Genomic DNA, 230,686 nt, shown 5'->3' on the forward strand with positions numbered 1-230,686 from the left:
TGTTTACCAGCAACACGTGGAGAAGAAGTAACTGATGAAGTGATTGACGGTAAAAATTCTATTTGTTTCGATGAAGCAGAAAACCGTTTAACATCTATTCGTGGCTTATTAGTATATCTTATGAATGATTATGAAGCAAAAAATCCTTATGATTTAATCAAGCAAGCAGAAGCGAAAAAAGAACTAGAAGTTTTCTTAGACACTCAAAGCATTTAACGGCCAACTGTCCACTGATTGAAAAAATGAATCAGTGGACAGTTTATAAAGAGAGGAAGAGTCTTCATGGAGGGGAAAAAGAAATTTAGTTTAACGAGTGCCATTTTATCAGTGATCTGTGTGGTTTTCGTTGCTGAAGCAGCGGCGCCTGTTGCTGCAATTGGTAATTCTCAGTTTTTTTGGTGGATTTTCTTATTAATTGCATTCCTATTGCCATATGGGTTAATTTCATCAGAATTAGGAACAACTTATATTGGTGAAGGGGGCATCTATGATTGGGTGACCAAAGCATATGGTCATCGTTGGGGTGCCAGAGTTTCTTGGTATTATTGGATTAATTATCCATTGTGGCTAGCTTCATTAGCCGTTATGACGCCAGAACTGTTAACGACAATTACAGGTATTAAGTTTTCAACACCGATGATGATTATTGTTGAATTAATTTTTACTTGGATTGTGGTTTGGATTAGTTTTTATCCAGTTAGCGACAGTATCTGGATTCTAAATGGAGCTGCGGTAATCAAGATGGTTTTAGCGGTCTTAATTGGTGGGTTAGGATTGTATGTAGCCTTGACGAAAGGTGTTGCCAATGAATTTACCTTGAAATCGATGCTACCAACGTTTGACTTAAGGAGTTTATCTTTTATTTCTGTAATCATTTTTAATTTGTTAGGGTTTGAAGTCATCTGTACGTTTGCAGATGATATGGAAAATCCTAAGAAGCAGATTCCACAAGCTATTATAGCAGCGGGGTTAGTCATTGCGGCCATTTATATTTTTTCAGCCTTTGGAATTGGGGTAGCGATTCCCACCGATCAAATTAGTACCGGCAGTGGTATGATGGATAGCTTTAAACTATTGACAGGATCGACAGAAGGTTGGTTCATTATGTTGATGGCTTTCCTCTTCCTTCTTACGTTGTTCGGCAACATGATTTCTTGGTCATTAGGAGTCAATAATACAGCTTGTTATGCTGCTGAAAATGGTGACATGCCTAAATTTTTTGAAAAACGTAGTAAGAAAAATGACATGCCAATTGGGGCTGCTTTGATGAATGGCATTGTGGCATCGGTGGTCATTGTATTAGCACCAATTTTACCTAATCAAGATTTATTCTGGGCCTTTTTCTCCTTGAATGTCGTCCTATTCTTGTTATCGTATATCCCAGTTTTCCCAGCTTTTTATAAGCTTAGAAAAATTGATCCCGATACACCACGTCCGTTTAAAGTTAACGGAAAACCAGGATTTTTAAAAGTTTTAGTGGTTTTACCAATGATTATGATTATTATTTCACTGATTTTCACAGCAGTACCTTTAGATTTTAGTCCCGCAGCATTAAATGAAAAATTACCAATTACAATTGGGGCAATCATTTTTATTCTGTTTGGTGAAGTAATTATTTACGTGAAAAAAATTAAGAAGGGAACGAAAGAAAATGGCTAAACGAATTGTAGGAAGTACCCCTAAACAAGATGGCTTTAGAATGCCAGGAGAATTTGAACCACAAGAGAAAGTTTGGATGATTTGGCCAGAAAGACCGGATAATTGGCGTGATGGTGGTAAACCTGTCCAAGAAGCTTTTACTAATGTGGCCAAAGCAATTAGTCAGTTTACACCGATGAATGTGGTGGTTTCTCAACAACAATTTCAAAATTGCCGTCGCCAATTGCCGCAAGAAATTACGGTTTACGAAATGTCAAACAATGATGCCTGGGTCCGTGATTGTGGACCATCATTTGTCATTAACGACCATGGAGAAATCCGTGGTGTGGATTGGACATTCAATGCTTGGGGGGGATTAGTAGATGGTTTATATTTCCCTTGGGACCAAGACGATTTGGTTGCACAAAAAATTTGTGAAATTGAGCATGTAGATTCTTATCGAACAGATGATTTTGTTTTAGAAGGCGGTTCATTCCACGTAGATGGACAAGGAACAGTCTTGACTACAGAAATGTGCTTATTAAGTGAAGGTCGAAATCCACAACTTTCAAAAGAAGCAATTGAACAAAAATTATGCGACTATTTAAATGTTGAAAAAGTTCTTTGGCTAGGTGATGGAATTGACCCAGAAGAAACCAATGGTCATGTGGATGATGTAGCTTGTTTTATTGCACCTGGTGAAGTGGCTTGTATTTACACCGAAGATCAAAATAGCCCATTTTATGAAGCAGCACAAGATGCGTATCAACGTTTGCTTAAAATGACTGACGCTAAAGGACGTCAATTAAAAGTCCATAAATTATGCTGTCCTGTCAAAAATGTGACCATTAAAGGTTCCTTTAAAATTGATTTCGTGGAAGGAACCATGCCACGAGAAGATGGCGATATTTGTATCGCATCCTATATGAACTTTTTAATTACAAATGATGGCGTGATTGTGCCACAGTATGGTGATGAAAATGATCGTTTGGCTTTAGAGCAAGTTCAAACGATGTTCCCAGATAAAAAAATTGTTGGTGTTAATACGGTAGAAGTTGTTTATGGGGGCGGCAATATTCACTGTATCACACAACAAGAACCAAAGCGCTAGGAGGGAAACAGATGTCAAAAATAGTGATTGCATTAGGTGGAAATGCGTTAGGAAATTCTTCGAAAGAACAATTGGCAAAAGCACAAACCGCTGCAAAATCCATTGTCGATTTAATTGAACAAGGCCATCAAGTGGTGATTGCTCATGGTAACGGGCCACAAGTTGGCAAAATTCGCTTAGCTTTTGAGGAAACGAGTCAATCTCCAGAAGATGTCGTGCCGTTTCCTGAATGCACAGCAATGAGCCAAGGCTATATTGGCTATCATTTACAACAAGCAATTGATGAAGAACTAGTAGCCAGAAATTTAGGGGAACAACCAGTTGTTACGTTAATTACACAAGTCGTGGTGGATCCGAAAGACCCAGCGTTTACAAAACCAACAAAACCAATTGGTGGTTATTATGACGAAGAAACAGCCAAACAGTTGATGGCGGAAACTGGAAATGTCTATCAAGAAGATGCGGGTCGAGGCTGGCGACGGGTAGTTCCTTCACCAAAACCAGTTGATATTTACGAAAAAGTTAGCTTGCGAACACTTGTTGATGCAGGACAGATCGTAATTGCTTGTGGTGGCGGCGGGGTTCCTATTGCCTATGATGGTCCAGTCTATCATGGTGTAGATGCAGTCATTGATAAAGACTTTGCGGCAGCTAAAATGGCTGAACTCATTGAAGCAGATGTTTTTGTGGTATTAACTGCAGTAGAACATGTTTTTGTTAACTTTGGTCAAGCAAATCAACAAGCTTTGACCGATGTTACGGTTACGGCAATGCAACAATATATAGAAGAAGATCAATTTGCGCCAGGTAGTATGTTACCCAAGGTGGAAGCGGCCATCAGTTTTGCAGAAAGTAAACCAAACCGCCAGGCGATTATTGGGCTTTTAGAATTAGCTTCGGAAGCAATCAAAGGAGAAAGTGGTACACGAATTACACAATAAATTCTCAGTATTTAACTTTCACAAAAGTCTAAAACAAACGCATTTAGCGGACTATCTTAATCGTTAGAGAGTAGGAAATCGGTCGTTTTGACGGATGTCCTACTCTCTATTTTGTCTTTTTAACGAACAAAACTGTTAGTTGTCATGCAAAAATAAACATAGTAAGATAATCTTTAAACGATATAGGAGGATAAAAATGTCTAAATTTTTAAAAGTAATCGGAATAATTGCTGTTTTATTAGTCATAATAGGCGCTGCAGCTTATTGGTTTATACTCAAAAAGTTCACTCCTGAGGCAGAAACCCCAGCAATGTACAATCAAGAGAGAATCGTTAAAACGATTGAAGACCAATTAAAAGAAACAGATGTACAAAAAGCTCGTACCAAAGCACCGTTGATTATTGAAAAAAATATCACTGAATTACAGCAAGCGATTGCCAACGGAACATTGACCTATGAAGAACTTACGGCGTTTTATTTGGACCGTATTTTACAGTTCGATCAAATAGATAATGGCATGAACAGCATCTCTGAAATCAATCCGCAAGCAATTAAGGAAGCAAAGGCATTTGACCAGCAAGCCTCTCAAACACCGAAGAAGCCTTTGTATGGTATTCCTGTGACTTTGAAAGAAAATATAAATACGACCAACATGATTTCGAGTGCAGGAGCGTATGCCTTACGCACGTTCAAGCCTAAGGAAGATGCGGAAGTAGTTAAGAAGTTAACAGAGGCGCAAGCTTTGATTTTAGGAAAAGTAAACTTATCTGAACTAGCGAATTATATGTCAATGAAAGCACCAAGTGGCTATAGTTCCAAACATGGACAAACACTTAATCCTTATGGGCCACTCAAAATAACACCTTCAGGTTCAAGTTCTGGGAGTGGGGCTAGTGTGACGATGAATATCGGCGCCTTCTCTTTAGGCACTGAGACGATGGGATCGATTGTTTCCCCCGCTTCTCATCAATCAGTGGTTGGTTTTAAACCGACCCACAGTTCAGTAAGTGGCGAAGGTGTTTTGCCATTGGCACCGTCATTAGATACAGTTGGCCCGATTGCCCGAAGTGTCGTTGATGCTGCGCAAGGCTATAATGCGTTTAAGAAAGACACGGTTCCGAGCATTGATTCAACGAAATTTACTAAAAATAACTTACAAGGCCAACGCATTGGGTTGCTAGAAATGCCAAGTGCTGAAGAAGAATTTGCGACTGCTAAAAAGGCCCTCCAAAAAGCAGGAGCAGAAGTGATTCCGGTAACACCAGATATGGAAGGGATTGATGGCGGGAAAGTTATTTCCAATGAATTTAAGTTTGCATTGGAAGAATTTGCGAAACGTTATGATTTACCATTTAAAACACTGGAGGAACTAATTGCGTATAATCAACAAGATAAAAAGGTTCGTGCCAAGTATGGGCAAGATTTATTAGAAGCAGATGTTAAAAAGAAACAACCAGATAAAGAAATCATTCAAACAACCATTAAAAAAGCACAGCAAACGTTTGATGCGTTGCTAAAAAAACAACAATTAGACGGATATGCCTTTATTGATTCTGAAGGTACGGGTTTAAGTGCCGTGGCAGGATATCCTGAATTGACTGTTCCTTTGGCGAAAAACAGTGAAGGACAACCTTATGGGCTGACTTTTACACAAACTGCCAATAAAGAGCAAACGTTATTTGAGCAAGCTTACAGCTTTGAACAAAGTACAAAAGGACGGATAGTACTTTCAGACAACGAGCTGTTGGCAAACAGTAAAAAAATAAATAGAGATGAGCAGTAAAGGGAAACTAGGAATGGCGAAACATCCGTATCAAACCTAATAAAGATAATCGACCTACAAATGAAAGGAATTGTTTGTAGGTCGATTATTTAGGTTAGTCGTTTTTTCTGCTTTTTTAGGCGAATGTTTTCATGTAATAAGTTAATAAGTGGCCAGATTCGAGAAATAAGTCCATCAATTTTTAAGCATTTCAATAAAAAGAGTGAACGATGGCTGTGTTTGAAGCATAAATATGTACGGTTGCTTCCGCTTTCGCAACATTAATTTGGAGCGCTGCCGTCGTAAAGGGTTCTGCTGCAGGAATTATTAGATGGAAACAAATCCATGAATACATAGAAGATTAAAGCAAGATGAAGAAAATATTGTGGCAATAAAGGATATCAGAAAGCTTGCGTAATAACTATATGTAGTGTTTCGATATTTTTCAAATCAATATATAGTATTAAAATCTTCTTTTTATTCCGAAATCTGATTGACTTGTTTTTTAAAACGGAGTACTCTTATTGAGACGTCAACAGAGAAAAGTTTGGTTTTAGGAAGGTCGGAAATTTGTCGTGAATAAGAATTTTTTGGTGAATGATTTTAAAGGTTGGGAAACGAGAAGTTACTTGTTTTTAGCTTTGATGGTGGGGGTACAGTTGATTGCATTTGCTATCAATCCGTCGAATTGGATTACGTTAGTAGGTGGTTTAGCCGGCATCATTTGTGTGAATTTAATTGCCCAAGGAAAAGTCAGCAATTACATTTTTGGGTTAATCAGTGCAGTGATTATTGGCTATTTTGGGTTAGTGACACGGGTATATGCCGAAGTTCTTTTACAAAGCTTCTATATTATTATGGACATTACAGGGCTCTATGCTTGGCTTCGGGCTAGCGAAGATGGCTCAGGTCAAGTAACCGAAGTAAAAGTTTTAAAAGGTATTCAGTGGTTGTATGCCTTTTTCACGTGGCTACTCATTGGCGTAGCTGCATATATTTTGTTAGGTTTTGTAAATGATGCGCAACAAACATTAGATGCAATCACATTCAGTGTTTCAGCGACAGGGATGTTATTGATGATTAAACGTTATCAATCGCAATTCGTGTTTTGGCTACTAGGAAATATTTTTTCAATTTTGTTATGGTTCCGAGCAGGGACGCACGCTGGTGGTGATTATGCGATATTTGTTATGTATTGTATGTATACTTTTAACTCAATTTTTGGTATGTTTAATTGGTTGAAGATAAAAAATAAAATGGAAAAAAATAGGTAGGGAGTTCGATGGCAGTGATTGTTTTAGCAGGTACGATTGGCGCTGGTAAATCTAGTTTAACAGCTTTAATTGCAAACCGTTTAGGTTCAGAAGCCTTTTACGAATCAGTTGATGATAATGAGGTATTACCTTTATTTTATGCGGAACCGGAAAAGTACGCATTTTTATTACAAATTTATTTTTTAAATAAACGTTTTGATAGTATTAAACAAGCATTAACGCATGAAAATAATGTATTGGATCGCTCGATTTATGAAGATTCATTACTTTTTCATTTAAATGCAGATTTAGGTCGTGCCAACGAAACAGAGGTCAAAGTGTACGATGACTTATTACAAAACATGCTCCAAGAATTGCCTTATGCTGCGCATAAAAAAAGACCTGATTTGTTAGTTCACATTCGTATTTCATTTCCCAAAATGTTAGAACGCATCAAAAAACGTGGCCGTCCTTATGAACAAATTGAGACAGATCCAACGTTGTATGATTACTATCAAATGTTGAACGAGCGTTATGATCAATGGTACGAAGACTATGATGAAAGTCCTAAAATTCAAATTGATGGCGATAAATATGATTTTGTCGAAGATCCTGAAGCGTGTCAATATGTCTTGGCGTTAATTGAGAAGAAAATTGAAGAATTAGAAAGATAAATAAAAAGAAGCAAGTCCGGACTTGCTTCTTTTTGACTTAAAATGTGGATAGATAGGCTAAAGTTGCTACTAAATAAAGGAGTGTAGTGCTAAATTATAGAATCGGATTTTAACCTTACCCTAAGTTAAAATCGGATAATCTATCCATCGACAGTTTAAGTTTGTATAAAATAGCGGTAGCTATTATCAACGAAGTCATTCATCGGTTGACCTGACTTCTCTAGAAGTATACCATCGAAAATAACCAACAGTTGTTCAAAATTTGGACTTAGTAAGTGTAAATTTTGATTGAAAGTTTCTGTAAATCAATCATTTATTCAAAAAATAATGCTCGAAAGAAGGAAGATAAATGGGCCAAATTTGGTTTGAACGCATTCTACGTTGGCGCAAAAAAGCGCAACGATTTTTACAAGGACGTTATGCCCGGTTTGATGAATTGAATCGAACGCTGTTGCTAACAAGTGTTGTGCTGGCGCTCATCAATATTTTTACTGGCTATCTTTGGGTTCGATTATTGATTTTAATCACAGTCGCCTACGTGTATTATCGCTTTTTTTCAAAACATATTCACCCGCGATTGAATGAAAATCAACGGTTTATTCTTCGAAAACAACGCCTAATGCAAAAGGTTCATGCTTTTCGCAAGCGACACATGACTCAGAAAGAGTATCGTTATTTTAAATGTCCAAAATGTCAGCAGTCATTACGTGCGCCGAAAGGACGAGGAACAATCAAAGTCACTTGTTCAAACTGCCAAAATCAATTTATCAAAAAAGTCTGACCTTCTGTGTTTTTTGGTCTAGGCAACTTTCGGACTTGTGGTATACTTGAGAAAAGAAACCATTGGATATTCTAAAAGGGGAATATCTTGTTAAAAAAGGAGAGAAAAACAATGGAAATTAAACGCCAACAAGAAATTGTTGAAGCGTATCATTATGATATGCGAGTACCTGATTCAGAAGTAGAGACAGATTTACGTGTTAGTTTTTCACCAATTGAAGTAGAAGAAGAAAATTATCCAGAAAATAGCTCAGCACTTGTTGCTCGCTTAGAATTTCGAATTGTCTTTGACGAATTTGTTTTATCAGGGGCGATTAGTCAAATTAATCACATTATTGATCGTAAAATTGAAAAACAAGAAGATATTTCGCAAGAAGAAGTCGATGAACTTGTACGTCCTTTATTTAGCATCGTCGAACGTTTATCTTATGAAGTAACTGAAATTGCTCTGGATCGTCCAGGTGTCCAATTGAATTTTCAACAATCAGAAGAAGCTTAAACTTTAAAAACAGCGTTTGTAACGGATTCCGTTATAAACGCTGTTTTTATTCTTAATGACTTTAGTCAGTCGAAATCTCTAAAGAGATTTCGACAAAAAAACCACGCGTACTGCGCGTGGAGGCCAGAGCTTTAGCGATAAAAACTCCTTTCGATATAATAGATAAAGGCTACCAACCGTTATCAAATCGAAAGGAGTTTTTGAATGTCGAACGACGATAAAAGTTTAGCACATACTCGTTGGAATTGTAAGTATCATCTTGTGTTTACACCAAAATATAGAAGAAAAGTAATCTATGGTCAATTGAGGCGAGATATAGGGAAAATACTAAGGAAATTGTGTGAGATGAAAGAAGTCGAAATCATTGAAGCGCATGCAATGCCCGACCATATCCATATGTTGGTAAGAATTCCGCCGAAGTTGAGTGTATCAGGTTTTATGGGTTTCTTAAAAGGAAGAAGTGCAGTAATCATTCATGAACGTCATGCGAATTTAAAATACAATTATGGAAATCGATCCTTTTGGTCAAAAGGCTATTATGTGAGCACTGTAGGATTGAACCAAAAAACGATAGCTAAGTATATACGAGAACAAGAAGCAGAAGATCGAGTAAGGGATAGTATAAACAAAAGAGAGTATAAAGATCCATTTAGGAAGTAACAACTAGATAAGAATAGAATGGTAGCGGTTGGCGGTCTCTAAAAAAAGCTCCCTTAAAGGGAGCAGCAGGTAGCGAGCCCTTCTAGGGCTATTAAAAAGCCACCCGCTATGCGGGTGGATATTTACTGTGAAGGTTTAGCAACCAAAGCTTTTTTAAACTGTTCATAATTTTTTGTAGCGATATCCACATAAGCAATCGGCTGACCAACTTTGGTGATTTTTTCGGGAAGATAGGGAGCGAGCATTTCATTGTACAAAATGAACGCAGCTTCTGGTACTTCCTCTGAAAGAACATCATAACTGATAAAGTCAATTTCATAGGTTGGTTGAAAAAAGGCTTTGATGTTTTGCTGCTCTTTATTTGAAAAAAGCCAAGGACCCGCATTTGCAGGGCTTCCCACAAATAACGTTGCTCCATCACGGTTGACAGAAAGGATCCAACAAATTTTTTGCATACGCTTACACCTCCTGGAACTAAGTATACCACGTCAGCTTAAAAGAAAGAGGACAAAAAACAAATTATTTTTACAGTGACTAGTAAAACAACGCTTGGTGATAGTTTTAAACTATCGCAACGGTTATTTTCTATCAAAAAGTAAGCAAATTATCCCACTATTTGCTATAAAATAAGGTACAATAGAACTATCACTGGAAACAGTTTGCTGTTTTCAGGGTATTTACTGGAGAGTGAGTACCGGGAACCTTTACTTCCTTTGATGTACTTGTCATTAAAAACATAGGGAGGAACTAAAATGACAACATTCATCACTGTATTAGTGATCCTTGCATTTATTGCTGTGTTATTCGGTTTCTACCAAATGCAAAAGAAACATTTAAAATTCTCAACACGTGTCTTTTCAGCATTGGGCGTGGGGATTGTTTTAGGTGCAATTATTCAATTTGCTTTTGGTACAGACAGTAAAATTACTACGCAATCAATGGAATGGATCGGGATTGTAGGTAATGGTTATGTAGCGTTTCTACAAATGCTCGTAATTCCGTTAGTATTTGTATCTATCGTAGGTGCATTTACAAAAATGAAAGAATCCAATAAATTAGGAAAAATTAGCTTTAATGTGTTAGCCACCTTACTAGGAACAACAGCAGTAGCTGCCTTGGTGGGGATTGGAACAACCTTAGCGTTTGGTCTTCAAGGGGCAAAATTCACGCAAGGTGCTGCAGAAACGTCAAGAATTGCCGAGTTAGCGACGCGTCAAGATGCGATTCAAGATTTGACGATTCCCCAACAAATCGTTTCATTCATTCCTAAAAATGTCTTTGCTGACTTTGCGGGAACACGACCAATGAGTACCATTGGGGTGGTAATCTTTGCTGCGTTTGTTGGTGTCGCTTATTTAGGCGTTCGTCGTAAAGCGCCAAAAGAAGCTGAATTTTTTGCAAATTTAATTGATAGTTTATATAAAATTACCATGCGAATTGTTACCTTAGTTTTACGCTTGACCCCTTATGGCGTGTTAGCGTTAATGATTAATGTTGTAGCAACAAGTGATTTTGTTGCGATTATTAACTTAGGTAAATTTGTGTTGGCATCGTATGTGGCCTTAATTATTGTTTTTGCCATTCACATGTTGATTTTAATTACTTTAAAAGTCAACCCAGTTACGTATCTAAAAAAAGTTTTTCCAGTCTTGAGCTTTGCTTTTACTTCTCGTTCAAGTGCAGGAGCTTTACCATTAAATATTGAAACACAAACCAAAGCATTAGGTGTCGATGATGCCACAGCAAACTTTGCTGGTAGTTTCGGTTTATCTATTGGACAAAATGGTTGTGCCGGCGTTTATCCAGCTATGTTAGCAACCATCGTTGCACCAACTGTTGGAATTGATGTCTTTAGTTTACAATTTATTTTAATGTTAGTAGCAGTTGTCACAATCAGTTCATTTGGCGTAGCCGGTGTCGGCGGCGGAGCAACCTTTGCTTCTCTGATTGTTTTAGGCGCAATGAACTTGCCAGTTGCAATTGTTGGTTTAGTAATTTCGGTTGAACCACTTATTGACATGGCGCGGACAGCTGTTAACGTTAACGATAGTATGGTTGCAGGTGTGTTAACAAGTGCTCGTATTCATGAGTTAGATCGTGATGTCTTAAATGATCGCGACGTTGTCTTAGATGCAAATATCTAAATCAATAAAACGAAAAGTGTTTGAGCAATGTCTTGCTCAAACACTTTTTTTTGATTTTAAGCGAAAGTGCAGTAATTATTTAAAAGAACGTATATAATAAGTTGTTAACTAAATTCAAAAGGACGTGAAGGAATGTTTTCAAACCAAGTAAAGATTATGTTATATGTGAATAATGTTGAGGAATCTAGTCAATTTTGGCAAACGTTTGGCTTTGTTGAAAAGGAAAGAGAGGAAGTTGACGGCACATTGGTGGTAGAAATTGCGCCAAGTGAATCAGCAGAAGCGATTATTGTTTTATATGATTTGGCCTTTATTCAAAAACATTCACCAGAAGTGGCGGGGAATACCCCTTCTCTAATGTTTGCTAGCGATGATATCATTGGTCTCTATAAAAAAATGCAAGAGGCTGGCGTTACTGTCGGTGAAATGGTTCAATTGCCAACAGGCTTAGTTTTTAATTTTGCAGATAACGATGATAATTACTTTGCTGTTTTTTATAAAAGTTGAAAGTTTTATAAATTTTACTAAAATCTGTAATTTTCATGAAAATATAGCGTATGATAATGCTGTTAATAGAATAGGCGGAGGTAAGCGGTATGCGTAAACGACATGCAAAGAAAAGACATGGAGGAGTGAATTGGCTTTTTATAGTATGTTTGTTGGTGGTGATTGGTGGTAGTGGTTATTTAATAAAAACGTTCTTTTTCACTAGAGATTCACAAGTTAGTCAAGAATCGAAAGTGGTCTTGGAAGAAGATCGCCGAAGTGATAATTATGCGAATTTAACGAAAGAAATAGTTGCACCAGATAGTGGCGAACTTGATCAAAAAATTCAAGAAACAAATTATATTGGTTCGGCTTTGATCATTAAAGATGATCAGGTTTTAGTAAATAAAGGATATGGCTTTGCCAATTTTGAAAAGCAACAAGCCAACACGCCAAACACAAGGTTTCAGATTGGCTCGATTCAAAAATCTTTTACCACAACCTTGATCTTAAAAGCGATTGAAGAAGGTAAACTTACATTAGATACAAAACTCGCTACGTTTTATCCGCAAGTACAAGGTGCTGAGGACATTACGATTAGCGATATGTTGAATATGACAAGCGGTTTAAAGTTATCAGCAATGCCTAATGATATCGTTACCGATGAAGAAATTATTCAATTTGTTAAACAAAATACCATTCAAGTCAATAAAGGAAAATACAATTATTCCCCAGTAAATTTTGTCCTTTTAGCAGGAATGTTAGAGAAAATGTATCAACGTACCTATCAAGAATTATTTAATAATTTTTATCACAAAACGGCTGGTTTAAAGAATTTTGGCTTCTATGAAACCTTATTGGAACAGCCCAATAATTCAACAAGTTATAAATGGACAGAAGATAATTCATATAACCAAGTGCTCTCAATTCCTGCAGCTAGTTTTGCCCATGAATTTGGGACTGGTAATGTGGATATGACGACAGGTGATTTGTATTGGTACTTACATCAATTAACGAGTGGACATTTAGTTTCCACCGCACTTTTGCAAAAATTATGGACGTCTTCTCAGCAAAGCTCTTATCATGGCGGCATCTATGTTCATGATAATTATTTACGTTTACACGGCGTTGAAGCGGGTCAACAAGCCCTAGCTTTATTTTCAAAAGATATGAAAACTGGGATCATATTGCTAACTAATTGTGTGAATCCAGCGAAATACAAAGAATTAATTGGTTCGTTGTTCCATGATGTAACCAATTTAACTGTTAAATTTTAAAGCAGAAGCAACAACGATCACTCCCAAAGCCTTTTTAGGTTTCTTCTGAGATACTTTATATTAAAATAAAGGGAAGAACAATCAAAGGGAGTGACGAAGATGAAGCGATCAAAAAATAAACAAGTTGTTATTGGTGAACCAACGAAAAAAAACATTTATCTTCAAGATATAGAACAGGAAACGCAAGCTTTTATTCTCCAAAACAATCCACAATTGACAGCTGAATCGATGATTACATTGGCGGAGTTACTTAATTATCGTTTGGATTACATGAAACAATTGGTCGCAAATGATTCTGAAAAAATCCAACAACTGAATGAATTAGTGGTTCAACACATCAAAGAAGATAAGCTGATTTCCAATAATATGAATGAAAAGATGGAAAAGAAATTAACCTTTGGCCAACGAGCAGCGGATACCATTGCTAAATTTGGCGGTAGCTGGGTGTTTATTGGCTTCTTTTGCTTCGTGTTGATTGCTTGGATCGTGATTAACTCTACCACTTTATTGGGACAACCATTTGACAAATATCCTTATATTTTGTTGAATCTTGCCTTATCTTGTTTAGCAGCTATCCAAGCACCGATTATTATGATGAGTCAAAACAGACAAGAAGCCCGTGATAGAGAACAAGCGAATAATGATTATAAAATTAACTTAAAAGCAGAAGTAGAAATTAATTTATTACATGAGAAAATGGATTATATTATCAATAATCAACTAGAAAATTTGGTAAAAATCCAAAATATTCAAATCGAACTTTTAGGTGAGTTGCAAGAACAACTCGCTGCGACTTCTGAAAAGGAGTAGTATATAGAAGTAGCTCGTTGTTGCGTAATAATTATTACGCAACAACAAGCTACTTTTTTATTGTGTGTAAATACACAAGCAAAATAATCGCTTTCCCTTTTTTATTCACCGTATAATGGGATAGAATGACTTTATACAAAAGGGGAAAACAAGATGAAATACCAAGTATTACTTTATTACAAATATACAACAGTTGAAGATCCAGAAGTTTTTGCGAAAGAGCATCTAGCTTTTTGCAAATCATTAAATTTAAAAGGCCGTATTTTAGTAGCGACAGAAGGGATTAACGGAACGTTATCTGGTACTGTCGAAGAAACAGAAAAGTACATGGAAGCAATGCAAGCAGATGAGCGCTTTAAGGATACATTCTTTAAAATTGATCCAGCAGAAGAAATGGCGTTCCGCAAAATGTTTGTTCGCCCACGTTCTGAATTAGTGGCGTTGAACTTAGAAGAAGACGTTGATCCATTGGAAACGACGGGGAAATATTTGGAACCTGCAGAATTTAAAGAAGCCTTATTAGACGAAGACACTGTTGTAATCGATGCTCGTAACGATTATGAATATGATTTAGGACATTTCCGTGGTGCCGTGCGCCCAGATATCCGTAGCTTCCGTGAGTTACCACAATGGATTCGCGAGAACAAAGAACAATTTATGGATAAAAAAATTGTTACCTATTGTACTGGCGGGATTCGCTGTGAAAAATTTTCTGGCTGGTTATTAAAAGAAGGATTTGAAGATGTTGCTCAATTGCATGGTGGTATCGCCAATTATGGGAAAAATCCAGAAACACGTGGCGAACTTTGGGACGGCAAAATGTATGTCTTTGATGACCGAATCAGTGTCGAAATTAATCACGTTGATAAAAAAGTTATTGGGAAAGATTGGTTTGATGGAACACCTTGCGAACGCTACATTAACTGTGCAAACCCAGAATGTAATCGTCAAATCTTAACTTCAGAAGAAAATGAACATAAGCATTTAGGTGGCTGCTCATTAGAGTGTAGCCAGCATCCTGCCAACCGTTATGTAAAAAAACATAATTTAACAGAAGCAGAAGTTGCTGAACGTTTGGCTTTGTTAGAAGCGGTTGAAGTATAAAAATAATAAAAAAATAAACAAAAAAACTTCGAAAATTATTTTTTGAAGTTTTTTTGTTTATTTTTTTGTCTTTAAAAGTGTTGATTTTAAAGCTTTCTTAGCTAAAACCATTTTATTTTTTAAAAGCGTTTGAAAAAAATAAAAAAATCTAATAAATATTTCTTTTATATAATGTTTATTGGCTGGGCCAGTCAATGTTGAAAATGGGGAAGGAGGAATTCAGATGAAAATCATAAGAGGGTTTAGTTTGGTATGTTTAGGGCTATTGATCATTGGGTTGCAAACAAAAAGCGTTATGGCTGAAGAAAATAATTATGAATCAAATGGTCAAGCGAGCTTCTATGGCACCTACGTTTATGAGAATGAAAAAGAGTCAAATGACGTAGCGTATACCCAACAATCAGAAGAACAGGGAAGAAACAATTTAGCTGCTTCTGGACAAGCAGTTTTACCTAAAACAGGCGAGTCTGAAAATCCGCTGTATTCCTTGATAGGAGTTAGTTTGTTGGGGGTAGTCATTTATTTAATTAATAAAATGAAACGAGAGAAGGAGCTTATTTAATGAAAAAAACTATTTTACTTACATCGGCAACCATACTTTTAGGCGTAGGGTTTCAAGCAATAAACGCATCAGCAGCAGAAACTTTTCCGAAAGAATACAATACGGAAGGCACAATTACTTTTGAAGCAGGCGATAACGAAATCACACCGCCTGTTGATCCAGAAAATCCCGATCCTACTGATCCAGTAGACCCAATTGATCCTCCAGGGCCAGGAACGGGTGGTGCCTTATCAATTGATTATGGTTCAAAATTTAAATTTGGCACACAAAAGATTTCTACGGCAGATCAAACGTATTATGCTGCGCCAGATGAAATGAAAGATGGTTCAAAAAAACCAACCTATGTACAAGTAACTGATAAAAGAGGAACGTTAGCAGGATGGAAACTAACGCTTTCCCAACCTGAACAATTTAAAACAGCTACTGGAGAGGAACTAGTCGGCGCTCAATTAACGTTTACAAAGGCAGAAGCTGCCTCAATGGTGGATGAAAAATATAAACCTACTGAAGTCAGTAGTACTATTTCCTTAACACCTGGTGTAAATAATAATCTAGCGATGAACGCTAAAAAAGAAACAGGTGTTGGGACTTGGGTTTATCGCTTTGGTTCAAATGAAGCAACAAATAAAGAAGCTGTCCAACTATTCGTTCCCGGAAAATCTGTAAAGCTTGCACAACAATATTCAACGAAGTTAGTTTGGGCATTAGAAGATACGCCCTCTAATAATTAAATAAAGGAGAAAAGCAATGAAAAAACAATTCACAGGAATCGTTCTATGCAGTACATTTGCAGTTGCTGGTTGGTCCTTACAAGCGAAGGCAGAAGAGCCAAAAGAGTATCGTTCGAATGGTTTAGTAGAATTTATTCCGAACGTAGATCCGACAGAACCGGTTGATCCAGAAAATCCCGATCCAGAAAAGCCAGTCAAACCAATTGATCCGACAGACCCAGAAGGTCCCAATCCTGGTACCCAAGGACCGCTGTCTATTGATTATGCTTCAAGTTTTGACTTTGGGAAAAATCGTATTTCGAATAAAGACCAAGTATATTTTGCAAGAGCACAGCAATATCAAGAAAATCAAAAAGAAACACCAAATTTTGTGCAAATTTCTGATAATAGAGGAACCAATAGCGGTTGGTCTTTAACGGTTACTCAAAAGGAGCAATTTAAAGCAACAAAGGCGACTTTAAATAGTCAGTTGACAGGTGCGCAAATTTCTTTAGCTAACCCGACTGTTAATAGTAATGCGCAAAATGTTGTGAAACCAGAGGCAACAAATAAGATTGCCCTTGTTCCAGGAACCGCATCGCTAGTGGCAGCTGCGAAGCAAGGAACCGGTGCAGGAACCTGGGCTACTTATTGGGGTAAAGTAGAAGTGGTTGCAGAACGCGATGAAACCAATACGGTACACAATGTTAATGTTACAAAAGATGTTGCGCTATCAGTACCAGGGTCAACCCCTAAAGATGCCGTGAAATATCAAACAAAATTATTGTGGACGTTGACGGATGTACCAGGAATTTAAAGAGTAGAGGTGAAGAGAGATGCGAAACAAACAAAGCCTAGTCTTTTTGGCAAGTAGTTTATTCTTACTAATCCTTGCGCCTATTACTAGCGAAGCGATTAGTAATCCTTCGACAAATATCAACGAAGTCAATCGGGAAATAGTGGAGGAATCGGCCAATGATCAGGCAACTAGCGCTCCTTCTCACTCGGAAACATTAGAGCAAGAACCTTCCCTAGAAACGACAACAACAACCGATAATCATCCAGCAGAAACAGACCAATCAACGGCTACTTTAGAACCTAGCGAACAACAAAAGGATGACGGTACCAGTGCAACGGAATCGGTGATAGTTGAACCACAGCCGCGCATGTTGGCTGCGCCATACGCTACTTCATTGCCGGATGATCCTAATATCATTCCAATCGACAAGGTATTTCAAGAACCAATTGGAAATGCAACAAGTATTTTAGAAGGTGGGAAGTTATTACAACTAAACCCAGCTGTTAAATCACAAAAAGGCGCTATTTGGTCAAAAAAACCAATCAGTTTATTGTCGGATTTTACCTTTAAAAGTTATTTGTATTTAGGAAACGAGTATGCAAATGCTGGTGATGGTATGACCTTTACCTTAACGAATGATCCTAGAATGTCCACAACGCCTCAAGAAGTCATTGGTTCACCTGGGATGGGAATCGGTGCATACTCCACGAAAGCTGGTCAACCTTATGTTAGAAATGCCTTATCGATTGAGTTTGATACCTATAAAAATACTGGTAGTTCCAACCGAATGGACCGAGAAATTTCACAAGATAAGGGAAATGGACATTTAGCTTTTGTCACTCCGAAAGCTAATAACAACAACTATACAGGGGAGCATTCAGGCGTCACTGTTGCGCCAACCTATCTATCTAATGGAACCTGGCGCATGTTGACTGTTCATTGGAATGCCGCAGCCAAAGCATTAACATATGATTTAGAAGGTGTGGGCACGAATACGTATGTAGTTTCAGATTTAAATGCACAATTTGGCGCAACAACAGTTTATTGGGGCTTTACATCATCCACAGGGGGCAAATACCAAGAGAATGCTTTAGCAATGACACAAATTCCTACCAACGTTACGTCACAAGCAGCCCTTAGCGTGAATGGTCAGGAGTTTAGCTCAGCTGTTGAAGCAGTGAAAAATGATCAGGTGAGACTACGGAATACGTTGAATATTGACAATGACTTTATCGAAGATCGTCAACCGCAAGTAAGCATTGACTTACCTGATGAATTAGCATATGAAGAAAATTCATTAACGATTGATGGTAAAAAGGTAGCAGCCAAAGATCTGACACAAACAGGGAATCACTTAACAATTGCTTTAAATGACTACCTAGTTTTAAAGAAGGACATGATTATTGAATTAAAAACAACCCTTCAAGATAATACGCCCGAAAAAGTTTTAACTATGAACTTTGACTATTATGAAGAAGGAACCTTACTGCAAAAGTCAAATAATGTAACGATTACTATTCCTAAACCAACAGAAAAAACAGTAACCGTTTTTTATAAAGACGCGGAAGGTAAAGATATTGCTCCACCTAAAAGTGTAACAGGGAAAATTGGTGCATCCTATCAAGAAAAACCCCTAGATATTTCTGGCTATGTTTTTACAAAAGACTCAGGCAATGCGGAAGGAACAATGACAGAGGAAACAAAAGATATTTATTTTTACTATCGTTTAGGGGAACTATATTTTAAAGAGGCACCAAAACAGATTACTTTTGGTACGGAAAAGATACGTAATCAACCACTAATTAAACTTGGGCATCCCACCGAAGGACTCAAAGTTGTGGATGAACGTAACGCAAATAATTGGCGCTTGCAACTAAAGCAAACGCAACCGTTAACGAATGATTCAATTGTAATGCCAGATGTTTTTTCTTTCGTTTCAACTGCTGGAAGCTCTCAGATTACAAATGAGGCAATTACGCTTTTAGAAAGTAATCAGAAAGGTGAAACAGATTTAACAGCATTACTTGATGAATCAAAACAACAAGGAATTCAAATCAATGTTCCTGTAGCTTATCAAAGAGTTGGAACATTTAAAGCTCGTTTATCTTGGGCGTTAGAAGACGTACCAGGAAATTAAAGAAAAGAATGGAGAAAAGAAAATGAAAAAAGTAACAACAGTATGTTTATCCACATTTATTTTAGGGAGCTTAGGCATGACTTCTCAAGCCTTTGCAGAAGATGGCGGTAGTTATACATCTAATGGTATCGTAGAATTTACACCAAGTGAAGAGCCAACTAATCCGGTTGACCCAACGGATCCAACTAATCCAGTTGATCCTATTGATCCAACAGATCCTGAAGGTCCTAATCCAGGAACAAACGGTCCGTTGTCAATTGATTATGCGTCAAGTCTAGACTTCGGTGTTCAAAAAATCACGTCGAAGGATCAGACTTATTTTGCTGCTACCCAAAAATACAAGACGGTAGGCGCAACCGATGAAGTCAAAGAAGGTCCTAACTATGTCCAAGTAACAGATAACCGTGGAACCGAAGCTGGCTGGTCATTAAAAGTGAAACAAGAAGGACAATTTAAATCAACTTCTGGTAAAGAATTGACTGGGGCAGCTATCACGTTTAAAAACGGAAATGTAGTGACTGCTTCAGATTCAGGCAAACCAACAGGCCCAGCCACAATCACGCTAAATTCAGATGGTAGTCAATCAGATGTAATGAGTGCAGCGAAAGGAAACGGTGCAGGAACTTATTTATTTGATTGGGGAACCGATGCAACTACAGCTGCTAAAAGTATTGAGTTAACTGTTCCAGGTTCTACAACCAAATACGCTGAAAAATACGCCACAAAATTAACATGGACGTTGACAGACGCTCCAGGAAATTAAACGAGTTTTAAAAAGAAGAATAGCGGGGAACATAGTTACCTGCTATTCACTACATATAGAAAAGGAGTAAATAATTTGAACAGAAAAAAACAACGATTTCTTTTTTTTCCGATACTACTAATTCTTTTAGCGTTAGTACCTAGCAATGGTTTTGCCAGTGAATTTAATTTTGCGGTTACGCCTATTCCATCAGAAAAACAAGTAGATAAAGAAAAAACTTACTTTGATTTATTACTAGCACCAAATGAAGAAACTGAGTTGAAAGTGAACTTGCGCAATGATACAGATAAAGAAGTAAAGGTAGGTATTTCCATCAATAGTGCCATTACCAATTCAAATGTAATCGTGGAGTATGGTGAAAATAAGGGGAAAAAAGATCAAAGTTTAGCGTTTGATATAAAAGACTACGTTCAATACCCTAGCTCAGTTCGTTTAAAACCGAAAAGTGAACAAACGGTTTCTATTAACGTCAAAATGCCTAATACACCCTTTGATGGAGTGTTAGCTAGTGGTATCACTTTTAAAGAAGAAACGTCGGATGAAGGCAAACGTCAAGACGATAAGAGTCAGGGGTTATCCATTAAAAATGAATATTCGTATGTCGTTGCATTATTGATGCAACAAAACAAAAAAAAGGTTGAGCCGAATTTACTTTTGAAAAAAGTCTCACCAGGACAGATTAATGCTAGAAATGTGATTTTAGTCAATCTACAAAATGATCAAAAAACATATATTAACCAAGTTGCCTTTTCGGTAGAGATTACCAAAAAGGGGCATGAAGAAGTTTTATATAAAGAAGAAAAAGCAAACATGCAAATTGCACCAAATACCAATTTTTCTGTTCCTATTGCGCTAAAAGGGCAACCACTTAAGCCAGGAGATTATCATTTGTCTATGACCGTTGTTGGGAATAAAGATGCTGCAGGCTCATTTAAAAAATCAATAAACAATGAATCGATATCTTTTAGAAATCAATGGCAATTTGAAAAAGACTTTACAATTAATGGTGAAGTTGCCAAAGAATTAAATGAAAAAGATGTCACCTTAAAAGAAAATCATTCGAATTTATATTTGCTGATTGGCTTACTACTATTATTGATAGTGATTTTAATCATTGCCTGGTTGATTTGGCGAAAAAAGAAACAGGAACAAAACGAAAGAGAAATATAAAGAGTAGTTAATTTTTGATTTGATCATCGGCAACGTTTTTGTTTGTTTTTACTTATCAAACATGCAGTTTATTCAACAAACCTAACTCAAAAAAAGAAATAATAAGAAGGAGTATTGTTAAATATCGTCTGATACCACTTTACTAGTTATATTTTTTGTTTTGTTATGTAGCTAAAGTATTTGGCAATATATGTGAGAAAAATGGATAAATACAAACATTTACTATTATGGAGTACATTGTTACTCTCGTTTTTTCAAGTAACCAATGTGCAAGCAGCAGAAGAACGGAATCCAATTTATAATCCGACCAATCCAACAGAAGAAATTTATCCGATTGAGAATACTGGCACACCAGAAAAAATGGAAGAAACAAATGAAAGTACTATTACTAGCGAAACGCAAGCGGAAGAAAGTAGCGAAGACGTTAGTAAAAAAGAAGTGACAACCAATAATCCAAAAACAAATGAAGAAAGGCCTTCTTCCAAGAAAAGTCAGCATCAAGTATTTTTCACGGATGAATTATTTGATGCTAGCCATATCACCATTGTACCAAATAGCACAGGCGGTGCTGGAACGGAGGGGCAAAACACTTTTTACTTGAATTTCATACGGGAATTAGTAGGAACGGCTATTTATGGGAGAAAGAACTGATAAATGATGAATTATGAAATTTTTTTAAATAAAGAAGATCAACGAAGTTATTCCTTGCTAAGGCATTTAGAAGAAAGTCCCACGCTATCAGGTACTTTTATTGCACTTCGCGAAGAATTATCAATGTCGAATTTTTTAGTCAAAAAAACATTAGAAAAATTAAAAGCAGATATTGACAATCTAAAGTTAAGCGACAGCTTAACTTTAGTCGTTTCTGATGTAGATGTTACACTTGAAATTGATGGAAACTATTCAAGTAAACTTTTGCTCACGAAATACTTAACAGAATCGCTCTCTTTTAAATTAGTGTTGTCTTACTTTAGAGGAAATTATAGTTTGACAAAGTTTGCTGAATGTAATCATGTCAGCACCTCTGTGGCGTATAGTACCTTACAGCGGCTAAAAAAAGCCTTAAAGGAGTATCAGATCTATTTTAGTAAGCGGGAAATTGTCGGCAATCAAAAAGCAATTTCATTTTTTTTGTATAAATTGTTCACGCTTTCCAATCAACCAATTTCCGAACTATATTCGGTAAAAGTTTATAATGAAGCGAAACGTGTATTACAGTCTGTTGAGTTAAACTATACTTTCACCACCTATGAGCGACGCAATTTTTTCCATTATTTAGCTATTATGATTAACAACGAAGGACGTGCGGTGGAAGGGATCGATACGCGTGCACTGAATACATTTTCAGAGGAACTAATAAAAAAATCGCAATTGGCATGGGCATTGGCTTCAAAATCATTAACGTATACGATTGTTTTTTTCTTGTATTTGCATGGCAAACTAGAGAAAAAATATGTCATTCACGAAGATCCTACGATTGAAAGCCTAACTCGTGTTTTCATTGGAAGTTTTGAAAAAGCATTTAATTGTTTAGAGGAGTCAACAAGGAATACTCTAGAAGAAGGGTTAGCAATTATTCATTTCAATGTTATTTACTTTCCGATTAATATGTTTGACGATTTTGAAATGGATTTACAGTTTTTTAAGCAAACATATCCGGAATTTTATTTTTATTTAATTGAATATATTCGTTGGTTAACAGCAAAACATAAAAAAATTGCGAAAGCCAATCACTGTTTGTTTTTTAACTATCTATTGTTGCTAATTAATCATGTTCCGGTTCATTTAATTGCAGAGCCAGCCAAGGTCCTAATGGATTTTTCTTATGGAAAAGAGTATAACCAATTCATCAAAAAAAATTTATCCGTCTATGTGAATTTAAATGTAGAAATTATTGACCCGTTATCAGATACCTTACCAGATGTGGTGATTACCAATTTAAATAACTTGTATCAAGAAGAACAGAGTAAAGTTATGGTTTGGCTGGATCCACCTCGTTCGATTGATTGGGTCAATTTAACGCAATCATTATTGACTATTCAAGAAGAAAAATATCAACAACAAAAAGAATCGACAAAGACAAGCGGTGATCCTATCGAATAGAATCATCGCTTGTCTTTGTGTTTAAGTCTTTACAAAATCACCCAAGTGTTTTATAATATGAATATACATTCATATGAATAGAAAAACATTGATAAGGAGGCGCATAACAATGTCAAAACAAACAGGTGCACACACACATGAAGAAAAAGGTAAAAACGTTCCAGTTATTCTCTTTTTTACAGGATTGGCTCTTTTCTTTATCGGTTTATTTTTAGGGAACATGCTCTTAGTGAAAAATATTCTTTTCTCGTTAGCTGCTATTTTAGCTGGTTATCATATTATTGGGGAAGGCTTTGGAGATACGTATCGGGATACGAAAAACAATCGAAAGTTTTCGCCTAATATTCATTTGTTAATGACCTTAGCTGCAGTTGGTTCAGCATTAATGGGAAGTTTTGAAGAATCAGCATTGTTGATTTTGATTTTTGCGGCGGCGCATTTCCTTGAAGATTATGCTCAAGGCAAAAGCCAACGTGAAATTACAAAACTATTAAATTTAAATCCAACAGAAGCTCGCCTGATAACAGACGACGGCTCAATTCAAACTGTGTCAGTTGAACAATTGAAGATTGGTGACCGCGTGCAAGTCCTCAATGGTGCGCAAATCCCGACAGATGGCGTCGTGATTGAAGGAAGTACCGCTGTGGATGAATCATCTATTAATGGGGAAAGTATTCCCAAAGAAAAAAATAGTGGGGACCCAGTTTTTGGTAGTACCATGAACGGTTCAGGCACAATTGTTGTTGAAGTAACGAAAGATAGTTCAGAAACAGTTTTTGCAAAAATCGTACAGCTCGTGAACCAATCACAAGAAAATCAATCAGAAATTGCAAGCAAAATTAAACGATTTGAACCGAAATATGTCACACTAGTTTTAGCAGTTTTTCCACTAATTGTTTTAGGTGGCGCATTGCTTTTCCAATTGACTTGGGCTGAAAGTTTTTACAGAGGCTTGGTCTTCTTAATTGCTGCCTCACCTTGTGCACTAGCAGCGAGTGCCGTTCCGGCAACTTTATCAGGAATTTCCAATTTAGCAAAACAAGGCGTTTTGTTTAAAGGTGGCTCATTCTTATCAAATTTAGCTGAAGTGAAAGCACTCGCTTTTGATAAAACAGGCACGCTAACAAAAGGCAAACCTGAGGTAACAGATTATCTTTTTGTTGATGGCTTAGAAGATCGCCAAGACGAATTAGTAGCTGTTTTAACAAATATGGAGAAAAAATCCAATCATCCATTGGCGACGGCGATTGTTAATCGCTTTGAAGTAGAAACAACGGCTTTAAATTTAGAAGTAGAAAATATTGTTGGGGTGGGTTTAGTAACGACCATTGCAGACACAACTTTTAGAATTGGTAAACCATCTAGTTTCGAACAAGTGCCAACAATCATTGAGAAGCAAACAACGAAATTAGCGAGTGAAGGCAAAACGGTAGTGTACTTTGCTGAAAATGAACAAGTGATTGGTTTAGTGGCATTGATGGATGTTCCTAATGAAGAAGCAATGAACGCCATTCACTATTTCAAGTCACAGAATATTGAAACAACAATGATTACAGGAGATGCAAAACTTACGGGTGAAGCAGTTGGCCGCTTAGTAGGCGTGGATCAAGTTTATGCTAATGTTTTGCCTGAGGAAAAATCAGCGATTGTTGATCAATTAAAACGCGAAGTAGGAATGACAGGGATGGTTGGTGATGGCATTAATGATGCACCGGCTTTAGTGAATGCTGATATCGGAGTGGCAATGGGGGATGGTACAGACATTGCTATCGATGTTGCAGACGTGGTAGTGATGAAAAATGATCTTTCTAAATTAGGCTATGCTCATCGTGTCTCAAAACGCTTGAATAAAATTGTGCAGCAAAATATTATTTTTTCAATGTTAGTGGTAGCAACGTTGATTATCTTGAACTTTTTAGGTATTGCGAATATCGCATTTAGCGTACTTATTCATGAAGGAAGTACCTTAGTGGTCATTTTTAATGGCTTGCGTTTATTAGTTAATACAAAATAAGTCAAATAGTCACTTGCAAGAAAGGAGAGAAAGCGATGAATTCTTTAAAAATGATTGAACTTTCTCTCACCGACGTTGTCATTCGGATGGCTCTAGCCGTGGTTTTTGGAGCTTTGATTGGGTTAGAAAGAAGTATTAAAAGAAAAGGCTTCGGTATCAGTAGTAATGCCATTTTATGTTTGGCCTCTTGTACGATTTCCATTTTACAGATTCAATCGGTGGATATTTTAGTCGATGTGGTGAAACAAAATAGCGCCTTGGCGTCCATTATTTCTATGGATATTACACGATATGGCGCCCAAGTGATTAGTGGTGTAGGCTTTCTCGGTGCGGGGATTATCGTTTTTAGAGAAAGGAAAGTCTCTGGGTTAACGACAGCAGTAATGATGTGGAATGTTACTATTATTGGTTTAGTCATTGGGATGGGCTTTTTAACCATTGCATTTATCAATCTCGGGGCAACTTTGCTAGTATTAGCTCTGGCCCATTTTAAACGAAAGACTCCTTTAAAACGATTGCAGCTTATCGTAAAAATGAAGGAACCTATGATTAAAGAAAGCCGACTGCATGAACAACTTCAAGTTTCTTTAGAAAAAGGGGAGCGCTTAGTAGAATTGACTTTGGAATCCGAACAAGAGGCAGTGACAGCAAAGATTTCTTATGTAGGCAAAGAAGATTTCTGGCATTCCAACTTGCACCATCTCTTGAAAGAAAAAGGGCACGTTCAATCTGTCTCTGTCACGGAAACAATTTAACCATAAAATAAAGCACTTGGGCGCTAGCGCGCGCCAAGTGCTTTTGTTTAAATATTTAATACTTTATCTAAGAAATCTTTTGTTCGAGGGTTTTGAGGATTTTCAAAGACTTGCTCTGGCGAACCATCTTCTAGGAAGTTACCGCCATCAATGAACATTACTCGGTTAGCCACTTCTTTTGCAAAGCCCATTTCGTGAGTAACTATGACCATTGTCATTCCTTGTTTTGCTAAATCTTTCATTACACCAAGAACATCGCCAACCATTTCTGGATCAAGAGCTGATGTTGGCTCATCGAAAAGCATAATATCAGGATTCATCGCTAACGCACGTGCAATTGCGACACGTTGTTTTTGACCACCAGATAAAGAATCTGGATAGGCATCTTTTTTATCTGCCAATCCAACACGTTCTAAAAGTTCTAACGCTTTTTTCTCCGCTTCGTCTTTTGACAAGCGACCTAAATCGGTTGGTGCTAAAACAATATTTTCTAAAATAGATAAATGTGGAAACAAATTGAAATGTTGGAAAACCATGCCGATATGTTGACGGACTTGGTTGATGTCCGTATTTTTATCTGTCAAGTTCGCACCATCAATAATAATGTCTCCGCTAGAAGCTTCTTCTAATTGATTCAAGCAACGTAAAAAAGTACTTTTACCAGAACCAGAAGGACCGATGACGCAGACTACGTCGCCTTCGTTAATAGAAACATTAATGTCGTTTAAGACCGTGTTGTCACCATATTTTTTTACTAAATGTTCAACTAAGATTTTTTCAGTCATATTAGTTCACCTTCTTTTCAAGGTTTTTCGCTAATTTAGTTAAACTAGTAATTAAAATTAAGTAGATTAACGCAATAACGAAGTAAACCATTGTACTTTGTAATGTCCGAGCAACAATAATTTTTCCTGTTTGTAGTAGTTCGATTAAGCCAATTGCTGAAAGGATAGTTGTATCTTTCAATGAAATAACAAATTGGTTAATGAAGGAAGGAATCATAATGCGAATCGCTTGTGGTAAAATAATTTTTTGCATTGTCCGATTATAGGAAAGACCTAAACTTCTTGAAGCTTCCATTTGGCCAACTGGAACAGCTTTGATTCCGCCGCGCACAATTTCAGAAATATAGGCACTGGCATTTAAAGTTAATGTGATAATCCCAGCAATGAAGACCGGGATATTAAAGCCAAGCACACCAGGTAATCCGAAATAGATGAAGAACGCTAAGACCATTAAAGGAATTCCACGAATTAAATCAACATAAATGGTTGAAAGTACACGTAATGCTTTGATTGGTGAAACGCTGAATAATCCGAAAATAACGCCGACAATTAAAGCAAGTACGAAGGAAATCAACGTTAATAGAATCGTCATCCATAAACCGTGTAACAATTGTTTCCAGTTGTTTTGCATGAAGCCAACAAACGTAGATTCGTCAGCTGTTTCTTCTTTGGCTTCGTTGCCATCTTTCACGTAAGTGCCGATAATTTTATCGTATTCACCTGTACGTTTCATTTCTTTTAAGCCTTCGTTAAACATTTCAAGTAGTTCAGGATTTTGCCCTTTTTTGACAGCAAAACCGTAAGAACCACCTTTTTCACGAGGAATTGGTGTCGCTAGTGGTTGATTTTGCGCAACCCCGTAGCCAATGACAGGATAATCATCCATCATGGCATCAACTTCGCCAATTTCTAATGCACTGTATAATGCATCAGTTGTGTCTAAATACTTAATTGAGTAATCATATTTCTTTTTATTTTTTTCTAAGAAATCAGCACTTTCAGTACCAATTTTTACGCCGACTTTTTTGCCTTTTAAATCATCATACGATTTAATTTTGTCATTGCCTTTTTTGACCGCAATTTGAATGCCGCTATCAAAGTAAGGAACAGAGAAGTCGAAGGCTTTTTTACGATCATCCGTAATCGTCATGCCTGCAACCATCCCATCTGCTTGACCAGATTCAACAGCTTGGACAGCAGAACTAAAACCAATAAATTTAAATTCAACAGTAAAACCTTGCAATTCAGCTGCACGTTTGACTAAATCTACATCAATTCCGACATAATCGCCTTGGGCATTTTGAAACTCAAACGGAGCAAACGTAGAATCACTAGCAATCACATATTTCTCTTTTTTAGGAGTGATTTTTTTCATCTGTTCGCCAGCGTCTTGTGTGTTTGTTTCATCACCTGTCGCTAAGTAGTTGTTTAAAATTTTATCATAAGTACCATTGTCTTTAAGATTTTTCAAACCAGCGTTGAACTTTTTGATTAATTCAGGGTTTTGACCTTTTTTCACTGCGAAACCATAAGAACTGCCTGTTTCTTTATCGCCAACTAATTGTAATTTTTGGCCATTTTTCACTGCGTAGCCCAATACAGGATAATCATCAACGATTGCATCCGCTTCGCCGTTTTCTAAGGCTTTATAAAGACCCGTTGCATCGTCAAAATTTTTGATGGTGTAGTCATATTTCTCTTTATTTTTTTCAAGGAAATTGGCACTTTCAGTTCCAACTTTAGCCGCAACCGTTTTGCCTTTTAAATCATCATATGATTTAATTTTGTCGTTTCCTTTTTTAACCGCTAATTGTAAACCGCTATCGAAGTATGGATCTGAAAAATCAAAGGATTTTTTTCGCTCATCCGTAATACTCATTCCAGCAATCATGCCATCAATTTGTTTAGATTGAATCGCTTGGACTGCACTATCGAAGCCTAATGGTTTTAAATCCACTTCAAAACCTTGATCTTTGGCAATCGCATCTAATAAATCAACGTCAATACCAATGTATTTTCCTTTTGAGTCTTGGAATTCAAAAGGGGCGAATGTTAAATCCGTTCCAATTGTATATTTCTTTCCTTCTGCATGTGCTGAAGTGCCACTAATGAATGTTAGCAGAGTTACCATCATCACAAAGAAAGAAAGTAAAAAGTGTTTCCTTTTCATAAAATACCTCCTAGTTTTGCATATTGAACAATTATATAGTAAGAAATAGGAAGCTGACAAGTATTTGAACGCTAAAAAGAGAAAAAAACTCTAATTTCCTTACATTGCATGTTATAAAATGTGACATAAAAATTAAGAACAAAAGATTAAGATCAGTTGAAGTCCGAAACAGCAAAAGTGGCGAAAATATGTTCGGTATGTTAAACTAATAAGTGGACATTCTGCCAGAATGGGCCGATAATTTAAGAGAAATTAGACACTTTGAGGGGGAGTTATAAATGATCGAAAGAGAAACTTCCAATACCTTTCATTTGGCTTCTAAATATGAGCCTGCCGGAGATCAGCCAGCCGCTATTGCTGAACTAGTTGACGGTGTCAAAGGTGGAGAAAAAGCTCAAATTTTACTTGGAGCGACCGGAACAGGTAAAACATTTACAATCTCTAATGTGATTCAAGAAGTGAACAAACCAACATTAGTGATTGCACATAATAAAACACTAGCTGGACAATTATACGGGGAATTTAAAGAATTTTTCCCAGATAATGCGGTCGAGTATTTTGTCAGTTACTATGATTATTATCAACCAGAAGCATATGTACCCTCAAGTGATACATATATTGAAAAAGATTCCAGTATTAATGATGAAATTGATAAACTACGCCATTCAGCGACAAGTTCTTTATTGGAACGAAACGATGTCATCGTGGTAGCATCAGTTTCTTGTATTTTTGGTTTAGGGGATCCGCGGGAATACAGTCAACAAGTTGTTTCATTACGTGTGGGAATGGAAATGGATCGTAATGAGTTACTAAAAAGCTTAGTCGATATTCAATTCGAACGAAATGATATTGATTTTCAACGGGGGCGTTTTCGTGTCCGCGGTGATGTGGTTGAGATATTCCCAGCTTCACGGGATGAGCATGCGCTACGTGTTGAATTTTTCGGAGACGAAATTGATCGAATTCGTGAAGTAGATGCGTTAACGGGTGAAATTGTCGGCGAAACAGAGCATGTCGCTATTTTTCCGGCAACACACTTCGTGACGAACGAAGAACATATGGAACACGCCATATCGCAGATCCAAGAAGAATTAGAGGCACGTTTGAAAGTGCTTCGCAGTGAAAACAAATTATTGGAAGCCCAACGTTTGGAACAGCGAACTAACTATGATATTGAGATGATGAGAGAGATGGGCTATACGTCAGGGATTGAGAATTACTCTCGACATATGGACGGTCGCCAAGAAGGAGAGCCGCCGTATACGCTGTTGGACTTTTTCCCAGATGACTTCTTACTTGTAATCGATGAGTCTCATGTAACAATGCCGCAAATTAGAGGAATGTATAATGGCGACCGAGCACGGAAACAAATGTTAGTGGACTATGGTTTCCGTTTACCAAGTGCACTTGATAACCGACCGCTTCGTTTAGAAGAATTTGAACAACATGTAAACCAAATTGTTTATGTATCGGCAACACCAGGCCCTTATGAAATGGAACAAACAGAGACGGTTGTTCAACAAATCATTCGACCAACAGGTTTACTAGATCCAGAAGTAGAAATCCGCCCAATTATGGGTCAAATTGATGACTTGGTGGGCGAAATTCATGAACGGATCGAAAAAGATCAGCGAGTGTTTGTCACAACCTTAACGAAGAAAATGGCCGAAGATTTAACCGACTATTTCAAAGAATTAGGCTTAAAAGTTAAATATTTGCATAGTGATATAAAAACACTGGAAAGAACGGAGATTATTCGCGATTTACGATTAGGCGAATTTGATATTCTAATTGGTATTAACTTATTACGTGAAGGAATCGATGTGCCAGAAGTTTCCTTAATTGCGATTCTAGATGCGGATAAAGAAGGCTTCTTACGTAGTGAACGCTCATTAGTGCAAACGATGGGACGGGCTGCCCGGAACGCTGAAGGAAAAGTCATTATGTATGCAGATAAAATCACCGATTCGATGCAACGAGCTATGGATGAAACGGCACGACGTCGGGCAATCCAAGAAGCATATAATGAAGAACATGGCATTGAACCAAAAACAATTATTAAAGAAATTCGTGATTTGATTTCTATTTCCAAAACAGCTGATAAAGATGAAACAGTGGTTCAATTGGATAAATCATATGAAGATTTATCAAGACAAGAAAAAGCTGATTTATTAATGAAACTTGAAAGAGAAATGAAGGATGCGGCCAAAGCATTAGACTTCGAAACTGCAGCCACATTACGAGATACCATTCTTGAATTGAAAGCTGCCAAATAAGTCAACCAACGGATTAAGTAAAAGATACGATGAACCATCGTATCTTTTACTAATCTTTTCTCTATAGAATGACTTGAAATGATTTGACGTAAGAGATTTAGTAAAAGGAGAACATATATGGCAAATGATAAAATTGTGATTCATGGTGCACGCGCCCATAACTTAAAAAATATTGATGTCACGATTCCTCGTGACAAAATGGTTGTTGTAACTGGACTATCTGGTTCTGGCAAAAGTTCATTAGCGTTTGATACGCTATACGCAGAAGGGCAACGACGTTATGTAGAGAGTCTCTCTGCTTATGCGCGACAATTTTTGGGACAGATGGATAAACCAGATGTTGACAGCATCGATGGTTTAAGTCCAGCTATTTCAATTGACCAAAAGACGACAAGTAAAAACCCGCGCTCAACGGTGGGGACGGTCACGGAAATCAATGATTATTTACGATTGTTATTTGCTCGGGTAGGTCATCCAATTTGTCCTAACGATCATATTGAAATTACCAGTCAGTCTGTTGAACAGATGGTTGATAAAGTCTTAGAGCTACCAGAGCGAACAAAAATTCAAATTTTGGCGCCTGTTGTGGTCAAGAAAAAAGGCCAACATAAAAAAGTGTTTGAAATGATCCAACGTGAAGGGTATGTCAGAATGCGGGTGGATGGTGAAACCTATGATGTTAGTGAGGCACCAGAACTTGAAAAAAATAAAAAACATGATATTGCGATTGTGATTGACCGTATCGTTGTGAAAGAAGGTATTCGCTCTCGCTTGTTTGATTCGTTTGAAGCGGCTTTGCGTTTAGCTGAAGGTTACGCAATTGTTGATGTGATTGGTCAAGAAGAGATGTTGTTTAGTGAACATTATGCTTGTCCTTATTGTGGGTTCACAGTCGGTGAATTGGAACCGCGCTTGTTTTCATTTAATGCACCATTTGGCGCTTGTCCCGATTGTGATGGTTTAGGTGTTAAATTAGAAGTGGACAAAGACTTAGTGATTCCAGATCCCACTAAAACCTTGAGAGAAGGAGCCATTGTTCCGTGGAACCCTATTAGTTCTCAATATTATCCACAAATGTTGGAACAAGCAGCCACCAGTTTTGGGATTGATATGGATACGCCGTTTGAAGAATTACCTGCAGACCAACAAGAAATTATTTTAAATGGTTCTGGCGAGAAAAACTTTCATTTTCATTATGAAAATGACTTTGGTGGTGTTCGTGATGTGGAAGTACCATTTGAAGGGATTTTAAAAAATATTAAACGACGTTATCATGAAACAAATAGCGATTTTACACGAGATCAAATGCGGTTATACATGACAGAATTGACTTGTCGAAGCTGTCAAGGGTATCGTTTGAATCCGCAAGCTTTAGCTGTAAAAATCAATGGCACGCACATTGGTGAAGTCAGTGAATTAGCAATAAAAAATGCGGTCCAATTTTTTGAAGGTGTGTCTTTATCTGAACAAGAAACAACGATTGCTCGGCCAATTTTAAAAGAAGTCGAAGATCGGTTAACCTTCTTAAAAAATGTCGGGTTAGATTACTTAACCTTAAGTCGAGCTGCCGGCACACTTTCTGGCGGAGAAGCACAAAGAATTCGCTTAGCAACACAAATTGGATCAAACTTATCAGGCGTCCTTTACATTTTAGATGAACCATCAATTGGTTTGCATCAACGAGATAACGACCGCTTGATTGACTCATTGAAAAAAATGCGGGACTTAGGCAATACATTAATTGTGGTGGAACATGATGAAGATACAATGATGGCTTCGGATTACTTGATTGATGTGGGACCTGGCGCTGGACATCTGGGCGGTGAAATTGTAGCCGCTGGTACGCCGGAAGAGGTTGCTAAAAATCCGCATTCATTGACCGGGCAATATCTTTCTGGGAAAAAAGTGATTCCTGTACCAAAAGAACGTCGCAAAGGTAATGGCAAAACGATCAAAGTCACTGGTGCCAGTGAAAATAATTTAAAAAATGTCAGTGTTGAATTTCCGCTGGGTGAATTTGTTGCTGTCACAGGCGTTTCAGGTTCAGGGAAAAGTACTTTAGTCAATCAAATTTTGAAAAAAGCTCTGGCCCAAAAATTAAATCGTAATTCCAATAAACCTGGGAAACACAAAAGTATCACTGGTTATGAAGCCATTGAAAAGATTGTTGACATTGACCAAAGTCCAATTGGTCGAACACCAAGAAGTAATCCAGCGACTTATACTAGTGTTTTTGATGACATTCGCGATTTGTTTGCCCAAACAAATGAAGCCAAGGTTCGTGGCTATAAAAAAGGCCGCTTTAGTTTTAACGTCAAAGGTGGCCGTTGTGAAGCTTGTCGCGGGGATGGTATCATCAAAATTGAAATGCACTTTTTACCTGATGTCTATGTGCCTTGCGAAGTTTGTCATGGCAAACGTTATAATTCTGAGACGTTAGAAGTTCATTATAAAGGCAAAAACATTTCTGATATTTTAGATATGACGGTGGAAGATGCCGTAGAATTTTTCAAACATATCCCTAAAATTCATCGTAAATTGCAAACAATTGTGGATGTAGGCTTAGGCTATGTGACATTGGGGCAGCCAGCAACTACTTTATCTGGTGGGGAAGCACAGCGGATGAAGCTAGCGAGTGAACTTCATAAAAATTCTAATGGGAAAAACTTTTATATTCTGGATGAACCAACAACAGGCTTGCATACCGATGATATTGCGCGGTTGCTTCTAGTATTAGAGCGTTTAGTGGAAGCGGGCAATACCGTTTTAGTGATTGAACATAACTTGGATGTCATCAAATCTGCGGATCATGTGATTGATCTAGGGCCAGAAGGTGGCGACGGTGGTGGGACGATCGTGGCGACAGGAACACCAGAAGAAGTTGCTAAAGTCAAAGACAGTTACACAGGATATTATTTAAAACGTGTTCTGAAATAAACATTAATGATTAGATAAAGAACCTTGTTTTTATGGGAAACAAGGTTCTTTTATTATAAAATAACAAAAAAATTTTAATGAAAATTAAAAATAAATGTTGACTTAATGTGTAATTAAAAGATATACTATGTTTGTTAACAAAATAACAATGAACACGAAGGGAAGTCTTAAATGAAAAACAAAAAAATAACAACAAGTTTATTAACAGCAGGAATGGTCTTAGCTATCGGAATCACACCTTTTGTACATAGTAACACAATGGAAGCAGCGACTTTAATTTCACAATCAGACCATGAAAAAGTAATGAGCTTTACCAAGAAAGACTTAAAAGAAGCAACGGGCATTCAATTGGAGCCGGCGACAGTACAAGCCGTTCATCAGGAATTAAAGCAACAAATCACCTGGGAAACATTAGGCTATTCCACAATTGATGCGCAAAATATTGCGACACGTTTTACACAAAATACATATCAGGCTCTGGGGATTTTAACAGATATCGCCAACCATTCAGACCTTCAATTGAAAGTCGTTACCATTAATAATCCCTATCTAGCAACAGCTAAAATTGGCACCTTTAAGTGGGAAACCGTAACTCCTGAAGTTGGTGGGGACCATGAAACAGCAGACAATGAACTAACCACACCGACACCAACTGTTGCCAGTCTTCAAGAGATTGACGTAGAAATTGAATACGACGAAAATGAAATTGAGTTCACCTATGAAATAAAATCGAACGGAACAATTGAAGCAACGTATGAAGATGAATCTGCTAATTTAGAATTAGAAGGTAAGGCAGCACAAGACAAAATCATGACTCTTTTAGATGGATTGTCAATCAAAACAGCTACAAATGAACAAATTAAAGAACACATTACGAAAAAGTTAGCCGTGAATGAACAAGTAAAACAATTTGAGTTTGAAGCTAATTTTACTGATAAAACAGAAATTGAGTTTGTATTAAAATAACACAGAGTTATATAGTATAATTCAGCAATTAAAACAGCATTGACAAAAATGTCAATGCTGTTTTTCTATGAAAGAATAGAAATCTTTATAAGAATGATTGAAAAGCTTTCTTTGATACGCCCGGGGTGTTATAATATAGTGATGCAAGTGAAGGGAGTGTTGAATATGCCAGAAAATTTACAACTGGTTATTATTACAGGAATGAGTGGCGCTGGAAAAACAGTCGCTGTTCAAAGCTTTGAAGACATGGGCTATTTCTGTATCGACAATTTACCACCAAGCTTAATCCCAAAATTTTGGGAATTAATTAAAGAATCTGGAAAAGTTACCAAGATTGCGTTAGTGATCGATTTACGTTCACGGACCTTCTTTAGAGAAATTCAGGATATGTTAGTCGAACTTGAAAATACTAATTTTATTGATACAACGATTTTATTTTTAGATGCCACCGATGAAGAGTTGGTTTCTCGTTATAAAGAGACACGCCGTGCGCATCCAATGGCGATGGATGGTTTAGTGACAGAAGGTATTCGTAAAGAACGTGCAATGCTGGAAGAAATCAAGGCGGATGCTCAGTTGGTCATTGACACTACGGACTTGTCCCCTCGTCAATTGCGGGAACGTTTGAATAAAGAACTAGCAACGAGAGAGACACACGAATTTCGAGTGGAAATGGTGTCCTTCGGCTTTAAATATGGCTTGCCGATTGATGCAGATATCGTTATGGATGTTCGCTTTTTACCTAACCCCCATTATATTGATGAACTACGGCCGTTAACTGGAATGGATCAACCTGTTTATGATTATGTGATGGCCTTCCCAGAAACAGATGAATTTTATACAAAATTTATCGATTTACTGCGAACAGTCTTACCTGGATATAAAAAAGAAGGTAAAAGTAGCGTCACCATTGCAATTGGCTGTACTGGCGGACAACATCGCTCTGTTGCATTGACAGAACGTGTTGGCGCTGAATTAAAAGAGGAAGATTACCATGTAAATATTACCCACCGCGACCGCTTAAAAAGAAAAGAAACGGTTAATCGCTCTTAATGAAAACCTATCGAATTCGTAAACCGAAGATCGTGGTTGTTGGTGGTGGAACAGGCTTGCCAGTAATTTTAAAAAGTTTAAGAAATCAAAGTGTTGATATTACTGCCGTCGTAACGGTCGCTGATGATGGCGGTAGTAGTGGCGAGCTTCGTTCCTCTATTAATAACATGACACCTCCGGGAGATTTAAGAAATGTTTTAGTGGCATTGTCAGATATGCCACAATTATATGAAGATATTTTTCAATATCGTTTTGATAAATCAGATAGTCATTTTGCCAATCATGCAATCGGTAATTTAATCATTGCTGCTGTCTCGGAAATGAGAGGAAGTACGTATGAAGCGATTCAATTGCTTTCAAAAATGATGCATGTTGATGGACGGATTTATCCATCATCAGAACGGCCATTAACGTTACATGCCGTATTTAAAGATGGCTCAGTGGCGGTGGGAGAATCAAAAATTGCACTGGATCGCAAGACGATTGACCATGTGTTTGTGACAAATACACACGGAGAAGAACAGCCAAGAGCTGCGCGCAAAGTCGTCAAAGCAATTGAAGAAGCAGACATGGTCGTGTTAGGACCAGGGAGTCTTTTTACAAGTATTTTACCTAATTTAGTTATTACAGAAATTGGTGAAGCCATCAAACAAACGGCAGCGGAAGTAGTCTATATTTGTAACATCATGACCCAAAAAGGGGAAACGGAACATTTTACGGATGCCGATCATGTTCGTGTCTTAAACGAGCATCTACAAGCGCAGTTTGTTGATACAGTGCTGGTTAACACAGAAAAAGTACCAGAAAATTACATGGATCCTGAAATTTATGATGAATATTTGGTTCAAGTAAAGCATGATTTTCAAGGATTACGTGAAGAAGGATGCCGAGTCATTTCGACAGACTTTTTAGAATTAAGAGATGGCGGAGTTTTTCATGATGGGGAAAAAGTTGTTGAAGAACTTTTCCGTATCGTATTTGGAACGAAATATTAATTAATCAAAAGAATCAAGAGAGGAGGAGCTTAGATGTCTTTTGCCTCGGATGTTAAAAAAGAGTTAACTGGTTTAGAAGTCCATCGAGAACACGCGAAAGCAGAATTAGCAGCATTAATTCGGATGAACGGCTCACTTAGCTTAGTTAATCAACAGTTTGTCTTGAATGTACAAACGGAAAATGCTGCAATTGCTCGTCGAATGTATTCATTGCTGAAAGATCATTACCATGCACAAGCAGAATTATTAGTTCGTAAAAAAATGAAACTAAAGAAAAATAATGTTTACATTGTGCGTCTAAAACAAGATACACAAAAAATTCTAGCTGATTTGGATATTATGGATGGGGTCGTTTTTAATGGCAATGTGTCAAATGAAATCATGGGTAACGCGCAAAAAATGCGTTCCTATTTACGCGGGGCCTTTATGGCTTCTGGCTCAGTTAATAATCCGGAAACAAGTCGCTATCATTTAGAAATTTTTTCAATTTATGAAGAACACAATAATGATATTTGTAAAATGTTGAATTACTATGACTTAAACGCTCGAACATTGGGACGCCGAAATGGGTATATTTGTTATTTAAAAGGTGCTGAAAAAATTGCCGACTTTTTAACATTAATTGGTGCCACTAACTCTATGTTGAAATTTGAAGATGTCCGGATTGTCCGTGATATGCGGAATTCAGTAAATCGTTTAGTAAATTGCGAAACAGCGAATTTAAATAAAACCATTGATGCGGCTTCAAAACAAATTGAAAATATTCAATTTATTGAAAGTACAGTAGGGCTGACGTCATTACCGGAGAAACTTCAGGAAATCGCAGAATTACGGTTAGAGTATCCGGAAGTTAGTCTCAAAGAACTAGGGGAAATGATTCCTTCAGGAGCTATTTCTAAGTCAGGTATTAATCATCGTATTCGAAAAATTAATGAATTTGCAGAAAAATTACGAGAAAAAAGTGCGTAATTTTTCTACTCCAGAAGTGAAGAATAACATTTCCGTTTGAAGTGCTATCCTTCACTTTTTCTTTAAGCGTGTAAAAAAATTAAAGTGTGCAAAAAGTGTGTAGCGCTGAAATGTAGTGTTGTCCTGTGTTTTAAAGAAACGACGTTGGCACGAATGTTGCATGTAATAAAATGCAAGCGATTACTTATTGCTGTTTTTAACTAAAACATTAAAAACTATTGGAGGGGTCAAAATGGTTCAACGATTAATTAGTGCAAATGCATCAGAAATCAAACGGATGTCAAAAGAAGAGCTGTTTCAGAGTATTAAAGCGAGCGAAGGGCGCGTAATTTTATCGGAAAATGTGGTAGTTCATCCATCCGTAGCAGGTGATATCACTTGTGCGGAAATGTCAAAAGCATATGGCGCAGACATGATTTTATTGAATGTTTTCGATGTTAATCAACCGATTGTAGTAGCCGCTTATGAAGGGCAATATACTGCGGAAACATGTGTCCCTAATGATGAGGTTGTTCATCGTTTGAAAGAACTAGTCGGTTTACCGATTGGCATGAATGTCGAACCTGTTGATGAAAATTTAGACTTAGCTTCAACGAGAGTTTCGATTGAACCAGGTAGAAAAGCATCGGCAGCTACTTTCAAAAAAGCCAATGAACTGGGTTTGGATTTTATCTTATTGACAGGTAATCCAGGAACTGGCGTGACCAACGACTTGATTGCTAAGAACGTGGCCTTAGCCAAAAAACATTTTGACGGCATCATTATTGCCGGAAAAATGCACAGTTCAGGCGTAGATGAACCAGTGGTCAGTTTAAAATCAGCTGAACAATTTATTGAAGCGGGTGCTGATATTGTCTTAGTCCCAGCAGTCGGCACGGTTTGGGGCATCACTGATCAACAAGTCAAAGAAGTCGTGGATTTTGCACATTCAAAAGGAAAATTAGTTATGAGTGCCATTGGAACTTCACAAGAAAGTGCTCAACCTGAAGTTATCCAAGCAATCGGCATTAGAAATAAAATTTTAGGCGTAGATATTCAACATATTGGCGATGCCAATATGGGCTTAGTTGGTATTGAAAATATTAAAGAGCTTTCTGATGCGATACGTGGGAAAAGACATACTGTTGCTAGAATGGCTCGTTCGATTAATCGTTAAAAAAGTGAACAGAGACACGAATTCAGAAAATTTGAATTCGTGTCTTATGATTTTTTTATTGAAAAACGGTATACTAAAAGAGAAATAAAGGTTTGAAAGGATGAGGTTTTTTTATGGATATTTCAGTAATTGATGCAACAAAAGTTAACACAGAAACAGGGCTTCACATTGGTGAGAGCAATGCCCCTGTCAAAATGATAGAATTTATCAATGTTCGCTGTCCTTATTGCAGAAAATGGTTTGAAGAGTCTGAGGAACTGTTAGCACAATCTGTCAAAAGTGGTAAAGTTGAACGTATCATTAAGTTGTTTGATAAAGAAAAAGAAAGTTTACAACGCGGCAATGTGATGCATCACTACATTGACTATTCAGCGCCTGAACAAGCACTGTCAGCATTGCATAAAATGTTTGCTACGCAAGATGAATGGGGAAACTTAACCTTAGAAGAAGTAGCGACGTATGCTGAAAAAAATCTGGGCTTAAAAGAACAAAAAGATGCAACGCTTGTTTCCGCAGTGATTGCTGAAGCCAATGCGGCGCACATTCAATTTGTACCAACGATCATCATTGGTGAGCATATCTTTGACGAAAGTGTCACTGAAGAAGAATTACGTGGATACATTGAAAAATAAAAAAAATGGAAACAGCGACTGTCGCTGTTTCCATTTTTTTATTTTTAATTTAAGGCGCTACTATTTTCCATTACTTCATCGATTAAACCATATTCTTTTGCTTGTTCGGCAGTCATATAGTTATCACGATCGGTATCACGTTCAATCACTTCAATTGGTTGGCCAGTTCGTTCAGCTAAAATTGAATTTAAACGTTGACGAGTGTCTAAAATGTGACGAGCAGCAATTTCAATTTCTGTTGCTTGCCCTTGAGCGCCACCAAGTGGTTGGTGAATCATGATTTCCGCATTTGGTAAAGCGAAACGTTTGCCTTTTTGACCAGCTGTTAATAAGAAGCTACCCATTGAAGCCGCCATTCCTAATACGATCGTTTGGACATCCGCTTTAACGAAATTCATGGTATCGAAAATCGCTAAACCTGCAGAAACGCTGCCACCAGGAGAGTTAATGTACAAGTAAATGTCTTTTTCTGAATCTTGGGCATCTAAGAATAATAACTGTGCAATCACTGAGTTTGCCACATTATCATCGATAGGGCCGCTTAGCATAATGATGCGGTCTTTTAATAAACGAGAGTAAATGTCATAAGCACGTTCACCGCGAGATGATTGTTCAATAACTGTTGGAATTAAATTCATAAGTAAATCCTCCTATATAAAGAAACTTTTAAAGTCATTCTATCACAAAGCACTTTGAATGCCTATGAAAAGTATACCTCTTTGGTCAATAAAGGTCAACGAAGTCGCTTGAAAAATTTTGTGTCATTTTTTATCCGAAACTTTTGGATTATGTTATACTAAAATGGAAAATTAGAAAAGAGCGAGGGGAAAAATATGTTTGTTTTTATCGCCGGAATGGTCGGTGTAATCGTCGGTGCGCTAATAGTCACAGCAAGTGCCGCCTTACATTCATCTTACAAAGAGCGAAAAGAAGTACGTTATCGTGAACTAGAACATTTGGTTAAAGAAATTGAATCATTGAATTTATTAAATAAAAAAGTCAAAGAAATTTTACAAAAGCGTGAATTATATATAGACAGATCAATTGAATACTTATCGATGGATGATTGTTTCATCAGCATCGATGATTTTATTTATTTGGAATCATTTTCTGCTCAAAATAATTTTTACTTACCGACGTACTTAATTGAAGAATTTTTCAAAAAAATTGCGCATCGTAAAGTCATTTTGACGGCCAGCGAAGTTGCTGAAATGGGTGGTCACACCTATAAAGGCGGCCGTGTTATTTTGGAAAATTTTTCAGACGAGATTTTAGCAATTATTGAAGATAAAAAACGTAAAATGCAGCGTTTGTCTAACGAACCACTTCATTATTTTAAAGCGATTAAATAAAAAAAGAACCAGCGTACCCGCTAATTTTTTGGGGTATCTGGTTCTTTTTCTTGTTGTTCCATATCGGTCATAGTGTCTTCAATTTCTTTATGTAAGAAATAAGAAATAACTGTACGGATGATTACCAAGGTTGCCAATTTCAAAATATCTTGAAAAGTTGGCTTGACAATGGATTCAATAATATCAGCAGCAATTAATATTTCTAAACTTAACAGAATGTAGCTACCAAGGAAGTTTTTGATGAACGTATTCATTTTGGTTAAGGTAAAGCGGCTTTGATTTTGTCGTTCACTTTTAATGAAATCTTTTCCTGCTAAACAAACACCCCAAACTAAAACAATAATCGAAAAAACATTCAGACCTAAAATACATAGCTCAAAAAGTGGGGTTAAAAGCATCATTAACTGATGGGGCCACTCATTCATCGTATTCACTCCTACCAAAAAGCCTTTTCTTTAACTATAACGAAACGGCTGACTAACGTCAAATATTGTTGAAATAAACGGGCTAAACTATTCAGCTTATAGAAAAAAACTAAGAAAATTATGAATAGCATCTAACAATTAAGTAAAAGGATTGTAAAGGTTCTTTTACTTTTTTTGTGTAAAAAAAGACTTTTAAAAGGAATCAGGTGTCAAAAAGTAAGTGAAAACCAACTTTGTCAGTGGATAGTCTTTTCATTAATTTTTAAAAGACAAATTTTACGTTTTCAAGAGCCGAATACTGCCAAGTTTTAGCCTTTAAAGGTGATAGAATCAGAAATTGAGTAAGAGATGTGTCACAAAAATAAGGAGACACATCGACTTGATGAAAGATTTAAGGAGCTGTAGTTGAAGTAAAGAGAAGCAAGTGTCCCAAACACTAGCGAAAGAAAATAGGGAGGATTAAAATGTTTAAGAAAGCAACGAAATTATTATCGACAATGGTGATTGTCGCTGGAACAGTTGTGGGAAATTTCAGTCCCACATTGGCTTTAGCTGAAGGAGCGGTTAAAGCAGGAGATACAGAAGGAATGACCAATACGGTGAAAGTTCAAGATGAAAGCTTAGCCGATTGTAAACGAATATTAGAAGGGGAAGCTGCATTTCCAGTCGTTGCAGGGTAAACGGAACCAGTCGATTTAGTCGTCGTTGAAGATGCTAGCGGAAGCTTTTCAGACAATTTTCCAATGGTTCGCTCAGCGATTGATGAAGTGGTTCAAGGCTTAACAGACAAAGATCGTGTCATGCTTACTTCTTATCGTGGTGGACGCCAATTTATGTTTCCTGATGGAACGACAAAAATCAATGACGGAGACAAAGAGTTAAATGTTCGCGTAAATACACCATTAACATTTGATAAAAGTCAATTTGTGTCAAATTTTGGAGATGTTCGAACTTATGGTGGAACACCGACTGCACAAGGCATGAAATTAGCCTTAGATGAATATAATGCGACACATGGTGACTTAACGAATCGAAAAACTTATTTTTTGTTAGTAACGGATGGAGTTGCTAATACTCGATTAGATGGTTACTTACACAAAACCAATACAAATGATAAAATTAATGAATATCCAAATCCAAATCATCAATTAGGTACTTGGGGAGCTAGCAATTATATATCTGTGGAATATAGTAATGACTATCAAGGTGCAGCAGAAGAAGTTTTAGCGTTGAATCAAGAAGTTACAAATGAAGGGTATGAAATGATTAATGCCTTTTGGGAAAGTGTCGATTCTTTAAGTTCAGTTAATTCTTATTATGATAAATACCAATCAGAAGTTGGTCCTTTTGTAAAACAAGAGCTACAAAAAGGTGCCAGCACACCAGAAGATTTTATTACTAGCCAATCTATTGATGATTTTACAGCACAATTAAAACAAATTGTCCAAGATCGCGTGGGACAATCAGCGCCAGCTAATGCCTCGCTAACAGTTGCTGATCAATTTGACATTCAATCAGCAACGGCTACGGATGATGCCGGAAATGATGTGCCTGTTCAAATTAACGGACAAACCATTTCAGCTGTCAGTGTAGCAGGCTATGTGGGGAATATTACCATTCATTATACTGTTAAAGAAAATACAGCAATTGATGCCGATACAGTAGTTAGCTCAGGATCAATGACTCAAGGTGAGGTAGCTAAAGACTTTCCTGAAGCAACCATTCCTAAAAATGACCATGCCCATGACTGTGATGTGACGCCAGAAGATCCAGAAATTACTAAGGATATTGAAAATCAAGAACATTTAGATTTAACGAATCTGGATGATTCCTTTGATTGGCATGTAAAAGCTGATTTTGGTAATCAAACAAACGATTGGACCCAAGCAAGTATTACAGATGACATTAATTCATTGTTAGATATTCAAAAAGTCGTTGTCACCGATGAAAATGGAACAGATGTAACAGCTGAAGGAACATTAACTACTGATAACAATAACATTGTTTTTAAAATAAATAAGCAAGACGATAGTTATGCCTACCTAGCTGGTCACACATACACAATGACCATTACAACCAAAATTAAAGCTGACGCAACGGACGAAGAATTAGCCCCTTATATTGAACAAGGTGGGATTCCCAACCAAGCCGACTTGAACTTTGGCAATGAAGGAGACGTGTTACACTCCAACAAACCAACCGTAACACCGCCGCCAGTTGATCCAACGATTACAAAAGATATCGAAGGCCAAGAACATTTAGACTTAACTAATCGTGACCAAGCATTCAAATGGAACGTCAAAGCAGCTTTTGGTAATGAAACAAGCACTTGGACCCAAGCCAGCATGGTGGATGATATTAACCAATTATTGGACATTACAGACGTGAAGGTCACTGACGAAACTGGCAAAGATGTTACAACTAACGGCAAAGTAGCGCAAGAAAATAACAAAGTAACTTTTGAAATGAACAAACAAGCAGACAGTTATGCCTATTTGAGTGGTCATACGTACACAATGACCATTACAACCAAAATTAAAGCTGACGCAACGGACGAAGAATTAGCTCCTTATATTGAACAAGGTGGGATTCCCAACCAAGCCGACTTGAACTTTGGCAATGAAGGAGACGTGTTACACTCCAACAAACCAACCGTAACACCACCGCCAGTTGATCCAACGATTACAAAAGATGTAGAAGGTCAAGAACATTTAGATCTAACCAACCGCGACCAAGAATTTAAATGGAACGTCAAAGCAGCTTTCGGCAACGAAACAAGCACTTGGACCCAAGCCAGCATGGTAGATGACATTAATAAAGTGTTAGACATCATTGATGTGAAAGTCACTGATGAAAATGGCAAAGATGTTACAGCCAATGGCACAGTAACACAAGAAAATAACAGAGTAACTTTTGAAATGAACAAAAAAGATGACAGCTACTCATACTTAGCTGGACATACCTATACCATGACCATTACAACCAAAATTAAAGCTGACGCAACGGACGAAGAATTAGCCCCTTATATCCAACAAGGTGGGATTCCCAACCAAGCCGACTTAAACTTTGGCAACGAAGGGGACGTGTTACACTCCAACAAACCAACCGTAACACCGCCGACAGTAGATCCAAATATTACTAAAGACGTCGAAGGCCAAGAACATTTAGATCTAACCAACCGCGACCAAGAATTTAAATGGAACGTCAAAGCAGCTTTCGGTAATGAAACAAGCACTTGGACCCAAGCCAGCATGGTGGATGATATTAACCAATTATTGGACATTACAGACATGGAAGTTACTGATGAAAATGGTAAAGATGTTACAGCCAATGGCAAAGTAATACAAGAAAATAACAAAGTAACTTTTGAAATGAATAAAAAAGACGACAGTTATACCTACTTAGCTGGTCACACATACACAATGACTATCACCACTAAAATTAAAACTGACGCAACGGACGAAGAATTAGCGCCTTATATTGAACAAGGTGGGATTCCCAACCAAGCGGACTTAAACTTTGGCAACGAAGGGGACGTGTTACATTCCAACAAACCAACCGTAACGCCGCCTGCGCCAACACCAGAAGATCCAAAAAAACCTGAACCTAAACAACCGCTAAAACCGAAGAAACCATTGACGCCTACAAATCATCAAGCGCCAACGAACCCAGTCAATTTTGGAAAATCAGCAAGTAAAGGAATTCATTTACCAATGACTAATACAACAGTAAATCCACTTTACATGATCGCAGGTTTAATTGTCCTTATAGTGGCTATTAGCTTTGGCATAACAAAAAATAAAAAAAGAAAAAATTAGACAAACTAAAAAGGAAGAAAAAACATGAATAAAAAAATTTCGTTCAGTCTGTTAATTTTGTTACTTAGTTTGTTGGTAGGTTTTACATTTATTCCGCATAAAAAGGAATTAAGTTTCAATGAGTATCAAGAAAAAAAACACTCTGGCGAAACATTTTATGTTGTTTTAAAAAAGAAAAACTGTTCAGATTGTCAGGATTTCGAGAAACTATTACAAGCACCTAAACAGGTTTACTATGTAGAATTAACCAACAAAGAGACCATGAAGGAATGGTCAACATTTATCCGAGAAAATAAAGTTTTACATGTGCCATCTATGTTTAAAATAGATAACGGCCATCTCAAGAAAATTGATGGAGAAGGAGATGCGAATCAATTATTCGCAAACTATCAAAAAATAACGAAATAAAAAGAATAAAAAGACAAGACAAGTTTCCTAAATAAAGGAAGCTTGCCTTGTCTTTTTTCTAGTAATAGTCGTTTATTAAATAACATGTGAAATGTTTTACAAATCCATTTTGGTTTGATAAAATAAACGCAAACATATGAATTTATTTTCATTTGTTTTGAAAGGAGGAACGAATGATTGAATTGATTTTACTTTTGTCGGTGATTCTTTTAGGTTTATTGATTGGAAATAAAAGAGTTGATAAGTGGCTTTTTCTTAAGGCATTACTTTTGTTTTCTGTTATGCTAAGTGTGAGCATCTTAATTTCGGTAGCTATGTATTTATTATTAACAATAGGCGTTGCAAACGTAATAGGGGAGCAGTTAGAGTCGTTATTTCTTTTAGGGATAGTCGTTATCATCAGTACGAGTCTTTTATTATATTTTTTATTGAATTTAACGACGAAAAAAATTGTTTTACCCATCGCTTTAATGAAAATAATTGAATATTATATTCAATGGGTATTGATTTATGTTACTATTTATCAAGTGATTTTTGATCAGTTTATTGTTTCTTCAGAAGTAAAAAATACGTTACAAGGAACTATTAATGAGCCAGTCGCAATCATTATTGTTATTTTGCCATCATTTATTTCAATTTGGATTGCCGTTGTTTTATTTAGGATTCGTATGGAAGAACTTTAATCAGATACTTTTAGAATGGAGGAGTTTGTATGTCTGCTTGGCAAACATTTAAAAATGGAACAAGGCAATTTTTTAAAGACATCTTGCAGTACTTATGGTTATTTTTTACTTTAAATGTTTTATTATTATTGGTGGGTGGGGCTTTTAGTTGGGCTACTTCCAACGCACTAAAAACTCAAGGTATTCCTTATCTTTCGTTTAATAACCTGAATTTACTGTTAGAAAAGCCGCTTGCTCTGGTGTTATTAATTCTCTTGTTGTTACTTTTTTTAGGTGCAGTTTTTTATCAGTTTACCTTTTTATTATTAGGGATTTTTCAAATACGGCAAGACCATCGCTTTCATTTTAAAGGAGTTACCAAGGCATCTTTTAAAGTTCTTAAAAAGCAAGGTGCCCGTTCGTGGTTGTTCTTTTTCGGTTATTTTGTTGTCATTGTCCCTTTTGGAAACCTAATTTTCCAAAGTAATCTATTGACGAAATTTGTGATTCCAGATTTTATTGTTGAATTTTTGTCCCAACGAATTCCTTACTTGGTGGGGCTACTGGCTTTTGGGTTATTAGTCTGGTATTTAGCTATTCGTTTCATTTACACGCTTCCATTAATGATTTTGGAGAGAAAAAAAGCAGGCGAGGCAGTTAAGGCTAGTTGGTCAATGACAAACAAACGATTATGGTTCATTATTCGTAATATTGCATTTGTGACGATCGCGGTATTTGTTTCAACGTATGTTATTTATGTGTTACTTTATCTTCTACAGTTGAAGTTAGATACCTTGAGCGATACCATTAGCTTGCTAGGTGGTATTTTAAATTTAACGGTTGTCCAATTTTTACAGTTTGTCTCTAATGCTTGGCTTTCAGTATTACTGATTAATTTCTTATATACACAATTAAATGTTCAAGTAGAAACGACGACAAAAGTTGCCTTTGACAAAGAAACGAAACGTAATAAATTAGTGACTATCGGAATGGGCCTAGGACTATTCACCATTTTTGGCGGCTATATAATTTTCAACGCTGTTTACTTAACAGGGCTATTAGAATCAAAACCTTTGATTATTTCGCATCGAGGGGTCACCAATAGTAATGGCGTACAAAATACCATTCCTGCTATGGAAAGAACCATTAAATTTAAACCAGATTATATTGAAATTGATGTTCAAGAAACCAAAGACCATCAATTTGTTGTGATGCATGATGCAAACCTTAAAGAACTCGCCGGCGTTGATGGCACGCCACAAGAATTTACGTTGGCTGAATTAACAAAAATGACCGTTAAAGAAAATGGCCAAGAAGCACCAATTGCCAGTTTTGATGATTATTTAGCGAAAGCAAACCAAGCCAAACAAAAATTACTAGTAGAAATTAAAACGTCTAAACAAGATAGTCAAGGTGCGCTTTCCAACTTTATTGAAAAATATGAACGTCCTTTGATAAAGAATAACCATCAGGTTCAATCTCTCGACTACAATGTGATCAAAGCGTTTAAAAAAGCCAAATCAAAAGTAAAAGTTAGTTTTATTTTGCCCTATAATTTCACTTTTCCAGAAACACAAGCTGATTTGTATACAATGGAAGCTACTACGTTGAATGATACCTTCATTTTAAAAGCTGACCAACAGAAAAAAGCAGTTTATGCTTGGACAGTTAATGACTCAGAGGTACTAAGTAAAATGCTCTTTATGGACGTTGCTGGAGTGATTACCGATGATTTGGAGTTAGTCAATGAAGAAGTCAATGACTTTGAAAAAAATCCGTCGTATGCGGATCGTATTTTGCATTATATTTTTATGCTGCCAAGTGTGGCTTCTCAATAAAAAATGAAGAAGAGGGTTAAACGAAATGAAAAAAGAATTTTCGCGAGTACTTCTTAAAAATCAATCAGATGAAATTCTTATTTTAAAAAATCGGCCAGACACTTGGAATTTCCCTGGCGGAAAACAAGAACTTGGTGAATCAGCGCTGGAATGTGCGATTCGTGAAATTAAAGAAGAATTAGCAGTGGAAATTACTGAACTTGAAGAAATTTTTACTGGACCACTCGTTTTTGATTCAATCGTTTGGCAAGGACATTTTTATTTTGCCAAACAAGCCCAAGGAAAAGTTACGCTGAACGAACCAAATAAAATTAAAGGCGTACAATTTATTAAGCGGTTTGAGGAAGTAAATTTTTCACCAGGATTAGCTCCGCTATTTGATTATTTAGCGCGTAGTGATTATTTAAAGTTAAATAAAACTAACTGGAAATAGAAAGAATAGGAATGTCTTTTGCTAGGGCTTTGTCAGAAAATTTGAAGAAGACATAGTTATTTGTTTTATCTTTTTACAAATAAAATTTTTCAGATATATTAGCATCAGAAAGTACAGAATCTAAAAAAGTTGCCATTGTTCCATAGACGTTGGAATGATGGCAACTTTTTATTAATAATTTGTTTGAATTAAGTAGTGGTGGTTAACCATTTAGAGTAGTAACTGGCAATTTCTTCTAATTGAGCATTTGTGGGAAATAAAGAGCAACAGATGATGTTTCGTTCTACCACATCTGGAATTGGAATATTCGTTAATAGTAAATCATAGGACGCTACAACTTCTTTTAAATCAACAGAAGAATCTAAAGTGAATAAGTTGTCAATTGCTAAGATATCCCTAAAACGCTCAGTAAAAAATTTTTTCATAAATAAATTATGTTCAATATCTGTAAAAAATAGATACCCGTTTTCATTTTCGGAGGCAGTTTATTTAAAGAGGCTTGTAATTCATCCCAGCGAATAATTAAGTGATAGATAAATTCATAAAATCTATCAATAGATTTATCATTAAGTATTTTTTTTAGAAAAGGAACACATTTGTCGTAAAAATAAGGATAATGATGAGTTAAATTTTCTAAGAAAAATTTATATTTTGGGAAAAGAATAAAAGCCTCACCATAATCGGAAACAGAAAGATTATACAAATAAAGAACTATTGCATGGTAATTAGAATTACTGATTGCTAATGCTGTGGCTAGATAATCCAGTAGTTGCTCAATCTGTCTCTTTCTTGTAAGTACTTGTTGATTTTCTTTAGATAAGAAAACTAACTCTTTATAAGATTTCAGATAATGACCATTACAGAAAATAGATTCTAAGCTATGAAAGAAAGAGGTATCCGTTTTGATAGAAAAGTAGCGGTCGAATAAATGAGAATAATCAGCAAGATTGGAATAAAGTTGTCTATTTTCAGAAAAGAATGCTAAACTACCTACTTGTTTAAATCTAAGCACGATTGAATAGACATAAAAACTAAATTTATCGATATCAATGTTTCCAGCAAATTTGAGAATAGGTAAAGACTCCTCAAATAGTTGATTAAAAAAAATATTCTGTTCTTTTGAAAGAAGTTGAGTAGATGTCACATAGGATTCTTTCAAGAATGCTATAAAAAAATTTATTATTTTCGTTTCATCGCCACTGAAAGTAAGTGGTGACGTTTGAATTTTAAAGCTAAACTTTTCTAAAAGTATCTGATTGATACGAGTAATCATTCGCTTAACTGTTGAATTGCTGACGTATAGTGCTTCTGCTAACGCCTCAGTCGAAGGATAGGTGTTGAAAATTAGTTGCTGTAGGAGCCTAAATTCAGGGGCTACTTGTAGAAAACAACTATATACATATTCTATGTTTGTATTGTTAGGAAAATGTAAAAAATATTCTAGGTTTGCAGTTTTAATAATTTCACAGGGAGAAATAATGCTGTTCAAATCAGCTAAATCATTAAGCAAGGTTGTATGATTATATTGGAAGTGCTCTTGGATGGTTGTTAATTTTTGATAAGGATTGTCGTACAAAAAATCAATTACTGTTAATTTTCTTTGGAAAGAATCAGATAATAAAGCTCTCATAAATATTATCCTCCATGTTTTCCGCTCAAAATTTATAATTTTTCTTCTATTTTTTGAGCCAAAATTTTTATGCGAATAGAATATACTGTATAAAGTAAAACTATTTGTGGAAAAGATAGTAATTTAATTAAAAAATTTTTTTATATGAATTGGAGTTTTAAGATGAGTAAAAATTTTATTACATATGAAAAATTTGAACAATTTTTAGAAAAACAGGATAAAAATGTTTATGATATTTTAAAATTCATTGCGAGCAGTGAAAAAGTATCGCTTACATATGAAGAATTATATGAAATAACAAATTTATCGGTTCAGACACTGTATGAACTACTTCGTAAATTTATAGAAATACTTCCAGTGATAGATAAGAATCAATCTTTAAGTGTTCACATAGAAAGTTATAATTGTTATTCATTTCATAAAAAAACAAGTTTTACTTTGGATTATTATTTTGCCGTTTTTCTCAGAAGAAGTCAATATTATCGTATCCTTATAGATTTATTGTATGGGAAGCAACGGACGATTGAACAGTACACTGAAAAATTATTTATTAGTGAGTCTTCAGTCAAGCGAACGATGAAGCAGTTAAGAGAAATTTTGGATGGATTTTATCTGAAAATCATTAAAAAAAATAAAAAGTATCTCTTAGTAGGCGATGAAGAAAAAATTCGCTATTTTTATTTCATTTTATTTAAAATTAGTAGCAATGCACCGGATGATCTATATTCTGAAGAATCAATAAAACGAATACAAACAGATTTTCAAAAAATCTATCCTAATATTACCCAGAATACGTTAGAAAACTTTTTATATTTTTTACATGTTACTAAAATCCGAATGGCGCATGACTTTCGTTTGCAAGCAAAAGAAAATCACTTTGAAGTAATTAATCGATTATTTACGCTGAAAGATTTTGAAACCCAGTTAGGGAAATATATTTTTTTTAATGATGTGATGAATAATCAAGTTGAATTAGAATGTTTATACTTTTTTATCAGTACTGATGAATTGTTAACAATTGAAACAATTTTAAGTGTTTCCGCTTATCTTTCTCCAGCTATCTTATCGGAAGAAGCTTTTTTGATTGGGAATACAATTCTTTATCAGCTTTCTCAATATTTTGACATAAAGTTTAGTCCAGAAGAATATTTCTATCTCGGTGCAAATTTTTATTTAAAAATAAAAAAGAGTGAAATTTTTTATTACTATCACTTTGAAAAAAAGTATTTAGATAAACCTATTGAGAAATACATCAATAAGTTATTTTCCGATTTTTCAAAATACTTTGAACGAAATACTGGAGAAAAGCTGCCTTTACCAGTTGACTATCTTCAATTAATTCTCTTAGAAATACTTTTAGAAAAAGATAAAAAAATTAGCGTGTTAGTTTACAGTGCGCTTGGAGATAGGGACAAAGTTCGGATTGAGAAGAAACTACAAAAGTTTATTACAATTCCTATACGTTTTGTTAATCGTTTAGAAGAAAACCCACAATTGATTATCTCTAATCGCTATCTGAAAAGTAATCAGAAGATTCCGATTTTTTATATTAGAAATTACTTTATGAACACTGAATTAAACAATATCTCAAAGTTTGTAGAAGAATTGTATTTTTTAGAGAAAGGATATAACCAATGAAAGTGAATATAATTTGTATCGGTAATAATTTGAATAGTATTTATAAAGATGAACTAGAAGAACATTTTGCGGAAAGTAACCATTATTCAGAGAAGGAATTAAAAAATATCAAGCCAAATAAAGAGGAGATTTATCTTATCTATCACTCGAATGAAGTAGAGAATGATTTGAAATATGAAGTGATTATAGCATTGTGTAAGAATTTTAAAGTACCTATCTTTGTTTTGTCGGATTGTCTGTCCTGTTCCGAGCAAATCATCTATTTGAATTTAGGGGTCATGGGTTTTCTGACAACAAAATTTACACCAGCAAATATCAAAACAATCTTAGCGAATAATTATTCTTTTTTCCAAGAATTGAATCAACAAACTGAGGCGATAGCGGCTCCCTTAAATTTTCAAATAAATTCACAAGAAAGAAGTCTGCGCATAGGTGATTCAAAACAAGTTCAATTAACAAGGTTAGAATTTAAATTTTTTAATTCTTTGTACCATAAAAAAGGCCATGTTGTGAATTATGAAGAAATCGCAAAAAATATATGGGAAAAAGAAACGTTTGAGAAAAAAGATACAGTTCGTTTGTCAATTATTGCTAAGCACGTCAGAGAAAAACTACGAGAAATTGCTGGGAATTCAGACTATATTTATACGGTGCGCTCGATTGGTTATAAGTTTAAAGAAAGCTGTTAAGGAGGAGTTCTTATGGTAAAAAAAATTAGTTTATTCATGATGATTTTTATGGCAATTGCTGGTTATGGTCTTTCGGTCTGTGCTGAAGAAGATCAAGCAATTCCATATAGTGCCACAGCAATCATTCCTGAGAACCAACTAAATAAAAATGTCAGTTATTTTGATTTACTTGTTTCAAAAGGAGAAAAACAAATAGTAATTATTCAAATAAACAACAGTAGCGACAAAAAAATAAAAATAAAAATCACACCCAATACAGCTAAAACAACTAGGAATGGAACGATTGACTATTCTGGTATGGATTTAAAGAATACGGATAATCTAAAGTATCAGTTTGATAAACTCGTATCAAAAGAGCAAGTGGTCTCGATTGAACCTCATACAAATAAAAACGTTGATTTTGTATTATCTATACCAAGGGAGGAGTTTCCAGGGATTATTTTAGGTGGATTTTATATTCGAGAAGAAAAAGATGAACAACAGGTACAGTCTTTAAATAAGACTGTTCAAATTACTAACGAGTTTTCTATGGTTATTGGCTGTCAATTAAGAATGAATGAGGAAAAAGTGCCCAAAGATTTTCAATTAAACAAAGTTAAATTGGGTACGTATGGTGGCTATTTTTCAATTATTTCTTCTATTTCTAATGTTTCTCCGTCGTTAGTTTCATTCTATTCTGTTGAAAAAACGATTCAAGATATGAATAGAAAAGAAATAGCAAAGTTTAAAAAAGAAGGGATTTCCATCGCACCTAATAGTATTTATGAAGCGCCAGACAAAATTGAGGAAAACAAGCTTAAACCAGGTAAGTATAAGATGCTACTGACGATAGAATCGAGAGATAAAAAAAACAAGTGGCGTTTATCTGAGGATTTTGAAATTACATCTAAAGAGAAAAAAGGTGTCCAAAATGAAGCAATACCGAGTACCAAAATCAGTAATCGAAAAATTATTTATTTAGTCACCTGTATTTGGTTTGGGCTAGTTATTTTATTACTTATGATATTACTTTTAAGAAAGAGAAGAAATAGGGATAGATAAGAACGAGTTGTTCTTATTTATATATATATATTATTTAGGAGGAAGAAAGATGAAGAAAACGATTTTATTTTCAATGTTAGTGGGATCAACATTATTTTTAGGTAAGGAGGCTTTGGCAGTTACACCTGCAATTTCAGAAGGAACTGCGACATTACAAGCACTTACGGAAGAGGAGGCTGGCCCAGTTACGCCGCAAATTACAGATCCAGAAAACCCCAACGGAACGGGTCAAACTGGCCTTCTAACATTGGACGCTGTTCCTAGTTTTGATTTTAAGGGGGAAGGATTATCCGGTCAATTTATGGACACATTAACACCAACCCAAATTGAAAATGGGTATGAAAAAAATGCTCAAATTACAGATCGAAGAGGAACTGGAGCAGGTTGGAATTTAAGTTTAAATATCTCAAGCTTTAAAAGCGCGGATGTCGCACTCAAGGGAGTTAACATAACAATTCCCGTTAGTCTTGAAGCGGGAACAGATAATACCTCTGTAGCACCGTCAATTGTAAAATCAATTTCTGGTATCGTAGATCCGGTTTCAGGATTTGATGCTGGAACGGTTGTGTCAGCCAATGTCGGTGAAGGATACGGGACATGGATTTCTAAATTTTCTGGTGCATCTTTGAATATTGCAGACGGGAATTCAGCTGGTAGTTACAAAAGCACTTTTACTTGGACAATCGCGCAAGTTCCAATTGGTGAATAGCAAACAGACGCATCCAACTTACTATAGTAGATTTACTTGGACGTTGTCACTCATTCCACAATAGGAAAGTGAAGAAACCATTAGGAGGGATTATTAATTGAAGTGTAATTTAATAAAAGGATTTAGTTTGTTGTGTTTACTCGCTTATTTTTTAATATTTTCAAGTAGTGTTCAAGCAGATGAGACAATACCAAACAGAGTCTCACTAGATGGAATTTTTACAACAAATTTGGGAGTATCTAATAATTCCTCCGAAGTGGTTGATGATGTCGGCGTTATTACGAATGGTCTGCCAAATCAAGTAGGAGCACTCTGGAGCACAGAAGACAATTTATTGGATTTTAAAAAAGATTTTAATATGGTTGCTTATGTTAAACAGACTGGGATTGCTGGTGCTGCCGGTGATGGTATGGTTTTTCTCTTACAAGGGGCCACACCAGAATTAAAATGGTTTACCTATTCGGGGGCTTCAATGGGAGCGCTTGGGGAAAATAAGTATAAAGGCGCCTTAGGTATTCCTAATTCTATTGGGATAGAGTTTGATTTATATGGCAATCGAAGTTCACAGGACGGTTTTTTTGATAATAACATTTCTGGCGTATATAAAAATAGTCATATTGCAGTCATTTATCCAGGAATGGAAGCAGGTTATCAAGATAATTATGTACTTTTAGGCACGTCAACAAGATATGTAAAGCATGATAATTTGATTACAGATGTTGACTTAGCTAACGGAAATTGGAATAGGTTAGATTTACATTGGCAAACAAACGAGTCGGATTTTACGAAGGGCGTTTTGACGTATCAAATTAATGGAGGTACGCCAATCATCATAAACTCTGAAATATTGAACGCGCAAGTTTTTTTAAATGGCAGTGTATCAACGGCTTATTGGGGATTTACTGGATCAACAGGACCTACATATAAAGCTGTTCAAAATGTTGTTTTTCAAAGAGTACCAGGTTTGGTGGACGCAAAAGTAAAGATGAACGTAGTAAACAAAGACGGTCAAGAATTACCAAACGGTGCAGTGCTAGAAGGCAATACAACCTATACAGTAAATGTTACAGCAGACTGGTTGGACGGCAAGCAGAACTGGCAAAATATTTTACTAGAAACAACTTTACCTGAAGGAATAGAAGTAGTTCCTGATACGACGACCATTGATGGAAATAACATATCAGATACTTTAATTTGGTCAGCGAATACGTTAAAGACGAGCGACAATCAAATTCCGCCATTAGGTAATAAACAAGAGAACACACAAACTTCTTCTACCATAAGTTTTAAAGTGAAAACTAAAAATGATAATTTTATCAATCAGAATATTACAAATCGTTTTTCTGGAAGAAATGCGATTTATAATTTAGAACCTTATACGTTTACTATCAAGCCTGTAACGCTAAGTGCTACAATTACATCACCTAAAGATCAAGCGGTTATTGTAGATAATAATTTAACTGAATTATCGATTGAAACCAGTTGGATAGCGAAAGGTACCGCTTCTATTACGCAAGCGATTGGTTATGCGCAAGGCGGAGAACTTCAGCTTGTTACATTAAACCAAGAAACGATCACGAATGAAGAAGGTAGTTTTTCTTATGATATGATCGAAGCATTCAAAAAATTGTCATATGGTGAATTTTCGGTTGAGTATTTATTGAAAAATGAAAATAATTTATCCACTTCTTCTAAAATCACATTATTTAAACAGAATGCTCCATCAGTTTCGTTAAAAGAAACTGAGCAAAGTAATACTTTTTACAAGGGCAGTCCAATAAAAATACCTGTTTTAGTAGAAGATAAAGATAGTTCTTACTTAGATATTATAATGGAGGTAGAAGGGCAAAGTGAACCATATCGACAAACAATTGAACATATTCCTGGTGAGACACAAGAAGTAGAATTGAACTATGATACCTCACTTTTAACACCAGGAATCTATACGTTGAAGATATATTGCATGGATTCAGAAAAAAACAAATCTGAAATTCTTTCTTTAGATGATATATATCTAGAAGGATTTTTAGCATTTGAAAAAGTGCCACAAGCATTTAGTAGCGATGCATTGAAAATTGGTGGAAATCCTGAAAAAGTTACTAATATAGGGGAAATAGCGATAACTGATAGTCGTGTAAAACGTGACAATTGGCTATTGGAAGCCCATTTAGTAGATTCAAATTTCGTCAATACAGCAAGCGGAACGTCAAAAGAGTTAACTGCATCTAATAATTTTTTCTATTATCAGTTAGATGGACAAATTACATCCATTAGTACGGAACCAGTGACTATTTTACGGAGTAATCCTACTGATACAGCAACTAGAATCACAGTCAATCAAGAACAAGCGAATGGTTTTTATTTTAACCCCAATAATGCAATGGGAATCGGAACGTATCAAGGGAAAATTCAGTGGAATCTAATCTCAGCCCCAACATAAGTTGAAAATAAGTAATTTTTCTTGTTTAGAAAGTCCAAGGAAAAGTCGTGGGCATTGTTTATTCCTAATAAATATGTTATAGTAATTAAGTAATCAATTTTGATAAGTAATTTGAGTTATATATTTAAAAACTATACTTCTCCTTTTGCCACTCAACATTTTTTGCAATAACTTGCATATTTTTATGCACTAGGAGGAAATATATATGAACAACGGTACAGTAAAATGGTTTAACGCAGACAAAGGTTTTGGATTTATTACAGGTGAAGATGGCAATGATGTATTTGCACATTTTTCAGCTATTCAATCAGATGGATTTAAAACTTTAGACGAAGGCCAAGCAGTAACTTTTGATACTGAAGAAGGTCCACGCGGCTTACAAGCAACGAACATCGTAAAAGCTTAATAATGAATGAAAACGGACCACGTGTTGGTCCGTTTTTTTGATAGCTGTTGTCTGATCTCGCCATTAATTACATAGCAAAACAAAGCAGATGCCATTTAAAGGAGGAGAATCTGAAGACGACCTTAACTGAGCTGTTACTTGTAAGTGGATTATTTTGGCTAGTAATCATAATTGGTGTGATTGCGGGTAGCATATTTCTAATTAAGTATTTTAGAGGTCGGAGCTGAACGGTTCTGTTCCCGCCAATTATCAGGTTTTAAGCCTGGGACAAAAATCCAAAGTGATTTTTGCCCCAGGTTCTTTATTTAATTAGGGTATCAAGTTTTAGGTAAAATAATTAACAAATTAAAAGCAATTTACTATATAATCAGAAAGGGATCTTTAAGAGAGGAGCAGGTGTTTGCTTGTCGTAATACTTTGTTTAGCAGATAGAAAAAGGAAACGTTATGCGTTACAATAGGAACGGAGGAATTTTAACCTTATTGGATTTGTAGCTGAAGTAGAACAAATATTGTTGCGTTAAGTGCGATTGAGCTTGCCACAAGCAACATTTAAAAAACTACGGATAGAAAAATCATTCCTAAACGAGAAAAAAACACTCTTTAGATGAATAAAGAGTGTCCAGAAACGTTGATAAATCAACATATTTAAATAACGCGCCCTGAGGGAATCGAACCCCCGTCTCAAGAACCGGAATCTTACGTGATATCCACTACACTAAGGGCGCGGCACGAATACTAGTTTAGCTGATATTGACAAAAATTACAAGAGGGAGGACGAAAATAATGAAATTTGAGCAACGAATGTCCCAACAACAAAAACAAGTCCAGAAGTTGGCCATGACTCAACAGCTTCAACAATCCATTCAAATTTTACAATTTAATACGGAAGAACTCGCTGCCTTTGTTGAAGCGAAAGCACTAGAGAATCCATTGATTGATTTACAAGTAGACACGCAGTACACCACAGATTTTCCGATAACTAGTCGTTCTTACACCAATCAAGACGAAGAAAATAATTATATGAATCAAATTCCAGACTATCATTTATCATTATTTGAGTCTTTAATTGATCAAATTCATTTGAATTACCGCGATACATACTTGCGAACATTGGTATTGTTTTTAGTAGAATATATAGACGTGAATGGTTATTTAACGATTTCATTAGAAGAAGCGGCAGAGAAAACCGAAGCAAGCGCCATTCAAATGCTAGATGCATTAACTTTGTTACAACAGCTAGATCCAGCAGGTGTGGGGGCACGCAATTTACAAGAATGTTTGATGCTACAAACAGAACGAGACGATACCGCGCCTAATTTAGCGTATATTTTATTGGAGGAAGAGTTTGATGCCTTAGTGAGTCGTAAATGGGGCCCGTTAGCTAAAAAATTCGGGATTGAATTAGCAGAAATTCAATTGATTTTTGATTATATACAAACGTTATCGCCAGCGCCAGGGAATATTTTTGATGCGACCGAGGAATTGTATATTCGACCAGATTTAACTGTCCGAATCAAGGAAGATCGAATAGTGGTGATTTCCAACAAAGCTGGTCGACCGACATTAAATTTTCAAGAAAATTATTTCAAACGAATGCAAGAGACTGACGACAAAGAAGTCCAAGAATATATTAAGGATAAGAAAAACGAATTTGAATGGTTAGAGCGCGCAGTGAATCAGCGGGGGGATACAATTTTACGTGTAGGGCAAGAAATTGTGCGCCGTCAAGAAGCCTTCTTTTTAGAAGCAGATCGGCCATTAAAACCAATGACTTTAAAAGAAATTGCGGATGCTTTGTCTATTCATGAATCGACAGTTAGTCGTGCGGTCAATGGAAAATATCTAGAAACCACGTTTGGCGTCTTTGAATTGCGCTCATTCTTCTCAACAAGTATTCTTTCATCAGAAGAAGATGGCGAGGATGTCTCAACAACGATGGTTAAAAAGCAACTACAAAAATTAATTGATGAAGAAGTAAAAAGTAAACCGTTATCTGATCAAAAATTAGTCGAGCGATTAAAAGATTCAGGCATGGAAATATCCCGGCGAACGGTGGCAAAGTATCGTGAAGCCTTAGGGATTCCATCTTCATCTAAACGAAAACGATATGAGTAAACAACCAAAGCTTATGAGTGATTTTCATAAGCTTTGGTTGTTTTTTTACAATTTAAAAAATGTTGGTTTTTTGAATTGTAAAAAAAGCCTAAAGGAGACAAAGTTTGCTTGCCATTTCCTAGGAAAAAACGTATATTAAAGTTACTTGCTTCTTTAAATAAAGGAAAAGAATAATTTTATAGAAAAGTTGGAAAGCACAAATGAATCAGACAGCAAATAGCAAGAAAAAACGCTATATTACAGGTTTTGATGGCATTCGGACGATCGCTGTAATTGGCGTGATTTTGTATCACCTTTTTCCCCAAGTCATGCGAGGTGGCTACTTAGGTGTTCCGATTTTCTTTGTTGTTTCAGGTTATCTTATTAACGACTTGTTGCGGCAAGAATGGGCAGAAAATCAGACCATTGATTTAAAAGGATTTTATGTGCGAAGGATGAAACGGCTGTATCCAGCATTAATTGTGATGCTTTTAAGTGCAGTTAGTTATATTACACTCTTTCAGCAGGATTTATTAAACAATATTCGCAGCGTTGTCGCTAGTAGTGTTTTTTATTACAACAACTGGTGGCAAATTTTTAAAGGGTTTTCTTATTTTGATGGATTTGCGACACAATCGCCATTTGTACATATTTGGTCATTGGCAGTTGAAGCGCAAAATTATTTAATTTGGCCATTACTTTTTATTCTTCTGGAACGCTTTGTTCGTAAGCGCGGTCGAATTTTCAGTTTAGTTTTAATCGGCGCCTTAATTTCGGTGACGCTGATGGCCGTTTTATATGTTCCTGGCGCAGATCCTACACGTGTCTATTATGGAACAGACACACGTGTTTTTTCTATTTTACTAGGTAGTGCATTGGCGTATGTTTGGCCAAGCACACGTTTGAAAGAAGAAATTCCAGAAGCCTCTAAAAAAATCTTAAATGGCGCTGGGTTAAGTGCCTTAGTTCTTTTAGTATTAGCCTTTTTAACATTATCAGATCATACAAATTTTGTTTATTATGGCGGCATGTTTTTAATTAGTTTGGCAGCCACTGTCTTAGTGGCCGTCACTGCACATCCAGGGGCAGATATGAATCGTTGGTTAACGAATCCAGTCTTTACGTGGATAGGTAAACGGAGTTATGGCATTTACTTGTATCAATTCCCCATCATGATTTTTTATGAGGCCAAAATTAAGACCTTATCGGACCATGTTTTTCTACATTCATTGGTTGAAATAGCATTAATTTTAATAGTGAGCGAATTGTCTTATCGTTTTATCGAACATCCACTGACACGATTGTCTTATAAGGATGTCTGGACTCAATTTACTGAGTTCTTACGGAAACCGTGGGACCTTCGTGAAAAAGGGACAATGGCCTTTATGACAGTGATTAGCGTGATTGCAGTATTCGGTTTAATTGTGGCCCCAGCAAACGCTAAAAGTGCGCAACAAGAGCAACTAGAAAAAAATATTGCGAAAAATCAGCAAAAAATTGAAGAACGTAAAAAAGAAGTCCAAGAAAGTGGCACGAAAAATAGTAGCACGTCCACAGAAAGTAGTACAAAACCGAGTGAAAGCCAAGACGTTCTACCCACACAACTCACCCCAGAGCAAGTAAAAAAAGCGCAGAATTTAGAAATCACAACTATCGGTGATTCTGTTATTCTAGATGGTGCTAGCGGGTTACAAGATATTTTCCCTAAAATGATTATCGATGGGGAAGTGGGCCGTCAATTGTATAGTAGCATTTCACTAATTGGTGAACTAGACAAAAAGAAAATGCTCAAAGATACTGTTTTAGTGAGTTTAGGTACGAATGGTCCTTTTACAGAGGCACAATTTGATGAATTTATGAAAGCGTTAGGTAATCGAAAAGTTTATTGGATTAATGTTCGCGTTCCAACTAGAAGATGGCAAAATCAAGTGAATAGTTTACTTAGTCAAATGGACAAAAAATACGATAACTTAACGGTCATTGACTGGTTTAATTATAGTAACGCCCATGATGATTGGTTTTATGATGACCGAGTTCATCCAAATGTGGCAGGTGGCGAGCAATACACACACTTTATCGCGGAGAAAATTTTACAGTAGCAAGAAACTTCCAGCTCAGATGAAAGGGGCTGGAAGTTTTTTGTTATAGGAAAAGCAAATATAGGTAATTTAATGATTTTCTTGAAAACCTAAGCTTTTTTTTTAGATATCTGGTATACTGTTTTTGTTACAAGTTCCCGAAAGGATTTAGCAAGTAATTGTCGTTACTTACTAAAGATGCCTTGTAACCGAAACTATTTAGGGGGAATAACATTATGACAGAAAGACATTTATTTACATCAGAATCCGTTTCAGAAGGACATCCAGATAAGGTAGCTGACCAAGTCAGTGATGCAATTTTAGATGCGATTTTGGAGAAAGATCCGATGGCCCGCGTGGCATGTGAAACATCCGTAACAACTGGTTTAGTCCTAGTATTTGGAGAAATTTCTACAACAGCTTATGTAGATATCCAAAAAATTGTTCGTCAAACTGTGAAAGATATTGGTTATACACGAGCAAAATATGGATTTGATGGAGAGACTGTCGCAGTTCTTGTAGCAATCGATGAGCAATCACCTGATATCGCTCAAGGGGTTGACGCAGCCTTAGAAGTGCGTGATCAAGATGAAAAAGACGATATTGGCGCTGGTGACCAAGGCTTAATGTTTGGTTTTGCCGTTGACGAAACACCAGAATTAATGCCATTACCGATCGCGTTAAGTCATCGTTTGGTTCGCCGTTTAGCAGAATTGCGGAAGGAAAAAGTCTTACCTTACTTACGTCCTGATGCAAAATCTCAAGTAACAGTGGAATATGATGATCAAGGTCAACCACAACGTGTGGATACGATTGTCATCAGTACACAACATGATGATGAAACAACCTTAGAACAAATCGAAAAAGACATTAAAGAACAAGTAATCAATGAGGTGATTCCTCATGAACTTTTAGATGATGAAACAAAATACTTTATCAACCCAACTGGTCGCTTTGTAATCGGTGGCCCTCAAGGAGATGCCGGCTTAACTGGTCGTAAAATTATCGTTGATACTTATGGTGGTTATGCTCGTCATGGCGGCGGTGCTTTTTCTGGAAAAGATGCAACCAAAGTTGACCGCTCTGCTAGTTATGCTGCGCGTTATATCGCGAAAAACATTGTTGCTGCTGGTTTGGCGAAAAAAGTAGAAGTCCAATTAGCTTATGCAATTGGTGTGGCGCAACCAGTGTCTATTTCTATTAATACGTTTGGTACGAGTGATCTTCCAGAAAGTAAATTAATCGAAGCAGTTCGTAAAAACTTTGATTTACGTCCAGCAGGTATTATTGAAATGCTAGATTTACGTCGCCCAATTTATAAACAAACTGCGGCTTATGGTCATTTTGGTCGAACAGATATTGATTTACCTTGGGAACAAACAGATAAAGTTGAAGCGTTAAAAGCTAGTTTAGCTGAATAATTAAATAAAAAAAACAAGAAGTCAGCCAAGTATTGGCTGACTTCTTGTTTTTTTTTGTAATAATTTTTTTATGAAAAAGCATTTTTTTAAGACATTTTGTTCTTTTTTGTATAGAATAGCTATGGAGCGATTTAGAAAATTGACAATTGAATAGAAAAGGATGTGAACAAATGGCAAAAGAAACAAATGTGAAGTTAGTCACGGTGAGTGTTTTTGTGGCAACATTTATGACAGCCATTGAAGGGACCATTGTGTCTACTGCGATGCCAACGATTGTCGGCTCGTTACATGGCATGGAAATTATGAACTGGGTATTTTCAATTTATTTATTAACGAATGCGATGTTAACACCGATTTATGGGAAACTTGCGGATAAAATTGGTCGTAAACCTGTCTTCATGATTGGCATTATCATTTTTATTTTGGGCTCCTCGTTGTGTGGCTTTGCCCAAGATATGTTGACCTTAATTATTGCCCGCGCAATTCAAGGTGTGGGGGCAGGCGCAATTTTACCAGTTGCGTTAACGATTATTGCCGATATGTATTCATTGGACAAGCGAGCGAAAATTTTAGGCTTAAACAGTGCCGCCTGGGGAATTGCTAGTATTTTTGGTCCGTTAGCAGGTGGTTTTATTGTAGATACAGTCGGTTGGCATTGGATTTTCTTCATTAATGTTCCTATTGGACTTGTTTTATTGGGCTTGATTAGTATTTTCTTAGTTGAACCAAAGCGGGAACGGACCAAGATGCCAATGGATATTTTGGGCAGCGTTACTTTGATGGCCGTTCTGCTAACGTTATTGCTAGGTTTTCAAATGATTAGCGATAATGGTTTTACACTAGTAACATTTGGTTGTTTGAGTTTAAGTGTGCTCTTTTTTGTAGCGTTTGTGATGATAGAAAAACGCGCGCAAGACCCAGTGATTGATTTGCATTTATTTAATCAACCAACGTTTGTTTTAGTAAATCTTATTGCGGCGCTTATTAGCGGTTTCTTAATGGGGATTGATGTCTACATTCCGATGTGGATGCAAGGTGTCTTAGGAAAAAGTGCAGGAATTGGTGGCTTAGTTTTAGCGCCTATGTCGTTACTTTGGATGGCTGGATCATTTATAGCAAGTAGCTTTATGGAAAAATATGCTATGAAAAAAGTCTTAACGATTGGGTTATCGATTCTATTAGTCGGGGCCATCTTTTTAGTGGTAATGCCAATGGCCGTTCCGTTTTGGCTTTTCTTTGTAGTGTCTTCTGTCTTAGGAGTTGGTTTTGGGATTACTATCACAACGACTACGGTGACCGCACAAAGTACAGTGGATCCTGAAAAAATGGGGGTTGCAACATCGTTTAATACGTTGGTGCGTACAATTGGGCAGACTGTGATGGTGTCAATTTTTGGTGTGATTTTAAATGCAGGAATGTTTGCGAAATTGGAAGCGAGCGCGTTAAACGTCGATGCAGATGTCATGAATCAATTAGTGAATCCACATACTGCAAATTTAATTCCAGCTGCGTTGTTAAAACCATTACGCGGTATCCTCTATGCAGGTCTGCATAATGTTTATTTAGTCGGTGCGGGCTTAGTTGTTGTTGCTCTTTTGTTAAATATTTTCGCAAAAGCGCAACGAGCGAAGGTTTAGTGGTACACTAATAGAAAGAGTATTGGAGGGAAAAGTAGATGGCCTTTTTACAAGCAAATATTTATTCAAATGTATTGGAAATGGAAGTGAATGTGAACGTAATTTTACCACAAGAAACGGTAAAAAAAGTGGGCACAAGTACCCAAGCAGCATTAACAGATATTCCCGTGTTGTATTTATTACATGGGATGGGAGGGAATCACAGTGTCTGGGCTCGCAGAACCTCTATTGAGCGGTATGTCGCTGATTTGGGGATTGCTGTCATTATGCCGTCCACGGATTTAGCTTGGTATACGGACACGCAATACGATATGAACTATTGGACGTTTATCTCAGAAGAATTACCGAGAATTTGTCATCAACTCTTTCCACAGTTAAGTACAAAACGAGAAAAAACCTTTGCCGCTGGTTTGTCAATGGGTGGTTATGGCGCCTTGAAATTAGGATTAGCGAAACCAGAATCTTTTGCAGCCGTTGCTTCTTTGTCTGGGGCAGTCAGTTTATCATCCACTAGTTTTGGGGAATTATTAAAAGTCCGTAAGCGAAGCTATTGGGAAGGTATTTTTGGCCCGTTAGATCAAATTGAAGGTTCCATTCACGATCCGCTGTATTTATTACAACAATTAGTAGAAAGCCAAACAGAAATGCCCCAATTTTACCTTTGTTGTGGGGAGCAAGATATGTTACTTTCTGCTAATCAACAGATGGCTCAAGCGTTGGAACAGGCACAGGCAAGTTACACTTTTGAAACTGGACCAGGAGAACATGACTGGGTGTTCTGGGATGAATGGATTCAAAAAGCCTTGGCTTGGCTACCAATACCAAAATAGAGAAAGTAGTTTTCGCTATTTATTTTAAAAGTTAACCCTTGGTCCGTCAGTCGAAATGACTGACGGACCAAGGGCTTTTTTTATTTAGATGAAGATGTGTTATCTGCTTGCAACCCATCTAAGTAGGTTTTAACGGCTTGAATAAAGGCGGATTTTTGGTGGATGGAGTGTCGAAATTGAATGCTTTCCTCCATGTACGTTAACTCATTGTCGGAGACATATTGTTTCATGTGCAGCACTTGTTCTTTTAAATAGTCATCTCCGTTCAATACTTGCGAAACGAGCTGTTTTTCCTCCGTTGCGTCCATAATCATCCCAAATAAAAGATGTTGTAAAGACGTTACTGCTAAATGAGTCATTTCTGGTGAAAAACCTGCTTCTCTTAAAATGCCCATCATTTGATTCAAATGGCGTAATCGTTGGGGATAGGCAGGGACGGTTTGGATTTCGATAGCTACGGCACAGGGAAATTGTTGATAGAGATCATAATAGTTTTCCATGAAGGCTAGTAAGTCAGAATACCATTCACCACATAATGCAGGTTCTTGAAAGTGCTCTTCAATCGCTTCAGCCATACTTTGAAGTAAGGCTTGCTTATTTTTAAAATACCAATAAATTGCGGGCGCCTGTACACCAAGCTGTTTGGCGACTTTACGCATAGAAAGTTGTTCTAAAGTGGGACTTTTTTCTAACAAAGAAAATGCGGCTGCAATAATCGTGTCTTTTGATAATTTCGGTTCCATGATTTTAGCTCCTATTAAACGTTATCTTCGTAAGTTTATCAAAAAGAAGGTACACTTTATGATAGGAAAAACTTGTGAAAAATTAACTTGTTCGCTTGTATTTTACCACTAAAAATGGTAAATTATGAATCGGCCTTATTTTACAGTGTTAAATTGGTGAAGTCAATGAGCAAATTGATTTTTTTGTAATGGGGAAGAATTCGCAGACCAACACTGAAGAAGCAGGGAACTATTTTAAGAAAGTAGGGATAAGATGGACCTTATTATTCAACACGCCAAAAAATACAAAGGCTCGGTAGTTATTGCCTTGTTGGCGGTGATCGTAATGGTTGTCTCAGCACTTTGGCAACCAAAATTGTTACAACAAGTGTTGGAAGCAATTATGAATGACGATAGCGACAAAATGAAAAACTTAGGGATTCAATTAATTGCCATTGCAGGATTAGGACTCGTTGCAGGGGTTATTAATACAATTTTTTCTGCCAAAGTTGCCCAAGGTGTCAGTGCTGACATTCGTGAAGCAACTTTCCGCAAAATCCAAACCTTTTCATTTGGCAATATCGAAAAATTTTCAGCAGGTAACTTAGTTGTTCGTTTAACAAATGACGTTACTCAAATTCAAAATGTCATTATGATTGCGTTGCAGACACTTTTTAGAATTCCTTTTTTATTTATCGGGAGTTTTATTTTAGCGATGCTAACCTTGCCACAACTATGGTGGGTGATTGTTGCACTTGTCATCGCAGTTATTTTGATTTCTATGCTGTCCTTTTCGCAAATGGGCAAGCATTTCATGATTATTCAAAACTTGATTGATAAGATTAATGGTATCGCAAAAGAAAATTTGTTAGGCATTCGTGTCGTCAAATCATTTGTTCAAGAAAAAAATCAATTGTCACGTTTTACAAAAGTGAGTGAAGAATTAACCACCCATAACTTAATCGTAGGTAGCTTATTTGCTGTGATGATTCCAGCGTTTATGTTGGTGGCGAACTTAGCCGTTGTAGGCTCGATTTTCTTTGTGAGTAACTTAGTCAAAGACGATCCAACTTTAATCGGTGGTGTCGCTTCCTTTATGAACTATTTAATGCAAATCATGATGGCGATTATTATCGGCGGAATGATGATGATGATGACTTCTCGTGCCGCTGTTTCCATTAAGCGGATTAAAGAAGTGATGGAAACAGAACCAGATGTTACCTACAAAAAAGTCCCAGAACAAGAGTTAATTGGTAGTGTTGAGTTTGATCACGTATCTTTCCGTTATCCTGGGGATGAAGAAGATACCTTGAAAGACATCTCTTTCTCTATTCAGCCAGGTGAAATGATTGGGATTGTGGGCGCAACTGGTGCTGGTAAATCTACATTGGCACAATTAATTCCACGTTTGTTTGATCCGACAGAAGGAAAGATTGAAGTTGGTGGTGTCGATTTACGAGAAGTGAACGAACACAGTCTACGAAAAACAGTTTCCTTTGTGTTGCAAAAAGCAATCCTGTTCTCTGGGACGATTGCACAAAATCTACGCCATGGTAAACGTGACGCTTCTGAAGCGGACATGGAACGGGCTTCAGGCATCGCCCAAGCCAAGGAATTTATTGAAAAATTAGCAGAAGGTTATGATGCACCCGTCGAAGAACGGAGTAATAACTTCTCTGGTGGACAAAAACAGCGGTTATCAATTACAAGAGGTGTGATTGGTGAACCTAAAATTTTGATTTTAGATGATAGCACCAGCGCGTTGGATGCTCGTTCGGAGCGGTTAGTCCGAGAAGCGTTGGATAAAGAGTTAAAAGAGACTACCACAATCGTTATTGCCCAAAAAATTTCTTCTGTTGTCCACGCAGATCGTATTTTAGTATTGGATAATGGACGTTTAGTCGGGGAAGGCACGCATGAAGAATTAGCAGCTACGAACCCCGTGTATCAAGAAATTTACGAAACTCAAAAAGGAAAGGAGGAAGCTTAATGACTGATTTAATAAAAGCTAGTAAATTTTTCTATCATTATTTGAAACGTTACAAAGTTTCGTTCCTCTTTATTTTCTTAGCAATTTTCGCAGCGACTTATTTACAAGTCAAAGCGCCGCAATTCGTTGGGGAAGCTATTCAGGAATTAGCGAAATATGCGGTTAATGTGATGCAAGGAAAAGACGATAAAAGTGCGTTCGTTTCTGTCATTTGGAAACTACTCATTTTTTATGTCTTAACTAGTGCCGCTAGTTTCATTTATAGTATTCTCTTTACACAAGTCGTGGGGAAATCGACGAACCGCATGCGGATTGGTTTGTTTAACAAATTAGAAAAATTGACGATTCGTTTCTTTGATTCTCATCAAGATGGTGAAATTTTAAGTCGTTTTACTAGTGACTTAGACAACATCCAAAATAGCTTAAACCAAGCGTTGCTACAAGTATTAACCAATATTGCCTTATTGGTTGGTGTCTTAATCATGATGTTCCGTCAAAATGTGGAACTGGCATGGGCCACAATTGCTTCTACGCCGATTGCGATTTTAATTGCGGTCTTTGTGATTAGCAAGGCGCGCAAATATGTCGATTTACAGCAAGATGAAGTGGGTAAATTAAATGGCTATATGGATGAAAAAATTAGTGGGCAACGTGTGATTATCACTAATGGCTTACAAGAAGAAACCATTGACGGCTTTTTAGAGCAAAATGAAAAAGTTCGTGCCGCTACGTATAAAGGTCAAGTGTATTCAGGATTACTTTTCCCAATGATGCAAGGAATGTCATTAGTCAATACGGCGATTGTTATTTTCTTTGGTGGTTGGTTAGCAATCAATGGCTCTGTTGATCGTGCCGCTGCGCTAGGTTTAGTCGTTATGTTTGTCCAATATTCTCAACAATATTATCAACCATTAATGCAAATTTCTTCAGGTTATAGCATGATTCAATTAGCTGTTACAGGCGCTCGTCGTTTAAATGAGATGTTTGATGAACCAGATGAAATTCGTCCCGAAAATGGCGAAAAATTAGAAGAGATTAACAAAGCTGTGGCTTTAAATCATGTTGTTTTTGGCTATAATCCAGAAACGCCTGTGTTGAAAGATGTTTCTATTCATGTGGATAAAGGTGAAATGGTCGCTTTAGTTGGACCGACAGGCTCAGGAAAAACAACGATTATGAATTTAATGAATCGCTTTTATGATGTGAATGAAGGCGCCGTGACGTTTGATGGTGTGGACATTCGTGAAATGGATTTAGATAGCTTGCGTTCACATGTAGGCATTGTTTTGCAAGAGTCCGTTCTATTTTCAGGAACAATTCGTGAGAATATTGCTTTTGGTAAGCCAGAGGCAACGGATGAAGAAATTGTTCAAGCAGCGAAACAAGCGAATATCCATGAATTTATTGTAAATCTTGAGCAAGGCTACGATACTGAGATTACGGAAGAGAATAACCTTTTCAGTACGGGGCAAAAGCAATTAGTAAGTATTGCACGAACGATTATTACCAATCCAGAATTATTAATTTTGGATGAAGCAACAAGTAATGTTGATACAGTAACAGAAGCTAAAATCCAAAAAGCGATGGACGAAGCAATTAAAGGGCGCACCAGTTTTGTGATTGCCCATCGTTTGAAAACGATTCTAAATGCGGATCGGATTATTGTTTTACGAGACGGTGAAGTCATTGAAGAAGGCAACCACCATGAACTAGTTGAACAAGATGGATTCTATGCGGAACTTTATAAAAATCAATTTGTTTTTGAATAAGTCGAAAAAGAAGCAAAATGAGTCATTCTCATTTGCTTCTTTTTTTGCTATGCTAAATAGAAAAAGGAGAAATGTCAATGGAAAAAATGAGGAATATACGGCAATTACGGCGCACGTTTTTGTTGCTAAATACTTTATTTGTACTGAGTGTATTCAGAGAGAATCGATGGACAAAATCGGCACTGCTTTTTTTGGTTGTTGGCTAATAGTTTTTTATATGGACTGCAGTAGTTGATTTATCTTGGGGGCGAAAAAGGCTGGCTGATACATTTGAAGCGGTGGTATTATTGCGCGGTTCTTCTCCAAATAGCAGGCACATTGATTGTATATTTTTCGTTTTTTGTATAAAGGTCTCTCGTTTCTTGCCGGAGAATATGCTAAAATAAAAAGCAGCAGGGGGCGAGAAAACCATGGAAAAGCCAAATAAACGCAAAGCTGATTTAGAACGTACACGGCAAATTATTTTATCTGTCGCTTCTGAATTATTCATGACAAAGGGGTTCAAAAATACCTCCACTCGTGAAATTGCTTTAAAAGCGAACATTACCCAACCGAATCTCTATCACCATTTTAAAAATAAAAAAGAACTGTATTTAGCTGTGATTGAAGAATTAACGTCCCGTGTTCAGGAAGAATTAGTCCCAATTGTTTCTGGAAATGCATCAGTAGAAGAAAAACTTTATCAATTAATCAAAGTTTTGTTAGATGAACATCCGACCAATCTTTTCTTAATGTTGAACGATATGTTTCAAGAAATGGGCCCTGATTACAATCGTACGCTGTATCAAATTTTCAAAAAAACCTATATCAATAATATTGCGGCTATTTTTGAAAGTGAACCTGAAACCAATTGCTTACAAGAGGGCATCAGTGTAGATGATGCAACTCGGTTTATTTTATATAACGTTAGTGCATTATTAAGTATTGAAAAAACGTACCAGCGAAAAACAGTGGATGACGATGTCAAAAAATTTATTCAATTTATGCTACATGGCGTTTTGAAAAGTCACAAATAAAAAATAGAGAAGCCCTGTTGAAAAACAGACTTCTCTATTTTTTGTAAAATTCACTTATCAATCGATAAATAATTATTGATTTATCGATTGATAAGTGATATAGTTTATTTCGAAAAGAAGAAAGAGGTGAACCATTCATGTTTTTAGGATTTAATGAAATGAAGTATTCAAAAGGACGGTACGTCCTTGTAGTCTTAGTAATGGTCTTGATTGCTTGGTTAATTTTTATTTTGTCAGGTTTAGCGAACGGTTTAGCTCAAGGAAATCGTTTAGCCGTAGATCAATGGCAAGCGAATCAAGTGGTTTTATCAAAAGAGGCCAATAGTAATTTAAATGTATCAGTGTTAGATGAAAACGTGAAAGAAACGATTTCAGGAGGCAAAATTGCACCGATTGGTCAACAATCTTTAGCCATCCGCCCAGCAGATGATAAAAAGGCTGAATTAACGAATGTTAGCTTATTTGGGATTGAAAAAGAAAGTTTTTTAATGCCAAAAGTGATTGAAGGAAACGCATTTACTGATAAAAATCAAGTGATTGCTTCAGAAACATTGAAAAATCAAGGATTTAAAATTGGCGACAAATTAACTGCAGGGAAATATGATGAGCAATTAGAAATTGTCGGCTTTATTTCTAAAAGTAGCTATAACATTGTGCCAGTTATTTACACTTCTCTGGATACTTGGCGGTCAATTAAATATGGTGACAATCCAGCAATGGCCAAAATGGTTAATGGTTTCATTGTTCGCAGCAAGGACAACACGGAAGTTAAAACGACTAATAAAGACAGCCAAGTTCTTTCAATTTCAGATTTTATTGAAAAACTGCCAGGATACAGCGCTCAAAACTTGACCTTGGATGGCATGATTTATTTCTTGATTGTGATTGCAGCGTTCATTATCGGTATTTTTATCTTTGTGATGACTTTACAGAAAACAGCAATGTTCGGCGTCTTAAAAGTTCAAGGGGTGCCAACTAGTTTCTTAGCAAAGGCAGTCATGCTACAAACCGCTTTATTGGCTGTTCTAGGAGTGGCGATTGGTCTTGCTTTAACGGGAATTACCGTGCTCTTTTTACCAGAAGCGATGCCTTATGCAACTAATGGACCACGCATGATTTTGTTTAGTGTACTATTGATTTTATCTGCATTAATTGGCGGGGCATTTTCAATTCGAACGATTGCTAAAATTGATCCGTTAATCGCGATTGGAGGTTAGAGACATGGCAAATGTTTTAGAAATGAAAAATATTTATAAAAAATATGGTGAAAAACATACAGAAGTGATCGCGTTAAAAGAATTATCTTTTGCGGTTCAGCCAGGTGAATTTGTCGCAGTAATTGGTCCTTCTGGTTCTGGTAAAAGTACCTTTTTAACGATTGCAGCTGGTTTACAGGCACCGACAAGTGGCGAAGTCATTGTTGGCGGGCAATCACTAAATAAGTTAACGAAGAAGCAACGTTTGGCGCAACGTTTTCAAAAAATCGGCTTTATTTTACAAAGCTCTAATTTGGTGCCATTTTTAACAGTGGAAGATCAATTTCACTTAATTGAAAAAGTTGATAAGTCACGTAAAAATAGTGAATTAAAAGAGCAATTGTTAGAGACGTTGGGTTTAAAAGAATTACGAAATAGTTATCCTCGTGATCTCTCTGGTGGGGAAAGACAACGGGTAGCCATTGCGTGTGCATTGTATCATGAGCCAGACGTAATTTTGGCAGATGAACCAACGGCTAGTTTAGATACAGAAAAGGCGTTTGATGTTGTCAAATTACTAGCGAAAGAGGCCAAAGAGAAAGATAAAGGGATTATCATGGTGACACATGATGAGCGTTTGTTGAAATACTGTGATCGAGTGGTTCGTATTCGTGATGGTGAATTGACAGAGTAACAAAACAAATAAAAGAGAACATGATCGGATTGCTGGAGCAATCCGATCATGTTCTCTTATTTCTTTTCAATACAGAAAAGAACAGGTGGCTGATTTTTTTGATTGATAAACTCATAACGTAAGACACTGTAAACATCTTGTGGTAAGGCTTGCGTGTAATTCGTGACCAAATCAAGTTCCTCTGAACCACCTTCGTGGCCATAATAAACGACTAAAATAATGCGACTTCCTTTTACCAAATGAGGCAGTAACCCATCTAACGCCTGTTTAGTCGTAGTGGGTTTTGTAATAATTTCCTTATTACTTTTAGGTAAATAGCCTAAGTTAAAAATAGCGGCAGTGATTTCTGTTTCTTCATCTAGGACAGCATGAAGATGTTCATGTCCTAATGGAAATAACGTAGTTTGTGGGAGTAAATTAAGTTCTGTTAACTTTTGTTCTGTATTGATCAACGCTTCTTTTTGGATATCAAAGGCGAAAACTTCACCAGAAGGGCCAACCAGCTCTGCTAAGAATGCTGTATCATGACCATTTCCCATTGTTGCATCAATGACGAAGTCGCCAGGTTCCACCACTTCTTTTAAAAGTTGGTGACTAAAATGTAGGGCTGTTTGTAGCATTAATTGAAAACTTCCTTTCCTGAAATGACAGTATATTTTCCTTGATAACTGTTGCGGCGTTTCATTTCCGCATCAATCGCATTGAGAACTTCCCATTTTTTCAAGCTCCACATCGGTCCGATAATTGTTTCAAAGGGAGCATCGCCTGTCAAGCGATGAATAACAATTTCGGGTGGAATCATTTCTAACTGATCACAAATCACTGAAACATAGGCTTCTTTGCTCATCAATTGTAAGCGTCCTTCATTATAATCCCGCATCATTTTGGTATTTGTCATTAAATGAAGTAAGTGCAGTTTAATCCCTTGGATATCTGAATCCTGAATAGTTCGCCGCACATTTTCGCGCATCATGGCAGGTGTTTCCCCAGGTAGCCCGTTAATTAAATGTGTACAGACCCGAATCCCGTGTTTCCGTAATTTAGCCACACCATCTAGATATGTTTGATAATCATGAGCACGATTAATGGCAGCGCTAGTTTCCTCAAACGTGGTTTGCAAACCCAACTCTACCCATAAATAAAAGCGTTCATTTAATTCGGCTAAATAGTTCACTACCTCATCAGGCAAACAATCAGGACGGGTACCAATGGATAAACCAACGACACCTTTTTCATTGACTACTTGTTCAAACCGATGACGAATAACGTCAACGGGCGCATGTGTATTGGTGAAATTTTGGAAGTAAACAATGTATTGATCGACAGTTGGCCATTTTTGATGCATCAATTGGATTTCTTTTTGAAATTGAAGCGGCAGGGGATCGCTAGGTGCAACAATCATGTCGCCTGAGCCAGAAACACTACAGAACGTACAACCACCTTTGGCAACCGTCCCATCACGATTGGGGCAATCAAAGCCACCATCAATTGGCACTTTAAAAATCTTTTCACCAAACTGTTGACGAAGTGCATAGTTCCAAGTGTGATAGCGTTTATTTGGATCATCTGAATAAGGAAAAATTTGCATAATCAAGACTTCTTTCTAGCGTTGTTTGCTTTGAAATCGCCAAACAAAGCGTTTTTCTAAATAAATAGGGTAACTTAATAACAACCAAGCTAAACCAAGACAAAAACCACCTAAGATATCGCTAGGGAAATGGACACCTAAATAGATTCGACTAACCCCAATCATGAAAATCCCAATACCTAGTAAAATTTGCACACAAAGGCGGACCGTTTTATTTTTAATGAAAATTGGCAGAATCAATAAAATAGTGCCGTAGAACAAGGTACTTCCTACAGCATGTCCGCTAGGAAAACTATACGTATGTTCAGTTACTAAATGCTCCAAAGTAGGACGTTGGCGCATAAAGAATAATTTTAATAAAGAATTACCTACGCCAGCAATTAAGGCAGTATTAATAAAGAGCCATAATGCTTCAGCATAATATTTCCAAACAATAAACAGAGCAATGACAACGATTGCTAAGATGATAATCGTCAATGAATTGGCAAATTTGGTGTACCAAATAAAAAAGTTATTTAGCTGTGGAAAAGGACGACGAACAAAAGAAGTAATCGTTTGATCAAAGCCTTTGAGCCAGGTTGGATAAAAACGAACAACATAGCCTAAAAACATAAATACTAAAAGAAAACAACTACCTGCAAATTGATAATAAAGTTTGTTTTTCATAAAAAATCCTTTCAAAATTTAATCGCAACAATCCGTATTATACCATCAAAAGGGTAAAAAATTAAAAGATAATTTCATTGCCTGATTTGGAGGGGATACAGATATTAAAAAAGTTCTGGCACCACAATCTCTCATTGTGGTGCCAGAACAGATGTTTTAACTGGCACATGTTTATTGATTATCATCATCAGGAGTATCAACGGTAATATCTCCGAATTCGCTAGAAAGGTTAAACTCTGTATCCGCACGACCATTCTTATAAGATGTTCGCTCTTTGTTTAAAAGTTGAACATCGCCTAATTTTGATTCCCCTTTGATTGAAATGTTACGCAAAATTTCTCCAGAATTTACATAAATATCTCCATGGACAAGAGCGACAGTTAATTTTTTAGGCACAGCAGGCATGTCTAAAGAAAAATCACCATTTTCACTTGAAAAGTTAGCTTCTCCTTTGAAATCATAGACGCTAATATCGCCATCTGTCGTTGTTGCTTGGATGTTTCCACGAGCATTTTGCACTCGAATATCACCAGAAGTAGTCGTATTTTTGATTTCATCGAAATAGGCTGAATCCAACGTTATATCGCCGTCAGTGGTTTCAACTGTTGCTGTTTTAGCGGAAGTATCCGCTGAAAGGTAGATACCATCTGAAGAGTTAAGCGTCATTTTTTTGGCTTTAACACCCGATAGACTAACATAAGAATTTGGTAGATTAGTTGTTAATTCGTCTACGTTAAAAGCATTCAATGAAACTGGTGAATGGGTTGAGCCATCAATCACTAACTTTTTCACATTATTAGGAATCTGGACACTCACGTTCGGTGTGAAGTCACTAAAAATACCAATATTAAAGAATGACAATTCGGATTGGTTTTGTGTACGAGTGGTATTGATGGTTGCTGTTATTTTATTTTTTTCTTCTTTGACATCTAAGGTGCCTTCAGCTTTTGAATAAAAGGCATTATTCGGTGATCGTAACCCCATTTTGTTACTATCAGTTTTATAAATGGTATAAGGTCCTTTGCCTTTTAAGGATAAGTGAAGTTCTTCGCCTGCTTGTTTATTTTTTAGTGTATAACTTTCTTTTAGCGGTGTGACTGATTTTTCCGCTTGCTTGTAATAATAGACGGCGCCAGATCCACCAATTAGCATCGCTAAGACAGCAATGGATAAGAGAATCCCTGTTGTTTTTTTCATTAGATATCACCTCGTAAAACAGCAATGTTCCATTGGAAATAACGCTTAAAGACATGTGCTGAAAATTTTAAAATTGGTAGAAACAGTAACCAACCAATGATTGATGCACCAAATAAAAAGAGACTCATAGATAATTGGAAAAAGGAAGCGGCATTTGCTTGGGTAATAACACTATAAATACCATAAATTGGTGAAAATAAAGTTGCAGCTCCGGCAATGCCACAACCGACGTACATTAAGGCAATCCCTAAAATAACCCAAAACATGAAGAAAAAATTTAAACAGAAAATACCAAGCACTTGGAAAAATCGGGTTAGTGGCCGATGCTGTGGTCGTTGATAGTATGGAGAATCATTATCATAGTAAAATTCAGATTCTTCTTCATAGGGATGATCATAAGCAGGTGTAGCCGCTGGAATTTCTTGCCAGCCATTATTTTCAATTTTTCGTTCCGTCAATTCAATGCCTTGTTCTTTCAAAATTTCTTCTGCGATAACCCGTGGTTTCCCCAATGATTTTGCCACTTGTTCTTCTGTTTCGCCTTCCGCAACACGAGCATCAAATAACGCCTTGTATTTCGCAAGAATAATAGCTTGATCTTTTGGATTTAATGCTTTTAAATAAATTTTCAGCTCAATAATAAAATGTTCTTTATTCATTCCGCTCCCTCTTTCTACACGATTCATTTCTCATCTTAAACTATAATTTCTTTTTGAGCGAATAACAAGAGGAATTAAAAAAATCAGACTAAGGTAAAGAAGCGTCTACAACTAAAGTCGCAGTTTTTTTCCGAGTAGTAACAAGAGAGGAAATCCATGTTAAAAAACATTACTTCTTTACAATCTAGTTACAGTAATATGAAATTTTGTTGAAGTGTTTTTAATTCGCCAGAAAAAAAGGTATACTTGTTATAATAACAAAACTAAAAAATTACATTTACATATAAGTTAAAAAAGGAAAGTTGGGGACGTATCAATGAAGAAAGAATCAATGTCACGTATCGAAAGAAGGAAAGCACAACAAAGAAAGAAAACGCCAGTACAATGGAAGAAGAGCACTACTTTATTCAGCTCGGCGTTAATTGTTTCATCTGTAGGAACGCCCGTTGCGTTACTACCAGTGACTGCTGAGGCAACAGAAGAGCAGCCAACAAATGCGGAAGTTGCCCAAGCACCTACTACGGAAACTGGCTTAGTAGAGACACCAACAACAGAAACTACGCCAGGAACTACGGAACAACCGACAACGGATTCGTCAACAACGACTGAATCGACAACTGAATCATCAAAAGAAACACCAACAACACCAAGTACCGAGCAACCAACAGCTGATTCAACTACACCTGTGGAATCAGGAACGACTGATTCTTCAGTAGCAGAAATTACGCCAGTAGCTCCTTCAGCAACCGAGTCTGAAGCAGCGCCTGCGGTTACACCCGATGATGAAGTAAAAGTACCAGAAGCTAGAGTAGCTTCTGCGCAAACTTTTTCAGCGTTATCACCGACGCAAAGTCCTTCAGAATTTATTGCCGAGTTAGCTCGTTGTGCACAACCTATTGCGCAAGCCAATGATTTATATGCATCAGTGATGATGGCTCAAGCAATCGTTGAAAGTGGTTGGGGAGCAAGTACGCTATCTAAGGCACCAAACTATAACTTATTTGGGATTAAAGGCAGCTACAATGGACAATCTGTCTATATGGATACATGGGAATATTTAAACGGCAAATGGTTAGTGAAAAAAGAACCTTTCCGTAAATATCCTTCTTACATGGAATCATTCCAAGATAATGCGCACGTGCTAAAAACAACTTCTTTCCAAGCGGGCGTTTACTATTATGCTGGGGCTTGGAAAAGCAATACAAGCTCGTACCGCGATGCAACTGCTTGGTTAACAGGTCGTTATGCGACAGATCCTAGCTACAATGCTAAATTAAATAATGTCATTACCGCATATAACTTAACTCAATATGATACACCATCTTCTGGTGGAAATACTGGGGGCGGAACAGTTAATCCAGGAACAGGCGGCTCGAACAATCAATCAGGAACGAACACGTACTATACTGTAAAATCAGGAGATACCTTGAATAAAATTGCCGCGCAATATGGTGTGAGCGTTGCTAATTTACGCTCATGGAACGGCATCTCTGGCGATTTAATTTTCGTTGGTCAAAAACTTATCGTGAAAAAAGGTGCTTCAGGTAACACTGGTGGCTCAGGCAGCGGTGGTTCTAACAATAATCAATCAGGAACGAACACGTACTATACTGTAAAATCAGGGGATACCTTGAATAAAATTGCCGCCCAATATGGCGTGAGCGTTGCTAATTTACGCTCATGGAATGGCATCTCTGGCGATTTAATTTTCGTTGGTCAAAAACTCATCGTGAAAAAAGGTGCTTCAGGTAACACTGGTGGCTCAAACAACGGTGGCTCTAACAATAATCAATCAGGAACGAATACGTACTACACAATTAAATCAGGCGATACCTTGAACAAAATTGCCGCCCAATATGGCGTGAGTGTTGCTAATTTACGCTCATGGAATGGCATTTCTGGCGATTTAATCTTCGCTGGTCAAAAAATTATTGTGAAAAAAGGTACTTCAGGTAACACCGGTGGCTCAAGCAATGGTGGTTCTAACAATAATCAATCAGGAACGAATACGTACTACACGATTAAATCGGGCGATACCTTGAACAAAATTTCTGCACAATTCGGTGTTAGTGTGGCTAACTTACAAGCCTGGAATAACATCAGCGGTAGTTTGATTTTTGCTGGTCAAAAGATTATCGTGAAAAAAGGCGCCAACTCAGGTTCAACGAATACGAACAAGCCTACGAATAATGGTGGCGGTGCGACAACATCCTACACGATTAAATCAGGTGATACGCTGAATAAAATTTCTGCACAGTTTGGCGTGAGTGTTGCTAATCTACGTTCATGGAACGGGATCAAAGGCGATTTAATTTTTGCTGGTCAAACAATCATCGTGAAAAAAGGCGCTTCTGCAGGTGGCAATGCTTCTTCAACAAATAGTGCATCAGGCAAACGCCATACAGTTAAAAGCGGTGATTCACTTTGGGGCTTATCAATGCAATACGGAATCAGCATCCAAAAAATCAAACAATTAAATGGCTTAAGCGGGGATACAATTTATATTGGTCAAACTTTAAAAGTTGGTTAATTTAAGATTGAAAAAAATAGCTATCTTTGGTAACATGAGTCTTATAATAGAAAAAAACAATGAGAAGGAATAGTAGAAAGAACCATGTGATAGAGAGCGTATGGCTGGTGGAAATACGTACAGAAGCTTTTGAACTCGCCTTTAAGTTACTTTTTTGAACAAACCAAGTAGGAAAAGTCGGTGACGATCGTTAAGACGTTTGAGGTTAAGGTGACGGTGACTGACCGTTTCTTTGACGAATTTAGGTGGTACCACGTTGCATTTGTATGTTCACGTCCTATAGGAATTTTTCCTATAGGACTTTTTTTTATCACTAAGTGGCTAGTTTAAGTCAGAATAGTGACAATGGCTGCAGGTGGCAAATTTTAAGAATGAAAAATTTTATATTACTAGGAGGAATAACATGAGCTACAATCACAAAGAGATTGAGAAAAAATGGCAAAAATATTGGGCTAAGAACAATTGTTTCAATACATTGGACGACCCAAATAAAGAAAAATTTTATGCACTAGATATGTTTCCCTATCCATCTGGACAAGGCTTACACGTAGGTCACCCGGAAGGCTATACAGCAACCGATATTCTTTCACGTATGAAACGTGCGCAAGGCTATAATGTGTTGCATCCAATGGGCTGGGATGCGTTTGGTTTGCCAGCAGAGCAATATGCGTTAGATACAGGAAATGACCCAGCTGAATTTACTAAGAAAAATATCGAAACATTCCGTCGCCAAATTAATTCACTAGGATTCAGCTATGATTGGAATCGTGAAATTAATACCACTGATCCTGAATATTACAAATGGACACAATGGATATTTACAAAATTATATGAAAAAGGGTTAGCTTATGAAGCAGAAGTTGCGGTTAACTGGGTCCCTGAATTAGGAACTGTTATTTCAAATGAAGAAGTCATTGATGGAAAAAGTGAACGTGGCGGTTATGATGTGGTTCGCCGACCAATGCGTCAATGGATGCTGAAAATTACTGCTTATGCAGATCGCTTATTAGAAGATTTAGAGCTTGTTGATTGGCCAGAGAGTATTAAAGATATGCAACGAAATTGGATTGGACGTTCTGAAGGAGCCAATGTGACCTTTAAAGTCGCTGGCACAGAAGAAAGTTTCACGGTGTTTACAACCCGTCCTGATACCTTGTTTGGTGCAACCTATACTGTTCTAGCTCCTGAACTAGAACTAGTGAAAAAAATTACGACACCTGAACAAACAGCAGCTGTAGAAGCATATATTGAAGAAACCTCAAAAAAATCTGATTTAAATAGAACGGATTTAGCAAAAGAAAAAACAGGTGTTTTCACAGGTGCGTATGCTATAAATCCAGTCAATGGCCAAGAAATTCCAATTTGGATTGGCGATTATGTTTTAGCAAGCTATGGCACAGGCGCAATCATGGCGGTCCCAGCACATGATGAACGGGATTACGAATTTGCGAAAACATTTGGCATTGATATCCTACCAGTAATCGCAGGTGGCGACATTACAACAGAAGCCTATACAGGGGATGGACCGCATATCAATTCTGATTTCTTAAATGGATTAAACAAAGCAGAAGCCATCGCTAAAATGAATGAGTGGCTAGAAGAAAATCACGTAGGGAAAAAAGAAGTATCTTATCGTTTACGTGACTGGTTATTCTCTCGTCAACGCTACTGGGGTGAACCAATTCCTGTGATCCATTGGGAAGATGGAACAACCACAACGGTTCCTGAATCTGAGTTACCTCTACGTTTACCAGTAACATCGGATATTCGCCCAAGTGGAACTGGGGAATCGCCATTAGCAAACATTGATGAATGGGTCAATGTCGTCGACCCTGAAACTGGCATGAAGGGAAAACGTGAAACGAATACTATGCCACAATGGGCTGGAAGCTCTTGGTATTACTTACGATTCATTGATCCTCATAATAAAAATGAAATTGCTGATTTTGAAAAATTAAAACGTTGGTTACCAGTTGATATCTATATTGGTGGTGCCGAACATGCGGTGCTGCATTTACTTTATGCTCGTTTTTGGCATAAATTCTTATATGATATTGGTGTGGTTCCTACCAAAGAACCTTTCCAAAAATTATACAACCAAGGTATGATTTTAGGAGAAAACAACGAAAAAATGTCTAAATCACGTGGCAATGTTGTAAATCCCGATGATGTGGTGGCTAAATATGGTGCGGATACGTTACGTCTTTATGAAATGTTCATGGGCCCATTAGATGCTTCCATTGCTTGGAATGAAAATGGATTAGAAGGAAGTCGTAAATTCTTAGATCGCGTTTGGCGTCTGATTGTTGATGAAGAAGGCAAAATGCGTGACCGAATTACCACAATTAATGATGGCCGTTTAACGAAAGTTTATCATCAAACGGTTAAAAAAGTGACAGAAGATATGGCAAACTTGCACTTTAATACAGCGATTTCTCAATTAATGGTTTTTGTGAATGAAGCCAATAAAGTGGATGCCTTACCTTATGAATATGTGGAAGGATTTGTCCAATTACTTGCGCCAATCGCGCCACATATTGGTGAAGAACTATGGCAAATTTTAGGTAACGAGGAAAGTTTAACTTATGTCCCTTGGCCAACCTATGATGAAACGGCCTTAGTAGAAGATGAAGTGGAAGTAGTTTTCCAAGTGAACGGAAAATTACGTGGCAAACAAAATGTCGCTCGTGGGTTAAGCAAAGAAGAATTAGAACAAATTGCAATGAACCATGAAGCTGTTAAAGAATTTATTGAAGGAAAAACAGTGCGCAAAGTGATTGCTGTTCCAGATAAATTAGTAAATATTGTTGCAAATTAAGTTTACATGTTTTTATTAAAAAAAGAGCCGGACGTATCAAAACGTCAGGCTCTTTTTAAGGTTGTTTTGTTTTACCTTTTTGATTCATATGTTCTTTACATGTGATTGTTATGACTGAAAGCAAGGCGATGAAGAGAAAAAAGTAACCAAGCGGCGTACAGAAAAAGGCGGGTTCTTTTAAAAGTCCATCGCTAGATAATGTTGATCCAACTAAAATAGAGATCATAAATAATAAAAGACTAATCAAGCCAAGAAATAAGCTAATACGATATTTTTTCAACTTCAGTTCCTCCTTTAATGAACTATCACTAAGATAAATCAAAAAGGTTAACTTTTTTTTAGGCAACTGTTAAAACTTAGATAAGAAATCTATTTTCTAAGTTTGTCGTTGTTGGTAATTGGTTAAGATCATACGTGAAAAGGGACCGACAATCAGCAATTGATAAGGAAGGGCAACAATAAAGTTCAGGCCCCAAGCTTGGAAATACGCACTTAGTGACAACGTCTGGCCTTCCATTAATAAGCCAAATAAAGACATACAAGTCACCATGCTGATAATCATGAGACTCGAAATGGTCAGAATAAGTAATAGCCGTTTTTCTTTATTAAAGGGTAAAGAAAAAGCGATTTTCTTAGCTAAGACACCAACGATGAAAACATCTAAAATAAAAGCAACGATAAATCCAGGAAGCAAACCTTTTGATAAGGCGTACAATGAAAATTCTCCATGCAATAATAAATTATAGGTGCTCATTCCGAAAACCATCAGAAAGCACATTAACGTAGTAAAAAGCATTCCTTCTTTTTTATTAGTAGGCATTTTTTTCTCCTTTCATTTATTGAGAGTAATGATTGTTCTAGGCAGAAAAGGACAAATTCTCTCGACTTTTACTAGTGTAGCAAAAATAAAAGTTCTTCATAAGTTAGAATTTGCTAAATTTTCTATGTAAATTTAAAATTATAAAATAGTTGAATTTTGTAATTTTGAATGTTAAATTTAAGTGAAAGGTATTCTAAATTACAAAAAAACGTTTTTTTGTAATTTAGAATAAGAAAAGAGGGGTATAATGACATATAAATTACTAAAAGTAGATTTTTATAAAAATAGAGATTCTTTTGAAAAGAAATATCAAGAACGTTTAAATTTTGATTCTACTTTACAAACTAAGTTATTTATCCACCCATTTGACAAAGAAGAACGGAAAACAAAAGAAACCTATGAGTTATTCTACGTTCCTTTACTTCAACACAGCGTATTACAAGAAAAAATTATGAAAAATTCTCAAGAAATAATGAGATATATACATAAATTACCAAAAATTGTACAAAAAAATATCTTTTTTTATCAATTGATTGAAGAGATACAAAGTACGAATGAAATTGAAGGGGTTAAAAGTTCAAGAAAAGATATTAGCAAAGTTTTACACAAATTAAATGCTAATTCAACTGAAAGATTTCAGGGCATTGTAAACATGTATAAAGGTATTGTGACTGATAAAATGCTAAAAATAGAAACATTAGGTCAATTTAGAGAAATCTATGATGAACTCTTTAAAGCTGATATCCAAGAAGAAGACTATCCAGATGGTTTATTATTTAGGAAATCTGTTGTGTATATCAGTGATAAAGACAAAGTTGTTCATCAAGGTAGTTCCAACGAAGAAAGTATTATAGCTGATCTAGAAAAACTTATCCTTTTTATGAATCAATCAGCACTACCAAGCTTACTTAAATGTTGTATCAGTCATTACTATTTTGAGTATATTCATCCCTTCTATGATGGGAATGGACGAATGGGCCGTTTTTTGATGTCTAACTATCTCTCTAGAAAATTGGATCCACTGACAGGATTGACTGTTTCCAATGCCGTAATCCATAATAAGAGAAAATATGAAAAAGCTTTTTCCGAAGTCACAAATCCAAGAAATAGAGGAGAAGTAACTCTTTTTGTTCAGACGATGTATGAATTTATCTTATTAGGACAAACGGAAATTTTAGAAGAGCTGAGAACATGGACTAATCAGTTGAAAAGAGCCACGCAATGGTTACAACATTCAGAGTTACCTGAAGATGAATGTAGTGTTCTATTTTTATTAATTCAAGCACATATGTTTAGAAATGGCACCGAAAGTGTGTCGATTAAAGAGATTCAAGAAAATCAAAACTGGTCCTACGGAAAAGTTAAGCGAATAACGGAAACATTAGAAAAACAAGCGTATATTCAAGTTCAAGGAAAGAAACCGAAAACGTATCGAATCACTCAACAATTTGAAGAAACAATTGGATAAAAAAATCCTGAAACTCTCGATTTTGAGAGCTTCAGGATTTTTTATTGGTCAACTTTTAATGATTTGTAACATCCTCTCCAAACCATTTTTGAGAAATTTTACTAAGGGTGCCATCTTTTCGCAACGTTTCAAAGGCAGTATTGATTTTTTGGACTAATTGATTGTCTGATTTGCGGACGCCCACAGCAAAATCTTCATTGTCATAGCCTACATGAGAAATAGTATAGTTTTTTAAATTATCTTCGTGGGAAAGATAGTAGTTGGCGTAGACGCGATCAATTAGGAGCCCATCAATTCGGCCAGATTTTAAATCTAAGAAAGCTTCATTAAAGCCGTCATATAAAATAGGCGTTTGGTCTTTAACAAATTTTTTCAAAACGTCGGGCTGACTTTCGAAGCCATCATAGCCAGAAGAGCCGTTTTGAACCCCTAAAATTTTGCCTTGCATGTCGCTCGCTGTTGCAATGTTTTTTTCTTTTAAAGAAACAAGTACTTGATCGTTCGTCATGTAAGGTTGTGTGAATTGAACTTTTTCGGCCCGCTCGCTCGTTTTAGTGTAGCCGTTCCAAATAAGATCAATGGTTTGATTTTGTAATTCTGTTTCTTTCATAGACCAATCAATCGGTTGGAAGTCAACGGAAATGCCATAAAGTTTAAAAACCGCTTTGGCTAAGTCGACATCAAAGCCGACAATTTTGCCTGATTTATCTTGAAAACCCATGGGCACAAAGGAGTCATCTAAGCCAATAATAATCCGTTTTTCTTCGTTAATCCGTGTCCATTGATCTTCGTTGCTTTTTCTTTTACCACAACCTGCAAATAGGAGTAAACTACAACAGATAACCAGCAAGGCTAAAGAATATTTCTTTTTCATCATAAACTCCTTTCTATTGGACGGAGGCAACCGTCAAAAGATTGTCTGCAATTTTTTCAGCGAAAGCCATATCGTGGGTCACGACAATCTGTGTCATGCCTTGTTTCCGTAAATCTAAAATAACTTCTTCCACTTGTTGGCGTAAAGCTGGATCTAGCGCGCTCGTTGGTTCATCGTACCCAAGAACTTTTGGCTTCATTGCTAAGGCACGAGCAAGTGCAACTCGTTGTTTTTGTCCACCGGAAAGTTGGTACGGATAGAGTTTTTCTTTACCAGCCAAGCCCAATTTTTCCAGTAATTCTAAAGCTTCTTGCTGACTTTTTGCTTTTTCTTCTTTTAGTACTAATGTAGGTGCTAAGGTAATGTTTTCTAAAACTGATAAGTGAGGGAAAAGTTGGAAATCCTGGAAAACGACCCCAACCACTTGATCGGCATTGTCCATTTCAGCAGGATTGAAAGGAACACCATCCAACAAAAGCTCACCAGAATCAATGGTTTCTAAACCAGCCAAACAACGAAGTAAAGTGGTTTTTCCGCCGCCTGAAGGACCAACAATCGTTAAAATTTTACCCTCTGGAATTTCTAAATTTAAGTGATCAATAATGGTCCGGTTGTCAAAATGTTTGGTTAAATTTTTAATAGTTAACATGGTAGAGTCCTCCTATTTATAATATTGATAGAATTTTTCAATTTTCTTAGAAGCAACAGTCAAAATTGCCGTAAAGAGTAAATAAATCACTCCCACTAAAGCTAATGGCACTAATGTAACATCGCGGCTCATCGCAATTTTACCAGCACGTAAAAGATCGCCTAAGCCAAGAACATAAATAAGAGAAGTATCCTTGACCAAATTGATAATTTCATTTCCTACGGAAGGCAGCACGATTTTAACAACTTGTGGCAAAATAATCCGAGTGACTGTTTGAAAACGTGTTAAACGTAAAACCTTAGCAGCTTCATATTGACCTTGGGGAATTGCTTGAATCCCCCCGCGGAAAATTTCAGCAAAGTACGCAGCATAATTTAAAATAAATGCGAATAAGGCCGCATCGTAACGTTCAAAGACAATACCAATTAATGGTAAGCCGTAAAAAACAAAAATCAATTGTAACAATAGCGGAGTGCCGCGCATTAACCAAATGTAGAGGTTAATTAAGTAACGTAAAGGTTTAAACGAACTTTGTAAAATAAAGGCAATGATGATCCCCAGTGGAATCGAGCCAAGGAGCGTAAAGAAAAAGACTTTCAGTGTCATGCCAGCTCCGCTAACTAAAGCAGGTAAAATTTCTAAAATATAATCCATCATTTTTTCCTCCAACAATTTTTATTAAAAAACAAAAAAGCCTCTTGGCTGTGAGCCAAGAGGACGAATCGCATTCGTGGTGCCACCTCAATTTACTTATCTTTCACAAGATAAGCCTTATGTAGTTGCGTTGACAACTACTCTCTGTTAACGATAGAGTCACCGGTTTTTCTTACTAAAGGATTCAGAAAAACATCTTTTAGGTGTGAGTAAAGAAGAATCCATCTTTTTCTTTCAGCCAATGAAAAAGTCTCTGTAAAGGAAGAGCTAAATTACTATGTCCTAAGCCTTGATTGTAAGTATGAAATTGTTCGAACGGAACAGAAAACCTGTTGCTTTTCTAGCTTATCCCATTAAGCATATAGAAAAGAGGACAACAGACTTGAGCAGTTGAGGCACTCTCTCAGGTTGAAAAGCGCATCTAAAAAAACAAAAAAGTCCTTTGGCTGAATAGCCAAAGGACGAATAATCAATTATCGTGGTTCCACCTTAGTTTATTCGTGTTTCGCAACACGAACCTTATGAAGTTCATAACTTCGCCTGTTAACGAGTGGTCCCGGACTTTCCTACTAAGGGTTCAAAAAGTCAACTCCCAGATGTGGTTCGCTGTTTCTTTACGTCTTTTTCCACCAACCAAAGACTCTCTTCACTAAAGGAAACAGTTACTCTTCTGTTCTCTGTTTTTCAATACTTTACCACCAGAAAAAATATCTGTCAACTCTTATTCTTAAAAAAATATTTTTCTTTCAAAAAGTAAGTGCTGAAAAAGGACAAATGTATGGAAAATCATGTAAAATGTAGGTAAGTTGTTTGAACAGAAGGAGGAGTTTTGGTATGAAACAGAAAAAGTGGTTAATCGGACTTGTTGCACTGGGCTTGGTTTTAGCAGCATGTGGAAGTGGCGGTTCGAAAACGACCTCAAACGAACCAGCTACACAGAAAATTAACGTCGCATCTGGTGGTGAACTCTCGACATTAGACAGCGCTCATTATACAGATGTCTATAGTTCCGATATGATTGGTCAAGTAGTTGAAGGCTTGTATCGACAAGATAAAAACGGAGATCCTGAGCTAGCTATGGCGAAAGCAGAGCCACAAGTTAGTGAAGACGGGTTAGTCTATACATTCAAGTTACGAGAAGCAAAATGGACAAACGGGGATCCAGTTAAAGCAGGGGATTTTGTAGTTGCGTTTAGAAACGTGGTCGATCCAGCATATGGTTCAAGTAGCAGTAATCAAATGGATATTTTTAAAAATGGGCGTGCGGTGCGGGAAGGACAAGCCACGATGGAAGAATTTGGTGTCAAAGCAATCGATGACCAGACACTAGAACTAACATTGGAAAATCCAATTCCTTATTTAGCCCAAGTCTTAGTTGGAACACCTTTTATGCCTAAAAATGAAGCCTTTGCCAAAGAAAAAGGTACTGCCTATGGGACTTCTGCAGATAATTTTGTTGGCAATGGACCGTTTGTAATTTCAGGCTGGGATGGCAATTCCGAAACTTGGAAATTGAAGAAGAATAATCATTATTGGGATAAAGAACACGTAAAATTGAATGAAATTGATGTTCAAGTAGTGAAAGAAATTGGCACAGGAGCCAATCTTTTTGATAATGGCGATTTAGATTACACTGTTTTAGCAGATACTTATGCACTTCAGTATAAAGAGTCAAAACAAGCGCATTTTGTACCTAAAGCCATGGTGGGTTATTTAAGCCCAAATCATCGCCGTGAAATTACCGGCAACGAACATGTTCGAAAAGCTTTTTTACAAGCGATTGACAAAGAAACTTTTGCAAAAGAAATTTTAGGAGATGGCTCGACAGCTTTAAATGGTTTTGTACCAGCTAATTTTGCAAAAAATCCAGATACAGGTGAAGATTTCCGCAAAGAAAATGGTGATTTATTGCCATATAATATTAAAGAAGCCCAAGCTAACTGGAACAAAGCGAAAGAAGAGTTGGGCAAAGATAAAATTGAATTGGAACTAATCTCAGCGGACTCAGCGATTGCCAAGAAAACCATTGAATTTGTTCAAGGGCAATTGCAACAAAATTTACCAGGTTTAACAATCAAATTAAAATCATTGCCTTTGCAAAATCGTTTGGATTTACAAACAGCAGGTAATTACGATTTAGCCTTTGGAACATGGACGCCTGATTATGCTGACCCCATTAACTTTTTAGAATTTTATGACTCAAAAAGTGGCTTAAATACTTCTGGTTATAACGATTCAGCGTATGATGCGGGTCTCCAAAAAGTTAGAAAAGATTACGCCAATGAACCTGAAAAACGCTGGAATGAATTACTAAGTTTAGAAAAAACATTAATTGAAAAAGATGCCGGTGTTTTACCCTTATTCCAAGGAGCCATTGGTTACTTGAAATCAGATCGCTTACAAGGTTTGCAAGTATTTTCTTTTGGTCGCACAGTATCCTATCGTTTAGCTTATGTAGAAGAATAAATTGACTTCTGAAAAGTCCTATCTTTTGAAAAAGTCTGCTTTCTGTTTTATCCTTAAAGTAGGAAAATTAACTAAAAAAATCAACTATGAAAGGTAGGTTTTTCAAATGTTTAGCTTTCTATGGGCATTAATTGTCGGAGGAATTATTGGCGCAATTGCTGGCGCAATTTTAGGAAAAGACGTGCCAGGTGGCATTATTGGAAATATTATCGTGGGCTTTTTAGGAAGTTGGGTAGCATCACTCTTGTTGCCTTCTTTAGGACCAGTCATCGGCGGTTTTCCAATTATCTCAGCGTTGCTAGGAGCGATTATCTGTATCGCAATTTACTCTTTTATTGTAAACCGCAAGGCGTAAAATTGTATCAAAATGATATCTTGAAAAGCATCATAAAACTTGTGAAGGTTGATCAAACCATTACTTTTGATGTCTTTTCTCTCATATTTTAAGTCTATGACAAAAATCTCTTTGGATTTTTGTCATAGACTCTTTTTTTTTAAATATTTATTATGAGAATTTCCTGCGTTAGACTGCTTATTTTTCATTTATTATTCATTTTTGATAAAGGAAGTTTTGTTGGATAAAGTGAATAGCTCAAGGCTCAACAAAAATAAAGAAAAAATTAATATGTTAAGTTCAAGGTGAGTGAAATTCTGCTCTCATAATACGCCGTTTTATTCATTAAACGATAGTTGAAAAAAATAAGTGCCCTTGTTATTCTTTGAATTAAACTAATGGGGGCGAAAAGCATGGAATCGTTAAAAAGTAATCTTTTTTTGACCAGAGAAGCATATTTGGAAGCTTTTGAAACAATCATGACACCTTTAAAAACGGCTATTTTAACATCAGAAAAACCTGGCGTGAATTTTGGGTCCAGTGGTGCTGTCTATGATCAGCAACATGCTGAAATGGAAGCGCTCATTCGACCATTATGGGGAATTGGACCGTATTGGGTTACTTGTAAAGATGATGTTTTAAGAGATGCTTATGTGGAAAAATTAATCGCAGGAACTGATCCGTCATCCCCAGATTATTGGGGCGTTATTGTTGATTATGATCAATATATTGTGGAAGCAGCAGCATTATCTTTAACTTTATTGCTTCATAAGACATATTTTTGGTCCTGTTTTTCTGAGAAACAGCAAGAAAATATCATGGTTTGGTTAAATAAAGCACTTGGTTGTAAAATTCCTAAAAATAATTGGACGTTTTTCAAAGTGCTCATTCGTCTGGCACTCGAGGGATGTGGACAAGTGATTAACCAAGCGGAACTAGAGGAAGAATTGGCGTTGATTGAATGCATGTATTTAGGTGATGGTTGGTATATGGATGGTAAAACTACGCAAAGAGATTATTATATTTCGTTTGCTTTTCATTATTATAGTTTGATTTATGTCAAATTTATGCGAGAAAGAGATCCTATTCGTGCGAAACGTTTTACAGAACGAGCCGTTATGTTCGCGCAGGACTATCTGTACTATTTTGATGAGGAGGGCGAAGCGTTACCTTACGGACGTAGTCAAACGTATCGATTTGCTCAAGGAGCATTTTTCGCAGCTTTGATATTTGCAGAAGTAGAGGCTTTACCTTGGGGACAAATAAAAACGCTGTTAGCAAAACATTTACACTGTTGGATGCAACAGGCTATTTTCACTTATGATGGTCGGTTGTCCATTGGCTATCATTACGAAAATTTAGTAATGGCAGAAGGTTATAACGCACCAGGCTCTCCGTATTGGGCCTTTAAAACATTTTTGTTGCTCGCTGTGGATCAAGACCATCCGTTTTGGCGTGCTGAACCGCTGGCGATAAAACGAGAAGAAAAGCGTTTGATAGAAAAGGGAAACATGTTATTAATCCATCCTAAAATGAAAACGCATGTCCTCGGCTATCCTGCAGGACTATGGCTTGAAAATCAAGCGCATGCCGCGGCTAAATATAGTAAATTTGTCTATTCTAGCCGCTTTGGTTTTAGCGTTCCCAAAGCTGGTGCGCGTTATGAGGAGGGGGCTTTTGACAACGTATTGGCTGTTTCTCGTGATGGTGAATATTTTCGTGTTAAAGGGAAAGTTCATGATTTTTATTTAACAGAGGAGCAAGTTTATTATAAATGGCTACCATTTCAAGAAGTAGAAATTGAAACAACCATTTATCCTTTTGGAGAATGGCATGTTAGAGTACATGAAATAGTGACATCGGTTCCATTAAAAGTGCGCGAAGGAGGATTTAGTCTACCGTTACTTGGAAAATTTTCAGAAAAAGAACTTGGTAAAGAGTGGGCTAGAGTCGATTCAGGAGAATTGGGTTCGCAAATAGTTGCAATTGAAGGGTATGACCACGCAGGTATTCTTCACCCTGAACCCAATACATCGTTGTTTTTCCCAAGAACAAGTTTACCTTATTTGCAAAAAGAGCTACCAATAGGAACGCATCGCCTGATTTGTTTGGTAGGTGGTGTGACAAGGGAGGAATAAAAAATGATAAAAATCGAATTGAAAAATAAAGACAATCAGATTATTACTGGCCGAATCGATCACGAAAAGCCAGAAGCGCCATTCATGGCGGAGGGAGACACGTTAGCGGTATTAGCAATTAAACAGTACCTTTATCAAGTTGGCGATAAAATTGTAGTGACTTATACAGGGGCTACCCCTTATTTGATGGTTCAATTAGATGAAACTTTGGCTCCTTCATTGATTTATCTAAAAGAAAAAGTTTGGGAATATCAAATTCCATTAGAAGAATCTGCTCGAAAAGCTTTTGTTGATACGGCCTTTCATTCAGCAAGGCACCAAATAATGGTTCGACAAGCGCACACGTTTGAAAAAGACAATTATCAAAATCTTTCTATGAATACACATGACCAAAAAGAATATTCAGGAGCCTATCCTCATGCGTATGCAAACGTTGAAACGAGAGACGATGCTGTTTTCTTTGCGAAAAATGCTATTGATTCTAAGTTTGGTAACCTTTCTCATGGCTCTTATCCATTTGCTTCTTGGGGAATTAACCAGCAAAAGGAGGCACAGTTAACGATTGACTTTGGCAGGCCTGTAGAAACGGACTGGATCCGCTTGCTATTTCGGGCGGATTACCCACATGATAGCTATTGGGAGGAAATCACTTTAGCTTTTTCAGATGGTGAGGAACGAGTAGTTGCCACAACGAATACCGCCTGTTTTCAAGAAATAAAGTTCCCAATGAAAACAACACAAACTTTGACATTAAAATGCTTACGAAAAGCGCTGGACTCTTCTCCGTTTCCAGCGTTGACCCAAATTGAAGTATTCGGTCGGAATAAATAACAAGAGGTCGGGACAGAACCGTTTAGCTCTGAGAAATAAGAAGAAATTTCCGAAAATTTCTCTTTGATTTTTGGAGAATTTCGGCTTATTTCCGAAGGAGTTGGTTCTGTTCCCGCCGTTTATCAGTTTTTGAGCGTGGAGCAAAAATCCAAAGTGATTTTTGTCCCACGCTCTTGTTTTTAAGAGAAATAATCAAGAAAGGTCGCTTTTTATTTTCTTTTACGTTATAATACAATAAGTTAATATGTTAACAAGTTAAGGAGTGGTGGAGATGTGTAGTCAAGAAAATAAACAAAGACTGATCTCTCTAGGAGAAAATGTCACAGATGAATGGATTCAAACGCAATTAAATGAATGCGTTTCAAAAATTGCTAAAAATATGCAGCGTTTCGGAACACAGTTTCCTTCAGCTTGTGCTACGAATGGTCGATATCGTCTCAAAGCTAACGATGATTGGACCAATGGCTTTTGGACAGGCATGCTTTGGCTGGCATATGAGTGGTCTCACCAAGAAAAATTTCGTTTACTGGCAATGGAAAATATTGACAGCTTTCAACAACGGTTAGAGGAGCATTTTGTTTTGGACCACCATGACATTGGTTTTTTATATAGTCTATCGGCGGGTGCTGGGTATAAAATTACCGGTGATGAGCGCTGTAAACAAGAAGTGCTAGCTGCCGCTGAAGTATTGTCAGCACGATTCCAAGAAAATGGCTCCTTCATTCAAGCGTGGGGCCATTATGGTGATCCCAAAGAATATCGATTAATTATCGACTCATTAATGAATTTACCGCTTTTATTTGAAGCAACTAAATTATCTGGAAATAGGGTTTATGAGGAAATTGCCTCACGTCACTATCATACGTTAATGAAAACGGTGATTAAATCCGATGCGACAACTTATCATACCTATTATTTTGATCCAGAAACAGGCAAACCAAAACGTGGAGCTACGCATCAAGGACATAGTGATACTTCCATTTGGGCACGAGGCCAAAGTTGGGCAATTTTAGGGATTCCCCTAAACGAAACATTTCTCCATTCCCAACCATTTCCGGAAATTTATCCACAAATAGTGGAGGTTTTTCTAGCTCATTTGCCAGCAGATTTAATTCCCTATTGGGATTTTGATTTTAATGACCAAATGCCATCTGACAAAGATAGCTCGGCACTGGCAATTGCGGCATGTGGTTTATTGGAAGCAGACAAACTACAGGCTTTTCCTCAAGCGAAAGAGCTTGCCAAAGGAATGATTTATCAATTAGGAGAATATTATCGTACGCAAAATGATTCCGAAAATGAAGGACTGCTACTCCATGGTGTTTACGCACATGCAGAAGGAAAAGGGATTGATGAACCCAACTTATGGGGCGATTATTTTTACATGGAAGCCTTAATGCGTTTAGCAAAACCATCATGGCAAAGATACTGGTAAAGGGGAAAAATGATGCAAACGTTTGAGATTAAAGAAGACTTTTTATTAAATGGACAACCAATAAAAATTATTAGCGGGGCGATTCATTACTTTCGAATGACACCTAGACAATGGGAAGATAGCCTCTATAATCTGAAAACTTTAGGGGCTAATACAGTAGAAACCTACATCCCTTGGAATATTCATGAACCAGAAGAAGGCGTATACGATTTTGAAGGAATGAAAAACATTGAAGCATTTGTCCGCTTGGCAGAAAAACTGAATTTACTAGTTATTCTGCGTCCTTCGGCTTATATTTGTGCAGAATGGGAGTTTGGTGGCTTACCAGCATGGCTTTTGAAAGAAAAAGGTGTGCGATTACGTTCGACAGATCCTATTTTTATGACTAAAGTTCGTAACTATTTTCAAGTATTACTGCCTAAACTAGCACCACTGCAGATAACACAAGGTGGACCAGTGATCATGATGCAGGTTGAAAATGAATATGGGTCCTATGGCATGGAGAAAGCGTACTTACAACAAACCAAGCAGATAATGGAAGAACTGGGGATTGAGGTTCCTCTTTTTACATCTGATGGCGCTTGGGAAGAGGTTTTGGATGCGGGGACGTTAATTGAAGAGGATGTTTTTGTGACAGGAAATTTTGGTAGTCATTCGAAAGAAAATGCTGCCGTTTTGAGAAAATTTATGACTCGTCATGGTAAAAAATGGCCATTGATGTGCATGGAATACTGGGATGGGTGGTTCAATCGTTGGGGTGAACCAGTGATTCAGCGAGAAGGTACCGACTTGGCGAAGGAAGTAAAAGATATGCTGGCAGTGGGTTCTTTAAATCTCTATATGTTTCATGGAGGAACAAATTTCGGCTTTTATAACGGGTGTTCGGCGCGAGGTGCAAAAGATTTACCTCAAGTCACTAGCTATGATTATGATGCTTTATTAACAGAAGCAGGAGAACCAACAGAAAAATATTATGCCGTTCAAAAAGCAATTAAAGAAGTATGTCCAGAAGTTTGGCAAGCACAACCACGCACGAAAAAACTGGGAAATTTGGGAAGCTTTCCAGTAACTGCTAGCGTATCCTTATTCGCAGTAAAAGATCAAATGATGACACCGAAGACCACCACGTATCCATTAAGTATGGAAGAAGCTGGCTCAGGCTATGGCTACTTGCTTTATTCGTTTGATTTAAAAAATTATCATCATGAAAATAAACTAAAAGTGGTCGAGGCCAGTGATCGTTTACACATTTATGTAGATGGAGATTTAGCTGCTACCCAATATCAAGAGACAGTGGGAGAAGAGCTACTGATTTCAGGGCAAACTGAAAAAGACACACTTGCGTTAGATATCTTAGTGGAAAACTTAGGTCGCGTTAATTATGGCTTTAAATTAAATAATCCGACACAAAGTAAAGGAATTCGAGGTGGAGTGATGCAAGACATTCATTTTCACCAAGGCTATCAACACTATCCCTTAACTTTTTCACAAGAGCAATTAGCCAAGATTGATTACACAGCTGGAAAAAATCCATTGCAGCCTTCATTTTATCAAGTAACATTTGAATTAGAACAGCTAGCAGACACGTATATTGACTGTCGAGGCTATGGCAAAGGATTCGTTGTGGTCAATGGTCATCATCTAGGTCGTTATTGGGAAATAGGACCCATTCATTCGCTGTATTGTCCCAAAGAATTTTTACAGCAAGGACAAAATGAAGTAGTAATTTTTGAAACAGAGGGAATTGAAATTGAGTACTTGAAATTTACGAATCAAGTAATCATAGATTAAAAAAATAGAAGTAGAAGCTGAAATTTATTCGGCTTCTACTTCTATTTTGGTTTTGAAATATTTCCAATGTTTATAACTAATAATATATTCAGCAACACTACCATCTGCGAGATAGGAATGTTTAACTTGTTTAACAGCGGGTTCACGAAAACTTAATTGAAGTAAATTCAATAACTCAGCATCTTCGGGAAAGACAATTTCATTTGTTTCTACAGAAGCCAACGAGAAGAGGTCTACTGAAAAATCTTTACGGACTCGTTCATACACACTTGCATAAGCTGTGAGGTCCTTTGAGAGCGGCTCTTTAACAAGCTTTTTGGGAAGATGTGTGATATGTACGAGAAAGGGTGTATCTTCAGAATAGCGTACACGCTTGATTCTATAATAAGAAGCGTTAGCTGGTAAGCCTAATTCCTTTAAAATTTCGGCTTGAGTATCTTCTTCAATTGAAAGGACTTTAACTTTTTCAGAGTCTAAAGAATGCAACTCGATATCAGAAAATTTTACATTTTGCGAAACTTTTGATTTCGAAACAAAGGTCCCTTTTCCTTGGATACGATACAAGTAACCTGCACTGGTCAGCTCATTCAGTGCTTTGACAGCTGTGATAGAACTAACAGCATATTTTCGTTTAATATCGGCTTCAGAATAAAATTTATCACCAGGAATAAAGGTATGATTTTTTATTTCACGTAAAAGGTCTTGTTTAATTTGTTCATATTTAGGTAACATGCGATTGCCTCCATTCTAGTAATCGAATGAATTAAGCATAACATGTTAACTAGCCTTTAGCAAACACTTTGAAAAAGAGGAAAGACAATTTTTATTTAAAGAATTCAAAAAAATAAATTCAATATATTAAGATATTAGGTTTACGGATAACTTAGTATGTGTTATAGTAAGTTCGTAGAGAACATAACATGTTAAGTAGGGTCACCTACATCTAGGGAGGGAAATTCGTGGAAAACATTGTACTAATTAGTCATGGTAGCATGGCTGAAGGCGTCAAAGTTAGCTTAGAAATGATCGTTGGTCGGCAAGAACACGTGCATACAGTCTCATTACGACCAGATAGCGACAATCTTCAATTTGAGAAAGAGCTAAATGAAAAAATGAAAGCCCTTAACGGTACGACACTGATTATTGCTGATTTACTAGGAGGAACGCCATGTAACGTGGCAACTAAGAATTATTTGAACGTTGACGGAGTGGAAATTATTGCAGGGATGACGCTCTCTGTTGTGATTGAAGCAGTGGTTAATCAACAGGCTTCGATTAAAGAATTAGTTTGTTTAGCACAAGAAAATATTGTTGATGTAAAAGCTGGGATGAATCAAGCAGAACAAGAGATTTCAGAAGCCAGCAAAGAAAAAGAGTTAAGTAACTATAGTCAATATGCTGGAAAAGAAAATATTGTAAACACACGGATTGATGAACGGTTAATTCATGGACAAGTAGCGGGAATTTGGTCGACAAGTCTTAGTACACAGCGAATAATTGTAGCCAATGATGAGGCGGCTACAGATCCTTTACAAAAATCATCTTTGAGAATGGCAGCGCCTTCTTCGATGCGTTTATCTGTTCTTGGAGTAGAGGCTGCCGCTAAAAATATTCAATCAGGAAAATATGGTAAACAGCGTTTATTTTTATTATTTAAAAATCCGAAAGATGTGCTCCGCTTTATCGAAGCGCAAGGACCTATCAAAACTGTAAATGTTGGGAATATGAGTTACAAAGAAGGAGCACGCGAAGTAACAAAAAGTATTCAAGTTTTGCCAGAAGAAGAACAAATTTTTGAAACAATCGCTTCAAAAGGCGTCACTGTGACAGCCCAATTAGTTCCAAACGATCCAGTCGTTGATTTTATGAAAAAATTACGCGGCTAAAACTGTCAGACTAAGAAAGAATATTTTTAAATTTAGGAGGAAATTTCAATGCATTTAGCAGCGTATCAAATTATTTTAATTACTATTTATGCGTTTATTGCTATTAATGACTCACTTATTTCAAATACGTTGACGCAACCAGCTATTGCTGGAATGATTTCTGGAATGATTATGGGAGATTTAAAAACTGGTTTAATGGTTGGCGGCACTCTTCAATTAATGCGTTTAGGAATTGCTGCTTTTGGTGGAGCATCGGTACCTGATTATTTCACAGGGGCTGTTTTAGGAACCGCTTTCGCTGTGATCTCTGGAAAAGGAGCGGAGTATGGTATTGGCTTAGCTGTTCCTGTTTCTCTGTTGATGTTGCAACTAGATGTAGTGGCCCGTTTTTGTAATGTCTTTTTACTTCATAGTGTCGATAAAGCGATTGATAAGATGCAAGTAAAACGGATTCCACGCTTAGTTTTATCTGGTTCTGTTCTATGGGGACTGTCTCGTGCCATTCCGATTTTATTAATGTTATTAGCGGGGGATGCTGTAGTAACAACGATTACCGATAACATGCCAGAATGGCTAATGACGGGCTTAAAAACAGCTGGAGGAGTATTACCTGTTGTCGGTGTAGGGATTTTATTACGTTACTTGCCAACGAAGCAATATATCCCCTATTTACTATTAGGCTTTTTCTTAGCGGCTTATTTAAAAGTTCCAATGTTAGGTGTTTCGATAGTTGGGATGGTAGCAGCGATGCTTGTATTTAAACGTGATGGGGCAAAAAGCACGACACAAGCAACAACAGGAAATGGTGATTTTGAAGGAGGATATGACGGCGATGAGTAATCATAAACTGACAAAAAAAGAATTAAATGCAATTAGCTGGCGTTATATTTTAGGAAGCCAATTAAACTGGAACTATGAACGTATGATGAGTTCAGGATATTTATACGGCATCTTACCTGTTTTAAAAAAATTCTATGGTCATGATGAAGCACAATTTCAAGATATGATGCGCACACACAATCAATTTTTTAACACCAATGCTATTTTTGGGAATTTAATTATGGGGATTGATGTTGCGATTGAAGAGCAAGATGGCTATAAAGCGAAAGAAACAATTATTGCGTTAAAAACAGCTCTGATGGGTTCTTTGGCAGGCGTTGGGGACTCTTTATTCCACGTTATTTGGGGGACGATTTTCGGCTCTGTTGCAGGGACACTGGCTCAAAATGGTTCGGTGGTGGGCTGTGTTATTTGGATTATTGCAAATATTGCACTATTGTTTGGTCGGGCCGCGCTCTTACCACTTGGTTATAAGCAAGGGGTCAAACTAGTGACGACCTTAAAAGACAAGTTATCTGCCTTTACGAATGCAGCAACTGTTCTTGGTGTGACTGTGATTGGTGCCTTAATTCCTTCAGTTATCAAGGCGACAGTTCCTTTTGTTTATAAAAAGAACGGGGTCGAATTAGTTATTCAAGATACGTTAGATGCGATTTTGCCTTCCTTAGTTCCAATCTTACTTGTTCTTTTAACTTATTGGATGTTAGGTCAAAAGAAATTAAATTCCACACGAGTGATTTGGATTATTTTAATTTTATCGATTGTTTTGAGTGCCTTTGGTATTTTGGCGTAAAAAGTATATTAAGTGATTTTCAGAGAGTCGGAGAGTGTAGAAAGTATTTTTCTTCACTCTTTTTCTCTAATTTGGATGTAAGCGTTTTACGATAATTTTTTAGGAGGAGAAAGAATGAAAAACAGGAAAATATGGGTAATGCTGGTCGGACTGTTTACTGCTTTGACGAGTGGATTTATGGGAACCACCCTTACTTTTGCAGAAGAAAACGAAGCGAGCCAAACGATTGAGCAACCCTCTTACATTTCAGATTTTCCCAATCAAGTTGGGCATTGGCAAGATTTGGTGGGAACAGCAGAAAAAAAGAATGATTCTGCTGGTTTATGGATCGCAAACACGAAGCAAGGGACAAACCTAGAATCTGTCTCTATCAATCTTGATGCACGCGAACAATCTTCAGGAGATCTTGAACTAACCTTTTTATATGAAGGACAAAGTAACTTCGGATTGGTTTTTCGCGGAGATAAACAAAAGACGAGTCAATGGCAATCTTTTGCTTATAATCGTGACGGCCGCTGGCAATTAGGACAACCAGGCGGTAAATGGCTAACTAATATTCCGGGGCCAACATTACTAAGTGGCCAACAATATAAACTGCTGGTTCGCTATGATGGGAAAAAAATTCAAACATTCCTGAATGATCAATTATTTTATGAAAATGAAGAGGTTCATTATCCTGATGGTACGTCCATTAATGATGACTGGACGGGGGCTGTAGGAATTAGACTATTTGGTAATCTATCAAAGCTGAATATCATTTCTATGAAAAGTGGCTCCGTTGGTAGCATTCCTGTTATCGATTCATCTGCAGAATACCGAGAATTAAAAGAAAAATGGCGAAATCAGCTTGTTTCAAAAGAATATGATTCAACTAACCAAGCGCTTGTAGACTACGTCCAAAAAATCTCCAATGAAGCAACAGAACTCGATCAAACGATGAATAAAGAGCCGAACCGCAGCTATTTATGGCCACTAGAGCCTGGCAATACGCCATCTGCTGATTTAACGACTCAATTTACCAAATTGCAAAAATTAGCGTTAGCCTATGGAACGAAGGGGAGTACGCTTTACCAAGATGACAAATTGGCAGCAACCATTATTGATGGCTTAGATTTTATGGTAACGCAAAAAGGATATGATGGGAAAAAGTACCACGGAAATTGGTGGGACTGGCAAATTGGTGTGCCACAGAAGTTTCTTAATATTCTAATGATTTTAGAGGATAAAGTTTCTCCGGAAAAGCAACAAATCTATACAAATGCGTTGAGCAGTTATGTCCCAGATCCATTTAAACAGTTGTATACAAAACCACAAGGAACGTTTGTGGATTTAGCTTTTATCCCAAATTTTGTGACATCAGGAGCGAACCGAACGGACTTAGCTTTAACTGTTTTGGGGTTAGGAATTTTACAAAAGGATAGCGGGAAAATTAACCAAGCATCCAGTAGTATCGTCGATGTATTTAAATTAGTCACAAAAGGTGATGGTTTTTACCAAGATGGTTCTTTTATCCAGCACAATAACATTCCTTATACAGGTTCGTATGGCAATGTTTTGGTGAAAGGGGTTGGACAAATTTTGGCCATTACAGCAGATTCATCTTTTCAAATGGATGCAACTCTTGTGACAGAATTTGTTGAAAATGTTGATCGTGCCTTTCTTCCTTTGATTTATAAAGGTGAAATGCTACCAACTGTGAATGGCCGTTCCATCTCAAGAGCCCCAGCAGTTGGAAAAACAGGCTACGGCTCAACTACCATGTATAATTTATTAATTGTGGCTAAATTTGCTCCTAATAATTATCAAAAGAAATTTCAAGAAGCCGTTAAATATTGGATGAAGGAGAACCCAGATTATTATTTGACAAATGCTCGTGATTTTAATGATTTACAGATGACTATGCAACTTTTAACTAATCCAGAAATTACGGGAGGGCAACTTCCTTTTACAGGCACGAAACTTTATGCTTCGATGGATCGATTTGTCCAACGCACACCTAGTTATATGTTTGGGCTAGGCTTGTATTCAAAGCGCACTGCATCTTTTGAAGCAGGGAATAAAGAAAATAAACGTGGCTGGCACACTGGTGACGGAATGATGTACGTATATAATGATGACGAGGTTCAATTTAATTCCAGCTATTGGCCAACTGTAGATCCCTATCGACTACCAGGAACAACGGTAGATACCATTTCTTTGGCAGATGAAGTTTCAGCATTTACAACAATCACATCGAAAGAGCAATGGGTTGGTGGAGTAACGTCAGACAATCAGGCAGTAGTAGGGATGGCTCTTAATAAAGACGGGACCAAAAATAATGGGAAACTTTTAACTATGAACCTACAAGCTAAAAAATCTTGGTTTTTATTAAATGGGCAAATTATCGCATTAGGCGCAGGAATTAAAGGGGATACAGAAGCTTCGATTGAGACAGTTGTTGATAATCGTTTGTTAAATGATGCGTATCAGTATCAAGTGCTATCAAATATTGGGGAGATTCATGAGAAAAATGAAACGAGTAAAAAACAATGGTTATTACTAAAGTCGGATCATTCCAATGCTAATATGGGTTATTATTTTCCAGAAGAAACAACGGTAAATGTTAAAAGTGAAACTAGAAAAGGAACCTATAAAGCAATTAATGAAGCATTTCCAAGTGATAAAGAATATGTAGGTGATTATCGAACATTTACGATTCAACATGGTCAACACCCAACGAACGAGCATTATGCTTATGTAGTTTTACCAGGAATCGATGAAACTGATTTAAAAACATATGCTGCCAAAAAAACAGTAGAAGTTCTCTCAAATACAGAAGAAATTCAAGCAGTTAAGCAAGAAGAAGAAGGCTATCTTGGGGTTAACATTTGGTCAGAAACTGGCGGTACAATAGCAGGGATTACCTCAAATAAAGCTATTTCTTTAATGAGAAAGACACAACAACACCAAAAAACGTATACTTTCTCTGATCCTACACAAACAACTAAGACACTGACTTTAAAAATACCAAAAGATTACAGCACAGTAATTAGTCAAAGTGACGGAATCACTTATGATGATGCAACAGAAACCTTTACTATTAATTTTGAAAATGCTGCAGGAAGTAGTAAACAAATTATTGTAGAATAACTAAAAGAAATTAAAGTAGCCTCAAATTCCAGTTTAAACTGGAATTTGAGGCTACTTTGTTGAAATTATTTAAGATTCTAACATTTCTGCAGGTAATAAAATCGTTTCACGATGGCCATCATCAAAAGCAAAAATTCGCGACGGATATGCCGTAGAATAACTAAATGGTAAGTCGATTGCCATTTCTACTGAACTATTTTCTTGAGAAAAATGGACAGTCACTTTGCCATTATTGTTCAACAAATCAAAGTGAAGTAAGTCGTTTAAAGGGATAACCCCTTTTAGATTTAAGTCAATAATCAACCAAATACTATCAATTAAGCCACTAGGTAAGCTAGAAACAACACCTAATGAAGCATAGCGGCTACGGTCACTATCAAAACGTTCAAACATATGGATGACCTCCTTTTTGTTTACTTACTTTTAGTATACTGCAAATTTTAAAAAAAGAAATTGTTTCGTTTGAAAATATTGCGTAGATTAGCAAAAATTTAATATTCCTCTGTAGCTTCCTAGCTTTGCAGGTGTCATCATTTATGTGAAGAAATCAAGACATGCAGTAAAAAGAAAATGGGACGTACGTTGTTTCAACGTACATCCCATTTCTAAAACTTAAGAGAATCAGCTGAACAAAAGTGTACTCTTTATTCGGCTAATTCTGGTTCAGTCGTTTCAGCAGCTGTTCCTTCTTCTTCTTCAGGAGCAGTTTGTGCTTCAACAATAGCAACTAGTTGTTCTTCTGGATCAGTTAAAATTTCATAGTCTTTGTGTTCAGGTAAATCAGCGATTGTAAGAGCATCACCAATTTCTAAGTTTGTAATATCTACTTCAATTGATTCTGGCAATTTATCTGGTGTGGCTGCCACTAAAACAGTGTACAAGTTTTGAGCTAAGGTACCCCCAGCTTTCACACCTGCAGATTCACCAATTAATTGAACTTCTGCTTCGACTTCTGTTGTTTCTTTCATATTTACAGATAAGAATTCAACATGAAGCATTTGACCAGTAAAGGTATCTAATTGTGCTTTCGTCATTAATGTGTTGATGTTTTTGCCATCAACTGTCATTTTAATAACAGTGTTAGCACCATGTTCGCGTAAAATTTTTGATAAGTCTTTTTCTTCAAAATAGATTGGTGTACTTTCAATTTGGTAACCGTAAACAATGGCAGGTACTTTCCCTTCGTGACGTAGCTGATTTCTTAGTGAACGTGGACGGATAGCTCTTTCTTTAACTTCTAATTGTACTGACATAACCTAATTCCTCCTTGAAATAATGAGTGATTTGGTTAAACTCAGAAACAAAACATAATGGAAAAAAGAAACTCTTTTTTCAGTTGTTCTTGTCTAGAAAAATGCTAACAATAATCAAAAAATCCCCACAAATATTGCCAGGCAACACTCATGGGAATGGTTCATTGTTATCGTTGTTCTCTCCCAGGTCATTACGCTGTTTTTGAGAAACCTTTATTTACTTTACTTATTAACCGTAACACTTATATTTTTATACGTCAAGGAATTACCTTTTTCTACTTTTCATCTTTAACGGATTCCACTATACTAATACCAGAATGGAGCGGAACAATGCGATTAGATAAATTACTAGAAGAACTTCAGTTTGGATCACGCAAAACGGTGAAACGAATAATCAGAGGCAAGCAGGTCACTGTGGATGGCATCGTGACATTAAATGAAAGCCAAAACGTCGATGCGCAATTACAAATGATTAAAGTAAAAGGACAATTAATTTCGCATAAGACCCATGTGTACTACATGTTGAATAAGCCAAAAGGTGTGGTTAGCGCTGTCTCAGATGCATCTAAAAAAACAGTCATTGATTTGATTGCGCCACAAGACAGACGCCCTGGTCTTTATCCAGTGGGAAGACTCGATGGCGATACGGAAGGGTTACTTCTATTAACAGATAATGGACAATTAGGGTATCAATTAATTCGGCCAAATAAAGAAGTAGCGAAATGTTATGAAGTGAAAGTCAATGGTTTGGTCTCTGCAGAAGATTGTGCTAAATTTAAAGATGGGATTGTTTTGCAAGGAGGCATTCAATGTAAGCCAGCAAAAATAACTGTTCTTGCAGCGACTGAAACGGAGAGTCATGTTTTCCTGACTATTCAAGAAGGAAAATTTCACCAAGTGAAAAAAATGTTTTTATCTGTGGGGAAAAAAGTGACTGCTTTAAAACGCCAAACTATGGGGCCGTTGCGGCTAGATCCGCAATTACCTTTAGGTGCTTATCGTTCATTAACCAGAGAAGAGTTACAATTGCTATTGCCTTATTTTTTTATTGAAAAACAACAAACAAGCAAAGCGTTACCGAGTAATTTGAAAAGAGAAGAGGAACGGAAATGAAAACATTGCTTTTTGATGTTGATGATACATTGTTAGATTTTAAATTGGCTGAAAAGAAGGCGCTCCATGCCTTATTTGAAGAAGAAAATGTACCATTTACATCTGAAGTCGAGTCAACGTACCACCGAATTAATCAAGGATTATGGCGTTCATTTGAAGAAGGAAAAATAACAAAAGATGTTCTCCTTGATACACGGTTTGGTTTATTGTTTGACGCGTTTAATCGAGAAGTTGATAGCGTTAGAATGGGAGAAAACTACCGAGAATATTTGAGTCAAGGACACGACTTGCTTGGCAATAGCCAACGTATCTTGGAAAAATTAGCACCCCATTATGATTTATATATTGTGACAAATGGAGTGGCAAAAACACAGTATCGTCGGTTGGAAGATTCGAAATTAATGCCTTATTTTAAAGATATTTTTGTTTCAGAAGAAGTGGGTTATCAAAAACCAATGAAAGAGTATTTTGATTTTGTTTTTGAACGGATTCCTAATTTTAGTCGAGAAAAAACAATGATTATTGGCGATTCTTTGCATTCAGATATTCAAGGAGGTCAACAAGCGAAAATTCAAACTGTTTGGCTCAATCCGACCTCCGCTCCAGCAACACCAACCATTCAACCCAATTATACGATTCAACAGCTAGATGAGTTGTTACCAATTCTTGGGCATTAAAAAACAACATTTCCTGTACAGGAAATGTTGTTTTTTAACTTAAATGTAACCGTAAGCGAACCATATCCTTTAAAGGCAAGCCGTTTTCTATAATAGGCTCATCATAATGATGGATAAAAAAATCTGGTTCAATATGTGTCATTCGAAAGCCGACTTTTTGGTAGAGATATAGCTGTTGAAAGCCTGTGCTCCCAGTCCCAATCTCCAAGGAATCATACTTTTCTTTTTTGGCAAAATCAATGGCAAAATGTAATAATTCTTGCCCGATGCCCCGCCCTCGGCTTTCTTCTGAGACAGCGATGTTTACGATTTCCAATGTCCGTGGGTGAGTCGGCAACAGGACTAAAATTCCTTGAAGTTCTTCAGTCTGATAGTCAAAGCAAATGCCGCGGGTAATATAATCTGCCACCATTTTTTTTGCTGGATCTGCCTCATAAAGAAGAGCGTAATGCGCCGTTGTAAGTGTTTCTTTTTTGACTTTTTTAATCATAGGTAGGATTCTCCTTTTATTGATAAGTATACTGTAATTGAAAGAAGTGTGGGCAGATTTTTCATAAGAAGATAAAAATCACATGAAAAGTCTTGGAAAAGGTCTGGCATTCTTCAGAGTTTTCATTATAATAGTAAAAGACAATGAAGTTTTTGAAAAGAAAGAGGTTTATACATGAAAGATAGTCAGCCAATTATCATTGGTGTTACTGGCGGATCAGGAAGCGGAAAAACCAGTGTTAGCCGTGCGATTTTTAATAATTTTCCCGATCATTCAATTATGATGTTAGAACAGGATTCTTATTATAAAGATCAGAGCCATTTGAGTTTTGAAGAACGTTTAAATACCAATTATGATCATCCTTTTGCGTTTGATACAGATTTATTGATTCAACATGTTGAACAACTGTTAAATTATCAAGCCATTGAAAAGCCAGTTTATGACTACGTTGCGCATACAAGAAGTACAGAAACGGTGATCCAAGAACCGAAAGAAGTAATTATTCTTGAAGGGATTTTAATTTTAGAAGATCGCCGCTTAAGGGATTTAATGGATATTAAAGTGTATGTGGATACAGATGATGACATCCGTATTATTCGTCGAATCAAGCGTGATATGGAAGAACGTGGCCGTACGTTGGATTCTGTGATTGAACAATATTTGACAGTCGTCAAGCCCATGTATCACCAATTTATTGAACCTACGAAACGTTATGCAGATATCATTGTGCCAGAAGGTGGCGAAAACCACGTCGCTATTGATTTAATTAATACAAAAGTGGATAGTATTTTAACAAAAATGTAATAGTCAGCTTAAATAGCCGTCTCTATATCAGAGTCGACTGTTTAAGCTTTTTTTGACTTTTAAAGGGTTGTTTTATCAAATATTTTAAGGGATAGCTAAAAAGTTGAAAATATTGAAAGAAACAATATGCTATAATTTTTTAAAGGAAAAGGAGGGAAGGGAATCTGAATGATAAAAAGAGGTGAGGTTTTTTATGCGAATCTCTCACCAGTTGTTGGTTCTGAACAAGGTGGGATTCGACCTGTCCTGATTATTCAAAATAACAAAGGTAACTTATTTAGTCCAACGTTGATTGTTGCACCGATTACCCGTAACGTAAGCAAGCGGCTGCAACCAACGCAAGTCCTCATCGAAATTCCCCATAACGAATGCAGGACGCCATCACTTATTTTGTTAGAACAAATTCGAACATTGGATAAAGAACGAATGCTACACAAGGTTTGTCAACTTTCTCGTGAAGAGATGGAACAGGTCAATCAAGCTTTAAAAGTTAGCGTTGGTATCCGTTAATTTACATATAAAGAAATCGTTTTGGGGAAACGGTTTCTTTTTTTTGTTGAAATGGTTTCCAAATATTCATTTTTCTCGTATAGTGAAAGAGGAGGCGATCACATGGATAAAATTCGTTATGGAATTATGAGTACTGCCCAAATTGTCCCAAGATTTGTAGCAGGGCTTCGAGAAAGCGCGCAAGCTGAGGTGCGCGGGATTGCATCAAGGCGTTTAGAGAATGCTCAAAAAATGGCTAAAGAATTAGCGATTCCGGTAGCTTATGGCAGTTATGAAGAGTTATGTAAGGATGAAACAATTGATATTATTTATATTCCCACCTACAATCAAGGACATTACTCAGCAGCTAAGCTTGCGTTATCACAAGGAAAACCCGTCCTACTGGAAAAACCATTTACATTAAATGCTGCTGAAGCAGAAGAACTCTTCGCAATCGCACAGGAGCAAGGGGTTTTTCTAATGGAAGCTCAGAAATCTGTCTTTTTACCAATTACCCAAAAAGTAAAGGCGACGATTCAAGAAGGGGGATTGGGAGAAATTTTATGGGTTCAGTCAGTTACTGCCTATCCCAATGTGGATCATATTCCCTGGTTTTACTCGAGAGAAGCGGGTGGTGGAGCGCTTCATGGCTCAGGAAGTTATCCATTACAATACTTACAATACGTATTAGGGAAAGAAATTCAAGCGGTTACGGGAACCGCAACGTATCAGCAAGGGGCGACGGATAGTCAATGTAATTTAGCTTTAAAATTTGCTGAAGGGACACTGGGCAATATTTTTATTAATGTTGGTTTAAAGATACCTAGTGAAATGACCATCTGTGGGACAAAAGGGCAAATCGTTATTCCTAATTTCTGGAAAACAGATTGTGCTTATTATACAGATGCTCAAGGCAACACTGTCAAATGGTCTGAACAATTCACTAGTGAATTTACGTATGAAATCAATCATGTGAATCAATGTTTACAAGACAAAAAGTTAACTAGCCCCGTAATGACGAAAGAATTAACGATAGCAACCGTCAAAATTGTTGAAGGTTTTTATCAAGAATGGTTTGATAGCGAATAATTACCACCACTTGCTATCCATACTATTCTGTGTTAAAGTGTGTTTTATGCGACGAGTTGACTCAATCAGATAGCTTCGGCTATTCCGTTTTGACGGCTAGTGATTGTCAAACACAACGACACCAGATAGTACGGCTATCAGTTACCGGATTTGTAACGTGTCGGACAGAATACTTTTGTGGAGAAGGTCTCTGTCTATTTATGCAAATAAATAGTGTGGTATCCCTTAACAGTTACTACTGTTAAGGGATTTTTTTGTATGAAAAGAGAAGTGTTGCACTTTTATAAGTGCAACTTTTTTGTGTTGTGGAACAGATAAAATAACGCTATAGTTTTAAGTGTAAAGGGAAAAGAAAAGAGGTGACAAGGCATGACCGTGTTGTTGTCCAAAAGAGCGATAAATATTTTATTGATGCTTTTGGATTTGGAAGGGAGCATTACCACGCAAGAATTAGCTGAGAACTTTACTGTCAGCGTTCGAACAATTAAGTATGATTTAGAAGATATTCGTGCTTGGTTTGAACAGCACGATGAGACACTTTATTCAAAACGAAATAAGGGAATCTGGCTAGATTTACCTGACTCTAAACGCTTACTGTTAAAAAATGAAATTATCGATGTCGATCGATTTGAAACCTATCCTGATCAAAAAAGACGAGTCAATGTATTGATTTTTCAGCTATTGTCAGTCAAAGGGTACTTAACGGCACAGCAGCTAGCAGATGAATTATTAGTGAGTCGAAACACAATTGTCAGTGATTTGGAACAGGTCGAACGGTTGCTGCAAGCATATGATTTAACCTTAATTCGCCAAGCACGGCAAGGTTTTACAATCAGTGGTGAAGAAAGCAATGTACGCTTACTGATGGAATTTATCACTCAAAAAGAACTTACAGAATACGATATTTACCAAATTATGAACTATGTGACAAAGACAAAAGGGGCTGAAAAAATCCCTAAAATTAAATTTGGGTCAGGGACATTGTTTCAAGGTTGTTATCGTAGTGCATTGAAAAAAATGCGAAATTTAATTAATCCACTCGATCAAAATCAATTTGATTATGCCGAAATATTATCTATTACGTTGAGAGTGGCAATTGCCGCAGCACGTATGCAGATGGCACATACAATTGGGACTTACCGAGTGTTATCGCAAAAAACACGCTTTGAACAACGGAACGAAGTACCACTTTTACTTTTACAAGAGGTGTTTGAACGGTATGACTTGCCTTTATTAGCGGATGAATATTTTTATATTTATAGTGATTTATTCGGAACCCATCAACGGCAAGATATGGTTCAATTAACAAAGCAAGTGATTGAAAGCGTTTCAAAAGAGCTGAATTATCCTTTTGTAAATGATCGCCAATTATTTACGAACTTGTTTGCACACCTGTCCTTACGTTTTACAAAGAAACATTTATTTATTAATGAATACAATCCGTTTTCTGAAGAAATCAAAGGAAAACACCCAGCGTTATTTTTAGCTATTCAAAGTGCCTGTAAACAATTAATTCAACGTTCTGTTTTGTTAGTCAACGATTCTTTCTGCGCATATATTGCGTTGCATTTTTTGGCAGCTCAGGAACGACAACAGCAGGAAGCTAAAGTTGTTAGGATTGTGTATGTTTGCTCGACGGGCTTAGGTGTGACCAGTTTAATTGAACAAAAAATTTTAGAGGAAGTACCAAACGTTGAACTCGCAGGATTTGCTTCTGTTTTAAATGCAACTGAAGTGATTCAAGCAGAAAAGCCCGATTTGGTATTGAGTATTTTCCCAATTGAAGAAATGACATACCCATTTATTAAAGTTAGTCCATTGTTGACGGACACAGACTTAAGTTTGATTCGGGAAGAGGTCGATAAAATTTTATTAGGGAAACGTCAAGGAAAAGGTACCGCTCGCTCCACGAAATCTGATGTAATTGAAAAAAATGAACGGATACAAAGCCAAGATTTGTTAGTGAAAGCGTATATTATTTATGAAGAGTTAAAACGAATGTTTCAAACAAAGTTACTGAGCGAATATCAAGAAGCCTTTTTACTTCACGTTTTATTAATGACACATCGGATTACGTTTAATAAACAATACGAAGAGATTCCTTGTAATAGAGAAGTATCTCATGAAAGGCAAGAAGAAATTCGGCAAATTGAATGTTTATTTGCTAAAAATGAGTTACCTGTCAATCATGCTGAAATTTCAGCATTACTTAATTATTTAGAACAACCAAAGGAGGAAGAGGATGGAACTAGCAATGGAAGCACAGGAGATCATTCGACAAAGTGCTGAACCAGAAAAGCTACAATCGATTATCAAACAAACCAGTGCGCGATTAGCAGAAGCACAAATTGAACCAACGGAATTACAGTGGACGATTTTGATTAACCATCTCAATGAGATGCTGAATCGTTCAAGAGAAGGAACGACATTATCTGGTGTTGATCGGACGTTATTTACGGAACTAACACCAGAAACGTTGAAAATTGCACAAGAAACAACAGAAGCAATTGGTCAGTTATCAGAAGATGAATGGTATGTTTTAGCTGTTCATTTTGAAGTTGCTAAACAAAACAATTAATAGGAGGAAAAGTTATGATTACAGTAGTTATCGCAGATCGTTTAGGAAAAGGACAAAATGTTGCAAAAGGAGTGGAGCAAGCCGGTGGTCGCGCGGTTGTTGTTCCAGGAATGGGCGCTGATATGCGTTTAGGAGATGTGATGCAACAAGAAAAGGCTGATTTAGGCATTTCTTTCTGTGGCAGTGGTGGTGCAGGGGCGTTAACGGCTGCTACTAAATACGGGTATCCCGAAAGACATGGCATGCGATCAATCGAAGAAGGGGTAACAGCAATTAACGATGGGAAAACTGTTCTTGGATTTGGTTTTATGGATCAGGAAGAACTTGGTAAACGAGTAACTGAAGCATTTATTAAGAAACACGGAGCATAGAAAGTAGTAACTTAGAAAGGAGCGGTAATTATGGATGCCACAAAACGGTCAACACAAACCGTGATTGTTTCTGGAAAAGGTAATAAGAAGAATGAAGCTTTTGCAAGTGCGTTGAATGATGTTTCAAAAAAAGTATTAAAAGAAACAACAGAGGTCCTCATCCGGATTGAACCGAAAGAAGTAACTATTCGTCAGGCAAAAGAACAAGTTTATACAGAAAAATTTCTGTTCTTCTTCTTTCCTAGAAAGAGAGTGATTTATCATGTCGAACTAGCTGTAGAAGTGGAAATCCAAGCCATTGCAGTCGAAGAAGTTGATTTTTTAACGGAAACAATTAAAGAACCGAACGCAGTAGTAGTTCCGTTTCTTTCAAAAAGAGGCGTATAAAGGGAGGAAGAAGGAATGGAATTTGTAATCATTTTGCTGAAGTCATTGCTTATTGGTGGTTTACTAGGTTTTGCAGCTGGCGCAGGCGCTGCTCGGATGTTTCATGCACCACAAACGCAAGGGTTAGGGGCATTTAGAACATTAGGAGAAATGAACGCAGCACAAGGAGATCCAGCATCACACTTTTCTTTTGGTTTAGGTTTTTTCTTTAATGCTTGGGCTTCGGCCGTCGGAGCAGGGGCCTTTACACAAGATGTGACCCACCGGATTGTGCCTAACTGGGCTGCAGCGATTTTATTGGTAAAGGATAAAGATGTCACTAAAACGATGCATAATCCCAAAAAAATGGGGATTGTCGGGGCCTTTGTAGGAATGGCGACTGTGGCTTTCTTAAATAGTACAGCTGCAGCAATTCCAGAATCGCTACAAGTAACAGCAGTTGCGGTGTTGGTACCTGCAGCAACGATTTTAATCAATACTGTGATGCCCGTTTTATTCTGGCTAGCGGCTTTAGATGCAGGAAAACGGACGGGTTTCTGGGGAACGTTATTTGGCGGATTATCTCAATTAGTCATGGGCAATGCTGTCCCAGGAGTTGTATTAGGGATCTTAATCGGTAAAGGTGTCGATGATTTAGGGTGGACCCGAATGACACGCGGCATGCTTGGTGCCATTATCTTATTATTTATTTTAAGTGGCTTCTTCCGAGGGTTCGACTTAGAAATGATCGAAAGTTTCCGCTTGTCTATTCCTCAATGGTTAAATAATTTACACAATGTCTTCACCGTTAAATAGAAAAAAGGAGGTCTCATAGATGGAACAGCAAGAAAAAAATGAATGGGCACAACAAGAACAAGAAATTCAAGAAGGTTTAAAAGGCAAAAGTTTTTGGTATGCTGATTGGGGCTTTCCGATTTTAGTCGGGATTATGTCAGCGGCAATTTTTGCAGGAACACATATGTATGTAGTTTATGGTGTGGGCGCCTTTAATGAAGTTTCAATTGTTGCGATGCTAAAAGCTGGTTTAGATGGTGGTTCTTATGGCGCTGCCGCAGCATTTGGTGCAAGTTTCCTGTTTGCACGAATTTTAGAAGGTTCTTTAGTCGGGATTTTAGATTTAGGTGGCTCAATTTTAACGGGGATCGGGATTGGCGTACCTGCAATTTTTCTCAGCATGGGTATTAAAGCACCTGTAGAAAACTTTGGCTTAGCACTTTTAACAGGTGCGCTATTAGGGTTAGCAGTTGGTGGCGTAATTGTGTTGATTCGGAAATTTACTATCAATCAAGGAAATTCCACTTTTGGTGCGGATGTGATGATGGGGGCTGGTAATGCCTCAGGACGTTTCTTAGGCCCGTTAATTATTTTGAGTGCGGCGGGTGCTTCGATTCCTATTGGGATTGGTGCTACATTAGGAGCTTTAGGTTTTTACATTTGGAAAAAACCAATCGCTGGGGGCGCAATTTTAGGCGCAATGATTTTTGGTGCAATATTCCCAGTTTCTTTATAATAAGAAAAAGCCTTTTGTTTTGCACTTTCTCTGCCGCAAATAAGAATAAGCGTTTACATTATAATGTTACTATGTTATTATAAATGCGAAATAATTATTATTTTTATTAGTTGAACGGAGGAATTAACAAATGAATGGTTTTGTACAGTGGATGGAAGTTAAGTTAATGCCGATTGCGAATAAATTTGGTTCGCAACGCCATATGACAGCGATTAGAAAAGGATTAATTGCAACGATGCCTTTAACAATTGTGGGCTCATTCTTTACAATTTTTCAAAATATTCCAATTGAGGCATACACAAAATTGATTGAACCTTATCAAGCAATTTTAGATATTCCTTCCCGCTATACGATGGGGTTACTTGCACTTTATGCAACATTTGGGATTGCTTCATCATTGGCCAAAAGTTATAAGCTTGACTCTTTGACGTGCGGAATTTTAGCATTAATGGCCTTTTTAGTAACAGCGGCACCACCAACACGTGTCTTTGAAGATGTTGACAACGTCATTACAGCAGGGCGCTATATTAATTTAGCAAATTTAGGTTCAGCTTCTTTATTTGGCGCGATTGTAACAGCGCTGTTATCTGTTGAAATTTATCGCTTCTTTATTGAAAAAGATATTATGATTAAGATGCCAGATGGCGTACCGCCTGAAGTGTCAAATTCATTTATTGCATTAATTCCAGGAGCAGTTATTCTTTTATTATTCTGGGTTATTCGCCACGTAATTGGTTTTGATTTGAATGGTTTCTTGAGTACGTTATTAATGCCACTTAAAGGTATCCTTGCTGGTAACAGTTTATTTGGCGGCTTACTAACAGTCTTCTTAATCTGTTTCTTCTGGGTTTTAGGGATTCATGGTCCAGCGATTATGGGCCCAGTTATTCGTCCTTTCTGGGATATGTCGATTGCAGAAAACCTTGAAGCTTTTACCAATGGCGCAAACGTTCATCAGTTACCTAATATTTTTACAGAACAGTTTTTACAATGGTTTATCTGGATTGGTGGCGCTGGAACTACGCTTTCTTTAGTTGTTTTAATGATGTTTTCTAAATCAACGTATCTGAAAAGTCTTGGCCGTTTATCGTTCTTACCAGGCTTGTTTAATATTAATGAACCAGTTATTTTCGGAACGCCGATCGTAATGAATCCTATTTTAGGTATTCCGTTTATCGTGGCACCGTTAATTACCACAACGTTATCTTATTTCTTAACAGTCGCTAATATAATTCCGATGATGGCTGCACGCTTAGCGTTTGCAATTCCAGCACCAATTGCTGCTTGGATGAGTACCAATTGGAGTTTTTCGGCCGCAGTATTAGTGATTGTTAACTTCTTAATTACAATGGCTATCTACTATCCATTTTTCAAAGTTTATGAAAAACAACAATTGGATAAAGAAGCAGAAGAATTAGCAGCTGAACAAGCAGCGAAAAATTAAAAAATGTTAGGGCGGGTGTTCTGATATGAATATCCTGCCCCTTCTAAGTCAGAGAAGAAAGTCAGGAGCGTATAAGATGATTATTTGGTTCATTTTCTTTTTTATCGTTAGTCAAATTATTATAGAAAAAGGGCAGTTGCCTACTGTTGTTTATCAATTTGGTTTGGTAAAGACGTTGGTTTTTACGGCATTTTGTATTACTCTTTCCATGATAATTGGCGGATTTCTAAATCAACCAGTATTGCTCGTTGGCTCTACAACAATCCTGTGTAGCTCGGTGATTGCTTGGAAATTTCGAAATAAATTTGAAAATAGCGGAGTGTGAGAACGAAGATGAAAAGAGCATTAGGTGTATCAGTTTATCCAGATCATAGTGATATCAATCAAGATAAAGCGTATTTAAAAAAAGCCAGCGAATGTGGGTTTACTCGAATTTTTATGAGTATGTTAGAAGTGACCGATGGCAAAGAAGCGGTTCAGAAAAAATTTAAAGAATTAATTAGTTATGCGAAAAATTTAGGATTTGAAACAATTTTAGATGTCGTTCCAAGTATCTTTGATGAATTGGAAATTTCATATGATGATTTGACTTTTTTCAGCGAATTAGGAGCTGATGGGATTCGGTTGGATACAGGGTTTGATGGAAATAAAGAAGCCATGTTGACGTTTAATCCATTCGGCGTGGCTATTGAGTTGAATATGAGTAATGATGTCGCTTATCTTGATAACATTTTGACGTATGAAGCGAATCGACCTTTCTTATATGGTTGTCATAACTTTTATCCACAAGCGGGAACTGCATTGCCGTATGATTTCTTTGAAAAATGTAGCATCCGTTTTAAAAAGGAAGGTATTCGGACAGCTGCTTTTATTTCATCACAGGTAGGTGAAATTGGTCCTTGGGATGTGAATGATGGGCTACCTACTTTAGAAATGCATAGACAGTTGCCAGTCACTGTTCAAGCTAAACATTTATTTGCAACAAATTTAATTGATGATGTTGTTATTGGAAATGCTTATGCTTCCGATGAAGAATTGGAAGCGCTGGGTCAGTTGAATCGTTATCAAACAGAATTGACCATTGTTTTTGAAGAAGCAACTTCTGAAATTGAAAAAGAAATCGTAACAAAAAATCAACATTTTCGCCGTGGAGATATCACTCAGCAGATGATTCGTTCCACAGAAGTGCGTAAAAAATATAAGAATGAAGCTAATCCCCCACATGATAATCAAGCAATGCTACAACCTGGAGATGTTGTTGTGGGAAATGATGCATTTGGAAAATACAAAAATGAATTACAAGTCGTTTTAGAACCACATCAAGACTCACGCAAAAACCGAGTAGGGCGTATTATAGAAGAAGAACTTGTATTATTAGAATTCATTAAGCCTTGGACAAAATTTAGATTTATAGAAAAGTAGGGAAGAATATGGACTACGATTTACTTATAAAAAATGGACAGACAGTAGATGGTATGCCTGTTGAAATTGCAATTAAAGAGAAAAAAATAGCTGCTGTTGCAGCAACTATTTCAGGTTCTGCAAAAGAAACTATCCACTTAGAACCAGGTACTTATGTATCCGCAGGCTGGATAGATGATCACGTTCATTGTTTTGAAAAAATGGCTCTTTATTATGATTATCCAGATGAAATTGGGGTCAAAAAGGGTGTTACGACAGTGATTGATGCTGGGACAACAGGTGCTGAAAACATTCATGAATTTTATGACTTAGCGCAGCAAGCAAAAACAAATGTTTTTGGATTAGTCAATATTTCTAAATGGGGCATCGTTGCTCAGGATGAACTCGCAGATTTAAGTAAAGTACAAGCGAGTTTGGTCAAAAAAGCGATTCAAGAATTACCAGATTTTGTTGTAGGGATTAAAGCCCGTATGAGTAGGACCGTTATTGGCGATAACGGCATTACGCCTTTAGAATTGGCCAAACAGATTCAGCAAGAGAACCAAGAAATTCCCTTAATGGTTCACATTGGATCAGCACCGCCTCATTTAGATGAAATTTTAGCCTTGATGGAAAAAGGGGATGTCCTAACCCATTGTTTTAATGGGAAAGAAAATGGTATCTTAGACCAAGCAACGGATAAAATAAAAGACTTCGCTTGGCAAGCGTACAACAAAGGAGTCGTATTTGATATCGGGCATGGTACGGATAGTTTCAATTTTCACGTAGCTGAAACAGCGTTACGCGAGGGAATGAAAGCTGCATCAATTAGCACAGATATTTACATTCGTAACCGAGAAAATGGTCCTGTTTATGATTTAGCCACAACGATGGAAAAACTCCGTGTGGTCGGCTATGATTGGCCAGAAATTATTGAAAAGGTAACCAAGGCTCCTGCTGAGAATTTCCATTTAACGCAAAAAGGCACGTTGGAAATAGGTAAAGATGCTGATTTAACGATTTTCACGATTCAAGCAGAAGAAAAAACATTGACTGATTCTAATGGATTGACACGAGTAGCCAAAGAGCAAATTCGCCCAATCAAAACAATTATTGGAGGACAAATCTATGACAATTAGTTACGAAAAATTCCACTTAAAAGAAGTCATTAATGCTTCTGGCAAAATGACCATTCTAGGTGTCTCCAAAGTTTCGGAGGCAGTCCTCGCGGCTCAACGATTCGGCGGCGAACATTTCTTTGAAATGAGTGAACTTAGTGTGCAAACAGGGGCCTTTTTAGCCAACTTGTTGAAGGTAGAAGATGCCCAAATCGTTTCCTCGGCTTCGGCGGGGATTGCCCAAGCGGTGGCTGCCTTGATTGGAAAAGGCAGCTTGTACCACGCGTATCATCCCTATACAGAAAAAATTGAACAGCGAGAGATTATTTTACCTAAAGGGCACAACGTGGACTACGGCACGCCTGTAGAAGTCATGGTAGCGCAAGGCGGCGGCCAAGTAGTGGAAGCTGGCTACGCCAACATGTGCAGTCCAGAACACGTGGAAATGATGATTTCCGAAAAAACAGCGGCCATTCTATACATCAAAAGCCATCATACCGTGCAAAAAAGTATGCTGACGGTGGCCGAAGCGGCCAAAGTGGCGCAACGCCACAAGGTGCCGCTAATTGTTGACGCGGCAGCAGAAGAAGATCTTTTCAAATACACCGAAGCAGGCGCTGATTTGGTGATTTACAGCGGCGCCAAAGCCATTGAAGGGCCAAGTGCCGGTTTAGTGGTCGGGAAAAAAGAATACATTGACTGGGTGCGCCTGCAAGGCAAAGGCATTGGTCGAGCAATGAAAATTGGCAAAGACAATATCCTAGGCTTTACGCAAGCAGTGGAAGAATACTTGGCGCATGGCAGTGAGTCAGGGGCTTCGATGCAAGAGCGCTTAAAACCGTTTGTTGAAGCCATCAACAACTTGTCAGATTTAACCGCCAAAATCGTCCAAGATGGCGCTGGCCGAGACATTTATCGCGCCAGTGTTAAAGTGGACGGCAGAAAAACTGCCAAGGAAGTCATCCAAGCATTAAAAGCAAAAAGTCCAGCCATTTATACGCGAGAATATCAAGCCAACAATGGCATCATTGAGTTTGACATTCGTTCTGTCAATCAAGAAGAAATGAACAAAATCGTGCAACGATTACAAGAAATTATGGACACAAAGGAGAAATAAGCCATGTCATTAAAACCTAATTATTTAGAAGAACGCATTTGTTTAAATGTTTTAGCCAATTCAGTAGAAAATGCCCAAGCCTGTTATGAAGCAGCAGAAGGGCATGTTGTGTTAGGCGTCCTTTCAAAAAACTATGAAACCGATGAAGCAGCCATTGACGATATGAAAAAATACCAAGCAGCAACCAACAACGCTTTATCTGTCGGCTTAGGGGCTGGCGATCCTAATCAAAGTCAAATGGTGGCTCGCTTATCAGAAGTTCTACAACCGCAACACGTGAACCAAGTCTTCACAGGTGTCGGCGCTTCGCGGGCCTTACTTCGTCAAGACGAAACAGTGATTAATGGCTTGGTTTCACCCACAGGCAAAGTTGGCTATGTCAACATTGCGACAGGTCCGTTAAGCTCGGGTGCGCCAGCGGCAGAAGTACCTATCGAAACTGCCATCAAATTGTTGAAAGACATGGGGGGCAGTTCCATTAAATATTTCCCGATGAAAGGCTTGGCTCACAAAGAAGAATACCAAGCAGTAGCAGCAGCTTGTGCCAAGTATGACTTTTATTTAGAGCCAACAGGGGGCATTGATTTAGAAAACTTTGAAGAAATTGTTCAAATTGCAGTGGATGCCGGCGTTAAAAAAATCATTCCTCATGTCTACAGCTCAATTATCGATCAAGAAACAGGGGACACTAGAACAGAAGACGTGAAAACGTTACTAACCATGATGAAAAACACATTGAATAAGTAGGTGGCAAAGATGAAAATTGCTGCGTTTGGTGAAGTCATGCTTCGTTTCACTCCGCCAGAGTATCTAATGTTAGAACAAACAGAGCAGTTAAGAATGAACTTTGTAGGGACTGGCGTAAATCTCTTAGCAAATTTGGCTCATTTTCAACTAGAAACAGCATTGATTACGAAATTACCTGCCAATCGTCTTGGTGAAGCTGGCAAAGCAGCGCTAAGGAAGTTAGGAATTTCAGATCAATGGGTAGGAGAAAAGGGCGATCATATTGGTAGTTTTTTTGCAGAAATGGGTTATGGAATCCGCCCCACACAAGTAACTTATCAAAATCGCCATCAGAGTGCTTTTGGCATCAGCGAGGCGAAGGACTACGATTTTGAGGCTTTTTTAGCGGAAGTAGATATGGTGCATATTTGTGGTATTTCGTTAAGTTTAACTGAAAAAACTCGTGATGCTGCTTTGATACTTGCTCAAAAGGCGCATGCCTGTCAAAAGAAAGTTTGTTTTGACTTTAATTATCGCCCTAGTTTGAATACAGCAAATAGCGCACTCTTTATGCGTCAACAGTACGAACGCATTTTACCTTATTGTGATATTGTTTTTGGCAGTCGTCGTGATTTGGTCGAGCTATTAGGGTTCATTCCGCGAGAAGATTTAGAAGGTGAGGCACAAGAAACTGAACTGATTCAGCGCTTCATGTCTCAATACAATTTGGAATGGTTTGCTGGGACAACGAGAAGTCATTCCCAAAATCAAAACTACTTAAGTGGGTATTTATATACCCAAAATGAGTACCAACAGAGTGAAAAAAGACCGCTTCTTAATCTTGATCGAATTGGTGCTGGTGATGCTTATGCGGCGGGGATTTTATATGGCTATAGCCAAAATTGGTCGTTAGAAAAGGCAGTTACCTTTGCCACAGTCAATGGGGTCCTTGCACATACGATTCAAGGAGATATTCCTTTGACAACGGTCAAACAAGTGAATCATGTTCTCGAGCATCCGAATATTGATTTAATTCGTTAAAGAAGAAAACCAGAAGAAAAGTCGTGTGTGGCTTTTCTTCTGGTCTTTTTTTCATTATAATTAAAAGAAACAGATTGCAAAGGAGGCAGCAGGATGAGTGTTGCACATCTTTTAACAGTTTTAGAAAATGATGAATTTATTGAACGGATTCAAAAACGACCAGAAGCGTTCATTGGAACGACTGGCTTAGTCGGCTTAGAGAATTTACTTGTTCAGACAATTAACGGTTTATTAGAGTTTTTCATTGAAAAGAATCAAGGGAAAATTGCTATACAGTTATCACGTCAACAAATCTCTTTTCAGGTATCTTCCACACGACCGCTTGTTTTTGAACAAAAGCAAGTCGATTTAGAACCACCTTTTCTGTATTTATCTGTTTTACAAGCCTTCTCAAAACAAGTAGGAATCAGTATCGATCAAGAAAAACAGCGGACTATTTTTATTTACCATCAAGGGCAATTGAAAAAACGATTATTATTACCTATTGAAGAAACCCAGGAACGAATTGAAGTCTTATTTTGGCCAGATACGCAAATTTTTGGTACAGAATCGCTTTCTTATATGCGTGTTTTACAACAATGTCAACAGATTGCCGTGTTGAATCCAGGCTTAAAGATTCTCTTAACACAAGAAGAGGAACAAAAAAATCTTTGTTATTACCCTAAAGGTTTAAGTAATTATTTATTTGAAAAAGATAACCCATTAACTAGAAAAGCTGCACCGATTATTCAAGCCAAGCAAACAGAATTGGCCCTTGTTCAATTTATTTTGAGTAAAAATCATGCGCCGCAAGTGCAAAAAACATTTGTTAATGGGCATTATCCCAGTCTTGGTGGAACCCACTATGAGGGTTTTCTTGATGGCGTAGTGGCCGCCTTTAATCAATTTTTAGAGGAGCAACATTACTCATTATCTGTGACAGCAGATAGTTTTTTAGCAGAATTTGATTTTGTTTTAGCCATTACGATACCAAAGCCCCGCTACACTGATGCAACGAAAACCATTTTAAGAAATACAGAGTTATATGAAGTGGTTAAAGAAGTCGTTTTTGACGAATTACAACACTACTTTCAACGTCATCCCAAATGGTTAGAGCAAGGAAGAATCGAGGGAAATGAATGAAAATTTTTGTAGATGGCGATGGTTCACCTGTGAAAGAGACGGTTATTGAAGTCGCTGTAGAGAAAGCTTTGGATGTGGTGATTGTTACTAGTGTAGATCATTATTCCTTAAAAGATTATCCAGAAAATGTCTCTTTTGTGTATGTTGATAAAGGAGCGGATGCTGCTGATTTTAAAATTGTGCAGTTAATAAAAAAAGGGGATCTTTTAATTACACAAGATTATGGCTTAGCTTCCTTGGTTTTGCCAAAAGGAGTGTCAGTTTTACATCAACTAGGTTATCAATATACGAAAGAAAATATTGATGGATTGTTAGAACAACGCTATTTTAGTGGCCAAATTCGGCGAAAAGGTGGCCGAACGAAAGGACCTAAACCTTTTACAGACCAAGATAGAACAACGTTTAAACAAGCCCTTATTGAGCTGGTGGAACGGAGTCTTTAGCAAGGAAAAGGCAAGCAAAGAATTTTTCCTTCACTAAATTTGCTTCTATTATGAAACTGGGTTTTATGCTAAAATAAGTAAGGATAATTTGAAAAATAATTTTTTCTAAAAGACAGGAAAGAAACTAGGAGGACAAGCATTTGAAGATTATTTTGTTGTATGGCGGCAGAAGTGAAGAGCACGATGTGTCTGTTTTGTCTGCATATTCCGTTTTAAATGCAATCTATTATAAATATTATCAAGTACAGTTAGTCTTTATTAGTAAAGATGGTCAATGGGTAAAAGGCCCTCTCTTATCTGAACGACCACAAAATAAAGAAGTTTTACATTTAACTTGGGCACAAACACCTGAAGAAACAGGCGAATTTTCAGGAAAACGAATCAGTCCTTCGGAAATTTATGAAGAAGAAGCGATTGTTTTCCCTGTTTTACATGGACCAAATGGTGAAGATGGAACAATTCAAGGATTCATGGAAACCATTAATATGCCTTATGTGGGCGCAGGTGTCTTAGCTAGTGCTAACGCAATGGACAAAATCATGACGAAATATCTTTTACAAACTGTTGGCATTCCACAAGTACCATTCGTGCCAGTTTTAAGAAGTGACTGGAAAGGAAATCCAAAAGAAGTCTTTGAAAAATGTGAAGGTTCTTTAATCTATCCAGTCTTTGTTAAACCTGCCAATATGGGTTCTAGTGTCGGAATTAGCAAAGCGGAAAATCGTGAAGAATTGCAAGAAGCATTGGAAGAAGCTTTCCGTTATGATGCTCGAGCAATTGTTGAACAAGGGATTGAAGCACGTGAAATTGAAGTAGCCATTTTAGGAAATGAAGATGTCCGTACGACTTTACCTGGTGAAGTGGTGAAAGATGTCGCTTTCTATGATTATGATGCAAAATACATCAATAACACGATTGAAATGCAAATCCCAGCACATGTTCCAGAAGAAGTAGCTCATCAAGCGCAAGAATACGCTAAAAAAGCGTATATTATGTTAGATGGAAGTGGCTTAAGTCGCTGTGATTTCTTCTTAACAAGCAAAAACGAATTATTCCTGAATGAATTGAACACCATGCCTGGTTTTACTGACTTTAGTATGTACCCTTTACTATGGGAAAATATGGGCTTGAAATACAGTGATTTAATTGAGGAACTGATTCAGTTAGCTTTGAATCGTTTTAAACAACGCCAAGAATTTTATAATAACTAAGAAGAAAAAATCACACAAGACTGGGACATGACAAGACTTTGGCATGTCCCAGTCCCTGTGTCAGAGGAGCAAAACATAATGAAATTAACCTTCTGGGAAGTAGCGCAAGCAGTTGAAGCCAGTAATGATTGGCAACAATGGCCTGATTTTCCTTTAACAGGCATTGAATTTGATAGTCGTAAAATTGTGAAAGGAAACCTCTTTGTTCCTTTACAAGGTGAAAATGATGGTCATCGTTTTATTGAGAGTGCCATGGCTAATGGCTGTCAGGCCGCTTTTTGGGGACAGGATTTAGTCGATGCACCGCAACAATTGCCTGTTTTGCATGTTACTGATCCGCTGGTTGCTATGCAAAAATTAGCTACCTATTATTTAAATAAAATGCAACCGAATGTCATCGCTGTGACTGGTAGTAATGGAAAAACCACCACTAAAGATTTGATTGCTGCTGTGTTATCTGAAAAGTTTGTGACTTACAAAACGCAAGGCAATTACAATAATCAAATTGGCTTACCCTATACTATTTTACACATGCCTGATGAAACAGAAAAACTGATTTTAGAAATGGGCATGGATCACGCTCAGGAAATTTCTTTCCTTTCCAATCTGGCTCAGCCAGAAGTTGCTGCCATCACAATGATTGGCGAAGCCCATGTGGAAAATTTAGGCTCACGAGCAGGCATTGCACAAGCAAAAATGGAAATCGTAGATGGTTTAGCCAAAGACGGTAGTTTATTTGTGCCAAGCGATGAACCTTTGCTAGAACCATTGGTGGAAAAAGTTACGCAACAAGTGATTACTTTTGGTTTTAGCCAGGAAAGTCAACTTCAAGGAATCGTCACAAATGAAGCCAAAGAGCAAACCTCATTCAAAATCAGTGATACACAAATGATGTTTACGATTCCAGTGCCAGGAACCTATAATGTCACCAATGCATTAATCGCAATTGGGATTGGTCGGTATTTCCAATTAACGGATAGTGAGATTCAAAAAGGGTTGGCTACAGCGGAACTAACAAAGAATCGGACAGAATGGCTGAAAGCAGCGAATGGGGCCGAAATTTTAAGTGATGTGTACAATGCCAATCCGACAGCTATGGGTCTTGTTCTGGACAGTTTTAGCAAAATGTCCAAAGTAGGAAAACGAATTGCTGTTTTAGGAGACATGCTGGAATTAGGTCCTGATTCTGCTGCCATGCATCAAGCAATGGCGCAGCATTTAGCCCCAGATGCGATTGAAGAAGTCTTTTTATATGGTTCTGAAATGGCTTATTTAGCTGATAAATTGCAAGAAACCTATGCACCAGCTAACATTCATTCTTTTAAAAAAGAAGAAAAAAATGAGTTGATTGAAGCTGTCAAAAAAGTCTTACAGCCAGAAGACATGGTGGTTTTAAAGGGAAGTAACGGGATGGGACTTCGTGAAGTCATCGATGCACTTTTGGAAAAGTAAATAAGTTTCATAAAACTTGCTGAAAATGGGATTCTATGATAGAATGACCTATTGCCGGAAGATGACGAGAAAAATTGAATCGTAGTAAATAAAATAGATCTATTTCTATGTTTAATAATAAATGTGAAGCTGAACGACCACGTTTGGCTTTTCTAATGCCATAAGGTGAATTTTTCGGTGAAATCAGGAAAGAAGAAATAGTTGGCACACTATAATGGATTTCTTTTTAACAACTGAAAGTGAAGACACCTGAAACTAGGAAGAAATCGTTCTTTCCGAAACAAAATCTAGGAGGATATCATTTGAAATTTAAAGAACTTGGTTTAGCGCCAGAATTATTATCAGCGGTAGAACGCGCAGGCTTCGAGGAAGCAACCCCTATTCAATCAGAAACAATTCCGTTAGCGTTAGCAGGAAAAGACGTAATCGGACAAGCACAAACAGGAACAGGGAAAACCGCTGCTTTTGGCTTACCAATGCTTAACAAAATTGACGCAGACAACCGCGTTATTCAAGGATTAGTCATTGCACCAACCCGTGAGTTGGCTATCCAAACACAAGAAGAGTTATTCCGTTTAGGCCGCGATAAAAAGATTCGCGTCCAAGCCGTTTACGGTGGGGCTGATATCGGTCGCCAAATCCGTGGACTAAAAGATCGTCCACATATCGTTGTAGGTACACCAGGACGTTTACTAGACCATATTAACCGTCGTACCTTGAAATTAGAAACTGTTGAAACATTAGTTTTAGACGAAGCAGATGAAATGTTAAACATGGGCTTCTTGGAAGACATTGAAAAAATCATCTCACAAGTGCCAGAACAACGTCAAACACTTCTATTTTCAGCAACTATGCCGCCAGCAATCAAGAATATTGGCGTGAAATTCATGAAACAACCAGAACATGTGAAGATTAAAGCCAAAGAAATGACGGCTGATTTAATTGATCAATATTATGTACGTTCAAAAGACTTTGAAAAATTTGACATTATGACACGTTTACTAGACGTGCAAACCCCAGAATTGACCATTGTCTTTGGTCGGACAAAACGCCGTGTTGATGAACTTGCCCGCGGGTTAGAAGCGCGTGGTTACAAAGCAGAAGGCATCCATGGCGACCTATCACAACAAAAACGGATGAGCGTTTTACGTTCATTCAAAAATGGTAACTTAGATATCTTAGTGGCAACAGATGTAGCAGCACGTGGGTTAGATATTTCAGGTGTCACCCATGTCTATAACTACGATATTCCACAAGATCCAGAAAGTTATGTTCACCGTATTGGTCGGACAGGTCGTGCTGGTAAAGGCGGTATGTCTGTGACGTTTGTAACACCAAACGAAATGGGTTACTTACATGTCATCGAAAACCTAACGAAAAAACGGATGACACCATTACGTCCACCAACCGAAAAAGAAGCATTTAAAGGACAATTAAGTGCAGCTGTTGAAACCATCGAAAGTGATCTAGAAGAAAATGGTTTAGACAAATATCTAGAATCTGCTGAAGCATTATTAGAAAAATATTCAGCGACAGACTTAGCTGCGTTATTATTAAAAACAGTAGCGAAAGATCCAGCAGATGCGGTTCCTGTAAAAATTACCCCAGAACGACCATTGCCTTCAAATAAAAAAGGCTTTAACAAAAATGGCCGTGGTGGTGGCGGTGGGAACAACCGTAATCGCAACCGTGGTGGCAATGGTAAAGGTGGCAGCTATCGTGGCAACAAAAACCATAAAGATGGCGACCGTAATTACAAAAATAGCGACCGCAAAAATAAAGATCAACGTGGCGGCAAACGTCATAACGATAAAAAACGTGGTTTCGTCATTCGCGAAAACGCTAAATAATCAAAAGAGCGAGTGTTCCGTCTATGAACGGAACACTCGCTCTTTTTTGGTAGATAATCGTTAAATAGAAAAACTCAAAAAAAGTAAAAAAGGCATCAAAATGATATAAAAAAAGAAAAACGCCAAAATCATCCAAGTTTTCAACGAGGAAGTTAGACTGAAGAGTTTCAGTTTTTGTTGTAGCAAATGAATGGTTATAATCCAAACCAGTTGCAAGAGAAAAAATAGGCTGGGATTTTTAAAGAAGATTGGAAATATGTAGAGCAACAAAGTAAAAATAAATAGGGCGCAACGAAGTAACTTTTTTTGCCGAGAAGTTAAAGTCATACATTTTTCTCCTTTTTCTTTTTATTCTCCCATAAGTAGCCAAAATTTGCTATAAAATATCAGAATATCCGCTTAGTTTCCTGATTTTTTTCCGATACTTCTTAGTTGTTGTCTTACTTTTATAAAAATTCAGAAAAATTTTATAAAAATGTAAATAGGAAGAAAACGTATGGTACTTCAATTTGTGTGAGGATCTTGTAAAACATTCTTTATTTTTTTAGCGAATCAGTGGAAAAATTTTGAAATTTTGTTAAAATGAAAGGTAATTCGTAGTAACTATATTAAATAGGAAGTAAGGCGGAAAATGATAAAGGGAATTGGTATTGACGCAGTAGAATTAAGTCGGATAAAACCGATTGTTGAAAAACAAGGATCGTTTATTCAACGGGTTTTAACACCTAACGAATTGACCCTTTTTGAAAAGTTATCTACAAAACGTCAAATAGAATTTTTAGCTGGTCGTTTTGCTTGTAAAGAAGCGTTTTCTAAAGCATGGGGCACAGGGATTGGTAAAGTTGGTTTACAAGATATTGAGGTGCTGACTGAAAAGACAGGTGCACCGTACGTAGCAAATTCGCCCCATAATGGTAAAGTGTTTGTCTCGATTACGCACACAGATACTATGGCGATTGCACAAATTGTTTTAGAAAGCGAATAACAGAAGCAACGAAGAAAGAAGGATGTACAATGGTCGTTGGATGGCATCGTCCTACACGGTTACATATCGATACGCAAGCAATCACTGAAAATGTCCAAAATGAATGTCAACGTTTGCCAGAAGGAACTTCTTTATTTGCGGTTGTAAAAGCGAACGGCTATGGGCATGGCGCCGTAGAATCCGCCAAAGCGGCGAAAAAAGGTGGCGCGACAGGTTTTTGTGTCGCCTTATTGGATGAAGCAATTGAATTGAGAGAAGCAGGTGTTCAGGACCCCATTTTAATTTTGAGTGTGGTAGACTTAGCTTATGTGCCTTTGTTGATTCAATATGATTTATCTGTAACGGTAGCTACACAAGAATGGTTAGAAGCTGCTCTTCAACAACTAACGCCTGAGAGTAACACGCCATTACGTGTTCACTTAAAAGTCGATACTGGCATGGGACGGATTGGCTTTTTAACCCCAGAAGAGACTAAGCAAGCAGTGCGGTTTGTTCAATCCCACAAAGAATTTTTATGGGAAGGGATTTTCACTCATTTTTCAACAGCTGATGAAATCGATACAAGCTATTTTGAAAAACAAGCAGGGCGTTTTAAGGCTGTTCTAGCAGTTTTAGAAGAGTTACCTCAGTATGTCCATGTTAGCAATAGTGCGACAGCGTTATGGCATCCTGATGTGCCAGGAAACATGATTCGCTATGGTGTAGCCATGTATGGGTTGAACCCTTCAGGTAATAAGCTGGCCCCAAGCTATGCGTTAAAGCCGGCCTTGAGGTTGACCAGTGAACTCATCCATGTAAAACGCTTAGCGGCTGGCGAAGGAATTGGCTATGGCGAAACCTACGTGACTGAATCCGAAGAGTGGATTGGGACAGTGCCAATCGGTTATGCAGATGGCTGGTTGCGTCATCTCCAAGGATTTACAGTGCTCGTGAATGGCAAGCGTTGCGAAATCGTTGGACGAGTGTGTATGGATCAATGTATGATTCGTTTAGCAGAAGAAGTTCCTGTCGGCTCAGTCGTTACATTAGTTGGAAAAGATGGCAATGAAGAAAATACGTTACAAATGGTAGCCGAAAAATTAGAAACCATTCATTATGAAGTTGCATGTACTTTCTCACAAAGAATCCCCAGAGAATATAACTAGATAGGAGGTTCCACTATGGTCAAACGCGGAGATATTTATTTTGCAGACCTTTCCCCAGTAGTGGGCTCGGAACAAGGTGGCGTCAGACCTGTCCTTGTTGTCCAAAATAACTTAGGTAATCATTTTAGCCCAACGATTATCGTTGCGGCGATCACAGCCAAAATGGCAAAGCCAAAATTGCCAACACATATCGGGATTAATTCTGATGAAACAGGCATTGAAAAAGATTCAGTGATTCTTTTAGAGCAGATTCGAACAATCGATAAGGGCCGCTTGAAAGAAAAAGTTTGTCATTTGAGACTTGATATTATGGAAGAAGTTGATCGTGCCTTAGGCATCAGTGTTGGACTTAGTAGCGATTCAGCCCCAGCAAAAGCAAATTCAGCTACATAAAGAACGATAGCTACTATGAAATCAACAAAGACGAATTGAATTTTTGAAAAAGCAACTGATTGAATTTGGTTTGCTAAACATAGTTTGAGTAAAAGCGAGAGGGATAGCCAAGTGGCATCTCTCTTGTTTTTTTGTTTTGTATTTAAAAAATTAAAATATAAATATAAAATTCAAATTTTTATCATCTTATTTTAAATAAAGTTGTTGGCAAGGCTCAAACGGAATGTTACAATCAATACTATATAGAGTTTTTAAAGAGCGTAACAGGTGATTTTACAAGTTTTGATTGTCGAGTGATGACATAAAGGAGATTATATTTGTATGATGATTGTTGTACTTTTAATGAGTAGTTGCTTATTTTTATTTGTAAGCTATCAATTGTATTTGCGATTACTTGTCGAAAAACTGGATTCAGAGGACCGGACATTAAAGAGGAAAATAAATTTCTATAAGTATCAGAAAAATAGTCGTTTAATGATTTATTTATTGTTTAGTGTTTGTCTACTTAGCGTATTATTGTTAGGAATTGTTTATACATATTATCAATTAAATCAACGAAATATCCGCATGGAACAGCGGATCGAGCGTTTGGCACAGGGCCAAGCTACTCAAGGTGACAAAATAAAAAAACAAGCAATTAAAAAAACAGCCTTAAACCAGTTTCCCTGGAAGCAAGCTGTTTCGACAGAATCGGCCGCTGTCTTGACGAATTATGAATTACAATTAGCGCGTGAATGGCGTCCTTACCTCGGAGAGACGAGTATCACAATAATTAGAAGTGAAAAAACACAAACCTTGACACTGTCTGTTTTTTCAGTTGGTTTAAGTTACCATGAATTTCAAACAGCCCAAGACAACATTTTAGCACTTATTTCAGCATTGAATTCAGTCAAAGAAATTACCATGATTGATTTTAATTTTACTTATCGAGATCAAGAGCAAACCCTTGTCAAATCCATTGATACGTATGCTCGTGAGACACTTGAAACAAATTTGGAGCCTGTCGTGATTAGTTAAAAGGACGAGAGAAAGGACATATAAATGACAAAAAGACGTTTAATCAAAAAAATTAAAGATATTTCGGATGATACGCTTGAAAAAGAAGTCTTTTTTCAGCCAGGATTCGAACCAGAAAAAATAATTAGCGGAATCAAACCAGAACAACAGGAAAAAGAAATGGCGACGTTAAGAGAAAGGCTCGCCTACTATCAGAAAAAAGAAACAGCCTTTAAAAAACTTCAAGAAGAAAATGAGCAATTAAAGAACCAACAAGAAACGGAAAAACAAGCATTAGAAGAAAAAAATCAGGCATTACTTGAAACACTAAATCAAAAAGAACATGAAATTTTTGAATTGGAAGAGCAACTGGAAACAAACAGTGAAACCACGACAGAGGCTACTACTCTTCAAACAAATCTGCAAAACGCAGAAAAACAATTAACCACTGTACATAATCAAATGGAACGTTTAGAAAGTGAATTAACGCAGCAAGTGGCAGAATTAGAAAAAGAATCGGCTGAACAGCAACAACATATCCAGACATTACACAACCAGTTAGCAGAAGAAAAAGGAAAGTTGGAGAAAAAAGGGGATATTACAGGAATGGAAAAGCAAGTAGAAACGTTAACGACAGAATTAGAAGAAAGTACAACGACTCAACAAGCATTGCAGGAACAAATTGAAAAACTAACTGTACAATTACAAAAAGTAGAAGCCGAAAAACAAACCTTACAAGAGGCTGCCCAACAAGAAGTGATTGTGCAACAACGCATGGAGGAGTTAAAGAATGAGCTTCAAAATAGTTTACAGCAAAAAAATGAAGCGGAAGTAAAATTAGGGCGATTGCAAGGTGTCAATGACAAACATCTTGCTGAAAAGCAAGTTTACGAAGGGGAATTAGCTGCTCTAAGAAAAGAAGTAGAGGCCAAAGAAGACAGTTTAGAACAAGTTCAAAAAGAATTGAAGACACTACAAGCCGTTTCAAAAAATATTGAACCGAGTAGTGAGCAGTTAACAGAACTGCTACGTGCAAAACAGCAAATTAACGATTTATTAATGAAAAATCAGCAATTACAAGAAGAGGCTTTAAAATCGCAACAAGAAATTGGCGAAGTGATGGTTTCTGCCAAAAAAGAAGCCAATCGGATTGTTAATGAAGCAAAAGTAGAAGCAAAACACCTAATTAATTCTGCAGAATTAGAAATGTTAAATATTGGTAACCGAGCGAAAAGTATTTCGAATGAAGTCGAAGCGTCAAAAGTAGAAGTGCTTGAGATTTATCGAGAATTAGAGGAACGCTTAACTAAACTGACACGTCTTGAACAAGATAATTATTAATAAAATGGTCAGTAAAAAGTTAATGGGAGCAAGGAAACTACATTGTCTTGGAGTCCTTTTTTTAGCTGTTACACTAAGTGGCTCTGCAGAACGATTACAGGCTGCTGCTATCTCAAAGGAAGAGCAGTCGCTAAGGCAACCGCTTATCAGGAAAAACATAGTAACAGAGAAGAGCGAATATCTTGTAGAAGCAAATCAAAGTATCTGGGAGCTGGCACAAGATGCGCAGAAACCACTGAATCAGTTTATGAAGGAAAACCAGTTACGTAGTAGTTATATAAAAAAAGGAACGCAATTAGTCAAATAGAAAAAAGGAGTAAAGAAAGGAAAAGTTTATTTAAGGAGCTTTTCCTTTTAAGAAAACGATGGAAGAATGGATAAAGCCAGTTATGCGAACAATTCGCCACATTAAGCGCGCCTTCTTGAAGCAAAAGTTGCCTGCGACATATCAGCTAAAAAAGCAAAAGACTAACAAAGCAACGGAATATTTGCTTGAGCAAACAGATAACCATCAATCAATAAGAGGTCCGCAAAGAAAAATGACCGCTGAAGAGATTAAAAAAAAGCGGCAAGCCTACCAAAAGAAACAGCGCATCCAAGTCGTTAGATTTTTTATGCCAGCTATTCTTTTCGCCATTTTTGTGTTCTTTTTTATTTTAAAGACATCTAGCTACCCAATTGCTGGGCAATCCATGAAGCCGACACTTAACGCAGGGGAACGAGTCTTAGTACAACGGACGAAGCAAGTAACAAGGTACGATGTGATTGCATTTAAAGCACCGCTAGCTAGCAAAGGTACGTACGTCAAGCGAATTATCGGGGTTCCTGGTGATCGAATTTGGGTAAACGAGGGAAAACTTTATCTTTCAGAAGAACCTATAGCAAACGATAATGAGGCACTGCCTGAGAATGCCAGTCGTTTTGACTTATCAGAAGAAGCAGCAGCCCAATTTCGTCTGTTTCAGAAGATTCCAGCCGGTCATTACTTTGTCTTAGGGGACAATCGTACGCATTCAAGTGATAGTCGTACGTTCGGCTTTGTCGAGATACAGACGATTGAAGGCATCGTGGTGTTTAAAATGGCGCCGTTTAAGGAAATAGGGAAAGTAAAATAAAAAGCTTAAGTCAGCCATCTGAGAGTCGGGCACTTAAGCTTTTCTTATTAGAGGTTATTTTCCCAATAACAATTGAATGATTTTTTCAATTGATTGCAGGTCATAACGATTACTAATATCCGAAAAAATATAGTAATGGTCATATTGGGCAACGAGTTGTTCATTATTGCTATTCATTAAAAGCAAATCATAATGGTTTTCTGCGTTGTAAGGCTCAATTTTCAGCGGATATTTTCCAGCGATACTCTGTTGTATTTTTTGTGCTACCAGCTCGCTATAGGCACTGCTCAGTGAGTGATAAACGCCAATGGTTATTTTTTTTTCATTCAATTCAGCAATGTGATTCAAAATAAGCGTATAATTAATTTCAGTAAATTGATTTTGGTACTTAGAAGTAGTGGCTTCTGTGGCAAAGTTCGTTGTAGCGATCTCCACTAATTCGTAAACTTCACTTTCGCTAAAAGGATGACGTAAGACTTTCAAAAGTGACTGAATTGTCCAATAATCAAAGGGTAAAATAAATCCTGAAAAATAATAGAGTTGCGCATGTAATTGGAAAAGTAAATTTTCAATATAAAGTAGCCGAATAGGCAGCACGTAATGGGATAAATAACCACGTGCTTTAAGGTACGTTAAAATGACCCGGTTCATTTCGTTAAGATACGTTTTTTCAATTCGTTGTTGTTTTGCTAAACGAAAGGCGAAAGCAGCATTCGCAGAATAATTATGCATGGAACAGAAAAAGTCATAAAACATATAGGCTTCGTTGATTGTATATGGACGGTCGATTCTTTTCATATATGTATGTATAGATAAATTAATTTCTTCAAATAAAGGTCGATCGAGTTGCGCATCATGCGGACTAATCGTTGGCAGAGGTTCTAAAACCATACGACGAAAAGAAATTTTCATCCAAAGCTTAATTTGAAGAATTTCTATATGGTCAAAGGTAATTCTGGGGATTTCTTGTAATATCTCGATTAATCCTAGGTATTGATTGGCCAGTTCTTTTTCTAAATCTGTTTTTTCTTCAAAGATAAACCAGAAAAAATTAAAAAAGAAAAAGCGAATTTGTTTTTCTTCGCCGATAAGTTTTCCTCGTTTGATACATAAATTAAACTCATTGAGTAAGTCATTTAATTCAACAATTTTTCGATAATAGGTAGCAGAGCTGATGGCATAATTCTGTTGAAAATACCCGCCATTTATTTTATTTTTATGAAAGAGTTGCTGAACCATGTGAAACTTAATAGATTTATTCAAGAACAACATGATCATTGCTTTCATGGAAAAGGTTGGCGCTTTATTTAGATAAAGGGTATCACCTAGTACAGTCATGGTGAGGCTTTCTTGGAGTTGCTCTTCTTTCAAAAATTGTTCTAAAAAAGAAAGATATTCATTCAATGTTGGTAAACTAATATTGAAAAAATCTACTAATTCATTTCGTGTCGCTTGGCCTTTATTATTATATAGGAACAATAGAATATCATTCATATAATCATACGGTTTTTCTAAAAAATCTCGTTTTAACATCGTTGCTCACCTCTCTTTTAAGAATACTGTATCTATGATAAAATGGCAATAAACAACTGATAAAAAGATTGTTTTTTGAAGTGTTTTTTATTATCATTGAGAAAAAGAAATAAAAAGAAAAAACAAAGTATTTAAATGACAACAAAATAATTAAAATGAAGGAGCGACAGAATATGAACAGCGTAGTGAATTTTAGAGATATCGGAGGATTTCCAACGCAACAAGGCACATCCGTCAAGACAGGGCATTTTTTTCGGAGTGGGGAACTCGTCAATATTGCACAAGCGGATCAACAGAAACTGGTAGAGGACTATCAAATTAAACGAATCTATGATTTTAGAAGTGCAGCAGAAACGCAAGAACGACCAGATGATTCAATTCAAGGAACCGACTATTTACATATAGATATTTTGGCCGATATTCAGGCACAGACCGCTTCATTAGAAGGAATGCTTAAAACGGTTGGTTCACCCGATGCAGCAATGGACATGGCTTATAAAGAAATGGTTCTTTCCAATTCGGGGCGCAAAGGTTACCAAACATTTTTTGAAAACTTTTTAAGTTATCCACAGGAAGCTATTTTATTTCATTGTTTCGCAGGAAAAGATCGAACAGGAATCGGCGCAGCCTTGATATTAAGTGCTTTAGGTGTGGAACATTCTTATATTTTAGAAGATTATTTAAAGACGAACGAGCAAAGAAAAGCTGCTAACGAGCAAATTATTGCGCAATATCAAGCAAATGGAACGCCTCCAGCAGAAATTCAACAATTAGAAACGCTGCTTTATGTGAAAAAAGAGTACTTAGCGACCGCTTTACAGGCGATTGAAAAAGAATTTGGTTCGGTAGAGGGCTATTTAAAAGAGGGACTCGGCTTACCTTTATCCGCCAAAAAAGACATGCTAAGTCTGTACACAAAATCATAGATCCTAAAAAAAGGACTATCCTTTCTAAAAAAGAAGTTTTATAATAGAAAAGAATCTGTTTGTAAGGAGGGATAGGGAATGAAAGAAGGACAAGAACAATTCTTAACGTTCATACTAGATCGAACAAAAGAAGATAAAAAAGAAAAAATGCAAGCGCTACTTGCAGAAATGTTTGAACGCCAACAAACAGGCAAATTAGATAAAATGTACTTGATGACAAAAGCACCAAAACTTTTGGCTTATTTAAAACCAGAAGCCATTGATGAAGTTAAACAAGTCGTTTCGGAATTTTCTAAAAATATGAAATAAACAATCTTAGCTTGAACTTACGACATTTTAAAAATGTGTCGTAACATTCAAGCTTTTGTTTGTTATTCTCTTGTATTTTATGCTAAAGTTATTCAGGCACAAAAAAAAGCAGGTGATTTTATGAAACATATAAAAAATACATGGGAACTATTTATTTTAGATTGGAAAAGAATTTTTAAAAACCCAGTAGCAACATTTTTGATTGTTGCCTTAATGATTATTCCATCATTATATGCATGGTTTAACATTAAAGCACTATGGGATCCGTATTCAAATACAGGAGAGTTACCAATAGCGGTCTATAGTGATGACCAAACAGCAACTTTTCAAGATAAATCGGTCAATATTGGTGATGAAGTCTTGAAAAACTTGAAGAAAAACAAGCAATTAGGTTGGCGTTTTGTTGATTCGAAAAAGGAATTAGACAAAGGGGTCCAATCAGGAAAATATTTTGCCGGGATTTATTTACCTAAAGATTTTTCCAAAGATTTGCTAAGTTTTACTTCTGGTGATATCAATAAACCTAAAATTGAATACTCAATCAATGAAAAAATTAATGCAATTGCGCCGAAAATTACGTCAAAAGGCGCCTCTTCCATTCAGTCACAAATTTCGGAAGAATTCATTAAAACGGCAAGTAGTACGTTAATCAAAACATTCAATGATATTGGCTATGATATTGATAAAAACATGGTTAGCATTCAAAAAGTTAAGAGCATGATTTTAGATACAGATGCCAACATTGGAACCATTGACACGTACGCGAAACAAGTCACAGACTTACATGGTAAGATGCCTGAGCTAAAAGAAAAATTAGCGAAAGCCAACGATGCGATGAAATATTTACCTGAAGTTGATGCTTTAGGAGAGAAGATTGTTGAGCTAAATGGCAAAATGCCAAGCATCAAAGAACAAGCTAGTGTTATTTTGACGTTACAAGAAAAAATTCCAGAAATTCAAAACGCTGGCCGACAAATTGCTATGATTGATGAAGACTTTGCTTCTGTGGAACAAACAATGAGCGAAGGAATCCAAGAAGCAAAACAAGGATTAGAAATCATTCAACAAGTCCAAACGGCGTTACCAGATATTCGTAAACTAGGTGATCAAGCCAATGATTTAGGGAATGTCACATTAGATGGCGCCAATAAATTGCAAGAGGCGTTACCAAGCATTACGAATAGCGTTGAAGTGACTTTGAAATCTATCCAGCAAGTTGCTACAACAACAACTTCTGTAGTCGCGACTATTCGTCAAGCGTTAGATGATGGACAGTTAACGCCAGAAGAAAAACAACATATTAATGAAGTAGTACAAGATTTCACAACTAATATCCAACGGCAACAGCAAGCAATTAACGACATTATTGCGTTTATGAAACAACTCCAAGAAAATGCTGGTAATCATGACTTAGATGGTGCGATTGCTCAATTAAGCCATGTAAATGATTTATTAACAGATTTTAGCAATCGCTTGAATCAATTAAATGCTTTAGTCCAAGCGGGTGATATCTCTGGAGTACAAAATTATTTAAATGAGATTGACGCAATGGCAACTAATATTTCTAGTATTGTGGGCAGTGTTGATGTAAACGGAATTAGTAATACCGTTTCAACCATTTTAAACAAACTAATTAGTACCATCCAAAACGCTCAAGGCCAACTAAACAAAGCGCAACAAATTGACTTTGAAGGGTTATTGAGTTCAACAAGTCAAACGGTCACTAATGCGATTTCTTTATTAGAAAAATATCAAGCCGAAATGCCGGCAATTAAACAAGAAATTCATGATGCGAATACGATGTTGAATGGCAATATGGAAACCATTGTCAATGGCATTAATCGTGGTGCTGATTTGTATAAAAACGATTTACCAGTCATTCAAGATAAAGTCAGCAAAGCGGCAGCCTTTATGCAAAATGACTATCCAGGTATCCGAAAAGATTTAACGAATACCTTGAAAACAGTCAATGAGAAAATGCCAGATGTTGAAGCGGCCTTGGACAAAGCCAACGAGCTAATTATTAATGATTGGCCAAATATCAAAACAGGATTACACAAAGCAGCGAATGCAATCCGTAAAGGTGAAAAAGAAGTTGATTTAGGCGAAATTCTTAAATTACTAAAATTAGATGCCAATAAAGAAAGTGACTTCTTTACACAACCAGTTGAAGTCAAAGAACATGCTGTTTATCCGATTGCTAATAATGGTTCGGCAAGTACCCCATTCTATACAGCTTTGTGTTTATGGGTTGGCGCTGTGTTATTCTCAAGTGTTGCGACAACAGATGTTTATCTTGAAGGAAAAGATAAAAAACGCTTTTCTAAACGGGAACAATTTTCAGCACGGATGTTTACCTTCATTGTCATGGGGATTGGTCAAGCACTGATTGTAACCTTAGGTAATTACTTTGCGTTAGGCGTAGATGTTCGTAATCCAGCGTATAGTGTCTGGTTTGCGGTATTGATTGCCATTACGTTTATGATAATGGTTTATGTGCTTGTTGCTCTCTTTGGCAATGTAGGGAAAGGAATTGCGATAATAATCTTGGTACTATCCATCTCTGGTGGGGGTGGGAACTACCCAATTCAAGTCTCAGGTAAATTCTTCCAAATGATTAATCCGTTCTTGCCGTTTACGCATGCCGTGAACTTGCTAAGGGAATCAGCAGGAGGCATTTACTGGCCAAATGCTTGGTTTGCCATTTGGATTATGGTGGGGATTTCAGTCGTCTTTAGTATTGGCGGCGCAATTCTTTATCCACATCTGGAACACAGATCGAAAAAATTTGCGGCTTTAGCACAAAAGAGCCATTTATTCCATTAAAAAACAAAAAGCTGAAAACGTCTCTAGCGTTTTCGGCTTTTTGTTTTTCTTTATTTTCAAGGCAACCCTAACAAAGAAGTTTTGGGGGCTCTTGCTTTTGACTTTTTGGCAATGCTAAATAATAAAATCTCCCTCAGAAAGTGAGGTTTTTTGTGTACAAATGTATAAAAAGGTTTTATAGTATTTTTTTAAGAAATAAAAAGTGGGTAGGGGTTGTAAAATGATTCAAGCATTGCTTCAACGATATGAGAAAAAAATTGAACGTCGTAAATTGGAAAAACGAACAGCATTCGGTGCTTTTGCCGGGCGGATTGGGCTTGTTTCTAATTTATTTTTATTCGTTAGTAAATTTATGATTGGCTTGCTTTCAGGTAGTGTTTCAATCATGGCAGATGCCATTAATAGCTTGTCCGATACTATTTCTTCAGTTTTAACATTAGTCGGTTTTTATATTGCTGGTAAGCCAGCGGATAAAGAACATCCCTATGGCCATGAACGTTTTGAATATATTAGTGGAATGCTTGTATCATTAGTGATTACGTTTATTGGGTTTGAGTTTCTAACGACCTCCGTTGATCGTATCCTGCATCCAGAATCAATCAAGGTGACACCCATTTTATTTGCTGTTTTAGCTTTGTCAATTGGGATTAAAATTTGGCAAGGGCTGTTTTACAAAAAAGTATCAGCAAAAATTGATTCTCAAGCATTAGTTGCTTCTGCTAAGGATAGCTTTAATGATGTTTATACTACATTAGCTGTTTTGATTTCTGCATTTATTGAAGGCGTCACTGGTTTGCGAATTGATGGATATATTGGTTTTTTAATTGCTGCATATATTATTTATAGTGGGCTGCAGTTAATTCGCGAATTTATTAATGAGTTGATGGGCATGCGTCCGAGCCAAACAGAAATTGATGAAATGAAAAATGTCTTATCAAAAATGGAAACAATTGTAGGGTATCACGATTTACTGATTCATAATTATGGTCCTAGCCAAACGTTTGCGTCTGTTCACATTGAAATTGATGATCGCTGGGATTTAAATAAGGCCCATCAGACAATCGATGCGATTGAAGCGAAGTTTAAAGAAGAGTTGGATGTTAATCTTGTTTGTCATATTGATCCAGTGAATTTGTATGACCCAACACAACAATTTGTTCATCAAACAATCAAAAAGATTATTCGTTCTTTTGATGCGTCTTTAAAAGTCCATGATATCCGCTTAGTTACCCATGGCGAAGAGCCGAAGATTTTGTTCGACTTGGTTTTACCTACAGAATCAAAATTATCTGAATTTGAACTGGGTGTGGAAATTCAGCGGCAAGTTTATGAAAAAATTGGTCGTTATAAAGTGGAAATTACCTTCGATCATACGTACTTGTTACAATAAAAGGGAATAATTAACTAAGTTTTTAAGCGTGAGCCAAAAGGTCAAATAGACTTTTAGCTCTCGCTTTTTTGTTTAGAGAATGCAAATCCTTTTGTTATCTGGATTCTCTTGATAAGATAAAGGAAGCGGGGGACTTTAAATGAGTGTCTGATTAAAAAAAGATGGTGATTTTTTTATCTTTTTCAGTAACAAAAATCAATTGACTTTTCATTGTGAGAAGCGTAGCATATGGATTTGTTTGATAAAAAATAATGAAAAAAGTGAGCGGGTCACTCTAGAGAAAAGGAGTAGAAAAAAATGGCGGATTTAAAACGACTGTTCATTGGGAAACCATTGAAATCAGCCGAAAATGATGAACATAAATTAAGCAGATTTGCAGCGCTTGCGTTGTTATCTTCTGATGCACTTTCATCCATTGCGTATGGTACAGAACAAATAGTGGTGGTTCTGGTTACTTTGTCGGCGGCTGCGATTTGGTATTCATTGCCAATTGCTGCATTTGTTATTATTTTACTTATTTCTTTAACATTGTCGTACCGACAAATTATTCATGCGTATCCGCATGGCGGCGGCGCATACGTTGTTAGTAGTGAAAACCTCGGCAGAAATGCCGGTTTATTGGCTGGTGGTTCGTTGTTAGTCGATTATATGCTAACAGTAGCCGTTTCAGTTTCAGCGGGCGCAGAGGCGATTATATCGGCGATTCCGGCGTTATATGGTCATCAAGTAGCAATTTCTATTGGGATTGTGATATTGATTACCTTAATGAACTTGAGAGGCCTGCGAGAATCTGCTTCGTTCTTAATGTTGCCAGTGTATAGTTTTATCGCAATTATTACCTTATTGATTGTTGTTGGGCTATTTAAAATTGTGACTGGCGCACAGCCATTGAATGCGACAGCTTTACCAGGAGCCGTGGTTCCAGGAATTTCTATTGCCTTAGTTTTACGGGCGTTTTCATCTGGTTCTTCTTCCTTAACAGGGGTTGAAGCAATCAGTAATGCAGTGCCATTCTTTAAGAAACCACGAGCAAAAAATGCTGCTGGGACGTTAGCGTTAATGGCAACGATTTTAGGGTTCTTCTTCGTGGGGATTACGTTTATTAACTATTGGTATGGGATTGTGCCAAAAGAAGAAGTGACAGTTCTTTCACAAATTGGGAAAGCGGTCTTTGGTCAAAATATTTTATATTATTTATTACAGTTTGCGACAGCCTTAATTTTAGCGGTTGCTGCTAACACAGGATTCTCAGCCTTTCCAGTTTTGGCTTATAACTTAGCCAAAGATAAGTTTATGCCGCATATGTATATGGATCGTGGCGACCGTTTAGGCTATTCAAACGGTATTTTAACTTTAGCTGCTGGTTCCATTGTTTTATTATTGATTTTCCAAGGTTCCACAGAACGTTTAATCCCATTATATTCAATTGGTGTGTTTATTCCGTTTGCTTTGTCTCAATCGGGGATGGTTGTAAAATGGCGAAAAGAAACTAAAAATTGGTTGCCAAAATCAATTGCTAATATTGTCGGCGCCTTTATCTCTTTCGCGATTATCGCCATTTTGTTTATTTATCGATTAGGGGACATCTGGCCGTTTTTTATTATTATGCCAGTGTTGATTTATGCATTTTATCGGGTCAATACTCACTATAAAAATGTGGCGGAACAGCTACGTTTAGAAGATGGGGCACAGTTACATGAGTTTGACGGGAATACAGTTATTGTTTTAGTAGGGAACGTAACCAAGGCAAATGTCGGCGCCTTGAACTATGCGCGTTCCATTGGTGATTATGTTGTTGCCATGCATGTCTCAATGGATGAAAACGTTGAAAAGGAAAAAGAAATTCAGGAAGAGTTTAAAAAACACTTCCCGGACGTTCGTCTATCAATTGTCCATTCTTCGTATCGCTCACTGCAAAACCCTATCTTACGTTATGTTGATTTAGTTAGTAAAAATGCCACGAAGCATAACTACAGTACAACAGTTTTAGTACCACAATTTGTACCAAATAAACGTTGGCAAAATATTTTGCATAACCAAACAAGTTTACGCTTGCGGATTCGTTTAGCGTGGCGGGAAAATATTATTGTGGCTACCTATAGTTATCACTTGAAAAAATAAATAAAAAAATCTGCCATCTTTTGATGGCAGACTTTTTTTATTGACGTAATTGTTTTTGATAAATTCTAGCGCAAGACTGCTCTTCGGTGGTTACCATTGTCAAAAATTCCCAGTCATATCTTTCATAAAAAGTAGTATGGTCTGTAAGCAAATAAAGCTTTTTAAATCCAGAATTAGCAAGAGAATCAACAACTGTTGTTAAAAGAATTCCTGCTAAGCCTTGGTGACGAAATGTTGGTTCGACATACAATGCACAAAGGTTTGGCGTAAGGTCTGCACGATTGTGGAAGTCATTATCAACTACGCCCACGCCTGCAACGATGTCCTGCTGCTTATTCAAGCAGACCCACCAATGTGGTACGTGGTTTTCGCTAGTTAGCATTTCCTGCATACTTGCTTGATACGCTTCAGCGGGGATTTGCCACTTTTGGCTAAACCATTGAGCAGCTGACGGAATTAAGTGTGGTTGTTGATTTAAATCGGTAATAGTATAGTTAGACATTATTGATCTCCTAGATAAAAGAACAGATCCCATTGAAAAGAAACAATGTTGGATCTGCTCTGTATTTTTTATTAATTGGAATGTTTGCTAGCTGGGTCTAAACGACGTTCAATAATCCCTAGAACCCAATCTGTGATAATCGCCATAAAGGCCGTTGGTAAGGCACCGACTAAAATGATAGAAGCACCATCTGTGGCATTAGTTCCACGAATAATAATATCCCCTAAACCACCAGCACCAACGAAAGCACCAATCGCAGTAATCCCGATTGCGACGACTAACGCATTTCGAATACCTGCCATGATTACTGAAACAGATAAAGGTAACTCGACCATATAAAGAAGTTGTAGTTTTGTCATACCCATTCCTTTACCAACATCTAAAATATTGCGATCTACTTGAATCATGCCAGTATACGTATTTTTGATGATTGGTAGGAGAGAATAAAGGAAGACCGTTACAACCACCGTGTTGACGCCTAAGCCCATTCCCAACATTAAAATCGAAAGCATTGCCAAAGCTGGTACTGTTTGGATAATGTTCGCTAAACGGATAATCCAGTTGGCTAAGCTACGTTTACGTGAAATCATAATCCCGATAGGAATCCCGACAATTGCAGCAAAGATTACGCCATAAATCGAAATTAAAAAGTGACGTAAAAATTGTTGAAAGACGTAGCCGCCATTTTGTTGGAAATAGTAGATAAATTGTTGGAATAAATTCATATTATTCATCTGTTACTCCCCCTCAAAATAGTTATTTTCTTTTAAGAAACGTTCGGCTACGACCGCAGGTTCAATTAAATCATTATCTGCTTGATAGTTCAATTCTTGCATTTTTTTAGTAGAAATTTTACCATCTAAGCGATTTAAGACATCTTTAATTTCCGGCGTTTCTTTTAATAATTTGTCACTAACCACAGGAGCGGCATCATAAGGCGGGAAAAAGCGCTTGTCATCTTTTAACATGACTAAATCGTAACTACCAATCCGGCCATCTGTTGAGTAACCTAAGATAACGTCCATTTTTCCAGCGTTGACTGCATCGTACACCAAGCCAATTTGCATTGGTAAAATAGATTTAAATTGGAAGTTGTATTCCTTTTTAAAGCCTTCATAACCGTCGCCTTCACGTGTGATCCACGCAGTATCGACACCAGCAACTAATTTGTCTGCGACTTTCCCTAAATCACTGACTGTTTTTAAATTGTATTTCTCAGCCGTTTCTTTTGTAACTAAGAATACATAAGTATTTTCAAATCCATATGAAGGGAACCAAGTTTGTTGATAACGTTTTTCAAATTCTGATTGAACTAGATTGAATGCTTTTTTAGGGTCTTTTTCCGCTGGCAAACCAAGCGTAGTAGTCACGTCAGTACCAGTATAACGAGCTGCAGAAATTGAGGCATCTCCGTTTATCATTGCTTGGTGATTGATGGTAGTAGTGGCTAAGTTGTTAATCACATTTGTTTTTTTATCTGTGTAATGCTCAACCATATCCGCTACAATGCTCCCTAAAATCTGCGCTTCTGAAGTAATCCCACCTGTAATGGCAACAGTGTTATCGTCAGAAGTTGAAGCGAGACCAGGTAAAGAACAACCTGCCAATAAAAGTAAACTGCTTAAGAAGAGTAAGCTTAACTTGAGTTTCTTTTTCATCATTATTCGCCCTCCCTTAAAGCTTTTGGCGTTAAACGATTTTCTAATAATCCAAGAAGAACATCTGCTAAAAGTGCTAAAATAGTTACTGGAATAGTCCCGCCAAAGATTAATTCTGGCTGATAGTTATTTAATCCACTGAAAATCATATCACCAAGACCACCTGCACCAATATAAGAAGCCAGTGTAGCCCAAGCAATGACATAGACAGCAGCTAAACGAATGCCGGCCATAATTGTTGGCATGGCAATGGGTAATTCAACACTAAAAATAGACTGTAAATTGGTCATGCCCATGCCTTTAGCAACATCTCGGTAATTTTCATCGACATTTTTCATTCCGATATACGTGTTTCTTAAAATAGGTAGAAGGGAATAGATGAATAGCGCGATAATAGCGGGTGTTTTGCCGACACCAAAAATTGGAATCATCAAAGCTAATAAAGCCAACGAAGGAACCGTTTGTAAGGCACTTGTTAAACCAATGACAATATTGGCTACTTTGGGCAAACGTGTTAACCAAACGCCAACGGGCACAGCGATAGCGACCCCTAATAAAAGTGCAAAGAATGAAATATAAATATGTTCAATACTTTTTGAAATCATTTCTGATCCATATTCTTGAAAGAAGCTACTCATTGCTTACGCCTCCTCTTTATCAGTTTCGGACTCGCTTTGTTTTGCTTCTACAGCTTCACTAATCGTTGTTTCATCGCCCCAGATAACATCATAAACAATGTCAACAAGGGAAGCACGTGTTAAGATGCCCACCACTCGTTTTTGTTCATCAACGACTGGCACATATTTTAAGCCGCGTTTTAAGATTCTTTGTAAAGCATCACGTAAAAGAGCGGTTTTTTGAACAAAGAAGACATCTTTATTCAAGATATCACCAACACTAGAAGCTTTGCCACGTTGCTGATCTAATGTTTCAACATCGATAAAGCCTTTAAGCACATGGGAATTATCAACAACTAATAAGGTATCAACCCGTTTTTCACGCATCAATTTAATCGCTTCTTGTAAAGATTTTTCCGGCGTGATAGTAATAGCTGAATTTAACATGACTTCATCAACAGTGGTGAAATCAGGTTTGGCTTGTAATAAGCGATCTTCTCCGATGAGTTCTTCTACAAATTCATTGGCTGGATGACGTAAAATATTATCTGGTGTGTCAAATTGAATTACTTTGCCTTCGCTCATAATGGCAATTTTATTTGCTAATTTCAACGCTTCATCCATATCATGGGTAACAAAGACAATCGTTTTTCCTAAACGTTCTTGCAAATCTTTCACTAAATCTTGTAATGAATCACGGGTGATAGGATCTAAAGCACCAAAAGGTTCATCCATTAGAATAATATCTTGATTGGCAGCTAAAGCCCGCACAACGCCGATTCTTTGTTGTTGTCCCCCAGAAAGTTCATTGGGATAGCGGTCCAACATTTCTCGTGGTAACTCAACCAAATCAATCATTTTTTCGGCTATCTTATTGCGTTCTTCCACAGGTACTTTTAATAATTTAGGCACTAAAACGATATTTTCACGAATGGTCATGTGAGGCATCAAGCCGATATTTTGAATGACATAGCCAATTTGGCGACGTAGCTCTACAGGATTGATTTTTTGAATATCTTGGCCATCAATTAAAATTTTTCCTTTTGAAGGGTCGGTCATGCGGTTAAGCATCCGCATTGATGTTGTTTTTCCACTACCACTTGTTCCGATGAAGCAGATAAATTCACCTTTATCGAAAGACAAATTAATGTCATCAACGGCGACTTTTCCGCCTTTATAAAATTTTGATACATGCTGAAATTCTATCAACTTACTCACCTCAACTAAATATTTTGAAAATGTATCTTATTACTAGTATGCTATAAAAATGCGATTTCGACAAATGTAATCTATTTTTAATGGGAAAAAGAAGGCGGTAAAAATTTTTTAATTCGTTCTAAAAAAAAGAAAAGACAACTATTGTTTAGTAAAAGTTGTCTGAACGAAACAAGATGTTAAAAAGAGTATTCTGAGAAGGGGAAAAAGCCGCTATAACAAAGAAAAGTGTCCTTTATAGCAAGTTGACGGGAGCTGAGTTTTTCATTAGAATGGAAAGAGAACAAGGGAATAAAATAAAAAAAGGCGCTTCATGATTTAGCGGCAACTAAATCACGAAGCCTTGAATAGTCACCTGTGCAAGTGGACCATCAAGTTGCCCGTTCAATCAATGGAAACCATTGATCACTTTTATTTTACTGAATTTTTGAAAAAATTACCAGTTTTTTTAAGAAGTAAGAAGTGGAAGAACGAAGGATGCTTTTTATGGAATGTGCAATGACGTTCAGAAAAATCTGAAGGTCATTTTTTATTCTCTTGTTCAAACATTCAAACATAGGGGAAGAGAGACGGACGTAATTTTGTCACCGATTATTACGTCCGTCTTCCGTTGTTTTCTAAAGCGTTGGTTACATGTCTTTGTAGAGGTTGGCTTCAATTGCAGTCCGTTTTGGTTCTAAAAAAGGCGGTAAAGCCAACGTTTCCCCTAAATGTTCTAGAGGCTCATCCAATGTAAAGCCAGGAGCCAAAGTAGCAAATTCAACCCGATTCCCGCCTGGTTCACGAATGTATAAACTTTTAAAATATTCACGACTTACATACATTTCAATTTCCCAGCCTTGTGCTAAAGCGCGCGTGTGTAGTTCTTGTAATGCTTCATCATCAGCCACAGAAAAAGCAATATGATCCATACTGCCACGCCCCATTCGGCTTGTTTTATCCGACGTTGTTTGATGAACAGAAAAGCTTTCCGTCTCACTCAAAATAATCGTATTGCCAACTGCTTGCCAACCAAGAAATGTTTCAAAAAAGGCCAAGGTTTTTTCAGAATCTGGTACATGAAATTCAGTAGAGGCCAAACCGATAATTTGAACCGCTGCTGGAATGTCGTTAGAAACAACGAGTGTTTCTTTTAATGGATTTTCAGGAACTTCTGTCAGGATAATATGCGTATCATCTGGATCACTGAAATGGAGGCTCTTTTCTTTTTTATTAAATGGAATTTTGTTTTCTGTTAAACGTTGTTCCCAAAAGGAAAGGCTGTTTTGGGGAATTTTTAAGCCAATCGTGGCTAAATAATTTTTTTCTTCATAGCGGTTGCCTAATAAGGGTACGATAAAAAAAGTTACTAAGCTTCCCGGTGTGCCTTGATAATCGCCATAAAAATAATGAGGCATGCGATTGTTGTCTTGATTTACGGTATTTTTGACAAAGCGTAAGCCTAACAATTTTGTATAGAATGATTGGTTTTCTTGACCATGACGCGCTAATAGTGAAACATGATGAAATTGAGCATGCATTTTGAGTTCCTCCTCTAAATAACTATGTATACTTACTTAAAGTAAGTATAGTGCTTCTGACATTTTTTGACAACTATTTAGTTTGATTCAGAAGGCTGACATAGCCAGAAACAAGAAAAAGTGTTAGAATAACCAAGATAAAAACTAGTAGAAAGAGTGACGGAAATGCTAAGTACAGAAGATTTTGATTTTGATTTACCAGAAGAATTAATTGCTCAAACCCCACTAAAAGATCGCGCTAGTTCACGATTATTAGTTGTAAATAAAGAAACAGGGGACATGGAGGATAAACATTTCCATGATATTCTTGATGAATTACAGCCTGGGGATGCATTAGTCATGAATAATACACGGGTACTGCCGGCCCGTTTATATGGAGAAAAACCTGAAACAGGCGGTCATTTGGAAGTTTTACTTTTAACAAATACAGAAGGCGATACATGGGAAACCTTGATTAAACCCGCGAAACGTGCAAAAGTCGGCACGGAAATTCAATTTGGCGATGGTCGCCTAAAAGCGGTGGTTAAAGAAGAGTTGGAACATGGTGGTCGAATCATTGAATTTAAATATGATGGTATTTTCTTAGAAATTTTAGAATCGTTAGGAGAAATGCCATTGCCGCCATATATCAAAGAACGTCTAAATGACCCAGATCGTTATCAAACGGTTTATGCTGAAGAAAATGGTTCAGCTGCAGCACCAACAGCGGGTTTGCATTTTACAAAAGAACTATTAGAAGAGATCAAAGCAAAAGGTGTTCATCTCGTTTATTTAACTTTACATGTCGGTTTAGGAACATTCCGTCCCGTGAGCGTTGATAATATAGAAGAACATCATATGCATAGCGAATTCTATCGTTTAACTGAAGAAGCGGCTAAGCAATTAAATGAAGTACGCCAAGCAGGCGGTCGGATTGTTGCGGTTGGAACAACTTCTATTCGTACGTTGGAAACAATTGGCACAAAATTTAATGGTGAAATCCAGGCTGACAGTGGCTGGACCGATATTTTTATCACACCGGGGTATCAATTTAAAGTCGTAGAGGCTTTTTCAACGAACTTCCATTTACCAAAATCTACGTTAGTGATGCTTGTGAGTGCTTTTGCAGGAAAAGACTTAACATTGGCTGCTTACCAACATGCAATTGAGGGAAAATATCGTTTCTTTAGTTTTGGCGATGCAATGTTTATTAAATAAGCGACACTTTGTGAGCAGAATACTTGGGATTGAAACAAAAATATATTATGATAAACACGTGATTTTTGGAATCACAGTAAAGGTGTGCTTTATTTTTTCTTCCCCTGTAAATAATAAAGTTAGAAACCAAAACGCTACTAGGACAAAAGTGCTTAGTAGACAATCTTAGAATAAAAAGAACGGCGCAACCACGGTTGCGCCGTTCTTTTTTTATGTAAGCAAAGATTAATTATTGAAACAACAATACGAAGAAGTGCTTTCTTCGTATTGCCGGTACTAAGTTGTACCTCGGCAACTCCAAGTACAATCAGAAAAATTGTCTTGTTAAGTACAGCTTATACTGTTTAGGCTTCTTGTTCTACATCGTCATTCAGTGTTTCTTTGAAGGTGAACACATCATCAATGGTTACGCCAAAGACGTTCGCGATGTCATGCGCAAGAAGTAATGAAGGATTGTACTTGTTTCGTTCCAGTTGAATAATTGTTTGTCGAGAGACACCGACTCGATTGGCCAAATCTTGCTGAGTCATACGAGCCATAGCACGATAAACATGAATTGAACTTTCAAACGAAGATTTTTTCTTTTTTCGCATAGCATTCCCTCCTTTAAAAGAAGATAAAATAGAATGTGCACCTTGAATATAACACATATGATTATTTGATACAAATATATTTTATTGCCTAAAAGAAAAAACCGAGCTTAAATTTAAGCTCGGCCTTGTTAACGGGAAGACATCAATTGGTTGAATAAGTGTTTACATTTCGCGATACATGTAAAGCAAAAGGTGAACGTGATGTGGTGAAACTAAAACCTTGTTTTCATACAGTTTCGACGCTTGGATGGTGGATAACTTGCGTTAGGTGATAACAGATAGGGTAAATGCTTTATAGAAACTCCATCCTTCTATAACCTTTCCCTATTTTCCGATACGAGTTATCACTAACAATTACTCTACACGTATTGTTTACAGGTGAATCTTGCAATTCTAACAACTTTGAGTTTACCGATTTTTATCTACTGAGAAAATCTTCAACCAATTGATTTGCATGTCCTCCTTACACTTAAAGAATAGCACTTTTTGGAAGCGTTTGCAAGTTATAACACTTATTAATAAGATTAAATATAATATTTTTCTGGTTATTTTATAACATGTAAAATAAATAATTGTGCGAACTAAATAACATTGTATTTTTTTGTTGTTTTGTGTTGAATATATAGAAATAAACTATTTTTTTATCAGACAAAATGAAAAAAATGTCCATTGCTTTTTGGCTGAATTCGTTTCTTTTTTCATAAAATTCCCATAATCAAATAGAAACATTGTTGTAGCAACAACGAAAATACCAGTTTTTTTCGGGCATATGAGAGAACGCTAAGCCAAAGATGAAAAAAGTTGCGTGTTCAAAAAAAATCATGTTATATTTAATAGAGACACTATTATATAGGAAGAAAAAATTAGAGGGGGAATAGGATGGAAGCTTACAAGCAAACTGTCGATACTGTCACAAAAGAAGTTTCAGTCAATACTGAAACTGGTTTAACACAACAAGAGGCCCAACAACGGCTGAAAGAAAATGGCCGCAATCAATTTGAAGAGGCTAAGAAGGATTCTGTGTTAAAGAAATTCATTCACAGTTTATCTGATTTTACGACGATTATTTTATTAGTTGCTGCGGCAATTTCGTTTTATACAGCAATCGTAACAGAACATGGCGAATATTTTGAAGGAATCTTAATTATTGCAATTGTGATTATCAATGCTGTTTTAGCCATTGTTCAAGAAGGAAATGCTGAAAAATCTCTGGCGGCTTTACAAGACATGAACAAGCAAAGTAGTGCAGTCTTACGAGATGGCAAGGTAATCGAAGTCGATGCTGAAGAACTAGTAGTAGGAGATGTTCTAGTTCTTGAAGCTGGTTCAATGATTACAGCCGATGCACGACTTATTCAAGCTTCTCAAATGCGCGTAGAAGAGTCAGCACTAACAGGTGAAAGTGAACCTGTTGAAAAAGATCCTACATACGTGGGGCATGACGATGATGGCTTAGGAGATCAAATAAATATGATTTTCAAAGGCTGTACCGTTGTGAATGGCCGCGGACGAGCAGTAGTAACTGCAACAGGAATGAATACAGAAATGGGTAAAATTGCTGGGTTACTGAATAACAGCGATCAGCAAAAAACACCATTACAAAAACGCTTGAATCAATTAGGCAAACGTATTAGTTTGTTAGCCTTAGGGGCTGCGGCAATTGTTTTCATTATTGGTGAACTGCAAGGAGAACCGCTTCTTGAAATGTTTATGACAGCCGTTTCCTTAGCGGTGGCAGCTGTACCAGAAACACTAACCGTGATTGTAACGTTAACCTTAGCATATGGTGTTCAAAAAATGGCTAAGAAACATGCGATTATTCGTCGATTGCCAGCAGTAGAAACGCTAGGAACTGCGAATGTTATCTGTTCTGATAAGACAGGAACACTGACACAAAATAAAATGCGTGTCCGCCGAGTATGGCATCGTGGTGATGAAGTAACGGATACGGAAGATGCCATGACCGATGAAGCCATGGAAGTACTGAAAATGGCTGCTTTATGTACAGATGTCATTGTGGAAAAAGAAGGCGATGAATTAACTGTTACAGGAAATCCGACAGAAGCGGCAATTGTTCGTGCTGTCGAAGAAAATTATCATACGAAAGAAGAACTTGAAGAAAAATATCCTCGTATTGGTGAAATTCCCTTTGATTCAGAACGAAAAATGATGACTACGGTCCATCAATGGGGGAAAAAGTACATCTCAATTACTAAAGGAGCCTTTGATGTGTTACTACCTCGTTTTGGTTTCGGAGATGTCGATCAAGCGGCTATTGTTAATGATCGTTTCGGAAAACGAGCGTTACGAGTTATTGCTGTCGGTTATGCCGTATATGATGAACCACCCAAGGAAATTACATCGGAGGCTTTAGAAAAAAATCTTCGCTTGTTAGGCTTAATTGGCATGATTGATCCACCACGTCCAGAAAGTAAGGGCGCCATTGCTCGTGCGAAAAAAGCTGGAATTAAAACAGTCATGATTACTGGTGATCACGTGGTAACAGCCAGTGCAATTGCTAAAGAATTAGGAATTTTAAAAGATAAAAGTGAAGCCTTATCTGGTTCAGAACTGAAAAAAATGAGTGATGAAGAATTAGATAAACGGGTTAAAGATTTATCCGTTTATGCACGTGTAACCCCTGAAGATAAAATTCGAATTGTTCAATCATGGCAACGTTCTGGCGCTGTTGTAGCAATGACCGGAGATGGCGTGAATGATGCGCCAGCCTTGAAAGCTAGTGATGTCGGTTGCGCAATGGGGATTACTGGAACAGATGTGGCCCAAGGCGCTTCAGATATGATTTTGACGGACGATAACTTTGCAACTATTGTTGATGCGGTTGCGCAAGGACGTGCCGTGTACCGAAATATTCGTAAAGCCATTAACTTCTTGTTAAGCTGTAATATTTCTGAGATTTTTATTGTTTTAATTGCCATGTTACTTGGTTGGGGTGCGCCATTTACTGCAGTTCAACTGTTGTTTGTTAACGTGGTCGCAGATGGGTTACCTGGTTTTGCATTAGGAAAAGAACCAGCGGAAAAAGGAATTATGGATGAGGCACCAATCCCTAAAAATGAAGGGATTTTTGCACGAGGCTTATGGCAAAAGATTGGGATTAATGCAGCAGTGTTCACAGTCATTACTTTGTTTGGTTTTTATCTAGGTGCTTTTGTACCAGGTGTTTCAGCCTATGTTTCAAACAGCTATGAAGTGGGACAAACAGTGGCATTTTTAATCTTAGCTTATTCCTCTATCTTACATGTCTTTAATGTTCGTAGTGCGAACTCTGTTTTCCGTGTAAAATTATCAAGCAACAAGTCGCTCTTTGAAATGGTCGTTTTAGCATTACTAATTACCACAACCATTGCTTTATTACCATTCACACAAGAACTATTTGGATTAGTGCATATTAGTTTAAATCATTGGATGTTAGCAATTTTCCTATCCTTTGTGCCAATTTTCGTCAATGAAATGATTAAGTTCCATTTCTCTGAAGTTGAAGAGGAAGAAGAAGTAATTTAAATTTAACAGGAATAAAAGGAGCTACTTTTGTTCAGAAAATTATCTTAATAGTTAGCAAGTGGGGCAGCAGTCGTTTCGACTGCTGCCCCACTTATTTTTGATTTTCCTTTTTTCAAAATAGGTGGGTTTCTTATCTAAGATGGATATTCTCTAATAAAAAGACTTGCTAAACGATTTAAAACGTATTATAGTGAGTAGCATCGTTAGTCAAAAAGCGCTTTTTGACTAATGAAAAAGATATATAAAACGTTATATAATAAAGAGTTTTAAAAGTTTTTATGGAGCTGTTGGTTAAACTAAACGAAGTCATTTCTTTTGTAGGAGGAAAGTATTGTGTTACACAAAGCAGAGGGGTTTGATCGTCGGAAATTTACGATGGCAGGGATCTTAGTTGCCATGGGCGTTGTCTATGGAGATATTGGAACGAGCCCTTTATATGTAATGAAAGCCATTGTAGGAGATAATGGTGGCTTGGCACGGGTTTCTGAATCGTTTATTTTAGGTTCGGTCTCGTTAATTTTTTGGACATTGACTATCTTAACCACGATTAAATATGTTGTTATTGCTTTAAATGCTGATAACCATGGAGAAGGTGGGATTTTCTCTCTTTATACATTGGTTCGTAAAAAAAGTAAGTATTTGATTATTCCCGCAATGATTGGCGGCGCCGCTTTACTGGCTGATGGCGTTTTGACCCCAGCTGTGACAGTGACGACAGCGATCGAAGGCTTACGGGGGATTCCGGCATTTTTTGAACGTTTTGGCAATGACCAAACGATTATAGTGGTTATTACGTTGACGATTATTTTAATTCTTTTTTCTGTTCAACGATTTGGAACAGAATTGGTCGGGAAAGCTTTTGGGCCGATTATGTTCTTGTGGTTTACTTTTTTAGGCATCATTGGTTTAATGAATTTTAGCCAAGATTGGACGGTTATTCGTGCATTAAATCCATATTATGCTTTGCAATTACTAGTCAGTCCAGAAAATAAATTAGGTCTATTTATTTTAGGGAATATTTTCTTGGCTACAACTGGTGCTGAAGCTTTATATTCTGATTTAGGGCATGTAGGAAAAATGAATATCCGCATTAGCTGGCCGTATATTAAGATTTGTTTGATTCTTAATTATTTAGGTCAAGCTGCATGGTTGTTAACGGTCAAAGAAAACCCTGAAATGCAGGCATTAGCTGAAATTAACCCATTTTTCCAAATGATTCCACGAGGTATTCTCGTATTTGGCGTTGTTTTTGCAACAATCGCCGCAGTGATTGCTTCGCAAGCGTTAATATCAGGTTCGTATACTTTAGTTTCTGAAGCGATTAAATTGAAGTTATTACCAAGACTTAAAATTATTTATCCTGGGAGCAATATCGGTCAAATGTATATTCCAGCGGTGAATTTAATTTTATGGTTAGCTTGTTCAGCAATCGTGCTGGCTTTTAGAACATCGACACACATGGAAGCTGCGTATGGTCTATCGATTACGATTACGATGTTAATGACAACCATTTTATTGTTGTTTTATCTTTTGGATAAAATTCCAGCTTGGTCTGCGTATCTAATTTCCTTGTTCTTTGCTGCCATTGAAGTTGTCTTTTTCTTTTCAAGTGCTGCGAAGTTTTTCCATGGTGGATATGTTGCTGTGGGAATGGCAGTCTTCTTGTTATGCATCATGATTATTTGGGAACGCGGCAACGAGATTAAGGAAGCAACGGCGGAACAAGTGTCGCTGGAAAAATATGTACCACAACTTAAAGCTTTGAAAGAAGATACATCTGTACCTATGTATCAAACCAACGTGGTCTTTTTAACCTCCGATCGAGTGGACGGCGAAATTAATCGTAATATTATTTATTCGATTTTGGACAAACAACCAAAACGAGCGAACGTTTATTGGTTTGTTAATGTTCAGGTAACAGATGAACCCTTTACTCAAGAGTATTCTGTTGACATGCTAGGAACTGATTTTATTGTGCAAGTTCAGCTATATTTAGGCTTCCATATTTCTCAAGAAGTGAATGTATATTTAAGACAAATTGTTCATGACTTGATGAAAACAGGCCGCTTGCCAAAACAGCCACAACGTTATTCATTAACGCCAGGGAGAGAAGTTGGCGATTTCCAATTTGTATTAATTCAAGAAGAATTATCTAACGTTTCTGAACTGAAAAAATGGGATCGACAAATTATGCAGGCAAAATTAGCTATTAAAAACTTAACTACCTCTCCTGAAAGTTGGTTTGGCTTGGAATACAGTGAAGTCAAATATGAATCTGTTCCTTTAATCATTGGCCCACAACGGAAAACGCACTTAGTCGAACGAAAGAATCGTTCATAAATAGAAGAAATTTAACTAAAAGATTGAGCCTAGGTCCTTGAGATACATGGCTCAATCTTTTTTGTAGAATCAGAGTAAATACTGTAATTCCACAAAGAATTCATTTAAAAGTGTTTGGTCTTTAAAGGAATTCATTCGCTTAAAGATGGCCAGTAAGACTTCTTTTTGTGGTTCAGTTAATTGATCTACTTTTAACAAAGGAAGAAAAGCGATAATCAGAGAATAATCCAATTCTGGATTTTGAGAATGTGTAAATAATTCATGTAGTTCCGACAAAATAAACGGATGATAATAAGATTGGTCAGACTGTTCTTCTGCAGTTGTTGGTTCATAAATAGAAATACTCTCTTGGGAATGAGAGGGGGCTTCTACTGTTAACGGAAAAGTATAAAAGGACTGCTGTAACTTTTGCGCTTGAATCATAATTTTTAAGGAATCGTGATAGGATAGCTGTTCTTCAGATAAACGTACCATCAACTGAGTAAAAAAAGGTGGTTTTAGCAGTTGTTTATTTTGAAAATTTTCTTTCAATAGCTGGCGCACAAATCGATCAAAATCACCATAAAGTAGCCAATCTACTGTTGTGTCGCAGGCTTTAGCGATTTTTTTTAAGTATCGTTTATTGGGTAAATTCAAACCTAGTTCCCAGTTACTAATTGTACTTCCACTAGATAAACCAATTTTATTGGCTAAATAACGTAAAGTGTACTTCTTCTTTTTTCGAGCTTCACGCATGCGCGCCCCGACTTGCTTTGTAGTAATTTTCATTGAAACACTCCTTTTGTAATAAATATGAGGATAAGGTGTTCTTAAAATATACATACGCAAAATTCGGCTCCTTTTTTTTCTAAACTAAAAAAGTAATTATTTCTAACAATTTTCATCTTGTGCTATGCTTAAGATGAAAATACTTAAGAAGAGAAGGGATCATATGTCAGCAAAACATAATCATGAACAACATCAGGAAAAACAGCCAACAATGTCCCACGATAAAATGAATCACATGAATCATGACATGGCGCATGAACAAATGGCTATGTCACACCAACATGAAGGAATGAAGGGAATGGACCATTCAATGCATATGGGGAATTTTAAACAAAAATTCTGGCTGTCATTGATTTTAGCTATTCCGATTATTGTTCTTTCACCAATGATGGGTTTTCAATTACCTTTTCAATTTACTTTTCCAGGTTCTGATTGGTTGGTCTTAATTTTAGCAACAGTGCTATTTTTTTATGGTGGACAACCATTTTTAAGTGGCGCTAAAATGGAATTACAGCAAAAGAGTCCAGCAATGATGACGTTAATTGCGATGGGGATTTCGGTATCATATTTTTACAGCTTATATGCGTTTTACATGAATCATTTTACGAATCAGGCCCACGTGATGGACTTTTTCTGGGAATTAGCCACTCTGATTGTTATTATGCTTTTAGGCCATTGGATTGAAATGAATGCTATTTCTAATGCTGGTGATGCCTTGAAAAAAATGGCTGAACTGTTGCCTGACACAGTCAAGCGAATGACTGAACATGGGGAAGAAGAAATTCCTTTGCAAGATGTCCAAGAAGGCGATCGCTTGATTGTTCGTTCGGGAGATAAAATTCCGACAGATGGTAAAATTTTGAAAGGAAGCACAACAGTCGACGAATCGATGGTTACAGGGGAATCAAAAACAGTAGAAAAAAACATTGGTGACTCCGTGATTGGTGGAGCTGTCAATGGCAACGGAATGATTGAAATTTCGGTAACTGGCACGGGTGAAAATAGTTACCTGTCAAAAGTTATGGAGATGGTTAAACAAGCGCAATCGGAAAAATCAAAACTAGAATCCATTTCAGACCGTGTAGCCAAGTGGTTATTCTATATTGCCTTATTCGTAGGTGTGTTAGCATTTATCGGTTGGTTACTCGTAACGAAAGATTTGTCTCTAGCATTTGAACGAATGGTTACAGTTTTTATTATTGCCTGTCCCCATGCGTTAGGCTTAGCAATTCCTTTAGTGATTGCTAGAAGTACCTCCATTGCTGCTAAAAATGGCTTACTTTTAAAAAATCGGAATGCATTAGAACAAGCCAATAAGGTTGAATATGTGTTGCTGGATAAAACTGGAACTTTAACAGAAGGACAATTTACAGTTACTGGCTTAGAATTAATGAGTAAGCAGTTTACTAGAGAAGAAGCACTTAAATATATTGGGGCATTGGAAAAAAATGCAAATCATCCGTTGGCAATTGGGATCATGAACTATTTAAATAAACAAGCCGTTCAACCTTATGAAGCCCATAATCTGCAAGCTTTATCAGGCGTAGGACTGGTTGCTACTGTTCAAAACCAAGAAGTCAAAATAGTCAATGAAAAAGAAGTTGCACGGTTACAGTTAACCTTCGATGAAACAATTAAAACAAACTATCAAGAGCAAGGAAACACCTTGAGCTATTTAATCATCGCTGGTCAATTAGTCGCACTGCTTGCTTTAGGAGATAAAGTCAAACCAGAAGCTAAAACATTTATTGCAGAGTTACAAGCGCAAGGAATTACGCCAGTCATGTTAACAGGGGATAATCAAACAGCTGCCAGTGCAGTTGCTAATTATTTAGGAATGAAGGAATACTACGCAGAGCTCTTACCAGAAGATAAAGAAAAAATTGTACAACAATATCTTACTGAGGGACATCAGGTCATGATGGTAGGAGACGGTATTAATGATGCACCAAGTTTAGCCCGTGCTTCAATCGGCATTGCGATAGGCGCTGGTACAGATGTAGCGATTGATTCGGCAGATGTTGTACTGACGGATAGTGATCCTAAAGATATTTTAAGGTTCTTAGATTTAGCCAAACAAACACGACGTAAAATGATCCAAAATCTTTGGTGGGGAGCTGGGTACAATATTGTCGCCATTCCTTTAGCGGCTGGGGTTCTTGCACCAATTGGGATTGTTTTAAATCCAGCTGTAGGTGCTGTCTTGATGTCATTAAGTACAATTATTGTAGCAGCAAATGCTATGACACTGCATATTTCAAAAAAATAATTCGATATAATTGTAGAGAGCGGAAAGTAATCAATACTTTTTGTTCTCTATTTTTTTCTTCTTAAAAAAATTTTTGCCTTATTTGACGTATTCTTATAACAAGGGAGTGAAAGGGGACGATATATGGATTTCAAGGAATTATTGTCTTTTGAACATAAAAATATGTTGGAATTGTTGGATTTACTGCAACAAGAGCAGACATTTTCTGTTTTGATGGCTGCAGAAAAACTAAAGGTGAGCGACAAAACCATCCATTGTTACATTCAACGTTTTGAAAAAAAGCAGGAAGCGTTTAAGATAGAAGGGCTTTGTAAGATTTATACAACGACCAAAGGAATTGTAAAATATCGTGAATTATGCGTTTGTGGCTTGGCTCGGTTTAGACAAAAATTTTGTTATTTTATTCCCGAATTTTATATTTTACGTTGTCTAATTGAAGAGCGAATCAATTATGCGCAATTGACCCAGGTATTGGGATTACAGGAATCAACTCTTCGGAAGAAACTGTCTAATATTCGACGTTGGCTAGTTAATTTTGATATTATTGTACGTCAAAAACATTACGATTTAACTGGCAATGAATGGCAAATTCGACAGTTAATCCTTTGTTTTTATTTGTTTTTTCAAGAAAGCTGTCTGGAAGAAAACAGAGACATGACTCGGAAAATCATTACCTTTTTTGAGTTGGATTTAAATGTGGCACAACAGAATCATCTTAGTTGGCTAATTTATATTTGGGAGAGACGGTACCGAGACGGGCATGGAATTTCAGTGCCAAATGCTAATTTATTTCAACAAACAAGTGCTTTTTTTTATTTATTTCGTGTGGAAGTGTTGAGCACTTCCTTTATATCTCTTAAAGAACAAAAAGCGTTATTTGTGATTCTTGAAGCACATTTTGGTGGTTGCTTTGGCAAGAGAGCGCGAAAGTATTTTATTCATGAGCAAATGAAAATGGAAAGTTTATGCTTAAAAACAGCTATTTTTATTATGAAAGAAATTAGGAGAAATTTTACACAACATCATTTTAATTATCAAGAAATTCATTTATGTCGATTTTTAAGTACGCATATGAATAGTTTATTAGACGGACAAGCATGGTTGCCAGCTCATAAACAGGAACAAACACTCGCTGTACGTTATCATCAAACTTGGCACAGATTACAGAAACTAATTAGGCTTTTAAAACGCCTGTATCCAGTCTTTACTTCAGTAAAAGAAAGGGAATTGACGAGTTGCTATTTTTATCACATCCTAGATTTATTTGACCCGATTTTATATGAAAAAAAATATATTATTTGCCTATTGACGGACTTTCCTCCAGAAAAGGAACAAGCGCTGGGGCAATCTATAAAAAACTATTTCAGTGAAAAAAAGAATATTACAATTATTCATGGAAAACCAACGTATCAACTTCACCAAGCACACCTCTTAATTGTCAATCATTTGTTTCAGATGAACGTAGCGCTTTCTTCTGAGACAGTTGTTTATTTGCCAGAGGAATTATCTCCTGCTTTTTTTGAAAAAGTCGAAGCGAATCTACCATAAGAAGTCCAATTTTGTCTAAATAGTGTTAAAATGAAGAAGTAAGAGGAATGGATGAGGAGGATATTAAAATGAAACAACTGCAATTTGGTACAAGTGACGAAACTGTTTCTTCGGTTATCTTAGGATGTATGCGCTTAAATGGTGCTGAAAATCCTCAACAGGTAATTGAAACTGCTTATGATCACGGCATTACATTTTTTGATCACGCCGACATTTATGGTGGCGGCGACTGCGAAACCATTTTTGGTAAGGCCTTAAAAGAAAGTGCCATTCGTCGTGAAGATATTTTTATACAAACGAAATGTGGGATTCGCCAAGGCTTTTTTGACTTTTCGAAAGCACATATTTTAGAAGCGGTCGAAGGGAGTTTACAGCGTTTAGGTGTAGATTCAGTCGATGCATTATTGTTGCATCGTCCAGATACTTTAGTGGAACCAGAAGAAGTAGCTGAAGCTTTTCATTTATTAGAAAAACAAGGGAAAGTTCGCTATTTTGGTGTAAGTAACCAAACGCCAGGACAAATTGAACTTTTAAAAACAGCTGTTAAACAACCGTTATTAGCCAATCAATTACAATTTGGCATCAAGCATACTGGCATGGTGGATCAAGGCTTACAAACAAATATGGAAATATCAGGAAGCATTGATTATGATCATGGTATTTTAGATTATTCACGGTTGAAACAAATGACTATTCAAGCATGGTCACCGTACCAATATGGTTATTTTGAAGGTGTCTTTATTGGAAATGAAAAATTCCCTGAGTTAAATCAAAAATTAAGCGAATTGGCTGAAAAATATCAAACAACGCCAACTGGCTTAGCCAGCAGCTGGATTCTGCGCCACCCTGCTAATATGCAAGTCATCGCAGGAAGTATGAATCTTGGTAGAATTGAAGAAATTGCTAAAGCAGCAGACATTGTGATTAGTCGCGAAGATTGGTACGATATTTATCGTGCAGCGGGAAATGTTTTGCCGTAAAAAAGATTCTCATACTTGTGAAGATCCAGCGTGTATTGCTGATTGATTTTGGTATTTGATATAGTTGTCACTAAGGAACTATATCAAATACCTTTTTCTTTCATTCTGCAATCGCCGTCTACTGCAAATTCTGTAGTTTTTTGTTAAAATAGAAAGGAAACTAGTTTGCTAAAGATGAGGGGAAAAAAATGACCAAAAAAAAATTATTACTCGTTGATGGAAACAGTGTAGCCTTTCGTGCATTTTTTGCGCTACATAACTCATTAGAACGATTCAAAAATAAGAACGGCTTGCATACAAATGCTATTTATGCATTTAACAATATGTTTGAAAATGTAATGCAAAAAGAAATGCCTACTCATGTTTTAGTCGCTTTTGATGCAGGGAAAACCACATTCAGAACAGAATTTTATTCAGAATATAAAGCCGGACGTTCAAAAACACCGGGGGAATTTAAAGAACAAATGCCGTATATTCGTGAACTTTTAGAAGGTTTAGGCGTAAAATATTATGAACTACCTAACTATGAAGCAGATGATATTATTGGTACATTAGCCAACAAAGTTGATAAAGATGAATTTGATGTTGTTGTGTTATCAGGGGACCGAGATTTGACACAATTAGCGACGGACACTGTCAAAGTAGATATCACTGTTAAAGGAGTTAGCGATATTGAATCATATACGCCTGAGCATATTGCTGAAAAATATGATGGATTAACGCCTAAGCAAATTATTGATATGAAAGGGTTGGCTGGCGACACGTCGGATAATATTCCAGGTGTAACGAAAATCGGTGAGAAAACCGCGATTAAGCTGTTAAAACAATATGGCTCAGTTGAAGGGGTTTATGAGAACATCGATGAAATGAAAAAAAGCAAAATGAAAGAAAACTTGATTAATGATAAAGAGCAAGCCTTTCTTTCTAAACGTTTAGCGACAATTGAAGTCAATGCACCAGTCGAAGTCAATGTGGAAGACTTGGCATATGAAGGGAAAAACTTAGAAAAATTGGTTCCTTTTTATAAAGAAATGGACTTTAAACAATTTTTAGCTAAGTTGGACATTACAGAAGAACCTGTTGAAATGGAAGATATTTTATTTGAAGTAGTCGAAGATCAGTTAACCAATGAAATGTTTACAGACGATATGGCTCTTTATGTTGAGATGATGGAAGATAACTATCACACGTCACCGATTGTCGGCCTTGCTTGGGGCAACGACAAGAAGATTTATACCACGAATAATTTAGCTGTTTTTGAAAGTCAGCCATTTATTGATTGGTTGATGGATGAGACACGTAAAAAAAATGTCTACGATGCTAAACGGACGTACGTTGCGTTAAATCGCTATGTAGGAAAAATGACAGGGATTGCCTTTGATGTTTTATTGGCTGCTTATTTACTTGATACCAATGACAATAACGCTGATATTGAAGGTGTAGCACAACATTACGGATATGATGCGATTCAATCTGATGAAGCCATTTATGGAAAAGGGGCCAAAAAAGGCTTGCCAGAGGACGAAGAAGTTTTCTTTGGTCATTTAGCACGTAAGATTAAAGCAATTCAATTTTTAACAAGCAAATTAGATAGCGAATTAACAGAAAAGAATCAAGCTGATTTATTCTATAAAATGGAATTACCACTTTCTCGTATTTTAGGCGATATGGAAATAACTGGGATCCGTGTTGATGCCACGCGCTTAAAAGAAATGCAGGTAGAATTTTCAGAACGTCTGAAAGAAATCGAAGAAAAAATCTATGCAGAAGCTGGCGAAGAATTTAATTTGAACTCACCTAAACAATTAGGCGTTATTTTATTTGAAAAAATGGGCTTACCTGTGATCAAAAAGACCAAAACTGGTTATTCAACAGCGGTAGATGTTTTAGAACAACTAAAAGAACAAGCACCAATTGTGGCAGATATTTTAACTTATCGTCAAATTGCCAAAATTCAATCGACCTATGTTGAAGGACTCTTAAAAGTAATTCAGCCAGATAATAAAATTCATACTCGGTATGTACAAACACTGACACAAACAGGACGATTAAGCTCAGTAGATCCTAATTTACAAAACATTCCTATCCGTTTAGAAGAAGGCCGAAAAATTAGAGAAGCCTTCGTACCAAGAGAGGATAATTGGTTGATTTTCTCTTCTGATTACTCTCAAATCGAGTTACGTGTGCTCGCGCATATTTCTAATGATGAGCATTTAAAAGAAGCGTTTGTGGAAGGGCAAGATATCCATGCCAGCACTGCAATGCGAGTTTTCGGTGTCGAAAAAGCAGAAGATGTCACACCTAACATGCGTCGTCAAGCTAAAGCGGTGAATTTTGGAATTGTCTATGGTATCAGTGATTATGGCTTGTCCCAAAACTTAGGCATTACTAGAAAGCAAGCGCAACAATATATTGACACCTATTTTGAAAAATATCCAGGCGTGAAACAGTACATGGAAGAGATTGTCCGCGATGCCAAAGACAAAGGCTATGTGGAAACATTGTATCATCGCCGTCGTTATTTAAGTGATATTAATTCAAGAAACTTTAATCTACGTTCATTCGCTGAACGTACAGCGATTAATACACCGATTCAGGGAAGTGCCGCAGATATTTTAAAAATTGCGATGATTGAAATGGCGCGTCGTTTAAAAGAAGAAAAATTACAAGCGACAATGTTATTACAAGTGCACGATGAATTAGTTTTTGAAGTACCAGAATCAGAATTAGAACAATTAAATCAACTCGTCAAAGAAGTGATGGAGCACGCAGTTTCCTTACATGTGCCACTTATCACCGATAGCAGTTGGGGAAAAACATGGTATGAAGCAAAATAATAGCTTACCCATTAAGAACGATGAATAAAATAAGGATAAGTAGGATCTGGACGTTGGTATCTAAGCGTTCAGACCTCTTTATATAAAGGAGCAAAAATAATGCCAGAATTACCAGAAGTAGAAACAGTGCGAAAAGGACTTGAAAAACTTGTTGTAGGAAAAACCATTCAAGAAGTCATTGTTTTTTGGCCAAGAATTATTGAATCACCAGAAGTTGATGTATTTCAAGGTCAATTAGCTGGTCAAACGATTGAAGGAATTGAGCGAAGAGGAAAATTTCTGATTTTTAAATTGTCTGATAATGATATGATTTCTCACTTACGGATGGAAGGAAAATATGAATTTCATCAGGCTGATGATGAAATTGCCAAACATACCCATGTAATGTTTACTTTTACAGATGGCACGCAATTACGTTATTTAGATGTACGGAAATTTGGCCGTATGACATTGGTTCCTAAGAATCAAGGTCATCAATATAAAGGGATTTTAGCTTTGGGCCCAGAGCCAACACCAGACGTTTTCCAATTAGCTACTTTTCAACAAGGCTTGAAAAAGCATCATAAAGCAATTAAGCCATTGCTGTTAGATCAAAAGCTAGTGACGGGCTTGGGGAATATTTATGTAGATGAAGCACTTTGGCAAGCGCAAATCCATCCAGAACAACCAGCAGATTCCTTAAAACCTGCGGAAGTTGCTACGTTGTATCAAGCAATCATTGACGTCTTGGCACGCGCTGTTGAAGCAGGTGGAACCACCATCCGCACCTATCTAAACGCGTTAGGAGAAGCAGGGACTTTTCAAGTAGCGTTGAATGTCTATGGGCAAACAGGCTTACCTTGCAATCGTTGTGGTACGCCAATTGTTAAAACAAAAGTGGCGCAACGTGGCACGCATTATTGTCCACAATGCCAACAATTGAAAGGTCGTCGATTGAAATGACAAAAGTTTTAGGCATTACAGGAGGGATTGCGACAGGTAAAAGTACGGTTGTTGCTCTTTTAAAAAAAGCGGGTTATCCAATTGTTGACGGCGACATTATCGCCCGCGAAATTGTTGCAAAAGGGCAACCAGCCTTAGCCGCAATCGTTGAAACTTTCGGACCAGAAATAGTATTAACAACTGGTGAATTGGATCGGAAAAAGTTAGGACAATTAATTTTCGCTAGTCCTCAAAAAAGAGAGCTGTTAAATGAAACGCTGAAACCTTTTTTAAGAAAAGAAATTTTACGTCAAATTGAAGAAGCTAAAAAGAAAGCCTCCCTGGTTATTGTTGATATTCCTCTGCTTTATGAAGCTCATTATGAGGCGATTATGGATCAAGTTGCTGTGGTATATGTACCAGAAAAGATTCAAAAAGAGCGTCTGATGGCCCGAAACCAATTAACAGAAGAAGAAGCGCAACAACGAATTGCTAGCCAATGGCCGATTGAAATGAAAAAAGAACGAGCAGATATCGTGTTTGATAACCAAGGAACTAGAGAAGAAACGGAACAACAAGTGAAGAAGTGGCTAGAGGAACAAACTGGAAAGAAGTGAATATTTTTTTAATGGCGTAAAATGTTTTGAAAATTTCAGAAAAAACAGTGAAAGTCTTTGTTTTTATTAAAGAATGGCAAAGATTCAACTAAGAACCAGTTCTAAAGACCTAGTAATAGCGCAATTTCATGTTATAATATAGGCAACAAAAATTATACAGAATAGAAGAGGTGAACGTTATGCGTTGTCCAAGATGTCATCATAATAATTCCCGTGTTATTGATAGCCGTCAAGCAGATGATGGACGTGCAATTCGCCGTCGTCGTGAATGTGAAAATTGCAGTTATCGGTTCACTACATTTGAAAGAATTGAAGCGGCGCCATTACTTGTAATCAAGAAAAATGGGGATCGTGAAGAATTTAATCGTGATAAAATTTTGCGGGGGCTCATTCGCTCTGCGGAAAAAAGACCCGTTGCTATGGAACAAATGGTTCAAATTGTCGATAATGTTGAAAATCGAGTGCGTAGTTTAGGGGAAAATGAAGTCTCTACAACGCTTATCGGTGAATATGTGATGGAAGATTTAGTCAATCTAGATGAAATTGCCTACATCCGCTTTGCGAGTGTTTATCGACAATTCAAAGATATGAGCGTGTTTTTGAAAGAGTTACAGGACATTGTCGACAAAGCAAAATCTTCTTCTCCTGACTCAGAAAATTAAAAAGGAGGTCTTTCTTTGAAAGGAAATCGGCAAAGAATCCAACCAAAAAATATTTTTCAAGCGGTTATTGATTCACCGCTTTCTGATCAAGAGAAAGAGGTTTTAACCTTTTTATATCAACCAATTGTCGGCGCCAATGCGTTTAGTTTATATTGGCTTTTGTTATCTGAAACAACAGACTCAGAGGAGAATGGCTCGCTGTTTCATGCAGATTTAATTAGTTTGCTGGACTTGAGTTGCCAACAATTAGAAGAAGCTTGCTACAAATTAGAAGGCATTGGGTTGCTAGAAACGTATAAAAAAACAGATCGGGAATTAGGAGATTGTTATTTATATTATTTAAAAGCACCTGAAACAGCCGCTCGTTTTTTTAAAGATGAAGTGTTAGCTTTAGTGTTATTTAACCGGGTTGGACAACGGAAATTTGATCAATTAGTGCAAAAGTTCCAACCGCATCCTACTAAAACAGAGGGCTATCAAAATGTTTCCGCTAGCTTTCAAGAGGTTTATGCCTTTAAAGAAGAACAAATTGTTTCCGAAGCGAACCGATTGACAACGATTCAAGAAACTTTTTCTCAACAAGAAAAATCGAAGAAAATTTCTGTATCAACGGATTCTTTTGATTGGCACTATTTTGTGGAAGGTTTGCACCGTTTAGGGTTACAACTGCCTGAAGATGAGGTTAGTTTTCAAGAAGAAGTCTATGTTTTTCATCAATTATATGGCATCAATGAGTTAGATATGGTAGACTTTGCTTCGAAATCATTTGACTATTATACAAGTCGAATTTTGCCTAAGGAATTAGTGCGAACGATTCATCAAGCGTTTGATCCTGATAAAAAACCACAATCAACAAACGTAGTGACAAACAAGCAAGCACAATTGACGGTGGAAGAGCAACAAACGTATCGATATAACACATTAAAAATGAATGGTTTTTCTGAACTGGATATTCAAATGATTATGGATAGTGAAAAAAATCCGCCTATTCAATATTTAGAAGCTTTAAAAAATAGTCGAGGCGGCTATACGACACCACAAGAACGTTCATTAGTGAAATATTTGGTTGCCAAATCAGGCTTACCGACTAGTGTGATTAATATTTTGATTAACTATGTTTACAACATTCAACAACAACCGACTTTAAAAGCGGAGTATGTGAATCGAATTGCGAATGAATGGGGACAAAGTGGCATTCATTCACCAGAAAAAGCAATTGAACATGTCAGAGAATTGGCAAAACAAAGCCAAACCAAACAAAAACAGCGACAACAAAATTATTCAGGGAAACGCCAAACTGTTCGACAAGAGCGATTGCCAGAATGGGCAGATCAGCCAAACGATGAAACAAAACTTTCCCCAGAAGAACAAGCCGAGTTAGATCGACAAATTCAAGAATTTTTAAACCAAGGAGGTGATCAATGATGGAAGACGTAGGAAAAGAAATGTCAAAAATTATCCAGAAGCGTGACATCAATGAACGATATGAAGAGCTGGTTAACGAAGTATTGAAAGATCAAGATGTTCAAGCTTTTATACAAGCAAACCGAGAGCGTTTAACCGATGAAGATATTCGTAAAAGTTATGCTAAGCTGTATGAATTTGTTCAAGAAAAAAAGAAATTTCAATTAAACGATCCGGCAATGATTGCCCCAGGCTATGAGCCAAGATTAATGTTGAATTTTCATTACATTGATGTAACGTATGTTCCAACGGCTGATTTAATCGCCCGTCAGAAGGAAGAAGAAATTCGCAATCGAGTAAGGGCAATGGACATGCCAAAAGATGTCCGAGAAGCAAATTTACGAGATTTCGATCCATCTTCTCAAGGTCGAGCCAAAGCGTTAGCAGAAGCAATGCAATTTTTAAGAGAATATCCTGCGACACCCAAAGAATTTCATAAAGGGCTCTATTTACAAGGCCCCTTCGGTGTAGGAAAATCTTTCTTATTAGGTGCGATGGCTAATGCTTTAGCAGAACGTGGATTTACTACGACAATTGTTCATTTTCCAACGTTTACAGTAGAAATGAAGCAAGCCATTGGTCGCGATCAAGTTGGTGAAAAGCTCGATGCAGTAAAAAAATCCCCTATATTAATGATTGATGACATTGGTGCGGAATCCATGACTAGTTGGATTCGTGACGACGTTTTAAGCGTAATCTTGCAATATCGAATGCAAGAACAATTAGTTACTTTTTTCTCTTCCAATCTAGATTTAAAAGCTTTAGAAGAGCATTTAACCGTGACGCAACGAGGAGAACAAGAGCCGCTAAAAGCCAGACGAATTATGGAACGTGTGCGTTATCTGTCAAAAGAGATTACGATGACAGGAAATGATCGACGAAACGGTTAAAGCAATCCTTTTATTTTTATGGATTGCTTTTTTTCTTGCGCTTGAAGATGTAGCGTAAGTTTCGCAAAAACAAGTACTTTTGTGTACACTGACAATAAAGAAGTGAGGAAAAGAGGCGTAACAATGAAGAGAAAACTTTGGATTTTTATTGGGGTATTCGTGGTGCTTCTGGGAGGATATTTTCTTTTGTTTAGAGAAAAATCCTATAAAGTAGAGGTGGAAAAAGTGAATCCAAAAATTCAACGCTTAATGTCGACAGACAAACAACATTTTTTAACAAAACATGAATTTCACACAAAAGAAACCGCTGAACGCAAAGATTTGTTGAAGTTTTTTATTGAAACCCGGCTCAAAACAGACGGCGGCTTTTTAACCAATTATTTACCAGATGCTGAACGCAAAGATGTCGCCACAGGACATGAGCTGTTAAGTGAGTCTTCGGGTCTATATTTGCGTAATTTAGCTTTTGATACGCAGGGACGTTTTGATAATTTTTACAAGCAGACGAAAGACACCTTTTACGACGGTATCCAATTTAGTTACCGAATTGACGAACAAGGCAATAAATACAATGTCAATGCCTCGATTGATGATTTACGGATCATTCGTTCATTAATTGAAGCAGGGGGGCATTTTAAAACAGATCAGTACGATCAAGAAATTAAAAAATTAGGCAAGAGTTTTATGAAAACCTCTATGAAAGATAATATTCTAATTGATTTTTACGATAGTAAATCAAAACAACAGTCTTTAGAAACTTCTTTGTTTTATATTGACTTAATTACGCTGGGTTATCTATACAAAGAATTTGGGATTTCAGCAGACTACTTGCAGTATCATTACCAATTAATAGACGATGGCTATATTTCTGATGATTTACCTCTTTATCAAACGAAGTTTAATCATCAAACAAATAAATACGAAAACAACGGAACACTTAATATTATTGAATCTTTATTAACGATTGTCCATTTAAGTGAAGTGGGTATGGCGAAACAGACTAGTATTGATTTTGTACGAAAACAAGTTCAGCAAGGAACGCTTTTTAACTCGTATGATTTAAATGGATCGCCCGTGGATAAAAATCAATCTGCAGCTAGTTATGCGATAGCGGCTTTAATTGGTGTTGCCGAAAATGACAAAGAGTTGTATCGTGCGGCAATTACAGTACTTAATAATTTTCAAATTATGGATTCAAGCAGTCCGATTTATGGAGGATTTGGTGATAAAGTTACGAAACAAGTCTATTCCTATAATAACTTAATGGCTCTTTTGGCCTATGATTTCTAGATGAGGTGAAAGCATGGAAAAGATCAAAAAACACATGAACTCGGCTTTTGAATGGTTGAGTCGTTATATTTCTCCAAGTCTTTTGGCCGTTTTAGGGATTGGGTTAGTGACAAGCATTTTGTTATTTGTTTATCCGATTAATGGCTTGGGAGATAATGGCGAGTATTTTCGTGTGTTAAATTCAAATAGTCTTTATCGTGTCAATGGTGATAGCTACGACAATGTGGCCTATTTTGTTAAGGACTTTTCAATTATGCGTTATTTTAATGAAACAACGACGCACTTTGTTTCCACTCAACAATTTTTCATTACCGTTGCCATTTGGCTTAATAAACTTTTTTATAGTCAAACACTTTTCGATATTCGTTTCTTAGGTTTCGTTTATCTTAGTTGTTTTTTAGTGTCAATTTATATTCTGGTACGAGGCTTAACCGAAGGCGTATCTTTGAAAAAAAGTTATCTTATCTCTTTGTTGGTTATTTTCATCTTGGGGGATACCTCCTATACGATTTATTTTAATTCCTTTTATACAGAAGCGACGAGTTTTTTACTTTCTGTGAGTGTCTTAGCATTTTCAGTCTATTTTTATCGGGTGACGCAACCACGAACTTGGCTCAGAAGAATAATCTTAGTTATCTTGGCACAAGCAGTAGTACTTTTAATAGGAACAACACGCCAAGAATATTTGCTGATTATTGGCGTAATTATTGCTGGATTAGGATTTTTTGTCTACTTGTCACAACGTTATCAACGATTGTCAATGACGGCCTTTTTAATTGCGTTGATTGGTTTTACAACGTTAGCGGCTTTTATCGTTCCTAACGATATCTATGAACGTGATGTCTACCACAGCATGACGCGCGGTGTAATGAAGGATAGTAAGGTTCCGGATAAACGGATGTCAGAGGGCGGAATCAACCCGCAATATGGGTTGCAAAAGGGACGTTCCTACTTTGAAGAATACAGTCCCGTGTCACCAACTTCTGAACAAATGAAAAAAGATTTTTTTGATAAAACGAGTTTTGGATGGGTGTTATTGAATTATTTAAATTATCCATCTGAATTATGGCAAGGACTGAATTCAGCGGTCCCAAATGTTTACTTAGTAAAGCCTAATAATGTGGGGAATTTTGAGAAAACGACGGGGCGTGCACCGCTGGAACAATCTAAATTTTTTATGGTGTATAACCGTATTAAAGCCAGCTTTTTTCCTAAAAACTTTGCTTTCTATCTATTATTAGGCGTGATCCTGTTTGGTTTATATGGCGTTGGTTTATACAGAGGACTCAAGAGAAACGAACCCAGATTAGTTTTTCGCTTCTTTTTAATGACAGGAATTTATCTTAATTTATTAGTTGTTTTCATTTCAACAATTATTATTGATGGGGATAGTGACTTAGTACGTCATTTGTTTTTAGTCTCAGTATTTTTAGATTTTCTCTTGTTACAAATTGTTTCTGATGTTATTGGTAAACGAATGTGGCAAGATACAACACCACAAGTCATTGGGGAGGTAGAGGGAATTGAAAAATAAACAATATCTTATTGGCTGGGTGTGTTTCTTACTCTTTTTCGTTTTTTGTGGCTTTGCCAAACCGGCGCTGGCTGCACCAAGTAAACGTGTCTTACTTGTCTATGACAGCTTGAATATTGCTGGGAAAAAAGAAAATGATGTGGATGCTTTACAACGAGTGTTGACGAGTTTTGGAGTAGAAGTTCAGAGTGTGGCGGTGTCAGATTATGTGCCTGGCGAATTGCTAAATGATGGTTATGACAGTTTGATTTCTATGGTGAATTGGCCTGAACAAGCCGACGTTATTGCCTCTGATTTTCTAGCAGATCGAGTTCATTTTAAAGGCAAACGATTACACATTGGTCGAAACATGCGTGACGATGAAAAACAATATTTTAGCGGTACGTGGAAAGAATTAAGTCATCGTCAATATCGGTTAGAAGATGAAAAAAACCGCTTTTCTCAAGTATTGCCTTTTCAAGATCAATCAGTTGTGCTGGAAAATACGCAAGGTCAGACAGTTGGTCGATTAAAAACACAAGAATTAGCGCCAGAAGAATATCCATTTGGTGTAATTGAGAATGGGCATGCTTTTCTACCAATGTTTGAACGCAAAGGCGCTATTTTTTTAGAAAGCTTAGACGTAATTAGTCAATGGCTGGAAAGTGAAAAAATGTCACGACCGTTTTTAACGATTTCTGATTTTAACCCGTTAAGAGATATGTCTGTGGCAACCTATTTGCAAGAAGAATTAGTTAAAACCACGTATCCTTATATTTTATCCAGTACGAGCGTTTCACAAAACAATACGATTTTACCTTATAAATTATTTACGAACGCGTTACGTGCGTTTGCTTCGACGGGGGTTATTTTCTTAGAAACACCGGTCGTTAACAATGTTGATTTAAATGACCAACGTGCCTTGAAACAATTGATGGAGCAGCAGATTAGTTTATTGGTCGACAGACATGTTTATCCCGTAGGCATTTCTGCTCCAGGATATTGGAATCAAGATATTCAATACCAAGAGGATGGTCTAGCAATCAGTGATACAGTGATTCTAAGAGAAAATCCGCCGATTGAACGCGTTTTTTATCGAAACCAAACGGGAAAATCAATCACTTATAAGAATGCTTTGTTTGATCTACCGTATGATTATTTATCAGGGATTGAATGGACGGATAAAGATAATCCGAATGACTATCGATTTCCAATGCCGACCACCATTAGTTTTTCATTTCCAAATTCTAAAAAAGAAGTGGATCATCTAATTCAAGAAGTCAAGGAAGCACCAATAGTGTTTAGTGTTTCAGAAGCGGATCAACATTTCACTGTTCAAACACAAACGCAGAAAATCGAATTTCGGAATAATCGGTTCTTCTTAAATAATCAAATTGTCAATGGTTTGGCTGATACAGGGGCCTCAACAGTTGAAAAACAACGATTTACAGGGTTATTTTCATTCTTTTTCAGCATCACAAATAATATTTTGATTGGCGTTGTTACACTGACTTTAATCATCCTGATTATTTTGTTTATGATTGGACGAAAGAATTATCGGTCGAAATATATTAATAAGGAGGAAGACAAATGACCATTGCTGACATTGTAATGTTAACAGCAACTATCATTATTTGGAGTCTACTAATTGTAAATATTCTCTTAGTTATTTTTGGCTATGTTTATTATTTAAAAACAGATCCTGTCGCACCGCCACCTGTAGAGGACGAAGATGCACCGTTTGTTTCAATTATGGTGCCGGCCCATAATGAAGGAATTGTCATTGTGCGGACAGTTGAAGCGTTATTGAATTTTAATTATCCGCAAGATTGCTATGAAATTATTGTGATTAATGACAACTCAAGTGATAATAGTGCCGAGCTTTTAGCTAACGTCCAAAAAAAGGCGGTTAATCGAAATTTGCAGATTATTAATACAGACAATATAACAGGTGGTAAAGGTAAGTCTAATGCCTTAAACATTGGTTTCAAGCAAGCCAAGGGGGACGTGATTGCCATTTATGATGCGGACAATACACCTGAACCGAATGCACTCCGTTATTTAGTTGGAGAGTTAATCGCTAGTGAGGAATACGGCGCGGTTATTGGTAAATTTAGAACGAGAAATCGCAATGCAAGCTTGTTGACACGCTTTATTAATATCGAAACACTGGCCTTTCAATGGATGGCACAAGCCGGTCGTTTTCAATTATTTAAGTTATGCACGATTCCTGGCACAAATTTCATTGTTCGTCGCAGTATTATTGAAGCCATTGGCGGCTGGGATGACAAAGCGTTAGCCGAAGATACAGAAATCAGTTTCCGCATCTATATGATGGGCTATAAAATTAAGTTTCAACCAAAAGCAGTGACGTGGGAGCAAGAGCCACAAACTTTGTTAGTTTGGTTCCGACAACGGACGCGATGGGTCAAAGGCAATATTTATGTCATTGTTAAAAATGCTAAATTATTGTTTAATCCTAAAGCGAGTCGGATCCGTTTTGATATTTTATATTTCTTGTCCATTTATTTTCTCTTAATGACATCGCTCGTTTTGTCAGACATCATGTTAGTTTTATCAATGTCTGGTTACTTAACAACGACCCTGCAAGGATTTAGCAATTCCTTATGGTTGTTAGCGATTTTGTTATTTATTTTCAGTACTTTTGTCAGTATTACAACCGAAAAAGGCGAAATGACTTTAGAGAATATCTTAATTATTGCCTTGATGTATATTACATACAGTCAGATGTGGCTAGTAGTCGCCGCTTATGGCATGGTGATGTATATTAAAGAAAATGTTTTTCATAAACAAACACAAACAAAATGGTACAAAACTGAACGATTTAAATAAGGAGGAAACGTGCAATGAAACAAAAAACAGTCACTTTAATAGGGTTGTTCTTTCTGGCAATTCTGATTGGTGTCGCAAGTCCGACCGTATACGCCGAAAATAAAGAACAAGACAACCATACCTTTACACAACCTTTTCAAAATAAAACAATCTCTTTAACAGGTACTTCTGTCCGTAGCACCATGTATTTTACAAAAATTGATTATTGGAACGTTAAAAAAGCATCATTCAATATGACCTACCAAATCACACAATTAAAAAATAATCAGACCTCAGATTTAACTGTGGCGGTTAATGGTGTGAAGTTTTATTCTTGGCGTCCTGAAAATACGACTGGTATTCAACAAAAGACGATTGAAATCCCTTTGGAACTGATTAAAGAGACAAATACATTGACTGTTGAGGGCCAAATTATTAATCAGGCAGGAAACGACATGTATAATTTAATTGAAACTCCGGCAAATTGGTTAACGATGTATGAAGGATCTAACGTAAACTTCCAATACGATTTACAATTACCAGAGAATACAATTCATTCTTTTTATAATCATTTTGTGGGAGCAGACACGATTGCGAATAAACACAGTGTTATTTTGACACCAGAAAATGCATCGGAAAAAGAATTAGCTGCAGCGACCCATGCGTTAGCTGGCGCTGCTCGTTTGATTACTACTTCAGAAGAATTGTTGCCAATGGCTTCTTTGAACAAAGAACAGTCAGCACCCTATCAGTTGATTATTGCCAGCTATGATAAATTACCAGATCAGTATAAAAGTCAAATCGATAGCAAACGTGTGGAGGACCAGGCTGTCTTAAAATTTTTCAATCAACCAGATAAGCATGTTTTAGTAGCTACTTCTAAAGATGAGGACTTACTTGTTCGTGCGGGACGTTATTTAGCAAACTATGAATTAATGACCCAAACAGATAAAGAAGAGACAACAGTTGATGAGAATACCGATACGTTTAGTTCAACTTTAGAATTTGATGGAAATTATCCATTAACCTCAACGGGGGACAAACTAGAAGGAGCCTATCACCAAGAACAAACGTACTTTGTCAATTTACCAGTGGATCGAAACAATGCCAATGGAAGTCGCGTGAAATTACATTTTAAATATGCTGAAAACTTAGATTTTGATTCTTCTTTAGTGACGGTCTATGCCAATGATAAACCAATTGGCAGCAAGAAATTAACCGCTGCTCGTGCGAACGGTGATGAATTAAATCTCGAATTTCCAAAGAACTTAGAAATTGCTGATAGTTTTGTTTTAAAAGTTGCTTTTGATTTGAACGTTAAATCACCAGAAGTTTTACGAAATGGTCAGACTCCATGGGCCTTTATTGAAAATAATTCGAATGCGTTTATTCAAACAGAAGAACTGAATGACATATTATTTAACAACTATCCGAACATTTTTATCAGAAGCCGTTCTTTTGCTGATTTAGCGATTTTATTACCAGAAAAAATGGACGACAACTATTTTAAAGTGTTGACTAATTTATTTAACTTAATTGGTAATTATGCTGAAAGTAATGTCGGTGAGATTACGTATTATAAAAAAGCGCCTAAAAATGCGGCATTAGAAAATCATAACTTGATTATTTTTGGTACGCCTAAGGATAATCCGATGATTCGTAAGTTAAACGATCAGTTATATTTCCATTATGATAAGGACTTCACACGTTTTGTTTCAAACGAGAAACTGAGTATCGAAAAAGATTATGGTAAACAAATCGGTACGGCGCAGCTAATGTTTTCTCCATATAATGCGAAAGCCGCGGCGTTAATCTTAACGGGAGCTAAATCACAAGGTGTCTTTTTAGCCTCTACACAAGTGAATACAGAGAAGAATACTTCTATGTACAAAGGAGATGCCATTGTGGTCGATCCGAACTATCGTCGCTATGATTATCGTTTCAAAAAACGTGTAAGCAACGTTAGCAACGAATCATTAGGTAAACGAATTGTCAATAATCATAAATTAATGATTTATCTATTTGTCTTCTTAATTGGTATGACCATTATTGGATTAAGTGCGTTCTTCATCGTGAAGAAGAATTTGAAAGGTGGGGAATAGAGTGAATCAAAAACGAGTGACCTTACTTTTGGATTTAACTTTGTTGGCAGGAATTGTTTTGGTTGTCGGCACAACCATCTTTATGGCCTTAGGAACGAATGATTTCTTTGTGGACTTAAGTTGTCTATTAATTTCAGTTATCTTAATTATTGTTACCTATTTTGTAGGAATTACAGCGGGGTTAACATTTTCGCTTATATTTATTTTTCTACAATTGACTTATGTTGTATATCAGTATGTCTATCATGATTTGTTTAGCTATGGCTCATTATTTTGGCTAATCATGCCGCCGCTCTACTGTTTAACAATCTATGCTGTGACTTATCAAATTCGTACGATTGAAGAAGAAAATATTCGCTTACGTAAAGAAACTTCTCAGTTAAATGCGTTAGATGCAGTAACTAATTTAAGAACAGCAAAAATGTACGAGGAAGGATTCGATTTATTTTCTGATATTTCTACACGTTATGAAGCGCCGTTATATTTAGTCGTGATCCGAGTGGCCTATTGGGAAAGTATTCGTAACTTATTAAGTCCTGAACAAAAAAATGAATTGCTACAAATCGTGACAGCGGCGATTAAGGAGACAACGGATGATCGCTTCTTACCATACTTTATCGACGGCACACCGCCAACTTGGGCGTTATTAATTTTCCGCGATGGGGATGACGGATACACTACTAGAAAAGAATTCAAACAACAAGCTCAAGAGAAATTTGCCCATTCTGAAACCTTAAGGAATATTACTTTGACATTACAAGTTTCCTATACCAAATATGATCCTGCCGAATTTAACAACGCTTCAGAATTTTTAGGGGATGGAATTAATTCTCTTCAATATGATGTTTAAAAAGGAGGCAAACAAATGACTGAAAAAATTGCTGTTTTTACAGGAAATTTAGCAGAGGCCAGTGTGTTAAATGAGACGCAGCCATTATCAATGCGATTACATTTAGAAAATATTCAAGCAGAAAGTGATCCAGAATCTATTGTGCCCTTATTTTCTCATGGGGTAATTTTAAACATACTTGTTGAACAGTTAGAGGAAAGTATCCCACTGTCTCACTTGAAAAAAGGGACCAAAGTCCGTTTCACAGTCGTGGGCTTGCCACCGATGACTATGTCGATTCCACCGCATGTTGGTGGGCAAGCGATTGAATTGATAGAAGAAATCTAAAAAGCTTCTGCATTAGCTATGATTATTAGCTAATGCAGAAGCTTTTTTATTAATGACTTTAGTCAGTCGAAATCTCTAAAGAGATTTCGACAAAAAAACCACGCGTACTGCGCGTGGAGGCCAGAGCTTTAGCGATAAAAACTCCTTTCGATATAATAGATAAAGGCTACCAACCGTTATCAAATCGAAAGGAGTTTTTGAATGTCGAACGACGATAAAAGTTTAGCACATACTCGTTGGAATTGTAAGTATCATCTTGTGTTTACACCAAAATATAGAAGAAAAGTAATCTATGGTCAATTGAGGCGAGATATAGGGAAAATACTAAGGAAATTGTGTGAGATGAAAGAAGTCGAAATCATTGAAGCGCATGCAATGCCCGACCATATCCATATGTTGGTAAGAATTCCGCCGAAGTTGAGTGTATCAGGTTTTATGGGTTTCTTAAAAGGAAGAAGTGCAGTAATCATTCATGAACGTCATGCGAATTTAAAATACAATTATGGAAATCGATCCTTTTGGTCAAAAGGCTATTATGTGAGCACTGTAGGATTGAACCAAAAAACGATAGCTAAGTATATACGAGAACAAGAAGCAGAAGATCGAGTAAGGGATAGTATAAACAAAAGAGAGTATAAAGATCCATTTAGGAAGTAACAACTAGATAAGAATAGAATGGTAGCGGTTGGCAGTCTCTAAAAAAAGCTCCCTTAAAGGGAGCAGCAGGTAGCGAGCCCTTCTAGGGCTATTAAAAAGCCACCCGCTATGCGGGTGGATATTTACTCAAAGGTCATTCTTTCAATTCGATCGAACGCTTCCTTTAATAAATCTAAATTTTGTGTTGCGGCTAAACGAATGTACTCATCGCCCGTTGTTTCACCAAATGCTTTTCCAGGAATCACTAATACCTGTGTCTCTTTTAAAAGCTTTTCCACAAAAGGAACGGAAGTTAGTCCAGTTTTTTGAATATTAATGAAGGCGTAAATACTTCCTTTGACTGGATGAAGCGAAAGGAAAGGGATCTTTGCTACTCGTTGGGCCACATACTCTAAACGTGTTTGGAACACTTCAACGATTGGGTCTACAAATTCGTCAAAATGTTGTAACGCATAGATTCCTGCTTGCTGTGACAACGTAGGCGCAGAATACGTAACGCCTTCATTAATTAATTTGGCTACTTCGTTAATATAGTCTGGGGCAATCATATAACCAATACGCCAACCAGTCATTGCAAAGGCTTTTGAAAAGCTACCAAAAGTGATAGTATTTTCTGGAGCAAACGTAGCCATGGGAGTAAACGTTTCTTGGAAACAAAAGGCTTCATAAACTTCATCTGAAAGAATGTATAAGTTGTGTTCAATCGCTACCTGTGCAATTTCTCTGAAAGTTTCTTCAGAGAAAACAGCGCCTGTCGGGTTATTCGGTGAATTAAGAATAATCGCTTTGGTTTTAGGCGTGATTTTTTCTTTCAAAAGAGCTACATCAATTTGGAAACCATCTTCTTCATAGGTTGGTAAAAAGACCGGAACGCCATCTGCTAAAAGGACTTGGTCTTTATAAGGAGAGAAATAAGGTTCATGAATAATCACTTCATCTCCAGGATTTAGAATCACTTGTAAGGCAAGGTACATTCCGTGCAGAGCGCCAACTGTGGCCCGGACTTGATTCGGTTGAAAAGATAATTGATAATGTGACTGATAAAACTGAATGACCGCCTCAATGAATGCCTCGCTACCATCAGAAGCGGTATATTTTGTATGCCCATTTTTGGCATCGTTAGCTGCTTGTTCGATAATCCGCTCATCGGTAATTAAGTCAGGGTCACCAATCGATAAATCGATTAAATTTGGGGTCTTTTTCGCCAATGTTGCAATATCCATGAGTAAATTTTCAGTAGGTTGTTGGTAACGTGTTGCGATATTCTTGCGATCCATACCAGGTGCTCCTTTTTATAAAACTTTTCTTAGAAAATCTTGTGTTCTTGGGTTTTGTGGCGCATCAAAAATTTCTTCAGGTGTGCCTTCTTCTTGAATGATTCCTGCATCCATAAAAATGACACGGTCCGCGACTTCTTTTGCAAAGCCCATTTCGTGGGTAACCACCACCATTGTCATCCCTTCAATAGCTAAATTTTTCATAACGGATAGCACTTCGCCCACCATTTCAGGGTCTAAGGCAGAAGTTGGTTCATCGAACAGCATCACGTCAGGGCGCATGGCTAAAGCACGAGCAATCGCTACCCGTTGTTGTTGCCCACCAGAAAGTTGAGAGGGATAATTTTCTTTTTTATCTGATAAACCAACTTGTTCCAGTAAAGAAAGAGCATGTTCTGTGGCTTCAGAAGCGGCTTCTTTTTTTACTTTAACAGGACTAATCGTTAAGTTTTCCAAGACATTTTTATGCGGGAAAAGATTGAAATTTTGGAATACCATTCCCATTTTTTGACGAAGTTGATCAATGTTGGTATTTTTATCTAATAAATTTTTTCCTTCAAATTCAACGCTGCCACCAGTTGGTGTTTCTAATAAGTTCAGGCAACGTAAAAAAGTACTTTTACCACTACCAGAAGGGCCAATAATTACGACAACTTCACCAGCTTCAATTTCTAAGTCAATTCCTTTAAGTACTTCATTTTTTCCGAATGTTTTCTGTAATTTTTTAATGTTAATCACTAGTACTCATTCTCCTTTCAGCAACACCTAATAGACGTGAGATAGTAAAGGTTAGGACGAAATAAATTAACGATACAATTAAGTAAGGTAAGAAGGGTTTAAAACTTGCTCCTTGAACGTTGCCAGCTTGGAAAATTAGTTCTGAAACACCAATGACTGAAACAACGGAAGATTCTTTAATTACTGTAACAAATTCATTGCCTAACGCTGGTAAAATATTTTTAATAGCTTGTGGGAAAATGATGTATCGCATTGCTTGGTTTTGATTCATTCCCAAAGAACGAGCAGCTTCCAATTGTCCTTTATTAACTGCCTGAATACCAGCACGAATAATTTCTGCTACATATGCACCACTGTTTAAAGAAAGGGCAATACAACCAGCTGCTACTTTTGATAAGTCTAAACCAAGAACGCCTGTCCCGAAATAGACAATAAAAATTTGAACAAGCAAAGGAGTGCCACGAACATATTCAATATAAGCAATGGCAATGCCACGTAAAATTTTGGAATTGGCTAACTTCATTAAGGCAAGTAATGCCCCTAAAATGGCACCAAACAAAACACCAATGAAAGCTAGGAAAATGGTATAGCCTGCACCGTTAAGATAGAACTTTCCATACTTTTGTAAAAAGCTTTGATCTTTTTGGAACATTAATTGATTGGCTTCTTTTTTATAACCGTCCATTAATTTTTGATCATTAATTTGTTTAATAGAGGCATTTACTTTCTCCGTCAAAACGGGCGCATCTTTAGGAAAAGCAACGGCAGTATCTTTTGAGCCTTTTTCAAAGGTAACATCAGCAAAAGCTAAATCCTCATTTTGAGAAACATAGGCTTCGCCAACCGGTTCTTCCATAACGACTGCATCTAATTTATTATTTTTTAGATTCATAATTAAATCTGGAATTTTTTGAAGAGAAGTAGGGACAGCACCGGTTAATTCGGTTTTAATTAATTCTTCTTGTGTCGTTTGCTTTTGGGCACCTGCACGAGCGCCTTCGAAATCTTTAGTGGAATGAAATTTATCTTTGTCTTCTTTCCGAACAATGACTCTTTGTTGAACGTTCATATATGGTTGAGAAAAAGCTACTTCTTTTAATCGTTCAGGCGTTGGCGACATGCCAGAGATGACCATGTCAATCTTGCCAGTTTTTAAGGCCCCTAACAGAGCATCGAAGCCTAGTTCTTCGATTTTTAATTTAACGCCTAAATCGTCAGCAATTTTTTGAGCAATAGAAATATCAAAACCGACAATTTTATCTTCACCATCTACTTTTGCATGAAATTCATAAGGGGCATAGTCTGCGGATAGGCCGACAACTAGTTCTCCCTTTTGGATGATTTTGTCATAGACTGGATCGTTTTCGGCTGCAAAAGTTTCTTTAATAGGTAATAATGAGAGCAACAAGAATAAAATTGGTAAAATCGTCTGTAGCCATTTTTTACATTTGGTCATTTGCGTAAACTCCTTTTTGTATTATTTTTATAAATATTCAAAAAAAGCGAATAAATGTATAAAAATTTATTGTGTTATGATGTGGTTTATCATATCATAGAATATGTAAAAGGAAAAGTAGTAGAGTTGAAAAAATACAACTTTTTCAAAAAAATTTTCAAAAGTCAAAAATGAAGGGGATTTTCAAGATGGAACAATCATTAATTGTGAGAGGGACACCACAAGAGTATCTTTGCGAAATTGGTTCGTGGGAATTATTAGAAGGACAACTATTATGCAGAAATATTCATCGTGTATTCATTTTACACGGGACTGAGTCATGGCAAGCGGCAAAACCGTATTTTCCGACGTTTCAAAAAGTAACAGCTGTTTTTGAAAACTATGGAGGTGTTTGTACAGATCAACGTGTGCAAGAGTTAGAAGTGCAAGTGCTGGACAATCATTTAGAGGCCATCGTCGCTGTTGGTGGAGGAAAAGTGGCCGACTTGGGCAAAGCCTTAGCACACAAAATGGCGTTACCGGTAATTATTTTGCCCACTTTAGCAGCTACTTGTGCACCGTGCACGCCATTGAGTGTAATGTATCGAGAAGATGGAGCAATGGAACGATATGACGTTTTTCCGCAAGCAAACGCTTTGGTGTTGGTAGAACCAAGAGTGTTATTACATTCGCCTCGGTCCTTAATGGTGGCAGGTATTGGGGATACATTAGCTAAATGGTACGAAGCAGATGCGATTATTTCGCAGTTAGATGTCCAAGTGTTACCTATTCAAGTTTCTCATTTTGCCGCGGAAAAATGTCGCGATATTTTGTTAAATGAAAGTATCAATGCTTTAAAAGCGATGGAAGAGCAACAATTAAATCAATCGTTTATTGATGTCATCGAAACGAATTTAATTATTGGTGGAATGGTGGGTGGCTTTGGCGATGATTATGGTCGGACAGCAGGTGCCCATTCCATTCATGATGCACTAACTTTGCTGCCAGCTAGCCATCGACAATTACATGGAAACAAAGTGGCGTATGGTGTGTTTGTTCAATTAGCCATTGAAGAAAAATGGCAAGAAATCGCTGAATTGATTCCTTTCTATCACCAACTAGGTTTGCCTATTTCTTTAAAAGAAATGGAGATGGACTTAACTGAAGCCGAGTATCAAGAAGTAGCAGAACGTGCTTGTATAGAAGGCGAAACGATTCATTATATGAAACAAAAAATTACCCCTGAAATTGTGAAAACAGCGATGCAAGATTTAGAAAAATATACAGCGACAAAATAAGTGCCAAACAGCAACTAGCTCATTTGAATTATTTGAACTAGTTGCTGTTTTTTAAGGACCCTTTTTTGAAAAAAGAAACCTTGAGAAATCCTTGCAAATTCAATAAAAAAAAAGTATGATGATGGGAGGACAAATTATAGTAGAAAGTAGGGAAATGAATGACGGAACCAGCCATTCGTTATCGTTTAATCAAAAAAGATAAACACACAGGTGCGCGTTTAGGTGAATTAATTACTCCTCACGGCACATTTCCAACACCAATGTTTATGCCGGTAGGTACACTTGCGACAGTTAAAACAATGTCACCAGAAGAATTAAAAGAAATGGGTGCCGGTGTTATTTTAAGTAATACTTACCATTTATGGTTACGCCCAGGTGAAGATTTAGTCGAAGAAGCAGGCGGTTTACACAAATTTATGAACTGGGATCAACCTATTTTAACTGATTCAGGTGGCTTCCAAGTCTTCTCATTAAGTGATATGCGGAAAATCGAAGAAGAAGGTGTGCATTTTAGAAATCATTTAAATGGTTCAAAAATGTTCCTTTCTCCAGAAAAAGCGATCAATATTCAAAATAAATTAGGATCAGATATTATGATGAGCTTTGATGAATGTCCACCATTTGATGAAAGCTATGAGTATGTCAAACGCTCGATTGAACGGACTTCTCGTTGGGCTGAGCGTGGCTTAAAAGCCCATGCGAATCCTGATAGACAGGGATTATTCGGTATTGTTCAAGGTGCGGGATTTGAAGATTTACGTCGTCAAAGTGCTAAAGATTTAGTGAGTATGGATTTTCCTGGCTATTCGATTGGTGGCTTATCTGTTGGTGAGTCTAAGGAAGAAATGAACCGAGTCTTAGACTTTACGACACCGTTAATTCCTGAAAATAAACCACGTTACTTAATGGGTGTGGGTGCCCCTGATTCATTAATTGATGGAGTGATTCGTGGGATTGACATGTTTGATTGTGTGTTACCAACACGTATTGCGCGCAATGGTACTTGTATGACTTCACAAGGTCGCTTGGTTGTTAAAAATGCCCAGTATGCAAGGGATTTTCGTCCGCTTGATGAGAAATGTGATTGTTATGTTTGTCGTAATTATACGCGGGCCTATATTCGTCATTTGATTAAATGTGATGAAACATTCGGAATCCGTTTAACATCGTATCATAATTTATACTTCTTGTTAGACTTAATGAAAAATGTCCGTCAAGCAATTATGGACGACAATTTATTAGAATTCCGACAAGCGTTTTTTGAAGAATATGGCTTTAATAAAGCGAATGCAAAAAGTTTCTAAAAATTAGAGGAAAAAACTAGTTCTTCAAGCATTTTTTTGATACAGTTAGTAGTGTGAATAATGCAGAGTGAGGTGAAACAAATGGGTGGCGGATTTACAATGATTTTTACATTAGTCCTTCTAGGAGGAATGATGTTTTTCATGACACGTTCTCAAAAGAAACAACAGCAAGAACGTCAAAAACAACTAAACGCAATGAAAACTGGCGATAGTGTTGTCACAATTGGTGGTTTACATGGTGTTTTAAGTGAAATCAACGAAAAAACAGTTTTAATCGATTGCGAAGGTATTGTCTTAGAATTTGACCGTGCAGCAATTCGAACTGTAACACCTGGAACTGCTGTTACAAATGATTCAGCAGTAACTAGTGTACCAGTCACAGAAGTTGAAGAGACAGTCACAGAAGAAGTAACTGAAGTTCCTGAAACATCAGATCCTTCAAAAGAAAAGAAAGACTAAACGAATCAACTGATTCATTTAATGGTTAAAGAGAGCGGAACAGGCTTTTCAAAGGCGAAACTGTGACCAGTAGTCACGCGAGAAAGCCAATAAGAAGAGATAATTCCTATTCCGCTCGTGTCGTTTATCTTAAAATGTAGGACTAGGAAGGTAGGTCATTTGGACTTACGTCCTAAGTCCTTTTTAACTATTAAGTTTACAAAAAAGGTTCCTTTTTATAGTGTTGGAAGATAGTTAAAAAGTGAGCAATCTTTCGCTTGGTTGGAAGGAGAAGAGCCCATGACAAAGGAAAAATTAAGTTGGTTACAACAAAAAATGCTCAATAAAAGTATTAAAAAGAAGTGCCAAAATTTTCGTGAACTAGGTTATTCTTCCATCAACGAAGAAGATTTATTGACTTATTTACTCACCTATCGTTGGAAAAAGCAAGCCCGTTTATCTGTCAAAGACTGTCGCAAAGACATTCAGAAGGTTAAGCCGAATGAATTTTTTGACTATCAACAATTATTGGCACAGACATCAAAAAATCCTTTAAGGGACTGGCATGATATTGAAGACTTATTCTAGAAAAAAAGAATAGGTCTTTTTTTTTGTGATAAAAAAATTTATAAATAGTTGTGAAAAATATCACAAAAACTATTTACAAGATTCATTTTATGTTGTATGATGTGAATGTGAAATAGTTAACAAAGTTTTTTTAAAATGAAACTCTTAGGAGGATGAACATGGTTAAAACAGTAAAAAAAGAAAAGACAGAAACAGTTGATGTTTCATCAATGATTGATGAATTAGCAACAAAAGCGAATGTCGCTTTAAAAGCAATGGAAGATTTTACACAAGAACAAGTAGATCACATTGTCCATCAAATGGCGATGGCGGCGTTAGACCAACATATGCCTTTAGCAAAAATGGCTGTCGAAGAAACTGGCCGTGGAATCTATGAAGATAAAGCAATCAAAAATATGTATGCATCTGAATACATTTGGAATAATATTAAACATGATAAAACAGTGGGTGTAATTAACAAAGACGAACAAACCGGCTTAATGGAAATTGCTGAGCCAGTTGGCGTGGTATGTGGGGTCACACCAACAACAAACCCAACGTCAACAACTATTTTTAAATCACTAATTGCCTTAAAAACAAGAAATCCAATTGTTTTTGCTTTCCATCCTAGCGCACAAAAATGTTCGGCAGAAGCGGCACGTATTGTACGGGATGCGGCGATTGCAGCAGGTGCACCAGAAAATTGTATTCAATGGATTGAACAACCATCGATTGATGCAACATCTGCTTTGATGAATCATCCAGGGATTGCCATTGTTTTAGCAACTGGTGGCGCAGGTATGGTAAAATCTGCATACTCAACAGGTAAACCAGCACTAGGCGTTGGTCCTGGGAACGTACCAGCTTATATTGAAAAAACAGCTAAAGTAAAACGTGCGGTTAATGATTTAATTGTTTCAAAATCATTTGATAATGGAATGATTTGTGCTTCTGAGCAAGCGGTCATTGTGGATAAAGAAATTTATGCTTCTGTCAAAGCTGAGTTTGAAGCACACAATGTTTACTTCGTGAAACCGAATGAATTACAAAAACTAGAAGATGCAGTGATGAATGAAGGCAAATACGCAGTAAATCCAGCGATTGTCGGTAACTCTGCAGAAAAAATTGCTGAATTAGCAGGAATTAGTGTACCAAAAGGCACAAAAATTTTAGTCGCTGAATTAGAAGGTGCAGGTCCAGAATATCCATTATCAAGAGAAAAATTATCGCCAGTTTTAGCAATGATGAAATCAAACAATGCAGAGCATGCTTTTGAACTATGTGAAGCGATGTTAAACTTAGGTGGTTTAGGACATACAGCAGTAATTCATACAGAAGATGAAGAGTTACAAGTTGCTTTTGGTTTACGTATGAAAGCTTGTCGTATTTTAGTGAATACTCCATCAGCAGAAGGCGGTATCGGTAACATTTATAACGAAATGATTCCATCCTTAACACTTGGTTGTGGTTCATACGGGAAAAACTCTGTTTCTAAAAACGTATCAGCCATTAACTTAATTAATATTAAAACGGTAGCGAAACGGAGAAATAATATGCAATGGTTTAAATTACCTCCAAAAATTTTCTTTGAAAAAAATTCTTTACAATATCTACAAAAAATGGAAAATGTTGAACGTGTCATGTTAGTTTGTGATCCAGGTATGGTTCAATTTGGCTATGCAGATATCGTACGTAAAGAGCTACAAAAACGTAAAAATGATGTGAAAATCGAAGTGTTTTCTGATGTTGAACCAAACCCATCAACAAATACTGTTTATGCAGGTACCAAAATGATGGTTGATTTCCAACCAGATACAGTGATTGCCTTGGGTGGCGGTTCTGCAATGGACGCGGCGAAAGGCATGTGGATGTTCTATGAACACCCAGATACGGAGTTCTTTGGTGCAAAACAAAAATTCTTAGATATCCGCAAACGGACATATAAAATTGCCAAACCAGAAAAAACACAATTTGTTTGTATCCCAACTACTTCAGGAACTGGTTCAGAAGTTACACCATTTGCCGTTATTACTGATAGTGAAACACACGTGAAATACCCGTTAGCAGACTATGCGTTAACACCAGATGTAGCGATTGTTGATCCACAGTTCGTAATGTCTGTGCCAGCTTCAGTCACTGCAGATACAGGTATGGATGTTTTAACACATGCTATTGAATCTTATGTTTCCGTGATGGCTTCAGATTACACACGTGGTTTAAGTTTACAAGCAATCAAGTTAGTTTTCGATCATTTAGAAAATTCAGTGAAACGTCCAGATATGGAATCTCGCGAAAAAATGCATAATGCATCAACCATGGCAGGGATGGCATTTGCCAATGCATTCTTAGGTATTTGTCACTCTATTGCTCATAAAATTGGTGGGGAATATGGCATTCCACATGGTCGTACAAATGCGATTTTATTACCACATATTATTCGTTACAATGCGAAAGATCCATCAAAACACGCAATGTTCCCTAAATATGATTACTTCCGCGCCGATACTGATTATGCAGACATTGCAAAATTCTTAGGCTTAAAAGGAAATACTACCGCAGAATTAGTAGAAGCTTTAGCAACAGCAGTAGCAGACTTAGGTAAATCAGTCGGAATTGACATGAACTTGAAAGCCCAAGGTGTCTCACAAGAAACATTAGACACAACGGTTGATCGTATGGCAGAACTTGCATATGAAGACCAATGTACAACTGCAAATCCGAAAGAACCATTAATTAGTGAACTAAAACAAATTATCTTAGATGCTTATGTAGGATAAAAGAACTCAAATAAAGAGACCAGAACATTAATGTTCTGGTCTCTTTAACGTTTTGCGAAAACAGTGCTGTCGATACCACGGTTATGACACCAATTAACTAAAACTGGATCGAGGATAAGTGCGGTACTCGTCAATTCTTCTGTCGTTTTTTTTCCTAAAAGAGTATAAAGCATTTTCACTTCTTCTTGCCATTGCTGTACAAGGGCTAAGGTATTTTCTAAACCATTTTTACTCATAAGGGAAGCTAAGATAGTCCCAGCAACTCCCATGCTTTTGGCACCTAAAGCGAGTCCTTTGACAATATCAAGAGAGTTACGCACACCGCCAGAGCCAAGAATAGTTAGTTTCTTTTGCCAATTTTGTGATTCCAGAAGAGAGATAACCGTTGATTGCCCCCAATCATCTAAGAAAGAAAGTTCGCGTTTTTTCCGCCGGGCATTTTCAATTTGTGTAAAACTCGTTCCGCCTTGGCCGCTCACATCCACTGCTTGAACGCCGATAGAGGTGAGTTTTTCTAAGGTTTCTTGGCTCATGCCAAAGCCAACCTCTTTGACAATGACAGGCACTTCAACGGCCTGTACGATAGCTTCAATCTTGGTTAGCCAATTAGTGAAATCACGATCTCCTTCAGGCATGACCAATTCTTGGGGCACATTTACATGGATTTGTAAGGCATTCGCTTGAAATAAATCAAGCGCTCGCTTTGCTTCTTCCACACCCAAACCTGCACCAATATTGGCAAAAATGAGTCCATCTGGGTTTTCTTTTCGCATAATTTGATACGTATCCGCTAAACTAGCATCTTTTAACGCTGCCGAGACAGATCCTGTCGCAACTAAAAGGCCAGTTTCTTTGGCAATAATGCCTAATTGCTGATTAATTTCTTTTGCACGCTGACTACCACCTGTCATTGCATTGACATAAAAAGGTTGGGGAAGCTGAAAAGAAAGAAACGAAGTGGAAATATCCACTTCGTTAACAGCGGATTCAGCAAACGATTGGTGAACAAAACGCACACGATCAAAGTCATTACTTTTTTCTTTGTGGAACGCTTTAGCTAATGATAGATGTTCATCTTTTCGATTCATGCTTCTCCTTACACTCCTTTTGACCATAGGTATAGACGTGAAGTGGCAGTGGGGTAATTCCGTCTTTTTCCCAAGCAGTCATTAATGGTAAAATCCCGGATTTTTGGCGGAAAATTACAATCCCACAATCGCCCCCGCCAGCGCCAGAAGATTTCGCAGCTCCTGTATAAGATTCAGCCAAATCACAAAGATTTTTCAAGGCTTCTGTTTCGATTACCACACCAGTCAGTGAAGATAATTCGGCGAGCAATTGGCGATTTTTAGTAATTTGTTTTTGAATAACAGAAATTTTTCCTGTGTTAAAGCCATTAATCATTGTTTCGACACAAAGCCGACTTTTCATTAAGAACTGCTCATAAGCCGCTTGTTTTTCTTCTTTTGATTGATGGACTCGATCAACTAAGTCTGAAGTGGACGCAGGGCTACCTGTCCAGCCAATTAGTAAACGTAGTTGTTTCGGTACTTTTAACGGAAAAATCATTAATTCAGGCCAGTCCATTGCTAACAAATCAGTTAATGTTTCAGTGGCTACTTTTTGATTGACCCAATCATGATCGAAGGTTGAAAAGGCAATCCAACCCCCGTAACAGCTGGCAGCGATATCTCCACAAGAACCATTTCCTTGAACGGCTAAGTGAGCTAATGCTGATAATTTGAAAATTTCCTCATTTTCCAAACCTAAATCATAAAAAATATTCAAGGCTTTGACAGTTCCAACGGTTACTGCACCGCTTGAACCAAGACCGTATTTTCGTCCATTTGAACTATCTAATTCACTCGTCACTTTTAAATGATAAAATGACAATTCTTTGTTTTGCTCTTGCGCATATTTTTCAGTTAGATGAATCGCCGCTAAAACATAATGAAAAGGATTTTCGCGAATATCTAATACAAGCTCACCATTTCGGCGTGTCCAACGAATAGGTAAAGAGCTGTATTGTGCAGATTGAATACTGCCTTCATCTGTTGTTTCTTCGACAGTTACAGTTACGAATTGATCCACAGCAACGATAATGGCAGGGTGGCCAGGTTCAACAACGGCATATTCTCCTGCAATAAATAACTTTCCTGGCGTAGTAACTTCAATCATGCTTATTTATCCATTCCTTTCGTTTCAAACAATTCAATTCCGGGACCAGCAAAAGCTGGGACTAACTGCTCTTTTGAAAAATGTTCACTTAAAAATGTTTTTAATGCTTCTAAGTTTTTCTTTTCGACTAAGACCTTGACATTCGGACCTGCATCCATTGTAAAGTAACAAGGAATTCCTTTGGCCCGTGCTTGGCGAACTAAAGCCATCGCTTGTAAACTGCCTGGGGACCAGTAAGTAAATGGAGGGACAGCGCCTAAGGTGGTTCCATGCATCCTTAACCCATTGGCTTCAATGATTTCTCCTAAACGAGGGAAGTCTTTTGTTTTAATTGCTTCATGAACTTGGGATAAATCTTTTTCCACATTGTCCAACCAACCTTGATAAAAGCTAGAAGTTTCTACTGTTCGTTTCATTCCATCACGGCTGGAAACATCTTTTTCGCCATCATTAATTAAGATAAAGAGCATGGCCAATTCGTTTTCCCAATTATTGGCTGGAATATTTTCAGCAAACGACGTTTCATCAGAGTGGCCTTTGTTCCATTGAGCAAAACCACCAAAAATACTACGACAAGCAGAACCTGAACCACGTCGCGCTAAACGTGATAAGTCTTTTGCTGAAAGATTTAATCCTAAGGCTACGTTACAGGCCCCTGCTAAAGCAGCTAGACCACTCGCTGAAGAAGCCAAACCAGCTGCAGTAGGCACAAAATTTTGACTTTCCACTTTTGCAAACCAAGTACAATCGGCTTGTTGACGAACAAGGTTCAAAAATTCTTTGACTTTTTTTGTTTGTTTTTCGTTTTGCAAGATACCATCTAAAATAAATACATCTTCTGAATAATGGGCATCAAATGTCACAGTTGTTTCTGTGTAAAAGGCATCTAATGTTAATGATAAACTACTATTCATTGGTAAAATGTATTCTTCATTGGCTTTTCCCCAATATTTAATCAGAGCAATATTTGTATGCGCTCGTGCTTTTCCTGAAAGCATTACTTTTTCACCTCTAATGATTGAATCCATGTAGCAACAGCTCCATTTTCTTCTAAAGTCTGTGCAATGGTTTGTGCGGTCTTTTTATTATCTGTTAAGGCAATCATACAGCCACCGCGACCGCCGCCGGTTAATTTTGCTCCTAGAGCGCCATGTTCTAAAGAGAGAGCCACTAGTCGATCCAGCATATCGTTGCTGACGGATAATTGCTGGAGTTGCTCTTGCGCTAACGTCATTAGCTGACCTAATTTTTGTTTATCATCTTGTAAAATCGCTTGCTTTGCTTCTTTAGTAAAAGAACCTAATTGTTTCATTGTTTCAGCGATTGCGGTGGGATTATTTTGAGCTAGCTGCGCAATGTCTTTCACGGCTTCACGTGTTTGACCTTTAATTCCCGTATCAGCTACTACTAAGTAGGCATTAGATAAATTCATCGAGAAATGTGTGGGCGGAAATCCTCTAGTAAAAAATAATGGATCAGCGCCGCTTGTTGCTGCGGCATCGATACCACTAGGATTGCCATGAGCAATTTTCTCACTTAAAGAAACAAGCTCAAACAATTCTTGATATGTATAAGCGTAATCAAAATAATCAAAAAGGCTTCGAACGATGGCCACAGCGGTTGCTGCGCTTGAACCCATTCCTCGTTCAGCGGGAATCGTACTTGTTAAGGTCAAAGTGCCTTTAACTGTATCTTCCTTTAAAAAATGTAAGGTTTGCTGAACAACTTCCTTGATATTTGCTAGCTCTTGGGGCACGTCTTCAAGCAATCCTGTAAAATATGCACAATCAATCTGCATAGTTTTTGCCGGGGTAAAGACGGCTGTGATTTCTGTCGCTTGAAAAGGAAAGGCGATTGCTGGTTCGCCGTAAACAACGGCGTGTTCCCCCATTAAAATGATTTTTCCCGTCGCTTGACCGAGGCCTTGTTTTTTTATATTCATTCACTGACATTCCTTTTGAGTAGAATCGAGTATAGGACAAAAGACGTTCTTGGATTAGAAGAACGTTTGTCATAATCTCTTCATGATTTATAGGAAATGATTCCAAAAGTTTCTCTTGTTCCAAAAAAAGAGATTGCTTAACCTAAGATAGTTTACCTAAAAATAAGGCACAAGTAAAATGGTTCCGTTGGTTTTTCCAAAAAATTAATAACAATTTAATAAGAAAGAACCGACAGAACCAGTTATTCGGCTATTTTTTTAAAATTTTCTTAGGTAATCACCAAACCAAGGGCACTTGCCAAATAAATGGCTTGTTCAGGGGTGACTTTAAGACCTGATAAATAGTTTGGTGAGAAAGTCAAGCGTTCAAAGGTGTTTTGGGAAAAATCCAATCCTTTTAAAGAAGTATTTAGCCAATTACTTTCGGTTAAATCGCAAGCTTCTAGAAGGAGTTTCTTCCAGGTGACCTCGAAAAATTCACTTTCGACTAAACGAGTCTGATTAAAGTGAACAAGATTAAAATTTGCAAAACGAAAAGAAGCATAATCGGCTTTGCAATCCTCAAACAGACAATCTTTTAAATAGCTATCTGCAAAATTCGTTCCTGTCAAATTGCAACGAAGGAAAGTCACTCGATGAAAACTGCCAGACAGCCATTCGACGTTAGAAAAATCGCAAGCTTCAAAACGCACATTACTACAATCAAAAGAAGCAAACTGGCCATTTGCTAATGAAAGATGATCGAAAACAGCATCCCGAAAGACTAAGTTACGAACTTCTTGATTCGGTAAATCAATCTGCTGATACAAATGATTTTCTAAGATTGCCTCATCTTCTAATTGACAGTTCGTTAATAGAGGAAGTTGTTCTGGTAGATTTGGTGGCAAGGGATAAGTTATTTTCATAAAATGCCTCTTTCTTCTTGTTGATTTTCAAAGGTTTCATCAATTGAGTAGGCCCGATTATAGAAACGTAGCGCAGTTGTGAAAACATAAGCGCCGGCAAAACCAAGTAAACTACCTAACACAATCCCGACTAATCGATAGTTTAAAAGATTACTAATGACTTGCTGTCGTGCAAGATTTGATAATAATAAGGACATCGGGGTAATAAAAAAGCTGGCAATCGCATAGTTTCTGTTAATGAATCCTTCAAAAGCTGCATATAGAATACTAATGATACCGATTGTTTGTAAAGGTGTAAAGGGAATCATTAATAAAATTGCAGAAAGCAACAAACCAAGACTCGTACCTAGAATCCGTTGAACATTTCGCTGCATCACAGAATGTAAATTTTCCCCTTGTAAAATGGCTGCGCAAGTAAACGTCATCCAATAAGCGTTGACTAAATGAAGCGATTGACTTAAATAAGCCGCTAAAAATAAAATGGCCGCATAATGCAAAGCATCTAATAAAGAAGCGGGATCAATATAAAGTCGTTCTTGAAGAGACATCCGTTTTTGAAAAACGTAGGGGCGCTTGTCGATGAAATGAAGCACAATGCCCATGATAATGCCGGTCACTACTCCTAAAAGAACAAAACTGGCCATGATGGGAATCTTATGTAAAGGAAAATTGTTGCTTGTTCCCATTGCGGTTGACATGATAACTAACAAAGCACCAGGCTTCTCAATGCCATACAATCTAAAAAGTAAGCGTGCAAAAAAAGCGACGATGGCAATTGTAATAGGAATCAACCAAGGTACATGGTGACTTAGCATTCCTAAGCTGTTGCCCAGAACAATAAAAAAGCCAACAATATTCAGTCTGCGCAATAATTGAGGCAAAGGAAGCGGCTGATAATAAATAAACGTATAAATGCCCATCGAGCCAAAGGTCCCAATGAGTAAATTATTGGAAAAATAACCAATTAATAATGGAATTGCCATACAAATTGCGACACCAACTAACCGAAATAATTCGTCATTTGCTTTATCAATAGCAAACAAATCCTTTAAAAACGTAGAATTTTTCATATTTTGTCACTCCTTTACTTCCTAATTTACCATAATGTTTAGAAAACTGACAAAAGAATTGCAATAAAAGACAGGAAGAAAAAGAGTGGTTTCTGATAGGAAGAGAAGAAAAATTAAAAAAAGTTAACATTTTGACTTGCAATTTTAATATGAAAAATGTAAGATATATTCCATAGCAATAAATAATTATTAAATTCTGATTTTTCAGAAAATACAGATTGTATTATTTTAGGAGGCAACACTATGAAATTGAAAAAGTCATTAACATTCGGTGTGATTACATTATTTAGCGTAACAACTTTAGCGGCTTGTGGAGGCGGCGGAACGTCAGATAGCTCAAGTGCGTCTGGTGGCGGTAAGGCAAGTGGCGAACAAGTTTTACGTGTCACAGAACAACAAGAAATGCCAACAGCTGATTTATCACTAGCAACAGACAGAATTAGTTTTATTGCATTAAATAATGTATATGAAGGAATTTATCGTTTAGACAAAGATAACAAAGTCCAACCTGCAGGTGCAGCGGAAAAAGCAGAAGTTTCTGAAGATGGACTAACATACAAAATTAAATTAAATAAAGATGCAAAATGGTCAGACGGTAAACCAGTGACTGCTAATGACTATGTTTACGGATGGCAACGAACAGTTGATCCAGCGACAGCTTCTGAATATGCTTATCTGTATGCCTCTGTAAAAAATGGTGATGCCATTGCTAAAGGGGAAAAAGATAAATCAGAATTAGGAATTAAAGCAGTCAGTGATACAGAATTAGAAATCACTTTAGAAAAAGCAACACCATACTTTGATTACTTATTAGCTTTCCCATCATTCTTCCCACAACGTCAAGATATTGTGGAAAAATATGGTAAAAATTATGCATCAAACAGCGAAAGTGCTGTCTACAATGGTCCATTCGTCTTAGATGGTTTTGATGGTCCTGGTACAGATACAAAATGGTCATTCAAGAAAAACGATCAATATTGGGATAAAGACACAGTGAAACTGGACTCAGTAGATGTGAATGTCGTGAAAGAATCACCAACCGCGTTGAACTTGTTCCAAGATGGACAAACAGACGATGTCGTTCTTTCTGGTGAACTAGCCCAACAAATGGCCAATGACCCAGCTTTTGTTAGTCAAAAAGAAGCATCAACACAATATATGGAACTAAATCAACGTGATGAAAAATCACCATTTAGAAATGCGAACTTACGTAAAGCAATTTCTTACTCAATCGACCGTAAAGCGTTAGTTGAATCAATCTTAGGGGATGGTTCTATCGAACCGAACGGTTTAGTACCAGCAGATATGGCAAAAGACCCAAGTGGCGGCAAAGACTTTGCTAAAGAAGCAGGTAGTCAAATTGAATATGATACGAAAAAAGCTAAAGAATACTGGGAAAAAGCGAAAAAAGAATTGGGGATTTCAACCTTAACAATGGATATTCTTTCTTCAGATGCAGATTCTTCTAAGAAAACAGTTGAATTTGTTCAAGGGTCAATTCAAGATGCTTTAGATGGTGTGAAGGTAACGGTTAGTCCGGTTCCATTCTCTGTTCGTTTAGATCGTTCAAACAAAGGCGACTTTGATGCAGTAATCGGTGGTTGGAGTGCTGACTATGCTGATCCAAGTAGTTTCTTAGACTTATTTGCTTCAGATAACTCATATAACCGTGGACGTTATAACAATCCAGAGTTTGACAAGTTAGTGAAAGCAGCAAGTAGCGCAGATGCGACAGATCCTGAAAAACGTTGGGATGATATGTTAAATGCAGAGAAAACGATTATGGGAGACATGGGTGTGGTACCATTATTCCAAAAATCAGAAGCGCATTTACGTGCTGAAAAAGTCAAAGATGTCGCAGTTCATCCTGCTGGCGCAACGTATGACTACAAATGGGCATACATTTCAGAATAACCTGACAAAAGATCGATAGCAAACAAAAAAGGACCTTTGCCATGGAATAAAAGGCAACGGTCCTCTTGCTATCTTGTCTTAGACCAAGTAAAATAGTAGAAAGCCTAAAGACAGAATCAGTAAGATGCCCCCAGTTTTTAGCCAGAAAGAGCGATGTGCATCGCCAATGACTGAAAGCGGGATAAACTCTTTCGGTTCATTTTTCTTTTTAAAACGAAACGCGTTTTTCATTGAGCGCTGAAAGTTATCGAAAAAGCCAGAGGACATAATCCATAAAGCAATGCCGATAATTAAAAAGAAAAGCGAAACGATAAAGAAGGTATCTGATAATGAGGAGGTAGTGATAGGTTCTTTACTTATTAATAAGTAAAGAAAAATGCCGATACTGGAAATAACGGCTGTAATAATTGGCCATTTAAAAGTTTTCATGTGTTCACCCTATCTATTATTGTGGTCTATCTAGTCATTACTTTAACGAAAATAACTGAGGAAGTCAAAAAAATCTCGGAGGTGTCATTATTGAATAGTTTTGGAAAATATTTTCTTAAACGGATCTTTTTCATGATTATCACTTTGTGGTTAATCGCAACGATTACGTTTTTCTTAATGCAATTATTACCAGGTACGCCTTATACCAACCAAGAAAAACTTAGTCCAGAAACAATCGCTATGTTGAATAAACAATCTGGCTTAGATAAACCAGTGATTGTTCAATACGGAATTTACTTAAAGAACCTGGTAACGGGAGACTTTGGTATTTCATTCCAATTTAAAAACCAACCTGTTGCTAAGTTATTAGCTGGTCGAATTGGGCCATCCCTTCAACTGGGAGGACAAGCGATTATCTTTGGTACGTTAGTCGGTATTTTATTGGGGATTATCGCAGCGATGCGTCAAAATACTTGGGTAGATACGTTGGCAACATTGTTAGCCATTTTAGGTCGTTCTATTCCAAACTTTGTTTTCGCGGTATTATTACAATACATTTTTGCAATGAAATTAAGAATCTTACCAATTGCTATGTGGAATGGTTTTGCCTACACAATTTTACCAACTATTGCCTTGGCAATGAGTCCAATGGCCGATTCGGCTAGGTTTATTCGAACCGAGATGGTAGAGGTCTTGCATAGTGATTATGTCGAATTAGCCAAAGCAAAAGGCTTGAGTCGCTGGCAAGTTGCATTCCGCCACGGGTTAAGAAACAGTTTAATTCCATTGATTACCTTATTAGGACCTTTAGCCGTTGGTTTAATGACAGGTTCTTTAGTAGTAGAAAATATTTTTGCCATCCCTGGAATTGGGGAACAGTTTGTAAAATCAATTATGACAAACGACTATCCAACAATTATGGCAGTAACTATTTTGTATTCAACAATGTTAGTTGTTGTAATTCTGATTGTTGACTTACTTTATGGTTTAATTGATCCAAGAATTCGCGTATCAGGAGGTGCAAAAGGCTAATGGAAACAGTCAATAAAAATAATCTACCACAAGCGATTAAAGATATTCCGGCAGATGAGTTTCAGCCTCTAAACACTTCAACTCTAAAAGAAAGAGAGCGTATTGCCACACCGTCTTTAAGTTTCTTACAAGACTCATGGCGTCGTTTGAAAAAGAATAAAGCTGCAGTTATCTCAATGAGTTTCTTAGCAGTTATTATCTTTATCTCTATTATTACCATTTGGGTTTCACCACATAACCCAACGAAACAAAATGTTTCTTACATTAACTTACCACCACGAATTCCTGGCTTGGAAAGCGTGAATGGTTTAAATGGTAAAACAACAGTTGCTGGTCAATTAGTTGATAAATATGCACAAGCAAACGTTCCAGATAACGTAAACTTTTATCTAGGAACAGATGGTTTAGGTCGTGATGTCCTAAGTCGTTTATTTATGGGAACACGTATTTCCTTATTAATTGCGTTTATCGCGGCAATTCTAGATATTACGATTGGGGTAACGTATGGACTGATTTCCGGGTTAGTCGGCGGTCGTGTCGATACAGTAATGCAACGTATTTTGGAAGTTCTTTCTGGTATTCCTAACTTAGTTGTTATGATCTTGATGCTAACAGTCTTTGATCCAGGGATTGTTTCGATTGTTTTAGCCATGGTTATTACAAACTGGATATCAATGGCCAGGATTGTGCGAGCCCAGACCATGAAACTAAAAGACCAAGAGTTTGTCATGGCAGCAGAAACATTGGGCGAATCTCGTTGGAAAATTGCTATTAAACATATTTTACCGAATATCTCAAGTGTCATTATTGTCCAAATGATGTTCAGTATCCCATCGGCAATTTTCTTTGAAGCGTTCCTAAGTTTTATTGGGTTAGGCTTACGTCCACCAACCGCATCTTTAGGAACCTTGTTAAACGAAGGATACAAAACTTTCCGTTTCCTTCCATATTTAATGTGGATTCCAGCGGCAACACTTTCAGTTATCATGATTTGTTTCAACTTGTTAGCTGATGGTTTACGTGACGCATTTGATCCTAAGATGAAAGAGTAAGAGTGGTGAATGACTATGGAAAAAGTATTAGAAGTTAAAGACTTAAGAATCTCCTTTGATACATTTGCAGGTAAAGTCAACGCCATTCGTGGTGTGAGTTTTGATCTTTATAAAGGTGAAACGTTAGCCATCGTAGGTGAATCAGGGAGTGGTAAATCTGTTACAACTCGCAGTATTATGCGTTTGTTGAGCAGTAATGCCAATATTGATAACGGGGAAATTTTGTTTAAAGGGCAAGATATTGTTCATAAAACAGAAAAACAAATGCAAGCCATTCGTGGTAAAGAAATCGCAATGATTTTCCAAGATCCGATGACTTCATTAGACCCAACGATGCCAATTGGCAAACAAGTGGCGGAATCATTAATCAAACATAATAAAGTCTCAAAAAAAGAAGGCTTAGCGCAAGCATTAGAATTACTAAAATTAGTCGGCATTCCTAATGCTGAAAAACGTTTGAAAAACTATCCGCACCAATTTTCTGGTGGGCAACGTCAACGGATTGTCATTGCAATTGCTTTAATTTGTTATCCAGAAGTTCTAATTGCAGATGAACCAACTACAGCGTTGGATGTAACCATCCAAGCACAAATTTTAGAGTTATTAAAAGACTTACAAGAAAAAATTAGCACTTCGATTATTTTCATTACCCATGATTTAGGGGTAGTAGCAAACGTGGCTGATCGTGTCGCTGTCATGTACGGTGGACGTCTGGTTGAAGTGGGAACAGCAGAAGAAATTTTCTATAATCCACAACATCCATATACTTGGGGACTTTTAGGGTCAATGCCAACGATGGAAGGAACAGAAGACAAACTTTATGCGATTCCAGGTTCACCTCCAGATTTATTAGATCCACCAACTGGAGATGCTTTCTATCCACGGAATGAGTTTGCTTTAAAAATTGATACAGAAAAAGAACCACCTTATTTTGAAGTATCACCGACACACAAAGCAGCAACGTGGTTATTAGCACCACAAGCACCAAAAGTTACGCCTCCAGCAGAGATTGTTCGTCGTTGGGCAATTTATGCAGAGCGTCAAAAAAATCCAGGAGGTAGTAATTAATGGCAGAAGAGAAAAAAGTCCTATTAGAAGTCACTGGTTTGAAACAGTATTTCAATGTTGGTCGTAAAGACGAAGTAAAAGCCATTGATGACATTAGTTTTCATATTTATGAAGGCGAAACCTTTGGATTAGTTGGCGAATCAGGAAGTGGAAAATCAACAACTGGTCGCAGTGTCATTCGTTTATATGATCCAACTGCTGGTGAAATTCTTTTCGATGGAAAAGACATTAGCAAAATTAAATCAAAAGCGGACATGCAAGCATTCCGCCGCGATGTTCAAATGATCTTCCAAGATCCATATGCTTCATTGAATCCAAGAATGAAAGTCAATGATATTATTGCTGAAGGAATCGATGTCAATGGATTAGCTAAAACACCAAAAGAGCGGGAAGAAAAAGTCAATGAACTTTTAAAAACGGTGGGCTTAAATCCAAGTCACAGTACGCGTTATCCTCATGAGTTTTCTGGTGGGCAACGTCAACGGATCGGGATTGCCCGTGCTTTAGCGGTTAATCCACGTTTCATTATCTGTGATGAGCCAATTTCGGCTTTGGATGTGTCGATTCAAGCCCAAGTAGTAAACTTATTACAAGATTTACAAAAAGAACAAGGCTTAACTTACTTGTTTATCGCACATGACTTATCGATGGTAAAACATATCAGTGACCGAATTGGCGTAATGCACAGTGGGAAATTATTGGAAATGGGCACAAGTGATGATGTCTATAATTTCGGCGTTCATCCTTATACAGAAAGTTTACTTTCTGCGATTCCATTACCAGATCCAGACTATGAACGCACACGTAAACGGATCGTTTACCAGCCTGCAGCGGCAGATGGGAAAGATCGTGAGCTCCGTGAAATTCTCAATGGACACTATGTTTATTGTGCTGAAGACGAAGTTGCAATGTACCGTGAAAAAATTGAAGAGAAGAAAAGAAAAGCTGGTTTATAACCAGCTTCTTTTCTAACTATCTTGGTAGGGTGGTTATGAGATGAAGGCTCTGAAAGCTTATAAATACAGACTTTATCCAACCTCAAAACAAGAAGAGTTTATTCAAAAAACATTTTCTTGTGTTCGCTTGGTGTATAATTTAATGTTACAAGACCGGATTGATATCTACAAAGAGATGCGAAAAAATCCTCAACAAACGTTTAAAATGCCAACGCCAGCTAAATATAAGAAACAATACCCTGTCCTCAGAGAAGTTGATAGTTTAGCCTTGGCAAATGCACAAGTTTATTTGGATCGAGCCTTTAAAAATTTTTATCGGGAAAAAGGGATGGGCTTTCCAAAAAAGAAAAAGAAAGAAACGGTGCATTCCTACACTACGAATAATCAACATGGCACGGTCAAAATTTTGGATAATCGTTATTTGAAAGTACCTAAATTGAAATCTTTAATTAAAATGAAGGTACACCGCCAACCACTGGGGGAGATAAAATCTGTAACTATTTCTATGAGTGCGAGTCACAATTATTATGTTTCCATTTTGTGTGAAGCGCCGGTTGAAACGAAAACAAAGCAACAAAAAATGGTGGGAATTTGTAGCAGTAGGGAAAAATTTGCGCTGCTTTCGAATGGTGAAAGCTTCGAAAAAAGCTATTGTTCAAAGCATTTAAAGCAAAAACTACGTCAAGAAGAACGAAAATTAAACAAGCGTAAAATGATTGCTTTAGAAAAAGGTGTCGATCTTTCGCAAGCAAAAAATTATCAAAAACAAAAAATAAAAGTCGCAAAAATTCGCGAAAAAATAGCCAACCAACGAACGGATATTTTAAACAAAATTACAACGGAATTGGTTTCAAGTTACGATGTTATTTGTATTGAAAAAGCCCATCACAGTAATGAGCGGCCGCCAAAACATGATCGTTCGGAACTGGCTTGGTCTTTATTTTTAGCTAAACTGTTGTATAAAGCACAATGGTATGGCAAAGAACTCATTTGTATTGAGTCAGAGGAGATCGAAACAGAGTTGTCTTTTTCTGAAAGTACAGAAAATTCAGAGTATCTTAGAAGCCAAAAAATCTTAGAACGTGGCTTGTCTAAACGAGAAACCTTATAAATAGAAGAACTGTAGGGACTACAGGGATCGCCTAGGGGATAGAAAATGCACACCATGTGTTGAACCATTTGTTTCTAGGAAGTCATATTGGGACAGTCCACTAATTATTAATAATCAAAATACGAGTTCAAACGAATCTAATGCTAGATTCGTTTTTTTTGAGGAAATATATTGACAACTAGGATAAACTAAGGTAAACTAGTGAAGTTGAGAAATGAAAGCAGAAGCACCCGCTTCTCGCCTTAGTTGAGTATATCGCTGGGCTAGATAAAGTATTCCTTATTTTTTTAAGTAAGGCAGACTGTTGGCGGGTTCTGGATAGGAACCTGTTTTTTTATTGCATTTAGCAAACAAAGCAGACTTCCGTTAGGATTTTCTCTTAAAAATTTTGGAGGTGAATGACCATAGCAAAGGATATGATGGTTAACGACGGCATTCGTGCACGCGAGTTACGTTTGATCGGACAAGATGGTGAACAATTAGGTGTAAAAACCAAAGCAGAAGCATTACAAATCGCTGAATCTGCAAACTTGGATTTAGTACTTGTAGCGCCAGGAGCGAAACCACCAGTTGCGCGAATTATGGATTATGGAAAATTCCGTTTCGAACAACAAAAGAAAGAGCGTGAAGCTCGCAAGAAACAAAAAGTGATCAACGTCAAAGAAGTTCGTTTAAGTCCAACAATTGACGTAAATGACTTCAATACAAAACTTCGTAATGCGCGTAAGTTCTTAGAAAAAGGAGACAAAGTGAAAGCTTCTATCCGTTTCAAAGGCCGTGCCATTACCCATAAAGAGATTGGTCAGAAAGTTCTTGATCGCTTAGCTGAAGAAACTGCGGACATCGCCACAGTGGAACAAAAAGCGAAAATGGACGGACGCAGCATGTTTCTAACGCTGGCACCGAAAAACGACAAGTAAACGAAGAGACCGAGCATTCGGACTTTTGGTAATTTCTACAAGAAGGATATTCGACAGTTGTGACTGTTAGAGTCTTTCACTTGAAGCAAAGATTTTGAGGAGGAAAATTAGTCATGCCAAAACAAAAAACACACCGCGGATTAGCAAAACGTGTAAAACGTACTGGTGGAGGCGGCTTAAAACGTGGCCGTGCCTTTACATCTCACCGTTTCCACGGTAAAACTAAAAAACAACGCCGTCAATTGCGTAAAGCAAGCATGGTTGCAAAAGGCGATTACAAACGTATCCGCCAACAATTAGCAAGAATGAAATAAAACAACTCGGTGACTTTTAGATTACCGTCAAGAGAAACAAGATATTAGGAGGAATTCAACATGGCACGTGTTAAAGGTGGAACAGTAACCCGTAAACGTCGTAAAAAAGTCCTTAAGTTAGCGAAAGGCTACTACGGATCAAAACATACTTTATTTAAATCAGCAAAAGAACAAGTAATGAACTCTTATTACTATGCATTCAGAGACCGTCGTCAAAAGAAACGTGACTTCCGTAAATTATGGATTGCACGTATCAACGCGGCAGCTCGCATGAATGGCTTGAGCTATTCTAAATTAATGCACGGTTTGAAATTGGCAGAGATTGATATCAACCGCAAAATGTTAGCTGACTTAGCCGTTAACGATGCAGCAGCATTTACAGCGTTAGCTGAACAAGCAAAAGACGCTTTAAGCAAATAAGCTTAAATAATCTTTCACACCCTACTCCTTGAGTAGGGTGTTTTTTTTAATAACTCCGTTGGTAACTTTCATCTATAAATGAAAAAATTTGTGAGAGCGGAATTTCTTCAGAAAGACTTAACCAATGCTCTTTATTCATATGATAGGCAGGAAAATAGCCAGGTTGGTTCTTTAATAAGGCAATCAATTCAGGCGCAAGTTTAACGGTTAAAATAGTGAGCTGCTTATTCTCGGTAGCGCCGAGCAGTTGTGCATCCAGTGGCATAATTAAAGCAAACCATTTCGCATTTCTAGGATGACGAAAGACGAGATAGTCTGGGTGTTTTTTAAAAGGAAAATCGGGCGTTATCTGATAACGTTCTTGGATATAGGCGCTAATAGTTTCTTGAAAAGTCATAGGTTTCTTCCTTTCGTTAAGGCTAGGCATATCTATTTACATCATAGCAAAAATTACATAAAATTACTTCGTTCAAAGGAATGGGAGGAGGGAGCAGATGACATTAATTTCAACAATTTTAGTAACCTTGGTGGCTGTAGAATTTTTCTACATTATGTATTTAGAAACGATTGTACCAACATCTGAGACAACAAGCCGTGTTTTTAAAATGGATAGGCAAGAGTTACAAAGAAAATCAGTCACTACATTGTTTAAAAATCAAGGAATCTATAATGGACTAATCGGTGCAGGACTTATTTATAGTGTCTATTTTGCGCAAGCAACGATGGAGATGACAAAATTTTTATTGATTTATATTATTTTAGTGGCGGCGTACGGTAGCTTAACTAGTGATAAAAAAATCATTTTAACACAAGGCGGTTTAGCTATCGTGGCTTTGATTAGTTTACTTGTTTAGCCATCAGAGTTAATAGAGAGAGACAGTCAAATCGACAGAAAAAACACGGTTGATTTGACTATTTTTTATGGAATTGAGAGAGACAAAATGTGGTATACTTTGTTTATTAGATAGGGAGGAATTAAAAATGCTGAACCAAAAAGAAGTAAAAAAAACTGATTATCCTCAATTAATTTCTCTATGGCGTTCTTCAGTAGAAGCTACCCATTTGTTTTTGAGTCAGGCAGATATTGATAAAATCGAAGTGGTTTTACCTGATTATTTTCAACAAGTTCAATTAAGTATGTGGTTAAATGAAGAACAGAAATGTGTGGGCTTTAGTGGAACAAATCAACAAACGTTGGAAATGTTATTTATTGACCCAGTCTATTTTCGTAAAGGCTATGGTGGAGAAATTATCCAAAAGTTAATAGAGCAAGAATCAATTGTCTTTGTTGATGCTAATAAACAAAATGAAGGGGCAGTGAAGTTCTATCAATCTCAAGGATTTCAAGTAATTGGTGAATCAAAGGAAGATCCTCAAGGAAATCCGTTTCCTATTTTACATATGAAACGGATATAGAAAAGAAGGGAGAAACCATGCGAGTAATCGTTACAGAATACCAACCAGCCTGGGTGGAACAGTTTGAAGAAGAAGCCCAAGCGTTGAAACAGATTCTAAAGGAAAATTGTCTTAAAGTTGAACATATCGGTAGTACCTCTGTGCCTAATTTAGCAGCCAAACCAATTATTGATTTTTTGGTCATTGTTGAAGAAATTGAAAAAGTAGACCTGTTACAAGGGGAATTTGAAAGAATCGGTTATGAATATATGGGGGAATTTGGGCTATCAGGACGTCGTTATTTACGAAAAGGCCCGATAAAAAGAACACATCATGTGCATATTTATCAGTTTGACAATACGCAAGAAATTTTGCGCCATCTTGCTTTTCGAAATTATTTACGAGAAAATCCGTCAATTGCTACAACCTATGGTACATTAAAAAAGCAATTGGCCCAAGCACACCCCGATAGCATTGATAAATATATGGATGGCAAAGATGCGTTCATTAAGAAAATAGAAAAAGAAGCGTTGAAGAAATATTGGGAAAAATAAAAAAAGTTGCTAAAGCTAGCAACTTTTTTTTGGTTCTTTTTTGAAAAAATGATAAAGAAGACCACTTAAAAGAACACCTAGAATAATTCCAATCGCTAAATTATGCGTATAGACGATCACACCCACTGTCACGAGTAAAATAACAATTTCAGTAATTTCAAAAGTTCGGAAAAGCTGCAAACTTTCCCAATCAAAGGTGTCGACTGCCACTGTCATCATGATCCCAATCAATGCAGCTGTAGGAATGGCTACCATCACGGATTTAAAAACAAAAATGAATAGAAGGAGGGTAATACCTGAAATCAAAGTAGAAAGCCGTTTTCGTCCTCCAGATTTAACATTAATGACCGCTTGCCCGATCATCGCACAGCCAGCTTGGCCACCAAAAAAGCCGGTAATTATATTAGCGAGTCCTTGCGCCTTAACTTCTCGTTGGCTATCACTTTGGCTCGCTGTCATTTTGTCCACAATGGGGATCGTCAATAAAGATTCAATTAACCCGACCATTGCTAAGGCAACAGAGCTAGGTAAAATAATCCACAACGTTTCTAAGTTGACGGGTACATTAGGCCAACGGATCGCTGGATGAAACTGACTCATTTCACCAAGATCACCTACCGTTTGCAAATGACCTTTTAAAAAATAGGACAGGATAGTCATGAATAAAATAACAATTAAAGCAGGAGGCACAATTGTAATAAACTTAGGTAATAGATAAATAAGTAAGATACTACAGATAATCATGCCGTAGGACCACAGTGTTTGATGAGGCAATTGTTGTACTTGCGCCATGAAAATTAAAATAGCTAACGCATTGACGAATCCGTACATCACTGTCTTGGGAATAAAGCGCATCAATTTGTGGATACCTAAATAACCTAAAATAAATTGCAGAAAGCCTGTTAAAATAGTCGCAGCAAGCATGTATGACAAACCGTGTGCTTGAATTAAGCCTGCAAGGACTAAGGCCATTGAACCAGCAGACGCCGTGACCATTGCCGGACGGCCGCCCGTAAAAGTAATCACAAGTAAAGTAACTGCTGAAGCAAACACTGCAGAAAGCGGGTGAACACCAGCAATAATCGCAAACCCGATTACTTCTGGTAAAATGGCGACAGAAGAAACGAGACCCGCAAATAGATCATTTCGTTCATTACCTAACCATTCGCTTTTTTTAATACTAAATAACATCGAAAAACTCCTTTAAGTTAATAAAACCTTATTCATAATAGCATGAATAAGCTGAAATAAAAAAGTTTGACGTGTTAACGTCAAACTTTTTTATTAGAACTGTAGCAGTGCCAACAACAAAATGGCTAGGACGACTTGAACAGTTCCTACTGATAAACCATAGATTAAGAAACGTTTGCCTTCTTGGAAAAACTTTTTAAAATCGAGTCGTAACCCGATTGCTGCCAAGGCAGTAATTTCAAACCAAGAACTAAAGAAATGAGCAGTCTCACTGATCACGACGGGGAAATGAATCAAACTATTAAAGACACAGGCAATGAAAAAGCCAACTACATACCAAGGTAGGGCGCTGCTTTTTTTGGTGACTTCTACCAACTCAGCTTCTGATTCTGCCGTCTTACTTTGCTTGAAACGTCCAAATAAATAGACAACTGCTACGAGTAGGACAATCCGCATAATTTTAAAGAGCATCGCTAGTTGAACTGCGTTCTCATTGACCATATTGGCACTGGCGACAACCTGACCAACTGATTGTAAAGTTCCTCCGATTAGTGCGCTACGAGCCAACAAATTGGTACCATAGAGAATCCCACTTAAAATGGGTAAGGTCAACATTAAAACGGTTCCTAATAAGTTTACTAAAGTAATGATTTGGCCTTTTTCTTCCTCATCTGCTTGAATTGCTGGAGCAATCGAAGCAATGGCAGAAGATCCACAAACGGCATTACCACCAGCCATCAATAAAGACATATTATCAGAAAAAGCCAGTTTTTTACCGATCAAATAGGCAAAAATAATGGTCAGCGACATTTGAATGAGAATAAATGCGACACCTTGTAAGCCAATTTGGGCAATCGTTTGAAAGGTCACGGTGGTTCCCAATAAAACAACAGAAAATTCTAGTAATTTACTTTCGGCTACTTTGGTTCCGCGATTTAAATTGGCACCGCGAACAAAGGTATTTCCCAAAAAGATTCCTAGTAAAATAGCTATCGTTGCGGCGCCTAAGCTAGGTAACCAGATGGCAAGAAACTTGCTAAGGCAGGCGACAAGGAAAGCTGTTAGCAAGCCGGGAAGAATTTGGAATAAAGATTGGATATAATCATTTTCTGAATTTTTCATTGAAAAAATCTCTCTTTCTTGTTCATTACTTCCAGTATAACGAAATTTTTTACATTTGAGAAATAAATAGTTAAAATAATATTTATAATAGAAAGTTATCGAAAGGATACTTATGTTTAAATTATTAAAGACTTTTCAAATTGTGTATGAGCAAATGAACTTTTCCAAAGCAGCTACCTGCTTATATATCTCACAACCAGCCGTTTCTAATCAAATCAAACAATTAGAAGAAGAATTAGGCTGTTCATTGTTTTTAAGAAATGGTCGACAAGATGTAGTTCCTACTAGGCAAGCGGAAGTCTTGTATAATCGTTTGCTAAATTTAGCTGATGATTGGCAAGAAACATTAACAGCTCTTCATCAGGCGAGATTACCTAAAGAAACTTGCCGAATTGCTGCGTCTAATACTTTTGCAGTTTATTATTTGCCGCAACTGATGCAGCATTTACAGACACAGTATGCAACAATCAATTTTGTTTTAGAAATGAACAATTCAGAAGAAGTAGTGGAAAAAGTTGAAAAACATCAAGTTGATTTTGGCTTTATCGAAAAACCATTAATTACAAAAGGCGCCTCTCGTGAAGAAATTATTCAGGATCAATTGGTTTTAGCTGGGGACCCTGCCAATCAGAATTGGTTGGTACGTGAAAAGGATTCTGGGGTCTTTCATTATACCCAACAGTATTTAGAAGAAAGTAATCAAAGCCCAACACTCATGACGGTTAAAAATAATGAAATGATTGTTAAAATGTTGGAATTGGGCATGGGGCAATCGTTGCTTTCAAGAAAGGCGATTACTGAAAAAATTCCTTTCCAAACGTTAGGTGAAAAGTATTGGCGTTCCTTTTATTTTTTGACACGAGGACATTTAAAATCCTCCTTGCTTCAAGAAGTAAAACAAGCAATTTATCGATTCTATCAGACGGAAATGAATAAATACTAAAACGTTCTCTTTGTTTATTTATCAATCTTTGACTACACTAAAGAAAACGAAGGAGGGAACCACAATGCCTAAATTTTCACCTTGTTTATGGTTTGACACACAAGCGGAAGAAGCTGCTAACTTCTATACAACAATCTTTGAAAAAGGTGCAATTCTAAGTAAAACGAACTACGTTAATGAGGCGCACTAACCTCAAGGAACATCATTAATGACCGTTGAATTTACCTTGGCGAACCAAACAATCATTGGTTTAAATGGCGGACCAGAATTTTCCTTTACGCCAGCTAGTTCATTTTTTGTTGAATGTAAAACATTATCACAAACAGAAACGTTGTGGAAAAATTTAACAACAGATGGACAGATATTGATGCCTTTTGGGGAATATCCTTTTAGTCCTTTATATGGTTGGGTAGTGGACAAATTTGGTGTCTCTTGGCAAGTGTCTTTTTCAGGAAAAGAACAAACAATTGTACCAACCTTTATGTTTGCTAATGAAAAATATGGCGAAGCAGCCAAAGCTCTATCAGAATGGTTGGCGATTTTCGGTCCAGGCGAAATAATTGAAAAAGTTGAATATGAAGATAGGAACATTGCGCAAGCACTTTTCACATTACAGGAGCAACCGTTTCGAGTAATGGATGCACGAGATAAACATGACTTTGATTTTACCATGGCTTTCTCCATTTATATTGATTGTGAAAATCAGGAGGAAATAGATCGGCTATGGCAACAAGTGACTGCTAAAGGGAAAGAATGGACGTGTGGCTGGATGGAAGATCAATTTGGGATCAGTTGGCAAACAGGCAATCCTGAACTGAAAAGCTATTTATCTGACTCAAATCCAGCTAGAGCAAATGAAGTGACCAAAAAATTGTACCAAATGAAAAAAATAGATTTAAACCAGTTAAAAGAAGTGTATGACAAATAGAATCATTAGAAAAACTGAGGTTGTCTGATCGACTACACTTTGGTACGTTGGTATCAATTCCTATGCATGGAACATACTAGAGTTGAAGGACTTGTCTTTTAAGGATCAAGACCTTCAACTCTTAAAAAAGGCTCGATTCTTGCGAGTTCCAAAGAGGCTACTTCTATTTTGTTGTTTACTTAATGGTTAGGACTCTGCCGATTTTTTTATAAGATTATGCTATAATTAAGAGTAGTAAATTATTGAAGGAAAAATGAAAAGTCCAAAATAGGAAGTGGTAAAATGATTGAGTTAATTGTGTTGTTAACAGTTTTTACTTATGGAACGAACTTTGTTTTATATCTTATTTTGAAAAATAAAAAGTCCATGCCAATTGTCGAAAAAGCTTCTATTGTATTAGGAATTAATATGTCTGTGTTATTATTAGATGGTATTTTTGCTTTCGTTGGCAAATTCATCATGTTATCAGAATGGGAATTATTAGCGCCTATTTTTGAAATAGTGTAAAAATCATCATAAAGTCCTATATCCAAAAAGAATGAAGTTTGTTAGGATAAGAAAGATGAAAATTTAGAAATAAAAGAGGTGGGATTGCATGGCTAAAATCATGATTGTCGAAGATGAAACAACCATTCGAGAATTAATTAGCGAGGAATTACAAAAATGGCAATTTGAAACGATTGGAACAACCGATTTTAATGATGTATTGGATGATTTTCAAGAGGAGAATCCCCAATTAGTCTTGATGGATATTAATTTACCTGTGTACGATGGGTACTATTGGTGTCAAAAAATTCGTGAAGTTTCTAAAGTACCAATTATTTTTATTTCGAGTCGTAGTACCAATATGGATATGATTATGGCGATGAACATGGGCGCGGATGATTTTGTTACAAAACCGTTCCAGATAGATGTTTTAATTGCTAAAATCAATGCTTTGTTGCGCCGCTCTTATAACTATTCCGATACGGATAGTGAAGTGCTTTCACATAATGGCATTACTTTAAATGTGGACAATGGACGAATGGAAATCAAAGGCGAAATGATCGATTTAAGTAAAAATGAATACCGATTACTGTATCTTTTAATGAAAAAGCACGGAAAAATTTTAACACGTGAAAAACTATTGCGCGCTTTATGGGACGATGAACGTTTTGTGGATGACAATACGTTGACGGTAAATATCAATCGTTTACGAAAAAAAATTGAGCAAGCAGGGATTGCTGGCTATATTGAAACCAAAGTGGGCGTCGGTTATATGGTGCCCTAGATAGGAGTAGACAATGACCATTCTAAAGTATTTAAAAGATCGCTGGTTATTACTAATTGGTTGGTTATTTTTTCTGTTCTTAACTTGTTTTATTTTATGGTTGGCTCCTAATGTCCGCTTAGATTGGACAGTGGTTGGCTATATCTTTTTACTGCAAAGTGTTTTTTTATCGCTATTTTTAACAATTGATTATTATTTAAAACGTAAGTGGTGGCTTTCGTTGGCAATGGAAAAAGAGCCGCCTTCTTTACAAGAATATTTGAATACAGCAGAAAAAGAAGAAGAACTACTTGTCCAAACGTATATTAACGGTTTATTGCAAGAGCACCAACAAACCATGCAGCAAGCAATTAACAACCAACAGGACCAAAAAGATTACATTGACTCTTGGGTTCATGAAATCAAAGTCCCCCTAGCGGCTATCACGTTACTGGTACAATCTGTCGAAGATGATATTCCAGAGAAAAAATATTATCTATTGGAAAATGAGTTAGGTAAAATTGATGAATATGTCGAGCAAGTCCTATATTATGCTAGACTGGACAGCTTTTCTCGAGATTATTTACTCCAAGAATATTCTTTAAAAGAAATTGTGCAATCTGTTGTTCGTACGCAAGCAAATTATTTTATCCAAAAAAGATTGCAATTCTCAATTGAAGGGGAAGATGAAGCGGTTTTAACCGACCGAAAATGGGTCATTTTTATTTTCCGCCAATTATTAAGTAATGCAGTCAAGTATACGCCAGAAGGCGGCACGATTACGGTCCTAATTTCCAAAAATAAACAAGGTATTTATTTATCTTTAAAAGATTCTGGGATTGGCATTCCGACACAAGATCAACGACGCATTTTCGATAAAGGATTTACTGGTGAAAACGGGCGGAAAAGTGAACAGCATTCGACTGGTCTTGGCCTGTATTTGGCCCATAGCTTAGCGAAAAAGTTAGGTCATGATTTAACAGTCGAATCGACAGAAGGGCAAGGTACGACGATGACATTGTTTTTCCCTTCCCTCAGTTATTATAATGAAGTGAAATAAAAAGTAGGTCTATCAGCAAACTAAAGAGGTGATAGGCCTTTTTTTATTTATTAAAACTTTCTTGCTAACTTCTCTTACTCTTCTTAGTTGTTTAGAAAACGTTTTTATTGTTAGAATGAAATGAAATAAATTTATTAGGAGAATATTATGAGTTTACTTATCGCTTTAGTGCCCATGATTGCGTGGGGCAGTATTGGTTTAGTCAGCGGTAAAATTGGTGGAAGCGCCAATCAACAAACGTTAGGTATGACAATCGGCGCATTACTATTTTCAATTGTTGTCTTTTTTGTCATCCAGCCTACGTTGACGACAGCCACATTAATTGTTGGATTTATATCTGGTTTATTCTGGAGTTTGGGACAGAATCAACAATTTCATAGCATGAAATATATGGGCGTTTCAGTTGGCTTACCAATTTCAACTGGGATGCAGTTAGTTGTTAATACCGTTGCAGGGGCTGTTTTTTTCCATGAATGGACAAAAACAAAAGACTTTGTTGTGGGCTTTATCGCTTTAGCCTTTTTAGTTTTTGGGGTGTATTTAACAGCTCGACAAGATGATGATAGTCAACCGAAAACCTCAAACAGTATGTTAGATTTTAATAAAGGGATTCGGGCGTTGATTTTCTCAACAGTTGGGTATGGTGTCTATACCATCATTATTAATGCCACTGGTTTAGATCCGTGGGGAATTATTTTGCCACAAAGTATTGGTATGTTAGTGGGGGCTAGTTTCTTTGCCTTCAAAAAAGTCAAAGTTGATCGTTTTGTTTGGATGAATATGACGACGGGTCTGCTTTGGGGCTTAGGAAATATTTGTATGTTATTAACCATGCGTGAAATTGGCTTAGCTATTAGCTTCTCTTTATCACAAATGGGGATTATTATTTCGACTCTTGGGGGCATCTTCCTTTTAGGCGAAAGAAAATCAAAAAAAGAAATGTTTTATGTTATTTTTGGTTGCATTTTTGTTATTCTAGGTGGTATTCTTTTAGGGTATATGAAAGCGTAAATAGTTTATTTACGCTTATTTTTTTTACGGGGGTAAACACATGTCTATTTTCAGAAAAAAAGAAATCACTGTGCCTGTCAATGACAGTGGTGGGATGAAAAAAAATCTTAAGACGATGGACTTAATTTTTCTAGGAATTGGGGCTGTAGTAGGAACAGGGATTTTTGTTGTGACAGGTGTCGCAGCGGAACGCTATGCAGGTCCAGGGCTCGTCTTATCATTTCTGGTAGCAGCAGCCGCGATTATTTTATCTGGTTTATGCTATGCAGAATTTGCATCACGTATTCCGGTCATTGGTGGGCCGTATGCCTACATGTATGTGGTCTTTGGAGAAATTGTGGCTTGGATGACTGGTTGGATGATTATTTGTGAGTTTTTCTTGGCGGTTTCATCCGTTGCTTCAGGTTGGTCAGGCTATGTTCATGGCTTTTTGGATAGCTTAGGTTTTTCTTTACCGCAAGCGTTAAGTGGCGCTTATAATCCAACAAATGGTACATATATTGATTTGATTGCCATGTTGGTCGTTGTAGCCGTAACTTTTTGGGTATCTTTAGAAGCGAAAACAGCGTTACGTTTAAATAACTTAATGGTTTTCGTGAAGTTTGGGATTATTTTATTATTTGTTCTCGTGGGAATCTTTTATGTGAAACCAACGAACTGGCAACCATTTATTCCTTATGGTTTTTCAGGCGTTTTCAGTGGTGCTGCTTTAGTTTTCTTTGCCTTTCTAGGGTTTGATGCGGTCAGCATGGCCGCGGAGGAAGTGAAGAATCCGAAAAAAGATATTCCAAAAGGGATTATTGGTTCCATTATTATTTCAACATTGTTATATATTGTTGTTACGTTAGTTTTAACTGGGATTGTTCCATTTACGGATTTAGGGGTCAAGGATCCGGTGGCTTTTGCGATGCGCTTCATTAATCATGGCGCAATTGCGACAATCATTTCAGTTGGTGCTATTTTAACCTTATTAACAGTGACGATTGCGATGATGTACAGTTTAGCCCGTGTGATTTATGCGATTAGTAAAGATGGATTATTGCCGCAGTTTATGAGCAAAATCGATGAGAAGCGGCACACACCTAAGAATGCAACCTATGTAGCTGGATTTTTAGCAATGGTTTTTGCTGGTGTTGTTCCAATGGAGATGTTGGCTGAACTTACAAATATCGTGACACTCTTTTATCTGATGTTTCTCGCTTTAGGAATTATCAAATTACGGACAATGAAAGGAGAACCGCAAGCAGGTGAATTTAAAGTACCGCTTGTGCCGGTTCTACCATTAATTTCAATCGTGGTTTGCGCCGCTCTGATGTTCCAATTGTCTTTAGCTACTTGGCAAGTATTTGGCGTAGCCGTAGTGATTGGTTTGGCTATTTATTTCTTTTATGGACGTCACCATAGTATCGTTCGTTTCGAGACAAAAGAATAAAAATGAACGAAAAAAGAGAGGAATACTTGTCAAATAGACAGGTGTTTCTCTCTTTTCTTTCTGGCATTTTCTTCATTTTCAAGAGAAAACCGACAAGAAATATAGTTTAATAATGTCTAATTATGGTATACTGTTTAGGAGTAAATCCTGAGGGTTTAGGAAAATGACTAAAGGAGGTTTTTTCTGTATGTCACAGAAAGAAACATTTTATATTACCACCCCAATTTATTACCCAAGTGGGAAGTTACATATTGGGAATTCATATACAACAATCGCCTGCGATGCAATGGCCCGTTACAAGCGTTTAATGGGTTTTGATGTATTTTATTTAACAGGTGTGGATGAACATGGCCAAAAAATTGAAAAAAAAGCTGCTGAGTTGAATGTGACACCAAAAGAGTACGTTGATAAAATGGCAGCAGATGTTCAAAAATTATGGAAAACATTAGATATCAGCTATGATAAATTTATTCGGACAACGGATGATTATCACATGGCAGCCGTGCAACAAATTTTTGATCGTTTAGTAGAACAAGGAGATATCTACCTTGGAGAATATGAAGGTTGGTATTCAGTTTCTGATGAAGAATTTTTCACTGAAACACAATTAGCTGAAGTATATCGTGACGATGAAGGCAATGTCATTGGTGGGAAAGCACCAAGTGGTCACGAAGTCGAATTAGTTAAAGAAGAATCCTACTTCTTCCGCATGAGTAAATATGCGGATCGCTTGGTACAATATTACGAAGAACATCCAGAATTTATTCAACCAGAATCTCGTAAAAATGAGATGCTAAATAACTTCATCAAACCAGGATTAGAAGATTTAGCCGTTTCAAGAACGACTTTCTCTTGGGGAATTCCATTAAAAAATGATCCAAAACATGTGGTTTACGTATGGATTGATGCGTTATCAAACTATATTACAGCACTAGGTTATGGCTCAGAAGATGATTCATTATTCCAAAAATATTGGCCTGCGAACGTGCAAATGGTTGGGAAAGAAATCGTGCGTTTCCATACGATTTATTGGCCAATTATGTTAATGGCCTTGGATTTACCATTACCGAAAAAAGTCTTTGGACATGGTTGGTTATTGATGAAAGACGGAAAAATGTCTAAATCTAAAGGAAATGTTGTTTACCCTGAAATGTTAGTAGAACGCTACGGTCTAGATGCGTTACGTTACTATTTATTACGAGCAATTCCATTTGGTAGTGACGGCGTCTTTACACCAGAAGATTTCGTTTCTCGCTTAAATTATGATTTAGCTAATGACTTAGGAAACTTGTTGAATCGAACAATTGCGATGATTAATAAATATTGTGATGGCAAAGTACCAGCCTATGCTTCAAAAGTTACCCCATTTGATAGTGAACTATCGACAACTGCGGCGAATGTTATTGGAAAATATCATGAAGCAATGGAAAAAATGGAATTTAATACGGCCATTGCAGAAATCTGGACGCTAGTTTCTCGTGCAAATAAATATATTGATGAAACAGCGCCTTGGGTATTGGCTAAAGAAGAAGAGAAACGCAACGAATTAGAAAGTGTCATGATCCATTTAGCGGAAAGCTTACGAATTGTGGCAATTTTATTGCAACCAGTCATGACAGAAACACCAGGGAAAATTTTCGAACAATTGGGCTTAGATCCAGAAACAATGAACATGGAAAATATTCATTTTGGTGAGTTCCCAACAGACGTAACAGTAACAAGTAAAGGAACACCTATTTTCCCACGTTTAGAAATTGAAACAGAAGTAACGTATATTCAAAAGAAAATGTCCCAAAGCGAAAGTGCTACAGAAGAGGATATTAAATGGAATCCAGAAGAAACAACGTTGGTTTCAACGAAAGAAAAACAAATTAAGTACGATGATTTCGATAAAGTGGAATTAAAAGTTGCCGAAGTTATTGACTGTAAAAAAGTCAAAGGAGCAGATAAATTATTGCAATTCCGTTTAGATGCTGGAGATGAAAACCATCGTCAAATTCTTTCAGGTATTGCTGAATTTTATCCAGATCCAGCTGCGCTAATTGGCAAAAAAGTAGTCATTGTGGCTAACTTAAAACCAAGAAAAATGCGTGGTCAAATTAGCCAAGGAATGATTCTTTCAGCTGAATCACCAGAAGGGAAACTTCAAATTGTTGAAGCACCAAAAGAAATGCCAAATGGTGCAGGAATCGCATAAAAGCATAAGTGGTAAAGATAAAAGGTGAATTGTAACCTTTTATCTTTACTACTTTTTTTGTATACTAGAAGAAAAGTGATTTGATGTGGGGGAAGTTTGATGGCTTATCATAAATTTAAATTTTATGAGCAACGAAAAAATGATCCTAAATGGCGTCCGTATTATTTAGAAGCTATGAGAGTAAGGGAACAAGCACGGCTAACAGTACAACGTAGAAAAAGAAGGGCAAGAATTAGAACCTTTTTAGTGGTTGCGATACTGGTTATTTTAGTTTTTCTGTTATTGGCTCATTGGACATATTCACAAACAAATGAACTCTCTTTCTCCAGTTTTATCGACGTCCTAAAATCGAAAATCAACGAATTTTTAAATTAAAAGAATCGAAGAAAAGCCTAGAAAAAATCATTTGCGATTTTTCCTAGGCTTTTCTATTTTAGAGTTTCACTTTTTTAGGTATTCGTTTTTTACCAAAACGGCCTTTCGTTAGGCGACTTGGTAAAATGATCAGTAAGAGTGAAAAAGGGACACTGATAATTTGCCACGTGAGTAAACGGCCTAAGCTATTATTTTTATAGAGCCACTCTAATATAAAATGCAGCCCTAAAATACTTAACAAAGCCAAGCCTGTCAGGAAATAAGGCGTTGATACCCAGTTGGTCGTTTTCAAGAGACTAAAACCTAAAGGAACTAGATAAAAGTAAGCACTTGTTAAAGTAATACGCCAACTTTTCATAACGGTGCCTAAATTAATTATAAAAAAAAGTAAAGATAGGACTAAAGCGAAAGGTGGAAACAAAGCCACTAACGCCGAATAGATGGTTCCCCAGACGAGCATTAAGGGACCTTTAACAATAGCGGCAATAAGTGTAAACAAGCCAATTAGGAGTAACTGCTGTGTCAGTGAGCCAAAGGTTAGCAAGCCAAATAAAATAAGCAGTAGCCAGTGCCAAATGGTTTGGTTTTGTTGTTTTCGCTCAATAGTTACATTTTTTTGGATAGAGGTTTTAAAAAAATTTTCTAAATCAGGTGATTGTTTCACCTTCTCACGCTCCTCTCAACTTAAGAGACAACAAACGAGTAGGTCTGCTAATTAAAAAGCAGTGCCTACTCGTCTATTATAAGTGGTTTTTCTAAAAATAAAATCCGCCTTAAGTCTCAGTTACTGGGCTGCCAAGTAAGGTGTAAACCATTCGGAAAGTGTGCCGGTATAAGGTAAAACGACCCGTTTCATTCCACGAGAAATAGCAGTATACAGGATTTTTTTATCTCGTTTATTGTCGGAATAACGATTAACATTTGGGTTATGAAGAATTACATTATCAAATTCTAGACCTTTTGCCATATCAATTGATAAAACTTGCAGTGACGGATGCTCTTCCAATGAAAGAGAAGCACAGAGTTCTTTTGTTAATTGTTCTTTTTCTGCAAAAGTTTTAGTAATAATGGCGGTGCTTTCTTTCGAATCAAAGGTTGTAATGGAAGTGACGATTGCTTTAAGATAGTCAGACGCAGAGTCACAAGGAATAAATGTCGGCTTTTCTCCATCATGCCGGATGGGCACAATGGTTAATTGCTCTGGTTGAGTGCCTAATGTTTGGAAGAGTCGTGTAATTTCTTTACTTGAACGATAGCTGTTTAATAATTGATAGGTTCCAACAGAACGGCTGGTTTCGTTAACCAATAAATCATGGGCTTCAGAAAATTCAATGGCTGTATTAAAAATGGCTTGATTTTCATCACCAGCTAAAGTAAAACTAGCTTTAGGGAAAAGTGTCAGCAGTAATAATAATTGGGCTTCTGTATAATCTTGGACTTCATCGACTAGGATAAAAGCCATTTGCTGGTTGGCGAGGTTTTCAATAAATGCATGTTTCACCAAAATAAGGGCCACAATTTCATCGGCTGTGAAAACAGCTGTCTCTTTTTGATACGATTTTTCAGTGAATAAAGAATAAAACGTTTCAAAAAAGGCCCATTGATCTAGCCAAGCATCATTTTTAATAGCGGCAGTGATAGAGCGATATTTTTTCTTCAAACGTTTTAAAGCAAAATCAGCCAGATGTTTTTCATTATCTTCGGTAATCACTGTGCCAAAATAACGAACTTGTTCAGCCTCTGTTAAATCTTGGAATTGATCCAACATTTTTTTAGAATGGGCTTGTTTTAATAAGTACCGTGTCCAAAGACTGGTTAATTTTTCTTTTGTGGCTGAAATTCGTTGGCGAATACTCAAGTCAGCTGGTGTTTCTTGATAAAGTTTAAAAATTGTTTCTGAAGTAAATAAGGTCTGCTTTTTAAAAGTTAAAGGACGGAAAAAATGTGGCTGCACAACCGCTTTTTCAGGATTGCTTAAAAGAAACGTTGCAAATTCTTTTGAACGAATAACGTGCTCTTGCTCCGTTGCCTCAGAGCGAGTAATGCGTTCGAAATAGTCCGTTTCTTCTTCCATTGGCCATGATTCTTTGGTAGTGAAGCGCAAAAATTGTAAAAGAGTCAAATTCAAGGGATTTCGTTCGCCTAAATTCGGTAAAACTTGAGAAATATAATCAATAAATGTTGAATTTGGTGAAAGTAATAAAATATTATCCGCTGTAATTTCTGCTCGATGTTGATAAAGTAAATAAGCAATCCGTTGCATAATCGCAGACGTTTTCCCACTACCAGCAATCCCGTTGACTAGTAGGAGTGGCTGCGTTTCGTCACGAATTATTTGATTTTGTTCTTGTTGAATGGTTGTCGTAATGTCCTTCATATAAGGAGAAGCATCTTCTTCTAAAGAATGCAATAACACATCATCTTGAATCGCAATGGTTGTGTCAAAATAGTTGATTAATTGATCTTTTTCAATAATTAACTGTCTTTTCAAATCAAGTTGTACAGGAATGGTTTGTTGATGTGCCGTGTAGGCTGTTTTCCCTAAAACATTGTCATAAAATAACGAAGCAATCGGTGAGCGCCAATCGTGAATGCGCGTTTCTTCTTCTAAAGAAGTAAAATCGTTTACGCCAATATAAAAGTTTTCTGGCTCTTCAGGGCTGTCTTCAAAAGTCACGCCAATTTTGCCAAAATAAGGAACTTGTAATAGGCGTTTCACTTTGTCTAAATTTTTAGCCGTTGCTTCATTTTTTAAGTTCCACTGATCAATTTCACGGTTCTTCATTTCCAACATGGCAAACGTTTCTAGATTATCGGCATAACTATCAAAATTCAGCTTAGAATCGCGACCAAATTCCTCTAGCATATGTTTGCCATCTTTCATTGTGTTCGCCAATTGCTCTTCGTAAACTTTTTTAGCCGCTTGCAGCTCATGATAAACCGTTGTTAAATGCTGTTGTTCATAAATTTTTTCATCGGTCATGGAGATTCCTCCTTTTAATAACATGACTGAATAGTATACGTTACTTTTAGCATAAATGCAAGCGCTGTTTATGAGGAAATGGCGAATCTTGTCGCCTAGTCATTCAGATTTTTCAAGAAATATGATAAAGTAGAGAGGAGATAAAGGAGGCAATCATAATGATTTTTGATACACATACACATTTGAATGCAGAACAATTTAATGATGATATTCCAGAAACGATTGCACATGCCCAAGAATTGGGTGTTACAGAGATGGCCGTGGTCGGTTTTGATGAACCAACGATTGAAAAATCTCTTTTACTTAGTCAGGAATATGCCAATATTTATAGTATCATTGGTTGGCATCCAACAGAAGCGGGTAGCTATACGCCAGAGGTTGAACGACGATTACAAGAACAATTAACGTTGCCAAAAATTGTAGCATTAGGTGAAATCGGTCTTGATTATTACTGGATGGAGGATCCTAAAGAGGTGCAAGAAAAAGTCTTTCGCCGTCAAATTGCGATTGCTCGGGAAATGAATTTACCGTTTAGTGTGCATACGAGAGAGGCATTAGAAGATACCTATCGAATTTTAAAAGATGAAAAAATTTCAGATATTGGTGGAATCATGCATAGTTTCAGTGGTGATGCCGAGTGGATGAAGAAATTTTTAGATTTAGGTCTGCATATTTCTTTTAGTGGAGTCGTAACGTTTAAAAAGGCGTTGGATGTTCAAGAAGCGGCGATGGCGGTACCACTTGAACGAATGTTGGTGGAAACAGATGCACCCTATTTAGCCCCTGTTCCTTATCGTGGTAAACGGAATGAACCCGGCTATACACGATACGTAGTGGAAAAAATTGCTGAATTACGACAACTAACCTTTGAAGAAGTGGCAGAACAAACGAGAGTCAACGCTCATCGCTTGTTTCGGATAGATAAATGAAAGAAAAAATGAAAGTTGCAGAAATCATTGTCGTTGAAGGAAAAGACGACACACGCCGCATTCAAGAGGTAGTTGCAGCGGATACGATTGAAACGATTGGCTCTGCTATCAATGATGAAATTTTGACACAAATTGAACACGCACAAGAAACGAGAGGCGTGATTATTTTTACAGATCCAGACTATTCGGGCGAAAAAATTCGTAAAACAATAATGGAAGTCGTTCCTGATGCAAAGCATGCTTTTTTATCAAGAAAAGTTGCAGTTCCTAAAAAAAATGGCGGTAGCCTAGGGGTTGAACATGCTAGTGATGAAGCAATTATTGAAGCCTTAAAAAAAGTCGTAACACCTGTTCAAGCTGATGAAGACTATCAAGAAATTCCTAGACAAACACTAGTTGAATATGGTTTAATAGCGGGAGCAAATACCAAAAAATACCGTGAATTATTAGGAGATGACCTAAGAATTGGCTATACAAATAGCAAACAGTTAGTCAAACGGTTAAGCATGTTTCGGATTACAGAAGCAGAATTGAAAGAAAGCATGACACGTATTTTAAAAGAACTTGCAAACGAAGAATAACTACATGGAGGAACAAGCGTGACGGACTATAAAGAAATTGCCACACCATCCAGAACCAAAGAAATACTAAAAAAGCATGGATTTTCATTTAAAAAGAGTTTAGGTCAAAATTTTTTGACAGAGCCTAATATTTTAAGAAAAATTGTAGAAACAGCGGGAATCAATCAGCAGACAAATGTTGTCGAAGTCGGGCCTGGAATTGGTGCATTAACAGAGCAATTAGCGATGAACGCGGCACAAGTTGTGGCTTTTGAGATTGATGATCGCTTGATTCCTGTCTTAGCAGATACCTTAAGTCGCTATGATAATGTAACAGTGGTGCATCAGGATGTTTTAAAAGCTGATTTGGTCGAGACAACCAACCAAGTTTTTCAAGAGAAGTATCCGATTAAAGTGGTGGCTAACCTACCTTACTATATTACTACGCCAATTATGATGCATTTTTTAGAATCTTCTTTAGATGTAGCTGAAATGGTTGTGATGATGCAAAAAGAGGTCGCTGATCGAATTGCTGCTAAACCAGGAACGAAAGCTTATGGCTCATTATCAATTGCTGTTCAATATTTTATGGAAGCAAGTGTCGCCTTTATTGTGCCAAAAACAGTTTTTGTGCCGCAGCCCAATGTTGACTCGGCGATTATTAAATTGACGCGCCGTGCTACACCAGCAGTGACAGTGACCAATGAAAAAGAATTTTTTAAATTAACCAAAGCCAGTTTCCAATTAAGACGTAAAACATTGTGGAATAACTTAACGCATTTTTATGGGAAAGATGAACAAACGGTGGCTTGGCTAAAAGAGAGCCTAGCTGAAGCAGAAATTGATCCTTCTAGACGTGGTGAAACATTGTCTTTAGAAGAATTCGCTCGTTTAAGTAATGCTTTAGAAAAAAATAAACCAGTATAAAAAAGAACTTTCTGTTATTTATGAGAAATAACAGAAAGTTCTTTTATGTGTCTTGACACATTGCGGCTGTTCAGCTACACTTGAGAAAAACAAAAAGGTGTCATGACACCTTTAGGAGGCAGTTTTAATGAAAACAAACTCAGTAAAACGTTTAACAATTTCAGCACTTTTAATTGCAATGGGGATTATCATTCCAATGGTTATGCCAAGAATTACCATTGGTCCAGCCAGTTTTACATTAGCAAGTCACGTCCCAGTTTTTATTGCCATGTTTATTTCTCCAGTGGTGGCAATTGCGGTTAGTCTAGGAACAGGTTTTGGTTTTTTCTTATCCGCAACACCGATTATTGCTTTGCGGGCCTTATCTCATTTGATTTTTGCAGTCATTGGCGCAGTGATTTTACAAAAGCATCCAGAAATTTTAATCAATAAAGAGGGGAAATTCACTTTATTAAATGGGAAATTACAGTTGTTTAACGTGGGAATTGGAGTGATTCATTCCGCTGCCGAGCTAGTGGTTGTTTCTGTATTTTACACAATGGGCAACTTGCCAGGAACCTATTATACAGCCGGCTTCATGTATTCTATTTTTCTTTTGATGGGCGTTGGTGGATTAATTCATAGTTTGGTGGATTTCAGTATTGCCTACTTTTTAGCAAGTACCTTAAGTAAACATGTAGATATTCCAACTTTTACAGAAGCGAAACAACCCAAAGTGATAAAGAAGAAGGTTAAATTAGCATAAAGAGAAGCAATCGAGGCATCCGTCATTGCGACGGATGCCTCGAGATTTTTTTATTTAATGACTTCTTCTGTTTGAGGGTCGAAGAAATGTCCTTTGTTAATATCAAAAGCTAAGTCAATCATTTCACCAGGATGGTGGAAGTCACGAGCATCTACTTTTGAGATAAACTCTGTATCACCAATTTTTGTATAAAGCATGGATTCAGCCCCTAATAATTCAGAAACAACAACTTCAGATTTAATCACTGCATCTTTCATTGCCGTTAAAGCCACTTGTTCGCTATGAATATCTTCTGGACGAATACCGAAAATTAATTCTTTGCCTTCATAACCATGTTCAACAAGCTCTTTGTTTCTTCCTTCAGGAATTGCTAGCTTTAAGCCATGTTGGTTAGAAATAACCCCATTGTTTAAGGTAACTTTGAAGAAATTCATGGCAGGTGAGCCGATGAACCCAGCTACGAACATATTTTTTGGTGTATTGTAAACTTCTTTTGGTGAACCAATTTGTTGAATAAAGCCATCTTTCATAATTACGATTCGGTCAGCCATGGTCATCGCTTCGGTTTGGTCATGTGTCACATAAATTGTCGTAGTTTCTAAACGTTGGTGTAGTTTAGCGATTTCAGCACGCATGGCTACACGTAATTTTGCATCCAAGTTTGATAAAGGTTCATCCATTAAAAAGACTTTGGCATCACGGACAATTGCCCGGCCAAGTGCAACACGTTGGCGTTGTCCACCAGAAAGCGCCGCAGGTTTACGTTGTAAGTACTCTGTTAAGCCCAGAATATCCGCAGCATTTTCCACCCGTTTTTTAATTTCAGCTTTATCATATTTTCTTAGTTTTAAACCAAAAGCCATGTTATCAAAAACAGTCATATGCGGATAAAGCGCATAGTTTTGGAAAACCATGGCAATATCACGATCTTTCGGTGCAACGTCATTCATGACTTTGTCCCCAATTGATAATTCACCTTCAGTAATATCTTCTAAGCCAGCAATCATGCGCAATGTTGTTGATTTACCGCAACCAGAAGGTCCGACAAAGACGATAAATTCACGGTCTGTAATTTCTAAGTTAAAATCTGTAACAGAATAATGTTCTGCATTGTCATATTTTTTATACACATTTCTCAGCGCCATTTCCACCATTTGATACGTCACTCTTTTCTTTTTGATTTGTTACTCATAGTTTAAATGAAAACGCTATCTTTCAGCAAGGGAGAGTTGCACAAGAAAAAGAAGACTTTTTCGTCAAGGTGACAAAGGACAAACACTCTCAGCGGATTTATCGATAAACTTTTGTTATAATATAACAAAGACAGGAGTTGGATAACATGAAAATCGCTTTAATCGCTCATGATCGTAAAAAAACATTAATGATCAAACTAGCAACCGCTTATAAACATATTTTAGAAAAACATGAATTGTATGCAACGGGAACGACAGGCATGAAAGTGATGGAAGCAACTGGCTTACCCGTGCATTGCTTTAAATCGGGGCCATTAGGTGGGGATCAACAGATTGGCGCAATGATATCAGAAGACAACATTGATTTAGTTATTTTTTTAAGAGATCCTCTTTCCGCGCAACCGCATGAACCAGACGTGACGGCTTTGATTCGTCTAAGTGATGTCTATGAAATTCCTTTAGCGACCAATATCGGCAGTGCTGAAATTCTTTTGAGAGGTGTCGAGGCGGGGTTTGCGGACTTCCGTGAGGTCATCCATGAAGGGGATCGTCGACCGTTAGCTTTTTAGAGAACCTTAATGGTTATTTTGACTATTTTGTGGTATATTTTATGAGGACTTTTGTCCAAATAAAATAACAGAGTAGGAGACAAAGCGTTAAGTGCTAAAAGGATGGGATGTTGCCTTTTGGACGAAGAACATAAACAGTGTGTTGCTAGAAAGCAAAGGTTCTTACTTTGCTTATCATCAGAACAACACGTTCAGCTTTTTAATGTTCGCGGTTTTGTTTTCGCATTCGCTGCATGGTTCGTCATGTAGCAGCTCTTAGAGGAGATGCTAAAAATGACAAAGAAAAAATTTGGCACAAAATCCATTGCGTTAATGGGCGTACTCATTGCGGTGGTCGTTGTCTTTTCACGCTTTTTTGCGTATGAAACAACGTTTTTAAAAATCAGTTTCACGTTTATTCCAGAATCATTGATTGGGATGATTTTCGGACCTTTTTGGGCTGGAATCGGCACGGCGGTGGCTGATGTGGTAGGAATGCTGCTTTTTCCAAAGGCAGGCTATTTTCCTGGGTTTACTTTAAATGCCTTTTTGGCTGGTGCTATTTATGGTTATTTCTATTATAAGAGAGAAATGACATGGCAACGAGTGATTTTGGCGACATTGTTGGTCACCGTTTTAATTAATATCATTTTAACTCCTTTGTGGTTAAGTTTAATGTATGGCGTCAATCTAGCAAATTTTGCTTGGTGGGTGCCACGCTTAATTAAAACAGTTATTTTCTTTCCCATTCAAGTAATTGCCACTTATTATTTAGGCAATAAAATTCCCTTTAAACGTTTATTTGGGAAACCATTATCTGAATTAGATCAATAAATTTAAAATTAAAAGAGTCACTTTTCATCATCCCAGAAAAGTGACTCTTTTTTATTGTGCTTTTTGATTAAACTGTGCTTCGTAAAGGTCACGATAATAACCCTGTTCTTTTTGCAATAATTCGTCATGGGCGCCAATTTCAACTACTTGACCATTGTCCATAACTAGAATTTTTTCAGCACTTTTGATTGTTGCTAAGCGATGGGCAATAACAAAACTGGTCCGGCCAGTCATCATTTGTAAAAAAGCATCCTGAATTTTTTGCTCGGTCAATGTATCAACTGAACTGGTCGCTTCATCTAAAATAAGCATCGGCGGATTACTAATCATCGTGCGTGCAATAGTCATTAATTGTCGTTGTCCTTCAGAAATTTTAACGCCTTGGGAACCAATCTCGGTATCTAGTCCTTGAGGTAAACGCATGACGAAATCAAAAATATGGGCTTTTTTCATGGCTTCTATAATTTCTTCGTCAGAGGCTTCAGGATTCCCGTACGTTAAATTTTCCCGAATGGAACTATCGAATAGCCAAGTATCTTGGAGAACCATACCAAAACTTTTTCGTAAGCTGTCCCGAGTAATTTGAGTAATGTCGTGAGTATCAACCGTAATTTGACCATGGTCGACCTCGTAAAAGCGCATTAACAAATTCACTAATGTTGATTTACCCGCACCAGTTCGCCCAACAATGGCAATTGTTTCTCCTGGTTCAGCAATTAAATTAAAGTTTTCGATTAAAGGTCGCGTCGGCGTGTAAGAAAAATCAACGTCTTTAAATTCAACACGGCCTCGCGCTTCTTTCAAAACAATTGCGTTCGGGGCATCAGGACGTTCAACTGGTTGATCCATCATATCAAAGGTACGTTCCAATCCAGCTAAGGCTGCTTGGATTTGGTTGGTGATTCCTGAGAGTTCAATAAAAGGTTTAGAAAATTGACTAGAGTAAATGGTGAAACTGGAAATAACACCAACTGTGACTAAAGGGTTGCCACTTAAAACTAACAAGCCACCGACTAATCCAATCGATAAGTAAGATAAATGATCGATAAATCGAGAAAGTGGGTTGGTTAAGGAAGAAGAAAACTGAGCCTTCTGTCCTTTTTCATACAACGTTTGATTCAATGCTTCAAATGTTTCTTGCGTAGCTTGTTCTTGTTGAAAGGCTTTAACAATTTTTTGGTTGCCAACCATTTCTGAAACGAAGCCGGAAATTTCACCAACAATCGTTTGTTGTGCAGCAAAGTTTTTTTGTGAAGCTTTTGCAACAAGCCAGTTTACAATAAAAATAATCGGCGTACTGATAAGAACCACTAATGTGAGCAGAGGACTTAGCCGAATCATAAAGAGCAAAGCAACAACGACGGTGGCCATGCCAGAAAATAATTGGTTGAAGACAGCCGAGCAAGCCATTGAAATATTGTCAATATCGTTGGTAAAGCGACTGACGATATTTCCGTGTGACGTTTGGTCATAATAACTTAACGGTAATTGATTTAAATGGGCAAAGGCATCTTTTCTCAGCTGTGTGGTCGATAAATAAGACACGCGATTACCGAGACGTTGAATCAGCCATTGACTTAGAACGGTTACGAGTAAAATCCCTGCTAATAAACCTAAAATTTTGATGAGTTGCGCAGCATTGACTTGTCCTTTACCAACCATTGTATCAACGGATTTACCTATATAATAAGTCATGAGGACAGTCGAAAAACCACTGAGAATTCCTAGGATTAAGGCGCCGATAATTTCTTTTGGATAGCGTAGTAAATACGGCTTAAAACGTGAGAAGGCGCCAAAATGAATTTTTTTAGTTTGCATGGGTATCCTCCTCCTGTGACGCAACGATTTCTTGATACTCTTTAGAAGAAGTAAGTAATTCTTCGTGGGTGCCAAGGCCAGCGACTTTTCCACTATCTAGGACTAAAATTTGATTCGCCGTTGCAATCGAACTCACGCGTTGTGAAATTAAAATAACGGTTGTCTCTGCTCGTTCTTTTTGTAAAGCACGGCGCAGGTTCAAATCTGTTTGATAGTCGAGGGCGCTCAAGGAATCATCTAAAATAAGTAAATGTGGTTTCCTAATCAAGGCACGGGCAATGGTCAACCGTTGTCTTTGTCCACCAGAAAAGTTTTTTCCGCCTTCGTTAACAGGCGTGTCTAACCCTAGGTCTAATTGTTCAACAAATTCTTTACATTGGGCGATAGCTAATGCTTCCCAACAGTCTTCATCAGTTGCATTTGGTTTGCCCCATTGTAAGTTTTCTCGAATAGTCCCTGTAAATAAGACGGCAGTTTGTGGGACACTTGCCACTTGTTGGCGTAAAGTAAAGAGCGGCCAATCGCGCACATTTATACCATTAATAAAAAGGTTTCCTGCACTCACATCATAAAATCTGGGAATGAGTTGGGTTAAGGTACTTTTTCCGCTGCCGGTAGGTCCTGTGATGCCGAGAATTGAGCCTTTAGGAATCGTAAAATTGATATTTTCCAAAGCCAAACCGGCCTCTGGTTCATAGCGAAAATCTACATGGTCAAAGGTAATATCACCAAATTGTGGCGATGTTTTTGCTGATTCTGGTGTATCTGTTAACTGGCTTTCTACAGTTAAAACCTCATTGACACGGTTTGCGGAAGCTGCGGCTCGTGTAAAAATTACCACGAGATTAGAAGCAACAATTAAAGCGAGCATCATTTGATTCATATAATTGATCAAGGCTAAAACTTCCCCTTGTTGCAAGGAACCAAAAGAAACTTTTAAGCCACTAAAATAAAGTAAAAATAAAATTCCAACATTCATAATCAAAGTGGTTAAAGGCGTTAATAAAGCAGAAACATTCGATACACGAATGTAAATATCGCCTAAATCATCTGAAGCTTTATCAACATGTCGTTGCTCTGTTTCCTTTCTAGCAAACGCACGGATCACACGGACACCGCTTAAGTTTTGACTGATTTGACGGTTTAACCGATCCAAATATTCTTGGACTTTTTGATATAAAGGCACAGTCACTTTAATGATAATAAAGAGAATAAGGCTAAAAATTGGTAAAAGTAATAGGAAAAGAAAGCCCATCTGCACATCAATGTAAAAAGCCATGACCACAGAACCGATACTTAAAAAAGGTGTCCGAATGACCAACCGAATAAACATCGCTAAAGCTAATTGAAGCTGGTTGATATCGTTTGTGATCCGGGTGATGAGGGTATCTGTACCAAAACTATTCAATTCTTTGTGTGAAAGCTGATTAATTTTCTTCATTAATTGATTTCTTAGCTCCGTCCCAAAACCTTGCGAAGCGACTGAAGCATAGTATTGACAAATCATGACAAAAAATAAACCAACTAACGACATAACAAGCATCCAGAGGGCCATTTCTATGACAGTCTGTCGGTCGTTTTGACGAATACCGACATCGACTAAGTGAGCCATGAATAAGGGCAAGACTAACTCGAAACAAGCTTCTAAAAATTTGAAGACTGGACCGAGGATAATTTGTTTTCGATAATTTTTTGCGTATTTCAATAAACCAAACATAAGATTCCTCCCTTTGCTGCTCTCATTGTAGCCTAATCTTTCAATGAAAGAAAGTTGTTCGCTACATTTTCTCAACTTCTGTTAAAATAGAAGAAAAGCGCAAAGAAGTGGAGTGTGACAGAAACGTGGAAAAAATGAGTCAGGTTATTTTGTTATTTTTTATTTATTCCTTTATCGGCTGGTTATGGGAAACAGTGTATTGTTCATTAAAAGCCAAAAAATTTGTTTATCGAGGATTTTTGGTAGGGCCTTATTGTCCTATTTATGGATTTGGGGTCTTAAGCGTTCTCTATTTTGTGGAACCCTTTGAGAACAATCTCTTGGTATTGTATGTCGGATCGGCTGTTTTAGTGACGATTTTAGAATATGTCACTAGTTATGGCTTGGAAAAACTGTTCCATGCCTCTTGGTGGGATTATCATGATGTACCTTTTAATTTAAACGGTCGCGTGGCTTTACCGGTTTCTCTTTTTTGGGGATTGGGGTGTGTCTTGATTGTCAAAGTTATTCAACCAGAAATCGCCAAAGTTGTCAGCTTTTTACAAGCAACCTTTGGCAACTACTTAGCACTTTGCATAGTGATTGTAATGGGGCTTGACTTAATTTATACGTTGCTGAACATGCAAGGTTTCAAAAAACTTATTACCGAGATGGGCCAAACGCTGGAAACGAACCAACAAGAATTTAAGCAACGGTTGAACACAAAAATGGAAATCGCTACAGCTGATTGGCAGAAGTTAAAAGAACGAACCAAAAAAGAGCATTTCCAAAATCGGTTAAATTTCCAACAACGTCGTTTTATTAACAATTACCCAAAACTAACTTTAAAAAACATTAAAAATTCCAAAGAAGTTCGGCATCTCTTAGAAGATTTGAAGAAAAAGGGCCAATAATTAACAAAAAATATTACAAAATATTTCAATCAATGGTCTAATGGGATGAAAAAAAGAAAAATCGTCAAAAGCTAGTTTTTAAGCCGTCTTAAGAAATTCTTAAAGAATTGAGATAGAAATGGACTAATGAATAAACGCAGGATAAAAAAAGAGTTGCATTTAAATTGTAATAAATTGTAACATGATTGAAATAAAACAAGCCCTCCTGACTAGTATAATGAGTAGGTGTTTTAGATAAGTTAGGAAAGGTGTTGGATTTAGTGAAGGTTAAAAAGTTGATACCATTTTTAACAACAATGATGCTTATCAATTTTGGACTTCCAGTCGCTGCGGCAGCAGAATCACTTGATTCGTTGCAAGAAAAAGAAGCGCAAGCGAAACAATCTGGGGAGTTAATTAGTAAAGAAATCAATTCAGCCTTAGACGATGTAAATGCTAAATATGCGGAAATCGAACGTTTAAAAACGCAAATTTCAAAAGCGGAAGATACGTTGAAAACTTCGAAAGAGGAAATAGAAAAAACAGAAAAAAATATTTCTCGTCGTAAAGAAGCTGTTGGCGATCGTATGAAGGATATTCAATTAAATGGCGACCAACGTACTTGGCAAGCCTTATTAGATGCAGAAAATTTATCAGATTTCTTTAATCGGGCCTACGCCATGACCGTTTTACAAAACTTTGAACGGGAAAAGATTGAAAGCTTAACTAGCGAAAAAGAAAAGTTAGCTGCATTACAAGAAAAAGTTGAAAATACGCAAACAACTTTAAAACAAAATGAAGAGAAATTACAAGTTGAAGCTTCTTCAATGAATAATAAAGTCTCTGAGTTAAAAGAAAAAATGGCGAATAATGAAGAATTATTGGCTCAAATTTCGACAGACAAACAGAAAGAGCAACAACGCTTAGTCAGCGAAAAAGCAGCAGCTGAGGCACAGAAAAAACGTGCGGCAGAAACTGCCAAAGCAGAAGCAGCGAAGAAACAAGCAGCTGCCGACAAACAAGCGCAAGCAGATGCGGCGGCTAAACTAGAAGCCGAAGCTGCTGAAGAGTCAAGCAGTCAAGCATCAAGCTCTTCTACAAGTACGGAAAGCAGTAGCACTGAATCTTCAAGTTCAGCTAGTTCATCCGAATCGTCATCAACGCCAGAATCATCGACAGGCGAATCATCAACACCAGGAACTGGCTCTGGTCGTGTGCTTCAGATGGAATCAACTGCTTATTCTTGGCGCGAAGCTGGTGCAAGTAATCTAAGTGCTACTGGTATTGACTTAAGTAAAGAAAGCAATGTAGTTGCAGTCGATCCAAGTGTAATTCCTCTAGGTTCATTAGTGAAAGTCTCTGGTTATGGCTTTGCTATTGCTGGAGATACAGGTGGCGCTATTCAAGGAAATATTATTGATGTTCATTTTGATTCAGTAGACCAATGCCGTCTTTGGGGACGACGTCAGGTTACAGTAGAAATTCAATAATAAATTTGTTATACTAAAGACAAGATAAAAGGAATTGGCTAAGTCAGTAATGATAGTAGCCAGTTCTTTTTTAGTTAAATGTAAAGGAGAATTACAATGATTCGCTCGGCAACAAAAGAAGACGGTCAAGCGATTGCTCGGCTGGTCCTAGTTATTTTAAAAGATATGGAGTTACCAATTTTAGAAGAAGTCTCAGAAGAACAAATGATTGACCTGTTAGCAGAGGCAACGGCGTATCCAACCTATCGCTATGGCTATCAACGAATTTTAGTTTATGAACATGCAGGTGAAGTTGCAGGGATTGCTGTCGGCTATCCTGCGGAAGATGAAAAGATTATTGATGAACCTTTAAGAGAAGTCTTTAAAAAACATGGCTTAGCAGAAGATGTTCGGCTATTTATTGAAGAAGAAAC

The 230,686-nt window shown here is 37.1% G+C and carries 205 protein-coding genes, 1 tRNA gene, 2 pseudogenes, 2 riboswitches and 4 other annotated features (2 of these 214 cut by a window edge); of the genes and pseudogenes, 158 read left to right on the forward strand and 50 right to left on the reverse strand.

Going from position 1 to position 230,686, the window contains the following annotated elements; genetic code table 11:
* The 10 genes from ptcA to tnpA (IGJ41_RS02720) form a co-directional block, all read left to right on the forward strand.
* Positions 1 to 216, forward strand: the end of a protein-coding gene (gene ptcA, locus IGJ41_RS02675; protein ID WP_002355587.1) for a putrescine carbamoyltransferase. It extends 804 nt beyond the left edge of the window; 216 of the gene's 1,020 nt are visible here — the last part of the coding sequence; the start codon falls outside the window, past its left edge; its stop codon occupies positions 214 to 216.
* Positions 217 to 282: 66 nt separating this feature from the next.
* Complete coding sequence (locus IGJ41_RS02680; RefSeq protein WP_104874240.1) at positions 283 to 1,659, forward strand: APC family permease; 1,377 nt, start codon at positions 283 to 285, stop codon at positions 1,657 to 1,659.
* Positions 1,652 to 2,749, forward strand: a complete 1,098-nt coding sequence (gene aguA, locus IGJ41_RS02685) for an agmatine deiminase (RefSeq protein ID WP_153854108.1) — start codon at positions 1,652 to 1,654, stop codon at positions 2,747 to 2,749. The genes IGJ41_RS02680 and aguA overlap by 8 nt, the downstream gene beginning before the upstream one ends.
* Positions 2,750 to 2,760: 11 nt before the next feature.
* Positions 2,761 to 3,690, forward strand: coding sequence for a carbamate kinase (gene arcC / locus IGJ41_RS02690; RefSeq protein ID WP_002366182.1), 930 nt, complete (start codon positions 2,761 to 2,763; stop codon positions 3,688 to 3,690).
* Positions 3,691 to 3,886: 196 nt separating this feature from the next.
* A complete protein-coding gene (locus IGJ41_RS02695; protein WP_002378037.1) occupies positions 3,887 to 5,473 on the forward strand; it encodes an amidase family protein in 1,587 nt (528 codons plus the stop codon).
* Between the two features lie 554 nt (positions 5,474 to 6,027).
* Positions 6,028 to 6,726 (forward strand): nicotinamide riboside transporter PnuC, encoded by a 699-nt coding sequence (pnuC, locus tag IGJ41_RS02700; protein WP_002355593.1) that lies wholly within the window; start codon positions 6,028 to 6,030, stop codon positions 6,724 to 6,726.
* An 8-nt stretch (positions 6,727 to 6,734) separates the two neighbouring features.
* On the forward strand, positions 6,735 to 7,379 hold the full coding sequence (locus tag IGJ41_RS02705; RefSeq protein WP_002355594.1) for a deoxynucleoside kinase: 645 nt from the start codon (positions 6,735 to 6,737) through the stop codon (positions 7,377 to 7,379).
* Between the two features lie 349 nt (positions 7,380 to 7,728).
* Positions 7,729 to 8,160 carry a hypothetical protein gene (locus IGJ41_RS02710; RefSeq protein ID WP_002355595.1) on the forward strand — a complete coding sequence of 144 codons (432 nt, stop codon included), beginning with the start codon at positions 7,729 to 7,731 and terminating at the stop codon, positions 8,158 to 8,160.
* Positions 8,161 to 8,271: 111 nt separating this feature from the next.
* A complete protein-coding gene (locus tag IGJ41_RS02715; protein WP_002358717.1) occupies positions 8,272 to 8,658 on the forward strand; it encodes a DUF1149 family protein in 387 nt (128 codons plus the stop codon).
* A gap of 204 nt (positions 8,659 to 8,862) precedes the next feature.
* A complete protein-coding gene (gene tnpA / locus IGJ41_RS02720) occupies positions 8,863 to 9,318 on the forward strand; it encodes an IS200/IS605 family transposase (RefSeq protein ID WP_002411089.1) in 456 nt (151 codons plus the stop codon).
* 122 nt (positions 9,319 to 9,440) lie between these two features.
* On the opposite strand, the gene IGJ41_RS02725 is transcribed toward tnpA (IGJ41_RS02720), so the two are convergent.
* Positions 9,441 to 9,773, reverse strand: a complete 333-nt coding sequence (locus IGJ41_RS02725) for a hypothetical protein (protein ID WP_153854084.1) — start codon at positions 9,771 to 9,773, stop codon at positions 9,441 to 9,443.
* 297 nt (positions 9,774 to 10,070) lie between these two features.
* Here IGJ41_RS02725 and IGJ41_RS02730 point away from each other — a divergent pair, with 297 nt between their 5' ends.
* The 15 genes from IGJ41_RS02730 to IGJ41_RS02800 all read left to right on the forward strand — a co-directional run bounded on the left by IGJ41_RS02730 (position 10,071) and on the right by IGJ41_RS02800 (position 26,152).
* On the forward strand, positions 10,071 to 11,462 hold the full coding sequence (locus IGJ41_RS02730; RefSeq protein WP_002355598.1) for an L-cystine transporter: 1,392 nt from the start codon (positions 10,071 to 10,073) through the stop codon (positions 11,460 to 11,462).
* Positions 11,463 to 11,594: 132 nt separating this feature from the next.
* Entirely contained in the window at positions 11,595 to 11,969 is a 375-nt protein-coding gene (locus IGJ41_RS02735; protein ID WP_438713827.1) for a VOC family protein, read from the forward strand.
* 89 nt (positions 11,970 to 12,058) lie between these two features.
* A complete protein-coding gene (locus tag IGJ41_RS02740) occupies positions 12,059 to 13,225 on the forward strand; it encodes a serine hydrolase domain-containing protein (RefSeq protein WP_010774519.1) in 1,167 nt (388 codons plus the stop codon).
* 99 nt (positions 13,226 to 13,324) lie between these two features.
* Positions 13,325 to 14,035 carry a DUF1003 domain-containing protein gene (locus IGJ41_RS02745; protein ID WP_010774520.1) on the forward strand — a complete coding sequence of 237 codons (711 nt, stop codon included), beginning with the start codon at positions 13,325 to 13,327 and terminating at the stop codon, positions 14,033 to 14,035.
* Between the two features lie 153 nt (positions 14,036 to 14,188).
* The gene (gene trhO, locus IGJ41_RS02750; protein WP_438713830.1) at positions 14,189 to 15,139 is read left to right on the forward strand and encodes an oxygen-dependent tRNA uridine(34) hydroxylase TrhO; all 951 of its coding nucleotides are present in this window, start codon (positions 14,189 to 14,191) and stop codon (positions 15,137 to 15,139) included.
* 178 nt (positions 15,140 to 15,317) lie between these two features.
* On the forward strand, positions 15,318 to 15,701 hold the full coding sequence (locus IGJ41_RS02755; protein WP_002420002.1) for an LPXTG cell wall anchor domain-containing protein: 384 nt from the start codon (positions 15,318 to 15,320) through the stop codon (positions 15,699 to 15,701).
* The gene (locus IGJ41_RS02760; protein ID WP_174120888.1) at positions 15,701 to 16,432 is read left to right on the forward strand and encodes a WxL domain-containing protein; all 732 of its coding nucleotides are present in this window, start codon (positions 15,701 to 15,703) and stop codon (positions 16,430 to 16,432) included. Before IGJ41_RS02755 ends, IGJ41_RS02760 begins: the two co-directional genes overlap by 1 nt.
* Before the next feature lie 16 nt (positions 16,433 to 16,448).
* Complete coding sequence (locus IGJ41_RS02765; RefSeq protein ID WP_002355607.1) at positions 16,449 to 17,228, forward strand: WxL domain-containing protein; 780 nt, start codon at positions 16,449 to 16,451, stop codon at positions 17,226 to 17,228.
* 19 nt (positions 17,229 to 17,247) lie between these two features.
* The gene (locus tag IGJ41_RS02770; RefSeq protein ID WP_438713833.1) at positions 17,248 to 19,347 is read left to right on the forward strand and encodes a lectin-like domain-containing protein; all 2,100 of its coding nucleotides are present in this window, start codon (positions 17,248 to 17,250) and stop codon (positions 19,345 to 19,347) included.
* A gap of 22 nt (positions 19,348 to 19,369) precedes the next feature.
* Positions 19,370 to 20,110 carry a WxL domain-containing protein gene (locus IGJ41_RS02775; protein WP_002355609.1) on the forward strand — a complete coding sequence of 247 codons (741 nt, stop codon included), beginning with the start codon at positions 19,370 to 19,372 and terminating at the stop codon, positions 20,108 to 20,110.
* A 75-nt stretch (positions 20,111 to 20,185) separates the two neighbouring features.
* Positions 20,186 to 21,280 (forward strand): DUF916 and DUF3324 domain-containing protein, encoded by a 1,095-nt coding sequence (locus IGJ41_RS02780; protein ID WP_014524959.1) that lies wholly within the window; start codon positions 20,186 to 20,188, stop codon positions 21,278 to 21,280.
* Between the two features lie 201 nt (positions 21,281 to 21,481).
* Positions 21,482 to 21,931 (forward strand): hypothetical protein, encoded by a 450-nt coding sequence (locus IGJ41_RS02785; RefSeq protein ID WP_002381257.1) that lies wholly within the window; start codon positions 21,482 to 21,484, stop codon positions 21,929 to 21,931.
* Positions 21,932 to 21,934: 3 nt separating this feature from the next.
* The gene (locus IGJ41_RS02790) at positions 21,935 to 23,383 is read left to right on the forward strand and encodes a helix-turn-helix domain-containing protein (RefSeq protein ID WP_438713836.1); all 1,449 of its coding nucleotides are present in this window, start codon (positions 21,935 to 21,937) and stop codon (positions 23,381 to 23,383) included.
* A 109-nt stretch (positions 23,384 to 23,492) separates the two neighbouring features.
* On the forward strand, positions 23,493 to 25,397 hold the full coding sequence (locus IGJ41_RS02795) for a heavy metal translocating P-type ATPase (protein ID WP_016627491.1): 1,905 nt from the start codon (positions 23,493 to 23,495) through the stop codon (positions 25,395 to 25,397).
* A 35-nt stretch (positions 25,398 to 25,432) separates the two neighbouring features.
* Positions 25,433 to 26,152: an MgtC/SapB family protein gene (locus IGJ41_RS02800; protein ID WP_438713839.1), complete on the forward strand. Its 720-nt coding sequence runs from the start codon at positions 25,433 to 25,435 to the stop codon at positions 26,150 to 26,152.
* A 47-nt stretch (positions 26,153 to 26,199) separates the two neighbouring features.
* On the opposite strand, the gene IGJ41_RS02805 is transcribed toward IGJ41_RS02800, so the two are convergent.
* Both IGJ41_RS02805 and IGJ41_RS02810 read right to left on the reverse strand, forming a co-directional pair.
* Positions 26,200 to 26,937, reverse strand: coding sequence for an amino acid ABC transporter ATP-binding protein (locus IGJ41_RS02805; RefSeq protein ID WP_002355616.1), 738 nt, complete (start codon positions 26,935 to 26,937; stop codon positions 26,200 to 26,202).
* 1 nt (position 26,938) lies between these two features.
* A complete protein-coding gene (locus tag IGJ41_RS02810) occupies positions 26,939 to 29,107 on the reverse strand; it encodes an amino acid ABC transporter substrate-binding protein/permease (protein ID WP_002355617.1) in 2,169 nt (722 codons plus the stop codon).
* A 278-nt stretch (positions 29,108 to 29,385) separates the two neighbouring features.
* On the opposite strand from IGJ41_RS02810, the gene uvrB reads away from it, so the two are divergent.
* The 8 genes from uvrB (at position 29,386) to IGJ41_RS02850 (ending at position 40,091) form a co-directional block, all read left to right on the forward strand.
* Positions 29,386 to 31,383: an excinuclease ABC subunit UvrB gene (uvrB, locus tag IGJ41_RS02815; protein WP_002355618.1), complete on the forward strand. Its 1,998-nt coding sequence runs from the start codon at positions 29,386 to 29,388 to the stop codon at positions 31,381 to 31,383.
* A 117-nt stretch (positions 31,384 to 31,500) separates the two neighbouring features.
* Positions 31,501 to 34,320, forward strand: a complete 2,820-nt coding sequence (gene uvrA, locus IGJ41_RS02820) for an excinuclease ABC subunit UvrA (RefSeq protein WP_138818519.1) — start codon at positions 31,501 to 31,503, stop codon at positions 34,318 to 34,320.
* Positions 34,321 to 34,491: 171 nt separating this feature from the next.
* A complete protein-coding gene (locus tag IGJ41_RS02825) occupies positions 34,492 to 35,286 on the forward strand; it encodes a YusW family protein (RefSeq protein WP_153854079.1) in 795 nt (264 codons plus the stop codon).
* 165 nt (positions 35,287 to 35,451) lie between these two features.
* Positions 35,452 to 36,339: an RNase adapter RapZ gene (gene rapZ, locus IGJ41_RS02830; protein WP_438713842.1), complete on the forward strand. Its 888-nt coding sequence runs from the start codon at positions 35,452 to 35,454 to the stop codon at positions 36,337 to 36,339.
* A complete protein-coding gene (locus IGJ41_RS02835; protein WP_002355627.1) occupies positions 36,339 to 37,334 on the forward strand; it encodes a gluconeogenesis factor YvcK family protein in 996 nt (331 codons plus the stop codon). Before rapZ ends, IGJ41_RS02835 begins: the two co-directional genes overlap by 1 nt.
* 33 nt (positions 37,335 to 37,367) lie before the next feature.
* On the forward strand, positions 37,368 to 38,303 hold the full coding sequence (gene whiA / locus IGJ41_RS02840; protein WP_002358736.1) for a DNA-binding protein WhiA: 936 nt from the start codon (positions 37,368 to 37,370) through the stop codon (positions 38,301 to 38,303).
* A gap of 232 nt (positions 38,304 to 38,535) precedes the next feature.
* A complete protein-coding gene (locus tag IGJ41_RS02845; RefSeq protein ID WP_002370765.1) occupies positions 38,536 to 39,459 on the forward strand; it encodes a DUF7916 family protein in 924 nt (307 codons plus the stop codon).
* A gap of 113 nt (positions 39,460 to 39,572) precedes the next feature.
* A complete protein-coding gene (locus IGJ41_RS02850) occupies positions 39,573 to 40,091 on the forward strand; it encodes a DsbA family protein (RefSeq protein ID WP_002361283.1) in 519 nt (172 codons plus the stop codon).
* Between the two features lie 44 nt (positions 40,092 to 40,135).
* On the opposite strand, the gene clpP is transcribed toward IGJ41_RS02850, so the two are convergent.
* Positions 40,136 to 40,729: an ATP-dependent Clp endopeptidase proteolytic subunit ClpP gene (clpP, locus tag IGJ41_RS02855; protein WP_002355633.1), complete on the reverse strand. Its 594-nt coding sequence runs from the start codon at positions 40,727 to 40,729 to the stop codon at positions 40,136 to 40,138.
* 195 nt (positions 40,730 to 40,924) lie between these two features.
* Between clpP and IGJ41_RS02860 the strand changes: the two genes are divergently transcribed.
* Positions 40,925 to 41,443, forward strand: a complete 519-nt coding sequence (locus IGJ41_RS02860) for a hypothetical protein (protein ID WP_002355635.1) — start codon at positions 40,925 to 40,927, stop codon at positions 41,441 to 41,443.
* 20 nt (positions 41,444 to 41,463) lie between these two features.
* On the opposite strand, the gene IGJ41_RS02865 is transcribed toward IGJ41_RS02860, so the two are convergent.
* Positions 41,464 to 41,868 (reverse strand): DUF1622 domain-containing protein, encoded by a 405-nt coding sequence (locus IGJ41_RS02865; protein WP_174114938.1) that lies wholly within the window; start codon positions 41,866 to 41,868, stop codon positions 41,464 to 41,466.
* A gap of 464 nt (positions 41,869 to 42,332) precedes the next feature.
* Here IGJ41_RS02865 and IGJ41_RS02870 point away from each other — a divergent pair.
* From IGJ41_RS02870 to IGJ41_RS02890, 5 genes and pseudogenes are all read left to right on the forward strand, one after another.
* A pseudogene (locus tag IGJ41_RS02870) lies at positions 42,333 to 45,686 on the forward strand (isopeptide-forming domain-containing fimbrial protein).
* Between the two features lie 24 nt (positions 45,687 to 45,710).
* Positions 45,711 to 46,094 (forward strand): bacteriocin, encoded by a 384-nt coding sequence (locus IGJ41_RS02875; protein ID WP_002358745.1) that lies wholly within the window; start codon positions 45,711 to 45,713, stop codon positions 46,092 to 46,094.
* Positions 46,095 to 46,267: 173 nt separating this feature from the next.
* Positions 46,268 to 46,777, forward strand: a complete 510-nt coding sequence (locus IGJ41_RS02880; RefSeq protein ID WP_104855830.1) for an SA1002 family membrane protein — start codon at positions 46,268 to 46,270, stop codon at positions 46,775 to 46,777.
* Positions 46,778 to 46,806: 29 nt separating this feature from the next.
* Positions 46,807 to 48,594: a glycerophosphoryl diester phosphodiesterase membrane domain-containing protein gene (locus IGJ41_RS02885; protein WP_174114941.1), complete on the forward strand. Its 1,788-nt coding sequence runs from the start codon at positions 46,807 to 46,809 to the stop codon at positions 48,592 to 48,594.
* Positions 48,595 to 48,619: 25 nt separating this feature from the next.
* A complete protein-coding gene (locus tag IGJ41_RS02890; protein ID WP_104855828.1) occupies positions 48,620 to 49,027 on the forward strand; it encodes an NUDIX hydrolase in 408 nt (135 codons plus the stop codon).
* A gap of 188 nt (positions 49,028 to 49,215) precedes the next feature.
* Here IGJ41_RS02890 and IGJ41_RS02895 read toward each other — a convergent pair whose 3' ends face one another.
* Together IGJ41_RS02895 and IGJ41_RS02900 are read right to left on the reverse strand one after the other, a co-directional pair.
* Positions 49,216 to 49,452, reverse strand: a complete 237-nt coding sequence (locus tag IGJ41_RS02895; RefSeq protein WP_258078115.1) for a hypothetical protein — start codon at positions 49,450 to 49,452, stop codon at positions 49,216 to 49,218.
* Positions 49,449 to 50,657, reverse strand: coding sequence for a helix-turn-helix domain-containing protein (locus IGJ41_RS02900; RefSeq protein WP_438713847.1), 1,209 nt, complete (start codon positions 50,655 to 50,657; stop codon positions 49,449 to 49,451). Before IGJ41_RS02900 ends, IGJ41_RS02895 begins: the two co-directional genes overlap by 4 nt.
* A gap of 162 nt (positions 50,658 to 50,819) precedes the next feature.
* On the opposite strand from IGJ41_RS02900, the gene IGJ41_RS02905 reads away from it, so the two are divergent.
* The 6 genes from IGJ41_RS02905 to IGJ41_RS02930 all read left to right on the forward strand — a co-directional run bounded on the left by IGJ41_RS02905 (position 50,820) and on the right by IGJ41_RS02930 (position 57,580).
* Entirely contained in the window at positions 50,820 to 52,295 is a 1,476-nt protein-coding gene (locus IGJ41_RS02905) for a helix-turn-helix domain-containing protein (RefSeq protein WP_242690897.1), read from the forward strand.
* Positions 52,292 to 52,984, forward strand: coding sequence for a winged helix-turn-helix domain-containing protein (locus IGJ41_RS02910; RefSeq protein WP_153854073.1), 693 nt, complete (start codon positions 52,292 to 52,294; stop codon positions 52,982 to 52,984). The genes IGJ41_RS02905 and IGJ41_RS02910 overlap by 4 nt, the downstream gene beginning before the upstream one ends.
* Before the next feature lie 12 nt (positions 52,985 to 52,996).
* Positions 52,997 to 54,025, forward strand: coding sequence for a DUF916 domain-containing protein (locus IGJ41_RS02915; protein WP_153854072.1), 1,029 nt, complete (start codon positions 52,997 to 52,999; stop codon positions 54,023 to 54,025).
* 49 nt (positions 54,026 to 54,074) lie between these two features.
* Positions 54,075 to 54,734 (forward strand): WxL domain-containing protein, encoded by a 660-nt coding sequence (locus IGJ41_RS02920; RefSeq protein ID WP_010821446.1) that lies wholly within the window; start codon positions 54,075 to 54,077, stop codon positions 54,732 to 54,734.
* A 97-nt stretch (positions 54,735 to 54,831) separates the two neighbouring features.
* Positions 54,832 to 57,174, forward strand: a complete 2,343-nt coding sequence (locus tag IGJ41_RS02925; RefSeq protein ID WP_271855832.1) for a lectin-like domain-containing protein — start codon at positions 54,832 to 54,834, stop codon at positions 57,172 to 57,174.
* A 205-nt stretch (positions 57,175 to 57,379) separates the two neighbouring features.
* On the forward strand, positions 57,380 to 57,580 hold the full coding sequence (locus IGJ41_RS02930) for a cold-shock protein (protein ID WP_002355647.1): 201 nt from the start codon (positions 57,380 to 57,382) through the stop codon (positions 57,578 to 57,580).
* 655 nt (positions 57,581 to 58,235) lie between these two features.
* On the opposite strand, the gene IGJ41_RS02935 is transcribed toward IGJ41_RS02930, so the two are convergent.
* A tRNA-Arg gene (locus tag IGJ41_RS02935) sits at positions 58,236 to 58,307 on the reverse strand.
* Positions 58,308 to 58,365: 58 nt separating this feature from the next.
* Between IGJ41_RS02935 and rpoN the strand changes: the two genes are divergently transcribed.
* From rpoN to IGJ41_RS02960, 5 genes are all read left to right on the forward strand, one after another.
* Positions 58,366 to 59,697 carry an RNA polymerase factor sigma-54 gene (gene rpoN, locus IGJ41_RS02940; protein WP_002366210.1) on the forward strand — a complete coding sequence of 444 codons (1,332 nt, stop codon included), beginning with the start codon at positions 58,366 to 58,368 and terminating at the stop codon, positions 59,695 to 59,697.
* A 200-nt stretch (positions 59,698 to 59,897) separates the two neighbouring features.
* The gene (locus tag IGJ41_RS02945; protein WP_438713851.1) at positions 59,898 to 61,775 is read left to right on the forward strand and encodes an acyltransferase family protein; all 1,878 of its coding nucleotides are present in this window, start codon (positions 59,898 to 59,900) and stop codon (positions 61,773 to 61,775) included.
* Positions 61,776 to 61,897: 122 nt separating this feature from the next.
* Positions 61,898 to 61,993, forward strand: a riboswitch (SMK box riboswitch).
* The gene (gene metK, locus IGJ41_RS02950; protein WP_002355656.1) at positions 61,991 to 63,175 is read left to right on the forward strand and encodes a methionine adenosyltransferase; all 1,185 of its coding nucleotides are present in this window, start codon (positions 61,991 to 61,993) and stop codon (positions 63,173 to 63,175) included. Its footprint overlaps the riboswitch before it by 3 nt.
* Positions 63,176 to 63,345: 170 nt before the next feature.
* Positions 63,346 to 64,812, forward strand: coding sequence for an MDR family MFS transporter (locus IGJ41_RS02955; RefSeq protein ID WP_002407996.1), 1,467 nt, complete (start codon positions 63,346 to 63,348; stop codon positions 64,810 to 64,812).
* A gap of 38 nt (positions 64,813 to 64,850) precedes the next feature.
* Positions 64,851 to 65,642 (forward strand): alpha/beta hydrolase, encoded by a 792-nt coding sequence (locus IGJ41_RS02960; RefSeq protein WP_002366213.1) that lies wholly within the window; start codon positions 64,851 to 64,853, stop codon positions 65,640 to 65,642.
* A gap of 80 nt (positions 65,643 to 65,722) precedes the next feature.
* On the opposite strand, the gene IGJ41_RS02965 is transcribed toward IGJ41_RS02960, so the two are convergent.
* Positions 65,723 to 66,385, reverse strand: a complete 663-nt coding sequence (locus IGJ41_RS02965; RefSeq protein WP_002358755.1) for a TetR/AcrR family transcriptional regulator — start codon at positions 66,383 to 66,385, stop codon at positions 65,723 to 65,725.
* Between the two features lie 253 nt (positions 66,386 to 66,638).
* Between IGJ41_RS02965 and erfC the strand changes: the two genes are divergently transcribed.
* From erfC to IGJ41_RS02990, 5 genes are all read left to right on the forward strand, one after another.
* Entirely contained in the window at positions 66,639 to 68,354 is a 1,716-nt protein-coding gene (gene erfC, locus IGJ41_RS02970; RefSeq protein ID WP_002355662.1) for a multidrug ABC transporter ATP-binding protein/permease ErfC, read from the forward strand.
* A complete protein-coding gene (gene erfD / locus IGJ41_RS02975) occupies positions 68,354 to 70,123 on the forward strand; it encodes a multidrug ABC transporter ATP-binding protein/permease ErfD (protein ID WP_002358756.1) in 1,770 nt (589 codons plus the stop codon). Before erfC ends, erfD begins: the two co-directional genes overlap by 1 nt.
* Positions 70,124 to 70,533: 410 nt before the next feature.
* A complete protein-coding gene (locus tag IGJ41_RS02980; RefSeq protein WP_002355664.1) occupies positions 70,534 to 71,139 on the forward strand; it encodes a TetR/AcrR family transcriptional regulator in 606 nt (201 codons plus the stop codon).
* A 137-nt stretch (positions 71,140 to 71,276) separates the two neighbouring features.
* Positions 71,277 to 72,356 (forward strand): ABC transporter permease, encoded by a 1,080-nt coding sequence (locus IGJ41_RS02985; protein ID WP_002373458.1) that lies wholly within the window; start codon positions 71,277 to 71,279, stop codon positions 72,354 to 72,356.
* Positions 72,357 to 72,360: 4 nt separating this feature from the next.
* The gene (locus IGJ41_RS02990) at positions 72,361 to 73,029 is read left to right on the forward strand and encodes an ABC transporter ATP-binding protein (protein WP_002386974.1); all 669 of its coding nucleotides are present in this window, start codon (positions 72,361 to 72,363) and stop codon (positions 73,027 to 73,029) included.
* A gap of 56 nt (positions 73,030 to 73,085) precedes the next feature.
* On the opposite strand, the gene IGJ41_RS02995 is transcribed toward IGJ41_RS02990, so the two are convergent.
* From IGJ41_RS02995 to IGJ41_RS03015, 5 genes are all read right to left on the reverse strand, one after another.
* Positions 73,086 to 73,649: a class I SAM-dependent methyltransferase gene (locus tag IGJ41_RS02995; protein ID WP_002368069.1), complete on the reverse strand. Its 564-nt coding sequence runs from the start codon at positions 73,647 to 73,649 to the stop codon at positions 73,086 to 73,088.
* Complete coding sequence (locus IGJ41_RS03000; protein WP_002355668.1) at positions 73,649 to 74,617, reverse strand: TIGR01212 family radical SAM protein; 969 nt, start codon at positions 74,615 to 74,617, stop codon at positions 73,649 to 73,651. Before IGJ41_RS03000 ends, IGJ41_RS02995 begins: the two co-directional genes overlap by 1 nt.
* Before the next feature lie 15 nt (positions 74,618 to 74,632).
* The gene (locus IGJ41_RS03005) at positions 74,633 to 75,283 is read right to left on the reverse strand and encodes a phosphatase PAP2 family protein (RefSeq protein WP_002355669.1); all 651 of its coding nucleotides are present in this window, start codon (positions 75,281 to 75,283) and stop codon (positions 74,633 to 74,635) included.
* Between the two features lie 171 nt (positions 75,284 to 75,454).
* Positions 75,455 to 76,480 (reverse strand): DUF4097 family beta strand repeat-containing protein, encoded by a 1,026-nt coding sequence (locus IGJ41_RS03010; RefSeq protein WP_002386976.1) that lies wholly within the window; start codon positions 76,478 to 76,480, stop codon positions 75,455 to 75,457.
* Positions 76,480 to 77,139, reverse strand: a complete 660-nt coding sequence (locus tag IGJ41_RS03015; protein WP_002381265.1) for a DUF1700 domain-containing protein — start codon at positions 77,137 to 77,139, stop codon at positions 76,480 to 76,482. Before IGJ41_RS03015 ends, IGJ41_RS03010 begins: the two co-directional genes overlap by 1 nt.
* Before the next feature lie 316 nt (positions 77,140 to 77,455).
* On the opposite strand from IGJ41_RS03015, the gene IGJ41_RS03020 reads away from it, so the two are divergent.
* Positions 77,456 to 79,669, forward strand: a complete 2,214-nt coding sequence (locus IGJ41_RS03020; RefSeq protein ID WP_010706701.1) for an autolysin — start codon at positions 77,456 to 77,458, stop codon at positions 79,667 to 79,669.
* 50 nt (positions 79,670 to 79,719) lie between these two features.
* Positions 79,720 to 79,952: a binding site (T-box leader), on the forward strand.
* 120 nt (positions 79,953 to 80,072) lie between these two features.
* Entirely contained in the window at positions 80,073 to 82,487 is a 2,415-nt protein-coding gene (gene leuS / locus IGJ41_RS03025) for a leucine--tRNA ligase (protein ID WP_010706700.1), read from the forward strand.
* A gap of 55 nt (positions 82,488 to 82,542) precedes the next feature.
* Here the strand turns inward: leuS and IGJ41_RS03030 are convergent, their stop codons facing one another.
* Positions 82,543 to 82,767: a DUF3955 domain-containing protein gene (locus IGJ41_RS03030; RefSeq protein ID WP_002383054.1), complete on the reverse strand. Its 225-nt coding sequence runs from the start codon at positions 82,765 to 82,767 to the stop codon at positions 82,543 to 82,545.
* A gap of 96 nt (positions 82,768 to 82,863) precedes the next feature.
* The gene (locus tag IGJ41_RS03035; RefSeq protein ID WP_002386980.1) at positions 82,864 to 83,307 is read right to left on the reverse strand and encodes a hypothetical protein; all 444 of its coding nucleotides are present in this window, start codon (positions 83,305 to 83,307) and stop codon (positions 82,864 to 82,866) included.
* A gap of 247 nt (positions 83,308 to 83,554) precedes the next feature.
* On the opposite strand from IGJ41_RS03035, the gene IGJ41_RS03040 reads away from it, so the two are divergent.
* A complete protein-coding gene (locus IGJ41_RS03040; protein WP_146101194.1) occupies positions 83,555 to 84,775 on the forward strand; it encodes a Fic family protein in 1,221 nt (406 codons plus the stop codon).
* A 55-nt stretch (positions 84,776 to 84,830) separates the two neighbouring features.
* Here IGJ41_RS03040 and IGJ41_RS03045 read toward each other — a convergent pair whose 3' ends face one another.
* From IGJ41_RS03045 to IGJ41_RS03055, 3 genes are read right to left on the reverse strand one after another with little or no spacing between them, the layout of a single operon-like run.
* Positions 84,831 to 85,652 carry an amino acid ABC transporter substrate-binding protein gene (locus IGJ41_RS03045; RefSeq protein ID WP_002368082.1) on the reverse strand — a complete coding sequence of 274 codons (822 nt, stop codon included), beginning with the start codon at positions 85,650 to 85,652 and terminating at the stop codon, positions 84,831 to 84,833.
* 10 nt (positions 85,653 to 85,662) lie between these two features.
* Entirely contained in the window at positions 85,663 to 86,298 is a 636-nt protein-coding gene (locus IGJ41_RS03050; protein WP_438713856.1) for an amino acid ABC transporter ATP-binding protein, read from the reverse strand.
* Positions 86,299 to 86,310: 12 nt separating this feature from the next.
* Entirely contained in the window at positions 86,311 to 86,955 is a 645-nt protein-coding gene (locus IGJ41_RS03055) for an amino acid ABC transporter permease (RefSeq protein WP_002383057.1), read from the reverse strand.
* Between the two features lie 53 nt (positions 86,956 to 87,008).
* Positions 87,009 to 87,251 (reverse strand) — a binding site (T-box leader).
* Positions 87,252 to 87,406: 155 nt separating this feature from the next.
* Positions 87,407 to 87,639: a binding site (T-box leader), on the reverse strand.
* A gap of 147 nt (positions 87,640 to 87,786) precedes the next feature.
* Here IGJ41_RS03055 and IGJ41_RS03060 point away from each other — a divergent pair.
* The 6 genes from IGJ41_RS03060 to IGJ41_RS03085 all read left to right on the forward strand — a co-directional run bounded on the left by IGJ41_RS03060 (position 87,787) and on the right by IGJ41_RS03085 (position 95,947).
* Positions 87,787 to 89,418, forward strand: a complete 1,632-nt coding sequence (locus IGJ41_RS03060) for a peptide ABC transporter substrate-binding protein (protein ID WP_153854068.1) — start codon at positions 87,787 to 87,789, stop codon at positions 89,416 to 89,418.
* A 106-nt stretch (positions 89,419 to 89,524) separates the two neighbouring features.
* Positions 89,525 to 89,773 carry a GlsB/YeaQ/YmgE family stress response membrane protein gene (locus tag IGJ41_RS03065; protein WP_002355684.1) on the forward strand — a complete coding sequence of 83 codons (249 nt, stop codon included), beginning with the start codon at positions 89,525 to 89,527 and terminating at the stop codon, positions 89,771 to 89,773.
* A 377-nt stretch (positions 89,774 to 90,150) separates the two neighbouring features.
* Positions 90,151 to 91,890, forward strand: coding sequence for a DUF2264 domain-containing protein (locus tag IGJ41_RS03070; RefSeq protein ID WP_173963793.1), 1,740 nt, complete (start codon positions 90,151 to 90,153; stop codon positions 91,888 to 91,890).
* 3 nt (positions 91,891 to 91,893) lie between these two features.
* Positions 91,894 to 92,721 carry a hypothetical protein gene (locus IGJ41_RS03075; protein ID WP_153854066.1) on the forward strand — a complete coding sequence of 276 codons (828 nt, stop codon included), beginning with the start codon at positions 91,894 to 91,896 and terminating at the stop codon, positions 92,719 to 92,721.
* Between the two features lie 271 nt (positions 92,722 to 92,992).
* Positions 92,993 to 94,156, forward strand: coding sequence for a glycoside hydrolase family 88 protein (locus tag IGJ41_RS03080; protein ID WP_104855583.1), 1,164 nt, complete (start codon positions 92,993 to 92,995; stop codon positions 94,154 to 94,156).
* Positions 94,157 to 94,168: 12 nt separating this feature from the next.
* Positions 94,169 to 95,947, forward strand: a complete 1,779-nt coding sequence (locus IGJ41_RS03085; RefSeq protein ID WP_438713860.1) for a glycoside hydrolase family 35 protein — start codon at positions 94,169 to 94,171, stop codon at positions 95,945 to 95,947.
* Between the two features lie 24 nt (positions 95,948 to 95,971).
* Here IGJ41_RS03085 and IGJ41_RS03090 read toward each other — a convergent pair whose 3' ends face one another.
* Positions 95,972 to 96,679 carry a GntR family transcriptional regulator gene (locus IGJ41_RS03090; RefSeq protein WP_002364758.1) on the reverse strand — a complete coding sequence of 236 codons (708 nt, stop codon included), beginning with the start codon at positions 96,677 to 96,679 and terminating at the stop codon, positions 95,972 to 95,974.
* Positions 96,680 to 96,939: 260 nt separating this feature from the next.
* Between IGJ41_RS03090 and IGJ41_RS03095 the strand changes: the two genes are divergently transcribed.
* From IGJ41_RS03095 to IGJ41_RS03110, 4 genes are all read left to right on the forward strand, one after another.
* A complete protein-coding gene (locus IGJ41_RS03095; protein WP_002383065.1) occupies positions 96,940 to 97,833 on the forward strand; it encodes a PTS mannose/fructose/sorbose transporter subunit IIAB in 894 nt (297 codons plus the stop codon).
* Positions 97,834 to 97,881: 48 nt separating this feature from the next.
* Positions 97,882 to 98,673: a PTS mannose/fructose/sorbose/N-acetylgalactosamine transporter subunit IIC gene (locus IGJ41_RS03100; RefSeq protein ID WP_002358771.1), complete on the forward strand. Its 792-nt coding sequence runs from the start codon at positions 97,882 to 97,884 to the stop codon at positions 98,671 to 98,673.
* Positions 98,657 to 99,466: a PTS system mannose/fructose/sorbose family transporter subunit IID gene (locus tag IGJ41_RS03105; RefSeq protein WP_033591546.1), complete on the forward strand. Its 810-nt coding sequence runs from the start codon at positions 98,657 to 98,659 to the stop codon at positions 99,464 to 99,466. The genes IGJ41_RS03100 and IGJ41_RS03105 overlap by 17 nt, the downstream gene beginning before the upstream one ends.
* Before the next feature lie 114 nt (positions 99,467 to 99,580).
* Positions 99,581 to 102,595 (forward strand): polysaccharide lyase 8 family protein, encoded by a 3,015-nt coding sequence (locus IGJ41_RS03110; protein ID WP_002364752.1) that lies wholly within the window; start codon positions 99,581 to 99,583, stop codon positions 102,593 to 102,595.
* A gap of 69 nt (positions 102,596 to 102,664) precedes the next feature.
* Here IGJ41_RS03110 and IGJ41_RS03115 read toward each other — a convergent pair whose 3' ends face one another.
* A complete protein-coding gene (locus tag IGJ41_RS03115) occupies positions 102,665 to 102,988 on the reverse strand; it encodes a DUF960 domain-containing protein (RefSeq protein WP_002355697.1) in 324 nt (107 codons plus the stop codon).
* Positions 102,989 to 103,239: 251 nt separating this feature from the next.
* Positions 103,240 to 103,848 carry a 50S ribosomal protein L25/general stress protein Ctc gene (locus IGJ41_RS03120; RefSeq protein ID WP_104855579.1) on the reverse strand — a complete coding sequence of 203 codons (609 nt, stop codon included), beginning with the start codon at positions 103,846 to 103,848 and terminating at the stop codon, positions 103,240 to 103,242.
* Positions 103,849 to 104,178: 330 nt separating this feature from the next.
* Between IGJ41_RS03120 and IGJ41_RS03125 the strand changes: the two genes are divergently transcribed.
* Positions 104,179 to 104,961 carry a 16S rRNA pseudouridine(516) synthase gene (locus IGJ41_RS03125; protein ID WP_002358774.1) on the forward strand — a complete coding sequence of 261 codons (783 nt, stop codon included), beginning with the start codon at positions 104,179 to 104,181 and terminating at the stop codon, positions 104,959 to 104,961.
* Positions 104,958 to 105,638, forward strand: a complete 681-nt coding sequence (locus IGJ41_RS03130; RefSeq protein ID WP_002378056.1) for a YjjG family noncanonical pyrimidine nucleotidase — start codon at positions 104,958 to 104,960, stop codon at positions 105,636 to 105,638. The genes IGJ41_RS03125 and IGJ41_RS03130 overlap by 4 nt, the downstream gene beginning before the upstream one ends.
* 34 nt (positions 105,639 to 105,672) lie before the next feature.
* On the opposite strand, the gene IGJ41_RS03135 is transcribed toward IGJ41_RS03130, so the two are convergent.
* Entirely contained in the window at positions 105,673 to 106,128 is a 456-nt protein-coding gene (locus tag IGJ41_RS03135) for a GNAT family N-acetyltransferase (RefSeq protein WP_002383069.1), read from the reverse strand.
* A 174-nt stretch (positions 106,129 to 106,302) separates the two neighbouring features.
* Here IGJ41_RS03135 and udk point away from each other — a divergent pair, with 174 nt between their 5' ends.
* From udk to lepB, 28 genes are all read left to right on the forward strand, one after another.
* On the forward strand, positions 106,303 to 106,932 hold the full coding sequence (gene udk, locus IGJ41_RS03140) for a uridine kinase (protein WP_002355702.1): 630 nt from the start codon (positions 106,303 to 106,305) through the stop codon (positions 106,930 to 106,932).
* A 168-nt stretch (positions 106,933 to 107,100) separates the two neighbouring features.
* Positions 107,101 to 107,442 carry a type II toxin-antitoxin system PemK/MazF family toxin gene (locus tag IGJ41_RS03145; RefSeq protein ID WP_002355703.1) on the forward strand — a complete coding sequence of 114 codons (342 nt, stop codon included), beginning with the start codon at positions 107,101 to 107,103 and terminating at the stop codon, positions 107,440 to 107,442.
* Between the two features lie 102 nt (positions 107,443 to 107,544).
* Positions 107,545 to 108,510, forward strand: a complete 966-nt coding sequence (locus tag IGJ41_RS03150; RefSeq protein WP_010816352.1) for a Gfo/Idh/MocA family protein — start codon at positions 107,545 to 107,547, stop codon at positions 108,508 to 108,510.
* Between the two features lie 369 nt (positions 108,511 to 108,879).
* Positions 108,880 to 110,799, forward strand: coding sequence for a BglG family transcription antiterminator (locus IGJ41_RS03155; protein ID WP_002388793.1), 1,920 nt, complete (start codon positions 108,880 to 108,882; stop codon positions 110,797 to 110,799).
* Entirely contained in the window at positions 110,765 to 111,088 is a 324-nt protein-coding gene (locus IGJ41_RS03160) for a PRD domain-containing protein (protein WP_002393661.1), read from the forward strand. Before IGJ41_RS03155 ends, IGJ41_RS03160 begins: the two co-directional genes overlap by 35 nt.
* Positions 111,089 to 111,102: 14 nt before the next feature.
* Positions 111,103 to 111,459, forward strand: a complete 357-nt coding sequence (locus IGJ41_RS03165) for a glycine-rich SFCGS family protein (RefSeq protein ID WP_002355707.1) — start codon at positions 111,103 to 111,105, stop codon at positions 111,457 to 111,459.
* 30 nt (positions 111,460 to 111,489) lie between these two features.
* Positions 111,490 to 111,846 (forward strand): DUF4312 family protein, encoded by a 357-nt coding sequence (locus IGJ41_RS03170; protein WP_002355708.1) that lies wholly within the window; start codon positions 111,490 to 111,492, stop codon positions 111,844 to 111,846.
* Between the two features lie 15 nt (positions 111,847 to 111,861).
* Complete coding sequence (locus tag IGJ41_RS03175; RefSeq protein WP_002355709.1) at positions 111,862 to 112,641, forward strand: DUF4311 domain-containing protein; 780 nt, start codon at positions 111,862 to 111,864, stop codon at positions 112,639 to 112,641.
* A gap of 19 nt (positions 112,642 to 112,660) precedes the next feature.
* The gene (locus tag IGJ41_RS03180; protein WP_002361314.1) at positions 112,661 to 113,356 is read left to right on the forward strand and encodes a DUF4310 family protein; all 696 of its coding nucleotides are present in this window, start codon (positions 112,661 to 112,663) and stop codon (positions 113,354 to 113,356) included.
* Between the two features lie 130 nt (positions 113,357 to 113,486).
* Positions 113,487 to 114,800, forward strand: coding sequence for a PTS sugar transporter subunit IIC (locus IGJ41_RS03185; protein ID WP_002358780.1), 1,314 nt, complete (start codon positions 113,487 to 113,489; stop codon positions 114,798 to 114,800).
* A 25-nt stretch (positions 114,801 to 114,825) separates the two neighbouring features.
* The gene (locus tag IGJ41_RS03190; RefSeq protein ID WP_016616519.1) at positions 114,826 to 115,125 is read left to right on the forward strand and encodes a hypothetical protein; all 300 of its coding nucleotides are present in this window, start codon (positions 114,826 to 114,828) and stop codon (positions 115,123 to 115,125) included.
* An 8-nt stretch (positions 115,126 to 115,133) separates the two neighbouring features.
* A complete protein-coding gene (locus IGJ41_RS03195) occupies positions 115,134 to 116,222 on the forward strand; it encodes a DUF871 domain-containing protein (RefSeq protein ID WP_010827206.1) in 1,089 nt (362 codons plus the stop codon).
* Positions 116,223 to 116,230: 8 nt separating this feature from the next.
* A complete protein-coding gene (locus IGJ41_RS03200; RefSeq protein WP_002381282.1) occupies positions 116,231 to 117,340 on the forward strand; it encodes an amidohydrolase/deacetylase family metallohydrolase in 1,110 nt (369 codons plus the stop codon).
* On the forward strand, positions 117,330 to 118,436 hold the full coding sequence (locus tag IGJ41_RS03205; protein WP_202255032.1) for a DgaE family pyridoxal phosphate-dependent ammonia lyase: 1,107 nt from the start codon (positions 117,330 to 117,332) through the stop codon (positions 118,434 to 118,436). Before IGJ41_RS03200 ends, IGJ41_RS03205 begins: the two co-directional genes overlap by 11 nt.
* Positions 118,437 to 118,439: 3 nt before the next feature.
* A complete protein-coding gene (dagF, locus tag IGJ41_RS03210; protein WP_002361094.1) occupies positions 118,440 to 119,183 on the forward strand; it encodes a 2-dehydro-3-deoxy-phosphogluconate aldolase in 744 nt (247 codons plus the stop codon).
* Positions 119,184 to 119,192: 9 nt separating this feature from the next.
* Positions 119,193 to 120,203, forward strand: coding sequence for a sugar kinase (locus tag IGJ41_RS03215; RefSeq protein WP_002415894.1), 1,011 nt, complete (start codon positions 119,193 to 119,195; stop codon positions 120,201 to 120,203).
* Between the two features lie 93 nt (positions 120,204 to 120,296).
* On the forward strand, positions 120,297 to 121,325 hold the full coding sequence (locus IGJ41_RS03220) for a hypothetical protein (RefSeq protein WP_010827208.1): 1,029 nt from the start codon (positions 120,297 to 120,299) through the stop codon (positions 121,323 to 121,325).
* Positions 121,322 to 121,768, forward strand: coding sequence for a YaiI/YqxD family protein (locus tag IGJ41_RS03225; RefSeq protein WP_002358788.1), 447 nt, complete (start codon positions 121,322 to 121,324; stop codon positions 121,766 to 121,768). Before IGJ41_RS03220 ends, IGJ41_RS03225 begins: the two co-directional genes overlap by 4 nt.
* A 140-nt stretch (positions 121,769 to 121,908) precedes the next feature.
* Complete coding sequence (locus tag IGJ41_RS03230) at positions 121,909 to 122,979, forward strand: D-alanine--D-alanine ligase (protein ID WP_002355721.1); 1,071 nt, start codon at positions 121,909 to 121,911, stop codon at positions 122,977 to 122,979.
* A gap of 78 nt (positions 122,980 to 123,057) precedes the next feature.
* Positions 123,058 to 124,431 carry a UDP-N-acetylmuramoyl-tripeptide--D-alanyl-D-alanine ligase gene (locus IGJ41_RS03235; protein ID WP_153854251.1) on the forward strand — a complete coding sequence of 458 codons (1,374 nt, stop codon included), beginning with the start codon at positions 123,058 to 123,060 and terminating at the stop codon, positions 124,429 to 124,431.
* 302 nt (positions 124,432 to 124,733) lie between these two features.
* A complete protein-coding gene (gene cshA, locus IGJ41_RS03240) occupies positions 124,734 to 126,281 on the forward strand; it encodes a degradosome RNA helicase CshA (protein ID WP_002355724.1) in 1,548 nt (515 codons plus the stop codon).
* Positions 126,282 to 126,912: 631 nt separating this feature from the next.
* A complete protein-coding gene (gene acpS / locus IGJ41_RS03245; RefSeq protein WP_002355727.1) occupies positions 126,913 to 127,266 on the forward strand; it encodes a holo-ACP synthase in 354 nt (117 codons plus the stop codon).
* 29 nt (positions 127,267 to 127,295) lie between these two features.
* Positions 127,296 to 128,411, forward strand: a complete 1,116-nt coding sequence (alr, locus tag IGJ41_RS03250) for an alanine racemase (protein WP_438713868.1) — start codon at positions 127,296 to 127,298, stop codon at positions 128,409 to 128,411.
* Positions 128,412 to 128,426: 15 nt separating this feature from the next.
* Positions 128,427 to 128,804, forward strand: a complete 378-nt coding sequence (locus IGJ41_RS03255; RefSeq protein ID WP_002355729.1) for a type II toxin-antitoxin system PemK/MazF family toxin — start codon at positions 128,427 to 128,429, stop codon at positions 128,802 to 128,804.
* Positions 128,805 to 129,125: 321 nt separating this feature from the next.
* Complete coding sequence (locus tag IGJ41_RS03260; RefSeq protein WP_153854253.1) at positions 129,126 to 129,821, forward strand: hypothetical protein; 696 nt, start codon at positions 129,126 to 129,128, stop codon at positions 129,819 to 129,821.
* 24 nt (positions 129,822 to 129,845) lie between these two features.
* The gene (locus IGJ41_RS03265) at positions 129,846 to 131,141 is read left to right on the forward strand and encodes a hypothetical protein (protein WP_202524483.1); all 1,296 of its coding nucleotides are present in this window, start codon (positions 129,846 to 129,848) and stop codon (positions 131,139 to 131,141) included.
* Positions 131,122 to 131,448, forward strand: coding sequence for a hypothetical protein (locus tag IGJ41_RS03270; RefSeq protein WP_142961169.1), 327 nt, complete (start codon positions 131,122 to 131,124; stop codon positions 131,446 to 131,448). Before IGJ41_RS03265 ends, IGJ41_RS03270 begins: the two co-directional genes overlap by 20 nt.
* Before the next feature lie 58 nt (positions 131,449 to 131,506).
* On the forward strand, positions 131,507 to 132,256 hold the full coding sequence (lepB, locus tag IGJ41_RS03275; RefSeq protein ID WP_173963947.1) for a signal peptidase I: 750 nt from the start codon (positions 131,507 to 131,509) through the stop codon (positions 132,254 to 132,256).
* Between the two features lie 54 nt (positions 132,257 to 132,310).
* On the opposite strand, the gene IGJ41_RS03280 is transcribed toward lepB, so the two are convergent.
* A complete protein-coding gene (locus IGJ41_RS03280) occupies positions 132,311 to 133,789 on the reverse strand; it encodes a helix-turn-helix domain-containing protein (protein WP_438713872.1) in 1,479 nt (492 codons plus the stop codon).
* Positions 133,790 to 133,962: 173 nt separating this feature from the next.
* On the opposite strand from IGJ41_RS03280, the gene IGJ41_RS03285 reads away from it, so the two are divergent.
* The 5 genes from IGJ41_RS03285 to IGJ41_RS03305 all read left to right on the forward strand — a co-directional run bounded on the left by IGJ41_RS03285 (position 133,963) and on the right by IGJ41_RS03305 (position 141,361).
* Positions 133,963 to 134,715, forward strand: a complete 753-nt coding sequence (locus tag IGJ41_RS03285) for a tyrosine-protein phosphatase (protein ID WP_142961167.1) — start codon at positions 133,963 to 133,965, stop codon at positions 134,713 to 134,715.
* Positions 134,716 to 134,793: 78 nt separating this feature from the next.
* Positions 134,794 to 135,024 (forward strand): hypothetical protein, encoded by a 231-nt coding sequence (locus IGJ41_RS03290; protein ID WP_002355737.1) that lies wholly within the window; start codon positions 134,794 to 134,796, stop codon positions 135,022 to 135,024.
* 120 nt (positions 135,025 to 135,144) lie between these two features.
* Positions 135,145 to 137,850, forward strand: coding sequence for a YhgE/Pip domain-containing protein (locus IGJ41_RS03295; protein ID WP_173963944.1), 2,706 nt, complete (start codon positions 135,145 to 135,147; stop codon positions 137,848 to 137,850).
* Between the two features lie 220 nt (positions 137,851 to 138,070).
* On the forward strand, positions 138,071 to 139,240 hold the full coding sequence (locus IGJ41_RS03300) for a cation diffusion facilitator family transporter (RefSeq protein WP_002386999.1): 1,170 nt from the start codon (positions 138,071 to 138,073) through the stop codon (positions 139,238 to 139,240).
* 297 nt (positions 139,241 to 139,537) lie between these two features.
* A complete protein-coding gene (locus tag IGJ41_RS03305; protein ID WP_002379167.1) occupies positions 139,538 to 141,361 on the forward strand; it encodes an APC family permease in 1,824 nt (607 codons plus the stop codon).
* 37 nt (positions 141,362 to 141,398) lie between these two features.
* Here the strand turns inward: IGJ41_RS03305 and IGJ41_RS03310 are convergent, their stop codons facing one another.
* The 6 genes from IGJ41_RS03310 to IGJ41_RS03335 all read right to left on the reverse strand — a co-directional run bounded on the left by IGJ41_RS03310 (position 141,399) and on the right by IGJ41_RS03335 (position 146,873).
* Complete coding sequence (locus IGJ41_RS03310) at positions 141,399 to 141,863, reverse strand: GNAT family N-acetyltransferase (RefSeq protein ID WP_086281139.1); 465 nt, start codon at positions 141,861 to 141,863, stop codon at positions 141,399 to 141,401.
* A gap of 71 nt (positions 141,864 to 141,934) precedes the next feature.
* Positions 141,935 to 142,597: an ABC transporter permease gene (locus IGJ41_RS03315; protein ID WP_153854259.1), complete on the reverse strand. Its 663-nt coding sequence runs from the start codon at positions 142,595 to 142,597 to the stop codon at positions 141,935 to 141,937.
* Positions 142,598 to 142,600: 3 nt separating this feature from the next.
* Positions 142,601 to 143,521 (reverse strand): osmoprotectant ABC transporter substrate-binding protein, encoded by a 921-nt coding sequence (locus IGJ41_RS03320; protein WP_033625275.1) that lies wholly within the window; start codon positions 143,519 to 143,521, stop codon positions 142,601 to 142,603.
* Between the two features lie 2 nt (positions 143,522 to 143,523).
* Positions 143,524 to 144,159, reverse strand: a complete 636-nt coding sequence (locus IGJ41_RS03325; protein ID WP_002355744.1) for an ABC transporter permease — start codon at positions 144,157 to 144,159, stop codon at positions 143,524 to 143,526.
* A gap of 3 nt (positions 144,160 to 144,162) precedes the next feature.
* Positions 144,163 to 145,356, reverse strand: a complete 1,194-nt coding sequence (locus IGJ41_RS03330) for a betaine/proline/choline family ABC transporter ATP-binding protein (RefSeq protein WP_002355745.1) — start codon at positions 145,354 to 145,356, stop codon at positions 144,163 to 144,165.
* A 626-nt stretch (positions 145,357 to 145,982) separates the two neighbouring features.
* Positions 145,983 to 146,873, reverse strand: a complete 891-nt coding sequence (locus IGJ41_RS03335) for a ring-cleaving dioxygenase (protein WP_101008691.1) — start codon at positions 146,871 to 146,873, stop codon at positions 145,983 to 145,985.
* Between the two features lie 165 nt (positions 146,874 to 147,038).
* Here IGJ41_RS03335 and queA point away from each other — a divergent pair, with 165 nt between their 5' ends.
* Positions 147,039 to 148,070, forward strand: coding sequence for a tRNA preQ1(34) S-adenosylmethionine ribosyltransferase-isomerase QueA (gene queA / locus IGJ41_RS03340; RefSeq protein WP_438713876.1), 1,032 nt, complete (start codon positions 147,039 to 147,041; stop codon positions 148,068 to 148,070).
* A gap of 344 nt (positions 148,071 to 148,414) precedes the next feature.
* Here queA and IGJ41_RS03345 read toward each other — a convergent pair whose 3' ends face one another.
* On the reverse strand, positions 148,415 to 148,720 hold the full coding sequence (locus IGJ41_RS03345; protein ID WP_002355748.1) for a helix-turn-helix transcriptional regulator: 306 nt from the start codon (positions 148,718 to 148,720) through the stop codon (positions 148,415 to 148,417).
* 822 nt (positions 148,721 to 149,542) lie between these two features.
* Between IGJ41_RS03345 and IGJ41_RS03350 the strand changes: the two genes are divergently transcribed.
* Both IGJ41_RS03350 and IGJ41_RS03355 read left to right on the forward strand, forming a co-directional pair.
* Complete coding sequence (locus IGJ41_RS03350) at positions 149,543 to 152,188, forward strand: calcium-translocating P-type ATPase, PMCA-type (protein ID WP_002358801.1); 2,646 nt, start codon at positions 149,543 to 149,545, stop codon at positions 152,186 to 152,188.
* A gap of 333 nt (positions 152,189 to 152,521) precedes the next feature.
* Positions 152,522 to 154,528: a KUP/HAK/KT family potassium transporter gene (locus tag IGJ41_RS03355; RefSeq protein WP_002381294.1), complete on the forward strand. Its 2,007-nt coding sequence runs from the start codon at positions 152,522 to 152,524 to the stop codon at positions 154,526 to 154,528.
* Positions 154,529 to 154,597: 69 nt separating this feature from the next.
* On the opposite strand, the gene IGJ41_RS03360 is transcribed toward IGJ41_RS03355, so the two are convergent.
* Positions 154,598 to 155,296 carry a helix-turn-helix domain-containing protein gene (locus tag IGJ41_RS03360; RefSeq protein ID WP_153854261.1) on the reverse strand — a complete coding sequence of 233 codons (699 nt, stop codon included), beginning with the start codon at positions 155,294 to 155,296 and terminating at the stop codon, positions 154,598 to 154,600.
* A 124-nt stretch (positions 155,297 to 155,420) separates the two neighbouring features.
* On the opposite strand from IGJ41_RS03360, the gene IGJ41_RS03365 reads away from it, so the two are divergent.
* From IGJ41_RS03365 to tnpA (IGJ41_RS03445), 17 genes are all read left to right on the forward strand, one after another.
* Positions 155,421 to 157,565 (forward strand): heavy metal translocating P-type ATPase, encoded by a 2,145-nt coding sequence (locus tag IGJ41_RS03365; protein ID WP_002361337.1) that lies wholly within the window; start codon positions 155,421 to 155,423, stop codon positions 157,563 to 157,565.
* 123 nt (positions 157,566 to 157,688) lie between these two features.
* A complete protein-coding gene (locus IGJ41_RS03370) occupies positions 157,689 to 159,113 on the forward strand; it encodes a helix-turn-helix domain-containing protein (RefSeq protein WP_153854262.1) in 1,425 nt (474 codons plus the stop codon).
* A 68-nt stretch (positions 159,114 to 159,181) separates the two neighbouring features.
* On the forward strand, positions 159,182 to 160,093 hold the full coding sequence (locus tag IGJ41_RS03375) for an aldo/keto reductase (protein WP_002366273.1): 912 nt from the start codon (positions 159,182 to 159,184) through the stop codon (positions 160,091 to 160,093).
* A 188-nt stretch (positions 160,094 to 160,281) separates the two neighbouring features.
* Entirely contained in the window at positions 160,282 to 162,930 is a 2,649-nt protein-coding gene (gene polA / locus IGJ41_RS03380) for a DNA polymerase I (protein WP_002361339.1), read from the forward strand.
* 99 nt (positions 162,931 to 163,029) lie between these two features.
* Positions 163,030 to 163,872: a DNA-formamidopyrimidine glycosylase gene (gene mutM, locus IGJ41_RS03385; RefSeq protein WP_002355756.1), complete on the forward strand. Its 843-nt coding sequence runs from the start codon at positions 163,030 to 163,032 to the stop codon at positions 163,870 to 163,872.
* Positions 163,869 to 164,468 (forward strand): dephospho-CoA kinase, encoded by a 600-nt coding sequence (gene coaE, locus IGJ41_RS03390; RefSeq protein WP_010823441.1) that lies wholly within the window; start codon positions 163,869 to 163,871, stop codon positions 164,466 to 164,468. Before mutM ends, coaE begins: the two co-directional genes overlap by 4 nt.
* Positions 164,469 to 164,647: 179 nt before the next feature.
* On the forward strand, positions 164,648 to 165,130 hold the full coding sequence (nrdR, locus tag IGJ41_RS03395) for a transcriptional regulator NrdR (protein WP_002381296.1): 483 nt from the start codon (positions 164,648 to 164,650) through the stop codon (positions 165,128 to 165,130).
* 15 nt (positions 165,131 to 165,145) lie between these two features.
* Complete coding sequence (locus IGJ41_RS03400) at positions 165,146 to 166,555, forward strand: replication initiation and membrane attachment family protein (RefSeq protein WP_202524486.1); 1,410 nt, start codon at positions 165,146 to 165,148, stop codon at positions 166,553 to 166,555.
* Positions 166,555 to 167,484: a primosomal protein DnaI gene (gene dnaI, locus IGJ41_RS03405; RefSeq protein WP_002355760.1), complete on the forward strand. Its 930-nt coding sequence runs from the start codon at positions 166,555 to 166,557 to the stop codon at positions 167,482 to 167,484. Before IGJ41_RS03400 ends, dnaI begins: the two co-directional genes overlap by 1 nt.
* Before the next feature lie 81 nt (positions 167,485 to 167,565).
* Complete coding sequence (locus IGJ41_RS03410) at positions 167,566 to 168,774, forward strand: hypothetical protein (RefSeq protein ID WP_202524487.1); 1,209 nt, start codon at positions 167,566 to 167,568, stop codon at positions 168,772 to 168,774.
* Between the two features lie 13 nt (positions 168,775 to 168,787).
* Positions 168,788 to 170,308, forward strand: a complete 1,521-nt coding sequence (gene wsfD / locus IGJ41_RS03415; RefSeq protein WP_153854263.1) for a glycan biosynthesis hexose transferase WsfD — start codon at positions 168,788 to 168,790, stop codon at positions 170,306 to 170,308.
* Entirely contained in the window at positions 170,298 to 171,881 is a 1,584-nt protein-coding gene (locus tag IGJ41_RS03420; protein ID WP_153854264.1) for a hypothetical protein, read from the forward strand. The genes wsfD and IGJ41_RS03420 overlap by 11 nt, the downstream gene beginning before the upstream one ends.
* Positions 171,878 to 173,140 (forward strand): glycosyltransferase, encoded by a 1,263-nt coding sequence (locus IGJ41_RS03425; RefSeq protein WP_438713883.1) that lies wholly within the window; start codon positions 171,878 to 171,880, stop codon positions 173,138 to 173,140. Before IGJ41_RS03420 ends, IGJ41_RS03425 begins: the two co-directional genes overlap by 4 nt.
* A gap of 14 nt (positions 173,141 to 173,154) precedes the next feature.
* Complete coding sequence (locus IGJ41_RS03430; RefSeq protein WP_153854265.1) at positions 173,155 to 175,221, forward strand: cellulose biosynthesis cyclic di-GMP-binding regulatory protein BcsB; 2,067 nt, start codon at positions 173,155 to 173,157, stop codon at positions 175,219 to 175,221.
* The gene (locus tag IGJ41_RS03435; RefSeq protein ID WP_002419369.1) at positions 175,211 to 176,071 is read left to right on the forward strand and encodes a hypothetical protein; all 861 of its coding nucleotides are present in this window, start codon (positions 175,211 to 175,213) and stop codon (positions 176,069 to 176,071) included. The genes IGJ41_RS03430 and IGJ41_RS03435 overlap by 11 nt, the downstream gene beginning before the upstream one ends.
* Positions 176,072 to 176,086: 15 nt before the next feature.
* Positions 176,087 to 176,398: a hypothetical protein gene (locus IGJ41_RS03440; RefSeq protein WP_010710758.1), complete on the forward strand. Its 312-nt coding sequence runs from the start codon at positions 176,087 to 176,089 to the stop codon at positions 176,396 to 176,398.
* 201 nt (positions 176,399 to 176,599) lie between these two features.
* Positions 176,600 to 177,055, forward strand: coding sequence for an IS200/IS605 family transposase (tnpA, locus tag IGJ41_RS03445; protein WP_002411089.1), 456 nt, complete (start codon positions 176,600 to 176,602; stop codon positions 177,053 to 177,055).
* 122 nt (positions 177,056 to 177,177) lie between these two features.
* Here tnpA (IGJ41_RS03445) and IGJ41_RS03450 read toward each other — a convergent pair whose 3' ends face one another.
* The 3 genes from IGJ41_RS03450 to IGJ41_RS03460 are packed head-to-tail and all read right to left on the reverse strand — an operon-like array spanning position 177,178 to position 180,526.
* A complete protein-coding gene (locus IGJ41_RS03450; protein WP_002355768.1) occupies positions 177,178 to 178,332 on the reverse strand; it encodes a pyridoxal phosphate-dependent aminotransferase in 1,155 nt (384 codons plus the stop codon).
* A gap of 15 nt (positions 178,333 to 178,347) precedes the next feature.
* Entirely contained in the window at positions 178,348 to 179,070 is a 723-nt protein-coding gene (locus tag IGJ41_RS03455; protein ID WP_010710757.1) for an amino acid ABC transporter ATP-binding protein, read from the reverse strand.
* Positions 179,063 to 180,526: an ABC transporter substrate-binding protein/permease gene (locus IGJ41_RS03460; RefSeq protein ID WP_438713886.1), complete on the reverse strand. Its 1,464-nt coding sequence runs from the start codon at positions 180,524 to 180,526 to the stop codon at positions 179,063 to 179,065. The genes IGJ41_RS03455 and IGJ41_RS03460 overlap by 8 nt, the downstream gene beginning before the upstream one ends.
* 170 nt (positions 180,527 to 180,696) lie before the next feature.
* Between IGJ41_RS03460 and IGJ41_RS03465 the strand changes: the two genes are divergently transcribed.
* From IGJ41_RS03465 to adhE, 5 genes are all read left to right on the forward strand, one after another.
* Complete coding sequence (locus IGJ41_RS03465; protein ID WP_173963823.1) at positions 180,697 to 181,803, forward strand: iron-containing alcohol dehydrogenase family protein; 1,107 nt, start codon at positions 180,697 to 180,699, stop codon at positions 181,801 to 181,803.
* Positions 181,804 to 181,961: 158 nt separating this feature from the next.
* Entirely contained in the window at positions 181,962 to 183,107 is a 1,146-nt protein-coding gene (gene tgt, locus IGJ41_RS03470) for a tRNA guanosine(34) transglycosylase Tgt (protein WP_002355772.1), read from the forward strand.
* Positions 183,108 to 183,167: 60 nt separating this feature from the next.
* Complete coding sequence (gene yajC, locus IGJ41_RS03475) at positions 183,168 to 183,566, forward strand: preprotein translocase subunit YajC (protein WP_002383336.1); 399 nt, start codon at positions 183,168 to 183,170, stop codon at positions 183,564 to 183,566.
* Between the two features lie 261 nt (positions 183,567 to 183,827).
* Entirely contained in the window at positions 183,828 to 184,133 is a 306-nt protein-coding gene (locus IGJ41_RS03480) for a post-transcriptional regulator (RefSeq protein ID WP_002364719.1), read from the forward strand.
* A 158-nt stretch (positions 184,134 to 184,291) separates the two neighbouring features.
* Positions 184,292 to 186,889, forward strand: a complete 2,598-nt coding sequence (adhE, locus tag IGJ41_RS03485; RefSeq protein ID WP_002388933.1) for a bifunctional acetaldehyde-CoA/alcohol dehydrogenase — start codon at positions 184,292 to 184,294, stop codon at positions 186,887 to 186,889.
* A gap of 44 nt (positions 186,890 to 186,933) precedes the next feature.
* On the opposite strand, the gene fni is transcribed toward adhE, so the two are convergent.
* The 6 genes from fni to IGJ41_RS03515 all read right to left on the reverse strand — a co-directional run bounded on the left by fni (position 186,934) and on the right by IGJ41_RS03515 (position 192,984).
* Positions 186,934 to 187,977 carry a type 2 isopentenyl-diphosphate Delta-isomerase gene (fni, locus tag IGJ41_RS03490; RefSeq protein WP_002403711.1) on the reverse strand — a complete coding sequence of 348 codons (1,044 nt, stop codon included), beginning with the start codon at positions 187,975 to 187,977 and terminating at the stop codon, positions 186,934 to 186,936.
* On the reverse strand, positions 187,961 to 189,067 hold the full coding sequence (locus IGJ41_RS03495; RefSeq protein WP_002355777.1) for a phosphomevalonate kinase: 1,107 nt from the start codon (positions 189,065 to 189,067) through the stop codon (positions 187,961 to 187,963). Before IGJ41_RS03495 ends, fni begins: the two co-directional genes overlap by 17 nt.
* A gap of 2 nt (positions 189,068 to 189,069) precedes the next feature.
* Positions 189,070 to 190,065: a diphosphomevalonate decarboxylase gene (mvaD, locus tag IGJ41_RS03500; protein WP_002355778.1), complete on the reverse strand. Its 996-nt coding sequence runs from the start codon at positions 190,063 to 190,065 to the stop codon at positions 189,070 to 189,072.
* Positions 190,065 to 191,009, reverse strand: coding sequence for a mevalonate kinase (mvk, locus tag IGJ41_RS03505; RefSeq protein ID WP_002383342.1), 945 nt, complete (start codon positions 191,007 to 191,009; stop codon positions 190,065 to 190,067). The genes mvaD and mvk overlap by 1 nt, the downstream gene beginning before the upstream one ends.
* Positions 191,010 to 191,278: 269 nt before the next feature.
* Positions 191,279 to 191,914 (reverse strand): pentapeptide repeat-containing protein, encoded by a 636-nt coding sequence (locus IGJ41_RS03510; RefSeq protein WP_002355781.1) that lies wholly within the window; start codon positions 191,912 to 191,914, stop codon positions 191,279 to 191,281.
* Complete coding sequence (locus IGJ41_RS03515; RefSeq protein ID WP_438713889.1) at positions 191,911 to 192,984, reverse strand: FUSC family protein; 1,074 nt, start codon at positions 192,982 to 192,984, stop codon at positions 191,911 to 191,913. Before IGJ41_RS03515 ends, IGJ41_RS03510 begins: the two co-directional genes overlap by 4 nt.
* 243 nt (positions 192,985 to 193,227) lie before the next feature.
* On the opposite strand from IGJ41_RS03515, the gene opp1A reads away from it, so the two are divergent.
* Positions 193,228 to 194,898, forward strand: coding sequence for an oligopeptide ABC transporter substrate-binding protein Opp1A (gene opp1A / locus IGJ41_RS03520; RefSeq protein WP_002402970.1), 1,671 nt, complete (start codon positions 193,228 to 193,230; stop codon positions 194,896 to 194,898).
* 78 nt (positions 194,899 to 194,976) lie between these two features.
* Here the strand turns inward: opp1A and IGJ41_RS03525 are convergent, their stop codons facing one another.
* Positions 194,977 to 195,327 (reverse strand): DUF3899 domain-containing protein, encoded by a 351-nt coding sequence (locus tag IGJ41_RS03525; RefSeq protein ID WP_002355784.1) that lies wholly within the window; start codon positions 195,325 to 195,327, stop codon positions 194,977 to 194,979.
* A 90-nt stretch (positions 195,328 to 195,417) separates the two neighbouring features.
* On the opposite strand from IGJ41_RS03525, the gene opp1B reads away from it, so the two are divergent.
* The 8 genes from opp1B (at position 195,418) to rplT (ending at position 202,200) form a co-directional block, all read left to right on the forward strand.
* Positions 195,418 to 196,359 carry an oligopeptide ABC transporter permease Opp1B gene (gene opp1B, locus IGJ41_RS03530; protein WP_002381304.1) on the forward strand — a complete coding sequence of 314 codons (942 nt, stop codon included), beginning with the start codon at positions 195,418 to 195,420 and terminating at the stop codon, positions 196,357 to 196,359.
* The gene (gene opp1C / locus IGJ41_RS03535; RefSeq protein ID WP_002355787.1) at positions 196,359 to 197,411 is read left to right on the forward strand and encodes an oligopeptide ABC transporter permease Opp1C; all 1,053 of its coding nucleotides are present in this window, start codon (positions 196,359 to 196,361) and stop codon (positions 197,409 to 197,411) included. Before opp1B ends, opp1C begins: the two co-directional genes overlap by 1 nt.
* Before the next feature lie 9 nt (positions 197,412 to 197,420).
* A complete protein-coding gene (gene opp1D, locus IGJ41_RS03540; protein WP_002355794.1) occupies positions 197,421 to 198,479 on the forward strand; it encodes an oligopeptide ABC transporter ATP-binding protein Opp1D in 1,059 nt (352 codons plus the stop codon).
* Positions 198,479 to 199,435 (forward strand): oligopeptide ABC transporter ATP-binding protein Opp1F, encoded by a 957-nt coding sequence (opp1F, locus tag IGJ41_RS03545; protein WP_002355795.1) that lies wholly within the window; start codon positions 198,479 to 198,481, stop codon positions 199,433 to 199,435. Before opp1D ends, opp1F begins: the two co-directional genes overlap by 1 nt.
* Positions 199,436 to 199,475: 40 nt before the next feature.
* Positions 199,476 to 200,546 carry an RNA-guided endonuclease TnpB family protein gene (locus tag IGJ41_RS03550; protein WP_002413564.1) on the forward strand — a complete coding sequence of 357 codons (1,071 nt, stop codon included), beginning with the start codon at positions 199,476 to 199,478 and terminating at the stop codon, positions 200,544 to 200,546.
* 212 nt (positions 200,547 to 200,758) lie between these two features.
* Positions 200,759 to 200,890, forward strand: a sequence feature (ribosomal protein L20 leader region).
* Positions 200,891 to 200,944: 54 nt separating this feature from the next.
* Complete coding sequence (gene infC / locus IGJ41_RS03555) at positions 200,945 to 201,466, forward strand: translation initiation factor IF-3 (protein ID WP_002355797.1); 522 nt, start codon at positions 200,945 to 200,947, stop codon at positions 201,464 to 201,466.
* Positions 201,467 to 201,579: 113 nt separating this feature from the next.
* Positions 201,580 to 201,780, forward strand: a complete 201-nt coding sequence (rpmI, locus tag IGJ41_RS03560; RefSeq protein ID WP_002355798.1) for a 50S ribosomal protein L35 — start codon at positions 201,580 to 201,582, stop codon at positions 201,778 to 201,780.
* Positions 201,781 to 201,840: 60 nt separating this feature from the next.
* A complete protein-coding gene (rplT, locus tag IGJ41_RS03565) occupies positions 201,841 to 202,200 on the forward strand; it encodes a 50S ribosomal protein L20 (protein WP_002355799.1) in 360 nt (119 codons plus the stop codon).
* Positions 202,201 to 202,246: 46 nt separating this feature from the next.
* Here rplT and IGJ41_RS03570 read toward each other — a convergent pair whose 3' ends face one another.
* Positions 202,247 to 202,627, reverse strand: coding sequence for an MmcQ/YjbR family DNA-binding protein (locus IGJ41_RS03570; RefSeq protein ID WP_002409311.1), 381 nt, complete (start codon positions 202,625 to 202,627; stop codon positions 202,247 to 202,249).
* A 67-nt stretch (positions 202,628 to 202,694) separates the two neighbouring features.
* Between IGJ41_RS03570 and IGJ41_RS03575 the strand changes: the two genes are divergently transcribed.
* The 3 genes from IGJ41_RS03575 (at position 202,695) to IGJ41_RS03585 (ending at position 204,149) form a co-directional block, all read left to right on the forward strand.
* A complete protein-coding gene (locus tag IGJ41_RS03575; protein WP_002361363.1) occupies positions 202,695 to 203,054 on the forward strand; it encodes a DUF1304 domain-containing protein in 360 nt (119 codons plus the stop codon).
* A gap of 67 nt (positions 203,055 to 203,121) precedes the next feature.
* Complete coding sequence (locus IGJ41_RS03580; protein WP_002394917.1) at positions 203,122 to 203,616, forward strand: GNAT family N-acetyltransferase; 495 nt, start codon at positions 203,122 to 203,124, stop codon at positions 203,614 to 203,616.
* A gap of 17 nt (positions 203,617 to 203,633) precedes the next feature.
* Entirely contained in the window at positions 203,634 to 204,149 is a 516-nt protein-coding gene (locus IGJ41_RS03585; RefSeq protein WP_002394916.1) for a GrpB family protein, read from the forward strand.
* Between the two features lie 15 nt (positions 204,150 to 204,164).
* Here IGJ41_RS03585 and IGJ41_RS03590 read toward each other — a convergent pair whose 3' ends face one another.
* Both IGJ41_RS03590 and IGJ41_RS03595 read right to left on the reverse strand, forming a co-directional pair.
* Positions 204,165 to 205,340 (reverse strand): SulP family inorganic anion transporter, encoded by a 1,176-nt coding sequence (locus tag IGJ41_RS03590; RefSeq protein WP_438713893.1) that lies wholly within the window; start codon positions 205,338 to 205,340, stop codon positions 204,165 to 204,167.
* Positions 205,341 to 205,433: 93 nt separating this feature from the next.
* Positions 205,434 to 206,462 carry a YeiH family protein gene (locus tag IGJ41_RS03595; protein ID WP_002355805.1) on the reverse strand — a complete coding sequence of 343 codons (1,029 nt, stop codon included), beginning with the start codon at positions 206,460 to 206,462 and terminating at the stop codon, positions 205,434 to 205,436.
* 112 nt (positions 206,463 to 206,574) lie between these two features.
* On the opposite strand from IGJ41_RS03595, the gene IGJ41_RS03600 reads away from it, so the two are divergent.
* The 9 genes and pseudogenes from IGJ41_RS03600 (at position 206,575) to IGJ41_RS03640 (ending at position 215,657) form a co-directional block, all read left to right on the forward strand.
* Entirely contained in the window at positions 206,575 to 207,405 is an 831-nt protein-coding gene (locus tag IGJ41_RS03600) for a LysR family transcriptional regulator (protein ID WP_002358839.1), read from the forward strand.
* A 64-nt stretch (positions 207,406 to 207,469) separates the two neighbouring features.
* Positions 207,470 to 208,333, forward strand: a pseudogene (locus IGJ41_RS03605) (VOC family protein).
* A gap of 282 nt (positions 208,334 to 208,615) precedes the next feature.
* Entirely contained in the window at positions 208,616 to 208,840 is a 225-nt protein-coding gene (locus IGJ41_RS03610; protein ID WP_002355808.1) for a hypothetical protein, read from the forward strand.
* Positions 208,841 to 208,928: 88 nt separating this feature from the next.
* Positions 208,929 to 209,603 (forward strand): two-component system response regulator SapR, encoded by a 675-nt coding sequence (gene sapR / locus IGJ41_RS03615; RefSeq protein ID WP_002355809.1) that lies wholly within the window; start codon positions 208,929 to 208,931, stop codon positions 209,601 to 209,603.
* A 13-nt stretch (positions 209,604 to 209,616) separates the two neighbouring features.
* Positions 209,617 to 210,642, forward strand: coding sequence for a two-component system sensor histidine kinase SapS (sapS, locus tag IGJ41_RS03620; RefSeq protein WP_438713896.1), 1,026 nt, complete (start codon positions 209,617 to 209,619; stop codon positions 210,640 to 210,642).
* A 147-nt stretch (positions 210,643 to 210,789) separates the two neighbouring features.
* Positions 210,790 to 211,653, forward strand: a complete 864-nt coding sequence (locus IGJ41_RS03625) for a GRP family sugar transporter (protein WP_002355811.1) — start codon at positions 210,790 to 210,792, stop codon at positions 211,651 to 211,653.
* Between the two features lie 40 nt (positions 211,654 to 211,693).
* Entirely contained in the window at positions 211,694 to 213,085 is a 1,392-nt protein-coding gene (locus IGJ41_RS03630) for an amino acid permease (protein WP_002361373.1), read from the forward strand.
* Positions 213,086 to 213,272: 187 nt separating this feature from the next.
* Positions 213,273 to 215,282 carry a methionine--tRNA ligase gene (gene metG, locus IGJ41_RS03635; RefSeq protein WP_002355813.1) on the forward strand — a complete coding sequence of 670 codons (2,010 nt, stop codon included), beginning with the start codon at positions 213,273 to 213,275 and terminating at the stop codon, positions 215,280 to 215,282.
* A 99-nt stretch (positions 215,283 to 215,381) separates the two neighbouring features.
* Complete coding sequence (locus tag IGJ41_RS03640; RefSeq protein ID WP_002361374.1) at positions 215,382 to 215,657, forward strand: hypothetical protein; 276 nt, start codon at positions 215,382 to 215,384, stop codon at positions 215,655 to 215,657.
* 58 nt (positions 215,658 to 215,715) lie between these two features.
* Here IGJ41_RS03640 and IGJ41_RS03645 read toward each other — a convergent pair whose 3' ends face one another.
* Together IGJ41_RS03645 and IGJ41_RS03650 are read right to left on the reverse strand one after the other, a co-directional pair.
* Positions 215,716 to 216,321, reverse strand: coding sequence for a hypothetical protein (locus IGJ41_RS03645; protein WP_002387018.1), 606 nt, complete (start codon positions 216,319 to 216,321; stop codon positions 215,716 to 215,718).
* Between the two features lie 120 nt (positions 216,322 to 216,441).
* Positions 216,442 to 218,664 carry a HelD family protein gene (locus IGJ41_RS03650; RefSeq protein WP_002387019.1) on the reverse strand — a complete coding sequence of 741 codons (2,223 nt, stop codon included), beginning with the start codon at positions 218,662 to 218,664 and terminating at the stop codon, positions 216,442 to 216,444.
* Between the two features lie 134 nt (positions 218,665 to 218,798).
* Between IGJ41_RS03650 and IGJ41_RS03655 the strand changes: the two genes are divergently transcribed.
* The 4 genes from IGJ41_RS03655 to IGJ41_RS03670 all read left to right on the forward strand — a co-directional run bounded on the left by IGJ41_RS03655 (position 218,799) and on the right by IGJ41_RS03670 (position 221,801).
* Positions 218,799 to 219,569, forward strand: a complete 771-nt coding sequence (locus IGJ41_RS03655) for a TatD family hydrolase (protein ID WP_002358846.1) — start codon at positions 218,799 to 218,801, stop codon at positions 219,567 to 219,569.
* On the forward strand, positions 219,566 to 220,150 hold the full coding sequence (rnmV, locus tag IGJ41_RS03660) for a ribonuclease M5 (RefSeq protein WP_289855425.1): 585 nt from the start codon (positions 219,566 to 219,568) through the stop codon (positions 220,148 to 220,150). The genes IGJ41_RS03655 and rnmV overlap by 4 nt, the downstream gene beginning before the upstream one ends.
* An 18-nt stretch (positions 220,151 to 220,168) precedes the next feature.
* Complete coding sequence (rsmA, locus tag IGJ41_RS03665; RefSeq protein WP_002358849.1) at positions 220,169 to 221,056, forward strand: 16S rRNA (adenine(1518)-N(6)/adenine(1519)-N(6))-dimethyltransferase RsmA; 888 nt, start codon at positions 220,169 to 220,171, stop codon at positions 221,054 to 221,056.
* Between the two features lie 127 nt (positions 221,057 to 221,183).
* On the forward strand, positions 221,184 to 221,801 hold the full coding sequence (locus tag IGJ41_RS03670; protein ID WP_002355821.1) for a hypothetical protein: 618 nt from the start codon (positions 221,184 to 221,186) through the stop codon (positions 221,799 to 221,801).
* A 50-nt stretch (positions 221,802 to 221,851) separates the two neighbouring features.
* On the opposite strand, the gene IGJ41_RS03675 is transcribed toward IGJ41_RS03670, so the two are convergent.
* Positions 221,852 to 222,955 (reverse strand): ABC transporter ATP-binding protein, encoded by a 1,104-nt coding sequence (locus tag IGJ41_RS03675; protein WP_002355822.1) that lies wholly within the window; start codon positions 222,953 to 222,955, stop codon positions 221,852 to 221,854.
* Positions 222,956 to 223,140: 185 nt separating this feature from the next.
* Here IGJ41_RS03675 and mgsA point away from each other — a divergent pair, with 185 nt between their 5' ends.
* Positions 223,141 to 223,563: a methylglyoxal synthase gene (mgsA, locus tag IGJ41_RS03680; RefSeq protein WP_002355823.1), complete on the forward strand. Its 423-nt coding sequence runs from the start codon at positions 223,141 to 223,143 to the stop codon at positions 223,561 to 223,563.
* A gap of 66 nt (positions 223,564 to 223,629) precedes the next feature.
* A riboswitch (THF riboswitch) is annotated at positions 223,630 to 223,797 on the forward strand.
* Between the two features lie 30 nt (positions 223,798 to 223,827).
* Complete coding sequence (locus IGJ41_RS03685; protein ID WP_165481987.1) at positions 223,828 to 224,376, forward strand: folate family ECF transporter S component; 549 nt, start codon at positions 223,828 to 223,830, stop codon at positions 224,374 to 224,376.
* A gap of 51 nt (positions 224,377 to 224,427) precedes the next feature.
* Here the strand turns inward: IGJ41_RS03685 and IGJ41_RS03690 are convergent, their stop codons facing one another.
* Complete coding sequence (locus IGJ41_RS03690) at positions 224,428 to 226,194, reverse strand: ABC transporter ATP-binding protein (protein WP_131750736.1); 1,767 nt, start codon at positions 226,192 to 226,194, stop codon at positions 224,428 to 224,430.
* Positions 226,184 to 227,911 (reverse strand): ABC transporter ATP-binding protein, encoded by a 1,728-nt coding sequence (locus IGJ41_RS03695; RefSeq protein ID WP_252671993.1) that lies wholly within the window; start codon positions 227,909 to 227,911, stop codon positions 226,184 to 226,186. The genes IGJ41_RS03690 and IGJ41_RS03695 overlap by 11 nt, the downstream gene beginning before the upstream one ends.
* A 125-nt stretch (positions 227,912 to 228,036) precedes the next feature.
* On the opposite strand from IGJ41_RS03695, the gene IGJ41_RS03700 reads away from it, so the two are divergent.
* The 3 genes from IGJ41_RS03700 to IGJ41_RS03710 form a co-directional block, all read left to right on the forward strand.
* On the forward strand, positions 228,037 to 228,804 hold the full coding sequence (locus IGJ41_RS03700; RefSeq protein ID WP_002387023.1) for a putative ABC transporter permease: 768 nt from the start codon (positions 228,037 to 228,039) through the stop codon (positions 228,802 to 228,804).
* Positions 228,805 to 229,052: 248 nt separating this feature from the next.
* Positions 229,053 to 230,273: a 3D domain-containing protein gene (locus tag IGJ41_RS03705; protein WP_002385067.1), complete on the forward strand. Its 1,221-nt coding sequence runs from the start codon at positions 229,053 to 229,055 to the stop codon at positions 230,271 to 230,273.
* Positions 230,274 to 230,369: 96 nt separating this feature from the next.
* Positions 230,370 to 230,686, forward strand: the 5' portion of a protein-coding gene (locus IGJ41_RS03710) for a GNAT family N-acetyltransferase (protein WP_002355832.1). It continues 247 nt past the right edge of the window; the window shows 317 of its 564 coding nt (coding positions 1-317); the start codon lies at positions 230,370 to 230,372; its stop codon lies beyond the right edge, outside the window.

Source organism: Enterococcus sp. DIV1537a, assembly GCF_051712085.1.
GTDB lineage: Bacteria > Bacillota > Bacilli > Lactobacillales > Enterococcaceae > Enterococcus > Enterococcus faecalis.

Bases quoted from the DNA above. Each gene is read 5' to 3' on its own strand.
- sapS (WP_438713896.1), top strand. From the start codon at position 209,617: ATGACCATTCTAAAGTATTTAAAAGATCGCTGGTTATTACTAATTGGT.
- IGJ41_RS02770 (WP_438713833.1), top strand. From the start codon at position 17,248: ATGCGAAACAAACAAAGCCTAGTCTTTTTGGCAAGTAGTTTATTCTTA.
- IGJ41_RS03120 (WP_104855579.1), bottom strand. From the start codon at position 103,848: ATGTCAGTACAATTAGAAGTTAAAGAAAGAGCTATCCGTCCACGTTCA.
- IGJ41_RS03465 (WP_173963823.1), top strand. From the start codon at position 180,697: ATGAAGGGGATTTTCAAGATGGAACAATCATTAATTGTGAGAGGGACA.
- IGJ41_RS02835 (WP_002355627.1), top strand. From the start codon at position 36,339: ATGAAAACCTATCGAATTCGTAAACCGAAGATCGTGGTTGTTGGTGGT.
- rnmV (WP_289855425.1), top strand. From the start codon at position 219,566: ATGAAAGAAAAAATGAAAGTTGCAGAAATCATTGTCGTTGAAGGAAAA.
- IGJ41_RS03375 (WP_002366273.1), top strand. From the start codon at position 159,182: ATGAAACAACTGCAATTTGGTACAAGTGACGAAACTGTTTCTTCGGTT.
- IGJ41_RS03460 (WP_438713886.1), bottom strand. From the start codon at position 180,526: ATGACCAAATGTAAAAAATGGCTACAGACGATTTTACCAATTTTATTC.
- trhO (WP_438713830.1), top strand. From the start codon at position 14,189: ATGAAATACCAAGTATTACTTTATTACAAATATACAACAGTTGAAGAT.
- IGJ41_RS03055 (WP_002383057.1), bottom strand. From the start codon at position 86,955: ATGATGGATTATATTTTAGAAATTTTACCTGCTTTAGTTAGCGGAGCT.
- mvaD (WP_002355778.1), bottom strand. From the start codon at position 190,065: ATGCTTTCAGGAAAAGCACGAGCGCATACAAATATTGCTCTGATTAAA.
- arcC (WP_002366182.1), top strand. From the start codon at position 2,761: ATGTCAAAAATAGTGATTGCATTAGGTGGAAATGCGTTAGGAAATTCT.
- IGJ41_RS03235 (WP_153854251.1), top strand. From the start codon at position 123,058: ATGAAATTAACCTTCTGGGAAGTAGCGCAAGCAGTTGAAGCCAGTAAT.
- infC (WP_002355797.1), top strand. From the start codon at position 200,945: ATGACCATAGCAAAGGATATGATGGTTAACGACGGCATTCGTGCACGC.
- IGJ41_RS03095 (WP_002383065.1), top strand. From the start codon at position 96,940: ATGGCTGAAGGCGTCAAAGTTAGCTTAGAAATGATCGTTGGTCGGCAA.
- IGJ41_RS02880 (WP_104855830.1), top strand. From the start codon at position 46,268: ATGATTGAATTGATTTTACTTTTGTCGGTGATTCTTTTAGGTTTATTG.
- IGJ41_RS03175 (WP_002355709.1), top strand. From the start codon at position 111,862: ATGGAATTTGTAATCATTTTGCTGAAGTCATTGCTTATTGGTGGTTTA.
- IGJ41_RS03610 (WP_002355808.1), top strand. From the start codon at position 208,616: ATGATTGAGTTAATTGTGTTGTTAACAGTTTTTACTTATGGAACGAAC.
- IGJ41_RS03035 (WP_002386980.1), bottom strand. From the start codon at position 83,307: ATGCCTACTAATAAAAAAGAAGGAATGCTTTTTACTACGTTAATGTGC.
- IGJ41_RS03060 (WP_153854068.1), top strand. From the start codon at position 87,787: ATGAAACAGAAAAAGTGGTTAATCGGACTTGTTGCACTGGGCTTGGTT.
- IGJ41_RS03255 (WP_002355729.1), top strand. From the start codon at position 128,427: ATGGTCAAACGCGGAGATATTTATTTTGCAGACCTTTCCCCAGTAGTG.
- opp1F (WP_002355795.1), top strand. From the start codon at position 198,479: ATGGCAGAAGAGAAAAAAGTCCTATTAGAAGTCACTGGTTTGAAACAG.
- IGJ41_RS03020 (WP_010706701.1), top strand. From the start codon at position 77,456: ATGAAGAAAGAATCAATGTCACGTATCGAAAGAAGGAAAGCACAACAA.
- erfC (WP_002355662.1), top strand. From the start codon at position 66,639: ATGGACCTTATTATTCAACACGCCAAAAAATACAAAGGCTCGGTAGTT.
- lepB (WP_173963947.1), top strand. From the start codon at position 131,507: ATGGAAGAATGGATAAAGCCAGTTATGCGAACAATTCGCCACATTAAG.
- IGJ41_RS03350 (WP_002358801.1), top strand. From the start codon at position 149,543: ATGGAAGCTTACAAGCAAACTGTCGATACTGTCACAAAAGAAGTTTCA.
- IGJ41_RS02800 (WP_438713839.1), top strand. From the start codon at position 25,433: ATGAATTCTTTAAAAATGATTGAACTTTCTCTCACCGACGTTGTCATT.
- coaE (WP_010823441.1), top strand. From the start codon at position 163,869: ATGACAAAAGTTTTAGGCATTACAGGAGGGATTGCGACAGGTAAAAGT.
- nrdR (WP_002381296.1), top strand. From the start codon at position 164,648: ATGCGTTGTCCAAGATGTCATCATAATAATTCCCGTGTTATTGATAGC.
- uvrB (WP_002355618.1), top strand. From the start codon at position 29,386: ATGATCGAAAGAGAAACTTCCAATACCTTTCATTTGGCTTCTAAATAT.
- IGJ41_RS03295 (WP_173963944.1), top strand. From the start codon at position 135,145: ATGAAACATATAAAAAATACATGGGAACTATTTATTTTAGATTGGAAA.
- IGJ41_RS03005 (WP_002355669.1), bottom strand. From the start codon at position 75,283: ATGAAAAACAAACTTTATTATCAATTTGCAGGTAGTTGTTTTCTTTTA.
- IGJ41_RS02775 (WP_002355609.1), top strand. From the start codon at position 19,370: ATGAAAAAAGTAACAACAGTATGTTTATCCACATTTATTTTAGGGAGC.
- IGJ41_RS03595 (WP_002355805.1), bottom strand. From the start codon at position 206,462: ATGAAAAATTCAGAAAATGATTATATCCAATCTTTATTCCAAATTCTT.
- IGJ41_RS02795 (WP_016627491.1), top strand. From the start codon at position 23,493: ATGTCAAAACAAACAGGTGCACACACACATGAAGAAAAAGGTAAAAAC.
- IGJ41_RS03630 (WP_002361373.1), top strand. From the start codon at position 211,694: ATGTCTATTTTCAGAAAAAAAGAAATCACTGTGCCTGTCAATGACAGT.
- IGJ41_RS02945 (WP_438713851.1), top strand. From the start codon at position 59,898: ATGAATCAGACAGCAAATAGCAAGAAAAAACGCTATATTACAGGTTTT.
- wsfD (WP_153854263.1), top strand. From the start codon at position 168,788: ATGGAAAAGATCAAAAAACACATGAACTCGGCTTTTGAATGGTTGAGT.
- IGJ41_RS03135 (WP_002383069.1), bottom strand. From the start codon at position 106,128: ATGATTAAAAAAGTCAAAAAAGAAACACTTACAACGGCGCATTACGCT.
- adhE (WP_002388933.1), top strand. From the start codon at position 184,292: ATGGTTAAAACAGTAAAAAAAGAAAAGACAGAAACAGTTGATGTTTCA.
- IGJ41_RS03195 (WP_010827206.1), top strand. From the start codon at position 115,134: ATGAAAAGAGCATTAGGTGTATCAGTTTATCCAGATCATAGTGATATC.
- IGJ41_RS02765 (WP_002355607.1), top strand. From the start codon at position 16,449: ATGAAAAAACAATTCACAGGAATCGTTCTATGCAGTACATTTGCAGTT.
- IGJ41_RS03150 (WP_010816352.1), top strand. From the start codon at position 107,545: ATGGATAAAATTCGTTATGGAATTATGAGTACTGCCCAAATTGTCCCA.
- IGJ41_RS02905 (WP_242690897.1), top strand. From the start codon at position 50,820: ATGAGTAAAAATTTTATTACATATGAAAAATTTGAACAATTTTTAGAA.
- mgsA (WP_002355823.1), top strand. From the start codon at position 223,141: ATGAAAATCGCTTTAATCGCTCATGATCGTAAAAAAACATTAATGATC.
- IGJ41_RS03125 (WP_002358774.1), top strand. From the start codon at position 104,179: ATGCGATTAGATAAATTACTAGAAGAACTTCAGTTTGGATCACGCAAA.
- polA (WP_002361339.1), top strand. From the start codon at position 160,282: ATGACCAAAAAAAAATTATTACTCGTTGATGGAAACAGTGTAGCCTTT.
- IGJ41_RS02900 (WP_438713847.1), bottom strand. From the start codon at position 50,657: ATGAGAGCTTTATTATCTGATTCTTTCCAAAGAAAATTAACAGTAATT.
- tgt (WP_002355772.1), top strand. From the start codon at position 181,962: ATGACGGAACCAGCCATTCGTTATCGTTTAATCAAAAAAGATAAACAC.
- IGJ41_RS03310 (WP_086281139.1), bottom strand. From the start codon at position 141,863: ATGTCTAACTATACTATTACCGATTTAAATCAACAACCACACTTAATT.
- IGJ41_RS02990 (WP_002386974.1), top strand. From the start codon at position 72,361: ATGGCAAATGTTTTAGAAATGAAAAATATTTATAAAAAATATGGTGAA.
- IGJ41_RS02895 (WP_258078115.1), bottom strand. From the start codon at position 49,452: ATGAAAAAATTTTTTACTGAGCGTTTTAGGGATATCTTAGCAATTGAC.
- IGJ41_RS03570 (WP_002409311.1), bottom strand. From the start codon at position 202,627: ATGCCTAGCCTTAACGAAAGGAAGAAACCTATGACTTTTCAAGAAACT.
- IGJ41_RS03000 (WP_002355668.1), bottom strand. From the start codon at position 74,617: ATGCAAATTTTTCCTTATTCAGATGATCCAAATAAACGCTATCACACT.
- dagF (WP_002361094.1), top strand. From the start codon at position 118,440: ATGTCATTAAAACCTAATTATTTAGAAGAACGCATTTGTTTAAATGTT.
- IGJ41_RS03190 (WP_016616519.1), top strand. From the start codon at position 114,826: ATGAATATCCTGCCCCTTCTAAGTCAGAGAAGAAAGTCAGGAGCGTAT.
- IGJ41_RS02735 (WP_438713827.1), top strand. From the start codon at position 11,595: ATGTTTTCAAACCAAGTAAAGATTATGTTATATGTGAATAATGTTGAG.
- IGJ41_RS03525 (WP_002355784.1), bottom strand. From the start codon at position 195,327: ATGAAAACTTTTAAATGGCCAATTATTACAGCCGTTATTTCCAGTATC.
- IGJ41_RS02965 (WP_002358755.1), bottom strand. From the start codon at position 66,385: ATGGAACCGAAATTATCAAAAGACACGATTATTGCAGCCGCATTTTCT.
- IGJ41_RS03650 (WP_002387019.1), bottom strand. From the start codon at position 218,664: ATGTTATTAAAAGGAGGAATCTCCATGACCGATGAAAAAATTTATGAA.
- IGJ41_RS03425 (WP_438713883.1), top strand. From the start codon at position 171,878: ATGACCATTGCTGACATTGTAATGTTAACAGCAACTATCATTATTTGG.
- IGJ41_RS03050 (WP_438713856.1), bottom strand. From the start codon at position 86,298: ATGTTAACTATTAAAAATTTAACCAAACATTTTGACAACCGGACCATT.
- IGJ41_RS03625 (WP_002355811.1), top strand. From the start codon at position 210,790: ATGAGTTTACTTATCGCTTTAGTGCCCATGATTGCGTGGGGCAGTATT.
- IGJ41_RS02805 (WP_002355616.1), bottom strand. From the start codon at position 26,937: ATGACTGAAAAAATCTTAGTTGAACATTTAGTAAAAAAATATGGTGAC.
- IGJ41_RS02955 (WP_002407996.1), top strand. From the start codon at position 63,346: ATGGCAAAAGAAACAAATGTGAAGTTAGTCACGGTGAGTGTTTTTGTG.
- IGJ41_RS03515 (WP_438713889.1), bottom strand. From the start codon at position 192,984: ATGAAAAATTCTACGTTTTTAAAGGATTTGTTTGCTATTGATAAAGCA.
- queA (WP_438713876.1), top strand. From the start codon at position 147,039: ATGCTAAGTACAGAAGATTTTGATTTTGATTTACCAGAAGAATTAATT.
- IGJ41_RS03070 (WP_173963793.1), top strand. From the start codon at position 90,151: ATGGGGGCGAAAAGCATGGAATCGTTAAAAAGTAATCTTTTTTTGACC.
- IGJ41_RS03085 (WP_438713860.1), top strand. From the start codon at position 94,169: ATGCAAACGTTTGAGATTAAAGAAGACTTTTTATTAAATGGACAACCA.
- IGJ41_RS02850 (WP_002361283.1), top strand. From the start codon at position 39,573: ATGGATATTTCAGTAATTGATGCAACAAAAGTTAACACAGAAACAGGG.
- IGJ41_RS03200 (WP_002381282.1), top strand. From the start codon at position 116,231: ATGGACTACGATTTACTTATAAAAAATGGACAGACAGTAGATGGTATG.
- IGJ41_RS03370 (WP_153854262.1), top strand. From the start codon at position 157,689: ATGGATTTCAAGGAATTATTGTCTTTTGAACATAAAAATATGTTGGAA.
- metG (WP_002355813.1), top strand. From the start codon at position 213,273: ATGTCACAGAAAGAAACATTTTATATTACCACCCCAATTTATTACCCA.
- IGJ41_RS02930 (WP_002355647.1), top strand. From the start codon at position 57,380: ATGAACAACGGTACAGTAAAATGGTTTAACGCAGACAAAGGTTTTGGA.
- IGJ41_RS03655 (WP_002358846.1), top strand. From the start codon at position 218,799: ATGATTTTTGATACACATACACATTTGAATGCAGAACAATTTAATGAT.
- IGJ41_RS02725 (WP_153854084.1), bottom strand. From the start codon at position 9,773: ATGCAAAAAATTTGTTGGATCCTTTCTGTCAACCGTGATGGAGCAACG.
- uvrA (WP_138818519.1), top strand. From the start codon at position 31,501: ATGGCAAATGATAAAATTGTGATTCATGGTGCACGCGCCCATAACTTA.
- IGJ41_RS03365 (WP_002361337.1), top strand. From the start codon at position 155,421: ATGCTTAAGATGAAAATACTTAAGAAGAGAAGGGATCATATGTCAGCA.
- IGJ41_RS02960 (WP_002366213.1), top strand. From the start codon at position 64,851: ATGGCCTTTTTACAAGCAAATATTTATTCAAATGTATTGGAAATGGAA.
- leuS (WP_010706700.1), top strand. From the start codon at position 80,073: ATGAGCTACAATCACAAAGAGATTGAGAAAAAATGGCAAAAATATTGG.
- IGJ41_RS03205 (WP_202255032.1), top strand. From the start codon at position 117,330: ATGACAATTAGTTACGAAAAATTCCACTTAAAAGAAGTCATTAATGCT.
- IGJ41_RS03115 (WP_002355697.1), bottom strand. From the start codon at position 102,988: ATGTTTGAACGTTTTGATAGTGACCGTAGCCGCTATGCTTCATTAGGT.
- tnpA (WP_002411089.1), top strand. From the start codon at position 8,863: ATGTCGAACGACGATAAAAGTTTAGCACATACTCGTTGGAATTGTAAG.
- IGJ41_RS03010 (WP_002386976.1), bottom strand. From the start codon at position 76,480: ATGAAAAAAACAACAGGGATTCTCTTATCCATTGCTGTCTTAGCGATG.
- IGJ41_RS02695 (WP_002378037.1), top strand. From the start codon at position 3,887: ATGTCTAAATTTTTAAAAGTAATCGGAATAATTGCTGTTTTATTAGTC.
- sapR (WP_002355809.1), top strand. From the start codon at position 208,929: ATGGCTAAAATCATGATTGTCGAAGATGAAACAACCATTCGAGAATTA.
- IGJ41_RS03345 (WP_002355748.1), bottom strand. From the start codon at position 148,720: ATGTGTTATATTCAAGGTGCACATTCTATTTTATCTTCTTTTAAAGGA.
- IGJ41_RS03580 (WP_002394917.1), top strand. From the start codon at position 203,122: ATGGAATTGAGAGAGACAAAATGTGGTATACTTTGTTTATTAGATAGG.
- IGJ41_RS03510 (WP_002355781.1), bottom strand. From the start codon at position 191,914: ATGAAAATAACTTATCCCTTGCCACCAAATCTACCAGAACAACTTCCT.
- IGJ41_RS03325 (WP_002355744.1), bottom strand. From the start codon at position 144,159: ATGAGTAGCTTCTTTCAAGAATATGGATCAGAAATGATTTCAAAAAGT.
- IGJ41_RS03430 (WP_153854265.1), top strand. From the start codon at position 173,155: ATGAAACAAAAAACAGTCACTTTAATAGGGTTGTTCTTTCTGGCAATT.
- IGJ41_RS03690 (WP_131750736.1), bottom strand. From the start codon at position 226,194: ATGCAAACTAAAAAAATTCATTTTGGCGCCTTCTCACGTTTTAAGCCG.
- metK (WP_002355656.1), top strand. From the start codon at position 61,991: ATGACAGAAAGACATTTATTTACATCAGAATCCGTTTCAGAAGGACAT.
- IGJ41_RS03280 (WP_438713872.1), bottom strand. From the start codon at position 133,789: ATGTTAAAACGAGATTTTTTAGAAAAACCGTATGATTATATGAATGAT.
- mvk (WP_002383342.1), bottom strand. From the start codon at position 191,009: ATGAATATAAAAAAACAAGGCCTCGGTCAAGCGACGGGAAAAATCATT.
- udk (WP_002355702.1), top strand. From the start codon at position 106,303: ATGAAAGATAGTCAGCCAATTATCATTGGTGTTACTGGCGGATCAGGA.
- IGJ41_RS02995 (WP_002368069.1), bottom strand. From the start codon at position 73,649: ATGCTACAAACAGCCCTACATTTTAGTCACCAACTTTTAAAAGAAGTG.
- IGJ41_RS02680 (WP_104874240.1), top strand. From the start codon at position 283: ATGGAGGGGAAAAAGAAATTTAGTTTAACGAGTGCCATTTTATCAGTG.
- IGJ41_RS02885 (WP_174114941.1), top strand. From the start codon at position 46,807: ATGTCTGCTTGGCAAACATTTAAAAATGGAACAAGGCAATTTTTTAAA.
- IGJ41_RS02890 (WP_104855828.1), top strand. From the start codon at position 48,620: ATGAAAAAAGAATTTTCGCGAGTACTTCTTAAAAATCAATCAGATGAA.
- IGJ41_RS02785 (WP_002381257.1), top strand. From the start codon at position 21,482: ATGGATAAATACAAACATTTACTATTATGGAGTACATTGTTACTCTCG.
- IGJ41_RS03315 (WP_153854259.1), bottom strand. From the start codon at position 142,597: ATGAATAATATGAATTTATTCCAACAATTTATCTACTATTTCCAACAA.
- IGJ41_RS03585 (WP_002394916.1), top strand. From the start codon at position 203,634: ATGCGAGTAATCGTTACAGAATACCAACCAGCCTGGGTGGAACAGTTT.
- IGJ41_RS02790 (WP_438713836.1), top strand. From the start codon at position 21,935: ATGATGAATTATGAAATTTTTTTAAATAAAGAAGATCAACGAAGTTAT.
- IGJ41_RS03670 (WP_002355821.1), top strand. From the start codon at position 221,184: ATGAAAACAAACTCAGTAAAACGTTTAACAATTTCAGCACTTTTAATT.
- IGJ41_RS03450 (WP_002355768.1), bottom strand. From the start codon at position 178,332: ATGGATCGCAAGAATATCGCAACACGTTACCAACAACCTACTGAAAAT.
- IGJ41_RS03265 (WP_202524483.1), top strand. From the start codon at position 129,846: ATGACAAAAAGACGTTTAATCAAAAAAATTAAAGATATTTCGGATGAT.
- IGJ41_RS02845 (WP_002370765.1), top strand. From the start codon at position 38,536: ATGGTTCAACGATTAATTAGTGCAAATGCATCAGAAATCAAACGGATG.
- IGJ41_RS03290 (WP_002355737.1), top strand. From the start codon at position 134,794: ATGAAAGAAGGACAAGAACAATTCTTAACGTTCATACTAGATCGAACA.
- IGJ41_RS03100 (WP_002358771.1), top strand. From the start codon at position 97,882: ATGCATTTAGCAGCGTATCAAATTATTTTAATTACTATTTATGCGTTT.
- IGJ41_RS02865 (WP_174114938.1), bottom strand. From the start codon at position 41,868: ATGAATGAGTGGCCCCATCAGTTAATGATGCTTTTAACCCCACTTTTT.
- IGJ41_RS03105 (WP_033591546.1), top strand. From the start codon at position 98,657: ATGACGGCGATGAGTAATCATAAACTGACAAAAAAAGAATTAAATGCA.
- IGJ41_RS03165 (WP_002355707.1), top strand. From the start codon at position 111,103: ATGATTACAGTAGTTATCGCAGATCGTTTAGGAAAAGGACAAAATGTT.
- aguA (WP_153854108.1), top strand. From the start codon at position 1,652: ATGGCTAAACGAATTGTAGGAAGTACCCCTAAACAAGATGGCTTTAGA.
- IGJ41_RS03080 (WP_104855583.1), top strand. From the start codon at position 92,993: ATGTGTAGTCAAGAAAATAAACAAAGACTGATCTCTCTAGGAGAAAAT.
- IGJ41_RS02920 (WP_010821446.1), top strand. From the start codon at position 54,075: ATGAAGAAAACGATTTTATTTTCAATGTTAGTGGGATCAACATTATTT.
- IGJ41_RS02740 (WP_010774519.1), top strand. From the start codon at position 12,059: ATGCGTAAACGACATGCAAAGAAAAGACATGGAGGAGTGAATTGGCTT.
- IGJ41_RS02915 (WP_153854072.1), top strand. From the start codon at position 52,997: ATGGTAAAAAAAATTAGTTTATTCATGATGATTTTTATGGCAATTGCT.
- IGJ41_RS02825 (WP_153854079.1), top strand. From the start codon at position 34,492: ATGAAAAACAAAAAAATAACAACAAGTTTATTAACAGCAGGAATGGTC.
- IGJ41_RS03015 (WP_002381265.1), bottom strand. From the start codon at position 77,139: ATGAATAAAGAACATTTTATTATTGAGCTGAAAATTTATTTAAAAGCA.
- IGJ41_RS03065 (WP_002355684.1), top strand. From the start codon at position 89,525: ATGTTTAGCTTTCTATGGGCATTAATTGTCGGAGGAATTATTGGCGCA.
- whiA (WP_002358736.1), top strand. From the start codon at position 37,368: ATGTCTTTTGCCTCGGATGTTAAAAAAGAGTTAACTGGTTTAGAAGTC.
- tnpA (WP_002411089.1), top strand. From the start codon at position 176,600: ATGTCGAACGACGATAAAAGTTTAGCACATACTCGTTGGAATTGTAAG.
- IGJ41_RS02745 (WP_010774520.1), top strand. From the start codon at position 13,325: ATGAAGCGATCAAAAAATAAACAAGTTGTTATTGGTGAACCAACGAAA.
- IGJ41_RS03155 (WP_002388793.1), top strand. From the start codon at position 108,880: ATGACCGTGTTGTTGTCCAAAAGAGCGATAAATATTTTATTGATGCTT.
- fni (WP_002403711.1), bottom strand. From the start codon at position 187,977: ATGAATCGAAAAGATGAACATCTATCATTAGCTAAAGCGTTCCACAAA.
- IGJ41_RS03360 (WP_153854261.1), bottom strand. From the start codon at position 155,296: ATGAAAATTACTACAAAGCAAGTCGGGGCGCGCATGCGTGAAGCTCGA.
- IGJ41_RS03180 (WP_002361314.1), top strand. From the start codon at position 112,661: ATGGAACAGCAAGAAAAAAATGAATGGGCACAACAAGAACAAGAAATT.
- IGJ41_RS03675 (WP_002355822.1), bottom strand. From the start codon at position 222,955: ATGGTGGAAATGGCGCTGAGAAATGTGTATAAAAAATATGACAATGCA.
- alr (WP_438713868.1), top strand. From the start codon at position 127,296: ATGGTCGTTGGATGGCATCGTCCTACACGGTTACATATCGATACGCAA.
- IGJ41_RS02860 (WP_002355635.1), top strand. From the start codon at position 40,925: ATGTTTGTTTTTATCGCCGGAATGGTCGGTGTAATCGTCGGTGCGCTA.
- IGJ41_RS02910 (WP_153854073.1), top strand. From the start codon at position 52,292: ATGAAAGTGAATATAATTTGTATCGGTAATAATTTGAATAGTATTTAT.
- IGJ41_RS03305 (WP_002379167.1), top strand. From the start codon at position 139,538: ATGGCGGATTTAAAACGACTGTTCATTGGGAAACCATTGAAATCAGCC.
- yajC (WP_002383336.1), top strand. From the start codon at position 183,168: ATGCAGAGTGAGGTGAAACAAATGGGTGGCGGATTTACAATGATTTTT.
- rpmI (WP_002355798.1), top strand. From the start codon at position 201,580: ATGCCAAAACAAAAAACACACCGCGGATTAGCAAAACGTGTAAAACGT.
- IGJ41_RS03075 (WP_153854066.1), top strand. From the start codon at position 91,894: ATGATAAAAATCGAATTGAAAAATAAAGACAATCAGATTATTACTGGC.
- IGJ41_RS03170 (WP_002355708.1), top strand. From the start codon at position 111,490: ATGGATGCCACAAAACGGTCAACACAAACCGTGATTGTTTCTGGAAAA.
- rplT (WP_002355799.1), top strand. From the start codon at position 201,841: ATGGCACGTGTTAAAGGTGGAACAGTAACCCGTAAACGTCGTAAAAAA.
- IGJ41_RS03590 (WP_438713893.1), bottom strand. From the start codon at position 205,340: ATGTTATTTAGTATTAAAAAAAGCGAATGGTTAGGTAATGAACGAAAT.
- IGJ41_RS03110 (WP_002364752.1), top strand. From the start codon at position 99,581: ATGAAAAACAGGAAAATATGGGTAATGCTGGTCGGACTGTTTACTGCT.
- IGJ41_RS03600 (WP_002358839.1), top strand. From the start codon at position 206,575: ATGTTTAAATTATTAAAGACTTTTCAAATTGTGTATGAGCAAATGAAC.
- IGJ41_RS03285 (WP_142961167.1), top strand. From the start codon at position 133,963: ATGAACAGCGTAGTGAATTTTAGAGATATCGGAGGATTTCCAACGCAA.
- IGJ41_RS03320 (WP_033625275.1), bottom strand. From the start codon at position 143,521: ATGAAAAAGAAACTCAAGTTAAGCTTACTCTTCTTAAGCAGTTTACTT.
- opp1C (WP_002355787.1), top strand. From the start codon at position 196,359: ATGGAAACAGTCAATAAAAATAATCTACCACAAGCGATTAAAGATATT.
- IGJ41_RS03045 (WP_002368082.1), bottom strand. From the start codon at position 85,652: ATGATGAAAAAGAAATATTCTTTAGCCTTGCTGGTTATCTGTTGTAGT.
- IGJ41_RS03130 (WP_002378056.1), top strand. From the start codon at position 104,958: ATGAAAACATTGCTTTTTGATGTTGATGATACATTGTTAGATTTTAAA.
- IGJ41_RS03040 (WP_146101194.1), top strand. From the start codon at position 83,555: ATGACATATAAATTACTAAAAGTAGATTTTTATAAAAATAGAGATTCT.
- IGJ41_RS02875 (WP_002358745.1), top strand. From the start codon at position 45,711: ATGAATAAAAAAATTTCGTTCAGTCTGTTAATTTTGTTACTTAGTTTG.
- IGJ41_RS02810 (WP_002355617.1), bottom strand. From the start codon at position 29,107: ATGAAAAGGAAACACTTTTTACTTTCTTTCTTTGTGATGATGGTAACT.
- IGJ41_RS03215 (WP_002415894.1), top strand. From the start codon at position 119,193: ATGAAAATTGCTGCGTTTGGTGAAGTCATGCTTCGTTTCACTCCGCCA.
- acpS (WP_002355727.1), top strand. From the start codon at position 126,913: ATGATAAAGGGAATTGGTATTGACGCAGTAGAATTAAGTCGGATAAAA.
- IGJ41_RS02730 (WP_002355598.1), top strand. From the start codon at position 10,071: ATGACAACATTCATCACTGTATTAGTGATCCTTGCATTTATTGCTGTG.
- IGJ41_RS02985 (WP_002373458.1), top strand. From the start codon at position 71,277: ATGTTTTTAGGATTTAATGAAATGAAGTATTCAAAAGGACGGTACGTC.
- IGJ41_RS03640 (WP_002361374.1), top strand. From the start codon at position 215,382: ATGGCTTATCATAAATTTAAATTTTATGAGCAACGAAAAAATGATCCT.
- mutM (WP_002355756.1), top strand. From the start codon at position 163,030: ATGCCAGAATTACCAGAAGTAGAAACAGTGCGAAAAGGACTTGAAAAA.
- opp1D (WP_002355794.1), top strand. From the start codon at position 197,421: ATGACTATGGAAAAAGTATTAGAAGTTAAAGACTTAAGAATCTCCTTT.
- IGJ41_RS03695 (WP_252671993.1), bottom strand. From the start codon at position 227,911: ATGTTTGGTTTATTGAAATACGCAAAAAATTATCGAAAACAAATTATC.
- rapZ (WP_438713842.1), top strand. From the start codon at position 35,452: ATGCCAGAAAATTTACAACTGGTTATTATTACAGGAATGAGTGGCGCT.
- IGJ41_RS03300 (WP_002386999.1), top strand. From the start codon at position 138,071: ATGATTCAAGCATTGCTTCAACGATATGAGAAAAAAATTGAACGTCGT.
- IGJ41_RS03685 (WP_165481987.1), top strand. From the start codon at position 223,828: ATGCTAAAAATGACAAAGAAAAAATTTGGCACAAAATCCATTGCGTTA.
- opp1A (WP_002402970.1), top strand. From the start codon at position 193,228: ATGAAATTGAAAAAGTCATTAACATTCGGTGTGATTACATTATTTAGC.
- IGJ41_RS03185 (WP_002358780.1), top strand. From the start codon at position 113,487: ATGAATGGTTTTGTACAGTGGATGGAAGTTAAGTTAATGCCGATTGCG.
- IGJ41_RS02980 (WP_002355664.1), top strand. From the start codon at position 70,534: ATGGAAAAGCCAAATAAACGCAAAGCTGATTTAGAACGTACACGGCAA.
- IGJ41_RS03260 (WP_153854253.1), top strand. From the start codon at position 129,126: ATGATGATTGTTGTACTTTTAATGAGTAGTTGCTTATTTTTATTTGTA.
- IGJ41_RS03440 (WP_010710758.1), top strand. From the start codon at position 176,087: ATGACTGAAAAAATTGCTGTTTTTACAGGAAATTTAGCAGAGGCCAGT.
- clpP (WP_002355633.1), bottom strand. From the start codon at position 40,729: ATGAATTTAATTCCAACAGTTATTGAACAATCATCTCGCGGTGAACGT.
- IGJ41_RS03550 (WP_002413564.1), top strand. From the start codon at position 199,476: ATGAAGGCTCTGAAAGCTTATAAATACAGACTTTATCCAACCTCAAAA.
- IGJ41_RS03090 (WP_002364758.1), bottom strand. From the start codon at position 96,679: ATGTTACCTAAATATGAACAAATTAAACAAGACCTTTTACGTGAAATA.
- IGJ41_RS03145 (WP_002355703.1), top strand. From the start codon at position 107,101: ATGATAAAAAGAGGTGAGGTTTTTTATGCGAATCTCTCACCAGTTGTT.
- IGJ41_RS02760 (WP_174120888.1), top strand. From the start codon at position 15,701: ATGAAAAAAACTATTTTACTTACATCGGCAACCATACTTTTAGGCGTA.
- IGJ41_RS03225 (WP_002358788.1), top strand. From the start codon at position 121,322: ATGAAAATTTTTGTAGATGGCGATGGTTCACCTGTGAAAGAGACGGTT.
- IGJ41_RS03575 (WP_002361363.1), top strand. From the start codon at position 202,695: ATGACATTAATTTCAACAATTTTAGTAACCTTGGTGGCTGTAGAATTT.
- IGJ41_RS03495 (WP_002355777.1), bottom strand. From the start codon at position 189,067: ATGATTGAAGTTACTACGCCAGGAAAGTTATTTATTGCAGGAGAATAT.
- rpoN (WP_002366210.1), top strand. From the start codon at position 58,366: ATGAAATTTGAGCAACGAATGTCCCAACAACAAAAACAAGTCCAGAAG.
- IGJ41_RS02710 (WP_002355595.1), top strand. From the start codon at position 7,729: ATGGGCCAAATTTGGTTTGAACGCATTCTACGTTGGCGCAAAAAAGCG.
- erfD (WP_002358756.1), top strand. From the start codon at position 68,354: ATGACTGATTTAATAAAAGCTAGTAAATTTTTCTATCATTATTTGAAA.
- IGJ41_RS03335 (WP_101008691.1), bottom strand. From the start codon at position 146,873: ATGCATGCTCAATTTCATCATGTTTCACTATTAGCGCGTCATGGTCAA.
- dnaI (WP_002355760.1), top strand. From the start codon at position 166,555: ATGGAAGACGTAGGAAAAGAAATGTCAAAAATTATCCAGAAGCGTGAC.
- IGJ41_RS03160 (WP_002393661.1), top strand. From the start codon at position 110,765: ATGGAAGCACAGGAGATCATTCGACAAAGTGCTGAACCAGAAAAGCTA.
- IGJ41_RS02705 (WP_002355594.1), top strand. From the start codon at position 6,735: ATGGCAGTGATTGTTTTAGCAGGTACGATTGGCGCTGGTAAATCTAGT.
- IGJ41_RS02715 (WP_002358717.1), top strand. From the start codon at position 8,272: ATGGAAATTAAACGCCAACAAGAAATTGTTGAAGCGTATCATTATGAT.
- IGJ41_RS03220 (WP_010827208.1), top strand. From the start codon at position 120,297: ATGAGTGTTGCACATCTTTTAACAGTTTTAGAAAATGATGAATTTATT.